Origin of the sequence: Halochromatium glycolicum (assembly GCF_016584085.1) — a bacterium.
In the GTDB taxonomy this organism is placed as follows: Bacteria; Pseudomonadota; Gammaproteobacteria; order Chromatiales; family Chromatiaceae; genus Lamprobacter; species Lamprobacter glycolicus.
In genome coordinates this window covers 1-187,877 of the sequence record NZ_NRSJ01000005.1, presented here as the reverse complement: position 1 = coordinate 187,877, position 187,877 = coordinate 1, and the positions used below count along the sequence as shown (strand labels likewise).

The 187,877-nt window shown below is 63.9% G+C and carries 177 protein-coding genes, 1 tRNA gene, 2 pseudogenes and 1 CRISPR repeat array; of the genes and pseudogenes, 111 read left to right on the top strand and 69 right to left on the bottom strand.

Features of this window, described 5'->3' with window-relative positions; translation table 11 throughout:
- Positions 1-55: 55 nt before the first annotated feature.
- The 10 genes from CKO40_RS05010 to CKO40_RS04965 form a co-directional block, all read right to left on the bottom strand.
- The gene (locus tag CKO40_RS05010) at positions 56-1,543 is read right to left on the bottom strand and encodes a PglZ domain-containing protein (protein ID WP_200345085.1); all 1,488 of its coding nucleotides are present in this window, start codon (positions 1,541-1,543) and stop codon (positions 56-58) included.
- Entirely contained in the window at positions 1,543-1,863 is a 321-nt protein-coding gene (locus CKO40_RS05005; RefSeq protein WP_200345084.1) for a hypothetical protein, read from the bottom strand. Before CKO40_RS05005 ends, CKO40_RS05010 begins: the two co-directional genes overlap by 1 nt.
- Before the next feature lie 49 nt (positions 1,864-1,912).
- Complete coding sequence (locus CKO40_RS05000; protein WP_200345083.1) at positions 1,913-2,314, bottom strand: PIN domain-containing protein; 402 nt, start codon at positions 2,312-2,314, stop codon at positions 1,913-1,915.
- A gap of 8 nt (positions 2,315-2,322) precedes the next feature.
- Entirely contained in the window at positions 2,323-2,580 is a 258-nt protein-coding gene (locus CKO40_RS04995; protein ID WP_200345082.1) for a hypothetical protein, read from the bottom strand.
- A 51-nt stretch (positions 2,581-2,631) separates the two neighbouring features.
- Positions 2,632-3,294 (bottom strand): hypothetical protein, encoded by a 663-nt coding sequence (locus CKO40_RS04990; protein WP_200345081.1) that lies wholly within the window; start codon positions 3,292-3,294, stop codon positions 2,632-2,634.
- Entirely contained in the window at positions 3,291-3,707 is a 417-nt protein-coding gene (locus tag CKO40_RS04985) for a type II toxin-antitoxin system VapC family toxin (RefSeq protein ID WP_200345080.1), read from the bottom strand. The genes CKO40_RS04990 and CKO40_RS04985 overlap by 4 nt, the downstream gene beginning before the upstream one ends.
- Positions 3,700-3,969, bottom strand: a complete 270-nt coding sequence (locus CKO40_RS04980; protein ID WP_200345079.1) for a hypothetical protein — start codon at positions 3,967-3,969, stop codon at positions 3,700-3,702. Before CKO40_RS04980 ends, CKO40_RS04985 begins: the two co-directional genes overlap by 8 nt.
- Positions 3,970-4,247: 278 nt before the next feature.
- Entirely contained in the window at positions 4,248-4,475 is a 228-nt protein-coding gene (locus CKO40_RS04975) for a UPF0175 family protein (RefSeq protein ID WP_242476827.1), read from the bottom strand.
- A gap of 22 nt (positions 4,476-4,497) precedes the next feature.
- Positions 4,498-4,974: a four helix bundle protein gene (locus CKO40_RS04970; RefSeq protein ID WP_338074120.1), complete on the bottom strand. Its 477-nt coding sequence runs from the start codon at positions 4,972-4,974 to the stop codon at positions 4,498-4,500.
- Between the two features lie 264 nt (positions 4,975-5,238).
- Positions 5,239-6,171: a histone deacetylase family protein gene (locus CKO40_RS04965; RefSeq protein WP_200345078.1), complete on the bottom strand. Its 933-nt coding sequence runs from the start codon at positions 6,169-6,171 to the stop codon at positions 5,239-5,241.
- A 97-nt stretch (positions 6,172-6,268) separates the two neighbouring features.
- On the opposite strand from CKO40_RS04965, the gene CKO40_RS04960 reads away from it, so the two are divergent.
- On the top strand, positions 6,269-8,962 hold the full coding sequence (locus tag CKO40_RS04960; RefSeq protein ID WP_200345077.1) for a bifunctional acetate--CoA ligase family protein/GNAT family N-acetyltransferase: 2,694 nt from the start codon (positions 6,269-6,271) through the stop codon (positions 8,960-8,962).
- 125 nt (positions 8,963-9,087) lie between these two features.
- Here CKO40_RS04960 and CKO40_RS04955 read toward each other — a convergent pair whose 3' ends face one another.
- The 5 genes from CKO40_RS04955 to CKO40_RS04935 form a co-directional block, all read right to left on the bottom strand.
- Positions 9,088-9,504, bottom strand: a complete 417-nt coding sequence (locus tag CKO40_RS04955) for a PIN domain-containing protein (protein ID WP_200345076.1) — start codon at positions 9,502-9,504, stop codon at positions 9,088-9,090.
- 6 nt (positions 9,505-9,510) lie between these two features.
- Positions 9,511-9,768: a type II toxin-antitoxin system Phd/YefM family antitoxin gene (locus CKO40_RS04950; protein ID WP_200345075.1), complete on the bottom strand. Its 258-nt coding sequence runs from the start codon at positions 9,766-9,768 to the stop codon at positions 9,511-9,513.
- Positions 9,769-10,071: 303 nt separating this feature from the next.
- Positions 10,072-10,386, bottom strand: a complete 315-nt coding sequence (locus CKO40_RS04945) for a P-II family nitrogen regulator (RefSeq protein WP_200345074.1) — start codon at positions 10,384-10,386, stop codon at positions 10,072-10,074.
- A gap of 44 nt (positions 10,387-10,430) precedes the next feature.
- The gene (locus CKO40_RS04940; protein ID WP_200345073.1) at positions 10,431-11,438 is read right to left on the bottom strand and encodes a sodium-dependent bicarbonate transport family permease; all 1,008 of its coding nucleotides are present in this window, start codon (positions 11,436-11,438) and stop codon (positions 10,431-10,433) included.
- Positions 11,439-12,231: 793 nt separating this feature from the next.
- Positions 12,232-13,953 (bottom strand): SulP family inorganic anion transporter, encoded by a 1,722-nt coding sequence (locus CKO40_RS04935; protein WP_200345072.1) that lies wholly within the window; start codon positions 13,951-13,953, stop codon positions 12,232-12,234.
- Between the two features lie 459 nt (positions 13,954-14,412).
- Between CKO40_RS04935 and CKO40_RS04930 the strand changes: the two genes are divergently transcribed.
- Positions 14,413-15,261, top strand: a complete 849-nt coding sequence (locus CKO40_RS04930; RefSeq protein WP_338074119.1) for a TonB-dependent receptor — start codon at positions 14,413-14,415, stop codon at positions 15,259-15,261.
- A gap of 205 nt (positions 15,262-15,466) precedes the next feature.
- On the opposite strand, the gene msrA is transcribed toward CKO40_RS04930, so the two are convergent.
- The 4 genes from msrA to CKO40_RS04910 form a co-directional block, all read right to left on the bottom strand.
- Positions 15,467-16,753: a peptide-methionine (S)-S-oxide reductase MsrA gene (gene msrA, locus CKO40_RS04925; RefSeq protein WP_200345071.1), complete on the bottom strand. Its 1,287-nt coding sequence runs from the start codon at positions 16,751-16,753 to the stop codon at positions 15,467-15,469.
- A gap of 82 nt (positions 16,754-16,835) precedes the next feature.
- Positions 16,836-17,177: a PIN domain-containing protein gene (locus tag CKO40_RS04920; protein WP_200345070.1), complete on the bottom strand. Its 342-nt coding sequence runs from the start codon at positions 17,175-17,177 to the stop codon at positions 16,836-16,838.
- Complete coding sequence (locus CKO40_RS04915; protein ID WP_200345069.1) at positions 17,177-17,416, bottom strand: hypothetical protein; 240 nt, start codon at positions 17,414-17,416, stop codon at positions 17,177-17,179. Before CKO40_RS04915 ends, CKO40_RS04920 begins: the two co-directional genes overlap by 1 nt.
- 284 nt (positions 17,417-17,700) lie before the next feature.
- Positions 17,701-18,498, bottom strand: a complete 798-nt coding sequence (locus tag CKO40_RS04910; RefSeq protein ID WP_200345068.1) for a BrxR family helix-turn-helix transcriptional regulator — start codon at positions 18,496-18,498, stop codon at positions 17,701-17,703.
- Between the two features lie 73 nt (positions 18,499-18,571).
- On the opposite strand from CKO40_RS04910, the gene CKO40_RS04905 reads away from it, so the two are divergent.
- The 8 genes from CKO40_RS04905 to cas2 are packed head-to-tail and all read left to right on the top strand — an operon-like array spanning position 18,572 to position 27,526.
- The gene (locus CKO40_RS04905) at positions 18,572-19,300 is read left to right on the top strand and encodes a CRISPR-associated endoribonuclease Cas6 (protein WP_200345067.1); all 729 of its coding nucleotides are present in this window, start codon (positions 18,572-18,574) and stop codon (positions 19,298-19,300) included.
- Entirely contained in the window at positions 19,297-22,155 is a 2,859-nt protein-coding gene (locus CKO40_RS04900; protein WP_200345066.1) for a hypothetical protein, read from the top strand. The genes CKO40_RS04905 and CKO40_RS04900 overlap by 4 nt, the downstream gene beginning before the upstream one ends.
- A gap of 13 nt (positions 22,156-22,168) precedes the next feature.
- Entirely contained in the window at positions 22,169-23,161 is a 993-nt protein-coding gene (locus tag CKO40_RS04895; RefSeq protein ID WP_200345065.1) for a type I-D CRISPR-associated protein Csc2, read from the top strand.
- Positions 23,158-23,787 carry a hypothetical protein gene (locus tag CKO40_RS04890; RefSeq protein WP_200345064.1) on the top strand — a complete coding sequence of 210 codons (630 nt, stop codon included), beginning with the start codon at positions 23,158-23,160 and terminating at the stop codon, positions 23,785-23,787. The genes CKO40_RS04895 and CKO40_RS04890 overlap by 4 nt, the downstream gene beginning before the upstream one ends.
- Complete coding sequence (locus CKO40_RS04885; RefSeq protein ID WP_200345063.1) at positions 23,778-25,748, top strand: DEAD/DEAH box helicase; 1,971 nt, start codon at positions 23,778-23,780, stop codon at positions 25,746-25,748. Before CKO40_RS04890 ends, CKO40_RS04885 begins: the two co-directional genes overlap by 10 nt.
- A complete protein-coding gene (locus tag CKO40_RS04880) occupies positions 25,705-26,253 on the top strand; it encodes a CRISPR-associated protein Cas4 (RefSeq protein ID WP_200345062.1) in 549 nt (182 codons plus the stop codon). The genes CKO40_RS04885 and CKO40_RS04880 overlap by 44 nt, the downstream gene beginning before the upstream one ends.
- Complete coding sequence (cas1, locus tag CKO40_RS04875; RefSeq protein WP_200345061.1) at positions 26,253-27,221, top strand: CRISPR-associated endonuclease Cas1; 969 nt, start codon at positions 26,253-26,255, stop codon at positions 27,219-27,221. The genes CKO40_RS04880 and cas1 overlap by 1 nt, the downstream gene beginning before the upstream one ends.
- Positions 27,222-27,223: 2 nt before the next feature.
- Entirely contained in the window at positions 27,224-27,526 is a 303-nt protein-coding gene (cas2, locus tag CKO40_RS04870; RefSeq protein ID WP_200345060.1) for a CRISPR-associated endonuclease Cas2, read from the top strand.
- 122 nt (positions 27,527-27,648) lie between these two features.
- Positions 27,649-31,393: direct repeats of the CRISPR family, unit length 28 nt; unit sequence GTTCCGAATCCCCATGAGGGGTTATGAG.
- Between the two features lie 256 nt (positions 31,394-31,649).
- On the opposite strand, the pseudogene CKO40_RS04865 reads toward cas2, so the two are convergent.
- The 6 genes and pseudogenes from CKO40_RS04865 to CKO40_RS04840 form a co-directional block, all read right to left on the bottom strand.
- Positions 31,650-32,579 (bottom strand): annotated as a pseudogene (locus CKO40_RS04865) (helix-turn-helix transcriptional regulator); the annotation flags it as partial.
- 411 nt (positions 32,580-32,990) lie between these two features.
- Complete coding sequence (locus tag CKO40_RS04860; RefSeq protein WP_200345059.1) at positions 32,991-33,413, bottom strand: HNH endonuclease; 423 nt, start codon at positions 33,411-33,413, stop codon at positions 32,991-32,993.
- Positions 33,413-33,814 carry a hypothetical protein gene (locus tag CKO40_RS04855; protein WP_200345058.1) on the bottom strand — a complete coding sequence of 134 codons (402 nt, stop codon included), beginning with the start codon at positions 33,812-33,814 and terminating at the stop codon, positions 33,413-33,415. The genes CKO40_RS04860 and CKO40_RS04855 overlap by 1 nt, the downstream gene beginning before the upstream one ends.
- Before the next feature lie 497 nt (positions 33,815-34,311).
- Positions 34,312-34,875 (bottom strand): annotated as a pseudogene (locus CKO40_RS04850) (efflux RND transporter permease subunit); the annotation flags it as partial.
- Between the two features lie 116 nt (positions 34,876-34,991).
- Positions 34,992-35,282 carry a helix-turn-helix domain-containing protein gene (locus CKO40_RS04845; RefSeq protein WP_200345057.1) on the bottom strand — a complete coding sequence of 97 codons (291 nt, stop codon included), beginning with the start codon at positions 35,280-35,282 and terminating at the stop codon, positions 34,992-34,994.
- Positions 35,266-35,556, bottom strand: a complete 291-nt coding sequence (locus CKO40_RS04840; protein ID WP_200345056.1) for a hypothetical protein — start codon at positions 35,554-35,556, stop codon at positions 35,266-35,268. The genes CKO40_RS04845 and CKO40_RS04840 overlap by 17 nt, the downstream gene beginning before the upstream one ends.
- 14 nt (positions 35,557-35,570) lie before the next feature.
- Here CKO40_RS04840 and CKO40_RS04835 point away from each other — a divergent pair, with 14 nt between their 5' ends.
- A complete protein-coding gene (locus tag CKO40_RS04835) occupies positions 35,571-35,858 on the top strand; it encodes a hypothetical protein (RefSeq protein ID WP_207173404.1) in 288 nt (95 codons plus the stop codon).
- A gap of 8 nt (positions 35,859-35,866) precedes the next feature.
- Here the strand turns inward: CKO40_RS04835 and CKO40_RS04830 are convergent, their stop codons facing one another.
- The 6 genes from CKO40_RS04830 to CKO40_RS04805 form a co-directional block, all read right to left on the bottom strand.
- Positions 35,867-36,238, bottom strand: a complete 372-nt coding sequence (locus CKO40_RS04830) for an HVO_A0114 family putative DNA-binding protein (RefSeq protein WP_200345054.1) — start codon at positions 36,236-36,238, stop codon at positions 35,867-35,869.
- Positions 36,210-36,575 (bottom strand): toxin-antitoxin system TumE family protein, encoded by a 366-nt coding sequence (locus CKO40_RS04825; protein WP_338074118.1) that lies wholly within the window; start codon positions 36,573-36,575, stop codon positions 36,210-36,212. The genes CKO40_RS04830 and CKO40_RS04825 overlap by 29 nt, the downstream gene beginning before the upstream one ends.
- Entirely contained in the window at positions 36,551-39,838 is a 3,288-nt protein-coding gene (locus tag CKO40_RS04820) for an efflux RND transporter permease subunit (protein ID WP_200345053.1), read from the bottom strand. The genes CKO40_RS04825 and CKO40_RS04820 overlap by 25 nt, the downstream gene beginning before the upstream one ends.
- A 25-nt stretch (positions 39,839-39,863) precedes the next feature.
- Positions 39,864-40,955 (bottom strand): efflux RND transporter periplasmic adaptor subunit, encoded by a 1,092-nt coding sequence (locus CKO40_RS04815; protein ID WP_200345099.1) that lies wholly within the window; start codon positions 40,953-40,955, stop codon positions 39,864-39,866.
- Between the two features lie 380 nt (positions 40,956-41,335).
- Entirely contained in the window at positions 41,336-41,602 is a 267-nt protein-coding gene (locus CKO40_RS04810) for a hypothetical protein (protein WP_200345052.1), read from the bottom strand.
- Positions 41,603-41,664: 62 nt separating this feature from the next.
- Positions 41,665-42,105, bottom strand: a complete 441-nt coding sequence (locus tag CKO40_RS04805) for an FKBP-type peptidyl-prolyl cis-trans isomerase (protein WP_200345051.1) — start codon at positions 42,103-42,105, stop codon at positions 41,665-41,667.
- A 166-nt stretch (positions 42,106-42,271) separates the two neighbouring features.
- Here CKO40_RS04805 and leuC point away from each other — a divergent pair, with 166 nt between their 5' ends.
- The 15 genes from leuC to CKO40_RS04730 all read left to right on the top strand — a co-directional run bounded on the left by leuC (position 42,272) and on the right by CKO40_RS04730 (position 60,443).
- Entirely contained in the window at positions 42,272-43,696 is a 1,425-nt protein-coding gene (gene leuC, locus CKO40_RS04800) for a 3-isopropylmalate dehydratase large subunit (RefSeq protein WP_200345050.1), read from the top strand.
- Positions 43,693-44,346: a 3-isopropylmalate dehydratase small subunit gene (leuD, locus tag CKO40_RS04795; protein WP_200345049.1), complete on the top strand. Its 654-nt coding sequence runs from the start codon at positions 43,693-43,695 to the stop codon at positions 44,344-44,346. The genes leuC and leuD overlap by 4 nt, the downstream gene beginning before the upstream one ends.
- Positions 44,347-44,620: 274 nt before the next feature.
- Positions 44,621-45,706, top strand: a complete 1,086-nt coding sequence (gene leuB / locus CKO40_RS04790) for a 3-isopropylmalate dehydrogenase (protein ID WP_200345048.1) — start codon at positions 44,621-44,623, stop codon at positions 45,704-45,706.
- Between the two features lie 9 nt (positions 45,707-45,715).
- A complete protein-coding gene (gene asd, locus CKO40_RS04785; RefSeq protein ID WP_200345047.1) occupies positions 45,716-46,831 on the top strand; it encodes an aspartate-semialdehyde dehydrogenase in 1,116 nt (371 codons plus the stop codon).
- Between the two features lie 10 nt (positions 46,832-46,841).
- Positions 46,842-50,033: a FimV/HubP family polar landmark protein gene (locus CKO40_RS04780; protein WP_200345046.1), complete on the top strand. Its 3,192-nt coding sequence runs from the start codon at positions 46,842-46,844 to the stop codon at positions 50,031-50,033.
- Positions 50,034-50,069: 36 nt separating this feature from the next.
- The gene (truA, locus tag CKO40_RS04775) at positions 50,070-50,936 is read left to right on the top strand and encodes a tRNA pseudouridine(38-40) synthase TruA (protein ID WP_200345045.1); all 867 of its coding nucleotides are present in this window, start codon (positions 50,070-50,072) and stop codon (positions 50,934-50,936) included.
- Between the two features lie 186 nt (positions 50,937-51,122).
- Positions 51,123-51,749, top strand: coding sequence for a phosphoribosylanthranilate isomerase (locus tag CKO40_RS04770; protein ID WP_200345044.1), 627 nt, complete (start codon positions 51,123-51,125; stop codon positions 51,747-51,749).
- On the top strand, positions 51,733-52,977 hold the full coding sequence (gene trpB / locus CKO40_RS04765) for a tryptophan synthase subunit beta (RefSeq protein WP_200345043.1): 1,245 nt from the start codon (positions 51,733-51,735) through the stop codon (positions 52,975-52,977). The genes CKO40_RS04770 and trpB overlap by 17 nt, the downstream gene beginning before the upstream one ends.
- Positions 52,974-53,807: a tryptophan synthase subunit alpha gene (gene trpA / locus CKO40_RS04760; RefSeq protein WP_200345042.1), complete on the top strand. Its 834-nt coding sequence runs from the start codon at positions 52,974-52,976 to the stop codon at positions 53,805-53,807. Before trpB ends, trpA begins: the two co-directional genes overlap by 4 nt.
- A 22-nt stretch (positions 53,808-53,829) precedes the next feature.
- Complete coding sequence (accD, locus tag CKO40_RS04755; protein ID WP_200345041.1) at positions 53,830-54,780, top strand: acetyl-CoA carboxylase, carboxyltransferase subunit beta; 951 nt, start codon at positions 53,830-53,832, stop codon at positions 54,778-54,780.
- 38 nt (positions 54,781-54,818) lie between these two features.
- The gene (folC, locus tag CKO40_RS04750) at positions 54,819-56,123 is read left to right on the top strand and encodes a bifunctional tetrahydrofolate synthase/dihydrofolate synthase (RefSeq protein WP_200345040.1); all 1,305 of its coding nucleotides are present in this window, start codon (positions 54,819-54,821) and stop codon (positions 56,121-56,123) included.
- A gap of 41 nt (positions 56,124-56,164) precedes the next feature.
- Entirely contained in the window at positions 56,165-56,899 is a 735-nt protein-coding gene (locus CKO40_RS04745; RefSeq protein WP_200345039.1) for an SPOR domain-containing protein, read from the top strand.
- A 91-nt stretch (positions 56,900-56,990) separates the two neighbouring features.
- A complete protein-coding gene (locus CKO40_RS04740) occupies positions 56,991-57,482 on the top strand; it encodes a CvpA family protein (RefSeq protein ID WP_200345038.1) in 492 nt (163 codons plus the stop codon).
- Between the two features lie 8 nt (positions 57,483-57,490).
- Positions 57,491-59,008 (top strand): amidophosphoribosyltransferase, encoded by a 1,518-nt coding sequence (purF, locus tag CKO40_RS04735; RefSeq protein ID WP_200345037.1) that lies wholly within the window; start codon positions 57,491-57,493, stop codon positions 59,006-59,008.
- A 61-nt stretch (positions 59,009-59,069) separates the two neighbouring features.
- Positions 59,070-60,443 (top strand): O-succinylhomoserine sulfhydrylase, encoded by a 1,374-nt coding sequence (locus CKO40_RS04730; RefSeq protein ID WP_200345036.1) that lies wholly within the window; start codon positions 59,070-59,072, stop codon positions 60,441-60,443.
- A gap of 47 nt (positions 60,444-60,490) precedes the next feature.
- On the opposite strand, the gene tal is transcribed toward CKO40_RS04730, so the two are convergent.
- Positions 60,491-61,459: a transaldolase gene (gene tal / locus CKO40_RS04725; protein ID WP_200345035.1), complete on the bottom strand. Its 969-nt coding sequence runs from the start codon at positions 61,457-61,459 to the stop codon at positions 60,491-60,493.
- Positions 61,460-61,757: 298 nt separating this feature from the next.
- On the opposite strand from tal, the gene CKO40_RS04720 reads away from it, so the two are divergent.
- Complete coding sequence (locus tag CKO40_RS04720; protein WP_200345034.1) at positions 61,758-63,497, top strand: CHAD domain-containing protein; 1,740 nt, start codon at positions 61,758-61,760, stop codon at positions 63,495-63,497.
- Complete coding sequence (locus CKO40_RS04715) at positions 63,497-64,249, top strand: ParA family protein (RefSeq protein ID WP_200345033.1); 753 nt, start codon at positions 63,497-63,499, stop codon at positions 64,247-64,249. Before CKO40_RS04720 ends, CKO40_RS04715 begins: the two co-directional genes overlap by 1 nt.
- A gap of 59 nt (positions 64,250-64,308) precedes the next feature.
- Here CKO40_RS04715 and dapE read toward each other — a convergent pair whose 3' ends face one another.
- The 3 genes from dapE to dapC form a co-directional block, all read right to left on the bottom strand.
- On the bottom strand, positions 64,309-65,556 hold the full coding sequence (gene dapE / locus CKO40_RS04710; RefSeq protein WP_242476825.1) for a succinyl-diaminopimelate desuccinylase: 1,248 nt from the start codon (positions 65,554-65,556) through the stop codon (positions 64,309-64,311).
- 89 nt (positions 65,557-65,645) lie between these two features.
- Complete coding sequence (gene dapD, locus CKO40_RS04705; RefSeq protein ID WP_200345032.1) at positions 65,646-66,479, bottom strand: 2,3,4,5-tetrahydropyridine-2,6-dicarboxylate N-succinyltransferase; 834 nt, start codon at positions 66,477-66,479, stop codon at positions 65,646-65,648.
- A 180-nt stretch (positions 66,480-66,659) separates the two neighbouring features.
- The gene (gene dapC, locus CKO40_RS04700; RefSeq protein WP_200345031.1) at positions 66,660-67,856 is read right to left on the bottom strand and encodes a succinyldiaminopimelate transaminase; all 1,197 of its coding nucleotides are present in this window, start codon (positions 67,854-67,856) and stop codon (positions 66,660-66,662) included.
- A gap of 185 nt (positions 67,857-68,041) precedes the next feature.
- Here dapC and CKO40_RS04695 point away from each other — a divergent pair, with 185 nt between their 5' ends.
- A complete protein-coding gene (locus tag CKO40_RS04695) occupies positions 68,042-68,413 on the top strand; it encodes a VOC family protein (protein WP_200345030.1) in 372 nt (123 codons plus the stop codon).
- Positions 68,414-68,658: 245 nt separating this feature from the next.
- Here the strand turns inward: CKO40_RS04695 and CKO40_RS04690 are convergent, their stop codons facing one another.
- The 3 genes from CKO40_RS04690 to map all read right to left on the bottom strand — a co-directional run bounded on the left by CKO40_RS04690 (position 68,659) and on the right by map (position 72,834).
- Positions 68,659-69,198 carry a hypothetical protein gene (locus CKO40_RS04690; RefSeq protein ID WP_207173402.1) on the bottom strand — a complete coding sequence of 180 codons (540 nt, stop codon included), beginning with the start codon at positions 69,196-69,198 and terminating at the stop codon, positions 68,659-68,661.
- 133 nt (positions 69,199-69,331) lie between these two features.
- Positions 69,332-71,998: a [protein-PII] uridylyltransferase gene (gene glnD / locus CKO40_RS04685; protein WP_420827358.1), complete on the bottom strand. Its 2,667-nt coding sequence runs from the start codon at positions 71,996-71,998 to the stop codon at positions 69,332-69,334.
- Complete coding sequence (map, locus tag CKO40_RS04680; protein WP_200345028.1) at positions 71,995-72,834, bottom strand: type I methionyl aminopeptidase; 840 nt, start codon at positions 72,832-72,834, stop codon at positions 71,995-71,997. The genes glnD and map overlap by 4 nt, the downstream gene beginning before the upstream one ends.
- Positions 72,835-73,417: 583 nt before the next feature.
- Here map and rpsB point away from each other — a divergent pair.
- From rpsB to CKO40_RS04600, 16 genes are all read left to right on the top strand, one after another.
- Positions 73,418-74,149 carry a 30S ribosomal protein S2 gene (gene rpsB / locus CKO40_RS04675; RefSeq protein WP_200345096.1) on the top strand — a complete coding sequence of 244 codons (732 nt, stop codon included), beginning with the start codon at positions 73,418-73,420 and terminating at the stop codon, positions 74,147-74,149.
- Between the two features lie 62 nt (positions 74,150-74,211).
- The gene (gene tsf / locus CKO40_RS04670; RefSeq protein ID WP_200345027.1) at positions 74,212-75,105 is read left to right on the top strand and encodes a translation elongation factor Ts; all 894 of its coding nucleotides are present in this window, start codon (positions 74,212-74,214) and stop codon (positions 75,103-75,105) included.
- A gap of 132 nt (positions 75,106-75,237) precedes the next feature.
- Entirely contained in the window at positions 75,238-75,969 is a 732-nt protein-coding gene (gene pyrH, locus CKO40_RS04665; RefSeq protein ID WP_200345026.1) for a UMP kinase, read from the top strand.
- On the top strand, positions 75,966-76,523 hold the full coding sequence (gene frr / locus CKO40_RS04660) for a ribosome recycling factor (protein ID WP_200345025.1): 558 nt from the start codon (positions 75,966-75,968) through the stop codon (positions 76,521-76,523). Before pyrH ends, frr begins: the two co-directional genes overlap by 4 nt.
- A 59-nt stretch (positions 76,524-76,582) precedes the next feature.
- On the top strand, positions 76,583-77,350 hold the full coding sequence (gene uppS / locus CKO40_RS04655; protein ID WP_276570781.1) for a polyprenyl diphosphate synthase: 768 nt from the start codon (positions 76,583-76,585) through the stop codon (positions 77,348-77,350).
- On the top strand, positions 77,340-78,197 hold the full coding sequence (locus CKO40_RS04650; RefSeq protein ID WP_200345023.1) for a phosphatidate cytidylyltransferase: 858 nt from the start codon (positions 77,340-77,342) through the stop codon (positions 78,195-78,197). Before uppS ends, CKO40_RS04650 begins: the two co-directional genes overlap by 11 nt.
- A gap of 13 nt (positions 78,198-78,210) precedes the next feature.
- A complete protein-coding gene (gene ispC, locus CKO40_RS04645; RefSeq protein WP_200345022.1) occupies positions 78,211-79,398 on the top strand; it encodes a 1-deoxy-D-xylulose-5-phosphate reductoisomerase in 1,188 nt (395 codons plus the stop codon).
- A 6-nt stretch (positions 79,399-79,404) separates the two neighbouring features.
- Positions 79,405-80,769 carry an RIP metalloprotease RseP gene (rseP, locus tag CKO40_RS04640; RefSeq protein ID WP_200345021.1) on the top strand — a complete coding sequence of 455 codons (1,365 nt, stop codon included), beginning with the start codon at positions 79,405-79,407 and terminating at the stop codon, positions 80,767-80,769.
- A gap of 230 nt (positions 80,770-80,999) precedes the next feature.
- Complete coding sequence (bamA, locus tag CKO40_RS04635) at positions 81,000-83,285, top strand: outer membrane protein assembly factor BamA (RefSeq protein ID WP_200345020.1); 2,286 nt, start codon at positions 81,000-81,002, stop codon at positions 83,283-83,285.
- 36 nt (positions 83,286-83,321) lie between these two features.
- The gene (locus tag CKO40_RS04630; RefSeq protein ID WP_242476824.1) at positions 83,322-83,816 is read left to right on the top strand and encodes an OmpH/Skp family outer membrane protein; all 495 of its coding nucleotides are present in this window, start codon (positions 83,322-83,324) and stop codon (positions 83,814-83,816) included.
- Positions 83,817-83,868: 52 nt separating this feature from the next.
- Positions 83,869-84,903 (top strand): UDP-3-O-(3-hydroxymyristoyl)glucosamine N-acyltransferase, encoded by a 1,035-nt coding sequence (gene lpxD, locus CKO40_RS04625; protein ID WP_200345019.1) that lies wholly within the window; start codon positions 83,869-83,871, stop codon positions 84,901-84,903.
- A 169-nt stretch (positions 84,904-85,072) separates the two neighbouring features.
- The gene (fabZ, locus tag CKO40_RS04620; RefSeq protein ID WP_200345018.1) at positions 85,073-85,507 is read left to right on the top strand and encodes a 3-hydroxyacyl-ACP dehydratase FabZ; all 435 of its coding nucleotides are present in this window, start codon (positions 85,073-85,075) and stop codon (positions 85,505-85,507) included.
- 3 nt (positions 85,508-85,510) lie between these two features.
- The gene (lpxA, locus tag CKO40_RS04615; RefSeq protein ID WP_200345017.1) at positions 85,511-86,281 is read left to right on the top strand and encodes an acyl-ACP--UDP-N-acetylglucosamine O-acyltransferase; all 771 of its coding nucleotides are present in this window, start codon (positions 85,511-85,513) and stop codon (positions 86,279-86,281) included.
- A gap of 9 nt (positions 86,282-86,290) precedes the next feature.
- On the top strand, positions 86,291-87,463 hold the full coding sequence (lpxB, locus tag CKO40_RS04610) for a lipid-A-disaccharide synthase (protein WP_200345016.1): 1,173 nt from the start codon (positions 86,291-86,293) through the stop codon (positions 87,461-87,463).
- The gene (gene rnhB, locus CKO40_RS04605) at positions 87,456-88,094 is read left to right on the top strand and encodes a ribonuclease HII (protein ID WP_200345015.1); all 639 of its coding nucleotides are present in this window, start codon (positions 87,456-87,458) and stop codon (positions 88,092-88,094) included. The genes lpxB and rnhB overlap by 8 nt, the downstream gene beginning before the upstream one ends.
- Before the next feature lie 191 nt (positions 88,095-88,285).
- On the top strand, positions 88,286-88,825 hold the full coding sequence (locus CKO40_RS04600; RefSeq protein WP_200345014.1) for a peroxiredoxin family protein: 540 nt from the start codon (positions 88,286-88,288) through the stop codon (positions 88,823-88,825).
- A gap of 80 nt (positions 88,826-88,905) precedes the next feature.
- Here the strand turns inward: CKO40_RS04600 and CKO40_RS04595 are convergent, their stop codons facing one another.
- From CKO40_RS04595 to CKO40_RS04585, 3 genes are all read right to left on the bottom strand, one after another.
- On the bottom strand, positions 88,906-89,265 hold the full coding sequence (locus CKO40_RS04595; RefSeq protein WP_200345013.1) for a hypothetical protein: 360 nt from the start codon (positions 89,263-89,265) through the stop codon (positions 88,906-88,908).
- Between the two features lie 408 nt (positions 89,266-89,673).
- Positions 89,674-90,933, bottom strand: coding sequence for a hemolysin family protein (locus CKO40_RS04590; protein ID WP_200345012.1), 1,260 nt, complete (start codon positions 90,931-90,933; stop codon positions 89,674-89,676).
- 4 nt (positions 90,934-90,937) lie between these two features.
- Positions 90,938-92,581 carry a hemolysin family protein gene (locus tag CKO40_RS04585; protein ID WP_200345011.1) on the bottom strand — a complete coding sequence of 548 codons (1,644 nt, stop codon included), beginning with the start codon at positions 92,579-92,581 and terminating at the stop codon, positions 90,938-90,940.
- A 215-nt stretch (positions 92,582-92,796) separates the two neighbouring features.
- Between CKO40_RS04585 and ubiG the strand changes: the two genes are divergently transcribed.
- The 3 genes from ubiG to CKO40_RS04570 are packed head-to-tail and all read left to right on the top strand — an operon-like array spanning position 92,797 to position 95,159.
- Positions 92,797-93,597: a bifunctional 2-polyprenyl-6-hydroxyphenol methylase/3-demethylubiquinol 3-O-methyltransferase UbiG gene (gene ubiG / locus CKO40_RS04580; RefSeq protein ID WP_200345010.1), complete on the top strand. Its 801-nt coding sequence runs from the start codon at positions 92,797-92,799 to the stop codon at positions 93,595-93,597.
- Positions 93,594-94,205 (top strand): NAD(P)-dependent oxidoreductase, encoded by a 612-nt coding sequence (locus CKO40_RS04575; protein WP_200345009.1) that lies wholly within the window; start codon positions 93,594-93,596, stop codon positions 94,203-94,205. Before ubiG ends, CKO40_RS04575 begins: the two co-directional genes overlap by 4 nt.
- Positions 94,206-94,247: 42 nt before the next feature.
- Positions 94,248-95,159, top strand: coding sequence for a CPBP family intramembrane glutamic endopeptidase (locus CKO40_RS04570; protein WP_338074117.1), 912 nt, complete (start codon positions 94,248-94,250; stop codon positions 95,157-95,159).
- Between the two features lie 20 nt (positions 95,160-95,179).
- Here CKO40_RS04570 and CKO40_RS04565 read toward each other — a convergent pair whose 3' ends face one another.
- Positions 95,180-97,039: a cation:proton antiporter gene (locus tag CKO40_RS04565; protein ID WP_200345008.1), complete on the bottom strand. Its 1,860-nt coding sequence runs from the start codon at positions 97,037-97,039 to the stop codon at positions 95,180-95,182.
- 158 nt (positions 97,040-97,197) lie between these two features.
- On the bottom strand, positions 97,198-98,718 hold the full coding sequence (locus tag CKO40_RS04560) for a phosphotransferase enzyme family protein (protein WP_200345007.1): 1,521 nt from the start codon (positions 98,716-98,718) through the stop codon (positions 97,198-97,200).
- A gap of 152 nt (positions 98,719-98,870) precedes the next feature.
- Here CKO40_RS04560 and CKO40_RS04555 point away from each other — a divergent pair.
- Positions 98,871-98,946 (top strand) — tRNA-Lys (locus tag CKO40_RS04555).
- 56 nt (positions 98,947-99,002) lie between these two features.
- Here the strand turns inward: CKO40_RS04555 and CKO40_RS04550 are convergent.
- Positions 99,003-99,257 (bottom strand): hypothetical protein, encoded by a 255-nt coding sequence (locus tag CKO40_RS04550; RefSeq protein WP_200345006.1) that lies wholly within the window; start codon positions 99,255-99,257, stop codon positions 99,003-99,005.
- 1,019 nt (positions 99,258-100,276) lie between these two features.
- On the opposite strand from CKO40_RS04550, the gene lexA (CKO40_RS04545) reads away from it, so the two are divergent.
- Entirely contained in the window at positions 100,277-100,741 is a 465-nt protein-coding gene (gene lexA / locus CKO40_RS04545; protein WP_200345005.1) for a transcriptional repressor LexA, read from the top strand.
- Positions 100,742-100,974: 233 nt separating this feature from the next.
- Positions 100,975-101,412 carry a DUF3192 domain-containing protein gene (locus tag CKO40_RS04540; RefSeq protein WP_200345004.1) on the top strand — a complete coding sequence of 146 codons (438 nt, stop codon included), beginning with the start codon at positions 100,975-100,977 and terminating at the stop codon, positions 101,410-101,412.
- A gap of 184 nt (positions 101,413-101,596) precedes the next feature.
- Here CKO40_RS04540 and CKO40_RS04535 read toward each other — a convergent pair whose 3' ends face one another.
- Entirely contained in the window at positions 101,597-103,957 is a 2,361-nt protein-coding gene (locus CKO40_RS04535; RefSeq protein ID WP_200345003.1) for a methyl-accepting chemotaxis protein, read from the bottom strand.
- A 448-nt stretch (positions 103,958-104,405) separates the two neighbouring features.
- On the opposite strand from CKO40_RS04535, the gene CKO40_RS04530 reads away from it, so the two are divergent.
- Positions 104,406-104,960, top strand: a complete 555-nt coding sequence (locus CKO40_RS04530) for a DUF2726 domain-containing protein (protein WP_200345002.1) — start codon at positions 104,406-104,408, stop codon at positions 104,958-104,960.
- 261 nt (positions 104,961-105,221) lie between these two features.
- Here the strand turns inward: CKO40_RS04530 and CKO40_RS04525 are convergent, their stop codons facing one another.
- The 7 genes from CKO40_RS04525 to CKO40_RS25265 all read right to left on the bottom strand — a co-directional run bounded on the left by CKO40_RS04525 (position 105,222) and on the right by CKO40_RS25265 (position 111,168).
- Positions 105,222-105,554, bottom strand: coding sequence for a non-heme iron oxygenase ferredoxin subunit (locus CKO40_RS04525; RefSeq protein WP_200345093.1), 333 nt, complete (start codon positions 105,552-105,554; stop codon positions 105,222-105,224).
- A gap of 29 nt (positions 105,555-105,583) precedes the next feature.
- Positions 105,584-106,684 carry an anthranilate phosphoribosyltransferase gene (locus CKO40_RS04520; protein WP_200345001.1) on the bottom strand — a complete coding sequence of 367 codons (1,101 nt, stop codon included), beginning with the start codon at positions 106,682-106,684 and terminating at the stop codon, positions 105,584-105,586.
- A gap of 189 nt (positions 106,685-106,873) precedes the next feature.
- On the bottom strand, positions 106,874-107,764 hold the full coding sequence (locus CKO40_RS04515) for a carbon-nitrogen hydrolase (RefSeq protein WP_200345000.1): 891 nt from the start codon (positions 107,762-107,764) through the stop codon (positions 106,874-106,876).
- Between the two features lie 370 nt (positions 107,765-108,134).
- Entirely contained in the window at positions 108,135-108,575 is a 441-nt protein-coding gene (locus CKO40_RS04510) for a type IV pilus modification PilV family protein (RefSeq protein ID WP_200344999.1), read from the bottom strand.
- Between the two features lie 23 nt (positions 108,576-108,598).
- Positions 108,599-109,786, bottom strand: coding sequence for a pilus assembly PilX family protein (locus CKO40_RS04505; RefSeq protein ID WP_200344998.1), 1,188 nt, complete (start codon positions 109,784-109,786; stop codon positions 108,599-108,601).
- Positions 109,787-109,840: 54 nt separating this feature from the next.
- A complete protein-coding gene (locus CKO40_RS04500) occupies positions 109,841-110,626 on the bottom strand; it encodes a PilW family protein (protein WP_200344997.1) in 786 nt (261 codons plus the stop codon).
- Entirely contained in the window at positions 110,620-111,168 is a 549-nt protein-coding gene (locus CKO40_RS25265; RefSeq protein ID WP_420827357.1) for a GspH/FimT family pseudopilin, read from the bottom strand. Before CKO40_RS25265 ends, CKO40_RS04500 begins: the two co-directional genes overlap by 7 nt.
- Positions 111,169-111,472: 304 nt before the next feature.
- Between CKO40_RS25265 and CKO40_RS04490 the strand changes: the two genes are divergently transcribed.
- On the top strand, positions 111,473-111,880 hold the full coding sequence (locus tag CKO40_RS04490; protein WP_200344995.1) for a type IV pilin protein: 408 nt from the start codon (positions 111,473-111,475) through the stop codon (positions 111,878-111,880).
- A 19-nt stretch (positions 111,881-111,899) separates the two neighbouring features.
- Positions 111,900-112,349, top strand: coding sequence for a DUF29 domain-containing protein (locus tag CKO40_RS04485; protein WP_200344994.1), 450 nt, complete (start codon positions 111,900-111,902; stop codon positions 112,347-112,349).
- A 92-nt stretch (positions 112,350-112,441) separates the two neighbouring features.
- Here the strand turns inward: CKO40_RS04485 and CKO40_RS04480 are convergent, their stop codons facing one another.
- Complete coding sequence (locus tag CKO40_RS04480) at positions 112,442-113,755, bottom strand: cytochrome c family protein (protein ID WP_200344993.1); 1,314 nt, start codon at positions 113,753-113,755, stop codon at positions 112,442-112,444.
- A 487-nt stretch (positions 113,756-114,242) separates the two neighbouring features.
- Here CKO40_RS04480 and CKO40_RS04475 point away from each other — a divergent pair, with 487 nt between their 5' ends.
- Complete coding sequence (locus CKO40_RS04475; protein WP_242476822.1) at positions 114,243-115,919, top strand: multiheme c-type cytochrome; 1,677 nt, start codon at positions 114,243-114,245, stop codon at positions 115,917-115,919.
- Positions 115,919-116,548 carry a cytochrome c3 family protein gene (locus CKO40_RS04470; RefSeq protein WP_200344992.1) on the top strand — a complete coding sequence of 210 codons (630 nt, stop codon included), beginning with the start codon at positions 115,919-115,921 and terminating at the stop codon, positions 116,546-116,548. The genes CKO40_RS04475 and CKO40_RS04470 overlap by 1 nt, the downstream gene beginning before the upstream one ends.
- Before the next feature lie 323 nt (positions 116,549-116,871).
- On the opposite strand, the gene CKO40_RS04465 is transcribed toward CKO40_RS04470, so the two are convergent.
- On the bottom strand, positions 116,872-118,182 hold the full coding sequence (locus CKO40_RS04465; protein WP_200344991.1) for a dicarboxylate/amino acid:cation symporter: 1,311 nt from the start codon (positions 118,180-118,182) through the stop codon (positions 116,872-116,874).
- A 320-nt stretch (positions 118,183-118,502) separates the two neighbouring features.
- On the opposite strand from CKO40_RS04465, the gene CKO40_RS04460 reads away from it, so the two are divergent.
- Complete coding sequence (locus tag CKO40_RS04460; RefSeq protein WP_200344990.1) at positions 118,503-118,838, top strand: hypothetical protein; 336 nt, start codon at positions 118,503-118,505, stop codon at positions 118,836-118,838.
- Between the two features lie 50 nt (positions 118,839-118,888).
- Here the strand turns inward: CKO40_RS04460 and CKO40_RS04455 are convergent, their stop codons facing one another.
- The 3 genes from CKO40_RS04455 to CKO40_RS23925 all read right to left on the bottom strand — a co-directional run bounded on the left by CKO40_RS04455 (position 118,889) and on the right by CKO40_RS23925 (position 121,472).
- Positions 118,889-119,617 (bottom strand): carotenoid 1,2-hydratase, encoded by a 729-nt coding sequence (locus CKO40_RS04455; RefSeq protein WP_242476821.1) that lies wholly within the window; start codon positions 119,615-119,617, stop codon positions 118,889-118,891.
- Between the two features lie 194 nt (positions 119,618-119,811).
- Positions 119,812-121,314: a 1-hydroxycarotenoid 3,4-desaturase CrtD gene (gene crtD / locus CKO40_RS04450; protein ID WP_200344989.1), complete on the bottom strand. Its 1,503-nt coding sequence runs from the start codon at positions 121,312-121,314 to the stop codon at positions 119,812-119,814.
- A 14-nt stretch (positions 121,315-121,328) separates the two neighbouring features.
- Positions 121,329-121,472 carry a hypothetical protein gene (locus tag CKO40_RS23925; protein ID WP_207173398.1) on the bottom strand — a complete coding sequence of 48 codons (144 nt, stop codon included), beginning with the start codon at positions 121,470-121,472 and terminating at the stop codon, positions 121,329-121,331.
- Positions 121,473-121,571: 99 nt separating this feature from the next.
- On the opposite strand from CKO40_RS23925, the gene CKO40_RS04445 reads away from it, so the two are divergent.
- From CKO40_RS04445 to pufA (CKO40_RS04375), 15 genes are all read left to right on the top strand, one after another.
- Positions 121,572-122,468 carry a polyprenyl synthetase family protein gene (locus CKO40_RS04445; RefSeq protein ID WP_200344988.1) on the top strand — a complete coding sequence of 299 codons (897 nt, stop codon included), beginning with the start codon at positions 121,572-121,574 and terminating at the stop codon, positions 122,466-122,468.
- Between the two features lie 9 nt (positions 122,469-122,477).
- On the top strand, positions 122,478-123,605 hold the full coding sequence (locus CKO40_RS04440; RefSeq protein ID WP_200344987.1) for a methyltransferase: 1,128 nt from the start codon (positions 122,478-122,480) through the stop codon (positions 123,603-123,605).
- Positions 123,606-124,058: 453 nt separating this feature from the next.
- Positions 124,059-125,003 carry a chlorophyll synthesis pathway protein BchC gene (bchC, locus tag CKO40_RS04435; protein WP_200345090.1) on the top strand — a complete coding sequence of 315 codons (945 nt, stop codon included), beginning with the start codon at positions 124,059-124,061 and terminating at the stop codon, positions 125,001-125,003.
- Positions 124,996-125,973: a chlorophyllide a reductase iron protein subunit X gene (locus CKO40_RS04430; RefSeq protein WP_200344986.1), complete on the top strand. Its 978-nt coding sequence runs from the start codon at positions 124,996-124,998 to the stop codon at positions 125,971-125,973. The genes bchC and CKO40_RS04430 overlap by 8 nt, the downstream gene beginning before the upstream one ends.
- A gap of 186 nt (positions 125,974-126,159) precedes the next feature.
- Positions 126,160-127,635: a chlorophyllide a reductase subunit Y gene (gene bchY, locus CKO40_RS04425; protein WP_200344985.1), complete on the top strand. Its 1,476-nt coding sequence runs from the start codon at positions 126,160-126,162 to the stop codon at positions 127,633-127,635.
- Complete coding sequence (gene bchZ / locus CKO40_RS04420; protein WP_200344984.1) at positions 127,635-129,113, top strand: chlorophyllide a reductase subunit Z; 1,479 nt, start codon at positions 127,635-127,637, stop codon at positions 129,111-129,113. The genes bchY and bchZ overlap by 1 nt, the downstream gene beginning before the upstream one ends.
- 1,100 nt (positions 129,114-130,213) lie before the next feature.
- Positions 130,214-130,357, top strand: a complete 144-nt coding sequence (gene pufB / locus CKO40_RS04415; protein WP_200344979.1) for a light-harvesting antenna LH1, beta subunit — start codon at positions 130,214-130,216, stop codon at positions 130,355-130,357.
- A 57-nt stretch (positions 130,358-130,414) separates the two neighbouring features.
- The gene (pufA, locus tag CKO40_RS04410) at positions 130,415-130,612 is read left to right on the top strand and encodes a light-harvesting antenna LH1, alpha subunit (RefSeq protein ID WP_200344983.1); all 198 of its coding nucleotides are present in this window, start codon (positions 130,415-130,417) and stop codon (positions 130,610-130,612) included.
- Between the two features lie 111 nt (positions 130,613-130,723).
- Complete coding sequence (gene pufL, locus CKO40_RS04405; RefSeq protein WP_200344982.1) at positions 130,724-131,548, top strand: photosynthetic reaction center subunit L; 825 nt, start codon at positions 130,724-130,726, stop codon at positions 131,546-131,548.
- A 12-nt stretch (positions 131,549-131,560) separates the two neighbouring features.
- Positions 131,561-132,544, top strand: a complete 984-nt coding sequence (pufM, locus tag CKO40_RS04400) for a photosynthetic reaction center subunit M (RefSeq protein ID WP_200344981.1) — start codon at positions 131,561-131,563, stop codon at positions 132,542-132,544.
- Positions 132,541-133,986, top strand: a complete 1,446-nt coding sequence (gene pufC / locus CKO40_RS04395; protein ID WP_200344980.1) for a photosynthetic reaction center cytochrome PufC — start codon at positions 132,541-132,543, stop codon at positions 133,984-133,986. Before pufM ends, pufC begins: the two co-directional genes overlap by 4 nt.
- A gap of 87 nt (positions 133,987-134,073) precedes the next feature.
- Positions 134,074-134,217, top strand: coding sequence for a light-harvesting antenna LH1, beta subunit (pufB, locus tag CKO40_RS04390; RefSeq protein WP_200344979.1), 144 nt, complete (start codon positions 134,074-134,076; stop codon positions 134,215-134,217).
- A 94-nt stretch (positions 134,218-134,311) separates the two neighbouring features.
- Positions 134,312-134,503: a light-harvesting antenna LH1, alpha subunit gene (gene pufA / locus CKO40_RS04385; protein ID WP_200344978.1), complete on the top strand. Its 192-nt coding sequence runs from the start codon at positions 134,312-134,314 to the stop codon at positions 134,501-134,503.
- A 174-nt stretch (positions 134,504-134,677) separates the two neighbouring features.
- Positions 134,678-134,821, top strand: a complete 144-nt coding sequence (gene pufB / locus CKO40_RS04380; RefSeq protein WP_200344977.1) for a light-harvesting antenna LH1, beta subunit — start codon at positions 134,678-134,680, stop codon at positions 134,819-134,821.
- A gap of 87 nt (positions 134,822-134,908) precedes the next feature.
- On the top strand, positions 134,909-135,088 hold the full coding sequence (gene pufA / locus CKO40_RS04375) for a light-harvesting antenna LH1, alpha subunit (RefSeq protein ID WP_200344976.1): 180 nt from the start codon (positions 134,909-134,911) through the stop codon (positions 135,086-135,088).
- A 109-nt stretch (positions 135,089-135,197) separates the two neighbouring features.
- Here pufA (CKO40_RS04375) and CKO40_RS04370 read toward each other — a convergent pair whose 3' ends face one another.
- The 4 genes from CKO40_RS04370 to CKO40_RS04355 all read right to left on the bottom strand — a co-directional run bounded on the left by CKO40_RS04370 (position 135,198) and on the right by CKO40_RS04355 (position 138,278).
- Positions 135,198-135,464: a hypothetical protein gene (locus CKO40_RS04370; protein WP_200344975.1), complete on the bottom strand. Its 267-nt coding sequence runs from the start codon at positions 135,462-135,464 to the stop codon at positions 135,198-135,200.
- Positions 135,465-135,521: 57 nt separating this feature from the next.
- Positions 135,522-136,337, bottom strand: coding sequence for an undecaprenyl-diphosphate phosphatase (locus tag CKO40_RS04365; RefSeq protein WP_200344974.1), 816 nt, complete (start codon positions 136,335-136,337; stop codon positions 135,522-135,524).
- A 223-nt stretch (positions 136,338-136,560) separates the two neighbouring features.
- Complete coding sequence (locus CKO40_RS04360; RefSeq protein ID WP_200344973.1) at positions 136,561-137,085, bottom strand: MOSC domain-containing protein; 525 nt, start codon at positions 137,083-137,085, stop codon at positions 136,561-136,563.
- A complete protein-coding gene (locus tag CKO40_RS04355; RefSeq protein WP_242476820.1) occupies positions 137,067-138,278 on the bottom strand; it encodes an alkaline phosphatase family protein in 1,212 nt (403 codons plus the stop codon). The genes CKO40_RS04360 and CKO40_RS04355 overlap by 19 nt, the downstream gene beginning before the upstream one ends.
- A gap of 210 nt (positions 138,279-138,488) precedes the next feature.
- Between CKO40_RS04355 and uvrC the strand changes: the two genes are divergently transcribed.
- The 7 genes from uvrC (at position 138,489) to CKO40_RS04320 (ending at position 148,781) form a co-directional block, all read left to right on the top strand.
- Positions 138,489-140,309, top strand: a complete 1,821-nt coding sequence (gene uvrC, locus CKO40_RS04350) for an excinuclease ABC subunit UvrC (RefSeq protein WP_200345088.1) — start codon at positions 138,489-138,491, stop codon at positions 140,307-140,309.
- 335 nt (positions 140,310-140,644) lie between these two features.
- Positions 140,645-143,245 (top strand): DNA gyrase subunit A, encoded by a 2,601-nt coding sequence (gyrA, locus tag CKO40_RS04345; protein WP_200344972.1) that lies wholly within the window; start codon positions 140,645-140,647, stop codon positions 143,243-143,245.
- Positions 143,246-143,326: 81 nt separating this feature from the next.
- Positions 143,327-144,406 (top strand): 3-phosphoserine/phosphohydroxythreonine transaminase, encoded by a 1,080-nt coding sequence (serC, locus tag CKO40_RS04340; protein ID WP_200344971.1) that lies wholly within the window; start codon positions 143,327-143,329, stop codon positions 144,404-144,406.
- A gap of 5 nt (positions 144,407-144,411) precedes the next feature.
- Positions 144,412-145,575 (top strand): phosphoglycerate dehydrogenase, encoded by a 1,164-nt coding sequence (locus CKO40_RS04335; RefSeq protein ID WP_200344970.1) that lies wholly within the window; start codon positions 144,412-144,414, stop codon positions 145,573-145,575.
- 87 nt (positions 145,576-145,662) lie between these two features.
- A complete protein-coding gene (gene pheA, locus CKO40_RS04330; protein WP_200344969.1) occupies positions 145,663-146,748 on the top strand; it encodes a prephenate dehydratase in 1,086 nt (361 codons plus the stop codon).
- Positions 146,749-146,772: 24 nt separating this feature from the next.
- Complete coding sequence (gene hisC / locus CKO40_RS04325) at positions 146,773-147,906, top strand: histidinol-phosphate transaminase (RefSeq protein WP_200344968.1); 1,134 nt, start codon at positions 146,773-146,775, stop codon at positions 147,904-147,906.
- The gene (locus CKO40_RS04320; protein ID WP_200344967.1) at positions 147,903-148,781 is read left to right on the top strand and encodes a prephenate dehydrogenase; all 879 of its coding nucleotides are present in this window, start codon (positions 147,903-147,905) and stop codon (positions 148,779-148,781) included. Before hisC ends, CKO40_RS04320 begins: the two co-directional genes overlap by 4 nt.
- Positions 148,782-149,053: 272 nt before the next feature.
- Here CKO40_RS04320 and CKO40_RS24845 read toward each other — a convergent pair whose 3' ends face one another.
- Positions 149,054-149,179 (bottom strand): hypothetical protein, encoded by a 126-nt coding sequence (locus CKO40_RS24845; RefSeq protein ID WP_276570780.1) that lies wholly within the window; start codon positions 149,177-149,179, stop codon positions 149,054-149,056.
- Between the two features lie 495 nt (positions 149,180-149,674).
- Here CKO40_RS24845 and cysC point away from each other — a divergent pair, with 495 nt between their 5' ends.
- Entirely contained in the window at positions 149,675-150,337 is a 663-nt protein-coding gene (gene cysC / locus CKO40_RS04315; RefSeq protein WP_200344966.1) for an adenylyl-sulfate kinase, read from the top strand.
- Between the two features lie 193 nt (positions 150,338-150,530).
- On the opposite strand, the gene CKO40_RS04310 is transcribed toward cysC, so the two are convergent.
- A complete protein-coding gene (locus tag CKO40_RS04310) occupies positions 150,531-151,028 on the bottom strand; it encodes an FKBP-type peptidyl-prolyl cis-trans isomerase (protein ID WP_200344965.1) in 498 nt (165 codons plus the stop codon).
- Positions 151,029-151,309: 281 nt separating this feature from the next.
- Here CKO40_RS04310 and CKO40_RS04305 point away from each other — a divergent pair, with 281 nt between their 5' ends.
- The 9 genes from CKO40_RS04305 to CKO40_RS04265 all read left to right on the top strand — a co-directional run bounded on the left by CKO40_RS04305 (position 151,310) and on the right by CKO40_RS04265 (position 158,166).
- Positions 151,310-152,044, top strand: a complete 735-nt coding sequence (locus tag CKO40_RS04305) for a hypothetical protein (protein WP_200344964.1) — start codon at positions 151,310-151,312, stop codon at positions 152,042-152,044.
- A 98-nt stretch (positions 152,045-152,142) separates the two neighbouring features.
- Positions 152,143-152,931 carry a hypothetical protein gene (locus CKO40_RS04300; RefSeq protein ID WP_207173396.1) on the top strand — a complete coding sequence of 263 codons (789 nt, stop codon included), beginning with the start codon at positions 152,143-152,145 and terminating at the stop codon, positions 152,929-152,931.
- A 327-nt stretch (positions 152,932-153,258) separates the two neighbouring features.
- Positions 153,259-154,110 (top strand): adenylyl-sulfate reductase, encoded by an 852-nt coding sequence (locus tag CKO40_RS04295; protein ID WP_200344962.1) that lies wholly within the window; start codon positions 153,259-153,261, stop codon positions 154,108-154,110.
- Between the two features lie 61 nt (positions 154,111-154,171).
- Entirely contained in the window at positions 154,172-154,657 is a 486-nt protein-coding gene (gene aprB / locus CKO40_RS04290; RefSeq protein WP_200344961.1) for an adenylyl-sulfate reductase subunit beta, read from the top strand.
- Entirely contained in the window at positions 154,657-156,540 is a 1,884-nt protein-coding gene (gene aprA, locus CKO40_RS04285; protein WP_200344960.1) for an adenylyl-sulfate reductase subunit alpha, read from the top strand. Before aprB ends, aprA begins: the two co-directional genes overlap by 1 nt.
- Positions 156,541-156,650: 110 nt before the next feature.
- Positions 156,651-157,001, top strand: a complete 351-nt coding sequence (locus tag CKO40_RS04280; RefSeq protein ID WP_200344959.1) for a hypothetical protein — start codon at positions 156,651-156,653, stop codon at positions 156,999-157,001.
- Between the two features lie 3 nt (positions 157,002-157,004).
- Positions 157,005-157,514: an FKBP-type peptidyl-prolyl cis-trans isomerase gene (locus CKO40_RS04275; protein WP_200344958.1), complete on the top strand. Its 510-nt coding sequence runs from the start codon at positions 157,005-157,007 to the stop codon at positions 157,512-157,514.
- Positions 157,515-157,554: 40 nt separating this feature from the next.
- Positions 157,555-157,866 carry a hypothetical protein gene (locus CKO40_RS04270; protein ID WP_200344957.1) on the top strand — a complete coding sequence of 104 codons (312 nt, stop codon included), beginning with the start codon at positions 157,555-157,557 and terminating at the stop codon, positions 157,864-157,866.
- A gap of 138 nt (positions 157,867-158,004) precedes the next feature.
- Positions 158,005-158,166: a hypothetical protein gene (locus CKO40_RS04265; protein WP_200344956.1), complete on the top strand. Its 162-nt coding sequence runs from the start codon at positions 158,005-158,007 to the stop codon at positions 158,164-158,166.
- Positions 158,167-158,361: 195 nt separating this feature from the next.
- Here CKO40_RS04265 and sat read toward each other — a convergent pair whose 3' ends face one another.
- Entirely contained in the window at positions 158,362-159,549 is a 1,188-nt protein-coding gene (gene sat / locus CKO40_RS04260) for a sulfate adenylyltransferase (protein ID WP_200344955.1), read from the bottom strand.
- A 335-nt stretch (positions 159,550-159,884) separates the two neighbouring features.
- Between sat and CKO40_RS04255 the strand changes: the two genes are divergently transcribed.
- From CKO40_RS04255 to CKO40_RS25110, 10 genes are all read left to right on the top strand, one after another.
- Complete coding sequence (locus tag CKO40_RS04255; protein WP_200344954.1) at positions 159,885-161,024, top strand: glycosyltransferase; 1,140 nt, start codon at positions 159,885-159,887, stop codon at positions 161,022-161,024.
- A gap of 164 nt (positions 161,025-161,188) precedes the next feature.
- Positions 161,189-161,578 (top strand): hypothetical protein, encoded by a 390-nt coding sequence (locus CKO40_RS04250; RefSeq protein WP_200344953.1) that lies wholly within the window; start codon positions 161,189-161,191, stop codon positions 161,576-161,578.
- 224 nt (positions 161,579-161,802) lie between these two features.
- On the top strand, positions 161,803-162,792 hold the full coding sequence (locus tag CKO40_RS04245; RefSeq protein ID WP_200344952.1) for a TRAP transporter substrate-binding protein: 990 nt from the start codon (positions 161,803-161,805) through the stop codon (positions 162,790-162,792).
- 3 nt (positions 162,793-162,795) lie between these two features.
- Complete coding sequence (locus CKO40_RS04240) at positions 162,796-163,359, top strand: TRAP transporter small permease subunit (protein ID WP_200344951.1); 564 nt, start codon at positions 162,796-162,798, stop codon at positions 163,357-163,359.
- Positions 163,356-164,756, top strand: coding sequence for a TRAP transporter large permease (locus CKO40_RS04235; protein WP_200344950.1), 1,401 nt, complete (start codon positions 163,356-163,358; stop codon positions 164,754-164,756). The genes CKO40_RS04240 and CKO40_RS04235 overlap by 4 nt, the downstream gene beginning before the upstream one ends.
- A 610-nt stretch (positions 164,757-165,366) precedes the next feature.
- Positions 165,367-165,741: a succinate dehydrogenase, cytochrome b556 subunit gene (sdhC, locus tag CKO40_RS04230; RefSeq protein ID WP_200344949.1), complete on the top strand. Its 375-nt coding sequence runs from the start codon at positions 165,367-165,369 to the stop codon at positions 165,739-165,741.
- Positions 165,742-165,758: 17 nt separating this feature from the next.
- Positions 165,759-166,079, top strand: a complete 321-nt coding sequence (sdhD, locus tag CKO40_RS04225; protein ID WP_242476819.1) for a succinate dehydrogenase, hydrophobic membrane anchor protein — start codon at positions 165,759-165,761, stop codon at positions 166,077-166,079.
- Between the two features lie 4 nt (positions 166,080-166,083).
- Positions 166,084-167,859, top strand: a complete 1,776-nt coding sequence (gene sdhA, locus CKO40_RS04220; RefSeq protein WP_200344947.1) for a succinate dehydrogenase flavoprotein subunit — start codon at positions 166,084-166,086, stop codon at positions 167,857-167,859.
- Between the two features lie 112 nt (positions 167,860-167,971).
- Entirely contained in the window at positions 167,972-168,715 is a 744-nt protein-coding gene (locus CKO40_RS04215) for a succinate dehydrogenase iron-sulfur subunit (protein WP_338074121.1), read from the top strand.
- On the top strand, positions 168,712-169,092 hold the full coding sequence (locus CKO40_RS25110; RefSeq protein ID WP_338074116.1) for an FAD assembly factor SdhE: 381 nt from the start codon (positions 168,712-168,714) through the stop codon (positions 169,090-169,092). Before CKO40_RS04215 ends, CKO40_RS25110 begins: the two co-directional genes overlap by 4 nt.
- 96 nt (positions 169,093-169,188) lie before the next feature.
- Here the strand turns inward: CKO40_RS25110 and CKO40_RS04205 are convergent, their stop codons facing one another.
- From CKO40_RS04205 to CKO40_RS04195, 3 genes are read right to left on the bottom strand one after another with little or no spacing between them, the layout of a single operon-like run.
- On the bottom strand, positions 169,189-171,639 hold the full coding sequence (locus tag CKO40_RS04205; protein ID WP_200344945.1) for a putative bifunctional diguanylate cyclase/phosphodiesterase: 2,451 nt from the start codon (positions 171,637-171,639) through the stop codon (positions 169,189-169,191).
- Positions 171,640-171,645: 6 nt separating this feature from the next.
- Positions 171,646-172,827 carry a hypothetical protein gene (locus CKO40_RS04200; RefSeq protein ID WP_207173392.1) on the bottom strand — a complete coding sequence of 394 codons (1,182 nt, stop codon included), beginning with the start codon at positions 172,825-172,827 and terminating at the stop codon, positions 171,646-171,648.
- A 2-nt stretch (positions 172,828-172,829) separates the two neighbouring features.
- Positions 172,830-173,228: a hypothetical protein gene (locus tag CKO40_RS04195; RefSeq protein WP_200344944.1), complete on the bottom strand. Its 399-nt coding sequence runs from the start codon at positions 173,226-173,228 to the stop codon at positions 172,830-172,832.
- A 276-nt stretch (positions 173,229-173,504) separates the two neighbouring features.
- On the opposite strand from CKO40_RS04195, the gene lexA (CKO40_RS04190) reads away from it, so the two are divergent.
- The 11 genes from lexA (CKO40_RS04190) (at position 173,505) to CKO40_RS04140 (ending at position 183,923) form a co-directional block, all read left to right on the top strand.
- Positions 173,505-174,191: a transcriptional repressor LexA gene (gene lexA, locus CKO40_RS04190; protein WP_200344943.1), complete on the top strand. Its 687-nt coding sequence runs from the start codon at positions 173,505-173,507 to the stop codon at positions 174,189-174,191.
- A 20-nt stretch (positions 174,192-174,211) separates the two neighbouring features.
- Complete coding sequence (locus CKO40_RS04185; protein WP_200344942.1) at positions 174,212-175,036, top strand: hypothetical protein; 825 nt, start codon at positions 174,212-174,214, stop codon at positions 175,034-175,036.
- Positions 175,033-176,631: a Y-family DNA polymerase gene (locus CKO40_RS04180; protein WP_200344941.1), complete on the top strand. Its 1,599-nt coding sequence runs from the start codon at positions 175,033-175,035 to the stop codon at positions 176,629-176,631. The genes CKO40_RS04185 and CKO40_RS04180 overlap by 4 nt, the downstream gene beginning before the upstream one ends.
- Positions 176,632-176,911: 280 nt before the next feature.
- Positions 176,912-177,958 carry a hypothetical protein gene (locus CKO40_RS04175; RefSeq protein ID WP_207173390.1) on the top strand — a complete coding sequence of 349 codons (1,047 nt, stop codon included), beginning with the start codon at positions 176,912-176,914 and terminating at the stop codon, positions 177,956-177,958.
- A gap of 524 nt (positions 177,959-178,482) precedes the next feature.
- The gene (locus CKO40_RS04170) at positions 178,483-179,313 is read left to right on the top strand and encodes an HDOD domain-containing protein (RefSeq protein ID WP_200344939.1); all 831 of its coding nucleotides are present in this window, start codon (positions 178,483-178,485) and stop codon (positions 179,311-179,313) included.
- Between the two features lie 24 nt (positions 179,314-179,337).
- Positions 179,338-180,429 carry an AAA family ATPase gene (locus CKO40_RS04165; RefSeq protein WP_200344938.1) on the top strand — a complete coding sequence of 364 codons (1,092 nt, stop codon included), beginning with the start codon at positions 179,338-179,340 and terminating at the stop codon, positions 180,427-180,429.
- A gap of 74 nt (positions 180,430-180,503) precedes the next feature.
- Positions 180,504-181,940, top strand: a complete 1,437-nt coding sequence (locus tag CKO40_RS04160) for a vWA domain-containing protein (RefSeq protein ID WP_200344937.1) — start codon at positions 180,504-180,506, stop codon at positions 181,938-181,940.
- Between the two features lie 436 nt (positions 181,941-182,376).
- Positions 182,377-182,619 carry a FitA-like ribbon-helix-helix domain-containing protein gene (locus CKO40_RS04155; RefSeq protein WP_200344936.1) on the top strand — a complete coding sequence of 81 codons (243 nt, stop codon included), beginning with the start codon at positions 182,377-182,379 and terminating at the stop codon, positions 182,617-182,619.
- The gene (locus tag CKO40_RS04150; protein WP_200344935.1) at positions 182,616-182,840 is read left to right on the top strand and encodes a hypothetical protein; all 225 of its coding nucleotides are present in this window, start codon (positions 182,616-182,618) and stop codon (positions 182,838-182,840) included. The genes CKO40_RS04155 and CKO40_RS04150 overlap by 4 nt, the downstream gene beginning before the upstream one ends.
- Entirely contained in the window at positions 182,837-183,223 is a 387-nt protein-coding gene (locus CKO40_RS04145) for a type II toxin-antitoxin system VapC family toxin (protein WP_200344934.1), read from the top strand. Before CKO40_RS04150 ends, CKO40_RS04145 begins: the two co-directional genes overlap by 4 nt.
- 445 nt (positions 183,224-183,668) lie before the next feature.
- Positions 183,669-183,923 (top strand): hypothetical protein, encoded by a 255-nt coding sequence (locus CKO40_RS04140; RefSeq protein WP_200344933.1) that lies wholly within the window; start codon positions 183,669-183,671, stop codon positions 183,921-183,923.
- Between the two features lie 207 nt (positions 183,924-184,130).
- On the opposite strand, the gene CKO40_RS04135 is transcribed toward CKO40_RS04140, so the two are convergent.
- On the bottom strand, positions 184,131-184,493 hold the full coding sequence (locus tag CKO40_RS04135; RefSeq protein WP_200344932.1) for a hypothetical protein: 363 nt from the start codon (positions 184,491-184,493) through the stop codon (positions 184,131-184,133).
- A 276-nt stretch (positions 184,494-184,769) separates the two neighbouring features.
- Between CKO40_RS04135 and CKO40_RS04130 the strand changes: the two genes are divergently transcribed.
- Positions 184,770-185,078: a hypothetical protein gene (locus CKO40_RS04130; RefSeq protein ID WP_200344931.1), complete on the top strand. Its 309-nt coding sequence runs from the start codon at positions 184,770-184,772 to the stop codon at positions 185,076-185,078.
- Between the two features lie 738 nt (positions 185,079-185,816).
- Here CKO40_RS04130 and CKO40_RS04125 read toward each other — a convergent pair.
- A complete protein-coding gene (locus CKO40_RS04125) occupies positions 185,817-187,520 on the bottom strand; it encodes an FAD-dependent oxidoreductase (RefSeq protein WP_200344930.1) in 1,704 nt (567 codons plus the stop codon).
- Positions 187,521-187,877 lie beyond the last annotated feature (357 nt).

Here is a 187,877-nt window from a genome sequence, read left to right as displayed (position 1 = left end):
GTTCGGGGTTCGGGGTTCAGGGTTCGATCTGCTGAACCCTGCACCCAGCACCCCCTCATATTCCAAGTATTACCGCTAGCTCATCGGACTGCGCCAGGACACCATCCGTCCCGGCGTCCAGGACGACGACGCGCAGCGTCTTGCAGGCGTCGTTGTTCAGCATCATGCCCACGCTCGTCGTGGCGCCGAGCGGCAAGGTCCGCGAACCTTTGGCGCGGTCGAAGTCACGACCCACCGCCATCCCGGCACGGCCAACCTTGTCGCTACCTGCCATCAGCAGCACGCGCACGGTCAACGGCTCGGTCGCGAGGAGGTCGGCCTGCGCCACCAGCTTGAGCCCGAAGGTTCGGTTGGTCACCGCGACGGGGCAATCCTCGATTCGGACGCCGATCCCCGGCAGCGCAGCCGATTTGCCTGAGGCCATGCGCAGGCTGACCACCGGAATCGCCAGTTCTTGGAGGCTGAATCCGCCGTGATGGAAGGCAAGACCGCCGCCAGCCTTGAATACCTCGAGGCCGGTGGGAAAGATGAAGTCCAGATCCGTGTGGTAGCCAAGCTCAGCGCCGGACACTCGGACGGTTCCGGCAGGCGTGCTGCCGCCGTGCCCGATCCAACAGCGGCGATGCAGCTCCAGCCTGTCGCCACCAGGGTTGTCCGTCTTCATGTCGTCTTCCTTGCGCACGGAGAACTGGTGGCCGTGGTCCGCGGTGATCACGAAGTCCTCGACACCGGCGGCGGCGAGTTTCTTCACCGCGCGGGCCAGATTGCCCATGGTTGTATCCATCACCTGGCGTGCCAGCAGGTCGCCGTCCATCTCGCCGACGAAGTCGATCTCTTGGGGACGCACCACGACCAGCGGCGCCTTGGCGATGTCCTTGGCGAGCTGCGACGGCTTCTTGCCCAGCAACTTGCCCAGCAACTTGCCCAGCGTCATGTCGGCCACGCCAGGAACCTTGGCCTTCAGGAACTTCAGGCGCTCGTTCAGACCGGGCATCACCCTGTCTTCGATCTGCGCGCCCAGCCTTCCCTTGGCATCCAACAGATCGAAGCTCGCGGAGGCCCCGGGCAGCAGCGCGGCCATGCCAACAGGGGTGATGGACGGCAGCGCCGAGACCGCGGCGCTCACAGTCAGGTCGGTCGCGCCCTCGATCTGGCGCGCAAGCTCCACGCCCATCTCGTAGCGCATCGCATCGATGAGGAAGTAGGCGACGCGCCCGCCCATGGTCTCGACCACATCGGGATAGACGTGGGTCTGATGCAACGTGCTTGGCACCTGCCAGCCCGCCGCTTCCAGGGCATCTACGATGCCCTCGGCCATGGCTTTCAACAACTGCTCGTGGGCATCGCGGACCACACCAAGGGCCTGCTCGGCCTCGGGCTCCTCGTCCATGTGCGCAACCCAAGTCTCCAGGTGCCATTGTAAACCATCCACCGAGTGCCAGCCGTCGTCTCTGGTATAAGCAGAGAAGCACTTGGCGGCGTCTTCGCCCATTCTGGACAGCTCCGGCCGGATGCGCTCGACCGCTTGTCCCAGCTCGGCCATCAACCGGCTTGTCCCAGCTCGGCCATCAACCGGCAGGTCTCCCATTGGGCCTGGCGCCGGACATCCCGATCGACCCAGAAGCTATGCCCCACCACCGGTTCGACCGCGGTCCGAAGCCCGAAGTATGTCCCAGCGTGACGGGCGAGATAGGTGAGATGACCGCCGATGGTGATCCGCGGCAGCGGGGCCTCCTCTTGCGGCTCCAACTCGCGCGCAAAGAAGGGTTCGAACTCGCGCCGCGGGTCATAGAAGACCACGATCGAGCGCTTCTTGAGCCGATCGCCAAGGTGGTCGGACAAGTAGTCGTGTAGCGCGTGCATCGGCCCTGACCTCAGTCGCCCGCCTTCCAACGATAGTCTGCATCTGTTTTCACGAGGCTTCTGATTGCGTCCAATCTGCAAGTCGCAAATCGAGGCCGGCGAAGTGACGCGTGTTGCGGGTCACCAAGACGGCGTCTTGCGCCAAGGCGGTTACGGCGATCAGCAAGTCGGCGTCTTCAATTGGACTGCCGTCGCGATGCCGATCTGCCCAGAGGACAGCAGCGCGTTGCCAATCCGCCTCCGACAGTGGTGCAGTGACCCAGGTCGCTGTCAATGCCTCGTACTGCGCCAGGTTCCGACTCGCGGCCTTGAGCAACAAGTAACGGCGAATCTCATAGTCGACCACTGGACTTAGAACGAAACGGGTCTCGGGTACATCACGCACGGAGTCGAAGGCAGCACGAACGGCGGGGTCGCCTCTCATCAGGTAGCTGATGATGTTGGTGTCCAAGACCCAATTCACGTCGGCTCGTCCAGTGAGCTCAACCGCACTGGATGTTCGGCCCTAAAGGACGGGAGCTCGTCCCATACAGCGCGCTCCGCGTCAGTTAGAGGCCAATCCAGCGCATCGACCCGGCTCGCCGGTCGAGTCCCCTCGGAGTTTTCCAGATCGAGGGCGATCATTTGCACACGGTGACCCAGCAGGGGTGTGAGTGCGGGAACGGCATCGACCAGTGCTTGGTCGACCTTGGTTTGGATCTGAAGGGCTTGTTGCATGGATGGGACTCGGTGGTTGGTTTTTCGTCGTCGGTCGTCGGTCGTCGGTCGTTAGTCGTCGGTCTTTCGATGGTATCGGGTGCCACGGCCCGAGCCGGACTTCGTAACCGATCGGTCGGCGAGCAGTGCGGCGATGGCTGTATTCCACTGCGCGTCGCTGAGCCCTGTGGAGGCGAGGATCTCGGCCTTGCTTGCTCCATCGGCGACGGCTGCTACGGCTTGTTTGATGGAGTCCATCACTGCGGGATCGGTGGGTCGCCGATGTTCCGGAGCGCGGGCGGCCTGTCGTGCTGCGCGCGCCGCCCGCTGAGCCGCGGCCCGATGCGCGTCGTCCGCCGCCTCGGCCGGCGGCGGGGCATCGAGCAGGCCCTGGAGGGCAGCCTTGACCGCGGCGGAGGTGCGCTCGGCGATGAGTTGGTCGATCTTCGCCTGCGGGACCTTCACCGGCTGCCACTTGCTCTCGTCGTCCTCTAATGTCTTCCCTCCGGATACTGCACTGCGACCCTCAGCAGAAAACGCAGAAAACTCCACGAACGAGAACAGAACACGATCGCTCACCCAATACGCAAACGGCGCCCCCGGCACCTGCCGAAACCCCTGCGGATCGACCTCGAAGACCCGCGCATCGGGCTGACCGCCGCGGACGGCCTGGACGACCTCGCGCAGGGCGACGGCCTTGTCGTCGGCCTCCAGCAGGCGCAGGAACAGGCTCATGGCGGCGGACTCCAAAGGGAGGTGACCGGCAGCTCGGTGACGCGGAACATGGGCTTGTCCGGTCGTTCGCCGGGGACGAAGGCATCGGCATTGGCTTGGAGCGCAACGGCGAGGTGGAGGGCGTCCATCGCGGCGAGGCCATGTCGCTCGGCCAACTGTTTTGCCTGATCCGTGACCGCAGGATTGACGCTCTGGTGTTCAGCCCGCGCGAAGACCCCCCGATAGAAGGCCGCCTCCTCCAGGCGTCGGTAATAGAGCGCCTTGGGCATGACCTCCAGCCAGAGCAGCTCGCTGACGATGAGCTGTCGGGCATCGTCGGCGAGCAGGTCGACGGCCCGCTCGCACCAGGGATGACGGCCGGACCAGGCGGCAATCAGCAGGTTGGCATCGATGCCGATGCGCCGCTCAGTCATCGGCGACCCCGCCCCGACGGCGGCGAACCTCTGCCGCGATCTCATCCGGCCCCATCAGCTCGCCGCCGGATGCCAGATGCGCCTCGCGCGCAGCTTGGGCCAAGCGCGCGATCTGGTTGCCGGGGGCATCGTGCGCGGCCTCGCGGTCGTCCGATGTCAGTATCTCGACCCTGATCCTTGCCCGCACCCCGACGGGGAGCGCATCGGGGAGTCGGATCAGGTGATTGCGGGTGATCTCGGTCTCGAAGGTGACGTCTTGCATGCATCGCCTCATGCGCTTTGGGGTGTCTTGACCAGACAGTATGCCGCCGCCTCGACGATGGCCGCATCCATGACGCCGTGGCCCAGATCGGCGAAGACCGCCGGCCGGGCCTAGTTCAGGACGACCTCCTAGTCAGCGGAAAGTCGACGAACTCGGACAAGAGCTGCAGTCGGGCAGGATCGAGCCCCTGGGCCATTTCCGCAATTTCTTCAACGGCGGTCATCGTGCGAGCCTCCGGTCATCAACTGTTGGCTTGGTCTTAGAGCAGCTCACGCTCATCAATATCGATCATCGCAGCTCCGTAGCGATGCAGCTCCGTAGCGATGCAGCTCTAGCAAGAACGTCGCCCGGTCCATGTCCACCAGTCGGGCGGCGATGCCCGATGAGGTACGCCTGCGCTCGTACAGCTTGACGGCCATCGCCATCCGTGCCTCGCGCTCGAATTCTCCGAGCGTTGCTTGGAGACTGTCCGGAAGACTGTCGGGGATCGTAATGGTGAGTTGCATTGTTCGCGCCAGGGTTCGGGGTTCAGGGGTCGGGGTTCAGGGTTCGGGTAGTCAATGATGCTCTTCGGGCGTTGAGCATGCGTCCGATTTCTGATGTCGTTCTCAGCAGGTCCGCGGCTTGCGCTTGTTCCAGCAACACCAGGTTGCGTGAAAGCTCAACTTGGGTTTCCAGCTCCAGCAAGGAGCCGTAAGCGATCGAAACGAAACGTGCATAGTCTTTGCCTCCGCGGCCATAGCCTTCGGCGACATTGGACGGAATCGACACCGCCGCCCGTCGCATCTGCGAAACCAGTCCGAACAACTCTTCGCGTGGAAAGGTAGCCGTTGAACGATAAGCGACGCCTGCCAAATCCATCGCCTGCTGCCAAACTCGAAGATTGCGATGACCGCGCTCACTCATACCGAACCCCGAACCCCGAACCCAGCTGTGCTCTGCATCCAGAACGCCCGTGAACTTCAGATCGGCGGCGCCATCAAGGAGGCCGGGATAGAAGATCACCGTGGGGACGTGCAGCTTGCCCTTGAGCTGTTCTGAGGAGCGCGGACGTGCGATACATGGGGAAGAGCGCGCCGGCACGGACGATGAAGACCACATCGCGCTGCGGTTCGACGTCCTCTGGGACGCGGCGCGCGACTAGATCGTCGAGCGGCTGGTATTCGCTGAGGATTTGGAAGATCGTGATAACGGTCGCATCGAGGCCGGCCAGGAGCGAGAGGTCAGGACCGCCGAATCGGCTCGATGATCAGGCCGCAAAAAAGGACATCACCCGTGCCCGATCAGCTCATCGATGTGCACCGCGACGCTGCGCCCGAGCGCCGAGAGGTTGTAGCCACCCTCAAGGCAGGAGACGATGCGCTCGTTGGCATGACGGACCGCGATCTCGCGCAGGCGCGCGGTGATCCAGGCATAGTCCGGCTCGCGCAGCAGAAAGTGCGCCATGTCATCCTCGGCATGGCCGTCGAACCCAGCCGAGATCAGGATCAGCTCGGGCGCGAACGCCTCCAGCCGCGGCAGGCATTGCGCCTCCATCGCGGCGCGGAAGGCCTCGCCGTTGGTGCGCGCCGGCAGCGGGATGTTGATGACGTTGTCGGCGGTCGGGCCGGTGCCGGAGCCAGGATAGAACGGATGCTGGAAGCTCGAGCAGAACAGGATGCGCTCATCACCGGCGACGATGTCCTCGGTGCCGTTGCCGTGGTGGACGTCGAAATCGACGATCGCGATGCGCGCAAGGCCGTGCTCGCTCAGCGCGTGCGCGGCCGCGATGGCGACATTGTTGAAGAAGCAGAAGCCCATCGAGCGGGCGCGCTCGGCATGATGGCCGGGCGGCCGGACGGCGCAGAAGGCGGCATGGTGGCGGTCGCTCATCACCAGGTCGACGGCCAGGGTCGCCGCCCCGGCGGCGCGTAGGGCCGCATCGAGCGTGCCGCGCGACATCGCGGTGTCGCCGTCGACCCAGACGAGCACGTCGTCGACGCTCGGGGCCGCCTCGAACAGCATGTCGACATAGCCGGGCTCGTGCACCGCCAGCAATTGCTCCCGGCGGGCCTTGGGCGCGTCATAATGGGTGACCAGCATCTCCATGCCAGCGGCGATCAGCCGATCGGAGATCGCGTGCAGCCGTTCCGGCACCTCGACATGGTGCGCGCCCATTTGGTGCTCTAAGCAGTCTTGATGAGTAATGAAGGCCGGATTCATCGCGCACCTGCCCCTGTGGTCGAAGTGGTTCCGAAAGCTTAATCCCTTTGTCATCGTTTTGCCTTGCCACCGATTTCGCCCCAGGAGGGGCCAGCCGATGCGACTCTCCGATCTGGACCAGCTCTTTGCCCCTGAGGCGGTGGCCGTGTTCGGCGCCAGCGACCGCGAGGGCTCGGTCGGCGGGATGGTCTATCGCAACCTGCTCGCCGGCGGCTTCAAGGGCGAGTGCTATCCGATCAACCCCAAGTACGAGGAGGTCGGCGGACAGCCGTGCTGGAAGGACCTGGCGAGCCTCAACAAGCGCGTCGATCTGGCCTTGATCGCGGCGCCGGCCGAGGCGGTCGCCGGCATCCTGGATCAGTGCGGCGAGTACGGCGTGCGCGCGGCGGTGGTGCACTCGGCTGGCTTCTCGGAGCAGGGCGAGCAGGGCATCGCGCTGCAGGAGCGGGTGGTCGAAGCGGCACGGCGCAACCGCATCCGGATGCTGGGGCCGAACTGTCTCGGCGTGATGCGCCCGTCGCACGGGCTGAACGCGACCTTCGGCAACGAATTGCCGCGCGCCGGCAATGTCGCGCTGGTGTCGCAGTCGGGCGCGGTCTGCACCGCGATGCTGGATCGTTCGGGGCCGCGGCGCCTCGGCTATTCGGCGGTGGTCTCGCTCGGGGCGGCGGCCGATGTCGACTTCGGCGATGTGCTCGATTATCTGGCGCTCGACCCGCAGACCCAGAGCATCCTGCTCTACGTCGAGGGGGTGCGCGATGCGCGACGCTTCATGAGTGGTCTGCGCGCGGCGGCGCGCCTGAAGCCGGTGGTGGTGGTCAAAACCGGGCGGCACCCGGCCGGCTCGCGCGCAGCGCGCTCGCACACCGGCGCCTGGGTCGGCTCGAACGAGGTCTTTCGCGCGGTGCTCGAGCGCGGCGGCGCGGTGCAGGTGCAACGGCTCGCACAGCTGTTCGCCGCGGCGCAGGTCTTCGGCGCCGGCCGGCGGCTGGCCGGTAACCGGATCGCGGTGATCACCAACGGCGGCGGGCCGGGCGTGCTGGCCGCCGATCGCGCGGTCGACCGCGGCCTGATCCTGTCCGACCTCAGTGACGCGACCCGGGCCAAGCTCGAGCAGGCGCTGCCGGAGCACTGGTCGCATGGTAATCCGGTCGACGTGATGGGCGACGGCTCGCCGCAGCGCTATCGGGAAGCCCTCGACGCCTGCCTAGCCGATGCCGGCGTCGATGGGGTGATCGCACTGCTGGCGCCGCTGGCGACCAGCGACCCGAGCGCTGTTGCCCAGCAGGTGGTCGAGGCGGTCAAGAAGACGCGCAAGCCGGTGCTGACCTGCTGGATGGGCGAGGGGCGGGTGGCCGAGGCGCAGACCCTGTTCGCCGAGCAGGACGTGCCGCACTTCGAGTCACCCGAGGTCGCGGTCGATGCGATGTTCTTCCTCTCCGAGCAGCGCCGCAATCGGATGCTTCTGATGCAGTCGCCGGCGCCGGTCTCGCAGCAGCTCGGGCCGGATGTCGAGGGCGCGCGGCTGATCATCGAAGGGGTCATGGCCGAGGGGCGTAAGGCGCTGGGCACCATCGAGGCCAAGGCGGTGCTAGCGGCGTTCCGGATCGCGACCACCCAGGCGGTGCTGGCGCGCTCACCGAACGAGGCGCTGATCGCGGCCGAGGCGCTCGGCTTCCCGGTCGTGATCAAGATCAACTCGCCGGATATCCGCTACAAATCCGATGTCGACGGCGTACGGCTGGGCTTGAGCGATGCCCAGAGCATCCGCCGCGCCTTCACCGAGCTGACCGACCGCGCGAAGAAATTGCGGCCGCAGGCACGGATCGAAGGGGTCACGGTCGAGCACATGGTGCCGACCCGTGCCGCGCGCGAGCTGATGGTGAAGGTGGTGCGCGACCCGATCTTCGGGCCGGTGATCAGCTTCGGCGCCGGCGGCACCGACATGGAGATCCTGGAGGATCGCGCGCTCGGCCTGCCGCCGCTGAACGCGTTCATCATCCAGACCATGATCGAGCACACCCGGGTCGCGCGGCTGATGGGCGCCTACAGCAACATGCCGCCGATGAACCGCCAGGCGCTCTCGCGCATCCTGCAGCGGGTCTCGGAAATGGTCTGCGAGCTGCCCGAGATCATCGAGCTCGAGATCAACCCGCTGATCGGCAACGATCTCGATGTGATCGCGGTCGACGCGCGCATCCAGGTCGACTACCGGCCGCCGCAGATGCCGGTCTACGGCCACATGGCCATCCATCCCTATCCGCAGCACCTGATCGAGCAGGTGCCGTTGCCGGACGGCTCCGACCTGACCATCCGCCCGATCCGCCCGGAGGACGCGCAGATGGAGCAGGACTTCGTGCGCAACCTCTCCGAGCAGACCAAGTACTTCCGCTTCATGCAGACGATCAAGGAGCTGTCGCCGGAGATGCTGGTGCGCTTCACCCAGATCGACTACGACCGCGAGATGGCCCTGATCGGCGTGATCCGCACCCAGAACGAGGAGGGCGGGGCGCAGGAGCAGGAGGTCGGGGTGGCGCGCTACATGACGCACCCGGGCGGGGATACCTGCGAGTTCGCGATCGTGGTCGCCGACGAGGTCCGCCGCCGCGGCATCGGCGCGCGCCTGATGCGCTCGCTGATGCAGAACGCCCGCGACAAGGGCCTGCGGATCATGGAGGGCGAGGTGCTGAGCGCCAACACGCGCATGCTGGCGCTGGTCAAATCGCTCGGCTTCCGGATCGAGACCGACCGCAATGATCCGACGGTGAAGCTGGTCTCCAAGGTGCTTTGAAGCGTTCCGGCCCTGACAGTCGTCGTTTAAACCGCGTCCAGAGACAGCAACGTCATCTTTCCGCAGCAGGCGCGGTCAAGATGGCACATCCCAAACTGGACGCAGTGTAGGAGGTCAGGGCTGGCTCAATCTGGCGCACCAAACTCGAAGGGATTGAGCAGCTCGACGCCGAAGGTGGCGAAATCCGCAATGTTGTGCGTGACCACCTTGAGACCATGCACCTTGGCAATGGCGGCAATCATAGCGTCTTCGTAGAGGGTATCTGAGGTGCGGTGCATCAGCTTCGCCCAGCAGCGAAACGCCGGCCCATCCGTCGCAAGCAGATTGTAGGAATCACTCACAAGATCAAGCCAGGCTTCGATTTCCTTGGCCTTCTCGACGTCTTGCTCGCGGGTGAGCTCAATGCCGACCTGGATTTCGCCCAGCGTCACGGTGGCGAGATGAAGGTGGGCATCTTCAGTCGAATTGAGCCACGCGAGCACAGCGCCATGCGGCCGTGGTTTCCGTAACTCGGAGACGACATTGGTATCTAGCAGGTACACGGGCCGTTACTCGAGCCTGGTCGCCGGTCGACGTCGAGCCCTACCACGCGCGGGCGTTAAGTGGTCAGTGCGCGCCGAGTCACTGAGCAGCAACTGCTTGAGCGAAGGACGTGCCGCGGCTTCAAGCCGTCGCCACTCAGCGATGGGAACCAGGACGGCGGTTTCGGTGCCGCGACGTGTCACCACCTGCGGTCCTTCACGCACGCAAGCATCCAGGAATTCACTGAAGCGCGCTTTTGCATGCTGAACGGGCCAAGTCGGCATGGGTTCCATCAGAATCAGATGACTAGGAACCTGACCAGTCTATCGGCGGTTCCCTCGTGAAACAAGCGAGCCCATGAGTCGGCTTTCCCCATCACTGCGCCGGAAGCCTCGGTTTACCAGTCTGCGGTGTCGAGCGCAGCTCCTGTGTCGGTCATTTTGAAGTCCCCGGAAGCGTCGTGGAAGAGAGGCAGCAGCAGGGCTGCTTGCCGATCGGGTCTGTGCGCTCGCGTGCGACATCCCCGCTTCGGGGAAGCGCCGCGAATGGCAATCGTCGCCGGTCCCTGGCGACAGCGCAGGACAAGATCAAAGGCTATGCGCGTACAGCACCTCGACCTCACCGAGGTGGATGATGCCCGAGAAGTTGTCGAAGTACTGGTCGGCGACCTGCTTCGCAATCGCCCGGGCGACATCCTCGTTGGCGGTGATGATCTCGATCTTGATGTTCGAGTAGGTGTCCGAGACGGGGGTTTGCCCCGGAGAAGGCGTATTGCGGCTCCCAACGCCGGAGGCGGCCATCACGGTGTAGCCGGTCGCCCCCGCATCGAGGATGATCTTGGTGATCTTCTTCAACAGCACGCTCTCGGTGATGATCACCAGCTTCGTGGCCTTTTGTGTCATGACTTGCTACCTCTCACTGTGTATCGACGCGGCCGGGAGCGCCTTCAGGCGCCGAAGACCGCCTGGGCCAGACCGATATAGAGCGGGATGCCGAGGGCGATCGCGACCGGCGTGCCGACGCTCGTCGATGAGCCGATGTAGGACGAGGGGTTCGCCGTCGGTATTCCAGCACGCAGCGTCGGCGGTCCGGAGATATCCGAGCTCGAGCCCGCGATCACGGCGAGCAGCACCACACCGCCGGGGCTGAAGCCGACCAGATAGTGGGCGATGGTCCCCAGCCCGAAGGCGATCAGGCCGTTCATCAGGGGCGCGATGGCCGCGTAGACGGCGAACCAGTGGGCGACGCGTCGCAGCTCATTCAGCCGGGCATAGGCCTCGATGCCCATGATCAGCATCAACACCGAGAGCAGACCACGGAACAGCGGCTCATAGAAGCTCTCGAAGACGCGATCGGGGTTCGTGAACAGCCCAAGGGCAATCCCGAGCAGCAAGGCCGAGAGCGCCGAGCCCTGCAGGCTTTCCTTGACGATCGGCCAGATCGCGACCTTTTCGCCGGCCCCGTCCTTCTTCTTCTTCAGGTAGACACTGGCGAGCACGATGGCCAGGACCAGGGCCGGGATATCCATGAACGGATACAGCGCGACGGCCCAGGGCTCGTAGGGGATGCCTTCAGATTCCAGCACCACCGTGCCCGCGGCGAGGGTCGAGCCGCTCACGGCGCCGAATAGTCCGGCGGTCGCGATGCCGTCCTCGGTGCGAATGCCGGGCAGCAGCGCCAGGGTGTAGCGTCCGATGATGACGATCAGACAGCCCATGAACACCGCGATCAATGCCGGCAGCAGCATCGCCCCGATATCGGCCTCGCCGATCGCCATGCCGCCCTTCATGCCGACTTTCAGCAGCAGCATGAAGACGATGAACTTGTAGATCGCATCGGGGATTGTCAGCCGTGAGCCAAGCGCGGCGATCAGGATGCCACCCAACAAGAACGCCAATGTTGGCGACTGCAGCTGGTGCACGAATCGGGCACCGAAGTCGAGTAATACTTCCACGTTCTTCACTCCTCGTTATCGACACGACTCAGAGCAGCGCACCGTCCTGGCAACGGCGCGTCTGCTGCGTTGCTGAGGCGACCCTCGGGTGCGATGAGCTGGCGCGCCGCGCTTCGATGGGACGCGCCTTCTCCCGAGCCCTTTATCGGCCGCCCGGAATCGGCCCTTTTGGCCACGAGGTGGAGGATGTGGGCAGTCTGCCCCGACCGGTTATCGGACTTTAATCGCGCACGGATCGGAAGAAATCGATAGGTTCGTCAAATTCGATAGATTTCTTCTCGAATCCCGAATGTGACACGCCTGCTCCGTCCGCACCTCAGGAAGGGGCGGGCCGAAAGCAACGAGCCCACAACCTGATGAGGGTGTCTCCACGTCCTGGAGCAGCGAGGGCAAGACGATGAAGCAGACGCGAACCGTTCGGTGCATTGCAGGCCTGGCAATCGCAGGACTCTTGGTGACGGGGACTGCGAGCGCTGCAAGCGAGGCGCTTATCTATTATCCGACGTCGGTGGCGCCAACCCTGCCCTCCCCGGAGGCAGTCGAGGCGATGCAACACGCTGGGCCGCGGGGGCTCTTGGGGACGCTTCAGTCTGCTCATCGCCGCGCGATCGGTCAGGGGTGGGCGGGTGTTCCGGCGCTCGACCGCGTGCCGCCGGGCGAAGCGGCGGCCGCGGTTGCGCACTGGCCTGTCGAGCAAGGGGCATCATCGACAGTGCCGGCCGGTGATGCGCGAGCGGCCCGGTCGGCTCCTGAGAGCGCCGGTGCTGCAGACTGATGCCGCATCTGGCGTCCGTCAGCCCCGTTGCGTGCCTGGCGACGAATCGATGCGTTGTCCGGCGCCCTGTCCGGCGCGCTCGGAGACCGCCCGCTTGAGCGCATCGGCGCGCGAGTCGATCCAGTTCTCGGCCGGCATCACCTTGGCCAGTCCGAGATTCTCGAAGCGCTTGCGCGGCTGCTCTTGGAGCCCGGCGAGGTAGACGCGGCAGCCATGATGCAGGGCCTCCCGGATCACGCCTTCGACGGCGAGCGACGTGGTCACGCCCAGGTGGGGCACATCGCTCAGATCGACGACCAATGACCGTGCCGAAAGGAGATCGTTCTGCTGTCGCGTTACCGCCTTCGCGGCGCCGAAGATCAGCGGTCCGCTCAGGCAGAGCAGCACAACGCCGTTGCTCGGATCGCGCAGGATGCGCCGTTCTTCCTGGCTGGCGTTCGGGCAGGTGAGACCCTCGCTGGAGTCGGGCAGGCCGAGCACGCGCACGCCTTCGGATTGCAGATCGGCGAGGCGGCGAATGGTGAGCACGTTGGCGACGAACAGGCCGATGCCGACCGCGGTGATCAGATCGACGAAGACCGTCATCGCGATGACGCCATACATGATCAGGGCACCGCGCAGCGAGACCTTGTGCGCGCGGCGCAGGAAGCCCCAGTCGATGATGTCGATGCCGACCTTGATCGCGATGCCGGCGAGCACCGCCTTCGGGATCGGCTCGACCAGCCCGCTGGCGCCGAAGACGATCACCGCGAGCAGGATCGCGCGGGTCAGGCCCGAGAGCGCGCTGCGGCCGCCGGTCTGGATGTTGACGACGGTGCCCATGGTGGCGCCAGCGCCGGGCAGGCCGCCGAACAGCCCCGAGGCCAGGTTGCCGAGGCCCTGGCCCATCAGCTCCTTGTCGGAGTTGTGCTGGGTGCGGGTCAGGCTGTCGGCGATCACCGAGGTGAGCAGGGCGTCGATCGAGCCCAGCAGCGCCAACACCAGCGCATTGATGACGATGGTCTGCCATTGACCAGCGCTGAAGGTCGGCATGTGCAGCGAGGGCAGGCCGCCGGGCACGGCGCCGATCGCCCGGTAGGTATCGCCATCGAACAGCTGCGGCAGCGCGAAGATGGCCAGCAGCGTGCCGACGACCAGCGCGAGCAGCTGCGGCGGCATGAAGCGACGGAAGCGCTTCGGCGTCAGCAGTAGGATCGCCAGCGACAGGAGGCCGAGCGTCGTCTCGGCCGGCTTGACCTCGGCGAAGAACCCTGGCAGCGCCGTCAAGGAGCCGAGCACGCCCCCCGGCGGCGAGGCATAGCCGAGCAACGGCGGCAGCTGGATGATGATCAGGATGAAGCCGATGCCGGACATGAACCCGGAGATGACCGTATACGGCATCATCGTGACGTAGCGCCCGAGCTTGAGCGCCCCGAAGGTGAGCTGGAAGATGCCGGTGAGCATGACGGTGGTGAACGCCATCGCCATGCCGTTCTCGGGGTTCGCCGCCATCATGGTCGCGATCACGGCGGTGAAGACGACGGTCATCGGCCCGGTGGGCTCCGAGATCAGCGTCGGTGTGCCGCCGAATAACGCGGCGAACAGGCCGATCAGTACGGCCCCGTAGAGGCCGGCCTCGGCGCCGGCGCCCGAGGCGACGCCGAAGGCGAGCGCCATCGGCAGCGCGATGACCGCGGCCGTGACGCCGCCGAATAGGTCGCCCTTGACGTTCTGGAGATTGATCTGATTGAAAACGCGCATCGGCGTAGCTTCCCCCCTTGCAGCGCTGGCTTGCTTTTGGCCGCGTAGGGTAAGGGTTTTTGCCGGGGAACCGAAATCGATAACGCGGATCGATGGGATAGATGCACACAGGAGGCACCGGCGGGTGTGGTTCGCGCCAACGCTCACGGAACGGCGCCATCCCCGATGATGGCCCCCGCGACTTAGCGTCACGACGGCCAAGTTCGGCCTGGGCTCGGCCTAGGCTCGGCCAGGGGTTGGCCTGCTCAGGCCGAGACGGCGTGCGATCAGCGCGTCGCTGTTGCGAGAAGGTCGCGCTGTTGCATCATTGATACTATACTGCAGCTGTAGCTGCTTGACCGAGTAGTTCCGGCGAGAGCCGGATCGCCTGAACCCATAACGGATCGTCTGAACATGTGCCGATTTGCTTCGACGCTCTCTCCGCTCACTTGTGTCGCTCTGCTGGCATGCGCGGTCCCGGTGGCGGCTCAGCCAGCCGGCGATGCCTGGCGGGTGCGTTTCGAGAGCGGGGCATTGCACCAATGGCAAACCGATCTCGACACGGGCGGCGAGGTCGGGGTCGACGCCTGGTCCGTGCTTGTTGGCGCCGACTATCCCGCGTTATCGGATCTGCGATTGGGGCTGTCATTCGGCTACGGCGGGCGTGATTACTACTTTGACGGGGGCAGCGGCTTTGCCGGACTTCGCCCATGGTCCAATGCGCGCGAGGCACGGCTGAGCGGGACGGCATCCTGGAAGGCGGACGAGCGCTGGAATCTGTTCGCAGTGCCGACACTGCGCTGGTTCGCCGAGGACGGTGCCAGTCTCGATGACGGGCAGTTCGGCGGGTTGCTTGCGGCGGCCTCTTATCGCGTCAGCGACCGCCTCAGCATCGGGCCGGGTTTCGGGGTGTTCTCGGAGCTCGAGGACGAGACCGACTGGTTCCCGATCCTCGCGCTCGATTGGCGCCTCACTGACACGCTCAGTCTCCGCACCGGCCGTGGCTTTGCGGCGACCCGCGGGCCGGGGCTGACGCTCGACTGGACCCCATCGGAGCGCTGGGACGTTTCGCTTGGCGCGCGCTATGAGAAGGCCCGATTTCGGCTCGATGATGATGGGATCGCGGCCGGTGGCATCGGTCAAGACACCTCAATTCCGGTGTTTTTGGGCGCGACCCGGCATTTCGGTCATCACCTCAGCCTCAGCCTCTTCGCCGGGGTAGAGTTCGATGGCGAACTGCGGCTTGAAGATGCTGACGGGAACCTGATCGATCGCTCCGACTACGATACGGCGCCGTTCGGTGGCGCGACGCTGGATCTGCGCTTCTGAACCGTCCCCAAGATTCGGCGACACATGCTCAATGTCACCAATCGCTCGCGGTGATATAGCCGTCTAACCTAATGCGAGCACTACCCCTTTGATTGTGGCAGCAGTGATGTAGGATAACCAACAGGGTCTGTACGGATATCGGTACGGTTGACGATGTTGGCGCGGCCAGACGAGCTGGCCGCGGCCGGCTTGGCTCTTGGGATGGTTATTGCGAGTCCGGCACGAAGCTCAGCACGTTGCCGTTGATGCAGTAGCGTTTACCGGTCGGCGGCGGGCCGTCGTCGAAGACATGACCGAGATGGATGCCGGAACTGGCGCTGCGGACCTCGGTCCGGCGCATCCCGTGCGAGCGGTCCTCGTGGTAGGTCAACGCCCCTTCGACCGGATTGAAGAAGCTCGGCCAGCCGGTCCCGCTCTCGAACTTGGTGTCGCTGCGGAACAGCGGCGCGCCGGTGATCGGATCGACGAAGACGCCCGGGCGCTTCTCATCGAGATGCGAGCCGGTGAACGCACGCTCGGTCCCCTGCTCGAAGGCGATACGTTGCTGCGCCGGGGTCAGGATCTGGAAGCCGAGCCACTTCCAGAACCGCTCCTTGTCGCCCTTGTAGCCGGTGTAGCGCGAGACCTCCTCGCCGTCCTCGAAGAGCACCATGGTCGGTGTTGCGAACAGCGCCTTCTCCAGCTCCCAGCCCTGCGGCGGCCTCGGGTTCAGGGTGCTGATCACCGGTATGTCGGACGACCAGTGGTCGAGGACCTCGGCGCGAAACTGCTTGCAGAACGGACAGTCCTCGGCCTCGAACACGATCAGCTGCCGCTCGCGGTTCAGGTCGCTGGCCTCGAGCTGCTCGGGGGCTTGCGCGGAGGCTAGCTGCTGGCCATCTCCAGGGACGGTCCCTGGATAAGCGACATTGGTGCCGCCGAGCCCGCAGTAGCCGTTCGGATTCTTCTTTAGATAGTCCTGGTGATAGGTTTCGGCGCGGTTGTAGTTGCGCAGCGGTGCGATCTCGGTCGTGATCGCGCCGTAGCCGGCCTCGCTCAACGCCTGCTGGTAGGCATCGCGGGTCGCGAGGGCGGCATCGCGCTGCGTGTCGCTGTTGTAGTAGATCGCGCTGCGGTAGTTGCTGCCGATGTCGTTACCCTGGCGGTCCCCCTGGGTCGGATCGTGGTTCTCCCAGAAACCGATCAGAACGCGCTCCAGGCTGACCTGCTCGGGATCGAAGGTGACCTTGACCACCTCGGCGTGGTTGCGCTCGTCGGTGCGGCCGCGCTGGATGCGCTTCTCGAGATTCAACACGTCGCGATAGCCGGCGCGTTCGGCATCGCCGCCGGCGTAACCGGATTCGACATCGAGGACGCCCGGGATCGCGGACATCCGCTTCTCGGCGCCCCAGAAGCAGCCCATGCCGAGCACGATCGAGTCAGTGGCGGCGAGGGCCTGGAGTGGAAGGCTGAGCAGGAGAGTGGCAACTGCGAGAAATCTTGATGGAAGCATCGGGTACGAGCCTTTCTACGGTCAGAATTGACAGTAGGACCGCCTGGGCGGGCGGAATGTTTCATCGGGAACGGCGGGCCGGTCATGCCCGCTCAACTGGCGTTGCGTGACGATTCAATTGGCGATGCCCCAGCACCTGTCCCCAGGTCAGGGTTTGTTCGACAACCGGGTTCAGGTCGTCCGGCCAGAACTGATGATCCGGCCCTACTACGGCCTCGGCCAACCGCGCCACGACGGCGGCCGCGGGCAACGGCGCCGGGTAGGCGGGCTGAGACATGATCCGGATACAGCCGTTCTGCGTGATCGGACAGGATGCCCAACCGTGGGCCTGCTCACGCTCCAGCCAGCGCATCGCGGTGCCGTGATGCATGTGGCTTGCGTCCAGCAATGCGACGAGCACATTGACGTCCAACAGCGCCCGCATCAGACGCCTTCCCGGTCTCTCAGGGCGTCGATATCGTCGTTTGTGACGATCACATCGCGCGCATCGAAGGGCCGAAATCCGGCCACTGGGCGCTGCCTCGTGTCGTCCTGCGCCCTGCTGCCGGAAAGCGCCTCGCGCAGCAGATCGGACACCATCCTGCCGGCGGAGACCTTGCGCAATCGAGCGCGCTCCTTCGCTGCGGCGAGCACGTCGTCGTCAATATCCAAGGTCGTTCGCATCATGGCACCTCGCATCTTGATGCGTTGATGTTAGCGTGGCCGCCCAGCGGTGAGCTCGCCATCGTCGAGCTGCCGGGCAGACGCCGAGCGCCTACGCGCCGGATCGAGCCATGCAGCCGCCGGCTTGACCCGACGGCAAGAATCGATCCGCAAAACCTGCCCGCGGTCAAGCGCCAATCGTTACGCTTCTGTGACAGCCAGCAGGCGGCTGATTAGATGTAAGCCAAAAATAGAGGAGCTCATCCCTCCCGAAAATCGCGCTCAATTACGGTCAGCGTGACCTTTCAGGCTCTTTTCCAGAGAGGAAGTTGGTAACGAGGATCAGCCCGAGTTAGCCTCCTCTCAAGATAGAACGCAATAGCTTTGCGTACGCCTCGGATCTTGAGTGTTGTATCGCCTGCCTTGACGTAGTCTTGCATCAGGGCATCCTGCGCCGGTTGGTCGAGTTGCCGGTTGATCTCGAATTCAAGGTCGATGCGTTCATTCCATTCTTTGTCACTTTCTCCCGAAACCCAGGGTTCATCGGAGAATTCGGCTGTCGCGATGCGTGCAATGGTGAAGTCCCGGAAGTCCGCTTCTTGATGGCAATAGGCACGTAGGTGATACCGCCCGTCCGCATACACCAAATGATGCGGAGAAATGGGTCGAGAGCGAGAGCCAGTCTTCGCCCAGTAACTGATGACAACGACAGACTGGCGACGGAGAGCCTCAAGCGCGATTCTTGCGGCATGCTTGTCGTAGAGGGGATGCGCAAGCGCATCGACATCAGTGAACGGTAGATCAGCCCAACTCGGCTCATCATAGAAGCGCGCTGTGTAGCTCGCGGCCCGCTGGTAGTCCAGGAATCGGCCAACGTCTTCACGAATATAGTGCGCGCCGAACCCTTCAGTGGGCACTTGGCGTCTTTGGGTCGCCTCGTAGCGCATCTGGCCGGGATGTCGCTCGGCATAACGCTTAATGGTCTGTTGTGCATTTTGCCGCGCGATGCCAAAGGCCTCCGCTAACTCGGTTGCGGTAAGCCCGCCAGCCCAGAACAGCCGGGCCTCAATGAAGGCAAATCGCCTGATCATGTCATGTTTCATGACAGTCTTTCGCTCGCATAGGTCATGGCTTTGAGCTAAAGTCTAGCCCAAGTCACCGAAGCGCGAGGCTGTCATGAAACGGATTCGACTATCGCTGCCGCGGGGGCAGTGGGCAGAGTTCCAACACCAAGACCTGGTACACGACGCTGTCGTCAACGGCTTAATTGCTGCGGGAGCAGCGCCCGAGCAAGTCATCGGCGCGGGGGCCGAGCCTTGGACCTTTGCTGCCCTAGGCTACCATCGTGCACATGAGGGGCGGGTGCACAGCCTGATCATCTCCACACCGAGTGCTGCGCTGGCGGCTACTGTCTCGGCGCTCGACCCCGCGGCGGTGCGCTATGCGAGGGCATCGACCGGCGAACTGCTGGATTTCTCCGCAGCCTCAACAAGTACCGAGGCGCCGCCAGTCTGCGATGATCCGGGCGCACTCGGGGTGCTGGCGCTCTCGCCCATCGCGATCAGCGACCCAGCTTCCAAGAAGAAGCGCTGGTTGACGCAACTCGATCAGGTCGATTTGTCGGCAGCGGCAAACGCCAGGCTCAGCAAGATCGCCGGCCGCAGCGTCTCGCTAAGCGTGCAACCCGATAGCTTGTTCCTCCGCGCAAACCCTCGCCATTCTGTACTCGTCAGTACCAAGCGACTGCGCAACGGCCGTGCCGCGTTCGTCATCGGCATGCAGGCGCCGCTAGTGCTCGCGGGCAGCCGCGAGGACTTGCTGCTGGCCTGGTATGCCGGGCTCGGCGAGAAGACCCGCAACGGCTTCGGCTGCCTCGGATTGGCGGAACAGGGAGTCGGACGATGAGCGATACAAAACAGGAAGCGATTGCACTTGCGAAAGCCGTCTACGAGGCGTTCATGCGCGAGGTGGTCGAACGGCATGTGCTGACTGATCGTGTCGGCGCCTTGTCCGCGCAGAAGCAAAAGAAGATCGAGACCGAGCGTGATATCGACGTGCGACCGGTCCGGCTGATGACCATCAGCGGCAAGGGCGGTTGGTCCGCTGACCCCAGCCTGCGCGAGCGTTATGCCGAGAGCACCAACGTCACGCTGCTCGACCATCTCCTGTCGGTGGTGCGTGGCGCCGTCACCTTCGCGGCCTTGGATACGTTGGCAGCGAATTCGGAGTTGGATCAGGACGCGCTGCGCTCGGAGCTCCGGGTGGTGGCCGCCATCGCCTTCATGCACGACCTGGACAAGGACCTCGGTTTGACCCGCGACGCCGCGCTCCCGTTGGAACCGCTGGCGGAGCGCTGGTCGGCCTATGGCTTGGATGATTTTGTCGAGCCGGAGTATGCCTTGGAGCCCGATCAAATCCGGGCGCTGATCGAGCATGCCGAGACGAGCCAAGTCCATCGCAGCCCGGCAGCTACCGCACCGCCGCGCGCGCTCCGACATCTGATGCGATATATCGCCCTCGCCGACAAGCTAGACGGGCTCTGGCTCAAAGAGGGCATCGATGCTGTCCTGAAGCGCCTGGAGCAGGACGCAGCCTTATCCACGGGGTTTCTCAAGTCTTGGGCGAAGATCGATCTGTTCGACCCGCATCACCCGTTCCTAGTGGACGAATTGCAACGCTACTTGTCCGCGCAATGCGAGCGGCTGACGCAGGTGCCGCCGCTGATCGAGGTTCATCAGGATGGGCGGTTGGTGATGCTGATCCCCGCGGAGCAGGCGGACGAGATCAAGCAAGCAGGGATCAAACGGCTCGGCAAGAAGCTGACTCGGGAGCTGTTCCACCTGCGGGTCAACGTGTCGGTGCGAGCGGTGCCTGAGTTGCTCGATGCGCAACCCGACCACGAGGGCCTTCTCGAGTACACGGGCACGGTGCCTCTGGACCGGGAATTCGGGCGGCTGTTCCTAGTGAAGGCAAGCTTAGCCGATGAGTTCCACACCGCGCGTTTGGACGAGCTGCTTGGCGGCCTCGGACTGTCGCCCGCATGGCCGAAAGCGGCCGGTCAGACCCTCACACCGTTCCCGTCGCCGGGAGAACTCCCCGAAACGGCGCAACTGCACCTGCGGCGTACCGCGCACCTGTTGGCGTTGCTGAATCACAAGCAGGTCAGAGAGCTACCGGAGTACGAAAGCCGCGAGCAACAGCTCTTGGAGGCGGTCGGCGTCGAGCGTCCGGAATGGATCGCCGCGCTCGCGGATCGTATCTCGCGCCAGGTGTTCACAGGGTTTTGGGCCGTCGCCATCGCCAGCGAAGACGCGGAGGTTTTCGAGCGCGTCTGGGGGGATGATGGATTGCTGCGACGCTGGCTGGAAGGAGCGGAGGGTGAGCCCGGGCTGCGCGATAGCATCGATAGCAAGGGTGCGCCGATTGTGGAGGCGGTCGTGGCGCACTTCGCCGCGGCGCTTACGAGCAGGGCAGTGCATTCCGGTGGCGCCGGCAACAAGCGCTGCCTGTTCACTGATCAACCGCTGACACCGCGAGCGACCTTCACTCCGGCGGACAAGCTCTACGAGATCAAGAAATCTGCCTTCTCCGGTCGTGACGGCCGCCTGGAAGATGTCGATTCGGCACAGGGCGAGGCCCAGGTTTCGCCCGTCTCTTATGCCGAGCACCGGTTCCGCTCGCATGTGCATGCCGCCGCTGGCGGCAAGCCGGATGGCATTCCGACCTTGCTGTCATCGCCATCGACCACAGGCCTGTTCGCCGCGCTGGCTCTGGCCAGCGAGGCCGACTTCGGCAACCTGTCGGTCTACGACCTGGCACGAGAGCAGGTCTCTAAGGGGCGGGTTTACCGCGGATTTGACGCCTATCGTCACCGCTATCGCGTTGCCCGCTTCGAGCGAATGCCTGAACGGACAGAAGACCAAGTCGATCAGCTGCGTTTGCTGCTGCGCGCGGCGCTGCGATTTGGGCGGCCTGTCCATCTCTTCCGGGGCCTTCCAACCCAAGAGCGCGCTTTTTTCGCCTTCGATGCCATGCCGCGTCGCCTCGCGGACCTGATCGGTGGTAGCCAGCTGCGCCTGGAGCAGATTCCGAGCGCGCTGGAGCGGCTGGAAACCGCGAATCTGATCCTGAGCACGAACGGACTCGGGTTCGAGGTGTTCGACCGCTACGCCCGTCCGGCGACCCGCTTGGGCGCGGTCTGTCTGGCCTGGGCGCAGCTTCACGACGATGCGAAGGATGGGCAATCGGACCGGAGCGGCCGTTTCTGGCGGGAATTTGAGCAACTGATGGAGGAACCCCTGATGAGCGACACCGAAGCACCCTTGGTTGAGCTGGGACGCGCAGCGGCGCGGATTCAGCGATACCCCGGCGCCATGGCCTCGGCAAATTTGGAGCTGTTGACCTTTAGCCTCAGCCTGGAGACAGCGATTGCGGCGTGGAAGCTGAATCAGCGTGATGCTGAGTCGCTGGCGATGGCCGTTGCGGGCGAGCTGGAGACCAACCTAGTGCGTCGGCAACAGCAGTCGGCCAAGACGACGCGGAGTGAAGTCTCGCTGACAAACGAGTGCATTGCCTTCGCCCGTCGCTTCGTTAATGACGTCTGGTTTGGCGTCCTCGATGGCCGCCCGCCTGCCCAAGCGAACCGGCGTGTGCTGGCGAGCATCTACCGCATGTCCTTCCTCACCGCCCCGCGCACAAAGAGCGATGCGGAGCCCGAGATCACTACCGAGTCCGAAACCACTACCGAGAACGCCGACTGAACGGAGCCAACCCATGGAACGCTTGAACGACTACCTGCCGCAACTGGACCAACTGCTCGAACAGAGCCACGGCGACAAGGACAGCTATCTGCATCCGAAACGAAAGAACCTCGGTTGCGTCTCTGTGGTACTGCTGCGCGAGGCGATCGCGCCGCTGGTGATCCGCAACGCGGAGCAGGAGATCACGGATATCGAGTTTCACGACGACACCTGGGTCCGCGCCATTCCGAACAAGTTCAAGTATCCCGAGCGCGGGCGTGGCCTGCAGATCCTGCGGGCTATGAACGCCGGTGGTCGCTATCCGCAGAACCGCACAGCCATTCCGAAGGGATCGAGGGCTTCCGAGTCGTTCGACCTCAATACGCTGGTGTTCGGCGACTCGGCGAACCACGAGAGCAAGGTGCTGCCGGTGCGCGCCGCGGTGAACTATTCCGATGCGCTGAGCTTGCGACCGAAGTATCACGTGGTGGGCGAGAGCTTCCACAACCGCGGCTTCGAGAACGGCACGCTCTGGGATGCGGAGGCCAAGAAGAACACCGACAACCTGTTCAGCCGCCACTTCGTGACCCCGGGTGCGCTGCTGGTGCAGGTGCTGTCCACGCGCGGCAAGCTGCTGCCGCCCATCGGCCTCAAACACCTGCTGTTGTCGGTGGGGCTCGCCGGCAGCTACGGCGGGCAGACCTCGGTGACCGGCATCAACTTGCGCACCCACTTCGTCGGCCTCTATGCGGACAAGTTCGAGAAGGCGGAGACCTCGCCCTACGAATTGCTGAAGACGGTCGGCGGCAACAACGCGATGGACGTGGAACAGGCGAAGACGGCACTGGATGAGGTGCTCAGGCCCAAGCATGCGACCGTGATCCCTGGCGCGGATGTGCAGACCTGGGTGGATGACCTGATCGCGGGCTTCAACGCGCCGGGTGGAGCGCTGGAACAGGAGTACCAAGGCGCCGCTGAGGCGATGGTCAAGCTGTTCGACGGCTGGTTCGAGAGCGGCAAGAAATGACGGCAGTCATTGGGCTCAAGGCCACGACGCTGACGCCCTTCGCCTACCACTCGCTGGCAGTCCAGGGCGGCACCGCGACCCTGCCGGAACTGATCAGCGACAGCGCGTTGTGCTTCGGTTTGGCCAGCGCACTCGGCTACGCCCGCGCCTGGTGTGCCCTGCCGGCGAAGGACTACAAGCGCGACTGGTCGGCGATGCCCTGGCGCGCATCGGTGCTCACCACGCAGCAGCCGCGGCTGCTGCCCCCTATCGCCCGGCGGCTGAATCTGGAGGAAGAGGGCGGTTTTCAGAAGAAGCTCCGGGATGTGGTGAGCAAGGGCAACCTGAAGCAGTTCTGGAGTATTCAGGAGGTGCCACCGGCGGTGCAGTTTCAGGGCGCCCTGTTCGGCCCGGACCCGTTCAAAGTGGTTGGCGCCGATGAGATCGTGATCCGCGTCGGCCTGCACCGCAACGGCATGGTCAAGCTGGAGCCCGACCGGACGGTGGAGAGGGTACGGCTGAATGCGGCCACGGCGATGCTGTTCGAGCAGGAATTGCAGGTCGAGCGCTTCCTTCTCTACGGGCTGCAATTAACCGCGCCGATGCCGCTGAAGGATGCGACGGATGAGGTCCGAAAATGGAAATAACTATCGCACGCCATTGCGTCGCCAAGGGTGGCGACGGCCTCTCGCCGTTACAGCATGCGCTACTGCATGACGCGCATCCTATCCGGGTGGCCGACGCGCCCACCGGAGCTGGCAAGAGCTACGCCTTCCAACGGGCGCTGCTCGAACAGGAGGCACGCATCCTGTTCATCGTGCCCACCCGACGCCTGGCGCAGAACCTGGCCGGCGCTCTGGTGCAAGAGCTGATTGAGGCCGGTTGGCCGCAGCCGCGTGCTGAGCGTGCCGTTGCACTCTGGAGCTCGGATCAAACCCTCGCCTTGCGCGAGGCCGGGGTAATCAACGTCAGCGGGCATCGGCTGCGTCAAATGCAGGAGCTCACACCCCATGCCGGCCATGGCGAGATGATCATCGCGGTGCCGGAGGTCGTGAGCGGCCTGTTGATCCGGCGCCGGGTGCAGGCCGGCAGTGATGGACTTGGCGTCTTCGACCTGTTGAACGACTTCGATCACATCGTCTTCGATGAATTCCACACCATCGAGGAGCGGGGCTTCGGGCTCGCGGCTGTGTTTGCGCGGCTGCTGACGGTGGAACGCGAAGTAGGGGTGCGCGGTTACGGCGGCGCCAAGCTGAGCTTTCTGTCCGCAACGCCGTTGGATCTCTTGCCGACCCTGGCGCAAGTGGGGGTGCCCGCGGATCAGATCGCTCCGTTGAGCGAGACCTTGGTCGATGAGGGGCGACCGTTGCACGGCGATGTCGTGCTCTCGTTGGAGGAAGCGCCAACGCTATCGGCGCTGATCCTGAAACACCTCCCCGCGATCGCGGCAGAGCTCGAGCAGGGGCGACAGGTGGTCGCGATCTTCGACTCCGTCGCAAACCTGGAGCGCGAGTTGACCGCGCTCGCGCGGAGGCTCACCGCGGGCGGTATCGACCTCTCGCGGGTCTTGGTGATCAACAGCATCCGCGACAGTGTTGCGCGCGGCTTGACCGCTGCCGGGCTCGCCTTCGGGCGCAAGCAGAACCCGCACGACTTCGGGCTCATCCTGGCCACCGCCAGCGTTGAGATGGGCGTGACCTTCCGCCAGGCCAACTTCATGCTCATGGAGCCGGGCATGGAGCCGATGAACTTCCTGCAGCGTTATGGTCGGGCGGCACGGCGTGGCGAGGATGGTCGGGTCATGCTGCGCTTGGACAGCGACAAGCAGATGCGCGCGGGCTGGCTGCGGCAGTTGAGGGCCTTCATCGAGGAGCATGCTGGCGAGGAGGTCGGCATCGAGGCGCTGACGAACGTGTTGAGCCGGGCCGCTCAAGCTACCGGCAGCGGGCCGCTCGCGCCGGGCACCTTCGGACAACTTTCCAAGCGCGCCAACTTCTGCGCCGGCCTCTACTGGAACGCGCTGATGGCGCATCCGAGCTACAAGAAGCACCAGGGTGCGCATCTGTTCAAGCATCGCCCGGACGCCTGCAAGACGCTGTATCGGCTGGAACAGGACGTGCGCCGGCTGGAGGCGCAGCCCGGCTGCAAGGAGCACGTCGAGCGCTGGCTCAAGCTGTTTCGGGAGCAGGTCTTCGATCTGCGCTCCATCGAGCCGCGGGTGCGGGTGGTGAACGAGCGTGGCGAGGCGTTGGAGTTCGGTCGGGTCTGGCTGCGCCGGGAGACCACCGTCTATGAGCGCGGCACCTACGACGGCGACGAGATCCACATCACCGGCAACTTCGATGACTACTGGCGCGAGGACAAGGACCACTCGGCCGAGCGCACCTGGGTCTGCTACTTCCCGCACACCGGCGAGACGCGCTTGCTGCCCGTGAAGGGCTTGGTGCCGGCCTGGTGCAAGGCGCTCACTGAGGTCGACCAATACCGCATCGAATGGGACGACGAGCCCGAGGCCTTCGAGTCCGCCACGAAGCTTGTCCAACTGACCGGCCTGGTACCAGGACATGACCCAGAGATTCCAGTGGAATCGGTCAGCGGCGTTCTCTGAACGGGTCGACCGCCTGGAACTGCATGGCTTGCACTTCCAGCACGTCAACCTCTGCGAGCGCCGGGCCTGGATGTACCTGCACCGAGTCAACTTCGCGCAGTGGAACAGCCGCGTCGCGACCGGTGCCGCGCATCAGGCGACGCACTACAAGCGGGATCGTTCCACGGTCGGGCTGTTCGGCCTGGCGCCGGATCGGGTCGATTGGGATCAGGCCATCGTCTTCGAGAACAAAGGCACCGGCGGCGCGTCGGGGGCGGTGGATCGCCAGGTCGGCTTCTACGCACTGATGCTCTCCATTGCGACCGGACGCATCTGGACAGGGCGGGTGCAAGTACTTACCAATCGGCGTTGGCGCGAGGTGTCGCTGGACGACGCGCTGCTCGACGGGCTTTGGGCGGACAGCCTGAAGCTGGAGCAGTTGTTCTTCAACGAACGCGTCCCCGGCGCGCACCGGATTGGACTTTGCGCCAGCTGCTCGCTGGCTCCTTTTTGTGGACATGATTGATGGAAACGCTGTTCATCACCCGCGAGGCCAAGCTGAAGCAGCGCGAGAATACCCTGGCGATCACCATCGGTGACCGCACCCGGTCGTTACCGATCGAGTCCATCAGTCATTTGGTCCTGCTGGGAGAGGCGCGCCTGAACAGTCGGCTGCTGACGCTCTGCGGCAAGCACGGTGTCCGGGTGTCAGTGTTCGACTTCTACGGCTACTGCAAGGGAGCCTTCGAGCCCGTCGCCCGCAATCCAGCGGGCTTGGTCAAGCTCAAACAGGCGGCGCTGCTGCTGGATGACAAGCGCCGCATGGCGGTCGCCAGGGAGGTCGTACGCGGGGCCGCACACAACATGCTGGCGAACCTGCGGTACTACCACTATCGCGGCGCCAAGGACCTGGACAGGATCATCAAAGGCATGCGAAAGCTGGTGCCGAAGATCGGGATCGCTGAGTCGAGCGAGGTCTTGATGGGCGTCGAGGGTAATCTGCACGAGTGGTACTACAGCGGTTGGAAGCACATCGACACTGCGCTCGATTTCACGCCCAGGGTCAGGCGACCGCCGAATAACCCGACCAACTGCCTGATCTCGTTTTTGAACCAGTTGACCTACGCCGTCGCTCGGCACGAGGCCAGCAAGACCCACTTGGAGGAGACCTTCAGCGTGTTGCATGCGCCGGGGCGCGGCCGCGCATCCTTGGGATTGGATCTCTGCGAGCCGTTCAAGCCGGTGGTAGTCGACATGCTCATCTTCCGTATGGCCCGCAGGCGGATGCTCGCTGACAACTGGTTCGAGCAACAGGACGGCGTCTGTCTGTTGACGGAAACCGGACGGAGACACGTATCGGAGCAATTCGCGCAGCGGCTGGAGGAGGTCTACGCAGATCGCACCTATCGTGAATGGATCTATCGCGAGGCGCTCGGGATCGAGCGACACGTACTCGACGTCGAAGAGTACGTCGCCTTTACACGTAGAGTCTGACGATGTTCATGCTGGTCACCTATGACGTCGAAGCGACACGCACGAGCATCTTTCGGAAGCTGCTGCGTCGCTACCTCAACCACGAGCAATACTCGGTCTTTACCGGCGACATCACGGAAGCGAATGCCGTACGGCTGCGGCGTGAGCTCAGCCAGGTGATGATCCCTGAGGATCGTCTCACCGAGATCACTGCCGCCAACCGCCGCAATGTTCATGTGGTTCATCTGGTCAAGGACCAATCCGGTAAGGGCGAGGTCAAGCGCGAGCAAGACAACCGCCACAGCTCGGATTTTGACACCCTGTGACCGACTTCGACCTCCGCTGAAGCCTCGAACCACCCTCTCAGATGCTCCACTGGCTCGATGCATCCGCTAGCACGCCCTGCTTCGTGTAGACTCCTCATGCGTCGAGGCGCGCAAAAACGAGGGTTCCGAATCCCCATGAGGGGTTATGAGCCGAGTGTGAGACGACCTTCCCTTCGCGCGTCGCGTGTTCCGAATCCCCATGAGGGGTTATGAGACCGATCGGGACGGGCGTGCAGACAGCCTGGCGGAACGTTCCGAATCCCCATGAGGGGTTATGAGCAGCAGTTCGCTCGCTTTAAGTCGATACTGCGGATCGTTCCGAATCCCCATGAGGGGTTATGAGACTCGGACTGGCGAACACGCGCAATCTTGCGCAGATCGTTCCGAATCCCCATGAGGGGTTATGAGTCTCCGCCTAGACTGTCAGGCGCGGCGATCAGGGCCGTTCCGAATCCCCATGAGGGGTTATGAGATTGTCCGTCTCGACTTCGACTTCGTCTTCATCATCCGTTCCGAATCCCCATGAGGGGTTATGAGACGCACGGCATAGCTCGCGTGATCGGGTACTGCCTCGTTCCGAATCCCCATGAGGGGTTATGAGTTGTAATCGATGCGCGTTCTGCGCTCGGTGCCGATCGTTCCGAATCCCCATGAGGGGTTATGAGGCAGTAACCGCGGTCTAGCTCGGTGGTGAATTGATCGTTCCGAATCCCCATGAGGGGTTATGAGCTGTGTGTCAACCGCGTCCTCTACGAAGACCAGAGCGTTCCGAATCCCCATGAGGGGTTATGAGACCCCGCCGCCCAGCGCCTTAAAGGCATCCACCTGTGTTCCGAATCCCCATGAGGGGTTATGAGCCGCTGCCGGCGTCCCGCGGCTTAAAGAACACGCGCGTTCCGAATCCCCATGAGGGGTTATGAGCCTCGCGGCCCCAGGTCTCGTGCCCCTGCCCCAGGCGTTCCGAATCCCCATGAGGGGTTATGAGATCAATGCCACCGGCGGCGGTGTGCTGATCAACGGGTTCCGAATCCCCATGAGGGGTTATGAGACCCAGGCAGACCGCGAAGCCGCCATCAAAGCGACCGTTCCGAATCCCCATGAGGGGTTATGAGGAACTGAATCACGCAACAGAGAGGCCAATGCAATGAGTTCCGAATCCCCATGAGGGGTTATGAGGAGGCGGTGATCTGGCACACGATCCAGCGCAAGGCGAGTTCCGAATCCCCATGAGGGGTTATGAGCTCGAGTTCGGAGACGAACAGCAGCACGTTGACCGCGTTCCGAATCCCCATGAGGGGTTATGAGCCGGCGCCAAGATGCAGACGAGCCTTTTGGTGCACGGTTCCGAATCCCCATGAGGGGTTATGAGTTGAAGGCGGCTCATACGTCTTTGCAAAAATCCGCAGTTCCGAATCCCCATGAGGGGTTATGAGCGATCCATTGCGGGTGTCTCTTTGTGCTTTAGCCTCGTTCCGAATCCCCATGAGGGGTTATGAGGGATATGCGTCGCGATGTAGCGCACTGCGTGTTGCTGGTTCCGAATCCCCATGAGGGGTTATGAGACGTTTGGCAGCGTGGCGGTCGCTCAGACCACACAGGTTCCGAATCCCCATGAGGGGTTATGAGGTGATCTCGGTGTCGGTGATCTTCTTGGCCGGGCGGGTTCCGAATCCCCATGAGGGGTTATGAGTATCGCGCCAATAAGCACTCGCACCGCACCGACTGGGGTTCCGAATCCCCATGAGGGGTTATGAGGCGACGCCGTGCGTCCCATCCAGGAGGCCGCCGCATGTTCCGAATCCCCATGAGGGGTTATGAGAGCAGGCGCCCACGGCAGACAGCGCCACCGGGGAGCGTTCCGAATCCCCATGAGGGGTTATGAGCTGCGCGCCGGCGCCCGCCAATGGCAGCTCGGCGTCGTTCCGAATCCCCATGAGGGGTTATGAGATCGGCTACGGACATACCGCGACCGCGCAGCCCGGCGTTCCGAATCCCCATGAGGGGTTTTGAGCTGCATGCACCCAGGGCACTCTGTTAAGCCGCGACGAGTTCCGAATCCCCATGAGGGGTTATGAGTGGAAGGGTTCGAGCGCGAAGTCTTCGCTGGTCGTGGTTCCGAATCCCCATGAGGGGTTATGAGACCGCCTCCGGTCCCGCAGCAGATCAAGCGGCTTCAGTTCCGAATCCCCATGAGGGGTTATGAGGGTAATCAGCCGCAGAACTTCGACGAGGATGTGCCGTTCCGAATCCCCATGAGGGGTTATGAGTGATCTCCGTTTGACGGCAAGCGTTCAAACAACGCAAGTTCCGAATCCCCATGAGGGGTTATGAGAAGATGCTTTAATTCTTCCAGTAGGCAATGGTGACCGTTCCGAATCCCCATGAGGGGTTATGAGCTGCATACAGCCGGGGCACTCCGTTAAGCCGCGACGAGTTCCGAATCCCCATGAGGGGTTATGAGAAGTGTATGCTTATGTCAACGCAACTATTGCTAATAGTTCCGAATCCCCATGAGGGGTTATGAGGCGATGCAGCGCACCAAGGCACTCGGCCTGCTGCATGTTCCGAATCCCCATGAGGGGTTATGAGCCGCGCCCTCGGCGCTGATCCATTGAGAAAACACCCGTTCCGAATCCCCATGAGGGGTTATGAGGAGCAGGACAAAGACGACTTCTTTCGACTTGCGGTAGTTCCGAATCCCCATGAGGGGTTATGAGATCGCTTGCAGTCCGAGCACAATCGCGAGCAATCCAGTTCCGAATCCCCATGAGGGGTTATGAGCGCGATCAATGACTTACACGGGGCCGCAGGCGCTGGTTCCGAATCCCCATGAGGGGTTATGAGCGGCACGAGTGCGCCGACGTAGGCGACTTCGGCCTTGTTCCGAATCCCCATGAGGGGTTATGAGCGGTTGGCGCCGTCAGCACTGGCGCACGATGCCCTCGTTCCGAATCCCCATGAGGGGTTATGAGCGTAGACCCAGCGACCCTGATCGGCGTTGAGTAAGGGTTCCGAATCCCCATGAGGGGTTATGAGTCGTCGCTGCCATCTTCACCAAAGCGCACGCGGGCGGTTCCGAATCCCCATGAGGGGTTATGAGCAGATGTCGCGGACGGTGCCGCCCATCTTGCGAAGCGTTCCGAATCCCCATGAGGGGTTATGAGTCGGCATACCAGCGCTTGCCGCGCTTGCGAAACGATGTTCCGAATCCCCATGAGGGGTTATGAGCAAGGCGTTTTGCCCGATGCGTCTGTCGCGCTCACGGTTCCGAATCCCCATGAGGGGTTATGAGACGGCCGATCTCCCGGCTGTTCGCGCGGGGCGCAAGTTCCGAATCCCCATGAGGGGTTATGAGATCGGCGCACGGCGCTGAACGCGCAATCGCTGAGTCGTTCCGAATCCCCATGAGGGGTTATGAGCGTTCCGCGATGAATTGGCGAGCGGCACGTTCAGGGGTTCCGAATCCCCATGAGGGGTTATGAGCGCCTGCTCTCGCTTCTTCTCGCGCCGGATCAGCGCGTTCCGAATCCCCATGAGGGGTTATGAGCTCGACGCATCGCGAGCGTGGTGCTTGCGCGTTCGCGTTCCGAATCCCCATGAGGGGTTATGAGTCTGGCGATCGTGTTATCGCCAAGCTGGACGGATCAGTTCCGAATCCCCATGAGGGGTTATGAGTGCTCGGGGCAGACTCTGCGCTGATTCGCGAGGTGAGTTCCGAATCCCCATGAGGGGTTATGAGCCAATTACGCTTGCGGATGGCGAGTCCGTAACACTCGTTCCGAATCCCCATGAGGGGTTATGAGGGCAAGTGAGTAATATCCAAATGCACAACGCGCATCGTTCCGAATCCCCATGAGGGGTTATGAGGCTTCACCTTGTTGGCACTCGCCTATTGGAAGGAGCGTTCCGAATCCCCATGGAGATTATGATATGAAGAGTCCGGGCTGAGGTCGTACATCGCGCCGCTGGTCGTTCCGAATCCCCATGAGGGGTTATGAGATGGCGGTGATGGTCGCGCTGCGGCCGCGCAGGGGTGTTCCGAATCCCCATGAGGGATTATGAGGATTGCACCTGAACTCTTGCACTCTTTGACAGCCAACGTTCCGAATCCCCATGAGGGGTATCGAAGGCGCTCCGCCACCATCTCCCGCAATTCCTTTGGCGCCATCACCTCGACCTCTGGCCCGTACTTGAGGATGTCCATCAGCAGCTCGCGCGGGTCGGAGTAGGGGATCTGGAGCTCGTAGCTTCCCTCGCTCCATTGACCGAGCTGGTCCGGGTGCCAAACCTCGTCCGCGACCCAGCGTGACGCCTCTGGGCTGAACCGCAGCACGGCCCACGCGCTGGCGTTGCCGGAGAAGATGCCGAAGCTGGCGCCGAGGAACCGGTCGAGCGTCTGCTGATCGTGCACGCGCGCCCGGCCGGCAAGCTTCTCCGCATGGGTGATGCGGTCGAGCGAGAAGGTGCGGAGCGCGCGAGCGTGGTCGCAGTCGGCGATCAGGTACCAGTTGTCGCGATAGCGCAGGAGCCGCTGCGGGTGAATGAGACGGTCGCTCTGGCTGTCCTTCGACCGGCTGTGGTAGCGAATCCTGAGCTGCCGGCCCTCAAGCAAGGCGGCGGTGATGATGCCGAAGCGCTGAGGCTCCGCGGGTCGCGCGGCGACGGGCTGAAGCAGGATGCGCTCGCTCACGGCGGAAGCACTATGCCCGCTCTGGCTCAGGAGGCTGCGCAGCCGAGTCCGCAGCGGTCCGAGATAGGGGGCGAGGAGTCCGGGCTGGACGAGATCGAGCAGCCGTTCGCTAGCGAGGAGGGCATGCAGCTCGCTTTCGTTCAGCCAAAGTCCGGGCAGCTCGAAGCTGGTCGATTCCTCGTAGCGATAGCCGTTGCTGGCGCGGTCGTAATCAATCGGCGCGCCCATGAAGTCGCGCATGTAGCCGAGATCGCGCACGAGCGTTGCGCGCGACACCTCCAAGGCTTCCATGAGCTGGGCGAGCGAGTGGGGCCTTTGCCGCAGCAGTGCATGCAGTCGGTAGATACGCTCCGCGCGGTTCATGACGAATCCATGGGCATGGTAGAGTTTTTCCCTTATGCGTTGAACTTCCATTGATCCAGGCTACGCATTTTGAATCCCGATGCCTTTGAGCGATAGTGATGGGTGATTGAGGGCGCGGAGCACTTCCATGGGGCGCCTCGCTGCGCTGGCTCGCGGCGGTAGGTGTTCCTCCGTATCCATCCCCAACTGGCAAGCCCGGCTGTCGCGGTTTGTGGGACTGTTTTGCGGAGCGGCATCTACGCTTGGGTCGGGCTGTCGACCTTGGAGAAGTCCGCAATGGCCTTTCTCGGAGGACAACGGACGGTTGCGATCTGCTTAAGCAGCTCGGACGTGCTCGCATCCCCTCTTCACTCCTCGCCGACATCGAGTCGGACCCCGTTTCGTGACCACCGCGGCCCTGAGCCGCAACCGCTACGCCGGCGGATGCCACCCCGCTACGACCCACAGCCGGCGCGCGGGAACGATGTAGGGGTTGTTCAGGCGTAGGGCCTCCACCGTGGCTCGGCCCATCGGGGTGAGACACCGAATGCGGACCCCGCCATCCGTCCAGGCGAAGTGCTCCGACCAGCCCTGTTCGCGTGGGTTGAAGAGCGAGACCCGATCGCCGGTGTCCGGATCGAGGGCCTCGGTTTGCGTGCCCTTATAACTATTGCACCAGGCGCAAGACAGCCAGAGGTTGGCCGGCTCCGATCCGCCGCCACGGGCGCGCGGTATGAGGTGCTCGATGTGCATCCGGGCGCCACTGACTCGCTGGTCCGTGAGGCAGTACCCGCATCGATAGCCGGCTTCGGCGGTGATGCGCTCCTTGAGCGCCCTCGAGATGGCGTCAGGCATCAAGCGGCGTCGGCTTCGGCCAACAGCCGCTTGCCGCTGCGGATGCTGAGCAGTGCTGTCGCTCGCGCCTTGCGGAGCGTGATCCGTCCGTAATCCGTTCGCAGGGCGTCCAGCTCATCCTGTTCTGCCGATGAAGACGGTCCGCTCGTGCTGAGTTCGACCATGCGGGCCTGGTCCTCCTCGGGCATCACGGAATGGGCGGTCTCCATGAGCCGAGCATCATCCCACCAGGTCATCTCGACCAACTCGGCGCGCATATCTTCCGGGACGTCGTCCAGCGACGGCACCACGCCTTCGAGCATTGCGGTGAGCACTTCCTCGAGCGGCCTGTGTACGGCGCGCGCCGCGCCGCCGACGCGTTCCGCGAGGGCGTCCGGCAAGTTGATGGTGATGGTCGTCATCTGCGGCTCCCGTCGTCTGGCGTTCGCCAGGGGCTTCGTCGGTCCGATGATGGGATTTTTGGCCCAAACCGCCGAAAATCGGCAGTAGGCCTTGAGGCGGAGTCTACCAGGTTGAGTTGCTGGTAGACTCCACCTTAGCGGTGATAAATCAGTAGCCTACGAGCAGCCGAGCATCGGTTCCGGCAACTGCCAGATCACGACCTCGATCAGCACGCCGTTGGCGAACTGCTCCTTCTTTCGGTAGACCGCCTTCGCAGGCATGCTGGTCGAGTCCTGAGTTATCCCTAGAGATTCACTCGAAAAGACGGCAGGTTATCCTCTGCTTGCCCAGCAAGCCACTGCGCTTGGGCCTCATCGTAGGGATCACTCGCCGCGTCGCCCGCAAGCGGGCGACAGGCCGGTTTCGGCACCCCCTGGGGGTTATCATCGTGCCGGTGCCCCAGCGGCGGCCAAATTGTGGGGATACCTCAGGGTCGAGCCTGTTTGCTGTCGATCTTTTATCCCGTCGCCGTGCGAATCCACTCCACCCGCTTGCGCATGACGCCGTAGTAGACCACCGGGATCACCACCAGCGTCAGCACGGTCGAGACGAACAGGCCGAACAGCAGTGAGACCGCGAGGCCGGAGAAGATCGGGTCGTCGAGGATGAACGCGGCGCCGGCCATCGCGGCGAGGGCGGTCAGGACGATCGGCTTGGTGCGCACCACGGCCGCGTCGACGACCGCGCGCTCCAAGCTCGCCCCCTCGCGCACCTGCTGATTGATGAAGTCGACGAGCAGGATCGAGTTGCGCACGATGATGCCGGCGAGCGCGATCATCCCGATCATGCTCGTGGCGGTGAACTGCGCGCCCAGCAGGGCATGACCGGGCATGATGCCGATGATCGTGAGCGGGATCGGTGCCATGATCACCAGCGGCACCAGATAGCTGCGGAACTGGGCCACGACCAGCAGATAGATCAGGATCAGCCCGACGCCGTAGGCGATGCCCATGTCACGGAAGGTCTCGTAGGTGACCTGCCATTCGCCGTCCCATTTGACGCTGTACTCGTAGGGGGTCTCGGCCGGCCTCATCGACCGCACCGGGCATCAGCACGAGCAGTCTGCGCCCGCCAATAGCCATGTGCCGATGGATGTTCTCGACCACGACCCCCTTGGCGCCTTGGTGGACAAGCTGGCTAGTCCCTCAGATCCACGAAAAGATTCTTACCGCATGCGCGGGCATACTTACGTAAGGTGGCGACGGAAGGCGAATGCTTGCCAGTGGCCAGCGCCCGCTCCAAGCGTGCCACTGCGGGCGCGTGCGTGCCCATGCGCTCCGCGACCTGAGCCTGGGACAGCCCCGCCTCGTGACGCGCCTTGAGTAACAGGTCGAGCAGGGCGAATTCCTCCTGCTCCAGGCGCTCGACCTCGGCTTGCACACCGGGACGCTGCATCAGCGTCTCGATCAGTTCATCGTGGGTCTGCATGCTGGATCTCCTTCATCCGCGCTTCGGCAAGACGCCGTTCGCGTACGGGTGTCTTGTTGGTCTTTTTGACGGCCAGCGTCTTCGGTTCGGTCAGAGACGATGAGGATATCGAGGAGAGCGACCTGGATAGACTGAGCGATCCGACTCGCGATGCCACGCCACGCTCTTCGACACGACGAGCATTCAGATGGAGCTTTCCGATTTGCTGCGGTTCAGTGTCGATATTCTGAATCCACAGACGTTGCCGGACAGCTTCCGCGATCGCGTATTGCACGAGGCACAGCCGTTATGACTATGCAGACCGTCAGCCGTGAACAATTGAAGGCAGAGATCGATCAGCTCGACAGCGAGTATCTGGGGCTCGCCTACCGGGTCATCCGCCAGTTCCCCCATCGACCGTCGCCGGATCAGCAAAGGCCCGGCAGACCGCTTTTTTCGAAAGGCTGGCACGGCCGACTTGCCACTCCGGCTTTCAGTGACCAAGCCCTGACGAACGATCCCAAGCTGGCCTACCCCGCGTCGCCTTCTGTCCCCGAGTTTTGCGACAACCAAGACACAAGGCCGAATTCGCGGTGACGGGGGCGTCAAGCCGCCCGTGAGCCATCGAGTGTGAGATCGAGACGAATCGCGTCCCAGGGCACGAAGACCCTGCCCTCGGCATCTTGCTCGATCAGGTCGTGTTCGAGCAGTTTGTCGAGATCCTCGCGCACGCTGTCATATCCTTGCCCGAGGCGCTTGGCCAGTGCCTGGATCGAGAGCGGCCCCGTCGCCTTGAGCGTATCCAGTAACCGCAGACGCTCCGGGGTGAGCTCGGCGAACAGCTGTTCCGGACTGGCGAAGTTCAGTCGGTAGTCGGCCTCTGGCAAGGCGTCGCCAGCATCAATCGCGCGCGCCAGGGCTTGTAGGTCCGACTTCGTTTGACTCCAGTCACTGATGCCGACAATCGCCTTTGCCATGTTGCGCCTCCCAGTCGTCTAGGTCGCGGATGAAATCGGCCAGTAGTTGGTCGATGCCAACAAACTGATAAGCAACTTCTGTGTCACAGATGTGCTTGTGGTCGCCCTTGCCGCGCTCGTTGTCGTAACGCACGATGCAGTTGCCGTCATGACCTGCATAAAGCCGATACTTGAAGGGATGCGCACAGCCAGGCATCGGTTCCGATAACTGCCAGATCACGACCTCGATCAGCAAGCCGTTGGCGAACTGCTCCTTCTTTCGGTAGACCGCCTTCGCAGGCATGCTGGTCGAGTCTGTTTGCTGTCGATCGTTTATCCCGTCGCCGTGCGAATCCACTCCACCCGCTTGCGCATGACGCCGTAGTAGACCACCGGGATCACCACCAGCGTCAGCACGGTCGAGACGAACAGGCCGAACAGCAGTGAGACCGCGAGGCCGGAGAAGATCGGGTCGTCGAGGATGAACGCGGCGCCGGCCATCGCGGCGAGGGCGGTCAGGACGATCGGCTTGGTGCGCACCACGGCCGCGTCGACGACCGCGCGCTCCAAGCTCGCCCCCTCGCGCACCTGCTGATTGATGAAGTCGACGAGCAGGATCGAGTTGCGCACGATGATGCCGGCGAGCGCGATCATCCCGATCATGCTCGTGGCGGTGAACTGCGCGCCCAGCAGGGCATGACCGGGCATGATGCCGATGATCGTGAGCGGGATCGGTGCCATGATCACCAGCGGCACCAGATAGCTGCGGAACTGGGCCACGACCAGCAGATAGATCAGGATCAGCCCGACGCCGTAGGCGATGCCCATGTCACGGAAGGTCTCGTAGGTGACCTGCCATTCGCCGTCCCATTTGACGCTGTACTCGTACGGGTTCTCGGGCGGGCTGATGAACCACTGGTTGAGCCCCAGGCTCTCGGTCAGCTGCGCCGAGATCGCGAACAGGCCGTAGAGCGGACTGTCGGTCTCGCCGGCCATGTCGCCGGTGACATAGACCACCGGCAGCAGGTCCTTGTGATAGATGCTGTGCGCGCGCTCGGTGTCGACCACCTCGACGATCTCCGAGAGCGGCACCAGCTCGCCGCTGCGGGCGCGCACCCGCAACGCCAACACCTGCTCGAGATCGGCCTGATCGGCCTCCGAGTAGGTGACCCGGATCGGCACCGCGAACTTGACGTTGGCGCCGTGCAGGAAGCTCATGTCCTCGCCCTCGAGCACGGTGGCCAGCGCCTGCGCGACCGAGGCCTGCTCGACCCCGAGCCGCGCGGCCTTGGCGCGATCGACGACGACCAGGAACTTGGCCGACGGATATTCGACCGAGTCGTCGATATCGACGATGTCCTCGGTCGCGGCGAAGGCCGCGCGGACCTGCTTGGCGATCGCGATCTGCCCCGGATAGTCGATTCCGTAGACCTCGGCGACCAGCGGCGAGAGCACCGGCGGGCCGGGCGGGATCTCGACGATCTTGGCGTTGCCGTCGTAGCGGCGCGCGATCTCCTGCAAGGGCGCGCGCAGTTCGCGTGCGATCGTGTGGCTCTTGTCGTCGCGATGATGCTTGTCGACGAAGTTGACCTGGATATCGCCGAGGTGCGCGCCCTCGCGCAGGTAATACTGGCGCACCAGCCCGTTGAAGTTGATCGGCGCCGCGGTGCCGGCATAGGCCTGGTAGTCAGTCACCTCGGGCACGGTCTCGAGGTACTCGCCCATCTCCGAGAGCACCCGCGCGGTCTGCTCCAGGCTGGTGCCCTCGGGCATGTCCAGCACCACCTGCAGCTCGCTCTTGTTGTCGAACGGCAGCATCTTCAGGATCACCGTCTGGGTGACCGCGAGCGACAGGGATGCCGCGATCAGCAGCAGGATGCCTGCCAGCAGCAGCCAGCGGTTGCGCATCCCCTTGCCGCCGGCGAGGAAGGGACCGATTGTGACGTCGAACAGCTTCTGCAGCCGCGGATCATTGCCCTCTTGGTGATGGCCGGCGTCGCCGCTGGCGATCGCGGCGTCATGGCGGCGGCCGAGCAGCATGTTGCTCATCCAGGGCGTGAACACGAACGCGACGACCAGCGAGATCAGCATCCCCATCGAGGCGTTAATCGGGATCGGGCTCATGTAGGGCCCCATCAGGCCGCTGACGAAGGCCATCGGCAGCAAGGCCGCGATCACGGTGAAGGTCGCGAGGATGGTCGGGCTGCCGACCTCGTCGACCGCGCCCGGCATCAGGTCGAGCAATCTGCGCCGGCCGATCGCCATGTGCCGATGGATGTTCTCGACCACGACGATCGCATCGTCGACCAGGATGCCGATCGAGAAGATCAGCGCGAACAGCGAGACCCGGTTCAGCGTGAAACCATAGGCCCAGGATGCGAACAGCGTCAGCGCCAGGGTCACGATCACCGCGGCGCCGACGATGATCGACTCGCGCCAGCCGATCGCCAGCATCACCAGCAGGATCACCGAGCCGGTCGCGAAGATCAGCTTGCTGATCAGTTTCTTGGCCTTGGCATCGGCGGTCGCCCCGTAGTCGCGGGTGATGGTGACCTCGACGTTGTCGGGGATGAAGGTGCCCTCGAGCTGCTCGAAGCGCTCGATCACCCGCTGGGCGATGTCGACCGCGTTGGTGCCCTCCTGCTTGGCGACCGCGATGGTCACCGCCGGGGTGATGCCGACCAGGTCGATGCCCTTCTCGGCGGCGCCCGGGCCGGCGCCCATCCAGACGTAGGTCTCCGGGACCTCGGGGCCGCGCTCGAGGGCCGCGATGTCGCGCAGGTAGACCGGGCGGCCGCCGTGCAGGCCGACCACCAGCTCGCCGATCGCGTCGGGGCTGGTCAGGAACGTGCCGGCCTGGACCAGGATCTCCTGGTTGTCGTCGACGATGGCGATGTCATCGCGGATGCTGTTGCTCGCCTGCAGTGATCGCCGGAGGTCGGTCAGGTCGATCCCGTGCGCGGCGAGCGCCTGCGGGTCGAGCACCACGCGCACCACCTGGCGCGGCTCGCCGACGGTGTAGACGTCCCGGGTGCCGGGCACGCGCTTGATCTCCTGCTCGATCGCGTGCGCGACCTGGCCGAGCTCGTAGGCGCCGACGGTCTCGTCCTTGGACCACAGGGTCGCGGTCAGGATCGGCACGTCGTCGATGCCCTTGGGCTTGATGATCGGCTGGCCGACGCCGAGGTTCGGCGGCAGCCAGTCCTCGTTCGAGCGCACCTTGCTCGACAGCCGCACGATCGCGTCGGTGCGGTTCTCGCCGACCTCGAACTGGACCGTGATCACGGCCATGCCCGGCCGCGAGATCGAGTAGATGTGCTTGACCCCTTGGATCTCGGAGAGCACCTGCTCGGCCGGGCCGGCGACCAGGTGCTCGATCTCGGTCGCCGAGGCGCCCGGGAACGGGATGAAGATGTCGGCGAAGGTGACGTTGATCTGCGGCTCTTCCTCGCGCGGGGTCACCAGCACCGCGAACAGGCCGAGCAGCAGGCCAAGCAGCGCCAGCAGCGGCGTGATCTCGGTGTCCTGGAACTGCTTGGCGATGCGCCCGGAGAGGCCGAGCTTGGTCGGCGCGGCCGCGTCGGCGGCGCCCTGTGCGGCCGGGGGCGTGGCTGGGGGCATAGCCGGGTCAGCAGTATGGTTCGACTCAGCCATCCTGCGGCTCCCCGCCCTCGACGCGGGACTGCGCCTGGGCCTTCAGCGCGACACCGGCGGCGATCGGGTCGAGCGCGACCTGCTCGCCCTCGGTCAGTCCGGAGAGCACGACCACCTCGTCGTCCAGGGTCGGGCCGGTGCGGATCTGGCGCAGGCGGATGTCGCCGTCGGGATCGACGACATAGACGGCGGTGACCTCGGAGCGGTAGACCACGGCCTCTTTCGGAACGGTCAGCTCCTGCTCCTTTCCGGTGACGATCCCGGTCTTGACGAACATGCCGGGGAAGAGCCCCTCGGTCTCGGTGCTCAGGTCGGCGCGGACCTTGAAGGTATTGGAGCCGAGATCGGCGAATGGGAAGACCGTGATCCGGTCCGGCTCGGCGACCTCGCCGGAGGGCAGATAGACCCGGATCTCACCGAGCTCGCGCACGGCCGGGATCAGGCTCTGCGGCACATCGATGATGACCCGCAGCTCCTCGAGCGAGACCCCGCTCATCACCGGGGTGCCGGGGCTGGCGATCTCGCCGAGCTCGACATGGCGGCGGGTGACGATGCCCGAGTAGGGGGCACGGATCTGGGTGTAGGCGAGCTGCTCCTGGGCCTGCTCGAGGTTGGCCTGAGCGGAGTCCAGCCGCGCTTCGGCGCTCTTGAGCTCGGCCTCGGCGCGGTCCATTGCCGATTCGGAGACGTTCTGCTGCTCGTAGAGGCCCTTGACGCGCGCATGCTCGTCGCGCGCCTGTTCGAGCTGGGCTGAGGCCGAGCGCAGCTCCGCGGCGGCCTGGGCGAGCCGAGCGCGATGCTCGGTGTCGCGCAGTCGAACGATGATCTCGCCCTTTTCGACGAAATCATCGACGTCGTAGAGGATCGCCTCGACCTGGCCGCTGGTCTGGGCCGAGACCGTGGTGCGGTTGATCGCCTCGACCACGCCGTCGAGGCGGTATTCCTTTGGGACCACGCGGTAGCTGGCCTTTGCAATGGTCAACTGGTCAGCGGCTGGTGGCTCGGTGGCCGCGGTTTGACCTGTTGCTGCGATCAGCAGGAGCGATATCGACAGCGCCCGAGCAACGCGAAAGCCTATCTTCATTGCCATGGGATTCCCCGCCAGTAGATTAGTATTTGCTTATATTATCTGTTTTGTTATTGAGTTCAATCTATTTTTCGTCAGTTTACGGGTCTGGGTCGGCATTCGTCGCGCCTTGTGGGCGTTCGATCACCCTGAGCTCCCGGTCACAGCGCGGACGAGCCGAGGGCTGGGCGTTGTGGAGGCCTGATATCGCCGTGGGGGTTGTGAGCGACCGCGGGGGCTGACGAGAACGGGGGCGTTTGCCGAGTCTCGCTTCAACGGCTGTTGCGTGGCTTCCGAGGCGCGTTGCGCGTGCCTGATCGCAACGAGGCGAGTCAGGCAGAACGAGACGGACTGGTCATGCCAACGAGCCGTGACTCAGCGGGATACCGCGTTTGGTGTCAGGCGAGAAGCTCGTCCGGCGTCGTCGCGCGGTTGCTCTCGAGCATGCGCTGGAAGCGTTGTGGGTCGTGCTTGAGGATTTCGACGTATTCGTCGAGCAGCGTCGCCCATTGCGGGCCGCCGTGCTCGCGGAATTTCACGAGCGCGACCAGCAGGATCTTGGCCGCGGCCCGGATCTCGCGCTGATCGCCGTCGCCGTAGTGGCCGACGAGCTCGTCGTAGAGGGCTTCGACCCGCTCGATCGGGGGCTGATGATCCTTGGACATCGGGCTGTGCTCTACCGTGCGTCTAGCGTGAAGGGGGCTTTCGAGAAGGGCCGTCAGTATACTCAAGACACATCCAGGACCTGCGCCCGGATATGCAGGCCGCGTCGCGCGAGCGGATGGTTGAAATCGACCTCGACGCCGTCGCTGTCGCTGCCGAGGATCGTGCCGGGGAGCTCCTGGCCGCCAGGTGTCTCGAATTGGATCACCAAGCCTTCCTCGGGCGCGAAGTCGGGCGGGAGATCGCTGCGCGCGATGCGCTGGATGCGGCTCGGGTCGTGCTCGCCGAACAGGGCACTGCCATCGGCGAGGAACTGCTCATCGGCGCCGGCGCAAAGTCCGTCCAGCAACGACTCCAGGCCAGGCGCGAGGGTCCCGTCGCCGACTCGGAATTCGAGCGGCTCGCCATCGAGGCTCGACAGCGCCTCGGTGCCGTCCTCGAGATGGATCGCCAGATGCAACCGGACCCGTCTGCCGGGGCCGATCGAGGGGGGTTCGGTGGTCATTGGTCTGTCACTCCGGAGCATGACGGGGAAGGCAGTATGCGGGCTGCGGCACCTGCTGTCGCGCTGCGCCGTGCAGCGACGCGCTCGGCGACTGACCCCATCCATTGAGCGTTTCGTGCCGGCCGTTTATGCTGCGGCGTCTGTCTGTTTTGAGGAGCATCGCCCGATGGCGGGTCACAGCGACCAACCAAGAACACTCTTCGACAAGATCTGGGACGATCATGTCGTGCGCACCGATGAGCACGGTACCGCCCTGCTGTACATCGACCGGCAACTGGTGCACGAGGTCACCTCGCCGCAGGCCTTTGAGGGCCTGCGCCTGGCCGGGCGCAAGCCGCGCCGGCCGGAGGCCAACCTCGCGGTGCCGGATCATAACGTCCCGACCAGCGACCGGCATCTCGGCATCGTCGACCCGATCTCGCGGCTGCAGGTCGAGACGCTCGAGGCCAACTGCCGCGAGTTCGGCATCCAATTGTTCGACATGGGTGATCCGCGCCAGGGCATCGTCCATGTGATCGGCCCCGAGCAGGGGTTAACTCATCCCGGCATGACCGTGGTCTGCGGCGACAGCCACACCTCGACCCACGGCGCCTTCGGCGCGCTCGCATTCGGCGTCGGCACCTCCGAGGTCGAGCATGTGCTGGCCACCCAATGCCTGCTGCAGCGCAAGCCCAAGAGCATGTTGGTCAGCGTCGAGGGCGAGCTGGGACCGGGCGTGACCGCCAAGGACATCGTGCTCGCGATCATCGGCGAGATCGGCACCGCCGGCGGCACCGGCCATGTGATCGAGTACGCCGGCGATGCGATCCACGCGCTGAGCATGGAAGGGCGGATGACCGTCTGCAACATGAGCATCGAGGCCGGCGCCCGCGCCGGGCTGGTCGGTATCGATGAGCACACCATCGACTATCTGCGCGATCGCCCGCGCTCGCCGACCGGCGCCGAGTTCGAGCGCGCCGCCGAGTATTGGCGCTCGCTGAACAGCGACCCCGGTGCCGACTACGATCGCGTCGTGCGCATCGATGCGGCCTCGATCCGGCCGCAGGTCACCTGGGGCACCTCGCCGGAGATGGTGGTGCCGGTCGACGGCGCCGTGCCGGACCCGGCCGAGGTCGCCGATCCGGTCAAGGCGACGAGCTATGGGCATGCGCTCACCTACATGGGGCTCACGCCGCGCACCCCGATCGCCGAGATCGCGATCGACAAGGTCTTCATCGGTTCTTGCACCAATGGTCGCATCGAGGACCTGCGCGCGGCCGCCGCGGTCGCCAAGGGCAAGCAGGTTGCGCCCTCGGTCAAGCTCGCGATGGTCGTGCCCGGCTCCGGGCTGGTCAAGCAGCAGGCCGAGGCCGAGGGCCTGGACCGGGTCTTCCTCGATGCCGGCTTCGAGTGGCGCGAGCCCGGCTGCTCGATGTGCCTGGCGATGAACGCCGACCGGCTCGAGCCCGGCGAACGCTGCGCCGCGACCAGCAATCGCAACTTCGAGGGCCGCCAGGGCCAGGGCGGGCGCACCCATCTGGTCAGTCCGGCAATGGCGGCGGCGGCCGCCGTGGCCGGTCACTTCGTCGATGTCCGGGAGCTCGAACAATGAGGCCATTCGAACGATTCCGCGGCGTCGTGATGCCGCTCGATCGCGCCAATGTCGACACCGACGCGATCATCCCGAAGCAGTTCCTGAAGTCGATCCACCGCACCGGCTTTGGGCCGAACCTGTTCGACGAGTGGCGCTATCTGGATCACGGCGAGCCCGGGCAGGACTGCGCGAACCGGCCGCTGAATCCGGATTTCGTGCTCAATGACCCGCGCTATGCGAACGCCGAGATCCTGCTCACGCGGCGCAACTTCGGCTGCGGCTCCTCGCGCGAGCATGCGCCCTGGGCCCTGGCCGATCATGGCTTCCGGGTGTTGCTGGCGCCGAGCTTCGCCGACATCTTCCATCAGAATGCGATCAAGAACGGGCTGCTGCCGATCGTGCTCGATGAGGCCGTGATCGACAGCCTGTTCGCGCGCGCCGGCGGCGAGCAGCCGCTCCAGATCGATGTGGATCTCGAGGCGCAGCAGTTGCGGCCCAGTGTCGGCGAGCCGATCGCCTTCCCGATCGATGCCTTCCACAGGCACTGCCTGATCAATGGGCTCGACGATATCGGCCTGACCCTGCAGCATGCGCCCGAGATCGCGGCCTATGAGCAGCGGCGGCGCGAGCAGGCGCCCTGGCTGTTCGCGTCGGCGGTATCGGCCTAGTCGCATGACGTGGTCTCTGACACGCGAGCGGCCCTCGCGGAACTGCGGCCTGGTGCCCATGACCGCTTGGGTGGCGAGTCTTCTATCGCTTCGCCAAGGGTGTCTTCACACTCGGGGTGCTCTCGTCGTCATGCCCTCATGACCGCGCGCATCCCGATGTAGTGCACCTCTGAGGGAAAAATGGCCAAACACTATTGACGCAGGCTACTCGCGCTTGCCTCGCACCGGCTGCGGCGCCGCTGCGCACTCGATTCCTGTCTGAACGGAGACACGCTTGACCAAGAAGATCCTGATCCTGCCCGGCGACGGCATCGGCCCGGAGATCGTCGCCGAGGCCGTCAAACTGCTCGACTGCCTGCGCACCGACTTCGGACTCGCGATCGAGACCGAAGAGGCGCTGGTCGGCGGCGCCGCCTATGACGCCGCCGGGCATCCGCTGCCGGACCAGACCCTGGCCCTGGCCAAGACCGCCGATGCGGTGCTGCTCGGCGCCGTCGGCGGCCCGAAATGGGAGCCGCTCGAGATCGCCTTGCGCCCGGAGAAGGGGCTGCTCGGTCTGCGCTCGGGGCTCGGGCTGTTCGCGAACCTGCGCCCGGCGATCCTCTATCCGCAGCTCGCCGAGGCCTCGACGCTGAAGCCGGAGGTGGTTGCCGGGCTCGACATCATGATTGTGCGCGAGCTGACCGGCGGCATCTACTTCGGTGAGCCGCGCGGCGTCGAGACCCTGGCGAACGGCGAGCGCCGCGGCCTCAACAGCCTGGTCTATACCGAAAGCGAGATCGAGCGCATCTGCCGGGTCGCGTTCGAGATCGCGCAGAAGCGCGGACGGCGGGTCTGCTCGGTCGATAAGGCCAACGTGCTCGAGTGCACCGAGCTCTGGCGCGAGGTCGCGACCCGGGTGGCCGGTGATTACCCGGACTGTGAACTGAGTCACATGTACGTCGATAACGCGGCGATGCAGCTTGTTCGGGCGCCGAAACAGTTCGATGTGATGGTGACGACGAACATGTTCGGGGACATCCTCTCCGATGCGGCGGCGATGCTGACCGGCTCGATCGGGATGCTGCCCTCGGCGTCGCTGAACGCGGACGGTCAGGGCATGTACGAGCCGATCCACGGCTCGGCGCCCGACATTGCCGGACAGGACGCCGCGAATCCGCTCGCGACCCTGCTCTCGGTCGCGATGATGCTGCGCTACTCGCTCGGTGAGCCGGACCATGCCGACCGCATCGAGGCGGCGGTCTCGGCGGTGCTCGAGCGCGGTCTGCGCACCAAGGATATCGCCGCCCCGGGAGCGAGCGCGGTCGGGACCCGGGCGATGGGCGATGCGGTCGTCGACGCCTTGCGAGCAGCGAGTTAGGGGGTGATGATGAAACGGGTAGGCTTCGTTGGTTGGCGCGGGATGGTGGGCTCGGTCCTGATGGACCGGATGCGCGCCGAGGACGACTTCGCATTGATCCCGGAGGCGTGCTTCTTCTCGACCTCGCAGCAGGGCGAGCCGGGGCCGGATGTCGGGCAGGGCGCGGCGCCGCTGCTCGATGCCCAGGATCTCGAGGCGCTGGCCGGGATGGATGGCATCGTCACCTGTCAGGGTGGCGACTACACCTCCGCCGTGTTCGACGACCTGCGCGCGCGCGGCTGGTTCGGCTACTGGATCGACGCGGCCTCGACCCTGCGCATGCGCCCGGACAGCACCATCGTGCTCGACCCGGTCAACCTCGAGGTGATCGAGCAGGCGCTCGCGGACGGCAAGCGCGACTTCATTGGCGGCAATTGCACGGTCAGCCTGATGCTGATGGCGGTCGGGGAGCTGCTGCGGCGCGATCTGGTCGACTGGGTCAGTGCGATGACCTATCAGGCCGCCTCCGGCGCCGGCGCGCGCAACATGCGCGAGCTGTTGTCGCAGATGGGCGCGCTCGAGGGCGCTGCGGCCGAGCTGCTGGCCGATCCGCGCAGCTCGATCCTCGCGATCGACCGTGCCGTCACCGCGGCGATGCGTGCCGGGGACTTTCCGGCCGACGCCTTCGGCGTGCCGCTCGCCGGCAGCCTGATCCCGTGGATCGACAAGGCGATGGAGACCGGCCAGTCGAAGGAGGAATGGAAGGGCGGCGTCGAGACCAACAAGATCCTCGACCGCGGTGAGCAGCCGATCCCGATCGACGGCACCTGCGTGCGCATCGGCTCGATGCGCTGCCATAGCCAGGGGCTGACGCTGAAGCTCAAGCGCGCGATCCCGGTCGACGAGGTCATGGGGATGCTGGCCGAGGCCAACGCCTGGGTCAAGGTGATCCCGAACGAGCGCGAGCAGACCCTCGCCGAGCTCTCGCCGGCGGCGGTGACCGGCGATCTGATGATCCCGGTCGGGCGGTTGCGCCGCATGGCGATGGGGCCGGAGTACCTGAACGCCTTCACGGTCGGGGATCAGTTGCTATGGGGCGCGGCCGAGCCGCTGCGCCGGATGCTTAGGTTGCTGCTCGAGCGGTAACGGCGCGCCGGTGCGCGGGGCGTCGTCCAGTGACAATTCAGATAGGATCGTTGCGCAGGCAGCGATCGGGCTGGGCTCGCTCTTCGCGATCCTTTGCCTGCTCTGGGGCGAGCCGGCCGGCGCCCTCGGCGTCGGCGAGATGCGCACCCAGTCTGCGCTGAATCAGCCTTTCTACGGCGAGATCAGGCTCTTCGATGTCGACGAGAACGGTCTCGATAACGTCAAGGCCAGCCTCGCGAGCCGCTCGGCGTTTGAGCAGGCCGGCATTGAGCGGCCACACTCGCTGACCCGACTGCAGTTCAGGCCGATGATCGGGCCCGGAGGCGAGCCCATCATTCAGGTCGTGACGCGGGAGCCCGTTCGCGAGCCCTATCTCGATATGTTGGTCGAGGTCGTCTGGCCTGATGGGCGTCTGCTCAAGGAATACGCCGTGTTGCTCGATCCGCCTGCTGTCGGCGGCGCCCGAAACGCCCGGGAGAGCCAGCCGCGTCAGGGCCTGACTCCGCGGAGTCAGCAAACGCGGTCGTCACCGTTTGTGCAGGCGGCTGAGGCCGGTTCCGGCCGATCTGGGCCCGAGGATCAGCAATCTGCGCCGTCCTCGGTCCCTTCGCAAGCGTCCGAGCTGACCGACGAGGGTCGCGCGGCACGGGTTCAGGTCCCTGCGTCGGCCTCGGAGGTCCGCTTCCCGCTGCATGTCGGTCCGGTACCGCCGGGTGCCGGACTGGCGCGCATCGCTCGGCAGATCGCGCCGCCCGGCGCAACGGTCGAGCAGACGGCGCTTGCACTCTACCGAAACAACCAGCACGCCTTCCTCGGTGGTGATATCAATCGGTTGCGGCTGGGGGCGGAGCTGAGTATCCCGAGTGCTGCCGAGCTGTTCGTGCTCGATCCGGAAACTGCAGTTCGCGTCTATCGCGCTGCACTGGCCGGTCGGGACGTCGCGCGAGCGCCGCTGACCGATCGCGATGTCGAGCTGCGAATCGCGACCGGCGACGGGTGGGAGACGGCGGGGGGCGCGAGCGAGGGGTTGGCTCAGGCTGCCGCAACGCAGGGGGCTGAGACTGCCCAGCCAGCGGCGACGACGCCGCCTGGTGCTGCAGAGCTCGAGGCCGAGATGCTGCTGGTGCGCGAAGCAAGCGAGGCCAATCGTCAGGAGGCGACCGAGCTCCGAGAGCGCATTCGCGCACTCGAGGCGCGGCTCGATGATATCCAGCGCTTGCTCGCGTTGCGCAATCAGCAGCTTGCGCAGTTGGCGCTCACAGGGGCCGCCTCTCAGTCCGCTGATATCGATGCCCGCGCTGATGAGGCTGATGCCGCCTTGGATGAGGCTGATGCCGCCGTAGACGAGGCTACTGCCACCGCTGAGAACGGTGCGGCCACGCCCGCCTCGCCCTCTGAGCGGGCAGAAGGCGCGACCGATTCGGCCGCCCAGGAGCGAACTGCCGATGGGCATTCTGAGACCGCTGCTGCGGCCGAGTCTGGACAGAGGGAGCGCGCGGCCGCTGTCGAGCCAGCTTCGCCGGCGCCTGAGATCGAGTCGAGACCGCAATCGGAAACGGCTACTGCCGCGCGGACAGTTCCGGAGCAGCAGAGCGAGCCAGAGCCGTCTGCGCTGATCAAGGGGTGGCTCGATTCGCTACCCGCTTGGGCAATGCCGGTAGCGGGCGGTGCGATCGTCTTGGTCCTGCTGGCGCTGCTGATTCAACGGCGACGCCAGCAGGCCCAGCTCGCCGCAACGCCTGCCCTGGAAGAGGACACCGACGCCGGCGAAGGCCCTTCAGCCGACGCGCCCAATGCGCAGCATCTGGAGCCCGAACGCCCGACGACCAGGCCGTTGCCGAACGCCCTGGTCGTCGGGCCCTTGTCGCCGACCAAACCAAGCAAGACGGTGGTTGACACCGACACCGACACCGAGACCGAGGTCGAGGCCGAGACCGTGGCGCCCGGCCCGGAAGACCACGAGCCGCTCGATCGGTTGGCGGAAGCCGATATCTACCTCGGTTACGGCCGTTATCGTGATGCCGCGCATGTCCTCAACGAGATTGCCGCTGAGCAGCCGAGCCCGCAGCTGCGCTTCAAGCTGGCCGAGATCTATGCGGCGGCAAAGGATGAGCAGGCGCTGGCCTCCCTCGCCGATGAGATGCGAGCGGCCGGTGATCCGGAGGTGGACCCGGAACGCTGGGCACAGATCCAGGGCGCGTTCGATGCCGTCGGGGCAGGGGTCTCTGCCGATGAGGAGGAGCCCCTGACGCTGGACGCCCTGCCAGACCCGGATCGGCCGTCCGCCCGGTCTTCCAGGCCTGATGCTCCGGTCGATGCCGCGCCTGCACCTGACCTTGAGCTCGCGTCGGCTCCAACCCAGCAGGTGATGCCCGAGCGAGCCCCTGAGGCACCTGAGGAGTCGGCTCAGGGGGCGGAGTCGGACGAGCTGTTTCTCGATCTTGATGAGCTCGACGGCCTTGAAAAGGGGGGCTATGCCGCGAGCGATCCGCTCAGTTCGTCCCCGGAGACCGACGCAGCCCGCGAGGGGTCTGCGCCGCGCGGTCTGCCTATCCCAGAGCTGATCGACGAGGCCGATCGCGATCACGTGTCTGACGATTCGGAGCTCAACGACAAGGAGCGGCTCGAGCTCGATCTCGCCGCGCTCGGCGATCTGATGGATGAGTCTGCGCACACTGGTGTGACCGACTCTGCCGCAGCTGACCTAGGTGCGGCTGCCCCGGTTACGGCTGATCCGGTTGCGGCTGATCCGGTTGCGGCTGATCCGGTTGCGGCTGACCGGGCTGTGGCTGACCGGGCTGTGGCTGGGCCGGCTGCGGTGAAGGGCCCTAGCCTTGAGCGCGAGCAGGATGAACCGTTGGAGCTGCCAACGCTCAGCGGGCTGCCGGATGAGGCGGTTGAGCTTGAGCGTTCACTGACGGCGACATCGGCGAACGAGTCGGGCGAGTCGGCCGAGGCTGTCTTGATTCCGCCAACTGCGCCGAGCGGCGCCAGCGATGCGGATGGCGGCTGGCCGCTCGAGAGCGAAGACTGGGATGAGGTGTCGCTGAAGCTCGATCTCGCGCGGGCGTATCTCGATATGGGCGATTCCGAGGCAGCGGCGACGATCCTCAACGAGGTCGTTGCCGAAGGTCGCGAGGAACAGCGCCAGGAGGCCGGGGCGCTGCTGGCACGGCTGGGTAGCGATGACCCAAGCGGATGACCGGCTGGCTCTGGGGCGGGAGTCGAGATGGCTCAGATGAGCACGGATAGGCCGCAACAGGCCGACGCGCGGCGTCGGATCGCGCTCGGCGTCGAGTATCTTGGCGCGCGCTATGCCGGCTGGCAGTTTCAGCATCATGCGCTGACGGTTCAGCAGGTGCTCGAGGAGGCGTTGTCGCGGGTTGCGAACGAGCCCATCCGGGTCCACTGTGCCGGTCGAACCGACGCCGGCGTGCACGCCACTGGCCAGGTCGTCCATTTCGATACGATGGCGATGCGTCCCGAGCGAGCCTGGACGCTGGGCGTCAATACCAACCTGCCGGACGATGTTGCGGTGCAATGGGCCGCCGAGGTCGATCCGACGTTTCATGCACGTTTCTCGGCCGAAGGCCGGCATTACCGCTACCTGATCCTGCGGCAGCCGCTGCGCTCAGCGCTTTGGCACGGCCGCGCGCTCTGGACGCACCGGCCGCTGGATGTCGCGCGGATGCAAGAAGCCGCGCGGGCTTTGATCGGTCGGCATGACTTTACGAGCTTTCGCGCGCTGGCCTGTCAGGCCAAGAGCCCGGTGCGGACCGTCCGGTATCTGCGGCTGCGGGAACAGGGGGCGTTGCTCGAGCTGACCATCGGTGCCGACGGCTTTCTGCACCATATGGTCCGGAATATCGTCGGGGTGCTGATGGCGGTCGGGCGGGGTGAGGCGTCGGCCGGCTGGACCGCCGAGCTGCTCGCGCTGAAGGATCGTACCCGGGGCGGCGTGACGGCCCCGGCGCACGGCCTTTATCTGACGCAGGTCGATTATACAGCGTCCTCTGGTCTGCCTCCTGCCGTTGCAGGCGGCTTGCCCCAGGTCGAGGCGTCTTGCTCTGGCTTGGTCATGTGCGGGCCCGAGCTCCGGTCTTAGTGGCTGTCCATTTTCTACTTCCCGATGATCGCCCAGCTCTGGCCCGTAAATCGGGAAGAAGTTGATGGACAGCTTCTTAGTGCAGCACGGCGGCGGAATGGGGGTGAATGCCGGACAAAGCAGCTTCGGACGCCGCATCCCCGGCTGTGATTTAATTTAGGGTTTGGGCGGTCGGAATCAGTCTCGATGCGAACGCGGGTCAAGTTTTGCGGTCTGACGCGTCTCGTCGACATCGATGCAGCGGTCGCGGTGGGCGTCGATGCGGTCGGACTGGTCTTCCACGCTGCGAGCCCGCGCGTCGTCGCGCTGGAGCAGGCGGCGCAGCTCACGGCGGCCTTGCCTGCCTTCGTCACTGCGGTCGGGTTGTTCGTTGATGCGCCGCCAGAGCGGGTGCGGGCAGTGCTCAAGACTGTGCCGCTCGGCGCGCTGCAGTTTCATGGTCAAGAGCCGGCGGAATACTGCCGCAGCTTCGGCCGGCCATGGATCAAGGCGATCGCGGTCCGTCCGGGGATCGACCTCGAGGCCGAGGCACAGCGTTACATCGGCGCCTCCTCGCTGCTGTTCGACACCTATGATCCCGCCCTGGCCGGCGGGACAGGCCGGCGATTCAACTGGGACTGGGTGCCGTCCAGCCTGGCCGCGCGCTGCATCCTTGCGGGCGGGCTGCAGGCCGAGAATGTGAGCGAGGCGATCCGGCGGCTGCGCCCGCATGCCGTCGATGTCAGCGGCGGCATCGAGCAGACGAAGGGCCTCAAGGACCGCGAGAAGATGACAGCATTCATGAATGGGGTACGTGATGGCGACCAGAGCTGACGAGATCGCAACCGGTGACCCGGCGATGGCAGGGCCCTATCGCTGGCCCGATGCGCAGGGCCACTTCGGACCCTATGGCGGGCTGTTCGTGCCCGAGACCCTGATGCATCCGCTGACCGAGCTGCGCGAGGCCTATGAGCGCTACCTCGATGATCCGGACTTCCTGCGCGAGCTCGATGCCGATCTGCGTGATTACGTCGGTCGCCCGTCACCGGTCTATCACGCCGAGCGCTGGAGCCGTGAGCTCGGCGGCGCCCAGATCTTCCTCAAGCGCGAGGACCTCAATCACACCGGCGCGCACAAGGTCAACAACACCATCGGCCAGGCATTGCTGGCACGGCGCATGGGCAAGACCCGGATCATCGCCGAGACCGGCGCCGGCCAGCACGGGGTCGCGAGCGCGACGGTCGCGGCCCGGCTGGGGCTCGAGTGCGTGGTCTATATGGGTGAGGTCGATGTCGCCCGGCAGGAGGCGAACGTCTACCGGATGCGGCTGCTTGGCGCCGAGGTGGTCGCGGTCAAGTCCGGGACGCGCACGCTGAAGGATGCGCTGAACGAGGCGATGCGCGACTGGGTGACCAATATCGACAACACCTTCTACATCATCGGCACCGTCGCCGGCCCGCATCCCTATCCGGCGATGGTGCGTGATTTCCAGTCGGTGATCGGCCGCGAGGCGCGTGGCCAGATGCTCGAGAAGACCGGGCGGCTGCCGGATGTCGTCATGGCCTGCGTCGGCGGCGGCTCGAACGCGATCGGGCTGTTCCACCCCTTCATCGACGATCAGGCGGTGCGGATGATCGGCGTCGAGGCCGCCGGTGACGGGCTCGATACCGGCCGCCATGCCGCGCCGCTCTGTGCTGGCGAGCGCGGTGTGCTGCACGGCAACCGGACCTACCTGATGGAGGATGAGAACGGCCAGATCCGCGAGACCCACTCGATCTCGGCCGGGCTGGATTATCCAGGCGTCGGCCCCGAGCATGCCTGGCTCAAGGACACCGGGCGCGCCTCCTATGTCGCTGTCACCGATGACGAGGCGCTCGCGGCCTTCCATGGCCTGACCCGCACCGAAGGCATCATCCCGGCGCTCGAGACCAGCCATGCGCTGGCGCAGGCGGCGAAGCTGGCGCCGACGATGGCCAAGGACCAGAGCATCCTGATCAACCTCTCCGGTCGCGGCGACAAGGACATGCAGACGGTCGCGCGGATGGACGGACTGCAGCTATGAGCCGCATCCAAACGACCTTCGAACGGCTGCGCGAGGAGGGACGTACCGCGCTGGTCCCATTCGTCACGGCCGGTGACCCCGACCTCGAGGTCAGCCTCGCGCTGATGCAGCAGATGGTCGCGGCCGGGGCCGATCTGATCGAGCTCGGCGTGCCGTTCTCGGACCCGATCGCCGATGGGCCGGTGATCCAGCGGGCGACCGAGCGTGCATTGGCCAATGGCGTCTCGCTGCGCGATGTGCTGGCGCTGGTGCGGCGATTCCGCGAGACCGATCGCGAGACGCCGGTCGTGCTGATGGGCTATCTGAACCCGATCGAGGTGATGGGCAGCGTGCCGTTCGCCAGCGCGGCGCGCGAGGCCGGTATTGACGGCGCCCTGATCGTCGACGCTCCGCCGGAGGAGAGCCACGAGCTGGTCGCGGCGATGAAGACGCAAGGTCTGGATCTCGTCTATCTACTCGCGCCGACCTCGGATGCGGCGCGCATCAACGCGATCGGCGAGGTTGCGTCGGGCTTCGTCTACTATGTCTCGGTCAAAGGGGTGACTGGGGCCGGCAATCTCGATGTCGAGGAGGTTGGGGGCAAATTGGATGCGATACGCGCCCAGATCGCGCTGCCGGTCGGGGTCGGCTTCGGGATCAAGGACGCGGCGACGGCTGCCCAGGTGGCCCAGGTCGCCGATGCGGTGATCGTCGGCAGCGCGATCGTCGGGCAGATCGAGACCCTGGCCGGGGAGGGCCGTGCCGAGGAGATCGCGGCGACGATCGGCGTCTTTCTCGGTGAGCTGCGTACGGCCATCGATACCACGGACAGGGTGGCGGAACATGTCTGAGAAGGGTGCGCGAGGCGATGCGATGAGCTGGTTCGAAAAATTGATCCCGAGTCGGATTCGGACCGAGGCGATCAGTAAGCGTGCGGTCCCGGAAGGGCTTTGGGATAAGTGTCCGGGCTGCAATGCGGTACTGTACCGGGCCGAGCTGGAACGCAATCTCGAGGTTTGCCCAAAGTGTGCACATCACAACCGCATCTCGGCGCGTAAACGGCTCGAGTTCTTCCTCGATCGGGACGAGCCCGAGGAGATCGGCGCCGACCTCGAGTCCACCGATCCGCTCAAGTTCAAGGACATGAAGAAGTACAAGGATCGGATCGGTCAGGCGCAGAAACAGACGAGCGAGAAGGAGGCGTTGATCGTGATGCGTGGCCGCCTCAACGGCATGGCCTGCGTTGCGGCGGCCTTCGAGTTTCGGTTCATGGGCGGGTCGATGGGCTCGGTGGTCGGCGAGCGCTTCGTGCGCGGTGTCGAGGCGGCGCTCGAGCAGGATGCGGCCATGGTCTGCTTTGCGGCCAGCGGCGGTGCGCGGATGCAGGAGTCGCTGTTCTCGCTGTTCCAGATGGCTAAGACCAGTGCCGCGCTCGGCAAGCTGCGCGAGGCGAAGCTGCCGTTCATCTCGGTGATGACGGACCCGACCATGGGCGGCGTCTCAGCGAGCTTGGCGATGCTCGGCGATATCAACATCGGCGAGCCGGGGGCGCTGATCGGCTTCGCCGGCCCGCGGGTGATCGAGCAGACGGTGCGTGAGACCCTGCCGGACGGCTTTCAGCGCAGCGAGTTCCTGCTCGAGCATGGCGCGCTGGATCAGATCTGCGATCGGCGCGAGCTGCGCGACCGCGTTGCCGAGCTCTGCGCGATGCTGATGCGGCGCGCCCAGCTCGATTCCGATGCAGAGACGACCGGGACAGCCGGTGGCAGCTCGACCGAGCTCGTCGTCGCCGAGCCCCAGGCGCTGCTGCCGCACCCGCTCTAGGCGAGCATCCGACGGCGATCCCGGCCTGAGGGCGTTCAATGCGGTTCCAGAACCTCGATGACTGGCTCGTGTGGCAGGAGACACTGCATCCGGGTCGGATCGAGCTCGGGCTCGAACGGATCAGGTCCGTTTGGTTCCGGCTCAGCGCTCAGACCGGGCCAGTGCGGCTGCCGTTCGCGGTCATCAGCGTGGGCGGCACCAACGGCAAGGGCTCCTGTGTCGCCTACCTCGATGCCTGGTATCGCGCGGCCGGTTACCGGTGCGGCGCCTACACCTCCCCGCATCTGCTGCGCTATAACGAGCGCATCCGGATCGATGGCGAGATGGTCAGCGATGATGCCTTGTGCGAGGCGTTCGAGCGCATCGACCGGGCGCGCGGCGAGATCGCCTTGACCTATTTCGAGTTCGGTACCTTGGCGGCGCTCGATCTCTTCATGCGCGCTGATCTGGACATCGCGGTCCTCGAGGTCGGCCTCGGTGGACGTCTCGATGCGGTCAATCTCGTTGCGGCCGATGTCGCGTTGGTCGCGAGCGTTGGGCGCGATCACATGGCCTGGCTCGGCGATGACCTGGCCTCGATCGCGACTGAAAAGGCAGGGATCTTTCGAGCCGGGCGGCCAGCGGTGATCGGTCAACAGGACGCCCCGGCAGCACTGCGTGAGCGGGCCGAGGAGATCGGTGCCCAGCCGCTGCAGGCCGGCCGTGAGTTCGCCTGGACGGCAGCCGCTGACGGCTGGGACTGGCAGGGACCGAGGGGCAGGCACTATCGTGCTCTGCCCATCCCGGCGTTGCGTGGTCGTCACCAGTACCAGAATGCGGCCGCTGCGCTCTGTGCACTGGAACAGCTTGCTGAGCGCCTGCCGGTCGCTCCTGCCGCGATTCGGCAGGGGTTGCTGCGCGCGGCGCTGCCGGGGCGATTCACGTCGGTTCCGGGCAATCCAGAGGCCGGTACGCCGGCCTGGGTGCTCGATGTCGCCCACAATGATCAGGCTGCCTGCGCGCTTGCCGAGACGCTCGCGGCCTATCCTTGCTCCGGGCAACGGCTCGCGGTGCTGGCGCTGTTGTCCGATAAGGAGCCGGAGGCAGTGATTGCGCCGCTCGCGCCGTTGATCGACCAGTGGTATCTGGCATCGGCACCGAGCGATCGCGCGATGCCGTTGGAACGGATGTCAGCAGCGCTGGCGGCGACGGCACCGGGAGCGACCGTTGTCGTCGAGCCCGATCTTGATGCGGCGTTTCAGGCGGCCGCGCAAACGGCACAGCCCGATGACCTGATCCTGATCTTCGGCTCGTTTCTCACGATCGAGGCGGCGCTGCGCAGTCCGCTCATCAGTCCTGTATAATCCGCTCCCTTATCTGAGCAGCAACCCGAGGCATCAGGCTGATGGACGAAGCGGCCAAGAGGCGCTTGGTCGGCGCCGCGGTATTGGTGGCGCTGGCCGTGATCTTTGTGCCGATGTTGGTCGAAGAGGGCGACGACGACGAGCTTGGCGAGCCGATCGTGATCCCAGAGACGCCGGAGTTTCCTGAGGAACGCCGGGCTGGGGCCGAACGCGAGGCGGCCGAAGGCGAGGCGGCTGAACGCGAGGCGGCCGAGCGCGATTGGACTGGGGAGCAGACGAACGATGCGCTGCCGGAGCCCCAAGATATGCCGCTGCCGCTTCCGACCCCGAAGCCGCCCGCGCCGACGTCGAGTGACCGGACATCGAGCGACCGGTCGGCGCAATCCGTCACGCGTGCCCCGGAACCGGCCGCAGACGCCGAGCGCCGCAGCGGCGAAAAGCGTCCTGCTGCGGATGCCGGCACCGAGTCGGGGCGGGCTCGGCCGGCGCCGGAGCGTCGCGAGCTTGCCCCGGCCGGGCCAAAACCGATACCGAGCGGTGTCAGGGCTTGGGTGGTCCAGGTCGCGAGCCTGCGCGCGCCAGACGCGGCACGGACGCTGCAGAACGACCTCAGGGCAAAGGGATATCCGGCATTCGTCGAACAGGCGAATGTGAACGGCCAGCGCTACTACCGAGTGCGTGTCGGTCCCGAGGTGGAACGCGCCCAGGCGGATCGGTTGGCCGATCAGCTTGCCAGCGATACCGGAAGCCAACCATTGGTCCAACGTTACCCGTGAAGACCAGGCTCGTCGAAGCGGGGGGCGGTCGGCCGTCGTCGATACGACGCCTGACAGGTGCCGCTGCGGCCGCTCGGTGCGGAGCACTGTCATGATCTGGGTCGACTATCTCATCATCGCCATTATCGCGCTCTCAGCGGTGATCGGGCTGGCCCGGGGGTTGGTTCGCGAGGTGATCTCGCTTGGCGTCTGGATCGCGGCGCTGGCGGCGGCCTGGTTGTTCTATGAGCCTGTCGCAGCGCAGCTCACACCTTGGATCTCGACACCCTCGGTGCGCATCGGGGCGGCAGTTCTACTGTTGGCCGTCGGGGTATTGATCGTCGGCGCGATCCTCGGCTATCTGCTGGCAACCCTGATCGACCGAACCGGTCTCACCGGGACTGACCGACTGCTCGGTCTGATCTTCGGCGCTGCACGGGGCACGGTGTTGGTGGCTCTGGTGGTCTTCCTTGCCGCGCTCACGCCGCTGACCGAAGACCCCTGGTGGGGGCAATCGCAGCTGCTCGATCAATTCAAGCTGCTCGCCGAATGGATGTTGAAGCAGGTCCCTCCGGACGTGACCGAGCGCATCCAGGCGCTGTGAGGTAGCCCATGTGTGGCATTGTCGGCATCGTTGGAAAGAACCCTGTCAATCAGATCCTCTATGACGCGCTGCTGGTGCTACAGCATCGCGGACAGGATGCAGCCGGGATCGTCACCAGCGACCGGAAGAAACTCCATATGCGCAAGGATACGGGCTTGGCGCGTGATGTCTTCCGGACGCGCCACATGCTGCGACTGCGCGGCAATATGGGGATCGGACATGTCCGTTACCCGACGGCCGGCGCTTCGTGCTCGTCCGAGGCACAGCCGTTCTACGTCAATTCCCCTTACGGGATCGTGCTGGCCCATAACGGCAACCTGACCAACGCCGAGGAGCTCAAGCACGAGGTCTTCGTGGACGATCTGCGCCATATCAACACCGAGTCTGACTCCGAGATCCTGCTCAATGTCTTCGCGCATGAGCTGCAGGCGCAGAACAAGCTGCGGATCGATGAGACCGACATCTTTCGTGCCGTCGAAGGCGTTCATCGGCGCTGCCGTGGCGGCTATGCGGCCGTCGCGATGATCCCAGGCTTCGGTGTCTTCGGCTTTCGCGATCCGCATGGCATTCGGCCCGTGGTCTATGGCAAGCGTGAGACCGAGGCCGGCGATGAGTACATCATCGCCTCGGAGAGCGTGGCACTGGATACGATCGGCTTCGAGCTGATCGGCGATGTCGCGCCGGGCGAGTGCGTCTTCATCGATATCGATGGCAACATCCACACCAAGCAGTGTGCGCCGCAGCCGGTGCTCTCGCCCTGCATCTTCGAATTCGTCTACTTCGCCCGTCCCGATTCGATCATCGACAACATCTCGGTGCACAAGGCCCGCTCGCGGATGGGTAAGAAGCTGGCGGCCAAGATCAAACGCGATTGGCCCAACCACGACATCGATGTCGTGATCCCGGTACCGGATACCAGTCGGACTGCGGCATTGCAGCTCGCGAATCATCTCGGCGTGCCCTATGCTGAGGGATTCATCAAGAATCGCTATATCGGCCGTACCTTCATCATGCCTGGGCAGCAGGTGCGAAAGAAATCGGTCCGCCAAAAGCTGAATGCGATCGATCTCGAATTCCGCAGAAAGAACGTGCTCTTGGTCGACGACTCGATCGTGCGGGGGACCACCTCGCAGCAGATCGTCCAGATGGCGCGCGATTCGGGGGCGCGGCGAGTCTATTTCGCCTCGGCTGCGCCGCCGGTGCGCTATCCGAACGTCTATGGGATCGATATGCCCGCTGCGAGCGAGCTGATCGCCCACGGCCGCAGTGAGGCCGAGATCGAGCTAGAGCTCGGGGCCGATCGGTTGATCTTCCAGGAGCTGGATGATCTGATCGACGCGGTGCAGAAGCGCGGCAAGAGCGTCGTCGACCGCTTCGATACATCGGTCTTCGACGGCGTCTATGTGACCGGCGATGTGACCCACGATTATCTCGATGAGCTCGAGCGCGCGCGAAACGATGGTGCCAAGGAGGAGAAGCGCACCTGGCAGGACGAGACCGTGATCGAGCTATACAACACCGCCTGATGCGGCGGCGACCCCCACGACTGCTCGGCTGCACGGCGTCCCCTTTTGGAGAGAAACCGGCATGCAAGACGACGAGGTGAGCGGGCGGGCTGGGACCATCGATCCACACTCAGCCGGAGCCGCGCCGACGGCTGACTCGGCAGCGGAGCCCGTATCCGACCCTGCGCTTGGCTCCGTGCCCGGCCCTGCGGTTGGCCCTGCGTCCGGCCCGGCCTCTGGCCCGGCATCTGGCCTAGCCACGCGGGCCATTCGCACCGGCCATCAGCGCACCGCAGAGGGCGAGCATTGCGAGCCGATCTTTGCGACCTCGAGCTTCGTCTTTGCGAGCGCCGCAGAGGCGGCCGCGCGCTTCGCCGGCGAGCAGCCGGGTAATATCTACTCGCGATTCACGAATCCGACTGTGCACGCGTTCGAGGAACGGCTCGCCGCCCTCGAGGGTGGCGAGGCCTGCGTCGCGACCGCATCGGGCATGGCCGCGATTCTCGCGACCTGCATGGGTCTGCTGCAGGCCGGGGACCGGATTCTCGCCTCGCGCAGCCTGTTTGGCAGCACCACGATGCTGTTCGACAAGTATCTGGCGCGCTTCGGCGTTGCGACCGACTATGTTTCGTTGACCGATCTGGACGGCTGGGCCGCGGCGCTTCGACCCGAGACCAAGCTGCTGTTCATCGAGACGCCGTCGAACCCGCTGACCGAGATGGTCTCGATCCGGCAGCTCAGCGCGCTTGCGCGCGCTAACGACTGCCTGCTCGCGGTGGACAACTGCTTTTGCACCCCTGCGCTGCAACGGCCGCTTGAACTGGGGGCCGACTTGGTGATCCACTCGGCGACCAAGTATCTCGACGGCCAGGGTCGCTGTGTCGGCGGTGCGGTGGTCGGCGATGCCAAACGGGTTGGCGAGGAGGTCTTCGGGGTTGTGCGGACCGCGGGCCCATCACTGAGTCCGTTCAATGCCTGGCTATTCCTAAAGGGTTTGGAGACACTGAATCTTCGCATGCAGGCGCATTCGGTCAATGCCTCGGCACTCGCCGATTGGCTCGCCGAGCATCCGGGGGTGACGCGGGTCCACTATCCAGGCTTGCCGACACATCCTCAGCACCACCTGGTTGGCTCGGGGCCGGAAGCACAACAGCACAGCGGTGGCGGCATCGTCTCGTTCGAGGTCGCTGCACCCGAACCGGACCGTGCCCGGGCGGCCGCGTGGGCGTTGATCGACGCGACCGAGATGCTCTCGATCACCGCCAACCTCGGCGACACCAAGACCACGATCACCCATCCGGCAACCACGACCCACGGGCGTCTCAGTCCCGAGGCCAGAGCGGCCGCGGGGATCAGCGAGGCGCTGATCCGGGTTGCGGTCGGGCTTGAGGACCTGGCCGATATCCAAGCCGACCTGGCGCGCGGTCTGGAGACCAGCGCGGCGTCGACTCGGTGACGCCTCGTCACCTCGCTATCACCCATTCGCCCGCCCCCGCCTCAAGTTCAGCAGTTCCTGCAGATCTCACGGGTGAACGCCTCAAGCCTCTGGGTATCGGCTGCGAACAATCGGATGCCCTCAGCGAGCTTCTCGGTCGCCATCGCGTCCTCGTTGAGGCCCCAACGGAACCTCTTCTCGTCATAGCTGACCTTCGGGATGTCCATACCTCGAGCGGCTTCGGGATCGAGCTTGCGCGGCACGGACCCTTCGGCCTCGGCGAGCTCGGCCAGGAGCTTGGGCGCAATGGTCAAGTAGTCGCAGCCGGCGAGCTCGAGGATCTCATCAGGGTTGCGAAAGCTTGCGCCCATCACGATCGTCTCGTAACCGTGGCGCTTGTAGTAGTTGAAGATCTCGGTGACCGATCGAACGCCGGGGTCCTCGTTTGCCGGGTAGCCCGTCCTGTTTTCGGCCTGCTTGTACCAGTCGAGGATGCGGCCCACGAAGGGTGAGATCAGCGTCACCCCGGCCTCGGCACAGGCAACCGCCTGCGGAAAACTGAACAGCAGCGTGAGGTTGCAGTGGATGCCTTGCTTCTCAAGGTGCTCGGCGGCGCGAATGCCCTCCCAGGTCGAGGCGATCTTGAACAATACCCGCTCGCGGGCATCGATCCCGACCTGACCGTAGAGCTCGATCAGGCCTTCCGCTCGGGCGATGGTCGCTTCGGTGTCGAACGAGAGCCGGGCGTCGATCTCGGTGGAGACCCGGCCTGGGACGATCTTCAGGATCTCGGCGCCGAAATTGACCGCGAGCTTGTCCATGGTCCAACGCGTATGCTCGTCCTCGTTGTTTCCGCGTGCCGCGCCGAAGCTCACCGCCTCCTCGACCAGGTGTCGATAGTGCGGCATCTGTGCGGCCTTGTAGAGCAGGGACGGATTGGTGGTCGCGTCCTGGGGTTTGTATTCGGCAATCGTCTCGAAGTCGCCGGTATCGGCGACGACGGTGGTCATGGTCTTCAGTTGGTCGAGTTTGCTCATGCCTCACCTCGGATCGGTCTCGACGCGAATGAGTAGCCTATCGATCACGGTGGCGCGTTACTCCGGATAATCTGGCGCTCGTAGCCGCGTTTCGGCGATCCTTTACCTGAACGATCTCAACGCCAACGTGGGGACGAGAGGACGGGATCAGTGCCGCTCCGTGCTCGGGGCCGCGCGATCTGCATGGCTCGCGTTTCCTGTCTCACTGAGCGCCGCGCTGTGATATCGTACTGTCATCAAATCGTCACAATCCCAGTTGATGCCCAGTTGATGCCCATCATTCGGATGCCCTGCGTAGATGAATCTGGCCCCCGCTGAATACCTGCTCCCGTCCGATTCGGATCATCTGGAGCTTGCTGAGCGCGTCACTGCCCGACAGGCCTGCGGTGAGGACTCGGCGGTGACCCTGAGCCGACACATTTATGACAGTTTCGATTGGCGTCTGTTCTTGGCCGGATTGACGCTGGAATGGGGACTCTCGGAAGCCGCAGCGGCTGATCATCACGACCGCTGCGCGTCCACCCCGGCTTCGGTCGAGGACGGGCAAGCGGCGTTGGTTGTCCCGGAGAACGGCCTTGTGCTCACGCTGCGGGAGCCGCGTGACCCGTCCGCTGCACCGGTGCTTCAATGGTCTGCGTTGGAGCCCGGTTTCCTGTCCGAGATGCCGGACGGACCCGTTCGCGAGCGCTTGGCCGGGTTGCTGGGTATCCGCCGACTGCTCCCGATGACGGAGCTGATCTCGGCACGTCGCCGGCTGAGGTTGCTGAATGAGGATCGCAAGACCGTGGTTCGGCTCGTGATCGAGCGGAACCGCTTTCGCAATCCCGCTACCGGTGAAACAGGCGACCTGAGCGCGCGGCTGCGGCTCAAGCCCGTGCGCGGCTATGCGCGCGAATTCACCGACGTGGAGCAATGGGTCCGGAACGAGCTCGGGCTCGAACCGATCGAAGGGCCGCAGGTGCTCGAAGCGCTGACAGCCGCTGGCTGTCGTCCGGGCGGTTACTCGAGCAAGCTCGACTACCGTCTCGATCCGGATCAGCGCGCCGACCTTGCGACCAAGGAGATTCATCGTGGCTTGCTGAAGACCCTGGAGGCCAATGTCGAAGGTGCCAGGCGCAACCTCGACAGCGAATTCCTGCACGATCTGCGGGTCGCCACGCGCCGCACCCGCTCAGCGCTCAGCCAGATCAAGGAGGTCTTTCCCGCAACCGAGGTCGATGATTTCAAGCAGCGCTTCGCCTGGCTGCAGCAGGTCACCGGACCGATGCGCGATCTGGATGTCTATCTGCTCGATCTGCCTGCCCTCGAGAAACGGCTGCCCGAGTCCCTTCGAGACGATCTGAGGCCATTGCGGGGCCTGCTGAACGACCAGTATCAGAGCGTGCAGGCCGAGCTGGCGAAGGCATTGGAATCGGACCCATTTGATGCGCTTCTAAGGGATTGGCATGCATTCCTCGATGCGCCGGCGCCGGCCGATCCAGAAGCCGGCCAGCCAGGAACGAGCCAGCCGTCAAGTGGCGGCGATTCAACGGCGCCGCCGCCCAAGCGCGCGCAGCAGCCGATCAAACAGGTTGCGAATCAACGCATCCGGAAGATGCTCGAGCGGGTGAGAAGCGAGGGCCGGGCCATCACCGAGACCTCGCCGCCGGAGGAACTGCATGAACTGCGCAAGAGCTGCAAGAAGCTGCGCTACCTGATGGAGTTCTTCCAGAGTCTCTATGAGCCTGCCCGCATCCGCGGGCAGATCAAGCAGACCAAGGTGCTGCTCGACAATCTCGGACGTTTTCAGGATACCGCCGTTCAGGCGCAGCATCTGCGCGAGACGGCCGAAGCAGAGGGCTGTCGTGACGGAGGCATTCCACCTGCAACCTTGCTCGCGATGGGGCTGCTGATCGGACAACTACAGGACGAGCAAGCACGGGCCCGAAGCGGATTCAGCGAGGTCTTCAGAGGCTTCGACAGCGATGCCAATGCGGCGCGCTTCGATGCGCTGCTGAGCGACGGCAAGGGCCGGAAACGGCAGATCGGTCGCCGCTGATGCAGACCATCGCCCTCTATAGCATCAAGGGCGGCGTCGGCAAGACCACGACCGCGGTCAATCTGGGCTTTCTGGCCGCAGCCGAGGGCTGGCGAACCCTGATCTGGGACCTTGACCCGCAAGGTGCGGCGAGCTTCTTCTTCCGGATCAAGACCGAGGTCGAGGGCGGCGGCCGCGCGCTGCTTAGACATCGGCGGGTGCTGGAAGCAGCCATCAAGGGGACCGACTTCGAGGGCCTGGACCTCCTACCGGCGGACTTCTCCTATCGTCATCTGGATCTCGAACTGAGTCGCGGGGATAAGCCGAAGCGCCAGCTGAGGCGGGTGCTCAAGCCGCTGGCCCAGGAATACGACCTGATCCTCTTCGATTGCCCCCCGAGTATCTCGTTGGTCTCCGAGAATGTCTTCGCGGTCGCGGATGCATTATTGGTACCCTTGATCCCGACGACCTTGTCGACTCGAACACTCGAGCAGCTCGATACCTTCCTGAACGAGAAGCTACCGAAGAACGCGCCACTGCTGCTGCCGTTCTTCTCGATGGCGGATTCGAGCAAGGCACTGCATCGCGCCGTGATGAAGTCGGTGCCGGGACAGGGGCGGCTGGTCCTGAGGTCAGTGATCCCGGAGACAGCAGAGGTCGAGCGGATGGGACTGCATCGGATGCCGATCCTCGCCTATGCCGGAGACGAGGCTGCGGTGGCCGCTTATCGCGGCCTGTGGCAAGAGGTCAAGGACGCGCTGCCAGCCCGCTGACCTGTGCGCCCGCCTCGTGCGACGCCGTCCTGGACTGAGCGCCTCGACGCAATCCTGGCCTAATCGGTGGTGTCTGGACCGAGCAGCCGCCGCAGCGTCTGTTCGTAGACCGCCGAGAGCTGCTCGAGCTCGTCAACGCCGACGCATTCGTCGACCTTGTGGATGGTGGCGTTGATCGGCCCGAGCTCGACGACCTGGGCGCCGGTCGGTGCGATGAAGCGCCCGTCCGAGGTCCCGCCGATGGTCGACAGTTCGCACGGATGGCCGGTCACGGTCTCGATCGCGGTCTGGGTCGCGTCGACGAGCGCCCCGGCCGGGGTCAGGAACGGATGCCCGGAGACGCGCCAGTCGATTGCGTAGTCCAGCTCGTGCCGATCCAGGATCGCGGTGATGCGCTGCTGCAGCGCCTCCGGCGTCTGCTCGGTCGAGAAGCGCAGATTGAAGACCAGCTCAAGCTCGCCCGGGATCACGTTATCGGCCCCGGTGCCCGCATGGATGTTCGAGATCTGGAAGCTGGTCGGCGGGAAATGGGCGTTGCCCGCGTCCCAGGTCTCGGCGCAGAGCTCCGCGATGGCCGGTGCCGCGCGGTGGATCGGGTTATCGGCCAGCTGCGGATAGGCGACATGTCCCTGCTTGCCGCGGACGCGAAGCACGCCACTCAGACTCCCGCGCCGTCCGTTCTTGATGAGGTCGCCGAGCCGCGTCTGGCTCGACGGCTCGCCGACCAGGGCATAGTCGATCGGCTCATCGCGCGCGCTGAGGGCCTTGACGACGCGGCGGGTGCCGTCGCGCGCCGGACCTTCCTCATCGCTGGTGATCAGGAACGCGAGCGAGCCCCGGTGATCGGGGTGGGTGGCGACGAAGCGCTCGGTGGCGGTGATCATCGCCGCGAGCGAGCCCTTCATATCGCAGGCGCCGCGGCCATAGAGGAGGCCGTCGCGCAGGGTCGGCTCGAACGGATCGTTCGACCAGGCCTCGATCGGTCCGGGCGGGACGACATCGGTATGGCCGGCGAAGCAGAACACCGGGCCCTGGTCACCGCGGCGTGCCCAGAGGTTGTCCACCTCGCCGAAGCGCATTGGCTCGATCGCAAAGCCCAGCGCCTCGAGACGGGCCGCGAGCAATGGCTGGCAGCCGTCATCCTCGGGGGTGACGGAGCGACGCCGGATCAGCTCGCAGGCGAGCGCGAGCGTCGGCGAATCCGGCGCTGCCGCGGCGCCGGCGGCTTGTGCGGACGACGCCGGTTCAGCGGGTGCCGTGGGCTCAGCGGGGGCGGGCATCGGGGCCGAAGAGGTTTGCATACTCATGCTCAGAGAATCCGAGACGAAGGATCGCGCCGGTGTCAAGCACCGGCCGGCGGATGATGGCTGGCTGGCTGGCTGCGCGGGCCCGCGGCTCAGATGTCGCGCAGCAGCTCGTTGATGCCGACCTTGCCGCGGGTCTTCTCGTCGACCTGCTTGATGATGACCGCGCAGTAGAGGCTGTGGCTGCCGTCCTTGGCCGGCAGGTTGCCGGGGACGACGACCGCGCCGGCCGGGACCCGGCCATAGGTGATCTCGCCGGTCTCGCGATGGTAGATCTTGGTGCTCTGGCCGATGTAGACCCCCATCGAGATCACCGCGCCCTGCTCGACGATGACGCCCTCGACGATCTCGGAGCGGGCACCGATGAAGCAGTCGTCCTCGATGATGGTCGGCGCGGCCTGGATCGGCTCGAGCACGCCGCCGATGCCGACGCCGCCGGAGAGATGGACGTTCTTGCCGATCTGGGCGCAGGAGCCGACCGTGGCCCAGGTGTCGACCATGGTGCCGGAGTCGACATAGGCGCCGATGTTGACGTAGGAGGGCATCAGCACACAGCTCGGCGCGATGTAGGAGCCGCGGCGGGCGGTCGCCGGCGGCACCACGCGCACGCCGCCGTCGCGGAAATCCTTGGAGCTGACGTCGGCATACTTCGAGGGCACCTTGTCATAGTAGTTGGTGAAGCCGCCCTTGATGAACTGGTTGTCCTCGATCCGGAACGAGAGCAGCACCGCCTTCTTGATCCAGTCGTTGACGATCCAGTCGCCGTCATGGACCTGGGCGACGCGCAGCTCGCCGCGGTCGAGCCGCTCGATGGTCTCCATGACCGCATCGCGCACCCGGGTCTCGACCGTGCGCGGGGTGATCTCGGCGCGGTGCTCGAAGGCTTGCTCGATGATGGACTGGTGCTCGCTGTGGTGATCGGACATGGAAAGGCTCCGTCGGGATCAAGAATGGGAGGTCAGGGGCTCAACTCAGCATGTCAACCGCGTTGAGCTTGGCAGGTGTCACTCGGGCGGACAATGGTCTCAGAATGGTCTCGGCAAGCGGGTGCTGTTCACGCTCGACAGGGTTTGACTCTGGACCGGTGCTTCTGGGCGGCTACGGGCTCAGAGTTGCTCGCAGACCGTCCGGATACGGTGCGCGGCATCGATGCACTCGTCTAGCGGGGGCACCAGCGCAATCCGTACATAGTCGGCGCCGGGGTCGCCGTCGGGGCCGGGACGCGATAGGAAACGGCCGGGCAGCACGCGCAGATTCTGCTCGGCCAGCAGTCGGCGCGCGAAATCGGTATCGGGAATCGGGGTGCGCGGCCACAGATAGAAGCCAGCCGCCGGCGCGCTGACATCGAGCGCGCCGTCGAGGATCCTGAGCACCGCGTCGAACTTCTCACGGTAGAGGCGGCGGTTCTCGATCACATGATCCTCATCCTGCCAGGCCAGCAGGCTTGCCTGCTGATGCTGCAGCGGCATCGCGCAGCCGTGATAGGTCCGATACTGAAAGAATGGCGCGATCAGCCTGGCGTCGCCGGCGACGAAGCCGGAGCGCAGCCCGGGCGCATTGGACCGCTTCGAGAGGCTATGGAAGCAGACGCAGCGCCGGAAATCGTCCAGGCCCAGTGCGGCGGCCGCCTGTAACAGGCCCGGCGGTGGGCTGGCCTCGTCGAGGTAGATCTCGGAGTAACATTCATCGGCGGCGAGGATGAAATTATGGCGCTGGGCGAGCTCGATGAGCCGCATCAGCAGCGCCTGATCCATCACCGCCCCGGTCGGGTTGCCGGGCGAGCAGAGGTAGAGCAGCTGACAGCGTCGCCAGGTCTCCTCCGGGATGCGATCGAGGTCGGGCAGGAAGCCGGTGTCGGGGCCGCAGGGCATCAGCTGCGGCGTCGCCCCGGCGAGCAGCGCGGCCCCTTCGTAGATCTGATAAAACGGGTTCGGCATCAGCACCAGCGCATCGGCCGCTGGGTCGATCATCGCCTGGGCGAATGCGAACAGGGCCTCGCGCGTGCCGTTGACCGGAAGGATCTGGGTCTCGGCATCGATCGCGCCAGTGGGCAGCGCGAAGCGCCGGGTCAGCCAGCCGGCGATCGCCTCGCGCAGCTCCGCGAACCCGCGCGTGCTCGGGTAGCTCGCGAGCTGGTGAACATGGCTGACCACCGCGTTGGCGATGAACGACGGGGTCGCATGCTTCGGCTCGCCGATCGACAATGCGATCGGCGGCAGGTCGGCGGGTGGCTCGATCTCATCGAGGAGCGCCGCCAACTTCTGGAACGGATAGGGCTGGAGGCGGCTAAGGTTCGGGTTCATGGCGACAAGCTGCCCGTGACATCAGCATTGGCAGCATGCGCGCTGGGCGAACGAGCATTGCCGAAGAAAAACCGCCAGTATAGGCTAGGGCATCGCTTAGCTCCAGTCACGAAGGTACGCCTCGCATCCGCCGTTGCCGGCCTTGCCGTCGCGCGGTTGAACGTCGCACAGCAGGGGAAGACACCATGAGCTTGATCGATGGCCTGCACCACGTGAGTCTGATCGTTGCCGATACCGAGCGCGCATTGACGTTCTATCGGGACCGGCTGGGACTGGAGCTGGACCCGAACCGGCCAGACCTTGGTTTTCCGGGGGCCTGGCTGTGGGTCGGTGCCCATCAGATCCATCTGCTTGAGCTGCCGAATCCCGACCCGAGCGAAGGCCGTCCGGCACATGGCGGCCGCGATCGGCATCTCGCTGTGGCCGTGCCGGACCTCGATGCGGTCATCGCGTCCCTGGATGCGGCCGGTATCGACTACAGCCTCAGCCGCTCAGGCCGCCGTGCCTTGTTCGTGCGTGACCCCGACGCCAATGCACTGGAGCTGATCGAGGTCTGAGAAGCCCTAACAGAATGCCCTCTTCGGCCTAGCAAATCAGCGGCTCGTGCAGGCTGGCCAGGCATTTTGATAGGGCCTCTGAGGCGATTGCCGGAAAAGCTCGTACCGAATTGCGCAGGATTGTCGTTTGCCTTCGAGGAGCGTCGCCGGGAGCATAGCCGGGCCATGTGACCGGCGGCGCGACGAAGAAGGCGAGCGAAAAGACCAGCAAGGCGGTATGAGCTTTGACAGAAATCGCCTAAGCCCTACCAGCCGTTGTAGTACCAGCGGTTATCCCAGTCCGATGGTGTCGGGATCGCTGCGCCGTCGGCATTAGGGGCAGCTGCCGGCGGTCCATCGGCCGCATCAGTGCTGCTGCCGATACTGCCCTGAGTGAGGGGGTCGACGCCTGGAGTCGGGGGTGGTCGCGGCACCAGTGGCGTGATCCAGGGGCCCCAGTTCAGATAGAGGCGCCGCTCATGCTCGATGAATTCGCGCACCTCTTGACGTCTGCGCAGCCGGCGTTCCTGCCGTTCTTCCCGTTTCGCTGCGCCGATCGGGTCCAGGGCCTCATGCCTGGCCTGATGGGCGGCCCGGCGCTGCTGCTGCAATGCGCGGCGTTGGGCGCGAACCTCCTTGAGCCAGCGCGGTACCTGATGTGATGATCCGGCCCCCAGGTTGGGCGGAGGGGACTCGCGCCCGGCAAGGACGCGTTCTGCGGGGACAGGGTGATCCCCGGTGCGTTGGGGATGCGCTTCGGCCCCCGGCATCGACACGCGCGTCTCAGCGGCATCGGCCGTCGCCATGCCGATGAGGAGCGGGAGTAGGAACAGAATGGGCGGAGGAGTTGGCTTGATCGACATGGTCAGCCATGGCGGCAACGGTCTGCTTGATAGATCCCTGGGATTCGCCGCGGGTATTTCAACATCGGCTCCCGAATCAGTTGGTTGGTGTGTCATCCAAACGGGCGTGGACCTCGCGCCGCAGACAGTTGAGTGTCTGGGCGCAGCGCACCGGTCCGGTGTCTCGGTTTGCGATGAAGAATACATCCTCGACCTCGGCGCCTACCGTTGTAATCTTCGCCCCCTGGACCTGGATATCGCATTGCTCGAATACTGACCCGATCTCGGCCAGCAGGCCGGGTCGGTCACGCGTGGTCAGATGCATCAGGGTGCGCTGATTGGCTGGATCATCGGTGAAGCTGATGCGGGTTTCGATCGGGAAATGCCGGAGTTGTCGCGGTAGGCGGCGGTTCACCGAGATCGCTCCGGTGGTTGGCTGCTGCAGCTCGGCGCGCAGGCGCTCGGCCAGTTCGGCGCTCGCCTCGCCTTGCTCCAAGGGTTCGTGCTCGCGGGTCAGTACCTGGAACGCATTCAGCGCCATGCCCTGCTCGGTGGTCATGACGCGGGCGTTGACGATATCGAGGTTGCGCTGATCGAGCAGTGCCGTGATCTCGACGAACAGATTCTCGCGGTCCTGGGTATAGATGAAGATCTCACTGCAACCGCGGGTCGGGAGCAGACGGATGTTCACGATCGGCAATTCGTCGGGGCATGCTTCGAGCACGCGCCGGGTCTGCCACGCGATCTCCTCGGGCTGGCTCGGTGCGAAGAAGTCCACTGAGAAATGGCCCCAGAGATTGCGGCAGTCCTCGGCCTCGATCCCTTCGCGGGCGAGGATGCGCATGGCCTCGTTCTGCTTCTGCTCGATCAGGACATCCTGCGCCTGGGGGTTGTCGAGGCCGCGATCCAACGCGCGTCGGGCGGCCTGATAGAGCTCGCGCAGCAGGGCATCCTTCCAGCTGCTCCAACGCTTCGGGTTGGTCCCGCGCACGTCGGCAACGGTGAGCAGGTAGAGGTAATCGAGCCGGTTGATTTCGCCGACCTGCTCGGCGAATGCCTGAACGACGGCCGGGTCCGAGATGTCCTTGCGCTGGGCCGTGACCGACATCAATAGGTGATTCTCAACCAGCCAGGCGACCAGCCGGCTGTCGAACTCGCTTAGGTAATGGAGCTGACAGAAGTCCCAGGCATCGTGGGCGCCGATCATCGAGTGATCACCGCCACGCCCCTTGGCGATGTCGTGAAAGAGGCCGGCGAGGTAGAGGATCTCGAGTTTCGGTACGCGTCGCGCGACGGCGCTGCACAGCGGCAGCTCATGATCATGTGCTGGTACCGATAATCGGCGCAGATTACGGACGACGCGCAGGGTATGCTCGTCGACCGTGTACACATGGAACAGATCGTACTGCATGCGTCCGACGATGTTGGCGAAGGCGGGGATGTAACTCGCCAACACACCGTAGCGATTCATGCGTCGCAGCGTCTGCGTCACACCGCTCGGGTGGCGCAGGATCTCCATGAATAGGCTGCGGGCGCGCATATCTTCACGGAAATCGTCGTCGATGCGATGCCGATTCTCGCGGATCAGCCGGATCGTCGAGGCGCGGACGCCGTGCAGCTCCGGTCGGACCTGGAGCAAGTGAAACGCCTCGAGCAGCGCGATGGGCCGGTGTTTGAATACCTCCTCATGGGTGACCTCGAGATAGCCGCTGCGGCTCTGGAAGCGCCGATTGATCGGCTCCGGCGGACCTACGTGATCCTGCAACAGGATCGCTTCGCGAAACAGCTGCAGCAGCATCTCATTGAGCCGGTTCAGCTCCATGACCGTCCGGTAGTACTGCTGCATGAACTGCTCTACAGCGAGATTGTCGCGATGGTCGGTATAACCGAATTGGTCGGCCAGGGTGCGCTGGTAATCGAACAGCAGGCGATCCTCATGCCGGCCGGTGAGTCGGTGCAACGCGAAGCGGATACGCCACAGCAGCGCGCGACCGTCGATCAGTGCGAGGTGCTCGCTCTCGGTGAGGAAGCCGTGCTCGACCAGCTCATGCAACGAGTCTGAGCCGAAGTGGCGCTTGGTGACCCAGGAGATCATCTGAATATCGCGCAGACCGCCGGGGTTCTCCTTGATGTTCGGCTCCAGGTTGTAAGCGGTGTCGCCATAGCGGCGCCAGCGCTTGTGCTGCTCGGCGATCTTGGCCTCGAAGAAACGGTTGGTCGGCCAGATGTGGTCCGGTCCAATGGCGCGCTGCAGCCGGTCGAACAGGCTCTGACGGCCGGTGATGAAACGGGCCTCGATCAGATTGCTGATGACGGTCAGATCATCGCTGGCCGCTGCGACACACTCGTCGAGCGTGCGCACCGAATGGCCGAGCTCGATGCCGATGTCCCAGAGGAAGGTGACCAGGTCGGTCAACGCAGACTGCAGCGTTTCGATCTGCTCGGCCTCGACGAGGATCAGCAGGTCGATATCGGACGCCGGATGGAGCTCTTCACGGCCATAGCCCCCGACAGCGACCATCGCGCCTGCGTCGGGGTCCGGTATGATGCGCTGCCAGGCGCAGCGCAGGAGCATGTCGACGACCCGCGACCGCGCCTCGAGAAGCTGACTGACCGGAACGCCTTGGTCATAGCGTTCGAACAGCCGCTGGCGCGCACTCTTGATGACGGCACGAAAGCGATCGAGGGCCGTGCCCGGCTCGGCGTCGAGCAGCTCGGCCTCTTGTTCGAGCAGGCCGAGACCCTGTGTCGCGTCGGTCCTCACCCTACGCTGGCGCGCAAACCGGTCTCGACGCCGGCGCGCGCGGTCTCGTTATCCTCGGGCGGTGCGAGTTCCTGACGTTCCTCGTCACGGAGTGTCAGGATCTCGTGTCCGTCCTCGGTGATCAGGATCGTGTGCTCCCACTGCGCCGACAGGGCGCGGTCCTTGGTGACGACTGTCCAGCCATCGGGCAGCAGCTTGACGAACCGCTTCCCGGCGTTAACCATCGGTTCGATCGTGAAGCACATACCCGGCTGCAGTCGGAGCCCGTCGCCGGGCTTGCCGTAGTGCAAGACCTGCGGCTCTTCATGGAACTCGCGACCGATGCCATGGCCGCAGTATTCCCGGACCACCGAGAAGCGGTGGTGTTCGACGAAGGTCTGGATCGCGTGACCAATATCGCCGAGAGTTGCGTCCGGGCGCGCCTGGGCAATCCCGACGCGCATCGCCTGCTGCGTGATGGTGACCAGTCGTCGGGCCAGGACCGAGGGTTCGCCGACATAGAACATCTTGCTCGTATCGCCGTGATACCCATCCTTGATGATGGTGATGTCGATGTTGACGATATCGCCCTTCTTGAGACGCTTGTTCCCCGGTATGCCGTGACAGACCTGATTGTTCACCGAGGTGCAGATCGAACGTGGGAAGCCGCGGTAGTTCAATGGGGCCGGGATCGCATCGAGCTCATCGACGATGAAGGCGTGACAGATCCGGTCGAGCTCGTCGGTCGTCACGCCCGGCACCACATGTGCTCCGATCATGTCCAGCACTGATGCTGCAAGCCGCCCGGCGACCCGCATCTTCTCAATCTCGTCGGCGCTCTTGATTGAAACACTCATGGGGCAGAATCCGGACGTCCTCGGTAACGTTGACTGAAGTTCCTTGATTTGGGTGTCGGTCTGGCCAGGACAAGCATCGCGCGCGGCTCGACGGATTGCCGCAGCTAACCCCCCATGGTATAAAACGCGGCGAAGTCGGGCAAACCAGACTATTGGTGCCAGGCGCGCCTGCAGGCAAACCAGACGCGGTCTGGCTCGTCGTTGAGCCATTCGCGGCACAGTGGCTGCGATTCGGTGGGCCCAGGCTGCGGCCGACGCACCAGGTCGACGGCTGATGCGAGGCCCGAAGGCTCGCTGTGCCTCATTTTGCGCCGATTCTGGAAGCCCTGTCAGGGGACTGCGCGCCGCGCATCTTCGGCAGGGCTGCGCTTGCTTGCGACTGGATAGATGGTTTTGGCGGTCGGTTCCGCTTGTCTGGAAACCGCTCGACGGAATGAAAGGCCATCCAGCGCGATCTCGTGCGCAATGACATGCCGCACACGTGCCGACACATGATGCCGGGTGCCCGGATACGGGTTGCATCATGGGGTGCGTGGAGGCCCAACCCGAATCATAGAGAGAATCTAAGATGACTGACGTTTCGATGCGGCAGATGCTGCAGGCCGGTGTCCATTTCGGCCATCAGACCCGGTATTGGAATCCGAAGATGGCTGCGTACATCTTCGGTCAGCGCAATAAGATCCATATCGTCAACCTCGAGCGCACCCTGCCGCTCTACCAAGAGGCGATGAGCTACTTGGGCAAGCTTGCCGCAAACGGGGGCAAGATCCTGTTCGTTGGCACCAAGCGCGCTGCACAGGATGCGATCCGCGAGGAAGCCACGCGGTGCAATATGCCCTACGTCAACCACCGTTGGCTCGGTGGGATGCTGACCAATTTCAAGACCGTCAAGCAGTCGATCGCTCGCCTCAAGGAGCTCGAATCCATGTTCGAGGACGGCAGTATCGAGCGCTTCGGTAAGAAGGAGCAGCTCACCCTGCGGCGTGAGCTCGACAAGCTCGAGCTCAGCTTGGGCGGGATCAAGAATATGGGCGGGCTGCCGGACGCGTTGTTCGTGATCGATGTCGGCCATGAGAAGATCGCCGTCAATGAGGCCAACAAGCTCGGCGTGCCGGTCGTTGGTGTCGTTGATACCAACAATGACCCGAGTCGCGTCGACTACGTCATACCGGGCAACGATGATGCGATCCGGGCTGTCCGGCTGTACATCGAAGGTGCGGCGTCGGCGATCCTCGATGGTCGGCAGACGGCAGCGGCGATGGCCGGCGGCCGGGATATGCCCGAGGACGCGGAACCGGCAGAAAGCGCTGTGTAATTGGCTCTGAGGGCTAAAGAACATCCATTCAATTCGTTAACAACCGCATACTGGAGTCATTCATGGCGATTTCAGCCGCACTGGTCAAGGAGCTGCGCGAGCGCACTGGCGCAGGGATGATGGAGTGCAAAAAGGCGTTGCTCGAGACCGATGGGGACATCGACGCGGCCATCGAGGCGATGCGCAAGTCCGGACAGGCCAAGGCCGCAAAGAAGGCTGGCCGCGTGGCCGCCGATGGCGTCGTCGAGCTCCGCGTCGCCGATGACGGCAATGCCGCCCTGATGGTCGAGGTCAATAGCGAGACCGACTTCGTGGCCAAGGATGAGAACTTCGCCGGCTTTGCCGCAGCGGTCGCCGATACCGCGCTCGAGCGCGCGATCGATGAAGAGGGGGCGTTGGCTGCGCAGCCGTTGGCGGGCGGCGCCGGCGAGACCGTCGAGGAGGCCCGGCAGGCCTTGATCGCGAAGATCGGGGAAAACGTCGCTGTCCGTCGGGTACATCGCCTGGATGCGCCTGAGGGCCGCTTCCATACCTATCGCCACGGCGTTCGGATCGGTGTGCTGGTCGAGTTGGTCGGGGGCGACGAGACCCTCGGCCGCGACATCGCGATGCATATCGCCGCGTCGAACCCCCTTTGTATCGCCGCCGAGGATGTGCCGGCCGATGCCCTGGAGCAAGAGCGCGAGATCTTCAAGGCTCAGGCGCTCGAGAGTGGCAAGCCGGCAAACATCATCGATAAAATCACGGAGGGCCGGATGCGCAAGTACCTCGAGGAGGTTACATTGCTCGGTCAGGCCTTCGTTAAGGACCCGGATACCCGCGTGGGCGACCTGCTCAAGTCGCAAGGTGCCGAGGTGAAGCGGTTCATCCGTATGGAGGTTGGCGAGGGGATCGAGAAGAAGGTCGAGAACTTTGCCGACGAGGTCAAGGCGCAGGCGGGCCAGGTCGAGACCTAGCTCTCTTCGGCGGCAACGGCCGCTCAGGCGCCGTTGTCGTCTGCTCGGCGCCGGTGCGCGGAGGCCGAGCCGTCAGTCGCCGGGTCGTTGACAGCATCCAGTCGCGCGTTACGCTTTTAACAGGACGGTTCCTTGTCGCAGACTCCCCACTATCGCCGCATCCTGCTCAAGCTCAGTGGGGAGGCCCTGCTTGGCGACGAGCCCTGTGGTATCGATCCGCAGCTGCTCGGCCGGCTTGCCGATGATGTCGGCGATGTCTCAAGGTGCGGCGTCCAGGTTGCGCTCGTCATCGGCGGGGGGAACATCTTTCGCGGCGCGGCGCTCGCGTCGGACGGGATGGACCGGGTCACTGGCGATCACATGGGGATGCTGGCGACGGTGATGAATGCGCTTGCGATGCAGGATGCGCTCGAGCGGCGGTCAGTCCCGACCCGCGTGATGTCTGCACTCAAGATCAATCAGGTCTGTGAGGATTACATCCGCCGCCGCGCGTTGAGGCATCTCGACAAAGGACGGGTTACTATCTTCGCGGCAGGCACCGGCAATCCGTTCTTTACGACCGACTCGGCGGCGAGTCTGCGAGCGGTCGAGATCGGCGCTGAGCTCCTGGTGAAGGCCACCAAGGTTGACGGCGTCTTTTCCGATGATCCGGTGACCAATCCCTCGGCAAGGTTCTATAAGCGTCTGACCTATGATCAGGCGATCGCCGAGCGTCTGAAGGTGATGGACACGACCGCCATCGTGCTGTGCCGAGACAATGGTATCCCGTTGCGAATCCTGAATATCTACGAGGCCGGCGCGCTGACCCGAGTGGCGGCGGGTGAAGACATTGGCTCGCTGGTGGTCACTGGAAATGAACCATGATTGACGATATCAAGAAAGACGCGGCTGAACGGATGTCGAAGAGCGCCGAGGCGCTGCGCCACGAGCTGGCGAAGATCCGCACCGGGCGCGCTCATCCGTCGCTGCTCGATCACCTGCGCGTGAGCTACTATGGCTCGGAGGTGCCGATCAATCAGGTCGCGAGCATCGCGGTCGAGGATGCGCGCACCCTAACCGTGACGCCTTGGGAACGGAACATGGTCCAGGCCGTTGAGAAGGCGATCCTTCAGTCGGATCTCGGCGTGAATCCCAATAGCGCCGGCACCGTGATCCGGGTTCCGATGCCGGCGCTGACCGAGGAGCGCCGTCGCGATCTCCAGCGTATCGCTCGACAAGAGGCCGAGCAGGCACGGGTTGCCGTTCGGAATATCCGCCGAGACGCGAATCACGAGCTCAAGGAACTGGTCAAGGAGAAGCTGATTTCCGAGGACGACGAGCGGCGTGGTCAGGAGATCGTGCAGAAGCTGACCGACCAATTCGTCAAAGAGGTCGACCAAATCCTCGAGGAGAAAGAACAGGATCTGATGGCGATTTGAGTGCGGTTTGATCGCGTTTGCGGAAGTCTGCAAGCCCTCTCCGAAGCTGGATGATCGCGTTGCCAGAGCCTGACCAAGACGGTACCCAGTTCAGGGTTCCGGCGCATGTCGCCATCATCATGGACGGCAACGGGCGCTGGGCTCGGCAGCGCGGGCTGCCCCGTACCCAGGGTCACCGAGCGGGTGCAAAGAGCGTCCGTGCGGTCGTCGAGCAAGGTCTGCGCAGCGGCGTTGAGGTGCTCACACTCTTTGCCTTCAGCAGTGAGAATTGGCGCCGGCCCCGTTCCGAGGTCAATACCCTCCTCGAGCTCTTCATGAATACGCTGAGGGTCGAGGTGAAACGGTTAGTCGAGCACGATGTCCGGCTACGTTTCATCGGTGAGCTCTCTGCGTTTTCGCACAGGCTCCAACGCCAGATGGCCGAGGCCGAAGCGGCGACGCAGGACGGCAAGGCGCTGCTGCTGCAGATCGCGGCCAACTATGGCGGGCGTTGGGACATCGTGCAGTCGGTTCAGTCGCTTTCCCGGGACGTCGCTGAGGGGCGTCTGCGCCCCGAGGACATCGATGAGACCGCGATCGCGTCGCGACTCTGCACCGGCGGCTTTCCGGAGCCCGATCTCTTCATCCGCACCGGCGGCGAGAAGCGAGTCAGCAACTTTCTCCTTTGGCAATGCGCTTATGCGGAGCTCTACTTCTCGGACCTGATGTGGCCCGAGTTCGATGCCGACGCCTTCGTGGCTGCGCTCAAGGACTTCGGGCGCCGTCAGCGTCGCTTCGGGCGTACCGGCGAGCAGATCACCGAGCTGGCCGAGGTCTATGGAGGCTGATTCCGTGACGCGGGTGCAGGTTCAAGGCCTCCGGGCACGGATGCTCACGGCTGGCTTGCTCGCCCCGCTGGTGATCGCGGCCGTGCTGATGCTGCCGACTGCCTGGTTCGCGGGGCTGATGGCCCTGTTCGTGGGGCTAGCGGCCTGGGAATGGTCCGGTTTGGCCGGCTTCGATTCGGCGCTGGCGCGCGCTGGTTATGTGCTGAGCACCCTCATCTGCCTCCTGCTGCTTTGGGATGCTGCACCGCGCGGGCTCGATGCCTTCCTGCTCGCCTGCGCGGCGCTCTGGTGGCTTGCGCTTCTGGTGCGTCTAGGCTTGATCCACCGCATCGAGCCGGCGCCGCCGACCGAGCCACTGCTGCTTCTGCTTGGATTGCTGGTGCTGAGCGCGCCTTGGCTGGCCCTGGTCCATCTGCACGGCCTCCAAGGCGATGGCCCCTTCCTCGCGCTGAGTCTGCTCCTGTTGATCTGGATCGCCGATACGGCAGCCTATTTCAGCGGTCGGCGCTTCGGCCGGGCTAAGCTATCGGCACTCTTGAGCCCGGGCAAGACGCGGATCGGGGTCTATGGCGGCATCCTCGCGGCTGCGCTCTGGGGTGGGGTGCTTGCGCTCGCGCTCGGCCTCCCAGTGGTCAAAGGCAGTTTGCTGGTGCTGATCTGCGTGGTCACCGCGGTCATGTCGGTCGTGGGCGATCTGTTCGAGAGTCTGCTCAAGCGCCGACGCGGCATCAAGGATGCCGGCTCCTTGCTTCCCGGTCATGGCGGTATGCTCGATCGAATCGATAGCACGACGGCGGCGGCGCCAATCTTTGCGCTTGGTCTGATCTGGCTGATCGGGGGACCTTAAACTGGAGAACCTTATGATCGGTATTACGGTACTTGGGTCGACCGGCTCGATCGGTGTCAGCACCCTTGATGTGGTGGAACGGCATCCGGACCGGTTTCGGGTCGTGGCGTTGAGCGCGCATCGCAATGTCGAGCGCCTGGCCGAACAGTGCCGGCGGTTCGAACCGGACTATGCGGTGATGGTCGATCCGGCGGCGGCGTTGGCGTTGCGCGAGGCGCTCTCCGGGCTGGCGAATCCGCCCGAGGTACTGGAGGGGGCCGACGCCTTGGAGACCGTTGCGGCAGCTCCCGAGACCGATTATGTGATGGCGGCGATCGTCGGTGCGGCCGGCCTGCAGTCGACCCTGGCCGCAGCCCGGGCCGGCAAACGTGTGCTGCTTGCGAACAAGGAGGCGCTGGTCGTCGCGGGGGACATCGTGATGCGCGCTGCGACGGCCAATGGCGCAACGCTGCTACCGATCGACAGTGAGCACAATGCGATCTTCCAATGCATGCCGCCGACCTTCGCGGACGGGCTCAGTCAATGCGGTGTCGAGCGGATTCTGCTCACGGCTTCGGGCGGGCCGTTTCGTCATGCGGCGCCGGAGTCCCTCGCAGCGGTGACGCCAGATCAGGCCTGCGCCCATCCGAACTGGCAGATGGGGCGCAAGATCTCGGTCGACTCGGCGACGATGATGAACAAGGGGCTCGAGATCATCGAGGCCTGTTGGCTATTCAATACCTCACCGGATCAGATCCAAGTCGTGATCCATCCGCAGAGCGTGATCCACTCGCTTGTTCAGTACAACGACGGCTCGGTGCTCGCGCAGCTCGGCAATCCGGATATGCGCACGCCGATCGCCCATGCGCTGGCCTGGCCTGAACGCATGGCCTCCGGCGTCGAGCCGCTCGATCTGTTCGCGACGGCAACACTCGACTTCGAGCCGCCGACGCCGGCTCGCTTTCCCTGTCTCGATTTGGCCTACCGTGCCGCCAGTGAGGGCGGGACTGGTCCCGTGATACTCAATGCTGCGAACGAGATTGCGGTCGCAGCCTTCCTTGCCGGGCGTATCCTGTTCACCGAGATCGCGACCGTGGTCGAACGGTCAATGAACGAGCTGCCAGCCGAGCCCGTCGATGGGACCGGTCTCGAGCATGTGCTGGCAGTCGATGTGCAAGCGCGTGAGAGGGCGGAACGAATCGTGAGCGCACTGGTCGGTTAGAGCCTGATGCTAGAGCTACTCCTCAAAATTGGTGCCTTTCTCGTCGCGATCATTGTGCTCGTGACGGTCCATGAGTTCGGCCATTTCTGGGTGGCCCGGCGCGTGGGCGTCAAGGTGCTGCGCTTCTCGATTGGCTTCGGCCGACCCTTGCTGAGCTGGCGTCGGCGTGGCGATCCGACCGAATATATGATCGCCGCGATCCCGCTCGGCGGTTACGTCAAGATGCTCGATGAGCGGGAAGAGCCGGTTGCCGATGCAGAGCTGAAATGGGCCTTCAACCGGCAGTCGCTCTGGAAACGGTCAGCGATCGTGGCCGCCGGTCCGGCGGCCAATTTCCTGTTCGCGCTGGTCATCTACTGGCTGTTGCTGATGGCGGGGCAGTCCGGTCTCAAACCGGAGGTCGGCGAGGTGCCGCAGGCCAGCATCGCCGCTGAGGCGGGCTTTCAGAGCGGTGATATGGTGTTGGACGTCGGCGGGCGGGCGACGCCGACCTGGGGTGACGTATGGATGGCGACCCTGGCCGAGGGGATGGGTGATGACGACCTCTCGATCCGGGTCCGTCGGCCCGACGGCAGCGAGCAGGAGCGCGTCCTCGACGGCAATCTGCTCGCCGAGCTCGAGCCCGGTCGGGGCTTTCTCGAAGCGATCGGGCTGCAGCGCGCCTCGCCGCCCGTTCCGCCGGTGATCGGTGAGGTGCTCGACGGCAAACCGGCCTCCGCGGCCGGACTCGAAACCGGGGACCGCGTCCTGCGGATCGACGGGGTCGAGATCGATGATTGGCAGCAGCTGGTGTCGGCCATTCAGTCGAGCCCTGGCAAGGAGCTCGAGCTGGTCATCGACCGCGATGGTACCCAGCGGACACTCGTGATCCAGCCCGAAACGGTGGAGGCCGACGGGGAGCGCGTGGGACGCATCGGTGCCGGTGTGCGCTATCCGGACGAGCTCTGGGCCGAGCAAGAAGTCTGGGTCCGTTATGGCCCGCTCGAGGCGGCTGTCGAGGCGACGCGTCGTGTCATCGATGTCTCGCTGCTGACGCTGCAGATCGTCGGCAAGATGCTCATCGGGGCGGCATCGGTCGACAACATCAGCAGCCCGATCGGGATCGCCGACACCGCCGGCCAGACCGCAAGCTATGGGCTGGCGTCATTCGTCCAGTTCCTCGCGTTGCTCAGCGTCAGCCTGGGACTGATCAATCTCTTCCCGATTCCGGTCCTTGACGGCGGCCACCTGCTCTATTTTGCCATCGAGGGCGTGATCGGCCGTCCACTCTCCGAAGCAGTCCAGCAGCAAGGGCAGCGCGTGGGGATCGTGCTGCTGATCTCGTTGATGACCCTCGCGTTCTACGTGGATATCGCACGTTTACTGGGCTGATCTGGGCGAATCCCTTATACTCGTGCAGTTTGCGGTCGCGGGTCACGACATCGTCATCGCCGTTGAGTGGTGGGGAACAGGACCCTAGCCGGGCTTCCCTCTGTCCTGATGAGGCGCTTGCCCGCGGGGTGTGCCGACACCGATTGCAGATCAGCTGATCCGTCGCGTGATTTGAGGGGGGCAATGTGACGTCGTTTCGCGCAGATCGCGCAAAGGGCCGCCTAAGGGCAATGCTGGCGGCCCTACTGTTGCTCGTGGCCGGCGTCCAAGCCGCCGAGTTCGATGTTGCCGATATCCGCGTCGAGGGTCTCCAGCGCATTGCGGCCGGGACGATCTTCAACTATCTGCCTGTCCAGGTCGGGGATCGGGTCAGCGACGGGATCACCGGTAACATCATCCGGACGCTCTATGCGACCGGTTTTTTCAGCGACGTGCGTGTCGAGCGCGAAGGCGACGTGCTGATCGTCGTTGTGCGGGAACGGCCGGCGATTGCCCAGATCGATATCACGGGTAACAAATCGCTGAAGACCGACAAGCTCAAGGAGGGGCTGGCCGACATCGGCATGTCCGAGGGCCGGGTGTTCAACCCGGTGATGCTGGACCGGATCGAGCAGGAGCTGCGGCGGCAGTATTTCGGTGCCGGCAAGTACGGTGTCGAGATCGAGTCGACGGTCTCGCCATTGGAGCGCAATCGCGTTGCGGTGCGGATCGCGATCGGCGAGGGGCGCACGGCGCGCATCAAACAGGTCAATATCATCGGTAACGAGGCCTTCACCGAGAAGGAGCTGCTCAAGCAGTTCGATCTCGGCACGACCAAGTGGCACTCGTTCTACACCAAGAACGATCAATACTCGAAGCAGAAGCTCGGCGGCGATCTCGAGGCCCTGCGCTCGTTCTACCTCGACCGCGGCTATGTCAACTTCAAGATTACCTCCACGCAGGTGTCGATCAGCCCCGACAAAGACGGGATGTATGTGACCGTTGCGATCGACGAGGGCGACGTCTACCAGGTCAAAGACATTAAGCTTGCCGGTCAGCCCTCGGTACCGGTCGAGGAGCTGTTTCCGCTGATCCATCTGCGCCGCGGAGAGGATTTCTCTCGAAGCAAGGCGACCGAGAGCGCTGAGCGCATCTCTGAGCTCCTCGGCAGCGAGGGGTACGCCTTCGCGAACGTCAACGCGGTGCCGGAGATCGACGAGGAGGCGAAGGAGGTCACGATTACCTTCTTCATCGATCCAGGCAAGCGCGTCTATGTGCGTCGGGTCAACATGGAGGGGAATACTCGCACCCGTGACGTGGTACTGCGGCGCGAGATGCGCCAGCTCGAGCGCGCCTGGTTCTCGACCGAGCTGGTCAAGCGCTCCCGCGAGCGCTTGCAGCGGTTGGGCTATTTCGAGGACGTGACGATCGAAACGCCGGCGGTGCCCGGTCTGGCCGATCAGGTCGATGTCGATGTGACGGTCAAGGAGAAGCCTTCCGGAAATCTGTTAGCGGGTGTCGGCTTCTCGCAGTCACAGGGTCTGCTCTTGAATGCGAGCGTGACCCAGAACAATTTCCTCGGAACTGGGAAGCGCGTCTCGTTTGCGGTGAACACGAGTCGAAGCGCCCAGCTCTATCGGCTTGCCTACACCAATCCGTACTTCACCATCGACGGAATCAGCCGGGGCTTCGACCTCACCTATCGGGCAACCGACTTCGATGATCTGACCGGCGCCGACTACTCGACCGACATCGGTCTCGCCGAGATGAACTTCGGCCTCCCGATCTCCGATACGATGCGGGCCGGGCTTGGTTTTCGCTATCAGTACACGCGTTTCTTTCCAGGGGGTGCGTCGCTGCTGGCCCAGGATTTCGTCGATGCAAACGGCGACACATTCAACGATTTCTTCCTGACCGCGAGCTATACGAAGGACAGCCGCGATTCGGCGATCTTCCCAACGCGCGGAACACTGCAGCGGGTGTTCGGCGAGGTCGCCGTGCCCGGCAGCGACCTCCAGTACTACCGTCTCAATGTCCAGGGGCGCCAGTACATCCCATTGACCCAGCGCTTCACTTTCGCCGTTCGCGGTGACCTCGGTTATGGCGCATCCTATGGCGATACACCGCAATTGCCCTTCTTCGAGAACTTCTATGCCGGCGGACCGCGATCGGTCCGGGGCTATGACGCCTATACGCTCGGCCCGCGCGAAGTCGATGGCGATCAAGACCCGGTCGGTGGCAACCTCAAGCTGACCGGCGGGCTCGAGGTCTATGCGCCACCGCCGTTCGGCGGCGATTTTGAGAACACGGTGCGGCTCGGCGCCTTTCTCGATGTCGGTAATGTCTGGTGGACCGAGTCTGAGCCATTGGTCGACCGGACGGGCTTTGATCTCGGTGAGCTCCGTTATTCGACAGGGCTGTCGTTTGCCTGGCTGTCACCGGTTGGCGCCCTATCGTTGAGCTTGGCCTATCCGCTCAATTCAGAGGACGAGGACGAGACACAGATCTTCCAGTTCTCGTTTGGACAAACCTTCTAATCACGGGTGGCTATGTTGAGACCAGGTTGGCAACTCTTGGCCTATCTCAGCCTGCTCCTGGCGGGCACGGCGGCCGCTGATGATCCCTTCCGAATCGCTGTCATCGACCCGAATCGTATCGTCGAAGAGTCACCCCAGTATGAGGCGGCCCGTAATCTGCTGAGCGCCGAAGCGCAGGAACGCGAGGCCGAGCTGGCTGCGCAGCAGGAGGATATCGACCGGCTCGAGAACCGACTCGAGCGCGACGGCGCACTGATGCGTACCGATGAGATCACCCGCCTGCGCAATGATATCCGCGCGCGCGAGCGGCGGTTGCGGTACGCCCGCGAGGAATTGCAGGCCGACTTCGCGCTTCGTCAGAGCGATTTGCGGACAAAATTGGTGAAACAGGTCGAGGAGGTCGTGGAGCAGGTCGCCAAAGACAACGACATCGATCTGATCCTGAGCGAAGGGGTGGTCTATTCGAGCGCGCGCGTCGATATGTCGGATGAGGTCATCGACCGTCTGAAAGAGGTCTTCGAGAAGCGCTGATCGGCTCGCGAAGGGCCGCCGGTCATCGAACTCCAGAGATAGCATACAAGCGATGCTGGTTAGTGAGCTTGCAACGCGCATTGGTGCCAGGTTCGCTCAGGGCCCGGACGCCGATGTGACCAGGGTCTGTGCGCTCGACGACAGCTGCGCTGATGGATTGAGCTTCCTGAGCTCTGGGCGGCACCTCAAGGGGCTGCATGCCACTGGTGCGGGGGCAGTCATCCTGGCGCCGGAATTCGTCGGCGAAGCACCCTGTCCTTGCCTGACCGCCGAGAACCCAACCCTTGCGTTCGCGCGCGCGGTCGAGCTGCTCCATCCCCGGCAACGCGCACCGGTCGGTTGCCACCCGAGCGCCGTGGTCGCCGGGACAGCAGTGATCGACCCGAGCGCCTCGATTGGCCCGCTCTGCGTGATCGAGGATCAGGTCCGCATCGGCGCCGGGGTCGAGATCGGCCCTGGCTGCTTAGTCCAGCGCGACAGCGCGATTGGTGATGACTCGCGGTTGACGGCTGCAGTGACGATCTGCGCCGGGAGCATCATTGGCAAACGTGTACTATTGCATCCTGGGGCGGTAATCGGGCGCGATGGTTTCGGGTTTGCCCGAGATGGGGAACGTTGGGTCCGCATCCCGCAGGTCGGTCGCGTGCGCATCGGCGACGATGTCGAGATCGGCACCAATAGTGCCGTCGATCGCGGCGCCATCGGCGAGACCCTGATCTCCGATGGGGTCAAGATCGACAATCTGATTCAGATCGGCCACAACGTTCAGGTCGGTGAGAATACCGCGATGGCGGCCTGCTCTGGGGTCTCTGGATCGACGAAGATCGGTAAGAACTGCACCGTCGCCGGCGCGGTGGGGATGGCGGGGCACTTGACCATTGGCGATGGTGTGCATTTTAGCGGCATGGCGATGGTGACTCGGTCTTTCGAGCAGTCCGGGAGCTACAGCAGCGGCATCCCGGCCATGCCGAGTGCCGATTGGCGCCGAAACGTCGCCCGTTTTCGGCATCTCGATGAGATGGCGCGACGGCTGCGGCGGCTCGAGGACGAGGTTGCGGCCCTCCGAGAAATGCAGGCTACCGAGTGACGGCAGCCTCCCTCAACCCAGGTGAGAGCGGGCGCGGGCAAGGCTAGTGCTGCCTTTAGGCAACGCTGAGACGCCCGGCATCGGCCGCTGTTGTGACGAATGAAGAACAAGCGTAGAGGACGCATGATGATGAGGCGCAGCCGGCTTGCTGGAGGTGGTCTTGATTAAGATGGATATCCATAAGGTGCTGAGTCTGCTGCCGCACCGTTATCCGTTTCTGCTCGTCGATCGGGTCGTGCTGTTCGAGCCGAATGAACAGCTGATCGGCCTCAAGAACGTGACCTTTAATGAGCCCTACTTCACCGGGCATTTCCCGGTGCGTCCGGTGATGCCGGGGGTTCTCATCATCGAAGCACTAGCGCAGGCGACCGGGCTCTTGGCGATGGAGTCGCGGCCTGATGAGGTCGGGGAGAAGTCGCTCTACTATTTCGTTGGTATCGATAACGCACGCTTCAAACGCCCAGTCGAGCCTGGTGACCAGCTCTTCCTCGACGTCAGGGTCCATAATGTAAAGCGCGGTATTTGGAAGTTCTCGGGGGAAGCGCGCGTGGACGAGCGGATGGTCGCGAGCGCCGACATCATGTGCACGGCCCGGGATTTCTGAGTCTTGATCCACCCAACCGCGGTCGTCGATCCTTCCGCGCAGCTCGACGATGACGTCGAGGTTGGACCCTATGCCATCATCGGCGCCGATGTCCGGATCGGCCATGGCACCTGGATTGGCCCGCATGCCCTGGTGCGAGGACCGAGCGTGCTCGGTTGCGATAATCGCATCTTTCAGTTCGCGTCGGTTGGCGAGGAGCCTCAGGACAAGAAATACGGCGGCGAGCCGACGAGGCTGATCGTTGGCGACCGCAATGTCGTGCGGGAATCCGCCACGATCCACCGTGGAACCCTCCAGGGCGGCGGTGAGACCTGCATTGGCAATGACAACCTGTTCATGGCCTACACCCATGTCGCGCATGACTGCATCATCGCGGACCATGTGATCATGGCGAATGCGGCCTCCCTTGGCGGGCATGTCGTGATCGAGGACTGGGCGATCCTGGGCGGCTTTTCCATCGTCCACCAGTTCTGCCGGATCGGTGCGCACAGCTTCAGCGCGATGGGTTCGGTGATCGGCAAGGACGTGCCGCCTTACGTCACGATTGATGGACACCCTGCAGTGCCCCGGGGGATCAACAGCGAAGGACTCAAACGCCGAGACTTCTCGAACAACGAGATCAATGCGATCCGCCGCGCCTACCGGCTCCTCTACATGTCGAACCTGAAGCTCGATGAGGCGATGCACGCGTTGCAGACATTGGCAGAGAGCGAGCCCGTGGTTGCTCGGATGGCCGCATTCCTGAGCACGAGTGCTCGCAGCATCGTGCGCTGATCGGTCAAGTTGAAGTCACAGGTGATCGGTATCGTGGCCAACGAGCCGTCGGGCGATCAGCTCGGCGCGCTGTTGGTTCAGGCCTTGCGCGAGCGGCGGCCTGAGCTGCGCTTCGTCGGGGTCGCTGGGCCGAAGATGCTGGCGCAAGGCTGCGAGACCCTGTTGCCGATGGAGCGGCTCTCGGTGATGGGGCTTGTCGAAGTGCTCAAGGTGCTGCCGGATCTGCTGAAGGCACGGCGGGATCTGGTCGCCAAGCTCGGTCGGTTGAACCCGGACGTCGTCATCGGAGTGGATGCCCCGGACTTCAATCTCGGCCTTGAACGGCGGCTGCGTGCGCGAGGCATCCCGACCGCGCATTTGGTCAGTCCAACGGTCTGGGCCTGGCGACCCGGCCGGGTCAAGGCAATCCGGCGCTCGGTCGATCTGATGCTGAGCATCTTTCCCTTCGAAGCGGAGTTCCTGAGCCGTCACGATGTCGCTGTCGAATACGTCGGGCATCCGCTCGCCGATGCGTTTCCATTGGAGGTCGACCGCAGCGCGGCGCGGCGCGCACTGGGGATTAAGGGGGCTGAAGGGCCATTGGTTGCCCTGCTGCCCGGGAGCCGGCGCGGCGAGGTCGAGCTGCTCGGCCGGCCGATGCTCGAGACCGCGCGCTGGATTCACGAACAGCGCCCAGCGGTGCGCTTCATGGCGCCAATGGTCTCCCCCAGCCTTCATGCGCGTTTCGATGCGATGCGTCTCGCGTTGGCCCCCTCGCTGCCATTGCGCTTGGTCGACGGGCAAAGCCGTGAGGTCATCGCGGCCGCTGATTGTGTCCTGACGGCCTCAGGGACGGCGACGCTTGAGACACTGTTGTTGAAGCGCCCCATGGTCGTCGCTTACCGGCTCAATTGGCTGACGTTCCATTTGGTCAGGCTACTGCGCTTGATCAAGGTGCGCTATGCCGCGATGGCCAACCTGCTGGTCGGGCGCGAGCTCGCGCCTGAGTTTCTGCAGGAGCGCTGCCGTCCCGATCAGATGGGGCCGGCCGTGCTGGCCCTGCTCGACAGTCCTGAGCGGCAAGCCGAGATCGCGCGCGTCTATACCGCAGTCCACCGCGAGCTCAGGCAGGATGCCTCGGCGCGAGCTGCTGAGGCGATCCTGCGCCTGCTCGATCAGCGTTCCGGGCACGCCTATGGCTGACCCAATCGTCCCGGTCGGGGTCCCCTCGGCGCACACGGCCGGCGTCGATGAGGCCGGGCGCGGTCCGCTCGCCGGACCCGTCTATGCGGCGGCGGTGATCCTCGATCCACACAACCTCCCGGAAGGCATCACCGATTCCAAGGCGTTGTCTGCCGTCCGTCGGGAGCGCTTGGCGGGCGAGATCCAGAGGCGGGCGCTTGCCTCTGCGGTGGCCTTCGTCAGTGTTGTTGAGATTGACCGGCTCAATATCCTCCAGGCCTCGCTGTTGGCGATGAGACGTGCGATTGAGGCGCTCGCCGTGGTGCCGAGCTTGGCCCTGATCGACGGCAATCGCTGCCCTGACGGGCTGCGCTGTCCGGCTCAGGCTGTGATCAAGGGAGACCGCAGCGTCGTGGCGATCGGTGCGGCATCCATCTTGGCGAAGGTGGCGAGAGATCAAGAGATGGTGCGTCTGGATCAATGTTATCCAGGCTATGGATTCGCGCAGCACAAGGGATACGGAACCAAGGCGCACCTGGATGCACTGCAGCGTTTGGGCGTCTGTTGTGAGCATCGACGAAGCTTCGCACCGGTAAGGGCGCTGATCGCTCGAGCCGATCAGGTCCGTGAACAGCAGTGGAATGCTCCGTGAACAGCAGCTGAATCGCCTTGGCTCGGATCACCCAGCGCTGCCAAGGCCCTGAGCAGGACGGGCTCGATTTGATTATGGACGCCAAAGCCCTTACGCACTGAGAAGCTGAATTCGCCCGAGAAGCCCCACCGTGACACGGCGACCCCCTAAGAGATCTCGTATTCGCCGATCCGAATTCAGGAGTACCCAGCATGCGCTGCTTACCGAAACGACGCACCCGATTGCTGAGCCGACTGTTCGGCCTCGCCTGGGCGCTGATCGCCGTCGCGTCGACCGCCTATGGCAATGATGTCGAGCTGACGCCCGTAGAAGGTGAGCCGATGGCGCCGGACTTCGCGCTTCAGGGCCCGCAGGGTGAACTGTACCGGCTCGCCGATTTTCGTGGGCAACCGTTGATCGTCAACTTCTGGGCGACCTGGTGTCCACCCTGTCGCGCTGAGATGCCAGCGATGCAGCGCGCCTGGGAACAATTGCAAGACGACGGGATCGGCGTGATCGCGATCAATGTCGGCGAAGACGCCGAGTCGATCGAGGCATTCGTCGAGCAGGTCCCGGTCAGCTTTCCGTTGCCGATGGATACCGATTCCGCAGTGACCCAGCGTTGGCCGTTGCGAGGTCTGCCGACGACCTTCGTCTTGGCGCCGGATGGACGCTTGGTCTATAAGGCCACCGGTGAACGGGAGTGGGATGATCCGGCGCTACTCGATAGGGTGCGAGCACTCAAGCCCTAGCCGCTGCGTTGCGTCGGCTCAGGCCGCTGCGCCGCCCAGGCGGCCCCGTCCATCTTGAGTCGTTGATGTTAGACCGCCCGTTATCTCAGCAGGTCGTTGACCAGCCGGGCTGTGATCAGCACGGCGGCGCCGGTGATCAGCCCGAAGGCCGCGAGCAGGAGCCAGTGGAAGCCACGGTTGATACTGCGCAGCAGCCGGCCCCATCCGCGAAGCTCCGCGTCCGGGGCCGCTGGCACCGAGGCGAAGGCCTGGATGAAAACGAGTCCACAGAGCACCCAGAGCAGTGCGGTGATCAGTGCAGGCAGTGCCGTCTGTAGGCTGGCGAGGTTAGGGTTGAAGATGGCGATCGCTGTAACGACCGCGAGCAGTGCCAAGGCGATGCCCAGCACCGGGCGCAGCGGCTGCAGAAACCGGGCGTAGCGAGAGACTGTTTCGAGCATGAGTGGCTCCAGGCGGTTCAATATCCTAGTCGATCCACTTTGTTGCCTGATCTGCGCGGCGGTCAACTGCAGTTTATAGCCATTCCGCCTGATCGCCGGACAGAAAACCCGGAGCAGTCAGCACCGATGGGCTCAGCCTGTCCGGAAACCAGGGCGGGTGACTATATGCGGTTCGAGGTTCCGGTCTCGACAGGGGCTTATGCGCGGCCGTCGACCGGATCGACCCGATGCATCCGGATCGAGGCGAGCAGTCGGTGATGCAATGTGCTTGGCAGCCGGTTGCCGCCAAGAAGCGGGTTTGTGGTGGCGCTCATGGTTTTGGCGCTCATGGTTTTGGCGATCATCGCAAGGTCACGCCTCGACCGAAGACCTCGGCGTGGCTGACGTTGAGGCGCTAGGCCGCTGGCATCAAGAGCGCTCGATCCGCAGCTTCAGTACCGCGCGCTCATTGGCCTCCGTGACGGTGAAGCGCCAACCGGCGTGGATGACACTTTCGCCGACGCCTGGGATGTGACGCAGGCGTGCCTCGACAAAACCGCCGGCGGTGTGGAACTCGGTGGCCGGTAGATCGATGCCGAGCAAGGCGTTGAGGTCCGAGATCGGCACCCTGGAGTCGAAGACGTAGAGCCCCTGGTCGATACGCTGGTAGTGGCGCTTGCGCTTCTGATGATACTCGTCGAAGTCATAGCCGACCTCGATCTCGCCGACCACCTCCTCGAGGATGTCCTCCATCGTGATCATACCGATGGCCGAGCCGAACTCATCGACGACGACGGCCATATGGTCCGCGCGCTCGCGCAGCACTGGCAGCAGCTCGTGGATCAGCTGTAAGGGCGAGACGTAGAGTGCTGGGCGCACCAGCTCGCCGAGCGGTTTGGTCGTCACCTCCTCGTCCATCAAGTCCCAGACCGTCAGCGTGACCACCCCGGTCACATTGCCGATGTTGCCCTGATAGATCGGCAGTCGGTTGAAGCCGGATTGGCGCACCAGCTGCACCGCGTCATGGGTGCTGCGCAGGTGGTTCAGCGCGGTGATCTCGGCGAGCGGGACCATCGCCTCGCCGACCGTGGTGTCACCGAAGCGGATCGCGCGCTCGATCCGTTTGCGGTCGAACAGCTCGACCTCCGCGCCGCGGTCGGCCATGTCCACCAAGGTGCTGAATTGCTGGCGGGTGATGAAGAGACTCGAGGCCGAGCGCGGTCCGCGCGCGAGTCGCGCGGCAACGCGAGCGACGAGCGAGAAGACCCAGACCAGCGGGTAGAATAGGATCGAGAACAGGCGCAGCGCATGAACAACCGACGGGGCCAATTCATCCGCCTTCTGCTGGTAGACGCTCTTCGGTACGATCTCACCGAAGACCAGCAGCACTGGGGTGAGTAACAGGAAGGCGTAGAGCTCGCCCAGCTCGCCGAAGCCCTGGATCATCAGCAGCGTGCCAAGCGTGGTCAGGGTGACCACGGCGATGTTGGTCCCGATCAGCGTTGTCGTGAGCAGGACCTCGGGGCGCTCGAAGAGCCGGAGCGCGAGCTCGGCGCCGCGGTGGCCCTTGGCCGCGCGCGCCTTGAGCCGGAACTTATCGGCATGCACCAGCGCGATCTCGCTGCCGGAGAAGAAGCCCTCTAGCAATAGCAGGGCGACCAGGAGCGGAATCACAATCAATGGGTCCATCATCTCAGCGCTCCGCCCTGGACTCTGATTCGCTCTTTCCGGCGGCTGAACCGGCGGCTGAACCGGCGGCTGAACCGGCGGCTGAACCGGCGGCTGAGCCGGCGGCTGGGTCGGTAGTCGGCTCTGGGGAGGGCGCGGGTTCGGATGCCATCGATTGCGCCGGCGCATCGGCGCTGGCGCCTTGGTCGGTGTTCGGGGACTGCTCGGGCTCGGCGTCCGCAACCGCCCCGCGCGAGACCCGTACCCGGGCGATGCGATGCCCGTCCATCGCCAGCACCTGGATCTCGCAATCCTCGACCCGGACCCGATCCCCTTCTTGCGGCAGGCGGTCGAGATGGCGGAAGGCGACGCCGGCGATGGTGGTCATCCGTGGGTCCCAGATGCCGAAGTTGGTGAGGTCGTTGAAGTCGGTGAGCTTCATGTCGCCGGGGACCTCATAGAGGTTCTCGTCGCGCTCCAGATACATCGCCTGGCCTTTGGCCTCACCGGAGAGGTGTCCGAAGATGAAGGTCAGCACGTCGCGCATCGTGATGATGCCCTCGACACCGCCGAACTCATCGATCACCAGCGCAGCGCGGGTCCGGTTCTCCTGGAAGAAATCGAACATCTCGTCGACGCGCTTGGTCGGCGGCGCCACCACCAGCGGCCGCAGTAGGCCTTCGATTTGGAGATCGCTCAGATCGGGCTGGTCCAGCATCAACGGCAGCACGTCCTCGAGCTGCATGAAGCCGAGCAGGTTGTCCCGCTGACCGCGGAAGACCGGGACGCGCGAATGGCGCAGGGCCTTGAATTGCCTCAACGCCTCGTCAACGGGCAGATCGCCGTCGATGAAGGCCATGCGCGTGCGCGGCGTCATGATCTCGACGATCTCGGTCGCGCCCGCATCGAGCAGATGGTAGATCAGCGTCCGTTCGGTCGCCTGCAGCTCACCTTCGTCGGCGACCTGATCGACCAACGAGCGGAACTCGTCGATCTGCAGGATATTCGCCGGGGCGATCTCGCGTCCCACGATCCAGGTGGTCACCTGGTCCGAGATCAGGCGCAGTGCAACCCGAAGCGGCGTCACCAGACGGACCCAGAGCCCCATCGGTGCGGCGACCATCCCTGCACTGACCCGGACCGGGTCCGACATCGCGATGGTCTTGGGCGTGACCTCGCCAAGCAGCAGCAGCAATGGGACCATGATCACGATGTTGATCACCCCGGCCCGCTCTTCGCCATAGAGGGTCATCAGGATGCCGGTCATGTTGGCGACGGCGGCGATGTTGATGAGCTGATTTCCGCAGAGCACCGAGATGATCAGTCGGCGCGGCTGATCCAGCAGTGCCTGCAGGGTGTCGATGCGTGGATGGCGACGGCGGCGCAGCTCTTGCAGGTCGAGCCGCGAGAGTGAGAACAACGCGGTCTCAGACCCCGAAAAGAACGCTGACCCGAGTAGGAGCAGGGCCTGCAACAGCAGCCGGACGACCATATCCGGTGCGGCAAGGAGTGCCGGATCGAAGCTCAAGAAGGCGCTGATCTCGGCTGCGAACGCAGCCGGCAACGCCAATGCCCCGCTGAGCAGCGCGTCGAGTCCGTCGGCGGCATCTGCTGGCGCAGCCGCCAAGGCTGTATCGAGGGAAGGCGCTGGGTCTTGATGTTGGGTCAATGCGGGAAGACCGGCTGCTCTGCAAGGTCGCGAGGCTAACCGAGGCGTGCTCAGCGCACAACAGAACCGGGCCGCGGCTTGCCGGAGAGACTGGAATCGACGCTTGCAAGGCAGACTCGACTCAAGGCTTGCCGAACAGACTGGAATCGACGCTTGCAATAGAGCATCCCGAGCACGACTTGGAACACTGTTTAGGAACACCCAGACGATCAACCATGACCGCTATCCATCTCAGTGCCCCCGATATCGATCCGGACGAGGTTGCCTACTTCGAGAAGCTTGCCCATCGTTGGTGGGACGATCAAGGGCCATTCTGGCCGCTGCACAAGCTCAACCGGTTCCGGGTCGACTACATTCGCGCGCAGCTCTGCCGCGTGTTCGCCCGCGATGCCAGGGCAGAGCGGCCGCTCGAGGGGCTGGAGATCCTCGACATCGGCTGCGGCGGTGGGATACTCAGCGAGTCAATGGCGCGGCTCGGGGCGCGGGTCACCGGCACCGAGATCACCGAGAAGAATATCCGCGTCTCGCAGATCCACGCGGGCTGGAGTGGCTTGGACGTGACATACCGGTTGGTCACCGCGCACGATCTTGCGCGCGAGGGCAAGACGTTCGACGCTGTCCTGAATATGGAGGTCGTCGAGCACGTCGATCACCTGCCCGATTTCCTGGCCGATTGTGCCCGCCTAGTGCGGCCTGGCGGCGTGATGGTGGTCGCGACCATCAACCGCACGCCGCTCGCCTGGGTGACCGCGATCTTCGGGGCGGAGCGTATCCTCGGCTGGCTGCCGAAGGGGACGCATCACTATCGCAAGCTGGTCAAGCCAGACGAGTTGACGGATGGCCTCGGCGCTGAGATGGTGCCGGTGGACCGCACCGGTGTGCGTGTCAATCCATTCAATCGGGTATTCAAGTTTTCCAGCTCGATGGCGGTGAATTATATGATGGTCTTTCGACGCGCTAACGGATCGGTGACGGCGGACCAGGCCAGCTCGACCCCAGCCGAGGCCAGCGTATGAAGATCGCCCTCTTCGGCGCCACCGGCGGCACCGGCCGACAGGTCCTGACGCAGGCATTGGCGAGGGGTGACTCGGTGCGGGCGCTCGCGCGCGCACCAGAGAAGCTGGACGCGGTGCCCGGCTTGGAAGTGGTTGCCGGCGATGTGCTCGACCAGGCTGCCGTCGACCGCTGCCTCGACGGCGCTGACGCAGTGGTCTGCGTGCTCGGCAGCCATGGCGGCAAGGACCCGGTCGAGGCCGAGGGCACGGCGCGGATCATCGACGGCATGCAGCGTCTCCAGATCAAGCGCCTGGTCGCGGTGACCTCGCTCGGGGTCGGCGATAGCCGAGATCAGGTGCCCGGCTTCTTCCGGGTACTGATGCAATTGACGCTGAAGCGGATCATGGCCGCCAAGGAGGAGCAGGAGGCACTGATCAAGCGCAGCGGGCTGGATTGGACCATCGTTCGACCCGGCGGGCTGACCGATGGGCCTGCGACCGGTGACTATCGCAGTGGGACCGATCCATCGATCAAGGCGACCCGGATCGCGCGCGCCGATGTCGCCGATTTCGTGCTGCAGCAGCTCGTCGACGATCGCTACCTGCACCAGGCACCGGCGGTCAGCTGAGTCCTGCGCGCCCCCGACACAGGCCGCCCCGATCCGATACGGATGCGCCCCCCACGCCAGGACTGGTTCTTCGCGCTGCGCCAAACCGCGCTCTTCTTCGGCTATCTGTTCTGCGCGCTGACGCTTGCGGTGGTACTGACCTACCCGGTCATGCAGACCGGTTGGATCGACTACGAGCCCCAGCGCGTGATGGGGCGCCTGGCGCAGGTCTTGATCCTGGCCGGCCTCTGGCCCTTCCTGCGCTGGCTGGACCTCGCGGACCGAGAGTCGCTGGGCTTCGCGCTCGGAAGGCCTCGGTTCATCGAAACGGTGAAGCGGGGCTGGCTCTTCGGCGTGCTCAGCCTGCTGGTGCTGGTGCTGCTTGAACTCGGACTCGGCGTGCGTGTACCCGATCCGGACTGGTCGGGCGAGCTGTGGGGCCTGCTACAGAAGGCCGTCGCAGCGCTGATTGGCGGTCTGCTGATCGGTCTGCTCGAGGAGACCTTCTTTCGTGGCGCGCTCTACTCGAAGATTCGACGTGGGGCCGGTGTCGCCGCTGCGGCGTCCGGCTCGGCAGCACTCTATGCTGTCGTGCACTTTCTGAAACCGCACGCCCTACCGGCAGGGCAGGCGTTCGATTGGCCTGGCGCCTGGGCCATGTTCATCCATGTATTCACGGGTTTCTTCCAGTGGCAGCATCTGGACTCGCTGGTCGCGCTGTTCGTCGCAGGCATCTTGTTGGCGCTCGTCCGCGAGCGCTCCGGTCACATCGGCTGGTGTATCGGTCTGCACGCTGGTTGGGTCTTCGTGATCCAGCTGACCCGACGTGTGACCGATGGTGACGAGGCCTCAGAGCTTGCGTTCCTCGCGGGTCACTATGACGGGGTCATCGGTTGGCTCGGGGCCGTCTGGATCGCGGTGATTGCATGGGCCTTCTGGCGAATGAGCACACGGTCGCCGTCGGTGGGATGTTGAGAATGCGCTGGGGCGGGTGATCAGCGCTCGGCCTGGTTTGTTTCCAGGCTTACCGCCGGTTCCGGTGCTGTCTCGTCGGTCTCGCAGGCCGACTTGCAGCCGAACCAGAGGACGCGTTGCCCGGCCAGTGCCTTGAGCGGTTTGGCGTGTTCCAGCACGCTGACCTCGCCGTGCTCATCGATGATCAGCAGCGGGATCGCGTCCTTCGGCAGCGCCTTCCTGAAGGCGTCGAGGTCGAAGCTCTCCGTGATGCGCGACCCGTGAAAACCCCAGCCTTGGTACCAGTGCCGCTGCAGGTCTTCGTATTGCACGTCTGCGGAGAACGCGGTGCGGCCGCGGACACCGGGCGCTGGACGGCGGGCCTCGGCCCGATCCCCGCTCGCGAGCTGGTAGACGCGCTGGCGCCCGAGCTCCGGCGCGAAATGGGCACAGACGAGGGCGTTGTAGGCGTCGTTATTGGTCAGCGCCAACAGCGAGCGGAACGCGCCCAGCTCCAGCGCGTGCTCGGCATGCTCGGAGAGCAGCTCGCCGAAGAACACTGGCACACCGGCAAGCCGGGCGTTGCGCAAACGGTGCCAGGCATTATCGGCAACGATGACGGGGATCTGACGCTCATGCAGCGCCTTGGCGAGCCCGGTGCTCCAGGCGGTCGCGCCGGCGATGATGAGTCCGCCGCGGCGTTGCGCGCTCAGGTCGAGCCGCCGCGCCAGCCAGCCCAGGCTCAGGCCATGCAACGCCACCGTGAGCAGGATCAGCGTGAAGACCAGCGGCAACAGCTGCTCGGCACCGGGGAAGCCTTGCTCAGCCAGCGCCGGCCCGAAGACCCCGGCGACGGCTGCAGCAACCACGCCGCGCGGCGCGATCCAGCCCACCAGCACCCGCTCTTGCCAGCTCATCCCGGCTCCGATCGTCGCGATCCAGACCGAGACCGGACGCACCAGGAAGATCACCACCGCGACCAGGGCCGCGCTGCGCCAATCCATCGCCGACATGATGTCCGGGTCCAGGTCCGCGGTGAGCAATATGAACACACCGGAGACGAGCAGGATGGCGATGTATTCTTTGAAGCGGCGTATCTCGCCGATGCTCGGGAGATTCATGTTGCCGAGCACGATCCCGAGCACCGTTGCCGCGATCAGACCGGCCTCGTGAAGCACCAGGTTGGCGAGGGAATAGACGCCGATCGCCGCGGCCAGCGCGATCGGCCCCTTGAGGTATTCCGGGACCTGACCGGCCAGGAAGGTCCGGCCGAGCAGCCAGCCCCCGATGCCGCCCAAGGCCAGGGCGCTGAGCACCCCGAGGGCCGTGTGCAGCAGGGTCTCATCGAGCGGGGCGGGGCTGTTCCCGCTGCCCACACCCGCGAAGTAATCGAACAGCACCACGACCAGCACGGCGCCGATCGGGTCATTGACGATCCCTTCCCATTTCAGATAGGCGGCCGGACGCCGTTTCAGACGTGCCTGGCGCAGCAGCGGCAGGATCACCGTCGGGCCGGTGACGATCAGGATGGCGGCGAAGATCACTGCAACCGGCCAAGACAGCCCGGCGATCCAGTGCGCTGCGACCGCGGTAAGCGCCAGCCCAAGCGCGACGTTCAGGGTGACGAGCCGATTGACGACCGCGGCGGATTGTTTCAGCTCGGCGAGGTGCAGCGACAGGCCACCCTCGAACAGGATCGCTGCGACAGCAAGGTTGATCAACGGTTGGTAGGCCTCGCCGAGGGCCTCGCTGGGACGGAACAGGCCCAGGATCGGACCGATCAACAGCCCACCGAGGCTGAGTAGAACGATCGCCGGGATCTGCAGCCGCCAACCGAGCCATTGGGCTGCGAGCCCGAGCACGGTCAACAGTGCCAGGGCATCGGTCAGATGTTGGGTCATACTGAAGCCGTTAGCGGGTGGCGAGTACCAGGCGTTTCAGAATGGCGGCGCGGAACGCCCAATGGGTTCAGGATGAGGCAGCGCCCAGGAGGATGCGGCTGCTATCTCATCGAGGCCTGCGAAGCTGGCCTGAGTCGGGCCTGTCCCGTTTGGGTCTCCTAAACCTCGCTGGCGTTCCAGTTCCGGAAGGCGAGCAGCCAGGAGCCCAGACCCGGGTTCGGCTCACCGTGCGCCTGCAGCAGCTCGGCGAGCTCGCTCAGCAGCTCCCGGAAGGACCGGACCAGCAGCTGCCAGCTGTGCGGATCGAGTTCGGGGTTATCCGCCATGGTCTCTGCAGCGAGCGAGCCGGCCCCCGCCCACCAGTCATTGCCGTTGATCGCCCGCCAGACGGCCTCGGGCTCCTCAGCGAAGCGCTGCGCCAGCGTTTTCACCTCGGCTGCCCGCGGGTGCCGTAACTGCTCGAGCAGGTCGGCGAGCTGCTCGAGAACAGCCTGCGTGCGCTCCCGCAGTGCCTCTTCCCCCAGCCTCGGCTGCGGCGCTGGCCGGCGTCGCGCACGCCGGCGAACTGTCGACGGTGGCGTCGAAAAACAATCCCCGATGACCGTTTCGATCTCGCTGCGTTTGGCCTCGATATCGCCGACCAAGGCCAGTTGGATCTGCGCCTTCGTCAGGTTCTGACATGGGTCGGTCACGCGAAAATAGCGGTCGCCCTCGAGATAGTCGGTCAGGAACCGCATCGCTAGCTCGAGCGGGATCAGCGCGATCGCCGGGTAGAGCAGGGCGAGCGCGTCTGAATCGAACAGGGGTGCAGCGACCTCGGAATAACCGCTCATCAGGGCACGGGCGAGCGTGAGGTCGAGCTCGGCCGAGGGTTCTTCACCGAGTGCGCTCGCGCGATTGCAGCAGGAGCGCAAGCAATCGGCCAGGTCATGATGCAGCAGACCGGGTTGTACGGTATCCAGGTCGATCAGGCAGAGCGCGCGGTCCGAGTCCTGTGCGAACAGGACATTGTCGAGCTTCGGATCGCCGTGGGTGACCCTGGTTGGCAAGGTCCCATCGCATCTCGCGCGCTGCAGGACCGGCAGCAGTGCCGCGCGTGCCTCGATCTGTTCCAGCGCGATCTCGATCTCATCGCAAAGGGGTCTGACCGGGGCGTTGAGCCCTGCATCGAGCTTGACCCTGCACTGGGGCGTGTCATGGAGCTCGGGTAGGGTCAGATTCAACCGGCTTGGCGGCAGGTCGGCGAGGGCGACGTGAAAACGCCCGAGCGTGAGCCCGATCTCATGTGCCTGGCGCGGATTCTCGAGCGGCTTCAAGACCCGGCTATGCTCGATGTACTCCATCAACCGCCAGGCGTCGCCGTTGTCATCGCGGAGGGTCGCCCGGCCGTCGCTGTCCCGCATTAAGCGGGGCAAGCGGACGCCGGCATCGGGATGCCCGGCGAGCCAGTCCTGGATGCACAACAGATTGGCGTCGATCGCATCGGCATCCTTGAACACGAGACCGTTGATCCGCTGGAGCACGAACTGTCCGGCCTTGCACTTGAGCAGTCGCGTGTCGTTGATCAGCCCGGCGCCGAGCGGCCGGATCTCGAAGCGAGCCTCCAGCGGAAAGAAGCGCTGGGCGACTCCAATCGCCTGCCCATCGCCGCCCTGTTTCGGCGCATCCGTATTCGTCATACCCTCAGTCGCCCTATGTTCGGCGCAAGTGTCGGTCGCCATCGCGACGCGCGCTGCTGCAATCCATACGGGAATCTGGTTGAGATGTCGCAGTCTAACAACTTTCGGCGACGCGCTTGGTCCGGTATACTAGGCGTTTGTTTCGAGACGTCGCGCCCTTAGCTCAGCTGGTAGAGCATCTGACTTTTAATCAGGTGGTCGTTGGTTCGATTCCAACAGGGCGCACCATTCAAATCAACGGGTTAGCTTCTCTCGGGGCTAGCCCGTTTTTCTCTGAGTCACCATCAAGTCACCACGCGGATGCATTTCGGTCTTGGTCTTGGTGACTCGGAGCAGCAGGCCAGCAGGATCAGCGGGGCCAGTGCGGGCAATCGTCGGGGTGCCGTCGTGCTCGCGGTCGGTCTCTTCGGCGATCCCAAGCAGCCGGTGGGCGCGCGCTGGTCGTGTTCTGGGGTGTCGAACCAGTCGGACGCGCGGGCTTCGATCCAGTAATCCCAGACGGCATGCGGGATGTGCTCCGGGCGGCTGTCTTCGGGCATGGTCGCGCGACCTTCGACGCGCGGGCCTTCTGTGGAAGGACCAAGCTAGGCGGTGAAGGGGCCGCGGTTCGGGAGCTACCCTGGGCTTGGTCGGGACAGTGCAGCAGGTGGGGCGCGGGTTACATCAGACCGCGGGCGGCCAGGCTGCAATAGGTTCCGGTCTAGGCGGCGCTCAACGCGGGTCAGGCGCTCGCCTAAACGGTCAATGGTGGCTTGCTGGCGGGCAGTCGCCTCTTCGGTATAGGCGGCATCGGCGCGGGCTCGGCTGGCTGCCAGCTCCAGATGGGTGAGCCGATGCTTCACCTCCGTCATGTCGTCGCTTAGCGCGTCGATTGAGCGGTCTCGGCAGTCATGCGGTTGGCCTCGATGGTTGCCTTGCCTATAAGTGAGGATTCTTCACTTATCCAGATGCTCTCTCGTCGCTCGCGTGATCGCGTCAGCTTGCCTTGCGTCGCTCGGGCAGCTCTACCACGTTCGCGCTCGGCGCCAGGCCGGCGGCGCCTATGATCCGGGCGCCGTGCTGCTCCAGGGCGGTGCTGACGCTGTCTTCGCCGAAACGGGCGTAAACCTAGGTGGTGCTGGCGGTGCTGTTAATCAGGTGGTCGTTGGTTCGATTCCAACAGGGGCACCATACAACATTCAGCGGCTTAGCTAACCAATGATAAGCCGCCTCCCTAACCTGAAGGCCCTTGATCATCTCGCGATCACCAATCCTGGATGCTTCAACAGCCGCCTCCTAGAGCGCTGTCGGCGCAGGCATGCTGGCCCCGAAGTGCTGCTCAATGCGGCGCTAACATGGATAGGGTCCTCATTTGGGTTTCAGCGCTGGGGCTCATGCAGTCGTCACCCAGTTTTCCAGTCGGAGTCCGTTCAGGCGCCGAAACGCGGTCTCGTTCTTGGTTACCAGCGTTGCTTGCTCGGCGAGCGCGTGGGTGACGTGGACCCAGGGGGCCCCCGACAGGAGGCACTTCGGCTAGCATTGTCTCCACCCGTTGGACCACTCACCTGGAGCGCCCGCCATGACCAGCCCTGCTTACCTGCTCCCCAAACGAACCCGACCGACCTGGATTCCGGCCCTCGAACCGCTCGACTGGGCCGAGGAGCCCGGGGTCGCGCTGCCTCTGCTGGGCTATGTCAGCGCCGGCCGGCCGATCGAGACGCCCGAGGACGATCAGACGGTCGTCGTCCCGAGTCACATGGCGCGCAAGGCCAGTTATGCGCTGCGGGTGCGCGGGCACTCGATGACGGATGACCAGATTCAGGATGGCGACACGATCATTGTCGAGCAACGCCAGACCGCGGAGAACGGTGAGACGGTGGTGGCCCTGATCAACGGCGAGCGTGTGACCCTGAAACGCTTCTATGTCGAGGCCGACGGCATCCGCTTGGAGCCGGCGAACCCGGAGATGGAACCGATCTATCTCAAGCACGACGAGCTGGAGATCCTCGGCATCGTCACCGGCGTCATTCGGCTCACGGAGTGAGGGCACTGATCGCGTATCCGATAGCGTCATAGGCTACTCATCGCATCGTGAAGCGCCTTATCGGTGGCTCTGCAAGCGTATCCCGATTGCCGGTATGAGGTCTCTGGCCGGGCCTCTGACCGGGCCTCTGACCAGGCTTCTGTCTGGGCCCTCATGGCGGTCGTTTCTTGAACGCCTCGGCTGAATCGAGGCCGACACTGCCGGGCTGTGAGGGGATTCGAGGAGGCTGAGTCTTGCGCCGCAAACCCGTCGCGTTCTTGTCCACGGTCTTGCTCGGCTGCACGGTTCTGCTGGAGGGCTGCGTTATCGGCGCTGCGATGGTTGGTGCGAAGGTCTACTCCGATCATGAAACCAGGAAGTCACTGACACAGGCCGTTCAGGATTACCGCGAGGCAGCGGCGGCCGTGGAGCTGGGAGACCCGAAGGAGGAGGTGCTTGCACTGCTGGAGCCGACCCAGAGCCATCTGAAGAGCGCGCTGCGGCGGGAGCCCCATCGCTATCGGCGTGGCAGCTCGCAGATCGAGATCTACTATTTCCGCTCGGGGTGGGTGGAGGATGGGCTCATCACGGACGACGAGTTCACGCCGTACATCTTCAAGGATGGCCGTCTTGTCAATGTCGGATGGCGGACGCTGACCGGGCCCAGGACCTGGGGGCGACCCGTTCAGTAGTGATAGGAACGGAGCCACCCGGGAGGCAGAGTTCCGGGCAGCTCCGGATAGGTCCGGGCAGCTCAGGTGGGACGGACGGTGCGGCCTTAGAAGCCCTATCAAAATGCCCGGCTAGCCCGCACAAGTTGCGGATTTGTTAGGCCATAGAGGGCATTCTGTTAGTGCTTTTTAATCCATTGCCGCGTTAGAAGTCCTCCGTCTCGGAACGGTTTTGCAGCAGCGGGGTCTGCGGCGCAGGCGGTTGCGATGGTTGATCGGTTGCTGAGTGCAGCGTCGTCCGCTGGGCCTCGCGCTGGGCCTCGCTGCCATCGACGAGCTGACGCAGATCGGCCACGATCTGCTTCAGCTGCTCAGCCTGATTCGCGAGCTCAGCGCTCGCCGCGGACGATTCTTCCGCATTCGAGGCGCTGATCTGGGTGACCTTGTCCATCTGCGAGATCGCAAGATTGATCTGCTCCACGCCGCGAGCCTGCTCGTCGCTGGCCGTTGCGACCTCGCTCATCAGCTGAGTGACCTTGCTGCTGGCGTTCACGGTCTCCTCGAAGAGTGAGACCATATCCTCAGCAACGGCCTTACCCAGGTATTTTTCGAGCTCGGTCGAGACCTCCTTGATCCGGACCGTGTTCTCTTGCGCGGATTTCATCAGCTCATTGGTGTTGTTGACCTCTTCAGCACTGCGTTGGGCCAGTTTGCGAACCTCGTCGGCGACGACAGCAAAACCTTTGCCTTGCTCGCCGGCACGAGCCGCCTCGACCGCGGCATTCAGCGCGAGCAGGTTGGTCTGGAACGCGATCCCGTCGATGGTGTTGACGACCTTGGCGGTGCTATTGGTGCTCTCTTCGATCGCCTTGATGGCGGTGTCGAGCTTCTCGAGCCTGGTGCGGACCTCTTCGGCGGTGGCCCGAGCGGCCTGGACACCTTGATCGGCCTTGTCGTTGGCGCTGCGGCTCAGGGTGTCGGCCTCGCGGGCATGCTCGGCGTTCTGGCGCGTGCCGGCGGCCATCTCTTCGACGCTGGAGCTGGTCTCCTCCAGACTGCTCGCTTGCTCACCGGCGCCTTCGGCCATTTGCTGGCTGCTGATGTTGACATGGCCGCTGACAGTGGCGACCTGTTCACTGCCTTCCTGCAGGTCCTTCACGACACGGTTGATCGGGTCAACGATCGATTTGGTGATACGAATGGCAAGTGCGATACCGGCGACGAGCGCGATCAGCAGGCCGATGCCGACCCCAAGGCTGCTGATGTTCATGCTCTGCATGGTATCGTCGGCGATCTCCTGCGTTCCTTTCATGCCCGCCTCGGCCGTGACCTGGCATGCCGTGATCAGCCTTCTGCCAGCGGTCTCACGGTCCCTGGCAAGGGTTTCATTGGCCTTCCAGGTGGACACCAGCGATTCCATCGCTTGCTTATAGCTGCCTGCCGCCGCCCTCGTGTCCTCGATCTGTTTCAACAGCGCCTGATCAGTAGTGTTTCCCTCGAGCTGGGCCAAGAGTTCCTCGATCCTTGGCATGTTCTCGTTCAATGCGGTATCGATATAGCTCAGGTCATTGAGCGCCTGGGCCTTGAAGGCCTTGATCCGGGTCTCATTGCCAACGTCGATGACGTTGTTGACGAGGGTGATATCGCGATGACGTGCACCCAAGTCGGCGGCCATCGCTTCGATCTGATTGTCTAGAAAGGTGTCGGTCGCCGACACGAATTGGTTGGCGGCCGCATCCATCGCATTACGGAACTCTGCGAGCTGGCGCTCATCGGCTGCGATACCCTGTTCGGATTCCTCGGCAAAGGCCTCGATCGCAGCCTCATACGCCTTCCCGCTCCGCATGATTGCATCGAGCTGGTCGAGATCCTCCTGCTTACCGGTGATCGCCTGGATCGACTCTATCTCGGGCACGATCTCGGCGAGGTGCTCGAGCGCCTCTTGTCGCAACAAGCGCGAGCCAATGGCCTGGGACTTGAAGTTTGCGACGCGGGCGCTGGTGCCGAGATCGACGATGTTGGTCACCGCCCTGATCTTGGCGATACGCTCTTCAAGGGCTTGCTCGAACAGCTGGTTCTGGAGATCCAGGAATTCGCTGCTCGCCTGCATATAGTCGGCGCCACTCTCGTCGAGCTGTTTGCGGAGCGCCTCGAAGCGCTCCTGAAGCTCGCGTGTCTGCTCCATCATGTTGAAATAGGTGTTGCGCGCCTGCTCGGCCTCATCGATCTGGCCCGCCAGTGCCGAGAGATGGGAGGCCGTCTCGTTGAGCGCCTTTGCGTCATCGAGCGCCTCGTCGAGCGCGTCGGCCTCGGTCTCGGCTTCCCGCCAGTAGCTGTCGATGCCCGTCAGGCTGTAGCCACGCATCGCGTACATCAGCCGGTTGGCGGCGCCCCGTAGGCGCGACGCCACATCGACCTCGGGCACGTATTCCTCGGCCAAAATCGACGCCTTGTCCTTGACGATGAGCATGTTGATCGTGGCAAAGCCGCCCAGTATCGCGATGATCACGATCAGCGCAGCGAACCCGTAGATAATCTTGCTGCTAAGCTTCAGGTTTTGAAACATTTTTCGTCCACGGCCTTCAAGTTGGTGAGGTCGGCTCTTGTTCCGTCGGAGCCAGAGCGAGCATGGGAACAGGTACTCTTCGAGCTCGTAGAAAAGCGTAAGTGGTATCGGTCTATGGGACCGGAACTATAGCTCATCACGCGGAATCGCATGAATACTCGAAGCTTCGATGGCGAGCATCTTGCTTGATTATTTTGATTGATTCCGGTTTGGATGAGTCGCGCCTGATTCGCATTTGGCATATGATCGATGTCTAGCGCGACGATTGCAGATGATGACGTTAAGGGACGGGCATATTCCATTACGTTGATTTGAGTCAAAGATGATCGAAACGAAAAGCGAGCACGAAGGGGTTTGATCCTTGACGCCGTTTTATATCTTGTTGGCTTTTGCGGCGTTGCTCTTGGCGCTTCTTCTGCTTTTGTTCGCTCAACGCCGGCGTCCGCGCTTGCGTGCCCAAGCATTTGAGCGGCGGGCGTTATTGTCACCAGCGGAGCGTGAGTGCTACCGGCTGGTCACCGAGGCGCTTGGGGATGGGTACCGGGTCTGCCCAAAGGTTGCCGCAGCGGCGCTGTTGCAGCCGGCAGGGCGCAGCCGTCGGCAGCGGCGGCGGGCAGTCGAGCTATTGGGGGAAGGTCTAGCGGATCTCGTGATCTGCACGCTTGCCGAGACCTCGCCGCTCCTGGTGGTCATCTTCCGCGATGGCCGCGGTGATCGCAGATCGCGCCGCGGGGAAGCCCGGTTGCGAGCGGCCTGCGCGGGGGCCGGGCTGCCGACGCTCGAGCTACCGGTAGAGGCGCCGCCGTCGGTGAGCAGGATAAGGGAGTTGGTCGACGAAGCGCTTAGGTTGGGCGAGCCAGACGGGCCGAGCGGGCATGGTGAGCCTGGCATCGAGACGCGGCGTCAGTTGATGCAGGCCGACGATGACGACGAAGAAACGGCGATGCTGGCCTCGCTGTCTGCGGCGATGCGGGATACAGAGGACGATGCAGGCCAGCGCTGAGTGGCGAATACCTCGGGCCTGATCGGGCCTGATTGGGCCTGACGGGGTCAGGGGAGCCGGATCAACATGCCGCCTAGCCCGACTTCGATCATGCGGCCGAGTTTTTCGGCACAGCCTATTATAGCCATGCTACGTGATCGCCGGACAGAAAGCGCCGGAACAGTCAGCACCGAGGGGCCCCAGCTTGTCCGGAAACCAGGGCGAGTGACTATACCGGTGCGTCACCGCCTTGAGTTGGCGGTGCCGCCCGGCTGCACCTGATCAGGCCAGGTTGGAGGGCGTGCTCGGGTCCAGCCAGACCTGACCGTCCGCGAGCGCGACGCGATAGGTTCGGATCGGCTCGTCGGCCGGCTCGTCCTCGGGTTGGCCGGTCTCGAGGCTGAAGCGGCTGCCGTGCAGCGAGCACTTGATGCGCGCGCCGTCCAGACAGCCGTAGGAGAGCGGGTAATCCTCATGGCTGCAGTTGTCCTCGACCGCGTAGAAGCGGTCTTCGACACGAGCGATCAGGTAGGGTCGTCCGGCGACCTCGACGCGGAGAAACTTGCCGGGCGCGATTGCGTCGGCCCTGGCAACGGCGACGAAGGGCGCTTCCATTGATGATGCCATCTGCTTCGGCTCCTCCCTCAACGCAGACGCTGCGCGGCGGCGCCGGAATCGAGCACGGCGCGAATGCGGTCAGCGCCCCCGCTCAGCGTCTGCTCGCGGCCGAGATGCCAGAGGATCAGCGCCCCCGCGAAGACCAGACTGTCGTAGGTCGGACCGCGCTGGCCTTCCAGGGCCGCCATCCCGGCCTGCGCGGCGGCCTTGGCGGTGGCGCCGACATCAACGGCGACGGCGATGTCATCGCTCGGTCGGCTGGCGGTCGGCAGGTCCTCGGGCAACGGCACCGCACGCACGTTCTGCTCGATGCCGAGCGCGGTCGGGTCGATATCGAACGGCTGCTCCTCGCCCATGTGCTGGTAGTTGAAGCAGACCCCGTTCTGGCGCAACGATGGCACAATGCCGCCCTCGACGCCACGCACCAGCAGCGCTGACTCGTAGCCGGCGTGGCGGGCGAGCAGGGCGTAGATGCGCGGGTAGGGCTTGTGGACGTAACCGGTGACTAGATGGGTCTTGTTGCGCCCGTGAATCGGCCGCGCCATGACCTCGACCGTGGTGATCGCCTGGCGCTTGACGATGGTGCCGCGCAGCGGGACGAGGTCGTGCAGCTTGGGCGCGAACGCGCGCTGATCGACATAGCTCCAGCCGATATTCGGGTCAGCCAGGCGGGCGGCGGCTTCCGCCGGACTCACATCGACATCGATGCCCGCGGCCTCGAGCACGTGGCGATGGGTGATGCCGAACTTCGGGCCGACCGCGTCGACGCCGTGTGAGACCGCGGGCAGGCCGCATTCGGCGAGCACCGGCGCCAGGAAGGGCGAGGCCGGCAGGCAGCGGTTGTAGCCGTCGTATGGATCGGCGAGGTCGACGACCTCGTCGACATCGGCGACCACGTGGTCGGTCGCCTCGCGCACCGCGTCGAGGATGCCGCGCTGTTCGTCGTCGGTCTCGCGCTTCATCCGCAGCGCGATCAGGAAGATACCGGCCTGGACCGGGTCGACCGCGCTATCGAGGATCGCGCTCATGCCGGTCTGCGCCTCCTCCATCGAGATGTCCTTCGACAACTCCGGGCCGGTAGCAATGCGCTGGAGGATGGATCGCATCGTGCGTTGGGTTTCGTTCATGATCTACGACATCTCATCTGAAGCCAAAGGAGGGGCGCCGGCTCGACGGGCGCACGAACCCGGCAAAGCTCGGGGTTGCTAAGGCTGGGTTCAAGCCGGGTATCGGACGGCGTCCGGCCGGGTCGTCGTCGGTTACAACGCTGCAGAATACGCGCTCGGCCAGGGCAGGGCAGGCCGCAGAGGGACACGTCAGTCTCGCCAACGCTTCAGCAGGTCGCCATAGGCATCGATGCGCCGATCGCGCAGGAAGGGCCAGATGCGGCGCACCTGCTCGCTGCGGCCGGGATCGAGCTCGGCGACCAGTAGCGTCTCCTGGTCTGACGGAGCTTGCGCCAGGATCTCGCCCTGCGGGCCGCAGACGAAGGAATGGCCCCAGAACTGGATGCCGTCCTCCGGGCTCGTCGCATCCGGCGCCGGCTCGAAGCCGACGCGATTGCAGGCCAGCAGCGGCAAGCCGTTCGCGATCGCATGGCCGCGCTGCACCGTCATCCAGGCATCGAGCTGGCGCGCCTGCTCGGCGGGCTCGTCGCGCAGATCCCAGCCAATCGCGGTTGGATAGAGCAGCAGCTCGGCGCCCGCCAAGGCCATCAGCCGCGCCGCCTCCGGAAACCACTGGTCCCAGCAGACCAAGACCCCGAGCCGCCCGGCCGCGGTCTCGACTGGCTCGAAGCCGAGGTCGCCGGGGGTGAAGTAGAACTTCTCGTAGAAGCCGGGATCATCCGGAATGTGCATCTTGCGGTAGACGCCGGCCAGGCGGCCGTCGGCATCCAGCACCACGGCGGTGTTGTGGTAGACGCCGGGCGCGCGCCGCTCGAAGACCGAGCCGACGATCACCAGGCCGTGCTCGGCCGCGAGCGCGCCAAGGCGATCGGTGCTGGGACCGGGGATCGGCTCGGCTTGGTCGAACTGCGAACAGTCCTCGGTTTGGCAAAAATAGGCGCCGTTATGGAGCTCCGGCAGCAGGACAAGCTGGCAGCCGTTCGCTGCGGCGCGCTCGATCAGGCCTTCGTAGGCATCTTGGAGGCTGCCAGCGGGGGTGACGGGCGGAGCACTAGTTTGGAGGAGGGCGGTCTTTCGCATCGGGAATCTTCAGCTAGGGCCACAGCTTGAGCACACTAAGAAACGCTATCAAAACACCCGCTAAACTTACGCAAATGTCTGATTTCGAGGGCTTCAGAAGTCATTCTGTTAGAGCTTCCAATGATGATGCCACCGACACCGATGGTGACGCTTGAGAACCAGCGCATGAAGCTGTCCATGCGCTGCTGGAGGTAAGGATCAGGTGTTAGCGCGCGATGCCAGATCTGGTGAGATTACCCGGGTGCTTAAGCGAAGGGAAGACTTGGCTCTGCATCAGCGCTCCGGGTCATGTGTTCACACCGCACGCTTTCGGCGAAATCGGAGTTCAGACGAAATAAGTTTACACTGCATCCAAACGAGAAACACTTTCTCAGAAAAGACTGCCCACCTTGTGCGGCTCTATTTCTGCGATCTCGGTTACCAAATTGACCTTTTGCGTTTCCCCTGCCGAATCAGTCCAGCCAACCTCAACTGCAAAAACTGCCCTATCCGGGTTGGTCTTCGGAGTAATCTCCCAGCTGATTTGGTAGGTGGCGTAATCGCGATTAGTTTCCTCGGAGCCAGAGCTAGCTGTTCCGAGTTTCGTTGTAAACTCATCTTCGCCTTTAATAGCTCGGAAGCTCTCGATCTTTTCCTGGGCGAGATGAAGCGCTTCGCTGCGAGAACGAGCGCTCGAGTTTGATTTTAGTACATTTGCTTGAAACTGTGTAACAGCGAGCAAGCCGAGAGCAACAATCGCAAACGCTATCATTGCTTCGATCAGTGAGAAGCCAAATTGACAATCCTTTTTGGTAATGGCGAAAAAAATCATGATGATCACTGTTTGTATGATATTTACCAGTCTTTCCAGGACCCAGGAAGCCTCACCGCATCATCAATTGCGAATAGCGTACCCGCTGGTGGATTTCCGCTCAAGTTCTCCATGCTATAAAATCCGGTGTTTGCATTAAATTTTTTGGCGCTCTCCTCGAGGAGCGCAGTCCCGACAATTTCAGCGCCTCCCCAGCCATTGCAATCCCCGTCAGTCTGAGCATAGTAAACAAACCCATAGACGCGTGCCCCGCCATTAAACTTAGGGCAGCCAGGGTCTGTTAGTATGATCACCACTGGGTGGTCAGGGCTACCATAGGTCGTGCCACCATTAAGAGGGTTTTTTCCGGTATAAATGAGAAAAGGGAAATCAGGTGCGTCACCAGTCGGTACATCTTGCTTCTTACTGTAGGTTTGGCCCGCAGCTGTTGCCTTTGTTTTTGCATCTGAAAGCGAGATATCGAAGACATAATTCCATGCTTTGGGCTCACTCAAGGAGGACGCTTCTCCATCAAGGTAAGCGCAGTTTGCTCCAGGACATGCTGGAGACACCTCTGCGCCGGAACCTACGCCCTCGGCCGGCTTACACGAACGGTCGTCGCCGCTACTATTACAAATGCGCACATCGAAATGACCAAGTTCGAGGCAGTCTCCATAAAAACCATGCCCTGGGTTATCTGTTGCTAAAGTCTTGATTGCTATTCCATCAGGGCGCGGAAAAATGTCTGGGGTTCCTTTGACATCAGATAGGCATCCATCTACTACGATCGGCGGTGCGTTAGCGCCGTTTGGAGTCAGGTAAGGATAAAGCTGATGCACTATCTGTTGGGCTGTACTTCGTATTGCCCCATTTTCAGCCTCGACGGTTGATGTAACTCTTAGATATCCGTTTGGTAAATCTGCAAACGTCAGGGTTGGGGTTAGCGAATATCCAGACTGCAAGTTAGGCAGTTCGTCGCCTGGAAATGTCGTTGTGCATCCACTGCACGAATTTTCGCGAAGCCAAGCCAATGCATACTCAAGTCCAGCTTCTGCGGCTTCCTTTGCTTCTCGTGTCCGGTAATCAATTGCTGATGTTGCTTCTTGATTAGCAGCGATTCGCCCAACCGTCAAGGCCGCACCGGTAACGAGCATCATCAAGATAGTTGTTACCAGTATCGTCACTGCACCAGATTGGTATCGCGTCAAGTAGGATGTCGTGCGGTTACTCAATTGCTTCCTCCTAGGGTGAGCGTTAAGTGCGCTTCTCTGAACACCTTCAGTCAGCTAAGGGTCCCGGCATGGTGCCGTTGTATCAAACGCACTAAGGTACTTATCGTTCCGAACGCGCACACTGTTACGTACGGTTTGTTTTATATCCTGCATCGATGCCGACTTTAATTGGCCGGTTAACGCTATTTCGACGTATCGAATGCAAAGGCATGGATTGCCGGTGGAGCATAGATCGTCGGATTCGCTGGAAAACGAACCTGTGTTATTAATTTCATCCTCTAGGATTTCTACTTGTGTATGCGTAAGACTAAAAGTGAGCTCGGTGATCTCAATTTCTTCTTCGGTCAGGTCTTCCCATGAGCCTAGCTCGCAATCAGCTGCATCGTCGGTGTCTGGTACACCAGTGCGGGTTTCGATCGCGTTTTGATGTAGACGAAAGCCAAATTTTTCATTCTTCTCCCCGCTACTTGCGTCGAAATTGTCAACCTGAGGTGGGGAGTCTTCGTCTAAGTTGTAGGTTAGAACTATGCAGGTATCCGGATCTTCGCCATCGGCGCTGCCGGTTTGAATGTCATAACTCCCGCTCAAAAATGGGTTTGATGGGACTTCTGAAGGATCAATGATTGCTGCGTACCCTGCTCTCCGAATGTCGTTGACCATCACAACCATTGTTGCTCGAAGGTTTTGGCTTAGCTCCGCAGAGCGTAGATTGACAACCCCGTATCGTGCAGAGTCGGCAAGGACATAGAAGGCCCCGCTAACCACGATTGTACCGATCGCGATACCAATAAGTAGCTCGATCAGGGATACTCCATGGCAACGAGTTGGTCGCTTTAGCATGGCGTATATCCTGGAACATTACCGGATGGTGAGCAGATGCGGATTCGGCCGCGTCCGCTGAGCACAACGCGAAGGTCATAGCCAGATGAAGTCGTAAAGGTGAAGCTGCCGTTTGTGGCGCTGCCCCGTATCCGGTCAAACACCAGACCTGAGCTTGATGAATAGGTGGTGCTTAATGTCACATCCGAAGCAAGTTGGTCACCTAAGAATCTCCTGATATTGCAATCGCCTGAGGCTGAGCAGTCGCAGGTACCAGCGTCGTCGATACCGACGCACCAGGTCTTTCCTGTAACGCAACTCACAGTGAGGTCTGAGTTTCGTCTCACGGTCTCCATGCGGACGAGGTCGAGATGTGAAGAAAGTGCCTCCGCTGCGTGCTTGAGACGCGTGCGCTCGATGGACTCGCTGAACCGTGGGGCGCTGATCGCCAGGAGAATGCCTAAGATCGCCACCGTCGCGAGTGTTCCGACGAGGCTGAACCCCAGAAGGCCTTGAAGGCTGTGACCGGGGCCTCGGCACCACCACGTGACTGGTCTCGGCATACCCTTAACCTCTTTGCTAAGCTTTAGAGATCACTCGAGCATAGTCAGACTCTGGGGCCACGGCTTTGATGGATTTCCCGTTTCGACTCGTCCGAGGGTAGAGGCGGGCGACGACTCCATGGCGCGAGGTCGACAGATCAGGGCTGGTGTACAAACGGTCGCGCTCCGAGTGGCATCTGGGTTTGTGGGCTCGTTTCGGGCGCTAAACTTACGCTCTTGTTGGGTTGCTCGAACGTATCCTTCTCTATCGTGCACTGAAGGATAGGGACGTTTACTGACAAATGTACGAGGTCACTGCAGTTCTATGCGCTATGCTAGTCGTTGTTCAAGCGGTTTCACGCTGATCGAGCTACTTGTAGTGCTTTCGATCGTCGGTGTCCTCGCTGCCATTGCACTGCCCAGCTATCAAAACTATATCGAAAAGAGTCGGCGCTCTGATGCGATGAGTTCGCTTCTCAAACTGCAACTCGAGCAAGAGCGATACCGGGCGAATCATACAAGTTATGGTGAGCTTTCCGATGTTTGGTCAGGGTCAGATTCACTAGATGGTTATTATCAACTTGCTGTCTCCGGCGTCAGCGCTTCTGGCTATACTGCGACGGCAACACCGAAATCGAATGGGAAGCAGGCTGGGGACAGTTGTACTTTCTCGCTAGATCAAGACGGTCCGGATGTGAGTTCGGATACGAAAAAACGTTGCTGGAATAAGTAATGATTTCCGAATTTGAATGATGACTTCAGGACTCTACGAAACCGACCTCCTCCGCTGGTCGGAAGAACAGGCAAACCTGCTGCGGGCCGGGCGGTTGGACGAATTGGATATCGGTAATCTTCTCGAGGAGCTTGAGGACATGGGGCGGGAGCAGAAGGTCGCTTTGCAGTCGTTGCTGCGCCAGATTCTCATTCATCTGCTCAAGCTCCAGTGCTCGCCGGCGACGGCTCCGCGCGGTAAGTGGGTCGATGAGCTGATCGAGTTCCGGGCCCAAGCGCAGACACGGCTCGAGGAGGCGCCTAGCCTCAAACATTATGCGGATGACCTGTTCGAGAAGGCTTGGCGTCAGGCACGGCGCGGAGCGGCAAAATCATTCGAGGCCTATGGCGAAACGGGGGAGATTCCGGGGTCTTGCCCGTTTTCGCTGCAGCAGTGCCTCGATGATGACTACATTCCGGCCAAGCCCTGATGAGCGTGCAAACAAAGAAGCCGCACCCGAAGTGCGGCTTTCGTCGATTGCCTTACGAGCGGCCGGCTAAAGCCGCTCGCTAGGGGACTCGGTCAGTTGACGTCGAGCATCGTCTCGGAGTCGGCAATCATCACCGGGTCGGTCAGATCGGTCGGCAGGTGATCGAACTTCTTCACCAAGCCGGGCCAGAGCAGGTTGTAGAACAGCTCGCCGCGAACCAGCGCGACGCCTTCCGCTGGAATGTCATAGGTCAGCTCGCGCTCTTCGTGCGGGCGTAGCCGGGTGTCGTCGCCGGGCTGGGTGGCGGTTGGCGGTGGGGCGGGCATGCCTTCGTCATCAGCGAGTGCATAGGAGAGGTAGGCTTGGGGGTCCTCCTTGGCGGGATGGCCTTCGGCGTTCTGCCAGACCACGTTGCCTTGGTCGTCATAGGCGGTGAGCTTGATGAACAGGTTGCGGAATGGGGCGCCCGTTGGCATCGAGTGCGGTAGCTGGTTCTTCAGATAGACCGTCGTCTTGAGCGTGTCGCCGTCCTGCTCGGTGGTGACATCGAAGACGACTGCGCGCTTGAGCATCGGTGGTGAATGCCCGCCGCCCATGCTGTGGTCGGCGATGCCGTTGGCGATCGGCATGTGGCAGGAGAGACAGTTCACCTGCGAGGCGCTCTCCATGTACTCGTTACCGGTCTGGCACAGCGGGACGCCATGCGGGTTGTTGCGCTGGTCATGGCAGCCCATGCAGGCATCGGAGGTCTTCATCAGGCGCGGATTGGCCTCCATCGGCAGCGCCCGGATGGTCTCGCCTTCGTAGTCCACCGGCTCGCCGAGATGCGGGTTCGGCTTCTGGGAGTCGCCGCCGCCGAGGCCGACGCCACCGAACAGGTCGTCACCGGCCGAGGCTAGCTTGGAGAGGGCATCGTTGATCCCGGCCGGGGCCTGGATGGTATCGGCCACTTCGTAGGCCTTGAGGCCAAGCCGCAATTTGCCATCTTCGCCCTGCACGCCCTTGAACGATTTGAGCGTGTGACAGGCAACGCAGTTGACGCCCTCGCTGTAGGCCGCCATCGCGTCGAGCTTGGTGGTCTTATCGATTGCCGCATTCGGCGCGTGGCATTGCAGGCAGATCGGGTATTTGCCGGAGGCCTTGTGCAGTACGCCTTCCTCGGTCGGGGAACCGACAACCATCTTGTAGAAGGTGCCGTGGATCGGGTCCTTCAGCGCGGTGCTCTGCGCGTGCATCGAGCCCTTCCATTGCTTGTAGATGTCTTGGTGGCAGTTGGCGCAGACCTCGGACGAGACGTGATGGATCGAGTCGGTATCGCCGGCGAGGGCCGCTGTGGGCAGCGTCGTCAGGGCGAGCAGGCCGGCGATGGCGCCGATTGCAGCGTGGATGCACTTAGGGGGTGACATCGTTCAGCATCCTCCTTTCGGTATTGATTGGTACTGAGTTAGTGGTTTTCCTGTGAGGGCGGCTTATCGAAGCCACCGCCATTCTTCCTTGCATGACCGAGCGCGAACATGCCCGAGGTCAATACTCCAGATTGCTGCATTCTATCGATACTGGTGTAATCCTGAACAGCCAATGGGCTTCAGTGCCTTTGGTTAGAGAATTAGCAGATAAATATTCGCTTATTTCCTGGCATTCAGGTTGACGACGGCCGGAGGTTGTCGCGAACCATGGCGTATTGGGCGCCTAAGAGAACGAATGCGCACGCGAGAAGCGAGACTGTGGTTGGTCCTGTCCGGACGTTGGATGCCGGGCGCGGCCGCGTCCTGACGATGAGGAGTCGCCGTGCGGTATCCGCTCATTCCAGGCTCAGAGCGGACACTAAATGAAGTAGGCAGTCGCGCTTGCATCTGTGGCAAGCCGCAATGAGACCACCGAGGCTTTTTACCGATGATGTTTTCACTGCTCCGGCCGATCTGTCCGTCGGCCAAGGCCCTTCTGCTCGTCTGTTGCATGCTGGCAAGCAGCGCCGCCTTTGCCGCCAAGGTAGCGCTCGATCCCTCGAATTGGGGGCACCCCGAGGGCGAGAACTGCGTGAGCTGTCATGAGAAGTCCTCGCCCGGGCTCGCTCAGCAATGGCATGACAGCGCCCACAAGACGGCCGGGGTGAATTGCCTGGATTGTCACCAGGCGGAGGCCGCGGAGCCGGATGCGATCGAGCACGAGGGGCAGGTCATCGCGACCATCGTCTCGCCGAAGGACTGCGGCCGCTGTCATGAGAAGGAATATGAGGAGCAGGCCGGATCGGTCCACGCCGAGGCCTACGCGATCATCAGGGATCGCATTCCGGCGCTGGCGCATAATGTCACCGGCGCGGCGATGCAGGCGGCCGGCTGCGATCAGTGCCATGGCTCGCTGGTGAAGGTGCGCGGCGATGGCACCCTGGACCCGAAGACCTGGCCCAATTCCGGCATCGGCCGCATCAACCCGGACGGCTCCAAGGGCTCCTGCTCGTCCTGCCACGGCCGCCACGCCTTCTCCAAGGCGCAGGCGCGCGAGCCGAGCGCCTGCGTGCGCTGCCACTCCGGGCCGGATTCGCCGGACAAGGAGGTGTTCGAGGCCTCCAAGCACGGCATGCTGTACGCGGCGCAGCGTGAGCAGATGAATCTGCACGCCGACACCTGGGTGGCCGGCAAGGACTACACCGCTGCGCCGACCTGCACCACCTGCCACATGGGCGCGGCCGGCAAGATCCCGACGACCCATGATGTCGGGCTGCGCAATGCCTGGACGCTGAATCAGCCGGTCTCCTACCAGCAGTATCTGGTCCTGCTCGCGGACGGCAGCAAGCTGGAGCTGCCGGCTACCGCGAAGCCGCCGAAGCGCGGCAGCGAGCTCGAGAAGGCCGACGGTAGCGTCGCCAAGGTGAAGGCCGTGATCTCGCCGGATCGGCGGCGCACGGTGATGAGCATGGTCTGTCTGGAATGTCATGCCAAGGGCTTCACCGAGGGCTTCATGACGCAGTTCGACAACGTGGTCGAGCTCTACAACAGCAAATTCGGCGAGCCCGCTGAGGCGATCATGGCCGGGCTCTATGAACGGGATCTCTTGACCCCGCTGCCGTTCGACGAGCCGCTCGAGTTCATCTACTGGGAGCTCTGGCACGATGAGGGCGCGCGCGCCCGCCATGGCGCCTCGATGGCCAGTGCGAATCATGCCTGGTGGGAGGGGATGTACCTGGTCGGCCGCAACTTCTACAGCCGGTTCCTGCCGGAGGCGCGGGCCGTTGCCGGGGATCAGGCCGCGGCGATCATCGACCCGGTGCTTGCCGAGAGCGGCAAGCATGAGTGGCTGGACGCGCCGAGCCAGGCGAATCCGATCCTCGGCTGGATGCCACCGCCTGCACCGGCGGCCGACCCAATGCCGGTGCCAGCGGTCGAGGACGGCCCATCGGCGGCGTCTACGACCGATGCGGGCACCGCCGTGGGGGCGGCTCAGGCGCGCGCGGTTGGAGCTGAGATGCCGGATGCCGATGAGCCGGGTGCGGCAGCGGATGCGGTCGAGCCCGATGCTGCCCAGGCAGCCGATCAGGCGGGTGGGAACAGTGCGGATGCGGAGGCGGACTGATGATCAAGCTCGAGGCCCCGCAATTCATCACCCGTCATGTCCTGTTCGCGTTGGTGGCCGGCGGCATCGGCGGGGTGGTGTTCATGTTCTTCCTGCTCGAGTTCGACCATTACACGAGCTCGAACGCCTTCTGCACCACCTGCCACTCGATGACCTATGCCGATGACAGCTACCAGTCCACGCCGCACTACAACTCACCTTCCGGTGTGCGCGCGAGCTGCGGCGATTGCCATGTCTCGGAAGGGATCATCATGGCGACCTACGACCACGCGATCGGCACCAAGGACCTGATCAAGCAGCTGTTCGGGCCGGACTACGATGACCCGGTGGTCAATCTGCTGCATCTGCCGGAGGCGGCGTTCGCGGCGCGCGACTGGTTCCGCAAGCGCGATTCGGCGACCTGCAAGCGCTGCCACACGTTAGAGGCGATCCAGGGCACGCGCGCGAACACGGCCGCGATCCATCAGGAGGAGACCGAGGGCAAGAGCTGCATCGACTGCCACTACAATCTGGTGCATCGGCACGTGCCGAGCGAGCAGACCTTCAAGCGCGAGGCCTGGAACGCGATGGTCGAGGAGGAGTTCGGGCTGGAGCCTGGAACCGCCGCCGAGCTGTTGGCGAACGAGTGAGTATCCGCGAGCGTCGGGCCAGGCGGTCCGAGGCCGGCGGCTCGAAGGTTCCGGAATGCGATGTCGATGGCCGAAGTGGCGTGGCGCCCGCGCCGCTTCGGCCGGCAACAACCCAGGTTGCGGAGGCGGTGCCGCTTGCTCGCGTCGCCGAGCATCCGGCGCGGCCTCTCGGTCGCGCGCTTGCCTTGATTCCCGCAGCGCGCGTTTAAGGGCGCTGGCGTGCCCGCCCGGTTTCCTAGCTCCGCGGGCGTGATCCGCGCCCCCTGCTTGATGACCGTGGTTGGATGCAGGGTCTAGCCGCGGCCGCCGCGGCTGTTGCGCTCTCAGGGGCCGGCCCGTTCAGGATCGGCGTTCTCGAATCCGCCATCCTCGAGGATGCCGGTCTCGCCCTCGGATTTGGCGATGATCACCGCGCCGGCCGAGTCGCCGGTGACGTTCACGGCGGTGCGCAGCATGTCCAGGATGCGGTCGACCGCCAGCAGCAGCCCGAGGCCCTCGAGCGGCAGGCCGACGGCGGAGAGGATGATCGCGATCGCGACCAGGCTCGCGGCCGGGATGCCAGCGACGCCGATCGAGGTCATCAATGCCAGCAGCACGACGGTGAACTGGGTCGCTAGGCCGAGTTCGATGCCGTAGGCCTGGGCGATGAACATCACCGCGACGCACTCGTAGAGCGCGGTGCCGTCCATGTTGATGGTGGCCCCGAGCGGCAGCACGAAGCTGGTGGTCTTGTTCGAGACGCCGGCGTTCTTCTCGACGCACTCCATCGTCAGCGGCAGGGTGGCCGACGACGAGGCGGTCGAGAACGCGGTCAGCAAGGCCGGGCTGACGGCGCGATAGTGCCGCAGCGGACTGACCCCGCCGAGGACGCGCAGCAGGAGCGGGATGGTCACGGCGAAATGGAGGCCGAGCGCGAGCACCACGGTGAAGAAGAACTGCAGCAGCGGCACGAAGGCCTCGAGGCCGGTGCTGGCGACCGTCTTCGCGACCAGTGCGAAGACACCAATCGGCGCGAAGCGCATGACCAGATCGGTGATCTTCATCATGATCTGGAACATGCCCTGGAAGAAGTTGTATTGGACCTCGGCGTACTGGTTGGCGATCTGGGTCATGAAGAACCCGTACAAGATGCTGAAGAAGATCAGCCCCAGCATCTGGGTCGCGCTGGCGGCGGCGACGATATTGGTCGGCACCATGCGCAGGAAGATCGCGACGATATCGTCGGCGCCCTTGTCCGCGAATTGCGTCTCCAGCTCGCCGGCGTCGGCGCTGAGACCGAAGACCTCCTCAGGGCTGCCGTCGACGACGCCGGGCTGGATCAGGTTGACCACCATGAGCCCGACGATGATCGCGAGCAGGCTGGTCAGGGCGTAATAGCCGATCGTCTTGCCGCCGAGCCGCCCAAGGTTGTCGGAATCGCCGATGCTGGCGACGCCGACGATGATCGACGAGACGATCAGCGGCACGATCAGCATCTTCAGGGCATTCAGGAAGAGCTGGCCGATGAAGTCGAAGATGGCATGGAAGCTCACCCCGAACAGATTGCCGTCCTCGCCGACGAGCAGGCCGACGACGACGGCGAGGGCGAGGGCGATCAGGATCTGCCAGTGCAGCTTGAGCTTGAGAAGGGCCATGGTGCAGATTACGAAACGCTTGGGTGGAGGCTCGGAAGCATCGCCAGATCAACACGGCGGCTGACTCTGCGGGCACGCTCGATATTCAGCGGGTTTACGCTGATGATACTATGATCGGCTTGAGTATTGATTCATCTCAAGACCGGTCCAAGTCGGGCTTGCCATCCGAGTCGGGCTTACCTAAGGGGAAGCCGATGCTGGACTGCACCGAATTCCCTGGTCGAGATAGGCAGCTGCAGGTCTTGCGATGCGCACCGGGTAGCGAGGTGAGCTCGCCCCTGAACGCGGCAAAGCCAGCGGCGTCGAGAGATAACACTACAATGCGATTTCGTGTCTTCTATCTGATCAATCGTTCCGGCGAGCGCGTCTCGTCGACGAGCGCGGTGGAGATGACCACCAAGGCCATCTGCGAGCAGATGCTCGATCGGCTGCAATCTGAGGACGATTACCTCGGCATCCTGGATGCCGAGGACAACGCGCTGCAGGTCTTGCCGGAACCGGACAAGCAGCGCTATTACGTCGAGGTGCCGCTCGATGCGGCCAAGGCTTCTTTTGGCCGTTATGTCGATCGTGCCGAGCTTGAGGCCCTGATCCACGATCTCCCGGCCCAGATCAACGAGCGCAGCATCCCGGGGCTGACCTATCGGCCCTGGTAGCTTCCAGGCGAGCCCCGAGTGAGACGGCGGCCCAACGTTCATGGCCCGTACTAATACCGTGGTCGTCCGAGCGGGATTCGCGGCATCCGGAACGGCAGCAGCATCTGCACCCAGCGCGTATCGAAACGGGTGAGCGACAGACTCTCGTGGACCGCGGTGACCGGCTCGCCGAGCAGGGTGGTGCGGACCTTCGAGCGCGCATAGAAGGGCGTGTCCTCGAGCGTCTCCAGGACCTCGGCGCCGTGCCCCGGGTCGGCCTGGGTTGCGCGCGGGATGCGCCACCAGAAGCTGGTCTTCAGCGGCACCCGCGGCGGTGGCGGGAACGGCTCGGCGGCGCCTTGGCCGTCGAAGTGCAGGGCCAGTGAGCGGCGTTCGCCGTTCAGGAAGGTCATGTCGTAGAGCACCGCTGAGCTGGCGCGCAGCTTGGCGCGCGACCAGTCCCATTTGCGGAAGCCGTGCTCGAGCGGCTCATCGCCGCTGTTGCTATCCAGGTAACCGTCTCCGGACCAGCGTAGACCTGGCGACTCCATCTCGACCTCGACCCGTGCCTCGGGTGCGATCGGCCACCAGCGGTGGCGGCCGGCCGGATCGAGTGCGGTCTGCTGGCTGGTCAGTGCGCGCGGGTGGACGCGCACGATGCCGCGCAGGCGTTTCGGTAAGGGCGCGCCGCGCTCGTCGATGTGCACGGTCAAGGTGGCCCCGTCCCATTCGACCCGGCTGGGTCCGATCACCAGGGTATCGGCGCTGCGCTGCAGCTGCCCGCAGCCGCGCTCGGTCATGGCCCAGGCGGTGCGGTCCTGGCCGTAGAGCGCGACATTGAGCGCGCAGAAGTTCTCCGCGTTGCAGTCGCCGCGGCGCCGCGCCCGGGCGTAGTAGGGCGAGAAGACGCTGCCGAGCAGCGCGATGATCGTCAGACCGCGCTGTCCGTCATCGCTCAGCGCGTCGATGTACCACCATTCGTAACCATGGCCGCTCAGCGCTTGGTCGAAGCGCGGTCCTCGAGCAGCGAGGCGGCCGCCTGCCGGCCCGAGAGGGCCGCCATCGGCACGCCCGGGCCCGGATGCGTACTGCCCCCCGCCAGATAGAGCCCCGGCACCTTGGTCCGCGCCCCCGGTCGCGAGAACGAGGCCATCCAGCCGTGCGAGGCCCGGCCGTACAGCGCCCCGCCGGTCGCCGGAAACAGCTGCTCGAACTGGTTTGGGGTCGTCACCCGGGTGTGCTCGGCCGTGGCCTGGATGCTCAGGCCGCAGTGTTCCATCAGGCCGAATGTGCTCTGCGCGCATTGCTCGATCTCTGCTTCGGTAAAGGAATGGGTGTCGCCGATCGCCGGGGCGTTGACCAGGAGCAGGAGGCGCTCAGCGGCCTCAGGCGATGGGCTCTCTTGGGCGTCGCGGTCCTGCGCGCAGACATAGACGGTCGGGGCGCGGGGCAGGCGTTTCTGGATGAAGATGTCGTCGAACTCGGCCGGGTAGTCGTTCGAGAAGAAGACCGAATGCCGACTTAGCGGGAAGCCGCCGGCCTGGGCGACGAGATTCCAGGTGATGGCCGAGAGCGAGCGCTCGGCCGCCGGCGTCGGTGGCACCGCTCGGCTGAGCGGCGTGCCGAACAGGCCGGCGGCGACGGCGTTGGTGTCGCTGTTGGTGATCACCGCATCCGCCGGAAGCTGCTCGCCATTGGCCAGCCTGACGCCGCTGACGCGCTCGCGCGCGAGCGTGATCTCGCTGACCTCGGCATGATAACGAACGCGCGCGCCGAGCCGTTCGGCCAGCCTGGCGAAGGCCTGTGCGAGCTGATGCATGCCGCCGTTGACCAGCCAAACCCCGTCTTGCTCGACATGGGCGACCAGCATCAGCGTCGCCGGCGCAGCGAACGGCGACGAGCCGCAATAGGTGGCATAACGACCAAAGAGCTGCTGCAGGCGCGGGTCGCGGAAATGCTGGCCGAGTGCCGACCACATGGTCGCGAACGGCTTGATGTTGATCAGCCCGCCGAGCCCGCCTGGGCCGACGCGCCGCACCAGCCCGACTGGGCTGGGTCGGGCGGCGCTGATGAAGGGCCCCTTGAGCGTCTCGTAGATCGCCTTGGCGTCCTCGCTGAAGGCCAGGAAGCGCTTGCGCTCGGCCGGCCCGGCGAAGGCGGCGACGGCGTCGGCCGAGCGCTCGAGGTCGGCGTAGAGATCGAAGCGCTCGGTCGGGCTCCAGGCGTGACGGGCCAAGACCTCGGCCTGCTCGAGCCCGACCTCGTTCTCCAGCGACGAGCCGGCAGCGGCGCAGATCGCCTCGAACACCCAGCGCATCGTGAAGACCGTGGGGCCGGCATCGATCCGGGCATCGCCAAGGGCGACCTCGCGCATCTTGCCGCCCGGGCTGCCGGCGCGTTCGAGCACCGTGACATCCATACCCTTTGCGGCGAGCTCGACCGCCGCCGCCAAACCGCCGATCCCGGCCCCTACGATAACGATACGATCCGTTCCCACGCTTTACCTCAGAGTCAATCGACTGTGTGCCCGATGCCAACGTCGCCGCCACTGTCGTCGCCGGCGCGCTCGCCGGCGCGCTCGCCAACGCGGTTGCCAACGCGGTTCAAGTTGATCTCCGTCGTTTGACGCTCCAGCGACGGCTGTCTATCGTACATGTCCCGCCTTGGCGACGGGCAGTGTCTGCCGTGACAGCCGGGCTGTGCTGGCCCCTGGGCCGATCATCGAACCGATAGAACAATAGGGGCGAATCAACGATGGATCCCTTACAGCGGATCGAGCAGGCCCTCGAGGCCGCCATCGAGAAGGGCATGGGCGATGACTCGCCCCCACTGCTGCGTCAGGCCGTGCGCCATGCGGTTTTGACGCCCGCCTCGCGCGTGCGCCCCCGCCTCTGCCTCGCGGTTGCGCTGGCGTGCGGCGATGATGTGCCGGCAGTCAGCGACGCGGCGGCCGCGTCGCTGGAGCTGTTGCACTGTGCCTCGCTGGTCCACGACGATCTGCCCTGCTTCGATGACGCCGCGATGCGCCGCGGCCAGCCGTCGGTGCATCGCGCCTACGGCGAGCGGCTCGCGGTGCTCGCCGGCGATGGGCTGATCGTGCTGGCGTTCGAGAATCTCGCCTGGCATACCCTGCGCCACCCCGAGCGCCTGGCTCCGCTGCTCATGATTGTGGGTCGGGCCGTCGGTCTCAAGGACGGCATCGTCGCCGGCCAGGCCTGGGAGTGCGAGAGCGAGGTGGATCTGAGCGAGTACCACCGCCAGAAGACGGCAGCACTGTTCGCGGCGGCGACCGAGGCCGGCGCAGCGGCGGCGGGCCGCAACCCGGCCGAGTGGCGCACCCTGGGCGCGAACCTGGGTGAGGCCTATCAGGTCGCCGATGATCTGCGCGATGTCGCCGGTGATGCGGGCGAGCTCGGCAAGCCGGTCGGCCAGGACGCCGCGCACGAGCGGCCAAGCGCGGTTGCTGCACTCGGCGTCGACGGCGCCGTGGCGCGGTTGGCTGAGCTGACACGTGAGGCGGTGGGCTCGATTCCGACCTGCCCCGGTGCGGAGAAACTGCAAGCGCTGGTGCTCGGAGAGATGCAGCGGCTGCTGCCGCCGACACTCGCCGATGAGTTCAGGCGCCGATTGTCTGCGGCCGGCGACAGCTGAGACCTGGGAATGGCGTTGGCTCTCGATTGGCGTGAATGGCGCAATCGCCTGATTGCGCGCCCCGGCTTTCAGCGCTGGGCGGCCGATTTCCCACTGACCCGCCCGGTCGCGCGACGGCGCGCCCAGTCGCTGTTCGATATCACGGCCGGCTTCGTCTATTCGCAGATCCTCTACGCGTGTGTCGAGCTCGACCTGTTCGCGCGTCTGGCGGATGGACCGCTTTCGTTGACTGAGCTGGCGCCGATGATGCGGATGACCGAGTCGCAGGCGGACCGGCTGCTGCGGGCCGCGGTCGCCTTGGATCTGTTGGAACGGCGCGGTCAGGATGCGGCCGGCCGTTCACGCTTCGGGCTCGGCAATCACGGTGCGGCGATGCTGGGCAATCCAGGGATCGCGGCGATGGTCAGGCACCATCGAATGCTCTATCGTGATCTCGAAGACCCGCTCGCGTTGCTGCGCGGGGAGCTGGCCGAGACCGAGCTTGGCCGATACTGGGCCTATGCCGGCTCGCAAGACCCAGCCAAAGCGGCTGATGAGTCGGTGTCCGAGTACAGCGAGCTGATGAGCGCCTCCAACGCGTTCGTCGCCGACGATCTGCTCGATGCCTACTCGCTGAAGCAGCACCGGCTGCTGATGGACGTCGGCGGCGGGCAGGGCACCTTTCTGCTCGCGGCCGCCGAGCGTTGGCCGCATCTGCGCATCCGTTTATTCGACTTGCCGGCGGTGGCGGCGCGCGCGCAACGCCGCTTCGAGGCGCTTGGCCTCGCGGACAGGGCGGAGGCGGTGGGGGGCGATCTGATGACGACCCCGCTGCCGCAGGGCGCCGATGTCTGCTCGCTCGTGCGAGTGGTGCACGATCACGACGATGAGCCGGCCCTTCAGATCCTGCGTGCTGTGCGCGCGGCGCTGCAGCCGGGCGGGACCCTGCTGCTCGCCGAGCCGATGGCCGAGACGCCCGGTGCCGAGCCGATCGGCGACGCCTACTTCGGCCTCTACCTCTGGGCGATGGGCAGCGGCCGGCCGCGGCCGCCGCGCGAACTGAAGGCGATGCTTCGAGAAGCGGGGTTCGGCCGCATTCGGCTGATCCGGACCCGGCGGCCGATGCAGGCGCGGCTGCTGGTTGCGACCGCGGCCTGATCATGGGCTGACCACCCGATCGGCCGCTCCTGGGGCTTGCTGGGAGAACGAGGTTGACCTTCACGATGAGGCGCCTCCGGGGATGAACCGGTTGGGCGAATGCCTCAGCGCTCGGCCGTTCTGCTGCGATGCCGCCCTTGCGCGTTAGATGGCGCGGTTGCTCCTGGAGATGTCGCGGCTGCTCTGTACCCGCCGTGGACGCTGAGCTTGAGGTGCCCCGCGCGGGTGGCGATGGCGAGTGGGCTCTGTTTGATTGCGATACATCAAGGATTCTGGATGCTGCCAACCTGTGTTGACACCTGATGTGTAAATTTGGCTTGACATCATTTTGCGTCAGGCTAGACTGACACTCACTGTTCTTTGAGCCGTTGGCGACTCAGGCCGACACCTCTCTCCGACCCCTTGGAGCAAGCTGATCCGTCCACAGAGCGTCTCGTGAATACCGTCTCCGACATGTCCACCTTTGCGGTCGTTCTCGACCAACCGCAGCAGCTCGCGGTTAAACGTCTGACGCTGGACGCTGCAACCGCGGCCGACTGTGTCGTCGAGATCCAGTACAGTGGCATCAGTACGGGCACCGAGCGTCTGCTCTGGACGGGGCGGATGCCGCCGTTTCCGGGGATGGGCTATCCACTGGTGCCGGGTTATGAGTCGGTGGGGCGTGTTATCGAGGCCGGCGTCGACAGCGGACGCAGCGAGGGCGAATTCGTATTCGTGCCCGGCGCGCGCTGCTATGGCGACGTAAACGGCCTCTTCGGCGGCGCCGCGTCCCGGGTTGTTGTGCCCGGTGCGCGGCTGCTGTCGATCCCCGATACCCTCGGCGAGCAGGGCGTGCTGATGGCGTTGGCCGCGACGGCGCATCATGCGATTGCCGGCGAGGGCAAGACCTGTCCCGATCTGATTGTCGGTCACGGCGTGCTCGGGCGTTTGCTGGCGCGGGTGACGCTGGCGCTGGGTTCGCCGCCGCCGGTGGTATGGGAGACCAATCCGCAGCGTGCCAGCGGCGCGGCAGGCTATCACGTCGCCGACCCGCAGAGCGATGACCGCGCAGACTACCGGGTGATCTGTGATGTCAGCGGCGATAACCTGTTACTCGATCGGCTGATTGCACGGCTGGCGCGCGGCGGTGAGATCGTGCTTGCAGGTTTCTACGAAGCACCGTTATCGTTCGAGTTTCCGCCGGCGTTCATGCGTGAGCTGCGCCTGCGTGTCGCTGCCGAGTTTCAGGAGGCCGATCTGACCGCGGTGCGCGAGCTGATCGGGTCCGGGCGTTTGTCGTTGGATGGCCTGATCACGCATCGTTATGATGCCGCCGAGGCCGCGTCCGCCTACGAGACGGCCTTTGACGACCCGGCCTGCCTCAAGATGGTTCTCGACTGGAGAGGAATGCATGGGTAACGCTTCAGCCACGTCCGCAGCCGTGCGTGTCGGTTTGCCCGAGCAGGCGACGGCGCCGGCGATCAAGCAGACCCAGGTCATCGCGATCTATGGCAAGGGCGGCATCGGTAAGAGCTTCACCCTCGCCAATCTCTCCTATATGCTGGCCCAGCAGGGCAAGAAGGTTCTGCTGATCGGCTGCGATCCGAAGAGCGATACGACGACGCTGCTGTTCGGCGGCAAGGCCTGCCCGACCATCATCGATACCTCGTCTAAGAAGAAGGCGGCCGGCGACCAGGTCGCGATCGGCGACGTCTGCTTCAAGCGCGATGGCGTCTTCGCGATGGAGCTCGGCGGTCCCGAGGTCGGGCGGGGCTGCGGCGGCCGCGGCATCATCCACGGATTCGAGATCCTCGAGGGACTCGGCTTCCACGAGTGGGACTTCGACTACGTGCTGCTGGATTTCCTCGGTGACGTCGTCTGCGGTGGCTTCGGGCTGCCGATCGCGCGCGACATGTGCCAGAAGGTCATCGTCGTCGGCTCCAACGATCTGCAGTCGCTCTATGTCGCGAATAACGTCTGCTCGGCGGTCGAGTACTTCCGCGGCCTAGGCGGGAATGTCGGTGTCGCCGGCATCGTCATCAACAAGGATGACGGGACCGGGGAGGCGCAGGCCTGGGCCAAGAAGGTGGGCATCCCGGTGCTCGCCTCGATCCCGGCCGACGAGGACATCCGGCGTAAGAGCGCGGCTTACCAGATCGTCGGCAAGCCCGGCGGGACCTGGGCGCCGTTGTTCGAGGAGCTTGGCGTGAATGCGGCGGAGGCACCTCCGTTGCGCTCGAATCCGCTCACTCAGGACGAGCTGCTAGGGCTGTTCGCGAGCGACGAGGTCGGGCGCAATGTCGTGCTCGAACCGGCGACGATCGAGGATATGTGCAGCGCAGCGGCCCTCGACAAGCCGTCGCTTGAAGTCGTCTACGACGATGCCTGAGCCATCGGTCCCGCGAGGCGCAGGGTCCGTGCGCGTTGCTTGCAAGCCGGCTGATCGGGTCGGTCAGGACGAGCTCATCGCGACTGTACGAGATTGCGGCCCGAGTCATGATGCGGACCCCTATCAGAATTGGCCCGCATCCGATCTCGAGAGACTAGCGTGCAAACAGATTCTTCTTCGGCCCCGATGAGCGATGACGCAGCGCTCAACAACGAGGGGCATGGCTGCCATGCAGGTGGCGATGAACTGCGTCGAGCCGCAGAGGCTGCGGGTAAGAGCGATGTCCTGCAGCGCTTGGCAACCGACTATCCTACCGGACCCCATGATCAGCCCCAAACGATGTGTCCGGCTTTTGGGTCGCTGCGTGTCGGTTTGCGCATGCGCCGCACCGCCTCCGTCCTCTGCGGCTCGGCCTGCTGTGTCTATGGGCTGAGCTTCACCTCGCATTTCTACGGGGCGCGGCGTAGCGTCGGCTATGTCCCGTTCGATTCGGAGACCTTGGTCACCGGAAAGCTGTTCGAAGACGTCCGCGAGGCCGTCTCGCAACTGGCGGTCCCGGATCAGTACGACGCCATCGTCGTGATGAACCTCTGCGTGCCGACCGCGTCCGGTGTGCCGTTGCGGCTGCTGCCGAAGACGCAGAACGGCGTGCGCGTCATCGGGATCGATGTGCCCGGTTTCGGCGTGCCGACCCATGCCGAGGCCAAGGATGTGCTCGCGAGTGCGATGCTCCGTTATGCGCGGGGCGAGGCCGAGCAGGGTCCGGTGCAAGCGCCACGCGGTGGACGGAGCGCGAAACCGACCGTGACGCTGCTTGGTGAGATGTTCCCGGCCGACCCTGTCGGTATCGGCGCGATGCTCGAGCCGCTTGGCTTAACGACTGGCCCGGTGGTGCCGACGCGCGAATGGCGCGAGCTCTATGCCGCACTCGACTGCGCGGCCGTGGCGGCGATCCATCCCTATTACACCGCCTCCATCCGCGAGTTCGAGCAGGCAGGACGGGCGGTGGTCGGCTCGGCGCCGGTCGGACATGACGGTACCGCGGCCTGGCTTGAGGCGATCGGTAACGCTTGCAACGTTGCGCCAGAGAAGATTGCTGAGGCCAAGAATGCCTTCCTTCCGGCCATCAGTGGTGCGCTGGCCCAATCGCCGATCAAGGGCACGATTACCGTCTCCGGTTATGAGGGCTCGGAGCTGCTCGTCGCGCGGCTGCTGATCGAGAGCGGCGCCGAGGTGCCTTATGTCGGCACCGCCGCGCCGCGCACGCGCTGGTCCGATGCCGACCGCGAATGGCTCGAGGCAAAAGGTGTCATGGTCCAGTTCCGCGCCGCGCTCGAGCAGGACAAGGCCGCGGTCGATGCGGTCAAGCCTGATCTTGCGATCGGCACCACGCCGGTCGTCCAGCATGCGAAGGAGCAGTCGATTCCGGCACTGTACTTCACCAATCTGATCTCGGCGCGGCCGCTGATGGGGCCGGCCGGCGCTGGCTCATTGGCGCAGGTGGTCAATGCAGCGATGGCGGGTCAGGCCCGTTTCGACAAGATGACGGCGTTCTTCGCCGGTGTTGGCGAGGGCGAGACCGCCGGGGTTTGGGATCGACAGCCGACGCCGCGGCCGGCGAAGCCCGCGCGCAAGGCCGGCGGTGCTGGGGGGAAGCGCTGATGCTGGTGCAGGACCTGGATCGCGCCGGCGGCTACTGGGGCTCGGTCTATGTGTTCACGGCGGTCAAAGGGCTGTCGGTGATCATCGACGGTCCGGTCGGCTGCGAGAACCTTCCAGTCACCGCGGTACTGCACTATACCGATGCGCTGCCGCCGCACGAGCTGCCGGTGGTGGTCACCGGACTCAGCGAGAAGGAGCTCGGCCAAGAGGGCACCGAGCACGCGATGCGCCGGGCCTTCTCGACCCTTGATCCGGAGCAGCCAGCGGTGGTCGTGACCGGCAGCATCGCCGAGATGATCGGTGGCGGTGTGACCCCGTCGGGCACGCCGATCCAGCGCTTCCTGCCGCGCACCATTGATGAGGATCAGTGGCAGAGCGCGGACCGGGCGATGGTCTGGCTCTGGGAGCGCTACGGTGCCGCAGCGGCGAAGAAGCGCGCCAAGCAGGCCCAGGGCAAGGACAAGGACAAGCCGGAGGCGGGCGGTGGCAGACCGCGCGTCAACCTCATCGGCCCGATCTACGGGATGTTCAACACCTGGTCGGACCTGGCCGAGGTGCGTCGGTTGATCGAGGGGATCGGGGCCGAGGTCAATCTGACCTTCCCGCTTGGAACCCACCTCGACGATGTGCTCCGCTTGGCCGAGGCCGAGGTCAACGTTTGCCTCTATCGCGAGTTCGGGCGCAAGCTCTGTGAAGCGCTCGAGAAGCCGTATCTGCAGGCGCCGATCGGCCTGCATAGCACCACCAATTTCCTGCGTGCGCTCGGCGAATTGCTGGGGCTCGATCCGGAGCCCTTCATCGAGCGCGAGAAGCATACGACGATCAAGCCGATCTGGGACCTCTGGCGCTCGGTCACACAGGACTTCTTCGGCACCGCGAGCTTCGGCATCGTCGCGACCGAGACCTATACGCGCGGCGTGCGCCATTTCCTCGAGGACGAGATGGGCTTGCCGTGCAACTTTGCGTTCCCGCGCCGTCCGGGCGCCAAGCCCGACAATGACGCGGTTCGGGAGGCGGTGCATGGGCATACACCGCTGATCCTGTTCGGCGGTTACAACGAGCGCATGTATCTAGCCGAGATCGGTGGCCGCGCCGGTTTCATCCCGGCGTCGCTGCCAGGCACGATCATCCGGCGCCACACCGGTACGCCATTCATGGGCTACTCCGGCGCGACCTATCTGATCCAGGAGGTCTGCAACGCACTGTTCGATGCGTTGTTCAATATCCTGCCGCTGGGCACCGACCTCGATCAGGTCGAGGCGACTCCGGCGCGTCAGCACCAAGAGCTGCCCTGGGATCATGATGCGCAGCGGCTGCTCGATGAGATCCTGGATGCGACACCGGTGCTGACCAGGATCTCGGCGGCCAAGCGGCTACGCGATGCAGCCGAGCGCGCTGCTCGGATCGCTGGCGAGGAACGGGTCACCGTCGCGACCCTGCGCGACACCAAGGAGCGGCTGGCGCGTGCCGGGGCCTGATTCGCGCGTTCAGGCCTTTCACTGCTCCCTGCTCACTGCTCCCTACTCACTGCTCCCTGCCTAACGTTCATCGCACGGCGCCACCCGGACGATGAATTCGGCGTGATTCAGGGTAACCGCCTCGGCGTCTCGCCGGCCGCGCGGTCCGATGCGCTACTGCTGGAACCTCTCCAAACGGCCCGAATCGGCCGCGGCCGGCGCTGGTCGCATCACGGCCGGTCGTGGATCACTGCTGAGCTGACCCGCCGCGGGCCGATGGCGCAGCACTGATCAGCTTGGCGCACCCCTGCGCTGATCACCCGCCGTGCGGCGCCCTCAGCCGCGCTCTGGAGGCCGACCCCTTGGGCTCAAGGCAATCGGTGTGGGCCAAGGGGCCAGCCCGATCCTGACCGCTCTAGGTTCCGTTCTGCCCGCCTGGCGCGACTCGGTGACGGTGTTTGCGGTTCCGCATGCCGTCCGTGCCGTCTCTCCTGTCTGCGGTGCGTCAATCCGACCGTCGACTGCCAACCTGTGTTGACAGTTCGGGTGTAAATTAGCCTTGACATATGGCTTGGTCAGGCTAGACTGACACTTACTTCACAGACGTCTTCCGCAACCGCGTCGAAGCCGTCCCCGTAAGCCGATGAGCCCGTACTAGCGCATCCAAAGCCGTGCAAACCGCTCCCGAGATATCCACCTGTGCCGCTGCCTGCGATCCGCTGCCGCCGCTGACGGGCGGCGCTGCAACTGGCGGTCGCGGGAATCGCGGCGTTGGTGGCCTGGGCGCGCACGGCGGGCCTCAGCAGTGGGGACCGATGCGAGGGCAAAGCGGGCGAGAAGGGTCTGCTCAGCACCGGCGAGCCGCGATTCGCTGGGATGGTGCTGAGAGAGATCAGCATGCTGGTTTTTGCGTAGGGGGTGCCTTGATGCGCCCCTTGCGCTCCTTTGATTTTGGCTTACACGCGCTTGGGTGCCGCCCGGGCTGTGTTTGCCGATCAGGTATCTGCGACCTGCGGATGCCTGTAAGCGCTGAGGCGAATAAGGCCCGGCGTTTCCTGGTGACGCATACGTCATGCGCCAATGGCCGAACGGCCTAGTTAGCTGAACCGGAGGGTAACCCCATGGCAGACAATAAGAGCTTGACCGGATTGACGGAAGAAGAGGCCCAAGAGTTTCACGGCATCTTTACTTCCAGCATGACCGCGTTCTTTGGCGTTGTCATTTTCGCGCACGTGTTGGCCTGGTTGTGGCGTCCTTGGCTGTAATCCAGCCTGACCACGCACTGATCCCTGCCTTTTGATCGAATACTGGAGAAATGAATCATGAACGAAAAGCTCTACAAGATCTGGTTGCTGATCCAGCCCACGACCGCGCTGACCGCCCTGGGCGTCTTTCTGATCATCCTGGGTCTGGCGATCCACATGATCCTGCTCAGCACCGATGATTTTAATTGGCTCGAAGACGGCCTCCCGGCCGTTGAAGGTGTGCAGACTGCTCAGGTCGCCCCACAGCAGATGTAACAGGGCCTATCGGATGACGGCAGTGCGGATGCCCGCATGGCACCGCCTGCCGCCGATCTTGCTACGAGGAGGGCGCTTCTGCGCGTGCCTCCCCAGCAGAGGAAATCTTCAATGGCCATGCTGAGTTTCGAGAGAAAATACCGCGTACGCGGCGGTACCTTGCTCGGGGGGGATCTGTTCGACTTTTGGGTGGGGCCGTTCTACGTCGGCTTCTTCGGAGTCTCGACAATCTTCTTCGCCACGCTTGGTACCCTGTTGATCATCTGGGGCGCGGCCATGGGCCCAACCTGGGACCCATGGGCGATCAATATCGCCCCGCCGGACTTGAGCTATGGGCTCAATATGGCACCGCTGACCGAAGGCGGGCTGTGGCAGTTCATTACCATCTGTGCAATCGGTGCCTTTGTCTCCTGGGCATTACGGCAGGTTGAGATCGCGCGCAAGCTGGGAATGGGCCTCCATGTTCCGTTCGCCTTCGGCTTTGCGATCCTCGCCTATGTCACCTTGGTCGTGATCCGGCCGATTCTGATGGGCGGATGGGGTCATGGTTTCCCATACGGCATCTTCAGTCACTTGGACTGGGTGTCGAACGTGGGCTACCAGTACCTGCATTTCCATTACAACCCGGCGCACATGCTAGCGATCACGTTCTTCTTCACCAATGCGCTGGCGCTTGCGTTGCACGGTTCGCTGATCCTGTCGATGACGAACCCGCAAAAGGGTGAGCCGGTGAAGACGGGTGAGCACGAGAACACCTTCTTCCGTGACTTTATCGGGTATTCCATCGGTGCTCTCGGTATCCACCGTCTGGGTCTGTTCCTCGCGATCAACGCCGCCTTCTGGAGTGCGGTCTGCATCGTGCTGAGCGGTCCGTTCTGGACGCGTGGCTGGCCAGAGTGGTGGAACTGGTGGCTCGAATTGCCGTTCTGGTCATAAGAGGACACCAACATGGCTGAGTATCAAAACATCTTTACGCGGGTTCAGGTCCGCGAACCAGGCTACCCAGGTGTCGAGCTTCCAGAAGGCAACCTGCCACGCCTGGGCAAGCCGGTCTTCCCCTGGTTCTCCTATTGGCTCGGAAAGATCGGTGACGCACAGATCGGTCCGATCTACCTCGGTTTCGCCGGCGTCGCGTCGCTGTTCTTTGGCTTCATCGCCATCGAGATCATCGGCTTCAATATGCTGGCATCCGTCGATTGGAGCCCGATTGCGTTCATCAAGAACTTCTTCTGGCTGGCGCTCGAGCCCCCACCGCCGTCTTATGGGCTGAGCTTCCCACCGCTGGGTGATGGTGGCTGGTGGCTGATGGCCGGATTCTTCCTGACCGCATCGATCATCCTCTGGTGGGTTAGGACCTATCAACGTGCCATTGCGCTCGGCACCGGGACCCATGTTGCTTGGGCCTTCGCCGCGGCGATTTTCTTCTACCTGACGCTCGGCTTCATTCGGCCGATTCTGATGGGCAGCTGGGGTGAGGCGGTTCCGTTCGGTATCTTCCCGCACCTTGACTGGACCGCGGCGATCTCGATCCGGTACGGCAACTTCTACTACAACCCGTTCCATGCGCTTTCGATTGCCTTCCTGTACGGCTCGGCAGTCCTGTTCGCGATGCATGGTGGCACGATCCTCGGCGTCTCCCGCTACGGCGGCGACCGTGAGATCGATCAGATCACCAGCCGCGGTACCGCGGCCGAGCGGGCGATGCTGTTCTGGCGCTGGACCATGGGCTTCAATGCGACCATGGAATCGATCCATCGCTGGGCCTGGTGGTTTGCAGTGCTGACGGTCATTACCGCTGGTCTTGGCATCCTGCTGACCGGTACCGTTGTCGAGAACTGGTATCTCTGGGGTATCAAGCACGGAATTGTCGCGCCTTATCCATCAGAACTGACCATTCAGGACCCGAATCTGCTGCAGGGGGTGTCGCAATGAAGACCCTTAACCGCAATACGGTCATTCTTGCAGCAATCGGCGCGACTGCGATCCTGAGCGGCTGCGAGGCACCACCGCCTGAGAGCATCCAGAACGGCTACCGCGGGCTGCAGATGCAGACCAACTACAACCCGCGTCTGCTGGAGGAATCGCTCGAGGCCAATGTGCCACCGGAACCGATTCCGGCCGCCGCAGAGGGAGGCCCGCTCGCGAAAGACACCTATAAGAATGTTCAGGTGTTGGGCGACCTCACGGTCAACGAGTTCAACCGGCTGATGGTTGCGCTGACCAACTGGGTCTCACCGGAAGAAGGCTGCTACTACTGTCACGTCAGTGACGGTGGCTTCGAGGACGATGGGATCTACACCAAGATCGCCTCGCGCAAGATGTTGCAGATGACCCAGGATACCAACGCGAACTGGAAGGACCACGTCGCCGATACGGGCATCACCTGCTACACCTGCCACCGTGGCAATCCGGTGCCGGAGTATGTCTGGACGACCGATCCGGGTCCGGGTCAGCCCACTGCATTGGCGCCGACTGGTCAGAATATTGCCTCTGCAACGGTTGCCTACGCGTCGCTGCCCTATGATCCGTTCACGCCATTCCTGTTGGAAAGCAACGACATTCGGGTCATTGGCGACACGGTGCTGCCGCAAGGGAACCGTCGGTCGATCAAGCAGGCGGAATGGACCTATGGCCTAATGATGCATATCTCCGACGCGCTTGGCGTCAACTGCACCTACTGCCATAACTCGCGGTCGTTCTACTCTTGGGATCAGAGCACCCCGCAACGGACAACGGCCTGGTACGCAATCCGCCATGTCAGGGAACTGAACAACGATTGGGTCGTTCCGCTGACCGAGATCTTGCCGGAGTCACGTAAGGGTCCGTTGGGCGATGTGTACAAGGTGTACTGCACGACCTGCCACCAGGGTGCTTACAAGCCGCTCTATGGTGCGCCGATGGTGAAGGACTATCCTTCACTGCAAGGGCCGATCCCGGAAGGCGGTCTGGCAGCCAAGAAGGCCGCGGAAGCCGACGCGGTAGCCGACGCAGAAGAAGCCCCTCCAGCGCAGGCCAAGGCTGAGATGCCGGAAGCGCCAGCGCCTGAGGCTACGGCGGATGAAGCGGCTGCTGCCGATGAGCAGGCCAAGGCAGCCGAGCCGGAGCCGGCCCCTGAAGCAGCGCCAGCTGAAGAGCCTGCGGCCGCCGATGAGCAGGTGAAGGCCGAAGAGCCTGCGCCGGCACCGGAAGCCGCCGCGGAGGAAGCTGCCGAGCCAGCCACCGCTGACGCCAGCGCTGAGGCGGCTGAGGCCGAGGCAAAACCGGCAGCGGAGCAGCCGCAGCAGTATCCGCCGCGTCTGCAGTATCCACCGCCATCGATGATGCGTTACCCGCCGGCCCCGCTGCAGTATCCACCGGCACCACAATCTCGGTAGGACTATCCAGGGTGAGGGATCACCCCGTCCGGATGGGCGGAACCGATGACCGAAAGGTCAAACCTGAAAACGACAGAGGTGATTTCCATGGCTGATAACAAGAGCCTGACGGGCCTAACCGAAGAAGAAGCCCAAGAGTTCCACGGCATCTTCACGTCTAGCATGACCGCCTTCTTCGGCGTAGTCATTTTCGCACACGTGCTGGCGTGGCTCTGGCGCCCCTGGCTGTAGGCGACAGGGGTTCCTCAGGACCCTGATGCGAAGGGTGATGGACCTCGAGCAGTTTGCTGCTCGCCTCACCCAACCTTTCTAGAGGAGAGACCTCATGCATCGTATTTGGCAGCTATTTGATCCGCGCCGGACCCTGATGGCGCTGTTCAGCTTCTTGTTTGTGCTGGCACTGTTGATCCACTTCATCCTGTTGGCGTCACCGGACTTCAACTGGATTGGTGGTGCGTCTGTCGAGGCCCCGACCTCGAACATGTCGGCAATGCCGGCAGCCCGGACAATGAACTGAAGCATTGGCTAGAGATGGCAACCGTTTCGTGACTGTTGCCGAAGCACCGTCTAATGGTGCGCGGTTGCATCGGGCTTGGCGCTCGGTGCGGCAAGCCCAAGAGGGCAACCCCGCCGCGGGGGAATACGCGGTCGATGGCCGAGAGGCCCTTTCTGAAAACCGGAGGTTACATCCATGGCTGACCCGAAAAGCCTGACCGGACTGACCGAAGAAGAGGCCCAGGAGTTCCACGGCATCTTCACGTCCAGCATGACCGCCTTCTTTGGTGTCGTCATTTTCGCTCACGTGCTGGCGTGGCTCTGGCGCCCCTGGCTGTAAGGGCTGACGCGCTTGCGAACCTGACTTTGCGAGCACCTCCACACGACGGTGCTCCGAGTCTTAGCGACTAACGCAGAGGAATTTCACATGCATAAGCTCTGGCAGATCTTCGATCCACGCCGCACCCTGGTGGCAATCTTCATCTTCCTGTTCATCCTGGGTCTGCTGATCCATTTCATCCTGCTCAGCAGTGCGGACTTCAACTGGCTCGGCGATGGCATTCCGCCGGTCGCGCAGCTGGTTTCCCAGCAGATCGGCCTCGTTTAGCGTTTGAGGCCGTCCGTCTGCGGATGGATGCGCCAAGTCACCCGCGCAACACGGGTGACTTGGCGCCGAAGCAAAAAGGCAGCCGAACGGCTGCTTTTTTGTTGAGGCTCTATTTTCCCCAGCGCCCGATGAGATCGGCCAGATGCGCGAGCAGGGCGGCAGTGAGTGGTAGCGCGATCAGGGTCCAGTGGACCTCTGAGATGGCGGCCCGAACACTGAGGAGCAGCAGGAATCCTGCCAAGAGGTTGGGTGCCAACTCGGCCAATGACGGGCCGCGGCGAGCAAACCGATGCACGAGGGCGATGCCCAGCGCCTCGATCAGCACCAGGGCCAGGATGAGGTCGACGATGCGGCCAGTCGCAAAGAGCTCCGCCATAGACGAGAGAGGTCTGATCCAGCCCCGTTGCCGATCAGGCGTAAGGGCGACTCCTGCTCACTGCAAGACCACCCACAGTATCAAGCCGCCGAGCAGCAGGCGGTAGACCACGAAGGGAAACATGCTGACGCGTTCGATAAAGCGCAGGAAGAAATGGATGGTCAGATAGGCGACGACGAATGAGAGCAGCGCCCCGAGCCAGAGCTCATCCCAGGCGACCGGCGTTGGTGAGTCGATAAGCTCCTTGGTCTCGAGAAGGCCAGCTATCAGGATCGTCGGAATCGACAACAAGAACGAGAAGCGCGAGGCTGCCTGGCGCGTGAGGCCAAGAAAGAGCCCCGCGGTCATCGTGATCCCCGAGCGTGAGGTGCCCGGGATGATCGCAACGGTCTGAAACAGGCCGATGACCAGAGCGCTGCCCCAACCTATGCCGTATTCATCCCGATGTCGGCGACCCAAGCGGTCCGCTAGCCATAACAGCAGCCCGAAACCGATTGTCGTGCCGACGATCACCAGGCCGACGAGGTCGTCGTCCTGACGCAGTAACTCAAGTAACGTTTTCAGCGGCAGCCCCAGCGCCAGGATCGGCGCGGTCGCGACGATGACCATCCAGGCGAGGCGGGCGTCGGGGTCGGCCAAGGAGCGATCGCGCAGCGAGAGCAGCGCGGCAATCGTCATCCGCACCAGTTCTTGACGAAAGTAAAGCATGACCGCGGCGAGCGTACCGACGTGCACGGCGACGTCGAAGGCCAGGCTCTGCAGTGCGTAGCCGAATAGAAGCGGCGTCACGATGAGGTGCGCGGAGCTCGAGATCGGAAGGAACTCCGTGAGCCCTTGGACGCAAGCAAGCAGGATTATCTGGATGAGCTCCATTCTGCGGCTTCCTTGGGAGCCAGACCGTGATGCGATGGGGCGCGAGTATAGCGCGTTGGCCTGATTCTCCGATTGTCTCTTCGGCGATCGCGACAACGCCGTCGAGCCGCGCACCCTGTATCAGGCGGGCTCGATTGTCCCGGGTTGCGCCCCGCCGTGACCATTAATCCGTAACCATGGCCGCGATCCTGTCATCCTCTGCGGTGGCGCGCCGCCAGGATGGTCAACCCTCAGGCCGCCACAGCTCCACCCGGTCACCGAGCTGTAGCCGCCCGCTTGCGACAACACGGAAGCAATGCCCAGCGTGGCGACCGAGGGCGTTGGCCATACCGCGGCCGGCGATTTGGTCGAGGTAGCCACAGGGCGGCCGGATCCGGTGCCAACCGAGTTCGACCTCGCCGATTCGCAGCCGAGCGCCGCGAAGCTCGGACTGGCGGAGCCCGGCGACGACGAGATTACGCCGATGCGCCCCTTGTTGCAGCTTCAGGCCGGTGCGTCGTTCCGATCGGAGCAGATCCTCGGCCGAGATCAGGGTGATCTCGCAGCGGTCGGTCGCGCGCCAGTGGCCGGCGTCGGTGGCATAACGGTCCCCGACGAGCCCGCGACCGACGAGCGCCTCGGCCGCTTCGAGTCCTTGCATCCTGGCGCCCGCGTGCTCGGCGACGTAGATGCCGACCAGCTGCGGCGGCCGGCTCTGGCTGAATAGAGCGCGGAGCCGCCGCAGGCTGATCACAGCTCGAACCCACACAGCGGCACCATCAGCTCGGCCGGGCTCAGGCCGCCATGGACCCCGATCTGTTCGAACGCCTTTTGATGCGCCAGCTGTTGATGGATCACGCCATCGTCACGGGCGATCAGGGTGTAGTCGCCGATGCGCTCGTGCAGACGCGGATGGGCCTTGCCGAGCCCGAACAGACCCGCCTCGACCAGCTCCGCGCTCGGGTGGAGGCTGAAGTGGGGCTCGAGATGCTTGATGCAGAGCTGCTCGAACCGGCGCGCCTGATTCGGACGCAGGTAGCAATAGGCGGCCCGCGGCTCGCCACAGAGCGGGATGCGCAGGCAGTCGACGAGCTCCGGCAGCTTGCTGAGCTCGATGAGCGCCTCTGGTCGGGAATCCAACTGGCCATGATCAGCGCTCACCAGTAGCAGCGTATCGGTGCCGGCGAGCCGTTCGAACAGGATGCTGAGCTGGGCCTCGATCTGCTCGAGATGGGTCAGCGCCTGCGGGCTTTCGATCCCGCGTTGATGCCCAACTGCGTCCAGCTCCGACCAATACGCATAGATGAATGACGGGCTGCGCGCGCGTTTCACGGCCGTTGCGATCTGCCGGAACATCCCTGCGAGGTTCTTGTAGACATGCAATGTCGCCTGCCCCAGGTGGGCGAGATTGTAGGGCGAGCGCGCGATCTGCTTCGGTGAGATCACGACGGATTCGGTCTCGAGCCGCTCTGAGAGCGGCTGATGCCCGAACAGTTGTGCCGGATCGATTCCGGCGTCTTGGTAGCCGCTGCCGCCATGCCGTGGTGTCCCGGGTAGCACCGCGAGTATCGAGCCCAGCTCTTGAAGCCACATATACCAGCCGGTCATCCCATGCTGTTGGGGCGCGTCGCCGGTCAGGTAGGTGGTGATCGCTGTCGCTGTGGTCGGCGGGAATACCGAGCTCAGTGCGCCGAGTCGGTGGCTCGCTAACGGTCCCGTCGGCGATTGACGCTGGAGCCAGGCGTCGCCGAGTCCGTCGATCACCAGCAGCACGATGTGGCGGGCACGCCCGAGCTCGGCAGCCGGCAGCAGCCGCGCCTCCGGGTAGGGCATGGGCCCGAATTGTCCGCGACGACCGCGGGCCGTCAGCAGCGAGGCCATCAGGTTGACGATGCTGCCGCCTTGATAGTCGGGGTAGCGCATGCGCTGCAGCGAGCTGTAATGGCGGGTGCGAGGCGCCATTCTTGCCGGCAATGGGCGCCATTCTCAAGTCGTGGGACGCCGGTCGCTGCGATTCCGGCCCTTCATCGAGGGCTGCGGCGGCCATTCAGGTCGAGGCGGCGAATGGTCTACGCGACCGATCAGGGCAGGGTCTATCCCTTCGGCTGTCCTCAGGCGCGTCGCTATACTCAGGCGTCTCTGGACCCTCAAGACGATCCTTCCGAGTGTTGTATGCCGAGCTTCGATTACCGCGCCGCCTTGTCACAGATCCCCGCCGAGCCGGGTGTCTACCGGATGCTCGACGAGGCCGGAACGGTGCTCTACGTCGGGAAGGCGAAGAACCTGAAGCGTCGGGTCGCGAGCTACTTCGGGCGTGCGCTCAACCGGCGGCTACAGGTGATGGTCTCGCAGATCGCCGATATCCAGGTGACCCTGACCCGAACCGAGGGCGAGGCGCTACTGCTCGAGAGCGACCTGATCAAGACCCATCGGCCTCGGTTCAACGTCGTGCTGCGCGATGACAAGAGCTATCCGTACGTCTATCTGAGCACGCAGGACGCCTTTCCGCGCCTGTCCTTCTACCGCGGCTCGCGCGCCGGGGAGGGGCGCTACTTCGGTCCCTATCCGAGTGCCTGGGCGGTCCGCGAGACCTTGCAGCTCCTGCAGAAGTTGTTCCCGGTGCGTCAGTGTCGGGATAGCTTCTACCGGACCCGCACGCGCCCATGCCTGCAGTACCAGATCAAGCGCTGTACCGGACCTTGCGTCGGGCTGATTCGGTCCGAAGACTATGCGGTCGATGTCGAGCACAGCATCAAATTTCTCGAGGGCCGTACCGACGAGGTCATCGCCGAGCTCGGCGACCGGATGGAGCAGGCTGCGGCCGAGCTCGAGTTCGAGCGCGCCGCGGTGTTGCGCGATCAGATCGCGACCCTGCAGCGTATCCAGCAGCGCCAGTACGTCACCGCTGAGGGCGGTGATGTCGACATCATCGCGCTGGTCGAGGAGGCCGGTACCGTCTGCGTTCAGGTCTTCTTCATCCGCTCCGGCCGTAATCTCGGCAACAAGGCGTTCTTTCCGCAAGTCCCGGCCGATGCCGATCCGGCGAGCATCCTCAGTGGTTTCTTGGCGCAGTTCTATAGCGATAAGGATGTGCCGCCCGAGGTCCTGATGAATGCCGAGCCGGACGAGGCCGACTTCCTGACCGCTGCGCTGAGCGAGCGTGCCGGCCGCCGTGTTGCGCTGAAGCATCGCTTGCGTGGCGAGCGGACGCGCTGGGTCGAGATGGCGGTGAACAACGCCGCCCTGGCGCTCAAGAGCCGGCTCGGTAGTCGGGCAGGCTATGCGCGCCGGCTCGAGGCGCTGCGCGATCTGCTCGCGCTCGAGGACCTGCCGCGCCGGATGGAGTGCTTCGACATCAGTCACACGCGGGGTGAGCGCACTGTTGCCTCCTGCGTCGTGTTCGATGACGAGGGGCCTCGCAAGTCCGACTATCGCCGCTTCAACATCGAGGGTATCGAGCCGGGCGATGACTATGCGGCGCTCGAACAGGCGTTGCAGCGGCGCTACCGGCGGGTGCAGTCGGGCGAGATCCCGTTGCCGGACCTGCTGTTGATCGACGGCGGCAAGGGGCAGGTTGGTGCGGTCACGACGGTGCTCGATGAGCTCGGTATCGATGGGGTCAAGCTGGTTGGCGTTTCGAAGGGGCCAGACCGCAAGCCTGGCGCCGAGCAGCTGTGGCCCGACGGCGGGCAGCCGATCCTTGCCGGTGCGGACTCGCCGGCCCTGCATCTGGTCCAGCAGATCCGTGACGAGGCGCATCGGTTCGCGATCACCGGCCATCGCCAGCGCCGCGATAAGGCCCGCAAGACCTCGGTGCTCGAAGGGATCCCGGGTGTCGGTCCGAAGCGGCGGCAGAATCTGCTTCGGGCGTTCGGTGGGCTTCAGGGTCTCACCCGCGCGGCACCCGAGGATATTGCCCGGGTCGAGGGGATCAGCCGCACCCTGGCGCGCCAGATCCACGAGGCCCTGCATCGACAGAGCGATCGCGCGTAGCCGGTGCGGCTAGGCTCAGGTCGGACTCAGGCCGGACTCCGGTCGGACTCCGGTCGGACTCAGGCCGGACAGCCTCGCAGACGCCCCGTTGTTGCAACCGGACATGCTCCGGTCGCGCTCGGCGCTGCTTACACGAGCGCAGGCGGCGCGACTGCACCATTGCAAGGCGATGTCGGTGTATCATAAAGGGCTTTTGGCGGTCACCACGCCGAGTCTTCTTCGACACCGTCTTTTGCCTTGCGTTAGCGTTGACGCTGTTTCGCCCGATGCGCTCAGCGGCCCTCGCGCCGTCTCCCATCCACACCTCACTCTTTAAGGAAGCACTGAACAACACGATGGCCGACTTCGCCAAAGAGATCCTGCCGGTCAATCTCGAAGACGAGATGCGTCAGTCGTATCTCGACTATGCGATGAGCGTCATCGTCGGGCGCGCGCTGCCCGACGTCCGCGATGGCCTCAAGCCCGTGCACCGGCGCGTGCTCTACGCGATGAGCGAGCTCGGCAACGACTGGAACAAGCCGTACAAGAAGTCGGCGCGCGTCGTCGGTGATGTGATCGGTAAGTATCACCCGCACGGCGACACCGCGGTCTACGACACCATCGTTCGGATGGCGCAGACGTTCTCGATGCGCTACATGCTGGTCGACGGCCAAGGCAACTTCGGCTCGGTCGATGGCGACTCGCCGGCGGCGATGCGCTACACCGAGGTGCGCATGGCGCGCATCGCGCACTCGCTGCTCGATGATCTGGACAAGGAGACGGTCGACTTCATCGCCAACTACGACGAATCGGAGCAGGAGCCGACGGTCCTGCCGGCGCGCTTCCCGAATCTGCTGGTCAACGGCGCCGCCGGCATCGCGGTCGGCATGGCGACCAACATCCCACCGCACAATCTTGGCGAGGTGATCGACGCCTGTGTCGCGATCATCGACGACCCGCTGGTCGAGCTCGAGCGGCTGATGGAGCTGGTGCCCGGGCCGGACTTCCCGACCGCGGCTATCATCAACGGTGTACGCGGCATCCGCGAGGCCTATCGCACCGGCCGCGGGCGCATCCAGCTGCGCGCCCGCACCCATACCGAGACCGAGAAGCGCAGTGGCCGCGAGGCGATCGTGGTCACCGAGCTGCCGTACCAGGTCAACAAGGCGCGGATGCTCGAGAAGATGGCGCAGCTGGTGCGCGAGAAGCGGCTCGAGGGCATCGCCGAGCTGCGCGACGAGTCCGACAAGGAAGGCATGCGGGTCGTGATCGAGGTCAAGCGCGACCACTACCCGGATGTCGTGCTGAACAACCTGTATCAGCACACGCAGCTGCAGACCGTGTTCGGGATCAACATGGTCGCGCTGGTCGATGGCCAGCCGCGCACGCTGAACCTGAAGCAGCTGCTCGAGTACTTCCTGCGCCACCGCCGCGATGTCGTCACCCGACGCACCATCTACGAGCTGCGCAAGGCGCGCGAGCGCGCCCATCTGCTCGAGGGCTATACGGTCGCGCTCGCCAATATCGATGAGGTGATCGCGTTGATCAAGGCCTCGGCGAGCCCGGCCGATGCGCGTGAGGGACTGATGGCGCGCGACTGGGCGGCCGGCGCGGTGGCTGGGATGCTCGAGCGCGCCGGCGCGGCCGAGACCCGGCCCGACGACCTCGAGCGCGGCGATGGGCTCGGCGACGATGGCCGCTACCGGCTGAGCGAGCGTCAGGCGCGCGCGATCCTCGATCTGCAGCTGCAGCGCCTGACCGGGCTCGAGCAGGACAAGATCATCAAGGAGTACGAGGCGATCCTCGAGAAGATCGCCGAGCTGCTCGCCATCCTACGCGATCCGGATCGGCTGATGCAGGTGATCCGCGAAGAGCTGATCGCGATCCGCGATCAGTATGCCGATGCGCGCCGCACCGAGATCGTCCAGGATCAGGCCGACATCTCGCTGCTCGATCTGATCGCGCCGGAGGATGTGGTTGTGACCCTCTCCCATGCCGGCTATGTCAAGGCGCAGCCGCTCGCCGAGTACCAGGCGCAGCGCCGCGGCGGCAAGGGCCGCAGCGCCACCAGCATGAAGGACGAGGACTTCATCGACCGGCTCTTCGTCGCCAACTCGCACGACACCGTGCTCTGCTTCTCGAGCCACGGTAAGGTCTACTGGCTCAAGGTCTACGAGCTGCCGCAGGCTGGCTACGGCGCGCGCGGGCGACCGATCGTCAATCTGCTGCCGCTCGAGAAGGACGAGCGGATCAACGCGACCCTGCCGGTGCCCGAGTACGAGGAGGGCAGCTACGTCTTCATGGCGACCAGCAAGGGGACGGTCAAGAAGACGCCGCTGTCGGATTTCTCGCGACCCCTCGCGCGTGGCCTGATCGCGATCGACCTCCATGATGAGGAGTACCTGATCGGCGTGGCGGTCACCGATGGCCGTCAGGACATGATGCTGTTCAGCTCGGCCGGCAAGGCGGTGCGCTTCAACGAGTCCGAGGTGCGCTCGATGGGCCGCAATGCGCACGGCGTGCGCGGCATCTCGCTGGAGGACGGGCAGCGGGTCATCTCGCTGCTGGTGGCCGAGCCCGGCACCGTGCTGACGGTCGGTGCCAATGGGTCCGGCAAGCGCACCCCGATCGAGGAGTTCCCAACCAAGGGCCGTGGCACCAAGGGTGTGATCTCGATGCGCATTGGCGAGCGCAACGCCGAGCAGGTCGGTGCGGTGCTCGTGCGCCCCGGCGATGAGATCATGCTGATCACCGAGGCCGGCACGCTGGTGAGAACCGGCGTCGACGATATCTCGGTGATGAGCCGCAACACCTGGGGTGTGAAGCTGATCAACCTCGGCGAGGGGCAAAAGCTCGCCGGCATTGAACGCATCATCGCGCTCAATGGGGACGACGAGGATACCGACACCGATGCCGGTGCCGATGACTCGGCGGCTGAAGACGACGGCGCCGATTGAAGCGGGCGGGCTATTCTGTAACCCTCGTGCGCAGGTCTGCGCCGGCGCGCCCGATCATGAATCCAGACAAAGGTACGACTGATGTCTCGACCCTATAATTTCAGCGCCGGTCCGGCGATGCTCCCAGAGCCCGTCCTGCAGCGCGCGCAGGAAGAGATGCTCGACTGGCACGGCAGCGGCATGTGCGTCGCCGAGATGAGCCACCGCGGCAAGGAGTTCATGGCCATCGCGGAGCAGGCCGAGCAGGATCTGCGCGATCTACTCGCGATCCCGGACGGCTACCGCGTCCTGTTCCTGCAGGGCGGCGCCTCGCTGCAGTTCGCGATGGTGCCGATGAACCTGCTGCGCGGTCGCAACCGGGCCGATTACCTGAATACCGGCAGCTGGTCGAAGAAGGCGATCAGCGAGGCGCGCAAATTCTGCGACGTCAATCTCGCCGCCAGCACCGAGGACGGCAACTTCACCCGCGCGCCGGCGCAGACCGAGCTGAGCCTCTCGGCCGATGCGGCCTATCTGCACTACACCCCGAACGAGACCATCCAAGGCGTTGAGTTCCCCTACATCCCCGAGTCGTCGGCCCCGCTCGTTGCGGACATGTCCTCGACCCTGCTGTCGCGGCCGCTCGATGTCGCGCGCTTCGGGCTGATCTATGCCGGCGCCCAGAAGAACATCGGTCCGGCCGGCCTCGCGCTCGTGATCCTGCGCGAGGAGCTGATCGGTGAGGCGCCGGACGGCGTGCCAGCGATGCTGGACTACAAGACCCATGCCGACGCCGGCTCGATGTACAACACGCCGCCGACCTACAGCTGGTATCTGGCCGGACTCGTCTTCCAGTGGCTCAAGGACCTCGGCGGTCTGGAGGCGATGGGCCGAATCAACCAGCGCAAGGCCGAGAAGCTCTATGCGGCCATCGATGGGTCGGGCTTCTACGCCAATCCGGTCGAGCCGGCCGCGCGCTCCTGGATGAACGTACCGTTCACACTGGCCAATCCTGAGCTCGACGCCGAGTTCCTCGCCGGCGCCAAGGATGCCGGGTTCTTGACGCTGAAGGGTCATCGATCGGTCGGCGGCATGCGCGCGAGCATCTACAATGCGATGCCCGAAGAAGGCGTCGATGCATTGATCGCATTCATGGCCGAGTTCGAGCGGACCAAGGGGTGAGCCGGATGTTCAAGATCCAGACGCTGAACAATATCTCGGTGGCCGGGCTCAACCGGCTGCCGCGCGAAGGCTACGAGATCGCCTCCGAGATCACGCATCCGGATGCCATCCTGGTGCGCTCGGCGAAGATGCACGAACGGCCGGTGCCGGACAGCCTCAAGGCGGTCGGCCGCGCCGGGGCCGGGGTCAACAACATCCCGGTCGAGGCGATGACAGACCGGGGGATCGCGGTGTTCAATGCGCCCGGGGCCAATGCGAACGCGGTCAAGGAACTGGTGCTCGCCGGGATGCTGCTCGCCGCGCGTAACATCGCGCAGGGCTGGCAGTTCGCGCGCACGCTCGAGGGCGATGATGCCGCGATCGGCAAGGCGGTCGAAGCGGGTAAGAAGGATTTCGTCGGCTTCGAGCTGCCCGGGCGGACCCTCGGTGTGATCGGCCTCGGTGCCATCGGCGTGCTGGTCGCCAACGCGGCGCGCGCGCTGGGGATGAAGGTCATCGGCTATGACCCGAGCATCACGGTGCGCAGTGCCTGGAAGCTCGAGGCCGATGTCGAGGCGGCGCTCTCGATCGACGATCTCGTCTCGCGCTCGGACTTCATCAGCTTCCACGTGCCGCTCACTGACAAGACCCGGCACATGATCAATGCCGAGCGCATCCAGGAGATGCGCGACGGGGCGGTCCTGCTCAACTTCTCGCGCAACGGGATCATCGACGACGATGCGGCGGTGACCGCGCTCGATGCCGGCAAGCTGTACGCCTATGTCTGCGACTTCCCGAGCAACCTGCTGAAGGCCCATCCCCGGGTCGTCACCCTGCCGCATCTTGGTGCCTCGACCCGTGAGGCCGAAGAGAACTGCGCGGTGATGGTCGCCGATCAGGTCCGTGCCTACCTCGAGGACGGGAATGTGACCAACTCGGTCAATTTCCCGGAGATCGTGCTGCCGCGCAACGGCGGCTATCGGATGGCCGTGGTCAATCGCAACGTGCCCAACATGGTCGGGCAGATCTCGACCGATCTGGCCGAAGACGGGCTCAACATCATCGATATGCTCAACCGCTCGCGCAGTGATCTCGCGATGACGCTGATCGACATCGATAAGCCCTGCCCGGACGAGACGGTGCGCCGGATCAGCGAGATCGACGGTGTGCTCTCGGTGCGCTGCCTGTAGCGCAGTAGGCGCGTTCGGCGTGGATCGGCGCGATTTGTTCCGAGTGCGTCGGACGCAGGGTTCTATGGTGCAGAGGCGACCCTGTCGATGACCAGTGACGAGCAGCTCAACCAGGTTCGCGAGCGCATCAATACGATCGACGCCGAGCTGCTGCGCTTGATCTGCGAGCGCGCCTCATGCGCTCAGGATGTCGCCAAGATCAAGGACGCGCACGGCGAGGCGGTCAAATACTATCGGCCCGAGCGCGAGGCGGAGATCCTCAGACGCATCAAGTTGCAGAACCCCGGCCCGCTCGATGGCGAAGAGGTCGCGCGGCTGTTCAGGGAGATCATGTCGGCCTGCCTTGCTCTCGAGAAGCCACTGGAGATCGGTTATCTCGGCCCGGCCGGCACCTTCACCCAGGCCGCCGCACTGAAGCATTTCGGACACTCCGTGCACACGCAGCCATTCGGCGCGATCAGTGACATCTTTCGCGAGGTCGAGGCCGGCGCCTGCGATTACGGGGTCGTTCCGGTCGAGAACTCGACCGAGGGGGTCGTCAATCATACCCTCGATATGTTCATGCGCTCGCCGTTGCTGATCGCCGGCGAAGTGACCTTGCGCATCCATCACCATCTGTTGTCGACCGCGACCGAGATCGGCGCCATTCGCCGTGTCTACTCCCATCAGCAGTCACTGGCTCAGTGCCGGGGCTGGCTGGATCGTGCTCTGCCGAATGCCGAGCGCATCGCCGTCAGCACCAATGCGGATGCGGCCAAACTGGCGGCCGGTGATCCTCAGGCCGCGGCGGTGGCGAGCGAGGCGGCCGCGGAGCTCTATTCGCTGCGGGTGATGGCGCAGCGCATCGAGGACGAGCCCGGCAATACCACCCGCTTTCTCGTGATCGGGCCGGAGGATTCGCCGCCGAGCGGACATGACAAGACCAGCATGCTGCTGTCCTGTCGCAACGAGGCCGGTGCGCTGCATCGGTTGCTCTCGCCCTTCGCCAACCAGGGCATCAGCATGACCCGCATCGAATCCCGGCCCTCGCGCCAGGGCGTCTGGGACTACGTCTTCTTCGTGGACGTGAGCGGGCACCGCGCGGCGCCGGATGTCGCGAAGGCGATTACCGAGCTGCGCGGTGCGGCCAACCTGTGCAAGGTACTGGGCTCCTATCCGGAGGCGGTGCTTTAGAAATGCCATTCTGTCAGGGCGCCTATGTCTGTTGCCGATAATCCTTTCCTGAACCTCGCCGCCGCGCAGATTGCCGGGCTGAGACCCTATGTGCCGGGCAAGCCGATCAGCGAGCTCGAGCGTGAGCTCGGCATCGTCGACCCGGTCAAGCTGGCGTCGAACGAGAATCCGCTTGGATGCGGCGAGGCGGCGCGGGCCGCTTATCGGGCCGAGGCCGCGGAGCTCGGTCGTTATCCGGACGGCGGGGCCTTTGCACTGCGCGCTGCAATCGCGGCGCATCATGCGATCGCGCCGGAACAGATCACGGTCGGCAACGGGTCCAATGATGTACTGGACCTGGTCGCGCGGGTATTTCTGCATCCGGGACGCGAATCCCTGTTCTCTGAGCATGCGTTCGCGGTGTACCCGCTCGCAACAGCGGCCGTTGGCGCGACCGCGCGGGTGGCGCCAGCGCGCGATCATGGGCATGACCTCGATGCGATGGGAGCGCTCGTCAACGAGCGCACCGGCGTGGTCTGGATTGCCAATCCCAACAACCCGACCGGCACCTGGGTGGCCGCCGAGCCGCTGCGCGCCTTCTTGTCGGCACTGCCGGATCACTGCATGGCCGTCGTCGACGAGGCCTACTTCGAGTACGTCGGCCAGGACGACTACCCGGATACCAGCCTTTGGCTCGATCAGTTTCCGAATCTGATCGTGACCCGAACCTTTGCCAAGGTGCATGGCCTGGCTGCCCTCAGGGTCGGCTACGGCCTGAGTCATCCCGATGTGGCGGAACTCCTGAACCGGGTCCGCCATCCGTTCAATGTGAACGCGCCGGCTCAGGCGGCGGCGATCGCGGCGCTAGGTGATCAGGAGCATGTCGCACGGTCGGTCGCACACAATCGCCGCGAGATGGAGCGGGTGAGCGCCGAGTTGACGTCGCTGGGGCTCAGTTATATCCCTTCGGTCGGCAATTTCGTGACGGTGGATCTCGATCGGCCCGCTGGCCCGGTCGATCAGGCACTGTTGCGCGAGGGGGTCATCTGCCGCCCGGTCGCGAACTATGGCCTACCGACTCATCTGCGCATTAGCATCGGGCTCGAGACCGAAAACGACCGCATGCTCGCTGCACTCGCGCGCGTGCTGGACCGGGGCAGCGCGGTCACGCCGAAATGATCGAGCGTCTCGCCGTCATTGGGGTCGGTCTCATCGGTGGATCGCTTGCGCGGGCCTTGAGAGCGAACGATGCCGTCGGCGAGGTGATCGGCTGTGGTCGCTCGATCGAACATCTCGAGCGCGCGCAGGCACTCGGGGTGATCGATGCGTATTGCCAGGACCCGGGCAAGGCCGTCGCCAATGCCGATATGGTCTTCATCGCCGTTCCACTGGGCGCGATCGCGGGCGTCTTTGCCCGCATTCAGGGGCAACTGGCCGAGCAGGCCGTGATCACCGATGGCGGCAGCGTCAAAGGCAGTGTGATCGCCGATGCGGTGCAGGTGTTCGGCGAGATCCCGTCATGGTTTGTGCCAGGGCATCCGATTGCCGGAACCGAGCGCAGCGGGGTCGAGGCGTCTTTCCCCGAGCTGTATCAGAACCGACGCGTGATCCTGACGCCCCTCGCTGAGACCGATCCGCAGGCGATCGAACGGGTCCGCGCGATGTGGGAGCGCGTTGGCTCTGAGGTCACCGAGATGAGCGTCGCGCATCATGACGAGGTGTTGGCCGCAACCAGCCACCTTCCGCATATGCTGGCATTCGGCTTGGTCGATGCGCTGACGAGGCTGGGCAGCAATGACGAGATCTTTCGCTATGCTGCCGGAGGCTTTCGTGATTTTAGTCGTATCGCCTCATCGAGCCCGGAGATGTGGCGGGATATCTGCCTCGCCAATTCAGAGGCGTTGACAGCGATGCTCACGCGTTTCGGCAGCGAGATGACCGAGCTGTCGGACGCGATTCGTCGGAAGGATGGCGAGGCGCTGCTGCGCATCTTCGGTCGGGCGCGCGCTGCACGGGAGCGTTATGTCGATGGGATCGACGAAGGTGTTTCCTAGATGGATCGATACTGAACAGCCGGGCAGCTGCTGCGTGCAGTGGGGGCATCCTGCCCCCGGTCCCCAGCCCTCGCCCCTAGGCACAGGCCGATGTTGTCCGGTCCCTGATGAACTAAGGCGATTTCTGTCAAAGCTCATACCGCCTTGCTGGTCTTTTCGCTCGCCTTCTTCGTCGCGCCGCCGGTCACATAGCCCGGCTATGCTCCCGGCGACGCTCCTCGAAGGCAAACGAAAATCCTGCGCAATTCGGTACGAGCTTTTCCGGCAATCGCCTAATGCCGGCACTCGTCCAGATGGCGTGAGACGCCGGGGATCAAGGCCACTACGAAGGTGACTGCCAACAGCAACGCCGCCGCGAGTACCAGCATCAGCGAAAGTTGGCTGGTCGGAACCGCCAAGGGGGTCCAGATTGCGACAACCCCGAGCATGAGGCCCATAACAAGAAGGAGACCTGACATCATCACGGCGGCGCGCATGGTACGACAATTGACTAACATGACCGAGCTCCGCTTGCTTAGTAGATAAGCAAATACTAATACATAGTCCGATTGCTGTCCAGGACTTGCCGAGGGGGCTCGGTCGTCCTGTGCACAAGATCACAATTGCCCGATGCTGAAGGGGCTTGGGCTCGCTGTCGGGGGCCTTGGTCGGACGATGTATGGCCTGGCAATTGCCTCGGGCCAGCGGGTACAGTAGGCTCGGCTTGCTTCTTCGGGTTAAGCCGCGCTCTTTGGGCTGCCGCCTTCTGAGGCGGCTTGTGTTGGGCATCGGGTTGGCCGCGGTTGTCTCGCCACGACCTGGGTTGGCGCCGACCGTGATCAATCTTCGCCTAGTCAAACCGGGTCGGTCGCGTCTGTGGGCGGGCGGACCCCTTTACCTCGGGATTCTTTGCGATGGAGAACGATACCAATATCACCTGGCACGAGCATCGGGTTACGCGCGAAGAGCGCGAGCGCCTGCATGGCCATCGTGGCTGCGTGATCTGGTTTACCGGCCTCAGCGGGTCCGGTAAGAGCACATTGGCCAATGTGGTTGATCACATGCTCGCTGCACGCGGTATCAAGAGTGCAGTGCTCGACGGCGATAATGTTCGCCACGGACTCAATGCCGCCCCGGGTATGCTCAAGGAGAGCCATGGTGAGGCATTCGCGGACCGCTTCGGCCTCGGGTTTTCAGCCATTGACCGGGAAGAGAACATCCGTCGGATCGGCGCTGTTGCCCAGCTGTTCTGCGAGGCTGGCACCATCGCATTGACAGCCTTCATCAGTCCGTACCGGATCGATCGCGATCGGGTGCGCGCGACGATGAGAGAGGGCGATTTCATCGAGGTGTTCGTCGACACCCCATTGGAGGTCTGCGAGCAACGTGATCCAAAGGGGCTCTACAAGAAGGCCCGCGCCGGGCAGATCCGGCACTTCACTGGGATCGATGACCCTTACGAGGCGCCATCGGCGCCGGAACTGACCCTCCGTGCGGGCGAGCATACCCCGGAAGCGCTCGCGGGCGAGGTCATCGATGATCTGGTCAAACGCGGTATCTTGCCCGAGAGCGACTAGCTCACCCGGTCGGCTTTTCGCACCCTGGCCGCTGAGGCCGCTGCGCCGCGCCGTTGCGCCCCGGGCAACGGCGCTTGCAGCAGCCGCTGGTTGTCGACCCTGGAGCGTTGGTGTGAACGCGCTCGGTAGTCAGCGCCTGCTTGCCGGCCTCTTTGCTTAGGCGCTGCCGTTGGGAACGCGGGTCCTTGCCGTATCAACAGGCGTCAGGCTCGTCGCGCTTGCCGCCGTATTCGTTCTCTTCCTCGGTCGCGTTGCGCACCAGCAGGACCTTGACCTGGTAGATGACCTCGCGTCCGGCGAGCGGGTTGTTGCCATCGAAGGTGATGCTGTCGCCCTCGATCTTGGTCACCAGGAAGCTCTTCATCTGTCCGAGGTTGTTCTCCATCAGGATTTGGCTGCCGAGCTGGCGGTATTCGCGCGGCACGACGGACATCTTCTCGGTGATGACCAAGCACTCGTCCCTTGGGCCGTAGATCTCGGAGCAGTCGACGAGGAGGTCGACCCGCTGGCCCTCGGTCTTGCCCTCGAGCTCGCGCGTGATCGCCGGCGACAGGATCTCGTTGACGCCGTGAACATAGTGTCGAGGCTTGGTGACCTCGGTCAGGATGTCACCGGTCTTGCTGTCGCGGACCACATAGGTCAGCTCAACGTATTTACCGTCGCGGATAGCGTTTGGACGGGCTTCGCTCATAGGTAGCTCCTTTCAGCGGCTCGAGAGGCTCGTGCGGTCGGACTTGATCTGTAGGGCAGGTGGGATGAGAGGCGGCTTGTCAAATCGCTGGGCCATGATACCTGGGCTACTCATCGAGGCAGGTCCCATCGAGGCAGGTCCCATCGAGGCAGGTCCCATCGCGTCAGCCAGCTCCGCGACCCGTTTTGGTCGCGGGCCAGCGCCCAATCCCTCGTCCGCTGTATTTGAAGGCCCGCGCCAACATCCCAACTCTCTCTCGCGTACGGCCTGAGGTAGAACCAGTGACTCAAACCCCGCTTGATGTCCGCAACGATGCGATCTCCGACCTCGCCCTCGACGTCACCCAGGCCGTGCTCGCCCAAAGCGACGAGGCGCAGTCGATCATGGAGGACGAGAATGGCCCGCTGACCTTGGCGCGTGCGCTGTCCGATTTCTTTCAGATCGCCGGTGCGCTCGAGGCCGGTGCGGCGGTCTTGGAGCAGGATGAGCTGGACGAATTCTGCGCCTACGGGCTGGACCTGCTGGACCGGCTCGCCTTCCTGGTTCGCAAACTGGAGATCATAGACAAGCGCGACACGGTGGCGCGCCTATGTGCGTCAATCGGGGTCTGGATGGCGCGCCGTGGCGCAACGATCGACAATCTCGAAGGCACGGCCGACGGTTTCGGGATGATCGTCAACGGGACGCGCTCAACCGGCGATCTTTGCGCCCTCTGCGGGATGATGGAGGAGGTGATCGAGGCGGCGTCGGTGAGGATACAGCTCGACGAGGATCGGGGTGACGCATGGCGGCCGTGGCGTGTGATCAACCTGAATGCGGGAATTGCCGCGACACGATCCCTCGATCCTGATCTGATGCATCGCACCTTCGATAACATGGGGCGACGGCTTCCGGACGATATGCCTGGTTTCCTCGCCGACGGGATGCGCCAAGCCGCGGTCCAGAACGTGCCCGAGGCCGTTACCGAGGTCTTGCGCGACTATATGGCAAGGTGGCCAGCGGCTGCGTCGCACTAGGGCTGTATCCCGTGATCAAAGCCCACTCCCAGCGCCTGCTGCAGCCGTTCTCCGCTCAAGTCCAGATCGCAGAGACCGAGCTCGCCCGGGCCTTGTCGATGGACGGCGAGCTGTGGGAATTCCAGTTCATCTTTGCCAACGGTCGCGTCGGCGGTCCGCAGAAGGGCCGCTTCATCCGGGCGGCGCACATCCGCCAACGGGATCTTCAGAGCGTCATCGACAACCCCACCACAGAGGAGGGGGTGGTGGATGATCGCATCCTGGAGCTGGCGCGTTTTCTGGTCGGGGCCACCTTGCCCTTCGACGCCGCCGATCGTTATGAATACTGGCTGCTCGACCCGGCGGATGACTCCCCGCTCGCGCTGATCTTCTCCTGCACGGACGCCTCGGAGATGGCCTCCTTCCCGAAGCTCACGGAGTGGCGCGCGCTGCCTGCCGCGGTGATGCCTATCGAGACCACCGAAGCCGAACAGAGCAACGCCTATGGTCCCGTCAATTACCGCTTGGAACGCGCTGTAGCTGAGCGAGCAGGAGCAAAGCCGCGGGCGCGGTGGTTCACGCGGCGCTATAACGACGAGGAGTCCTTTCCGCCGTTTCTCGTGCGCGAGGACTGGTGCAACGACGAACAGCAGACTCTTTGTCAGCGATACTTGCACCGTCAGGCACCGCGCCTGTTGATGCTGCACGGTGTCGGCTTGGAGGAGCGTCGCCGTATGGAGTGGGCCGCGAAGGCCAATGCGCTCGATGTGGCGCGCTTCTTCCCGCTTTACCCCGAGGTCGCAGACAAGGCGGTTATGGACAAGATCCGAGTCGAGGCGCGGCTGCGGCTGGCCGCTGGCGAGGCGCCTTACGTGATGGGTCGCCGTGACGGCGTGCACTACCAATGATGGCGATTGGTGGCGATCCGACGTAGATCGCAGACGGGCTTCTTGCTCGACGCCTACCCCTTCGGAAAATGCTGGATGTTCGGATTCGTCTCGATCGAGCGATTAGTAACAGTTATAACGTCCGAAAATGTATGAGTCGCGCTGAATGTCCTGTAATGCTTATACTCCAATGTGGTTGTGGTCTGACTGCGTGTAGACAAGAACCGCAACCTCCGGCCGGGCGATCCAAGGGATCGTTCGAGCACTGTGGACTCGGCCGTGGAGCGCAAGGGGCGAGACCTCCCTCGAGGCCACTGAGTTCGCTATCGCTAGTGGAGTCATTATCCAATGATTACAAGTAACCCGTTCGCGAGTCTGCCGCTCGAGCCTGGCGTCATGCAGGCGTACGTCGTCCTGATGGTCCTGTTGGTCATCGGCGGTACACTGCTGGACGTCATGCACAAAAAGAGTGCGAAATATTTCTTTGAGAAGGGCCAGTCGCTCAGCAAGCTCGCCAAACGCGAGGTCAGCACCGGTGAGAAGGCAGGTATCGCTGTCAGCACGCTCACCAACGAGGTCCTGGCGTCCAGCGAGTTCGCGAACCCCGACCGTCGCAACGCGCATCTGCTCACGATGTATGGGTTCGTGTTCTTTGTCGTCACCACGGCCATCATGATCTTTGGTCTGCCGGCTGCCGAAGGCACCTCGTTCACGATCTCGGCGCTGCTCTGGCATCTGGGTGCGTTGTCGATCTGTGTCGGTGGCTCTTGGTTTTGGTTCAAGATCCGTGCCGATGTTCGCTCCGAGGGGAATGCCTGGTACGACGTGCACCAATCGGACCTCTTCGTCGTCTCGTTGATGCTGATGGCCGCCTTCGCGTTGGTCTGGTCGCTCCTGCAGGCCGTGACCGGCGCCACCTCGGTGCTGAGCATGATCGTGTTCGTCGCCTTCATCCTCGCATCGACCACGCTGTTCAGCACCGTCCTCTGGTCCAAATTCGCGCACATGTTCTTCAAGCCTGCCGCGGCGTTCCAGAAGAAGGTCGCGGTTGCCGATGGCTCGCACGACAAGCTGCCCGAGATCCCCGATCTGGCCAGTGCCGAGTGCAAGGAGCAATACCCGGACATCCCTGAGTACATGGGCGACAACCCGCCGAACATGGGGCTGGGCATCAATCGCGAAGCGCCGAACCACTACTGAGCGCAACCACCGCCATCACTGAGCATGACCTGGCCGGTCAGGCCGCAGAGAGGAATCGAACATGCCAACCTTCGTCTACATGACGCGCTGCGACGGCTGCGGACAGTGCGTTGACATCTGCCCATCGGACATCATGCACATCGACCCGGTGGTACGCCGCGCGTACAACATCGAACCGAACATGTGCTGGGAGTGCTACTCCTGCGTCAAGGCCTGCCCGCACAACGCCATCGACGTGCGCGGCTATGCCGACTTCGCGCCCCTTGGGCACTCTGTTCGGGTGCGCCGCGACGAGGAAAAGGGCGTCATCGCGTGGCGGATCATCTTCCGCAATGGCGAGAAGGACATGAACCTGCTCGCCCCGATCACCACCAAGCCCTGGGGCAAGCACATTCCCCAGCTGGCGGACGTACCGGCGCCGAGCAATGAGCAGCGAGACAGTCAGTATCTGTTCAACGAGCCCAAGTACATCCGCTTCGATGAAGGCGAGCTGCACACGCTGGAATCGAACGGTCTGAAACTCGTGCCGGGCGTGGAGGGTTACTAATGAACTACAAGACGATTGTTGAAGACGACATCGACGTCCTCGTCTGCGGTGCAGGACTGGGCGGCACGGGTGCCGCCTTCGAAGCACGCTATTGGGGCAAAGACAAGAAGATCGTGATCGCCGAGAAGGCCAACATCGATCGCTCCGGCGCTGTCGCCCAAGGCCTGTACGCGATCAATTGTTACATGGGCACCCGCTTCGGCGAGAACAACCCGGAGGACCACGTCCGCTACGCCCGCATCGACCTGATGGGCATCGTGCGCGAGGACCTGCTGTTCGATATGGCGCGCCACGTCGACTCCGCGGTGCACCAGTTCGAGGAATGGGGCCTGCCGCTGATGCGCAACCCCAAGACCGGCGCCTATCAGCGTGAAGGCCGCTGGCAGATCATGATCCATGGCGAGTCCTACAAGCCGATCGTCGCCGAGGCGGCGAAGAAGTCGGCCGACAAGGTGTTCAACCGCGTCTGCGTCACCCACCTGCTGATGGACGAGTCGAAGGAGAACCGTGTCGCCGGTGCCGTGGGCTTCAACGTGCGCACCGGCAACTATCACGTCTTCAAGTCGAAGGCGGTGGTCGTCGCCGCCGGTGGTGCATCGAACATCTTCAAGCCGCGCTCGGTCGGTGAGGGCGCCGGGCGCGTCTGGTACGCCCCCTGGTCGTCCGGCTCGGCCTATGGTCTGTTGATCGGCGCCGGCGCCAAGATGACGCAGATGGAGAACCGCATCGTCCTCGCCCGCTTCAAGGACGGCTATGGTCCGGTCGGTGCGTACTTCCTGCACCTCAAGACCTACACCCAGAATGGTCTCGGCGAGGAGTACGAGTCCAAGTGGTTCCCGGACCTGGAGAAGATGGTCGGCAAGCGCTACCTCGACGTCGAGGCCTCGCACCGCACGCACCGTCCGATCCCGACCTGCTTGCGGAACCACGCCTTGATCAACGAGGTCAACGCCGGTCGCGGTCCGATCCACATGGTCACGATGGAGGCCTTCCAGGACCCGCATCTCGAGGAGATCGGCTGGCACAACTTCCTCGGCATGACCGTCGGCCAGGCCGTGCTCTGGGCGGCGACCGACGTCAACCCGAAATACGAGAACCCGGAGCTGACCACCTCCGAGCCGTATGTGATGGGCTCCCACGCCACCGGCTGCGGCGCCTGGTGCTCGGGTCCCGAGGACGTCTCGCCGGACGAGTACTTCTGGGGCTACAACCGCATGACCACGGTCGAGGGCCTGTTCGGTGCCGGTGACGCGGTCGGTGGTACCCCGCACGCCTTCTCGTCCGGCTCCTTCACCGAAGGTCGGCTCGCGGCGAAGGCGGCCTGCAAGTACATCGACGACGGCAAGGGTGAGGGGATTCGCGTCTCCGATGCGCAGATCGACAAGCGCAAGGCCGAGATCTACAAGCCGATGGAGCACTACAAGATCTATCGCAACGAGATCACTGCCGGCAGCGTCAACCCGAACTACATCAACCCGCGTCAGGGCCTGGATCGGCTGCAGAAGCTGATGGACGAGTACTGCGGTGGTGTCACGTCCAACTACATGACCAACGAGAAGCTGCTGAGCATCGGCCTGAAGAAGCTCAAGCTCTTGGAGGAGGACCTCGAGAAGGTCGCTGCCGAGAACATCCACGAGCTGCTGCGGGCTTGGGAGCTGAAGCATCGTCACCTCACCTCCGAGGCAGTCATGCATCACACCCTGTTCCGCAAGGAGACCCGCTGGCCTGGCTACTACTACCGCGGCGACGCGATGAAGGTCGATGACGACAATTGGCATGTGCTGACGGTCTCGCGCCGCGACCCGGAGACGGGCGAGTACACGATGGAGAAGGCCCCCTGCTATCACCTGGTCGATGACAAGCCGGAGGCCCAGGCAGCGTAAGCCTCCTCGTTGACGGTCGCCCGGGGTCCCAAGAACGGGGCCCTGGGCATGTCTTGCCGCTCGATGCACTTCGCATTCGACGCAAACCGCCTGGAAGATGGCGGTAGAGTATGAATATCAACGACCTATCAGACCAACAGATTATCGAGATCGCCCACCCGATGTGGGACGACCTGATTCAGTACTCGAACAAGGGCCAGTACGGTAAGTTCATTCGAAAATTCTCCTATGAGCTGCTGCTCGGCCTGAACGAGGTCGAGCTCGGCAAGCAGTTCAAGCACAGCACCCTGAGCCGGAATCTCAGCGAGGAGCGCGATTTCCTTGGCCTGATCCGACGCGGCGAGCACGTGACGGCCCTGTATCGGGTACGCAGCACGGAACGGGAAGGTGAATGGCTCGGCCGGATGGTGCTCGGCTACGAAAAGGGGGAGGTGCGGATCTTCGCCGCCTCGATCTTCTAGACCATGTCAGACCCCATCCAAGACAACAAATACGTCGAGCTCAAGTACCGGGTGATCGACGCGAAGACCGGGGGCGTCCTGACCTCGGTGGACTTCCCGCTCGGCTATGTGCACGGTGTCAACGACGTGCTGTCCGCTCAGGTCATGGCGGAGTTGGAAGGGAGGACGGCGGGTGAGACGATCTCGGTCGAACTGGACTGCGAGCAGATCTTCGGACCCCGAGACGAGTCCCTCGTCGTGACCGACTATCTCGAGAACGTGCCGGAGGAGTACCGCGAGGTCGGCACCACCGTCGTGATGCAGAACGACGCAGGTCAGACCAAGCATTTCCTGGTCACGCGGATCGATGAGAAGACCCTCACCGTTGATGGCAACCATCCGCTCTGCGGACGTCAGGTGGTCTTCGAGCTCGAGATCCTCGCGGTCCGTGATGCGACCGAGGCGGAGATCGCCGCCGGTGGCAAGGTCGAATCCAGACCCGAGCTCGCCGGCGTCAAACCGGTGCCGCTCTGACGTCGGGCTCACACAGGGCCTCTGCAAAGGGTAAGAGCGCATGCAGCTGAAACTCGAGTCGACTGTCTTCGAAGAGCAACAGGTACTACTCGTTCGGGAGCTGGTCCAGAGCATCCACGTCAAGCTGCAAGAGGCCGGTCTGACTGGGACTCAGCTCGAAGAGACTACCGCGAGCATCGCGTTCAGCGTCGCCAGCACCTTGGACGATAACGCCGCGATCGAGGTCGACGGGACCGAGGTCCATCCGTACCTGACCTTTCGCACCGAGGATGAAGCGCTGATCCACTGTGGCGAGAATTCGTACCTGCATGAGTTCGTCTACGAGGTTCTGCAGGCGATGTTTCAGAAATGACCCGAACCGGCGTTCGGCCGAACCGGGACGCGCGGGCCGCGGTCGATCGCGCTCGGATTCGCTGACCACGCGGGGCGTCGCCTTATGCCGGGCACACCCCGTTGATCCTGTAACGGCATATCGAGAGAGGATAAGCCAATGAGCCAAGCACCCAAGAGCAGACCCAAGGTTCCGGAGGGCCGGGCGCGGTTCTACACCACCAAGCAGATGGCGGCGAACGAGAAGGGCTTCGTCGGCTACGAGACCGTTTGGGACAACCTCCAGAAGGAGGTCGAGTACAAGAAACCGAAGCGCCCCTGACCGAGCCGCTGAGACGACTCGCTCGCTCGTTGCAGGAAGCGCTGATCCACTCAGCGCTTCCTGCCAACCGCTGGCGTTGTGGTGGCCGTTGATCCGGCCGCGCCTTCTTGGGCGAGTCGGCAGGTCAGAGGCCTTGCCGTCTGCTTCGATTCGCGCGGCGCCGCCATTGCGGCATGGCGGCGCGGTCCCGACGACTCACTGGATCGACTGGTAGTAGTCCATCAGGATCTGAGCGACCTCGGGCCGAGAGAATTCCGCCGGCGGCGCCTCGCCGCGCCCGAGCATCTCTCGAACCTTGGTGCCGGACAATAGGACGAAGTCCTCTTTGGTGTGATCCGGCGCGTCACACATCATCACGACCCGCTCGAGCTTCTTCGAATAGGCCGTATGGTCGGCTCGGAAGATCTCGATGTCGAGTACCCCTGCGGGCACCTCTTCGTCGAAGATGGTCTGGGCGTCGAAGGCGCCGTAGTAATCGCCGACGCCGGCGTGATCGCGCCCGACGATGAAATGGGTCGCTCCCATGTTCTGGCGGAAATAGGCATGCAGCACCGCCTCGCGCGGTCCCGCATAGAGCATGTCGAAGCCGTAGCCGGTGATCATGACCGTGTTCGGCGGGAAATAGAGCTCGGCCATCTTGCGGATCGCGGCGTCACGGACCGGGGCTGGGATATCACCGGGCTTCAGCTTTCCGAGCAGCATGTGGACCACGACGCCGTCGCCTCCGACGGCGTCCATCGCCATCTTGCAGAGCTCTTCATGGGCTCGGTGCATCGGATTGCGGGTTTGAAACGCGACGACCTTGTTCCAGCCCCGTTCCTGGATCTCATGGCGGATCTCGACCGCCGTTCGGAAGGTGTCCGGGAAGTCGTTCTGGAAATAGGAGAAGTTCAGCACTTGGATCGGTCCAGAGAGGGCTATTCGGCCTTGACTGTTGAAGGTCTTCACGCCCGGGTGCTCGGAGTCGTTCGTCCGATAGACCTTCTCGGTCATCAGCGCCATCTGCTCATCGGACACCTCTTCGATCGCTTCGACATCCATCACCGCCAGAATCGGGTTGCCCTCGACATTCGGGTCGCGCAGGGCGATCCGTCGGGAGCCACGTATCGCATCGTCTGACTCCAGCAGGCACAGGACCGGGACTGGGAAGAAGCGGCCATCGGTCATCCGCATCGTCTCGGCGACGCTGACCGCATCGGCAACGTTCATAAAGCCCTCGAGAGGGCTGAAATAGCTGGCACCCATCATCACCGCGTTGGCTGCGGCCTGAGAACTGACCATCACCGAGGGTAGGGATTCAGCCTCCTGGGTCAGCTGATGGTGACGTTCGGGGTCATAGACGAACCGCGGTTGAAGCTCGTCTGAGCCGATTGGCTTGATCATGAGTTGGCCTCCCAAGCGTGAAGAACGGACGGTAATGACGCCTCGCGGGTGATCGATGCTGTCTTGGTTCTGACTTGTAAGCCCTTGTTAAATCGAAATAAATCAGAGCAGGACTGAACGCGCGGGCAGTCGAGCTGTTAAACTATCAGAATATTCAAGGTTTGGCTCAGGGTTTCTTTTTATTCCACAAATGATGCATTTATGGGCAACGAGCGCGATCGGTTCGAACGCTGATGCCAGCGGTGACGGCGGCGTTCGCATCGGCGATCGTTGGGCTGCAATGGCTGCTGGGCAGGCGGTCGCGTCGAAAGCACCGCAACCACAAGAGTTGACCGATGCCTGAAGCAACGCTTGCGGATGCAGCGCCTCTGAGCCGATGCCGGACGCCAACCCTCGCGGTCGTGGTCCCGACCTATAACGAGGCCGAAAACGTGCCAATCCTGGTCGCGCGCTTGGAACAGGCGCTCGCCGGCATCGACTGGGAGCTGATCTTTGTCGATGATGACTCGCCCGATGGGACCGCACAGCGCGTCCGCGCGATCGCGTGCACCAATCCGCATCTGCGCGTGCTCCAGCGCATCGGTCGTCGCGGGCTCTCGTCGGCCTGTATCGAGGGGATGCTCGCGACCTCGGCCCCTTTCGTCGCTGTGATGGACGCCGATCTGCAGCACGATGAGGGGCTGCTGCCGGAGATGCTGCGGCTGCTGCGGAGCGAGCCGCTCGATCTCGTCGTGGGCAGCCGTTATGTCTCGGGCGGGGAGGTTGGCACCTGGGATCGCCGCCGCGCATCGATGAGCCGGCTCGCGACCAGGCTCGGACAGCGCCTCATCAAGGCCGACCTCAAGGATCCAATGAGCGGATTCTTCATGCTTCGCGCCGAGGTGCTGCAGGGGTGTGTCCGGGATATGAGTGCGGTCGGCTACAAGATCCTGCTCGACCTCTTCGCAACCCATCCTGGGCCGCTGCGCTTTCGCGAGCTGCCATATCGGTTTCGGCCGCGCGAGGCGGGCCAGAGCAAGCTCGATAACGCGGTCCTCTGGGAGTACCTGTTGATGTTGATCCAGAAATGGATCGGTCCAATGATCCCGGCACGCTTCATCGCATTCTCGCTGATCGGTGCCTCCGGTGTGCTGGTGCACATGCTGGTGCTCTGGCTCGCGTTCAAGCTGGCTGGCAGCAGCTTTCTCGTCGGCCAGACCATTGCGGCACTGGTCGCGATGACCAGCAACTTCTTCCTGAATAATCTCTTGACCTATAGCGACATGCGCCTCAGGGGCTGGGACCTGCTGCGCGGCTGGCTGTCGTTCGTCGCGGCATGCAGCATCGGCGCCCTGGCCAATGTCGGCATCGCGAGCTGGCTGTTCCAGGCCCATTCGTTCTGGGTCCTGTCGGCGCTGGCGGGCATATTGGTCGGTGCGGTCTGGAACTACGCGGTCACGGCCGTTTACACCTGGAAGCGGCCGAAGGCTGCCTAGGGAAGCGCTGATCGATCAGCGCTTCCCGATCGCGCTCGAGGCTCAGGCTAGGATCGGAAACATTTTGCAACAGTCGGTTGCAGTTGCGGGCCGAATCGATATTGGATTTATATAAGTAAACGCTAATATATAGGCATCGATATCACTTTTGGGATTTGCCAAAGATGCCTCATCCATTGTCATTCTCTGCTGGACTTGCCTTGTTGACGCTCAGCGCCGGAAACCTGCTGGCGCACGACGGCGAGGTTGGTGGCAACGGCCCCTTCTCACCTGCGACCGTCGTCGACGCGGCACAGTTGCAGTGCATCGAGCCGACCTCGAATCCGTTCCCGACGCAAGCCATGGCGATGGCATTCGCCGACTACCTGCGTTGGACCAAGGCTCAAGGCCTGAGCCGGCTGGCCGCGTTCAAGGTCCTTGCCGACCCTGCTTATGCCGGCGGTATCGAGCTGCCGAGCGAGGAGATGGCGAACCAGTTCCAAGACTACCTCGACTGGACCGAACAGCAGGGGCTGAGCCGGTTCTATGCGTTCAATGTGACCAACTTCGATTAACGCGCCGCTATCCGGCCGTGTGTCCTCAGACCCTGCATCGGCTCGACCGGTGCGGGGTCTCGGCGCTTGGGCATGGCATCGCGATGTTGCATCCGAGGGGAATCTCCGCTAGGTTCGCGAGCACAATTGGCCTAATGAATCGATGGAAACCGGCTGCCATGCCTGTTGCCCGGGCCGCGCGCCTCCCCGCCGATTGAATGCACCACTGAACTCGAGGGCCTCCGATGCGCATCCTGCTCACTGCCGCCTTTGTAGCCGTCAGCCTCATCAGTGCCGCAGGTGCGGTTGCGGATGAGCCGACGGTGATCAAGTTCTCCCACGTCGTTGCTGAGAATACGCCCAAAGGCCTGATGGCCCAGCGTTTCCAAGAGCTGGTCGCCGAGAAGACCGATGCCGAGATCGAGGTCGAGGTCTACCCGAATTCACAGCTGTTCGGCGACGACAAGGTGCTCGAGGCGATGCTCTTGGGCGACGTCCAGATGGCCGCCCCGGCGCTGTCGAAGTTCAGTCGTTACACCGACGTGCTCGCGCTCTACGATCTGCCGTTCCTGTTCGAGGATTTGGACGCGGTCGATCGGTTCCAGCAAAGCGAAGAGGGGCAGGCGATGCTCAATGCAGTTGCCGACAAGGGTCTGATCGGGCTTGGTTATCTGCACAACGGCATGAAGCAGCTGTCGGCGAGCAAGCCGCTGCGCGTCCCCGAGGATGCCGAAGGTCTGAAGTTTCGCATCATGTCGTCCGATGTGCTCGAGGCGCAGTTCGAGGTGCTCAATGCGGCCCCGCTGAAGAAGCCCTTCTCGGAGGTCTTTACGCTGCTCCAGACCAAGGCGATCGATGGGCAGGAGAACACCTGGTCGAACATCTATTCGAAAAAGTTCTTCGAGGTCCAGCCCTATATCACCGAATCCAACCACGGTCTGCTCGACTATATGGTCGTGACCTCGAAGGAGTTCTGGTCCAGGCTCACTGACGAGCAGCGCACCGAGGTCAAGGCGGCGCTCGATGAGGCGCTTGCCTACGGTAACCAGATTGCCCGGGACAAGGCGATCGAGGACAAAGAGAAGATTGCTGAGTCTGGCCGCACCGAGATCATTGAGCTCACCCCAGAGCAGCGCGCCCAGTGGGTCGAGGCGATGAGGCCGGTCTGGCGGCAGTTCGAAGACGATATTGGGGCTGAACGGATCGAGGCCGCTTATCGGTCCAACGATGACTGACCGGTGCTGCGCCGCCTGATCGACCAGGCTGAGGAGTCGGTCATCTCGTTGCTGCTGGTGGCGATGACGCTGCTGGTCTTCTACGAGGTGATCCTGCGCTTCGGCTTCGGCACCGGCCTCAGCTGGGGCCAGGAGGCGACGCTGCACCTGTCCGCCTGGTTCGTGCTATTCGGTGCGTCCTATGGGATCAAGGTCGGCGCGCACATCGGCGTCGACGCCTTCGTGCGCCTGTTGCCGCCGTTGGGGCAGCGCCTCATCAGTGCACTGGCGATCCTGTTGTCGCTGGTCTACTGCGGCTTATTCCTCTATGGGTCTTGGGTCTACTTGGCCAAGATGCATTTGATCGGCATCGAGCTCGAGGATATCCCGATCCCAGCCTGGCTCGCGCACGGTATCCTGTTGGTCGGCTTTGCGCTGTTATCGCTGCGACTGTTGGGACTGCTGTATCGGGTGGCGCGCGGCTCGGCCACCGGATTCCAAAAGGCCGGGGAAGCGGAGCAGAGCCTGCGGCTTGCCGACGAGTTGAAGCGGGACGAGGTGGGGTCCAACGCGGAGCGCGCGAGTTGACCACGGCGGCGCTGTTCCTGCTGCTGTTCGGCTGCATGTTGCTGGGTATGCCGATCGCGATCGCGCTCGGCTTCTCCAGTATCGTCACCATCCTGCTGTTCTCGGACGATTCGCTCGCGTCGATCGCACTCAAGCTCTTCGAGGCGTTGTCGGCCCATTACACCCTGCTCGCGATCCCGTTCTTCATCCTCTCGTCGCAGTTTCTATCGACCGGCGGGGTGGCCAAGCGGCTGATTCGATTCGCCGTTGGTGCGGTCGGTCACATCAAGGGCGGCCTGGCAATGGCCTCGGTGCTGGCCTGCATGCTGTTTGCTGCGGTCTCCGGCTCGTCGCCGGCGACCGTGGCGGCGATCGGAACCATCGTCATCGCCGGGATGGTCAAATCCGGCTATCCGAAGGCCTTTGCGTCCGGCGTCATCACCAACGCCGGCACCCTCGGTATCCTGATCCCACCCTCGATCGTGATGCTGGTCTATTCGGCCGCGACCGAGGTCTCAGCGGCCAAGATGTTCATGGCGGGCTTTATCCCGGGGCTGATGATGGGCGGCCTATTGATGGTCGCGATCTACATCGTTGCCCGCATCAAGCGGCTGCCGGCGCAGCCTTGGCCGGGTTTCCGCGAGGTCGGCGCCGCCGCATTCAGTGCGTCCGGGGGCATCCTGCTGATCGTGATCGTGCTCGGCTCGATCTACGGCGGCGTCGCGAGCCCCACCGAGGCGGCCGCGGTCTCGGCCGTCTACGCCTTCTTGGTTGCGGTGGTCGGCTACCGCGATATGGGGCCGCTGAAGGAGACGCCTTGGCGCCGCGCCGGTGAGAGAATCGGTGCACTACTGCTGCGTCACACCTGGCAAGTCCCGCTCGCGATCGCCCAGAGCGTCGTGCATCCGGAGGTGCGCAAGACGGTGCTGGATGCGTCCAAGGTCAGCATCATGCTGCTATTCATCATCGCCAACGCGATGCTGTTTGCGCACGTGCTGACTACCGAGCGCATCCCGCATCAGATCGCCGAGACCATCGTCTCACATGGCCTCGAGCCCTGGATGTTCCTGATCGTGATGAACCTGCTGCTGTTGGCGGCCGGCAATTTCATGGAACCTTCGGCGATCCTGCTGATCATGGCGCCGATCCTGTTCCCGATCGCGACCCAGCTCGGGATCGACCCGATCCACCTCGGCATCATTATGGTGGTCAACATGGAGATCGGCATGCTGACACCACCGGTTGGGCTGAACCTATTCGTCACCGCCGGGATCACCGGCGAGTCGATCGGTTGGGTGATCAAGGCGGTGCTGCCCTGGATGCTGCTCTTGCTGTTGTTCCTGATGCTGATCACCTATATCCCATCGATCTCGCTGTTTCTGCCGGATTATCTCGATCGCCTCCAGGGGTACGGTTGAGGTGGTTGGCCTGCGGTTGATCGGGTTTATCCATGATCTGCGGCGCCATCTCGGACATCCGCGGCCGGTTGCTGACCGAGCTGTGAACCGGGTGAGGGCCCACAATCGGTGCGAGCGCAAGCCCTTGATCATCCACCATGGGGTTGCGCGCTCGGCTGCATTTGCGCAGATGCTGGTTGCGAGTGCAGCGCTTGAGCGTTAGCCTTGCTGCACCGCACCATGCGCAGGACGCTCCATCTTGGTCAAACTTGACCACGGGATTGACAGACCCTATCAACCCGCTCGGCGAGCCTGAATAAGCTGCGGAGTTTTAGGGCTCGTACAGGACATCCTGTTAGGGCTTCTAAGCCGAGAGATTGATGAGGCGAGCGAACCCTCGCTGAACGATAGGGTCGTATTCGGTTGGCGCTGGCGGATGGATCGCTCGACATCGCTCTGCGCTGTAGCGGCTGACATCCGCTGCAGCGACGGAACCGGACGCGCCCCTTCGTCACTGACCTGCTCGGTGCCGCTTGTCTGAGGGGGTCTGTCCGGCGACGCAACAGGATGCTATGTTCTCTTTTCTGGCCCTTTCGATGATGCCGTTTCACTGTTGGTAAGCGAGCCCTTCATGGCGAATTCTCGGCCTGTATTCCTAGATCTCTGGCGCATCCGTTTGCCGATCCCGGGGGTCGTCTCGATCTTGCACCGAGTGAGCGGCGTGCTGCTTGTGTTGGCAATCCCGGCCTTTGCGGTCTTGTTCGCGCAGGCGCTTTCGGGGCCGAACGGCTTTGGCTCCGCGGCGGCGATTGGCGGCAGCCCGCTCGGCAAACTGGTATTGTTGGTGCTGTCCTGGGCGTTGCTGCACCACCTGCTGGCAGGGCTTCGCTACCTGGCGCTCGATCTCGGTTGGGGCCTGGATCGGCCAACCGCGCGCAAGAGTGCTTGGGCGACCCTCTATGCTGCGATCGCAGTGACTTTGGCCGGCGCGGCGGTGCTGCTGTGAGCCGCCGGGCATCAGGCTTGAAGGCCTGGATCATCCAAAGGGTCAGTGCGGTCTACCTCGCGCTGTTCGGTCTCTACCTTGCGCTCGTTTTTGCTGTTGCGCCGCCGCAGGATCATCTCGAGCTCGCCGCATGGGCGACGTCGCCCTGGGTCGCAGTGGGACTGCTGGTCTTTATACCCGTGCTGCTCGCGCACGCCTGGGTCGGCATTCGCGATGTACTGATCGACTACGTGAAGCCGATCGGGCTCCGCGTTGCGTTGCTGTCGCTGATGGCGCTCCTATTCCTCGCCTCCGGTCTGTGGGCGCTGCAGGCCTTGATCCTGATTCAGGTAGATTGAACCGATGGCCGCTGTCCGCTCACTCCCCCACCGGCATTTCGATGCGCTGATCATTGGCGCCGGCGGCGCTGGGCTCAACGCGGCCCTGCGCCTCGCCGATGCCGATCTGCGTGTCGCTGTGGTCTCGAAGGTCTTTCCGACCCGCTCGCACACGGTTGCCGCGCAGGGGGGCGTCAACGCGGCGCTGGCCAATGCGCTGCCAGACGATTGGCATTGGCACATGTTCGATACCGTCAAGGGGTCCGACTATCTTGGTGATCAGGATGCGATCGAGACCATGTGCCGGGAGGCGATTCCGACCGTCTACGAGCTCGAGCATGCCGGTGTGCCGTTCTCGCGGCTCGATAACGGGCGGATCTATCAGCGCGCCTTTGGCGGCCAGAGCCAGCACTTCGGCGGGGAGCAGGCGGCGCGGACCTGTGCGGCAGCCGATCGGACTGGCCACGCGATCCTGCACACGCTCTATCAGCAGAACCTGCGTGCCAAGACGCATTTCTTCGACGAGTATTTCGCGGTCGATCTGATTCGGGATGATGAAGGGGCGATCCTCGGAGCGCTGGTGCTCGACATCGAGAGCGGTGAGCCGCTGGTGATCGCATCCAAGACCACATTATTGGCGACGGGTGGCCACGGCCAGGTCTACCGCACGACCACCAACGCCTTCATCAACACCGGCGACGGGATGGCGATGGCGTTACGCGCCGGCGTGCCGTTACAGGATATGGAGTTCTATCAGTTCCACCCGACCGGCGTCGCCGGAAAGGGGATGCTGATTACCGAAGGCGCGCGGGGCGAAGGCGGTTACCTGATCAACAGCGACGGGGAGCGCTTCATGGAGCGTTACGCGCCGCATGCGCTCGATCTTGCCAGCCGCGACGTGGTCTCGCGCTCGATCGTCACCGAGATCCGGGAGGGCCGCGGCTGCGGGCCGAACAAGGACTATTTGCTGCTCAAGGTCGATCATCTCGGCGCCGACGTGGTCCATCAACGCCTGCCCGGCATTACCGATATCTGCCGTGTCTTTCTTGGCATCGATCCGGCCAACGAGCCGATTCCGGTGTTCCCGACCGCGCACTATGCGATGGGCGGCATCCCGACCGACCGTTATGCACGGGTGGTCGCGCCGGCGCGGCATGGGCCTGAAGAGGTGGTGCCGGGGCTCTATGCGGCCGGCGAATGCGCCTGCGTATCGGTTCATGGCGCCAATCGGCTCGGCGGCAATTCGCTGCTCGACATCCTCGTCTTTGGCCGTGCCGCTGGCACCGACATCCTAAGCTACGTTGCCGAGAACCCGCATCATCGGCCAATGCGGGAGGCCTACCTGGAACCGTCACTGGACCGGTTGTCGCGCTGGGAACGCCGAGGCGAGGGCGAGCGGGCAGCCGATCTCAAGGCCGAGCTCCGCCGGCTGATGGAAGAGCACTGTGGTGTCTTCCGCGACCAGGCGACGATGGCGGAAGGGGTCGAGAAGCTCAAGGGACTGCGTGCGCGAGTCGAGAACGCGCGGCTCCGGGACCATAGCCAGACCTTCAACACCGCGCGGATCGAGGCACTGGAGCTCGATAACCTGGTCGATGTCGGGATGGCAACGCTGATGTCGGCGCTGCATCGCGATGAGAGCCGCGGCGCCCATTCGCGCGTCGACCACCCAGAGCGCGACGACGAGCGTTGGTTGAAGCACAGTCTCTATCTGCGCGAGGGGGACCGGATGGATTACAAGCCGGTGCGGACCAAGCCGCTGACGGTCGACTCCTTTCCGCCGAAACCGCGTGTCTATTGACGGGGGTCGTCAGGAAGCCCGGGGTCGCTAGGCTGGGAACTCTGGCGAAGGCAGGATCTCCGAAGCATCGACAGCAACTAGATCATCGATATCATCGACCCCCATGACCGCAATCCGCCTCTCCGTCTACCGCTATCAGCCGGACAGCGAGCCGAGCGCTTCGAACGCCCCCAAGTCGGACTCCGAGTCTGACCCCAGGCGGCCCAAGCCCTATATGCAGACCTTCGAGGTCCAGGCGCAGCCTGGGATGATGCTGCGCGAGGCACTGCTCGCGATCAAGGAACAGGACGAGACCTTCGCGTTTCGGCATTCATGCGGGGAGGGGGTCTGTGGCTCCGACGGGGTCAATGCCAACGGCACCAACTGTCTCGCGTGCATTACCCCGATTGCCGACCTGAAACAGCCGATCCAGGTGCGGCCGTTGCCGGGCCGACCAGTGATCCGGGACCTGGTCGTCGATATGACCCAGTTCTACGAGCAGTATCGGGCTGTCGATCCTTACCTGATCCGCAAGGACCCGCTGCCGGAACAGGAGATTCGGCAGTCGCCCGCGGACCGTGACAAGCTCGATGGGCTCTACGAATGCATCCTGTGCGGTTGCTGCTCGACCGCCTGCCCGTCGTTCTGGTGGAACCCGGACAAATTTCACGGTCCTGCGGCGCTGCTGCAGTCGTGGCGCTTCCTGGCGGACAGCCGCGACCAGGCTACCGACGAGCGGCTCGATGCGCTCGAGGGGCCCTACAAACTGTTCCGTTGTCACAGCATCATGAACTGCGTCGAGGTCTGCCCAAAGGGTTTGAACCCGACTCAAGCCATCGGCCGGATCAAAGAGCTGATGCTCGAGCAATCGGTTTGAGCAGCGACGAGGGCAAGACGGCGAGCGATGTCGAGACGCTCGCTCGGGGTGGCTCGATCGAAAGTGGCTCGCTGGCGTCTCGTGCTCCGAGGGGCAGTGGGCTGACCTCAGAGCAGCAAGTGACCGATCAGGAAAGGATGCGTCTGCGCTGGCAGTGCCGGCGTGGGATGCTCGAGCTCGACCTGTTGCTCAACCGTTTCCTGGATTCGGGCTATGCGGCTCTGGACGGCCAGGGTCGGGCCGATTTCGTCCGTTTGCTCGGCTATTCGGACCAGATCCTGCAGGACTGGCTCGTCGGTCAAGCCGTCCCGGCAGACCCGGCCTTGTGCAGGCTGATCACCGCAATCCAGCACGCGATGCGCGCGCGCGAGCCGTGACCTGGTGCACGTCGGTACGGGCTGCGGCCTTTACGGGCGACTTTTGGATGGTATCGATGAGCCGCTTCGTGGCGGGCCGGTCGGTCCGATTCGCGCTCAACCCAGGCGCCAGGACTCGGCTGCTGGCGGCTCCGGAACCGGACGCCCGATAAAGTAGCCCTGGGCGAAATCGACCCCCAGGTCGCAGAGTACCTTGAGGATGGCCTCGGACTCGACGAACTCGGCCACGACCTTCTTGTCCGTTGCGTGGGCCATCTCGGTGACAGCCCTGACAAAGATTCGGTCTTCCAGGTTTCGGTCGAGCGCGCGAATGAAGCTGCCGTCGATCTTGACCGCCTCGACTGGTAGTTGCTTTAGGTAGGCGTAGGAGGCGAATCCGCTACCGAAGTCATCGAGCGCGAACCGGCAACCGAGAGCTCGCACGCTCTCGATGCGCGCAACGGCGCTGCTGATGTTGTCGATTGCAATCGTTTCGGTGATCTCGAGCGTGAGGCGCTTGGGGTCGATCCGTGCCACCTCGATCAGCCTTGCAATGTCGCTGTTCAGCGATATGTCTCCAAGTGCCTTTGCGGATAGGTTGATCGATAACGACAAATGGGGCTGCTGTTGGAGGAGGCGAATCGCTTCGGCCATGACCCAGCGGTCGATGGCGCTGATCAGGCCGGTGCGCTCGGCGATCGGGATGAACTCGTTCGGTGCAGCGATGCGTCCATCAGTCAGCCTGATGCGCAATAGGCCTTCGGCTCGCCAGACTCGCCGTTCTGGAAGCTCCATGATCGGCTGATAATAGAGCTGCAATCGACTGGAGCTCAGTGCCTCGGTGATTTCGCGGCTCCAGATGACGCGTGCGTTCGCTTGGGCGCGTGCCGAATCATCCTCCGAGTAGAAATGATAGCGCCGACGCTGCCCTGACTTGGCTTGATACATGGCCAGATCGGCATTGGCCATCAGCGTTTGGGTATCGACGCCATGATCGGGAAAGACGGCGATGCCAATGCTCGCCGAGACCTGATGGCGATGCGTGCCCGCGCGGACGCTGGTTGAACTGATCTGCTCCTGCAGCCGTTCCGCAATCCGCGCAATCTCGTCGGGCTCGGTGTCATTGAGCAGCACTGCGAACTCGTCGCCGCCGAAGCGGCCGACCTTGTCGTGCTCGGAGAGGCTCGCGACCAGCCGCTTGGCCATCCGCTTGAGCAGGCGGTCGCCAGCCTGATGTCCACTGGTATCATTGACATCCTTGAAGTGATCGAGGTCGATGAAGAGCAGTGCACCGTGTCTTCCGTGCTCTTGTGCGCGGGATACCGCTTGCGCAAGCTCATGATCAAAGCGGCGACGGTTCAGCAACGCGGTAAGCGGGTCGTGGTCGGCCAGCCAAAGCAACTCTTGACGCGCCGCTTCGCGCTCCTCCTGCATCCTTGCCATGCGTTGATTGAGGGTATTGGTGACAGTGATGGTTTCGTCGATCTCGTCGCGTAACCCGGTGCGTGCTCGAGCCGGCGGCAGCTGATCCGCCAGTGTGTCGAAGCGGTTCTCCGCCAAGAGTGGCAGCAGCTGTGAGAGCCTTCGGATGCGAGTGACCGGCCCCTGCATGGTCAGCAGCAGGAGCAGCTCGGCCATCAGTAGGCCGAGTAGACCGATGAGCAGGCTATTCCTCGACATCTGCCGAATAGCATGACGGTCGTCGGTTGTCTGGTTGATGACAAAGCTGACTAAGCCGACCCCGTTTGGATCGTTACGGAACACCTCATACCAGTGCTCATTGAACTCGATCGCGAGCGGGTAGGATGGATCGGTTGCGAGCAACGATGCCGCTGGTACTGATTGTAGGACCGGCAAAACCTGTTGCGGCTGCGTGGCGCCCACAAAGTTGAATGGCGATTCTGTTGAGGCCGTCTCCGCGTCATCTCGCTCGTCGATCGCCGCGATCGCGAGATCGGCTTCAGTCAGCTCACTGAACGCCAACAGAATGCTCGCCATGGAACGGCCGAGCACCAGGCTGCCGGCCGTCTCGCCCTGCCACAGAACCGGCGACGCGAGAAATTGCCGGCATGCATCCTGATCGCATAACAGCTGCTGCGTGATCTGCTCTGGCTGTTGTTCGATCTCGCGCACGAGCAACGACGGCAGCGTCCTGGCTTCTGGCGGCCAAAGTGCCAGGGGCTCACCATCGATTGGCAGCCAGTGCACCGAACGGATATCCCATTCGAGATCGAGCATGCTGCCGTCGAGCTGAAGCGCCTCGCTTAGGTGATCAAAGATCGTTGCTTTATCGGAGACCGAAGCGAGTCGCGGCACCATACTCGCCAGACGCGCCATCTGCTGGTAGCGATCAGCGATCAGGGCCGTGAAGTGCTCAGCTTGACGATGTCGAAGATCGGCCTGATCCCGTTCGAACTGATCGATCAAGATGGCATGGGCATAGAGTGTGAGCGAGATGATGACCGCGGCAAGGGTGAGGCTGATGCCGATCAGGACCTTCCAACGCAGGCCGAGAAAAGGACGATGATCGGCTTGCGACGAGCACAGGCGCTGCTTGAGATCGCTCATGGATGCTCAGAAACGAAACGCTGCTTGAATGGCGAATAGATCCCAGTGTTTGTCGAAGCGCCGGAAGTCTGGGTTCTCAATCTCTGATAGGATGAAGTTGCCGTTGTGGCGCTGATATTCGGCCCGCAGCATCCATTGACGTGAGATATCCCAACGTAGCCCTAGGCTGAGGATTCGGGATGAGCTCGCCTGACTGGGGATCATCCCCTGCGTAAGCCGTTCGAGCTGGGTGCCGTCGCGGTCATCCCGGTCGGCGAACCCTTCCTCGTAGCGGAGCATCAGCTCGAATGGCTGGGCTAGTCGGTAGGTCAGCTGGGCATAATAACCTTCCGTGGTCTGGTTGCGGTTTGGCCGCACTGGCGAGAAATCGCGCCATCTCGTCGGGAGACCCATGTACTCAGAAGAGATTGTCCAATTGGGTCCGTTGTACTGGGCGGAAGCGATCCAATAGAGGAGATCGACCGTCGGCGTCTTTGGTGTCAAGCGCCAATCCTGCTGTAGCGCGATTGCTGCTCCGCTCAACCCGAGCTTGAGCCTTTCGGCGGGGGACTGGAACCAGAGGCTCGCCAACCAGCTGTTCTCCCGGTCTTTCATCTGACCTGGTATGTTACTGCGCAGTAACGCAGCCTCGACATTCTCGTCGATCACTGGGCGTCCGCTCGCCAGCGTCGCTGAGAGCGTGCCGAAGGGCCGATAGAGCTCGCCGTAGAGCTGTACGCCATCGGTAGACAGTACTAGGTTGCGCACCTTGTGGAAATAGACCACCTGGGGCAGAAAGATACCGGGACGGGTGAACGGGACGTCTCGCGTCTCGTTATAGAGGCCGAGTCGGTTCTTCATCCGCCCGATGCGTAATCCGGCACGATGGGTGTCAGTGGCGATGAGGTTGATGTCGGCAAGTGCGAAGTCCAGCTCTGGCGAGCCATCACTCATCTCGCCGGCGCGGCGCGAAAGGGCTTGCGCGGCCAACAGCAGCCGAGGATTCAGGCGCCAAGAGGCAGTGACACCGATCTCGGTGAAATCGAACGAGGTGTCAGGGCTGTTTCCATAGAAGCGGTTGGCGCTGGTCTGGACCGCTCCCTGACTGGCAAAGCCATGCAGTTGAAGGTTTCCACTGAGATCGGCATGGGCGCAAGTGCTTGCAAGCAGGCCGGCACAGGCCGCAGCGATGAGACGGAAGTAGACCAAGGTTATTGGACCTCGATGACCTTGACCCCGGGAACGTCCCGTTGATCGCTGATGTAACCAATCGCGCCAACGGTCTGGCGGACGCGCTCGATCATCTCGTCCTCGTTTGCCACCTCCCGCGGCGCCTGACCGGTTCCGGAGAAGACTTGGCGATCCCAGGTGCGTCTGAGCTGATAGGGATAGACCTGCAGGGCACCCTTGGCGAAGGATTGATGCAGGGAGGTGTCATCCGGCAGCACGAAGACCGTCACCGGCTTCTGGTTGCGCCATTGGTTGATTCGCATCGTAAAGATCAACCGAGCGCGATTGCGGTCGATCGCGCTGACCTCGGTTTCGGGGTTGACGATGATCTGCTGAGCGCTCGGTGCCTCGGGAAGCCATGCCGCTGCAAGCAGGGACACGAGTACCCAATGTCGGCATCTCTGCTGCCACGGACCCCGGCTGGTTGGGCGGACCTTTGGATGAGGCGGCAGGGTCACGTCAGATCAGTTGGACTCAGGGGCCTGAGAAAAGGTCGGCGATTCCGCTGGGGGTCGGCGATCATGCCGACAGGTTAGAGCCTGATGGCGTCTCGGTCAAAGCCGCTCAACGCAGTTTTTTGCTCCAGGGCTGGCCGCTCGTCGCGATAACTGTTTATAATGACAGTTCGCCTCGGCGACATTACGCGAGTGAACGCCATGTCCGATCCACTGACACCGCGCCAGCGCCAGATCCTGGCCTTCATTCAGCAACGCTTGCGCGAGACCGGCTATCCGCCGACTCGGGCCGAGATTGCCAAGGCCTTTGGGTTCCGCTCGGTGAACGCCGCTGTGGATCATTTGAAGGCGCTTGCCCGGCAAGGGGCGATCGCGCTACAGCCGGGTGCGTCGCGAGGCATCAAGCTGCTTCAGGGCGCCGATGAACCGAGCCTCGACCCGGGGCTGCGGCTGCCCGTCGTTGGACGTGTAGCGGCTGGCAGCCCGATTCTCGCTGAAGAGCATATCGAGGACTATCACGCCGTCGATCCGGCGCTGTTTCATCCTCGAGCCGATTATCTGCTGCGGGTGCGCGGCAGCAGCATGCACGAGGCGGGCATCCTGGATGGCGATCTGCTTGCGGTCCATCGTACCCCTGAGGCGCACAATGGCCAGATCGTTGTAGCGCGGCTCGATGACGAGGTGACCGTCAAGCGTTTCCGGCATGACGAGGGTCAACCACATCGGGTGCAGCTATTGCCGGCGAACCCTGAGTTCGCGCCGATCCATCTCGATCTTCGAGAGCGGGCGCTGATCATTGAAGGCCTGGGGGTTGGCGTGCTCCGCTTGGGGCTGGATCAGGGCGAGCCGGGCACGCCGACCGTCACGCCTCGGATAGATGCCTTTTAAAGGCACGCGAGTGCGCTGCCATGCCGGCTATTGGCTCGAATCCCCAGACGCCGCGGCTGGAGCAGCTTCTCGCCGAGCGCGCCGATCTCTGGCGAGGTCGCTCTAGCGCAGCCGGGGTCGGTGAGGGGGTCGGGACCGGTTTTCCAGAATTGGATCAGCTACTGCCTTGGCATGGTTGGCCAGTGAGCGGTCTCACCGAGCTGCTGACCGATCAGCCCGCTATTGGACTGACGTTGTTGCTGCCGGCATTGCGCTGCCTTTGTCCGGGGGTCGAGGATGGCGACAATGATCACTGCGACCAGCCTGCTCAATCGGATGGTCAGGACTTGTCCATTATTTGCTCCGATGGCTGGCTGTTGCTGGTGAATCCGCCCTATATCCCCTATGCACCAGCGCTGGCGGCGAAGGGCCTTGATCTCGGTCGGGTGCTCGTTGTCGATGCCCCTGGTCAAGGCGCCTGGGTGCTGGAGCAGGCTCTGCGCAGTGGTGGCTGCACCGCGGTGGTCGGCTGGAGCACGGCGGATGAGCCCGACAAGCAGGAGCGGGGTTGGGCGACAGCGATCCTGCGCCGGCTCCAACTAGTGGCGAGCGAGCGTTCGACCCCCGCCTTTCTGCTGCGACCGATGGCCGCGGCCTTCCAGTCCTCGCCGGCGCCATTGCGTTTAGATGTAGAGGCCGCCCCGAATGGGCTGGATGTGGTGTTGCGCAAGCTGCGCGGTGGTCGGGTGGGCCTCAGGCTGCGCTTGTCGGGTTCGGTTGGCCCGTCCCCAATAGTCTCGAAGCCGAAGGCTAAGAGGGCGGTCGACCCGAACGCGTTTCGCCGAGCCGAGGTTGGCTTGAGATGAGCCAAGCACGCCTGTTGCGCGAGTCGACCGATCCGCCAAGGCCCCGGATTGCAACCCCGCCGTCCAAGACGGCTTCGCCTCAGAGCGATGACCAGGCCGATTGCAACTGGATGGCGTTGCATCTGCCAGCGCTGCCATTGCAGGTCTTCGAGCGCGGGCTGCAGACCTCGCTGCCACTCGCGGTCAGCGAGCGCGAGCGTATCCTGGCCTGTAACGATGCTGCGCAGCGACTTGGTGTGCGTCCGGGGCTGCGTGATGGGGCAGCTAGGGCCTTGACCGAGACACTGCGCATCGTCCGCCGCTGCCGACAAGCGGAACGATCCGCGCTTGAGCGGCTCGCGGCCTATGCGCTCAATTTCAGCAATCTGGTGAGTCTCGATCAGGGTGACGAACAAGCAGCCGCGTTGGTGCTTGAGGTTGGGCGGAGCCTGCGCCTGTTCGGCGGCGCGCACGCCTTGCAGCACCAGGTGCTCGATGCAGCCGAAGGGCTCGGCTGGCAAGTGTGCTGCGTGCTGGCACCGACACCGGCTGCTGCCCTGCTACTGGCGCGAGCTGGCATGGGTGGGCTGGTCGGGACCCATGCGGCAGTTCGGCAAGCACTCGATGGGCTGTCGCCGGCCTTGCTGGTCAGCGACCCTCAGGCCCTTGATGATCTGACCAGCATGGGTGTTCGGACGCTCGGTGCGCTGCTGCGGCTACCGCGAGCCGGGCTCGCTGAGCGCTTCGGTCTCTCATTGGTGCAGCGGATCCAGCGGCTACTGGGTGAGCGCGCTGATCCTCAACGCCCGTTTGTGCCGCCAACGCGCTTCCGGGCCGAGCTCGAGCTGCCCGCGGAGGTTCAGAGCACGGATGGCCTAGTCTTCGCCTGTCGGCGTTTACTGGACGAATTGGGTGGTTTTTTGACGGCCCGCCAGAGCGCCGTTCAGCGCATCGAGTGGTGCTTATCGCATGCTGATAGCGATGCCACGCGTTTTCACCTCGGCACGGCCCGCCTGGAGACTGATCCTGAGCGCTGGCTCGAGCTGCTGCGCGCTCGCCTAGAACGGCTCTCTTTGCCTCGACCGGTGCGGGCTATCGCCCTCAGGAGCGACGAGCTGTCCCCGCTGCCGCTGGGGAACGCTGAGCTATTCGAGGATATTGCTCCCGATCCCGCTCTCCCGGCGGCATTGCTGGACCGTCTGCGGGCGCGGCTCGGCGACAGGGCGGTGCGCGGTCTGGCTCTGGCGATGGACCATCGCCCCGAGCGCGCCTGGTGCTGGCGCTCATCGATTGTTGAGGCCGCTCCGTCCAATGCCGGATCGCGCTACATTGGTCCTGATAAGAACGGGCCTCTGACCCATGCCGAGCGCCCCATATGGCTGTTACCCGAGCCGTTGCTGCTCGAGCAGCGGGACCGGAGGCCGTGGCTCGATGGTCCGCTCAGTCTCGGCAGCCGATGTGAGCGCATCGAGACCGGCTGGTGGGATGGCTTCGAGATTGCCCGTGATTACTATATCGCGACGGCCCACAGTGGTGAGCGACTTTGGATCTACCGCGAGATGCGCGGCAGCCGGCGCTGGTTTCTCCATGGGTTTATGGGACTGCCCGAGAGCTGAAGCATGCGCAACCGATGGCTCAGCGCGATCCTCACCGCGCTCTGGCAGGTGCTTCTGCCGCCACGGGGCGCGCTCGAATATGGCCGTCAGCCTGGCCCGGTTGGCCGATTGGCAGGCTTGGCCGGAGGCCGTCAGGCGCTGATCCTGTTCACTGGTGCTGATCGGAACCCCAGTTATTTCAAGGACATTAGGGATGCAGTTCAGAACGAAGCCAGGTATCGTCAGGGATCTGTAAACCAAGACTGTTCGACGCTTAAAGACTATGGTTCGCATTGCCAGAGTGCCGACGCCAGCATTACAGAGCGAGTCACCAGGGCCAGTCCCGCTGACCCACCATGAGATCCTCGGGCTCGTCGAGCCGTTTTCGCGGCGCGGATGGTCGGTCGACCTCGCCGCGAGTGATCGTTCCCAACGCCGCCTTCGCTTCAAGCCGATTCAGCATCCGGATCAACCGTTCGTCGGTAGCACCCTGACTGAGACCCTGGTGCTCGAGTATCCGGAAGCCGGCCATTTTCGACTGCAGCGCCTCGTGGCCGATGCAAGGGGGCTCTGCTCGAGCCTGGAGATCGAGGGTCCTGATGCGGGTCTGCTCCTTGAGCAGATCGAGGCCATCGAGGTCGGCAGACAGATGGTCGCGGCCAGCGAGGTTCCGATTGCCCGCAGCTACCGGCTGATCCCGATTGCCGCCGACGACAACCACCCTGCCCACTGGCAGCTGCAACTCCAGCGTGCCGAATCCTGGGTCGAGGGAGTGGTGCTGACGCTGAACGCCAAGACCGGCCGTAAGATGCCCGCCGATCTCGAACTGCGTGCCGAGCAAGAGCAACGCTTGCGCGTGCCGGCGGACCTGCTCGCCGTGCTCGGTTGGGAGTGGCGGCCGATGCGTGAGCTCGGCAAGCGCTGGCGCGGCAGTGTGCGGGTTGCTGCCGCCGAGCCGGAGCGCACCCGCGATATCGAGAGCAAGCTCGCGCGGGCGGTGACCCATCTGGCCAAGACCCTTCGCAGTAGCCCAGCCGATTTCCACAGCCGCTGGCAGGGTGCACGCTGGCGGGTGACCTTTCAACGCTCGATCCCGATGTTGATCGGTATCGCGCTGCTCGGGGCGGCACCGCTGATCCAGTTCCTGTCGCTGGAGACCGAGTCACTCACGCGGATGTTCATCTTCCATGCGCCGCCGCTGCTGCTGATCGGGATCTTCATGATGCGTGAGCTCCCGGTGATCGAGATCCCACCGCTGCCGCGTCGCTTGATCGGTCGCGCTTGGTTCGTCGAGGATGCCAAGGGACCGCTCGGCAGTCCGACAGCTCAGGGCGCTGAGGCTGGGTGAGAGCGAACAGCCAGGAGGGCTGGCTTGACGGCGCCGGCCGTGCGGTCTTGACCACAAGGGGCTAGCCCCTTCGCCGTACCGGGCTACAGGCCCGTCCATCCTGCAGCAGGCAGGTTGGTCGTCATGATCCCGTTGCGCTGAAGGCGCGAGAGACCCGATCATAGAAGAAACGGGTCCAGGTCAGCTGTGGCTTGCGATCGGTCGGCTGGTCTTCTGCTCGCGTGAGTTCGCCCAAGGACATCCCCAAGGACATCGATGAAGAACGGTGACGCCTTCGGCGAGGGGAAGGCGAGAGAGGGAGCAAGGTGCCAGCGACAAAGGTCAATGGAACGGTGTGCCCAATGCTTGCCAAGCCCCGACTGGCGCTTCGGACACGGCGCTTTAGACACTGGCGCTCCAATCACTAGGCGGTGCGATCGCGATCGGTCGCATGTCGCCGGGCTATCGATTCTGATGCCCTGGCTGAGGCTCGCCTGCATGCTCGTCTGACCCGGCGGATGAACGTGATGACGGAGAGGTCTCAGATGGACGAACAGCTGTTCCTCACGGAGCTCAACGAGGCGATTCGCCTCGACCAGATCACCTTGCCGACGCTTCCCGAGGTGGCGCTTCGGGTCTGTGATGCGATGGAGCGCGAGACCATCAGCGCGGCCGATATCGCGAGCATGATTGCGACCGATGCGGCCCTGTCGGCGCGGCTGCTGCAGGTCGCGAACAGTCCGCTCTACCGGGGCCGGACCGCGATCGACAGCGTGCAGCTGGCCGTCGCACGGCTGGGGGTGCGTCTCGTGCGCTCGTTGGTGGTCAGCCTGGCGACCCAGGGGATGTTTCAAGCCCGCTCACAGGGGCTGAACAGCCGTCTCCGCCAGCTTTGGGAAAACAGCGTTCAGGTGGCTGCGATCTCGCGCGTGCTGGCGAAGCCGCTGAAGCATCTGGAAACGGACCAGGCCATGTTGGCCGGGCTGATCCATAATATCGGCGCCTTGCCGATCCTGGTCCAGGCCGAACGGATCGGTCTGGAAGACGAGCAGGCGCTCGAGACCTTGTTGGATCGGCTGAGCCCGAGCACCGGCGAGCGGATCCTTTCGCGCTGGGGTTTTCCGCCCTCATTGGTCGCAGCGGCGAAGCACTTCAACGATTTCACCTACGACGGTGGCCCCTTGGCCGACTATGCCGACGTCGTCGTCGTGGCGCGCCTGGAGTCACTCCTCGGCACTGGTCACCCCGATGCGGCGCGAGACTGGGAGATGATCCGCTCGTTTGAAAAGGTGGGCTTGGCAACCGACATCGAGATCGTCGAGCTCGAAGGGGCGCAAGAAGAGATCAACGACGTCAACGAGATGTTCCTTGGCTAAGCACGATTGCCGGGAGGGGCAGCGATGAATATTCCGCCGATCTCGATCGCTGCCGCCAAGCAGGCGCTGATCGAGCAGTACGCCGATCCGCGCCTGCGCCACCGCGCGTCGATGCTCTGGGGCACACGCGGCGTCGGCAAGTCTTCGATCGTGCGCCAGGTCGCCGCACATTTCGCCGTGCCGCTGATCGATCTGCGGCTGACGACGATCGAGCCGGTCGACATCCGCGGCGCGATCTATGCCGACGAGAGCCAAGCCAAGACGGTCTGGTTTCCGCCCGAGTTCCTGCCGACCGCCGATCAGCCCGAGGGCATCCTGTTCCTCGACGAGCTGACTGCCGCCGACCAGCGCCTGCAGATCTCGGCCTACTCGCTGATCCTCGACCGGCGCGTCGGCCATTACCAGCTGCCGGACGGCTGGCAGGTGATCGCGGCCGGCAATGCCAGCTTCCACGGCGCCGTCAGTCACGACATGGGCACCGCGCTCGCGGATCGGATGTTCCACTTCAACGTCCAGACCGTGATCGATGCCTTCCTCAGCTACGCAGTCGCAAGCGGCTATGCCCCGGAGGTGATGGCCTATCTCAAGGTGCGTCCGGACAAGCTCGACGATACCCAGACCCAGCTCGCCAATGATCACCTGATCGGCGCCAGCCCGCGCGGCTGGGAGGACATCTCCAATGTCCTGCGCTCGGGGTTGTCCGAGCAAGCGCAGCGGGTCTTCGTCCAGGGCCGCATCGGGGCCGCGAACGCCGCCGAGTTCTTCGGCGTGCTCAAGGAGATCCAGGCCGGGGTCGACGTCGTCGCGCTGCTCGAGGCCGAGCCCGGCGAGGCGACCGCCGAGCTGCTGCCGACCAATCTGGACGCCCTCTACGGGATGATCTATGCGCTGCTGGCAGCGGCGACCGACGAGCCGACCATGGCGCGCGCGCTCGCGATCATCGAGCAGCTCCCCGATGCCCGCGCCCGCGAGCCGCTGCCGGTCCGTGAGGCCCAGACCCTGGCGATGGAGCTGTTGCTGGAGAAGGCGCTCGAGCGAGGTCTCGAGGGGGTCGCCCTCGACAGCGCCGCCTATCGGCGCTACAGCGCGCAGCGGGCCGAGGCTGGCCTCGGCTAGGGTCGCGGGGCGCCCGAGCTCCCCGTTGTAACTCGCTGCGACGCGTACCGACTTGGCGAGACACAACCTTTCCGATGCAGGCATCCCTCCATACCCACCGCGGCACGCGCGCGATCCAGAAGCTCGTCGAGTACGCACCCTCGACCGGCGGGCTCGCGCTCTGGATTCGGCATCAGGATGTCGACGCGCTGCCGGCGCCCGGGCGCAATGGGACGCCGGTTAGTGGCAACGCGGCCGGCCCGACGCGCGGTGCTGGCGCCGCGGACCGACTCACCCCCTGCGCCGCCAATGACGGCCAGACCATCTTCTACACCCCGTCCTTCGAGACGCTGTCGCTGCCGCAGCAGATCGGCCAGGTCGCCCACCAGGTCCTGCACGTGGCGCTCTGTCATGCCCAGCGTGCCCAGGCGCTCGAGCGGCTGCTCGGCGAGATCGATCCCGCGCTGTTCAACGTCTGCGCCGACGCCATCGTCAATAGCACGCTCGGGCATCTGAGCTGGCTCGAGCTGCCGCGAGAGGCGGTGACCCTGGAAGGGCTGCTCGCCAGCGTGCTGCATCGTGAGCAGCAGGCCGCCGCGGCATTGCTGGAATGGGATGTCGAACGGCTCTACCGGGCGATCGATGACCGCCCGGCCAAGCGGGCCACCGGCGGTCAGGGCACCCGCAAGCGCGCGGATCGAGCCGGCGGCGCCGGGGCCAGCCAAAGCAAGCCGCAGCACGCCGACCCAGACCGGCAAGACAGCGACGAGCCGGCGCAAGCGCGCGCCGAGGGCGTGCGCGCGGCGCGCGCCCGCTGGCTCGGCGACGAGACGCCAAGGGACCTGCTCCCCGCCGATCCGCACGCGCGGCCCGAACAGGAGGCCGAGCAGGCGCGCGAATGGCAGCAGCGCCTGGTCCGCGCCCATGCCGGCGACGGCGCCCACTCGATGCTGCGCGAGCTGATCGCCGACCTGCCGAAGGTGCGCACCCCCTGGGAGCACCTGCTGCGGACCCTGCTCACCCGCGGCCTGGCGCGCACGCCGGACCAATCCTGGTCGCGTCCGTCGCGCTCCTATCTCGCCAACCAAGGCCGCACCCCGGGCGGACAACGCCTGCCCTGGGAGCCGGGCAAGACCGCCTCGCGCGCCGTCCCGCGGCTCGTCGTGATGGTCGATCTCTCCGGCTCGATCGATCCGCACGTCCTCGAGCGCTTCACCACCGAGATCGAGGCGATCAGCCGCCGCCTCGAGGCCGGGCTCACCCTCATCGCCGGCGACCAGCGCGTCACCGGCGTCGCCCAGTTCGAGCCCGGCCGCTCCAACCTGCGCGAACTGGCCTTCGAGGGCGGCGGCGGCACCGACTTCAGCCCCTTGCTGCGCGAGGCCGAGCGTCATGCCCCCGACATCGGCGTCTTCCTCACCGACCTCGACGGTCCCGCCGAGTACAAGCCCAGCTTCCCAGTGATCTGGACCGTCCCGGCCGCCTATGCCAACGCCCGCCACCCCTTCGGCCGGAAGCTGGTTCTGGAGTAAGCGGCGCATCCGCCCGTGATCGGGCAGCCTCTGCCCAGAGGTCGATGTGGTGAAGGACAGCGAGTTCGAGTTTCCGGACCTGCTCGGCGCCGCCTACGAGTGGCTGAGCAAGTCCTTCCTCCCGAGGCAGCGCGCACCTTGGAGGACCTGCGCAAGGCCGTGCAACAGAAGCTCGACGAGAAGCGCCGGCTCGGACATGACTAGGTCGTCTGGGAAGACGAACGCCCCATCTTCATCGGAGACGACGCGCCGGACGTAACCGAAGCGAGCGACCGCGCTACTCCGTCTGTTTGGGGCGATGCCCCGAAGATTTGAGCGAGTGCTCCGAAGATTTGGCGCTGCTGTTCCGGGTATTTGCTGGAGCTTGGGAAGGGGGCAAGCGGGCGCTATCATTGCCATCATGTTGTCCGTACAGTGATCGCTAGCGAAGATAACCATGGCCGATTTGTTGGTATGTAACGTCGATGATGAGATCAGCCGGGCATTAGAGGAACGTGCCAGTGCCCACGCGGTCAGCATGCAAGTGGAGCACCGGCGGATTCTCGAGGAGTCTCTCCTGCGACCAAAGCGGCGCAGCTTCTTGCGCGTACTCGCCGACATGCCGGATGTGGGGTGCGACGAGGACTATGCGCGCATTCAAGATGGCACCAATCAGAAAAAGCTCGGGGAGAAGGCATGATTCAAGATCAACTGATTAATGAGATCAAACAGATACCGGGGAACAAACTGGCGGAGCTGTACGATCTCATCCACTACTTTAGGCTCGGGTTGGCAAGCGAACAGGAAGTAACGCATGCGCAACGGCCAATCGGTCTCGCCAAGGGCCAGTTTCAGGTGCCCGCGAGCTTTTGCGAACCGTTACCGGATGAGATTCTGGAGGGGTTCGAGGGCAAGCAATGAGGATTTTGCTCGATACCTGCGCGTTTCTATGGCTGGCCAGCGATGCGCCGGAGCTCAGTCAGACCGCAAGAAGCGTCTTTCAGGACATCGAGAACGAGGTCTTTCTGAGTAGCGTGTCGGCCTGGGAGATCATGGTCAAGAACCGGCTGGGTAAGCTCCCATTACCAGAGCCAGCCGCGCAGTTCATTCAACGCCAACGCAAAATTCATCTGATCACTACCTTGTCGCTGGACGCACTTTCTGTGTACCAATTGGCAAAGCTCCCGGATTATCATCGCGACCCGTTCGACCGTATGCTGATTTGTCAGGCGATTGAGCATGGCTTGACCATTATGACTCCAGACGAAGCGATGACGGATTATCCGGTCGCGACCCTTTGGTAATCTGAAGCGTCGTCATGAGCGAATACACGGAAGTCGAGCAGCCCCTCCTACACCAGTTGCGTCGATCTCGGCTGGGAGATCATCGACCAGGGTCCGGATATCCCCGTCGATCCCGTCAAGAGCCGGTGCCAGAGCTACCGCCAGTGGCTGCTGCCGGAGGTCTTCGCGCAGGCGATCGGCGCCATCAACACCATCCCCGAGAGCCAGCCCTGGCTAGCTCTAGGAGCTGCAAGACCATCTCCTGCGTCAGCCCAACCGCACCCTGCTGGAGGCCAACGGGACGGTCCAGAAGTGGTTGTTCAAGGCCAAGGTTGATGTCAACGAGGTCACCGATGAGCAGGACCCGGTAGTATCGTTCCGCCGGGACCAATCCAAACGGAGGAGCCGCTTATTTCCATTATCTGGCGGCTTCTTGATGTCCGGATCACATCAGTCGGGACAATAAATGCAGGCGCTGATCGCGGCCGTCGTCGAGACATTGCAAGCCAGCATCGGCAGCATCGACTACTGGCACAACGGCGACAAGCAGGAATGCACGCGCAGCGAGATCAAGAAGGCGTTGATGCTGAGCGATCTGCCGGAGCTGAAGGCCAAGCGCGAGCGGATCGCGGTCGGGATCATGAAATTGGCCAAGACTCGCCATTGGGGGCTGCTCGGCGGACCTGCGTGCGAAGCCGCGCTGGAGGATGAACGGGCATGAGCGAGTCAAAAGCAGTGGCTGCGGCGCTATGGCGCGAGCCTGACGCTCTGACATGCTGCTCGTGTCGGAACGGGGCGGGCTGGTTGATCCCCCAAGCCTAGCTGGCCAGAATCTCTGGTGCGCTCGCTGTTGATCCTGATGCATGAAGCCAGTGAATCCAGAGGCTTTCGGCTTTCCGATCTGACTTGTCCGATAATCAGTCGGCTTTCACAACCGTTGCAACCCCTGTGACCAGTCCGCGACGAACTCCTCGATCGACTCGATGAAATCGGGATCATGCTCGCTGCGGTTGATCGTGCAGTGGATCAGGGCACCATCGGGGACGACAGTGATCGTCCAAGCCAGCGCATTCGGGCAGCCTGGTAACGTGAAACGCACGCCATCGCGGAGACACTCGCGGTGGACCCTGAACTGTCCCCAGAGGCAATAGACCTCGCCGGCGTCCCGATCAGCGTCCCAGTGCAGCACGCGATCGATCGAAGCGCACAGCTCGGCCAGCCGCTGACCGGTGAGCTCGCCCTGGAGTTGCTCGGCGCTGAGATGACAGGGGGTCGTGGCAAAGAATTCCATTGTCGAGGAAGGGTCGAGGAAAAACGGTGAGACTGACTGCGGACGAAGAACGTTTCCTAAGGCGATTTCTGTCAAAGCTCATACCGCCTTGCTGGTCTTTTCGCTCGCCTTCTTCGTCGCGCCGCCGGTCACATAGCCCGGCTATGCTCCCGGCGACGCTCCTCGAAGGCAAACGAGAATCCTGCGCAATTCGGTACGAGCTTTTCCGGCAATCGCCTAAGACGACGAGCCAAGCGGGTCCGATCATGGCCTATCATCGGCGCCTTGTTGCTGACAATGCAACTCGGGCTCGCGGTCTGGCTCGTGACCTTCGCCCCCATGTTGGCGAATCCCGTCGTCGTCCAGGCGCGACTCGAGACCGACGCTATCCCATGCGCGACGCTGGCCTTATCAGCCGCCTTGCTGCCGGTCGTCGTGCTGCTCTGCCTGTTGATCGTCCTCCTGTTGCTGCTGTTCGCGTTCGTCGCTTTTGCTCATGAGCGGCGCTATCAAGCGTTGCTTGAGAGGCTGAGGGTCACGCCGCCCGGCTCGCCGACCGCAAAAAGCCTGAACGGGATCTCCACAAGCACCCGCTATCATGAGTAGACAACATCTTTCGGACTCCCCGCGCCTGAGCGCGTTAGGCTAGCCAGCACCTGCATTGCCTGACAAGCCCAGTATGGTCTCCACCGCAGTTTTAGGCAGGTTGGCGATTAGGCCTAGCCCTGCCTTGAAGGCCCTTATCGTCCGGGTGGCGATCACGTGGCTTGGAAGCGCTAGACCGACGATTTCCACCGATGTTGGCTTGAGCGATAGGGCAAGGGGAGACCACGCTGTCTCCAGCGGCATCGGTCGCCAGTGCCGTGATCGCCAAGCCTGCATTGAGGGTCTCGATGCCGAGCGCCGAAGCTGGCGCAAGCGGTCCGGGGAAGGGAGGTCGCACTGGCTCCGGTGGCATCGGTCGCCAGTGCCGTGATCGCCAAGCCTGCGTTGAGGGTCTCGATGCCGAGCGCCGAAGCGGACTTAAGCGGTCGGGGAAGGGGAGGCCGTACCGGCTCCGGCGGCGTCGATCGCCAGGACGGCGATCGCCGAGCCTACAGGGATCGTATTCACGGCGTCCGCCGGAGCCGGTGCGGCCTCCCCTTCCTTACACCAGCGCCCGACGTTGCGAACCCCACCCGTTGAGCTAAGAAACTGTCCATCAACTTCTTCCCGATTTACGGGCCAGCGTTGGGCGATCATCGGGAAGTAGAAAATGGACAGCCACTAAGCAACGGCCGCAAGCGTTTCACCCTCCAACGTCACCTGCTGCCAGCATCATGGGCCGCCATGATCGGCAGCCACTCACTTCTCCCGCGCGTAAGGCCAGGCCATGATCCCGCCCTCCATGACCTTGACATTGCGCCAACCATGCTGCTGCAGGATCGATGCGGCCTCGTAACCGCGCAGCGAGATCTTGCAATAGAGGATGATCTCGCGATCCTTGTCCTGGGGCAGCTCATCGAGCCGGTCGCGCAAGGCCCCGAGCGGGATCAGGGTCTCGCCGATCCCGAGCCGCATCGCCTCGAACTCCTGCGGACTGCGGGTATCGAGCACGAAGCAGTCCGCGCCATGATCGACGCGCTCCTTCACCTCGGTCACCGTCAGGCCCTGCATCCGCCCCTGCAACTTGTTCTCCATCACCTGCGCCGAGACGATCGTGTGATCGAGCGCGAGCGAATAGGGCGGCGCATAGGGCAGATCGGCGTTCACCATGTCCGCGACCGTCAGCTTGCCGCGGATCGCCATTGCCATGGTCGCGACCCGCTTGCTTACATCGCCCGGCCCGACACACTGGAAACCGAGGATGCGACCGCTCTCGCGCTCGGCGACGAGCTTGCTGATCAGCAGCTTGCCGCTCATGAACACCGGGATATCGAGCCCCGAGATCGTCGCCGTCTCGATCTCGGTGAAGCCCTCTGCCTTGGCCCGCTGCGCCGAAAGCCCGGTGAAGCCGACGGTATAATCGAAGATCTTGCAGATGCCGGTCTGGGTGATCCCAGGGAAGTGCGCGCTGCCTTCCTTGACCACGTTCTGCCCTGCGACACGGCCTTGCAGGTTGGCGAGATCACCATAAGGCGCCCGCACGTACCGGCCGGTCACCAGCGACGTGCACTCGACGCAGTCCCCCGCCGCATAGATGTCTGGGTCCGAGGTCTGCATCCGGTCGTTGACCCGGATGCCGCCCTGATCGCCGATCTCGAGCCCGGCGAGCTGGGCCAGATCGATGTTCGGGCGTACCCCGACCGCGACCACCGCGAGCTGGCAGGGCAGCTCGGTGCCGTTGTCGAGCTTGACGCCGACCAGCTTGCCGTTGTCGCCGAGGAATTCGGCGACACCATTGCCGACGATGATGTCCGGCCCATGAGCACGGATATGGTTCTCGACCAGCTTGCCGAGGTCCGGGTCCAGGAACGGCAGGATCTGCTTGGTCTTCTCGATCACAGTGGTGTCGATGCCAGCCAGGCGCAGTGCCTCACAGACCTCGAAGCCGATCAGACCGCCGCCGACCACCACCGCCTTGTCGACCTCCTTGGCATCGCGCACCGCGCGCAGCGCATCGGCATCGCCCATCGAGTGCAGCGTCTGCACGCCGGCGAGATCGAATCCCGGTGCGGCCGGGCAGACCGGCCGCGCGCCGGTCGCGAGGATCAGCCGGTCGTAGTGAAGCGTGCGCTCGTTGCCGGTGGGCAGGTGCTTGAGGAAGACCGTTTTGGCCTCGCGGTCGATCCTGAGCGCCTCGGTTTGCACCAGGGCCTCGATGCCCTTGGCTTTGCCGTAGAAATTCGGGTCGCGCACGATCCCGGCCGGCGTGCAGATCAGCATGTTGCGATCGTCGAAGGTGCCGCCGACGTAATAGGGGAAGCCACAGGAGGCCATCGACAGCTCCTGCTCGCGCTGGAACAGGATGATCTCGGCGAATTCGTCCATCCGGCGTGCCTTGGCGGCAGCCTTGGGTCCGGCGGCCGAGCCGCCGATGACGACGATGCGGGTGGGTTGGGTCGACATAAGAAGCGATCCTCAGCGGGTCGGGCCGATGAGCGGCGAGGGGTCGGGCCGATGAGCGGTAAGGGGTGAGGCCAACGGCCTAAGGCGATTTCTGTCAAAGCTCATACCGCCTTGCTGGTCTTTTCGCTCGCCTTCTTCGTCGCGCCGCCGGTCACATAGCCCGGCTATGCTCCCGGCGACGCCCCTCGAAGGCAAACGACAATCCTGCGCAATTCGGTACGAGCTTTTCCTTGCGCCAGGCAAAGCCTGGAAGAGGGGGATGATCGCGAAATGATTTGAGTGATCGGAAACCTCTTATTGTGACCCGCCGGGTGAAAGTCCCGAACCGGAAAGGACTGGCCATCCACCGGAACCGAG

Coding starts and splice junctions, on each gene's coding strand:
- CKO40_RS05010 (WP_200345085.1), bottom strand. CDS start 1,543: ATGGCCGAGCTGGGACAAGCGGTCGAGCGCATCCGGCCGGAGCTGTCC.
- CKO40_RS05005 (WP_200345084.1), bottom strand. CDS start 1,863: ATGCACGCGCTACACGACTACTTGTCCGACCACCTTGGCGATCGGCTC.
- CKO40_RS04995 (WP_200345082.1), bottom strand. CDS start 2,580: ATGCAACAAGCCCTTCAGATCCAAACCAAGGTCGACCAAGCACTGGTC.
- CKO40_RS04990 (WP_200345081.1), bottom strand. CDS start 3,294: ATGAGCCTGTTCCTGCGCCTGCTGGAGGCCGACGACAAGGCCGTCGCC.
- CKO40_RS04985 (WP_200345080.1), bottom strand. CDS start 3,707: ATGACTGAGCGGCGCATCGGCATCGATGCCAACCTGCTGATTGCCGCC.
- CKO40_RS04980 (WP_200345079.1), bottom strand. CDS start 3,969: ATGCAAGACGTCACCTTCGAGACCGAGATCACCCGCAATCACCTGATC.
- CKO40_RS04975 (WP_242476827.1), bottom strand. CDS start 4,475: ATGCAACTCACCATTACGATCCCCGACAGTCTTCCGGACAGTCTCCAA.
- CKO40_RS04965 (WP_200345078.1), bottom strand. CDS start 6,171: ATGAATCCGGCCTTCATTACTCATCAAGACTGCTTAGAGCACCAAATG.
- CKO40_RS04960 (WP_200345077.1), top strand. CDS start 6,269: ATGCGACTCTCCGATCTGGACCAGCTCTTTGCCCCTGAGGCGGTGGCC.
- CKO40_RS04950 (WP_200345075.1), bottom strand. CDS start 9,768: ATGCCGACTTGGCCCGTTCAGCATGCAAAAGCGCGCTTCAGTGAATTC.
- CKO40_RS04945 (WP_200345074.1), bottom strand. CDS start 10,386: ATGACACAAAAGGCCACGAAGCTGGTGATCATCACCGAGAGCGTGCTG.
- CKO40_RS04935 (WP_200345072.1), bottom strand. CDS start 13,953: ATGCGCGTTTTCAATCAGATCAATCTCCAGAACGTCAAGGGCGACCTA.
- msrA (WP_200345071.1), bottom strand. CDS start 16,753: ATGCTTCCATCAAGATTTCTCGCAGTTGCCACTCTCCTGCTCAGCCTT.
- CKO40_RS04920 (WP_200345070.1), bottom strand. CDS start 17,177: ATGCGGGCGCTGTTGGACGTCAATGTGCTCGTCGCATTGCTGGACGCA.
- CKO40_RS04915 (WP_200345069.1), bottom strand. CDS start 17,416: ATGCGAACGACCTTGGATATTGACGACGACGTGCTCGCCGCAGCGAAG.
- CKO40_RS04910 (WP_200345068.1), bottom strand. CDS start 18,498: ATGAAACATGACATGATCAGGCGATTTGCCTTCATTGAGGCCCGGCTG.
- CKO40_RS04905 (WP_200345067.1), top strand. CDS start 18,572: ATGAAACGGATTCGACTATCGCTGCCGCGGGGGCAGTGGGCAGAGTTC.
- CKO40_RS04900 (WP_200345066.1), top strand. CDS start 19,297: ATGAGCGATACAAAACAGGAAGCGATTGCACTTGCGAAAGCCGTCTAC.
- CKO40_RS04895 (WP_200345065.1), top strand. CDS start 22,169: ATGGAACGCTTGAACGACTACCTGCCGCAACTGGACCAACTGCTCGAA.
- CKO40_RS04890 (WP_200345064.1), top strand. CDS start 23,158: ATGACGGCAGTCATTGGGCTCAAGGCCACGACGCTGACGCCCTTCGCC.
- CKO40_RS04885 (WP_200345063.1), top strand. CDS start 23,778: ATGGAAATAACTATCGCACGCCATTGCGTCGCCAAGGGTGGCGACGGC.
- CKO40_RS04880 (WP_200345062.1), top strand. CDS start 25,705: ATGACCCAGAGATTCCAGTGGAATCGGTCAGCGGCGTTCTCTGAACGG.
- cas1 (WP_200345061.1), top strand. CDS start 26,253: ATGGAAACGCTGTTCATCACCCGCGAGGCCAAGCTGAAGCAGCGCGAG.
- cas2 (WP_200345060.1), top strand. CDS start 27,224: ATGTTCATGCTGGTCACCTATGACGTCGAAGCGACACGCACGAGCATC.
- CKO40_RS04860 (WP_200345059.1), bottom strand. CDS start 33,413: ATGCCTGACGCCATCTCGAGGGCGCTCAAGGAGCGCATCACCGCCGAA.
- CKO40_RS04855 (WP_200345058.1), bottom strand. CDS start 33,814: ATGACGACCATCACCATCAACTTGCCGGACGCCCTCGCGGAACGCGTC.
- CKO40_RS04845 (WP_200345057.1), bottom strand. CDS start 35,282: ATGCAGACCCACGATGAACTGATCGAGACGCTGATGCAGCGTCCCGGT.
- CKO40_RS04835 (WP_207173404.1), top strand. CDS start 35,571: ATGACTATGCAGACCGTCAGCCGTGAACAATTGAAGGCAGAGATCGAT.
- CKO40_RS04830 (WP_200345054.1), bottom strand. CDS start 36,238: ATGGCAAAGGCGATTGTCGGCATCAGTGACTGGAGTCAAACGAAGTCG.
- CKO40_RS04820 (WP_200345053.1), bottom strand. CDS start 39,838: ATGCCCCCAGCCACGCCCCCGGCCGCACAGGGCGCCGCCGACGCGGCC.
- CKO40_RS04815 (WP_200345099.1), bottom strand. CDS start 40,955: ATGAAGATAGGCTTTCGCGTTGCTCGGGCGCTGTCGATATCGCTCCTG.
- CKO40_RS04810 (WP_200345052.1), bottom strand. CDS start 41,602: ATGTCCAAGGATCATCAGCCCCCGATCGAGCGGGTCGAAGCCCTCTAC.
- CKO40_RS04805 (WP_200345051.1), bottom strand. CDS start 42,105: ATGACCACCGAACCCCCCTCGATCGGCCCCGGCAGACGGGTCCGGTTG.
- leuC (WP_200345050.1), top strand. CDS start 42,272: ATGGCGGGTCACAGCGACCAACCAAGAACACTCTTCGACAAGATCTGG.
- leuD (WP_200345049.1), top strand. CDS start 43,693: ATGAGGCCATTCGAACGATTCCGCGGCGTCGTGATGCCGCTCGATCGC.
- asd (WP_200345047.1), top strand. CDS start 45,716: ATGAAACGGGTAGGCTTCGTTGGTTGGCGCGGGATGGTGGGCTCGGTC.
- truA (WP_200345045.1), top strand. CDS start 50,070: ATGAGCACGGATAGGCCGCAACAGGCCGACGCGCGGCGTCGGATCGCG.
- CKO40_RS04770 (WP_200345044.1), top strand. CDS start 51,123: ATGCGAACGCGGGTCAAGTTTTGCGGTCTGACGCGTCTCGTCGACATC.
- trpB (WP_200345043.1), top strand. CDS start 51,733: ATGGCGACCAGAGCTGACGAGATCGCAACCGGTGACCCGGCGATGGCA.
- trpA (WP_200345042.1), top strand. CDS start 52,974: ATGAGCCGCATCCAAACGACCTTCGAACGGCTGCGCGAGGAGGGACGT.
- accD (WP_200345041.1), top strand. CDS start 53,830: ATGAGCTGGTTCGAAAAATTGATCCCGAGTCGGATTCGGACCGAGGCG.
- folC (WP_200345040.1), top strand. CDS start 54,819: ATGCGGTTCCAGAACCTCGATGACTGGCTCGTGTGGCAGGAGACACTG.
- CKO40_RS04745 (WP_200345039.1), top strand. CDS start 56,165: ATGGACGAAGCGGCCAAGAGGCGCTTGGTCGGCGCCGCGGTATTGGTG.
- CKO40_RS04740 (WP_200345038.1), top strand. CDS start 56,991: ATGATCTGGGTCGACTATCTCATCATCGCCATTATCGCGCTCTCAGCG.
- purF (WP_200345037.1), top strand. CDS start 57,491: ATGTGTGGCATTGTCGGCATCGTTGGAAAGAACCCTGTCAATCAGATC.
- CKO40_RS04730 (WP_200345036.1), top strand. CDS start 59,070: ATGCAAGACGACGAGGTGAGCGGGCGGGCTGGGACCATCGATCCACAC.
- tal (WP_200345035.1), bottom strand. CDS start 61,459: ATGAGCAAACTCGACCAACTGAAGACCATGACCACCGTCGTCGCCGAT.
- CKO40_RS04720 (WP_200345034.1), top strand. CDS start 61,758: ATGAATCTGGCCCCCGCTGAATACCTGCTCCCGTCCGATTCGGATCAT.
- CKO40_RS04715 (WP_200345033.1), top strand. CDS start 63,497: ATGCAGACCATCGCCCTCTATAGCATCAAGGGCGGCGTCGGCAAGACC.
- dapE (WP_242476825.1), bottom strand. CDS start 65,556: ATGAGTATGCAAACCTCTTCGGCCCCGATGCCCGCCCCCGCTGAGCCC.
- dapD (WP_200345032.1), bottom strand. CDS start 66,479: ATGTCCGATCACCACAGCGAGCACCAGTCCATCATCGAGCAAGCCTTC.
- dapC (WP_200345031.1), bottom strand. CDS start 67,856: ATGAACCCGAACCTTAGCCGCCTCCAGCCCTATCCGTTCCAGAAGTTG.
- CKO40_RS04695 (WP_200345030.1), top strand. CDS start 68,042: ATGAGCTTGATCGATGGCCTGCACCACGTGAGTCTGATCGTTGCCGAT.
- CKO40_RS04690 (WP_207173402.1), bottom strand. CDS start 69,198: ATGGCGACGGCCGATGCCGCTGAGACGCGCGTGTCGATGCCGGGGGCC.
- map (WP_200345028.1), bottom strand. CDS start 72,834: ATGAGTGTTTCAATCAAGAGCGCCGACGAGATTGAGAAGATGCGGGTC.
- rpsB (WP_200345096.1), top strand. CDS start 73,418: ATGCGGCAGATGCTGCAGGCCGGTGTCCATTTCGGCCATCAGACCCGG.
- tsf (WP_200345027.1), top strand. CDS start 74,212: ATGGCGATTTCAGCCGCACTGGTCAAGGAGCTGCGCGAGCGCACTGGC.
- frr (WP_200345025.1), top strand. CDS start 75,966: ATGATTGACGATATCAAGAAAGACGCGGCTGAACGGATGTCGAAGAGC.
- CKO40_RS04650 (WP_200345023.1), top strand. CDS start 77,340: ATGGAGGCTGATTCCGTGACGCGGGTGCAGGTTCAAGGCCTCCGGGCA.
- ispC (WP_200345022.1), top strand. CDS start 78,211: ATGATCGGTATTACGGTACTTGGGTCGACCGGCTCGATCGGTGTCAGC.
- rseP (WP_200345021.1), top strand. CDS start 79,405: ATGCTAGAGCTACTCCTCAAAATTGGTGCCTTTCTCGTCGCGATCATT.
- bamA (WP_200345020.1), top strand. CDS start 81,000: ATGCTGGCGGCCCTACTGTTGCTCGTGGCCGGCGTCCAAGCCGCCGAG.
- lpxD (WP_200345019.1), top strand. CDS start 83,869: ATGCTGGTTAGTGAGCTTGCAACGCGCATTGGTGCCAGGTTCGCTCAG.
- fabZ (WP_200345018.1), top strand. CDS start 85,073: ATGGATATCCATAAGGTGCTGAGTCTGCTGCCGCACCGTTATCCGTTT.
- rnhB (WP_200345015.1), top strand. CDS start 87,456: ATGGCTGACCCAATCGTCCCGGTCGGGGTCCCCTCGGCGCACACGGCC.
- CKO40_RS04600 (WP_200345014.1), top strand. CDS start 88,286: ATGCGCTGCTTACCGAAACGACGCACCCGATTGCTGAGCCGACTGTTC.
- CKO40_RS04595 (WP_200345013.1), bottom strand. CDS start 89,265: ATGCTCGAAACAGTCTCTCGCTACGCCCGGTTTCTGCAGCCGCTGCGC.
- CKO40_RS04590 (WP_200345012.1), bottom strand. CDS start 90,933: ATGGACCCATTGATTGTGATTCCGCTCCTGGTCGCCCTGCTATTGCTA.
- ubiG (WP_200345010.1), top strand. CDS start 92,797: ATGACCGCTATCCATCTCAGTGCCCCCGATATCGATCCGGACGAGGTT.
- CKO40_RS04575 (WP_200345009.1), top strand. CDS start 93,594: ATGAAGATCGCCCTCTTCGGCGCCACCGGCGGCACCGGCCGACAGGTC.
- CKO40_RS04570 (WP_338074117.1), top strand. CDS start 94,248: ATGCGCCCCCCACGCCAGGACTGGTTCTTCGCGCTGCGCCAAACCGCG.
- CKO40_RS04565 (WP_200345008.1), bottom strand. CDS start 97,039: ATGACCCAACATCTGACCGATGCCCTGGCACTGTTGACCGTGCTCGGG.
- CKO40_RS04560 (WP_200345007.1), bottom strand. CDS start 98,718: ATGACGAATACGGATGCGCCGAAACAGGGCGGCGATGGGCAGGCGATT.
- CKO40_RS04550 (WP_200345006.1), bottom strand. CDS start 99,257: ATGCCCGAAGACAGCCGCCCGGAGCACATCCCGCATGCCGTCTGGGAT.
- lexA (WP_200345005.1), top strand. CDS start 100,277: ATGACCAGCCCTGCTTACCTGCTCCCCAAACGAACCCGACCGACCTGG.
- CKO40_RS04535 (WP_200345003.1), bottom strand. CDS start 103,957: ATGTTTCAAAACCTGAAGCTTAGCAGCAAGATTATCTACGGGTTCGCT.
- CKO40_RS04525 (WP_200345093.1), bottom strand. CDS start 105,554: ATGGAAGCGCCCTTCGTCGCCGTTGCCAGGGCCGACGCAATCGCGCCC.
- CKO40_RS04520 (WP_200345001.1), bottom strand. CDS start 106,684: ATGAACGAAACCCAACGCACGATGCGATCCATCCTCCAGCGCATTGCT.
- CKO40_RS04515 (WP_200345000.1), bottom strand. CDS start 107,764: ATGCGAAAGACCGCCCTCCTCCAAACTAGTGCTCCGCCCGTCACCCCC.
- CKO40_RS04510 (WP_200344999.1), bottom strand. CDS start 108,575: ATGATTTTTTTCGCCATTACCAAAAAGGATTGTCAATTTGGCTTCTCA.
- CKO40_RS04500 (WP_200344997.1), bottom strand. CDS start 110,626: ATGCTAAAGCGACCAACTCGTTGCCATGGAGTATCCCTGATCGAGCTA.
- CKO40_RS25265 (WP_420827357.1), bottom strand. CDS start 111,168: ATGCCGAGACCAGTCACGTGGTGGTGCCGAGGCCCCGGTCACAGCCTT.
- CKO40_RS04490 (WP_200344995.1), top strand. CDS start 111,473: ATGCGCTATGCTAGTCGTTGTTCAAGCGGTTTCACGCTGATCGAGCTA.
- CKO40_RS04485 (WP_200344994.1), top strand. CDS start 111,900: ATGACTTCAGGACTCTACGAAACCGACCTCCTCCGCTGGTCGGAAGAA.
- CKO40_RS04480 (WP_200344993.1), bottom strand. CDS start 113,755: ATGTCACCCCCTAAGTGCATCCACGCTGCAATCGGCGCCATCGCCGGC.
- CKO40_RS04475 (WP_242476822.1), top strand. CDS start 114,243: ATGATGTTTTCACTGCTCCGGCCGATCTGTCCGTCGGCCAAGGCCCTT.
- CKO40_RS04470 (WP_200344992.1), top strand. CDS start 115,919: ATGATCAAGCTCGAGGCCCCGCAATTCATCACCCGTCATGTCCTGTTC.
- CKO40_RS04465 (WP_200344991.1), bottom strand. CDS start 118,182: ATGGCCCTTCTCAAGCTCAAGCTGCACTGGCAGATCCTGATCGCCCTC.
- CKO40_RS04460 (WP_200344990.1), top strand. CDS start 118,503: ATGCGATTTCGTGTCTTCTATCTGATCAATCGTTCCGGCGAGCGCGTC.
- CKO40_RS04455 (WP_242476821.1), bottom strand. CDS start 119,617: ATGACCGAGCGCGGCTGCGGGCAGCTGCAGCGCAGCGCCGATACCCTG.
- CKO40_RS23925 (WP_207173398.1), bottom strand. CDS start 121,472: ATGTACGATAGACAGCCGTCGCTGGAGCGTCAAACGACGGAGATCAAC.
- CKO40_RS04445 (WP_200344988.1), top strand. CDS start 121,572: ATGGATCCCTTACAGCGGATCGAGCAGGCCCTCGAGGCCGCCATCGAG.
- CKO40_RS04440 (WP_200344987.1), top strand. CDS start 122,478: ATGGCGTTGGCTCTCGATTGGCGTGAATGGCGCAATCGCCTGATTGCG.
- bchC (WP_200345090.1), top strand. CDS start 124,059: ATGTCCACCTTTGCGGTCGTTCTCGACCAACCGCAGCAGCTCGCGGTT.
- CKO40_RS04430 (WP_200344986.1), top strand. CDS start 124,996: ATGGGTAACGCTTCAGCCACGTCCGCAGCCGTGCGTGTCGGTTTGCCC.
- bchY (WP_200344985.1), top strand. CDS start 126,160: ATGAGCGATGACGCAGCGCTCAACAACGAGGGGCATGGCTGCCATGCA.
- bchZ (WP_200344984.1), top strand. CDS start 127,635: ATGCTGGTGCAGGACCTGGATCGCGCCGGCGGCTACTGGGGCTCGGTC.
- pufB (WP_200344979.1), top strand. CDS start 130,214: ATGGCAGACAATAAGAGCTTGACCGGATTGACGGAAGAAGAGGCCCAA.
- pufA (WP_200344983.1), top strand. CDS start 130,415: ATGAACGAAAAGCTCTACAAGATCTGGTTGCTGATCCAGCCCACGACC.
- pufL (WP_200344982.1), top strand. CDS start 130,724: ATGGCCATGCTGAGTTTCGAGAGAAAATACCGCGTACGCGGCGGTACC.
- pufM (WP_200344981.1), top strand. CDS start 131,561: ATGGCTGAGTATCAAAACATCTTTACGCGGGTTCAGGTCCGCGAACCA.
- pufC (WP_200344980.1), top strand. CDS start 132,541: ATGAAGACCCTTAACCGCAATACGGTCATTCTTGCAGCAATCGGCGCG.
- pufB (WP_200344979.1), top strand. CDS start 134,074: ATGGCTGATAACAAGAGCCTGACGGGCCTAACCGAAGAAGAAGCCCAA.
- pufA (WP_200344978.1), top strand. CDS start 134,312: ATGCATCGTATTTGGCAGCTATTTGATCCGCGCCGGACCCTGATGGCG.
- pufB (WP_200344977.1), top strand. CDS start 134,678: ATGGCTGACCCGAAAAGCCTGACCGGACTGACCGAAGAAGAGGCCCAG.
- pufA (WP_200344976.1), top strand. CDS start 134,909: ATGCATAAGCTCTGGCAGATCTTCGATCCACGCCGCACCCTGGTGGCA.
- CKO40_RS04370 (WP_200344975.1), bottom strand. CDS start 135,464: ATGGCGGAGCTCTTTGCGACTGGCCGCATCGTCGACCTCATCCTGGCC.
- CKO40_RS04365 (WP_200344974.1), bottom strand. CDS start 136,337: ATGGAGCTCATCCAGATAATCCTGCTTGCTTGCGTCCAAGGGCTCACG.
- CKO40_RS04355 (WP_242476820.1), bottom strand. CDS start 138,278: ATGGCGCCTCGCACCCGCCATTACAGCTCGCTGCAGCGCATGCGCTAC.
- uvrC (WP_200345088.1), top strand. CDS start 138,489: ATGCCGAGCTTCGATTACCGCGCCGCCTTGTCACAGATCCCCGCCGAG.
- gyrA (WP_200344972.1), top strand. CDS start 140,645: ATGGCCGACTTCGCCAAAGAGATCCTGCCGGTCAATCTCGAAGACGAG.
- serC (WP_200344971.1), top strand. CDS start 143,327: ATGTCTCGACCCTATAATTTCAGCGCCGGTCCGGCGATGCTCCCAGAG.
- CKO40_RS04335 (WP_200344970.1), top strand. CDS start 144,412: ATGTTCAAGATCCAGACGCTGAACAATATCTCGGTGGCCGGGCTCAAC.
- pheA (WP_200344969.1), top strand. CDS start 145,663: ATGACCAGTGACGAGCAGCTCAACCAGGTTCGCGAGCGCATCAATACG.
- hisC (WP_200344968.1), top strand. CDS start 146,773: ATGTCTGTTGCCGATAATCCTTTCCTGAACCTCGCCGCCGCGCAGATT.
- CKO40_RS04320 (WP_200344967.1), top strand. CDS start 147,903: ATGATCGAGCGTCTCGCCGTCATTGGGGTCGGTCTCATCGGTGGATCG.
- cysC (WP_200344966.1), top strand. CDS start 149,675: ATGGAGAACGATACCAATATCACCTGGCACGAGCATCGGGTTACGCGC.
- CKO40_RS04310 (WP_200344965.1), bottom strand. CDS start 151,028: ATGAGCGAAGCCCGTCCAAACGCTATCCGCGACGGTAAATACGTTGAG.
- CKO40_RS04300 (WP_207173396.1), top strand. CDS start 152,143: ATGGACGGCGAGCTGTGGGAATTCCAGTTCATCTTTGCCAACGGTCGC.
- CKO40_RS04295 (WP_200344962.1), top strand. CDS start 153,259: ATGATTACAAGTAACCCGTTCGCGAGTCTGCCGCTCGAGCCTGGCGTC.
- aprB (WP_200344961.1), top strand. CDS start 154,172: ATGCCAACCTTCGTCTACATGACGCGCTGCGACGGCTGCGGACAGTGC.
- aprA (WP_200344960.1), top strand. CDS start 154,657: ATGAACTACAAGACGATTGTTGAAGACGACATCGACGTCCTCGTCTGC.
- CKO40_RS04280 (WP_200344959.1), top strand. CDS start 156,651: ATGAATATCAACGACCTATCAGACCAACAGATTATCGAGATCGCCCAC.
- CKO40_RS04275 (WP_200344958.1), top strand. CDS start 157,005: ATGTCAGACCCCATCCAAGACAACAAATACGTCGAGCTCAAGTACCGG.
- CKO40_RS04270 (WP_200344957.1), top strand. CDS start 157,555: ATGCAGCTGAAACTCGAGTCGACTGTCTTCGAAGAGCAACAGGTACTA.
- CKO40_RS04265 (WP_200344956.1), top strand. CDS start 158,005: ATGAGCCAAGCACCCAAGAGCAGACCCAAGGTTCCGGAGGGCCGGGCG.
- sat (WP_200344955.1), bottom strand. CDS start 159,549: ATGATCAAGCCAATCGGCTCAGACGAGCTTCAACCGCGGTTCGTCTAT.
- CKO40_RS04255 (WP_200344954.1), top strand. CDS start 159,885: ATGCCTGAAGCAACGCTTGCGGATGCAGCGCCTCTGAGCCGATGCCGG.
- CKO40_RS04250 (WP_200344953.1), top strand. CDS start 161,189: ATGCCTCATCCATTGTCATTCTCTGCTGGACTTGCCTTGTTGACGCTC.
- CKO40_RS04245 (WP_200344952.1), top strand. CDS start 161,803: ATGCGCATCCTGCTCACTGCCGCCTTTGTAGCCGTCAGCCTCATCAGT.
- sdhC (WP_200344949.1), top strand. CDS start 165,367: ATGGCGAATTCTCGGCCTGTATTCCTAGATCTCTGGCGCATCCGTTTG.
- sdhA (WP_200344947.1), top strand. CDS start 166,084: ATGGCCGCTGTCCGCTCACTCCCCCACCGGCATTTCGATGCGCTGATC.
- CKO40_RS04205 (WP_200344945.1), bottom strand. CDS start 171,639: ATGAGCGATCTCAAGCAGCGCCTGTGCTCGTCGCAAGCCGATCATCGT.
- lexA (WP_200344943.1), top strand. CDS start 173,505: ATGTCCGATCCACTGACACCGCGCCAGCGCCAGATCCTGGCCTTCATT.
- CKO40_RS04185 (WP_200344942.1), top strand. CDS start 174,212: ATGCCGGCTATTGGCTCGAATCCCCAGACGCCGCGGCTGGAGCAGCTT.
- CKO40_RS04180 (WP_200344941.1), top strand. CDS start 175,033: ATGAGCCAAGCACGCCTGTTGCGCGAGTCGACCGATCCGCCAAGGCCC.
- CKO40_RS04170 (WP_200344939.1), top strand. CDS start 178,483: ATGGACGAACAGCTGTTCCTCACGGAGCTCAACGAGGCGATTCGCCTC.
- CKO40_RS04165 (WP_200344938.1), top strand. CDS start 179,338: ATGAATATTCCGCCGATCTCGATCGCTGCCGCCAAGCAGGCGCTGATC.
- CKO40_RS04160 (WP_200344937.1), top strand. CDS start 180,504: ATGCAGGCATCCCTCCATACCCACCGCGGCACGCGCGCGATCCAGAAG.
- CKO40_RS04155 (WP_200344936.1), top strand. CDS start 182,377: ATGGCCGATTTGTTGGTATGTAACGTCGATGATGAGATCAGCCGGGCA.
- CKO40_RS04150 (WP_200344935.1), top strand. CDS start 182,616: ATGATTCAAGATCAACTGATTAATGAGATCAAACAGATACCGGGGAAC.
- CKO40_RS04145 (WP_200344934.1), top strand. CDS start 182,837: ATGAGGATTTTGCTCGATACCTGCGCGTTTCTATGGCTGGCCAGCGAT.
- CKO40_RS04140 (WP_200344933.1), top strand. CDS start 183,669: ATGCAGGCGCTGATCGCGGCCGTCGTCGAGACATTGCAAGCCAGCATC.
- CKO40_RS04135 (WP_200344932.1), bottom strand. CDS start 184,493: ATGGAATTCTTTGCCACGACCCCCTGTCATCTCAGCGCCGAGCAACTC.
- CKO40_RS04130 (WP_200344931.1), top strand. CDS start 184,770: ATGCAACTCGGGCTCGCGGTCTGGCTCGTGACCTTCGCCCCCATGTTG.
- CKO40_RS04125 (WP_200344930.1), bottom strand. CDS start 187,520: ATGTCGACCCAACCCACCCGCATCGTCGTCATCGGCGGCTCGGCCGCC.